This window comes from Variovorax sp. 10L426 (assembly GCF_056395305.1).
This window is the reverse complement of the sequence record NZ_JBFTJF010000002.1, coordinates 56,666-287,351: the sequence shown is the minus strand read 5'-3', so window position 1 is coordinate 287,351 and position 230,686 is coordinate 56,666. Positions and strand designations below refer to the sequence as shown.

Sequence of the window (230,686 nt, the reverse complement as noted above, 5' to 3'; positions counted from 1 at the left end):
CGTGCTTCTGCCGCGTCCGGCCCATAGCCGGAAAAAACCCGGTCGAGCTGGACGATGTGAACGCCGAGTGCCTGCACCTCGGACTCTTGCGTGACGTAGGACGCGTGCGCCGTGGCGATGAGCAAGCTCATGACGAGCGCCGAGATGGTCGCGATCAAGCCCAGAACCAACTTGACGACGTCCCTGGAGTCCGCTGCCTTGTGCCGCGCGGGCAACTTTTGGTGGAGCGCAATGCCCCCGAGCGCACCGCAAAAGGTGCAGGCCAGCACGATCAGTCCGACGAGGATGGGACTCATGGGTTCGACCTCCTGGAGCGCATAGTAGTAGATGGGCAGATGTCTTGGCGCATGGCGTGTGCCGGCATGGCGCACTCTTATTCACCGGGGCAATAAGTGCATACGCATTCTTCATTGTCCTTCTCCGCAGCGCGCCGAGAGAATTGCGCGCGGCCCGTTGAACTTGATGGTGTTTGAAAGCCATCGATGGCACGGATTAATTTCTACAGGAGACAAGATGAATCGAGTGACTCGCACTGCCCTTGGCGCAATGCTGTTCGGAGCCCTCACGCTGCATGTCGCAGCCCAGGAGACGCTCAGGATTGGCGCGCTGGTGACGTTGTCCGGCCCCGGCGCCGCATGGGGCCAGGCGATGAAGAATGCAGCCGAACTCGCTGCGGACAAGGTGAATGCCGCGGGCGGCCTGGAGGTGGGTGGCAAGAAGTACAAGGTCGAGATCGTTGCGTACGACGACAAGTACCAGGCCGGCGAAGCGGTCACCGTCGCCAATCGGCTGGTGTTCGAGGACAAGGTCAAGTACATCATCGGCCCCACGGGTTCGGCGCCAACGCTGGCAGTGCAGCCGCTCACCGAGAAGAACAAGGTCATCACGTCAACGCTCGGGTTCACCAACAAGGCGCTCGGCACTGACAAGCCGTTCAGCTTCCGGCCCGTCGTCACGACCTACGAGTTTTCGGAACCGCAGATAGCCTGGATGGTGAAGAACCTGGACGTCAGGAAGGCGGGCGGGCTGTTCCCCAATGACGAGTCGGGCCAGGTCATCGCCCGCGACCTGGAGGTGGCGTACAGGAAGCATGGCGCGGAACTGGCGGTCAAGGAGTTCTTCGAGCGCGATCGCGTCGACTTCGTTCCGTTGCTCACGCGAATGCTGGCGCGCGGCATCGACACCATCGAGCTCGACGGCAATTCGCCGGGCACCGCCGGTCTCATCACGAAGCAGGCGCGCGAACTCGGGTTCAAGGGCAGGATTGTTCGCACCGGCGGCCCGGCTACGGCAGAACTCGTCACCGTCGCGGGCAAGGAGGCTTCGGAAGGAATGATCACGCATGCTGTGATCGATCCTGGCCTGAAGTCGACCAGTGCGTACATCGACACCTACACGGCCAAGTACAAGACAGCTCCGAACGGCTTCAGCCCTTCTTACTACGACTTCACGAGCATGCTGTTCGAAGCGATGCGCCGTGCCGGGACGGTGACGGACACGGAGAAGGTCCGCCTCGAATTGGAGAAGCTCCACGACTTTCCCGGCGTGCTGGGCAGCTTGAACTGGACCGGCAAGGCGAACTACGGCGTGGACCACCAACTGGCGTTGCCTTTCTATGTCGCGGAGATCAAGAACGGCGTCGAAGTGATTCGTGCCCGCTGCTCCGTCATCGAAGGCTGCAACTGACAGCAGTCACGTCGGATGCACGGCATGTACGGCATACACGACATACACGACATACACGACATACACGGCATCTGCGCGAAGGATTGACATGGACTGGCATCTATTGATAGGACAGGCGACGGTCAACGGCCTGGTCGTCGGGTTGTTGTATCTGCTCATGGCGGTGGGTTTCACGCTGGTCTTCGGCGTGATGCGAATGGTGAATTTCGCGCATGGGGAGTTCTACATGCTCGGCGCCTTCGCTGCCTACTTCTTCACCACCAAACTGGGGTTGCCCTTCCTGGGCGCCGTCGCGCTGAGCTTCGTGGTCGCCGTCGTGTTCGGCAGCTTCATCGAGTGGTTCATCCTGAAGCCCTTCCGCAAGGACGAGCTCAACGGGATGATCGTGACGATCGGACTGGCGCTCATCCTGCAGAACCTCGCGCTGATGCTCTTCGGCCCGGACCCGGTGTCGATGCCGGCGATCGCGTCGGGTGCCTCCAGCGTCCTCGGAATCACTGTGGCGAACTCACGCATGTACGTCGTCGGATTCGCCGTCGTCGTTCTGTTGCTGCTGTACGCGTTTCTCCGCCACTCGAAGGCGGGCCGCGGACTTCGCGCAGTCGTCGAGGATTCGGAGACCGCCGCGATCCAGGGCGTGCGGGCGCGCATCTACTACCCGCTGGGCTTCGGGATCGGCGTGGGGCTCGCCGCGATCGGCGGTGCGCTGATGGCGCCGCTGTTCTCGGTGTCGCCCTTCATGGGCCAGGCGCCGCTGCTGAAGGCCTTCATGGTGGTGATCCTCGGCGGACTCGGAAGCATTCCGGGTGCGGCGCTCGCGGGTCTTTGCCTCGGGTTGCTGGAGAGTTACTCGACCTTGTTCCTGAATACGAGCACGGCGGACATGCTGATCTTCCTGCTCGTGATCGTGGGGATGCTGGCGTTCCCGCGTGGCTTGATCGGCCGGGGAGAGGCCTGACATGACGACTCAATTGATGGAAAGCGTTGTGGTGCCGATGGCCGGAAAAGCGTCGCGCAGCCGCCGGATGGTCATTGCCGGCGCAGTGGCGGCGATGCTTGTTGCGGCATGGCCGTGGACGGCGGGGCAGTTCGTGCTGCATCTCGCCATCCTGGCGTGCATCAACATCGTGATCGTCAACGGCATCTCGCTCATCGACCGTTGTGGGCAGTTGTCGTTCGGCCATTCGGCGCCTGTGGCGCTCGGCGCGTATGGCTCGGTGTTGTTCTCGTCGATCTTCGGGTTCGACTCGATCACCGCTGCCGTGCTTTCGCTGGTTGTCGGCGCGCTGGTCGCGGGCGTGCTCGGGTGGGTGATCCTGCGGCTTCGTGGCGTCTACTTCGTGCTGGTGACCTTCGCGTTCGCGGAGCTTGTGCGCCTGGTGCTGCTGGATGCCGCGTCGATCACCGGCGGGGCCAACGGCATCGCCGGCATTCCGCCATTGAGTATCGGCGGCTTCGCCTTCGACACGCGCGAGCGCTTCTATGCGCTGGCGTTGGTGATGGCCGTTGCGTCGGTCGGCTTCAGGGTGTGGCTGTTCAGCCGGCCGCTCGGTCGCGCGATGACTGCCGTCGCAGCGAACCCGGCATTGGCGGAGTCCACCGGCTTGAGTGTGCTTCGCTTGCAGATCGTGGCCTACATCGGCGGCTGCGTGCTCGCGGGCCTGGGCGGCGTTCTGACAGCGCGCTATATCGGATTCATCTCGCCCGAGTCGTTCGCTACCGGCGCGTCGGTGGCGTTCATCACGATGCTCGTGATCGGCGGACGCAAGTCCCTGTACGGCCCGATGCTCGGCGCCCTGGTGCTGACGCCTTTGCCGGAGTTCTTCCGGGGTGCGGTGCAGACGCAGCAGATCTTCTACGGAGCGGCGTTGATCGTCATCCTGCGCTTCCTGCCGAGTGGAATCGTGGGCATCCTGAACTTCAAGGCATCGCGGAGGTCGGCCCCATGAGCGCCCTGCTTCAAGTCCAGGGCCTTTCGAAGCACTTCGGAGGGCTGGCCGCGGTGGAGGATCTTTCGTTCAACGTCGGCAAGGGCGAAATCGTCGGCCTGATCGGTCCGAACGGCGCAGGCAAGACGACTGCGTTCAACACGATCAGCGGCGCGCTCACGCCGACCCGCGGACGGGTGACGTTCGACGGCAAGGACGTCACCGGGCGGCGGCCCAGTTCTGTCGTCGCGGCGGGCCTGGCGCGCACCTTCCAGTCGACCACGACATTTTCGGAGGAGACGGTCGCGAAGAACATCGAGTATGCACTCCTGACCCGCATCGAAGGATCTGCGCCGCAGCGGCTGATGCGGCGCACACACGGGCTGCTTGCACCGCAGCAGGTGGCGTCCGAGGTGGATGCGATCCTCGACATCGTGAGCATGCAGGCGTGGCGGAACATGGCGGCGGGAACGCTGGCCTATGGCCTGCAGAAGAAGCTTGGCATCGCGATCGGGCTGGCGGCGAAACCATCCATGCTGCTCATGGACGAACCGGCAGCCGGTCTCAACCATGAAGAGTGCAATGAATTGACGCGGCTGCTTCGCACGCTGCAAAGGGAGCACGGCCTGACGCTGTTGCTCGTCGAACATCACATGGCCATCGTGATGGAGGTCTGCGAACGCATCGTGGTGCTGGTACACGGCGAGAAGATCGCCGAGGGCAGCCCGGAGCAGATTCGCGCCAATCCCGCCGTTGTGGAAGCGTACCTTGGAGCGCCTGACTATGCCCATGCTTGAAGTCGAGAAGGTCTCGGTTCACTACAAGTTGATGGAGGCGGTTCGCTCCGTCGGGTTTCGCGTCAACAAGGGCGAGCTGGTCGCGCTGATCGGCTCCAACGGTGCGGGAAAGAGCAGCACGCTGAAGGCCATCGCGGGCAGCGTGCCGATGAGCGGCGGCACGATTCGCCTCGAAGGTCAGGAGATTCATCGACTGTCGCCCGAGCAGCGGGTGCAACGTGGGATTGCCTTGTCGCCGGAAGGCCGGCGCCTGTTCGGACGCATGACGGTTCTGGAGAACCTGCTCGTCGGTGCGCACACGATCAAGTCGGCGGCGGAGCGCTCGGAGTCGCTGGAACAGATCTACAAGCTGTTTCCGCGCGTCCACGAGAGACGCAGCCAGCTGGCGGGCTCGCTGTCCGGCGGTGAACAGCAGATGGTGGCCATCGGCCGCGCGCTGATGGCCCGGCCGAAGTTGCTGATGCTGGACGAGCCTTCGCTCGGCATCGCGCCCAAGGTCGTGGCGGAGATCGCGGATGCGATCCGCAAGCTCAATGCGGGCGGCATGTCCATCATCCTGGTCGAGCAGAACGCGCGACTGGCATTGCGGCTCGCCCACAACGCCTATGCGTTGGAACGGGGCGAAGTCGTGAGGTCGGGCAAGGGCGCGGAACTGCTCGACGATCCGTATGTCCGCAAAGCCTATCTGGGGGTCTGAATCGATGCAGACGGCAACGAACAGGGAACTGCAACTGATCGCGCACCGGCAGGCAGACCGGGCCTGGCTCGCGGCGAGCAGGGAAGAGGCGCTGGAGCCCGAACTGCCGATGGTGGATGCCCATCATCACTTCTCGGAGCATTGGGGCGGCTACATGCCCGATGATCTACTGGCGGACATTGCGGGCCACAGCATTCGCGCGACGGTCTACGTGCAATGCGGCTGGGGCTACCGGCCTGAAGGTCCAGAGGCGCTGCGCCCGGTCGGCGAGACCGAGTCGGTGGTTGCGGTCACGCGCGAAGTCAACCTGCGCCAGCGCGAAACGCGCGTGGCCGCCGCCATCGTGGGGTACGCGGATCTTCGTCTGGGCGGGGCTGTCGACGAAGTGCTGGCTGCGCAGATCGCTGCCGGCGACGGTCGGTTTCGGGGCGTCCGAAACAGCGGGGCTTTCCACCCTGACTTCAAGCATGGCGTGCTTCCGCGCCCCATGCAGCATCTGTACGCCGACCCTGCGTTTCGCGAAGGCTACGCCTGCCTCGAGAGGCACGGCCTGAGCTTCGACGCGTGGGTCTATCACACGCAGTTGGAGGACGTGCTCGAACTCGCGACCGCGTTTCCGCGCATTCCGCTCATCCTCGATCACATCGGCGGGCTGCTCGGAGTCGCGGGCTATCAGGGGCGGCAGGATGCCGCGCTGCAAGAGTGGTTGCCGTGGATGAAGAGCCTGGCGCAGTGTCCGAACGTTTCGGTCAAGCTCGGCGGACTCGGCACGGCGGTATTCGGGTTCGACTTCGCCAGCCGACCGGAGCCACCCTCATCGCAGGCGCTGGCCGATGTCTGGCGGCCGGTCTTCGATCCGGTGCTGGAGTTGTTCGGTCTGGAGCGCTGCATGTTCGAGAGCAACTTTCCGGTGGATCGCAGTTCTGCCGGCTACGGCGTGGTCTGGAATGCGCTCAAGAGGATGGCCTCCGGCGCGACCATCGAGCAGAAGAAGATGCTCTTTCATGACAACGCAGTCCGGCTCTATCGGATCGAGCTCGAAGGATGATCTTCGTCAAGAGCCAGGCTGGCCGATCCACTTGGTGACGCTAGGAGGTTCCCAGGCGATCAGTCGATCCAGCAACGCGGAAGGGTCCGGATCGAGGATGATCATGTCCCGATGCTCGGGCTTCAAGAAGCCTTCTCCAACTGCGCGCTCCAGCATCGCCCACGTGGGGTCGTAAAAGCCGCGTGTGTTGAGCGCCCCGCACGCCTTGGCGTGATCGCCCAATTGGGTCAAGGTCGCCATCTCGAACAGTTCTTCCAGCGTTCCGAGGCCTCCCGGCAGTGCGATGAACGCATCCGCCAACTCAGCCATCCGCGCCTTGCGGGCGCGCATGTCGGTGGCGACCTCATGACGCGTGAGCCCGGGATGCAGGTGGCCACGCTCGTGCAGCCGCTGATTGATCACGCCGACGACCGCTCCGCCGGCGGCCAGCGTCTCATCTGCCAACACGCCCATCAACCCCTTGGTCGTGCCGCCATACACGAGAGTGATGCGCCGTGCAGCCAGCTCGCGCCCCAACAGGCGTGCGCCGTTGGCATAGTCGTCGGAGCTACCGAAGTTGGAGCCGCAAAAAACGGCCACGCTCTTGAACATGGCTTTGCCTTCCCCTACATCGCCTCGAACAGGATGTCCTGGGCGCCCTCCCACAATACCTTTTCGCCGAGCGCCCGAAGATGCTCCTTGCCTTCGACGATGGTCAGGAAATGGTTGCCGGCAAGTTGCCCGAGCTTGCTCGAAAAACTGCAACTCCCGTAGGCGAAGATGATCTCCGTCTCGCTGTATCCACCAGGGTAGAAGAGGACATCGCCAACGGACAAGTGGCTCGTATGGTTTTCGTAGTCGACGCCCAGCTTGAAATCGCCCATGGGAATCCAGCAGCCTTCGCCGCTCCATTTGACGTGGATGAGCTTCTCGCGGTAGGGCAACAGTGCCGTGAAGGCGGCCACGGTCTTGGGTGCGTCCGCATGCGGCTCGGCAACAAAGGTGAAGCCACCGGCCGTGATACGAATCCGATTCATTGAATTTCCTGTGTGAGTGGTTAATGGGTCTTCGCCCGGACGATCATTGTTGCGCCATGAAGCGCTTGCGAATAGGTTTCAGCAGCAAGGACAGCAATGCTGCGGCCACATTCATGCTGGCGGCGATCAGGAAGACCATGTCCCAGTTGCCCGTCGCACGCTGGACGACACCGGAGAGCGGAACGACGAGTGCACCCACGCCTTGTGCCGTGAGCAGCAGCGTCACGTTCGTCGCCGTGAACTTGGGTCCGTAGGTGTCGCCGATGGTGGCCGGGAACAGGCTGAAAATCTCGCCCCACGCAAAGAACACGAATCCCGTCAGCAGCACAAACGACAGGGGGTCGTGGCCGAACACCGCCAGCGCCCAGATGCCGAGACCTTCCAGCGCGAATGCCAGGAACATCGTGTTCTCGCGCCCGATGTTGTCGGAGACCCAACCAAAGAACGGCCGCGTCACCCCGTTGAGGACGCGGTCGATCGTCATGGCGAAGACCAGCGCCGGCAGCGTGAGTCCGACCATCGAGACCGGCACGTCCGCGATCTTCATGTCCTTGGCCATCGGTGCAATCTGGGCAATGACCATCAGTCCCCCAGCCGCAATGAGTACGAAGCTCAGGTACAGGATCCAGAAAGGAAGCGTTTTCATCATCTCGACGGGCGTGTAGCTGCGGCGTTCCTTCACGGTCACGTTGGCAACCTGAACCTTGTAGCCGGCCGGCGGCGAGCGCATGAACCACGACAGAGCGAAGATCGTCGTGCCGAAGATCAAGCCGAAGGTGACGAAGGTGCTTTCATAGCCCTGCGTCTTGATCATGTTCACCATCGGGTTGATGAACACCGCCGATCCCAGGCCGAAACCCATGGCGACCAAACCCGCTGCGAGTCCTCGTCGATCGGGAAACCACTTCATCATGTTGCCGGAGCCCATCGCCACCACACCACCGACGCCGAGTCCCCCGAGAGCGGCCGCCGCATAGAGAACCGGAAGCGACGTCGCCGTGCCGTTGAGGACCCATGCACTGCCGATCAGGACGCCGGCGCCCATCACGACCGGCTTGGGTCCGAAACGGTCAATGAGATAACCCTCGATGGGCATGAGCCACGTCTGGGCCACGACCATGATCGTGAAGGCCACTTGAATGGCCACGAGCGTCCAGCCCGTCTTCGCATTGATGGGATTGACGAACAATGTCCAGCCGTACTGGATGTTGGACGCCATCGCCATGCAGACGATGCCGTAGCAAAGCTGCAGCCATCGGTTGTTCTTCGTCGCCTCGCTTGTCGACGCCATCGCTGCCGATGACGTTGTCGCCGCTGTCGCTGTGTTCATGTTCATGTCTGTCTCCACGTTGTATCGGGCCGAATTCCATGGTCACAAGATCGACGTCACGAACTGCCGAGGCAGTTCGCGGCGCACGCCATCAAGAAAGGGGGACTACTTCGCCAGGACGGCCGTTTCGGCCTCGTATCCCTCGGGCACGGCCGTGGGCGGCACGCCCGGCGGTGTGCACAGGATGGCGCTGCTGTAGTTGTCGGTATTGCGGGGCCTTGGCGTTGGCATCTTCTGGATGCCCTTCACCGATTTGCCCCATCCCGTGGCCTCTGTCACCAGCTTTCCGTCGCGCATCACGAAGCGGCCTCGCAGCAGCGTGTGCAACGGATAGCCCTTGACCGCGCGGCCGTTCCACGGCGAGATCTTGCTGATGCTCTGCAGCTTGCCTTGCGACAGCACGCCGGCGCGGTTCATGTCGACGATGGCGATGTCGGCATGCGCTCCGGGCGCGATGACGCCCTTGGTGCCGTAGAGGCCCCAGGCCTTGGCGGGCGCCACTGAGCTCCACTTCACGTAATCCATCAGCGTGGCGCGTTCGCGATTGATTTCGGTGAGCATCAGCGGCATCTGGGTCTCGACGCCGGGAAAGCCGCAATCGCAGTTCCAGATGCTTTCGCGCGTGTTCTCTTCGATGGTGTGCGGCGCGTGATCGGTCGCGATCATGTCGATCGTGCCGTCGAGCAAGGCGTCCCACAGCGGCTGGTTGTGGCGCTTTTCGCGGATCGGCGGGTTGACCCGCATGATGCCGCCGAGCTTGAGCATGTCGTCGGTGCTCAGCAGCATGTATTGCGGGCAGGTCTCGACCGTGACGTCGACACCGCGGCGCTTGGCATCGCGCAGCACATAGAGCGAGTCGGCAGCGCTGTGGTGCGCAATGTGCACGCGCGCGCCGGCCCATTCGGCCAGGATCAGCACGCGGCTGATGGCTTCGACTTCGCATACGGCCGGCCGCCCGGCCAGATGCGCCAGCGAGTCGATGCGGCCTGCCTCGACCATGCGCTTCTGGCGGCGCGCCATGATCGAAGAGTTTTCGGCGTGCACCACTGTGCGAATGCCCAGCGGAGCGAGCTTCTCGAAGCCTTCCAGCAAGGCCCCGTCGGTGGGTGCCGGCAGGTTGCCGAACGTATTGCCGACGAAGGCCTTGAAGCTGGTCACGCCGCCGTCGAGCAACTCCTCGAGCCGGTCGATGGTGTCGTCGCCCAGCAAGCCGTGAATTCCGAAATCGACATACGACGATTGGGCGGCCTTGAGCTTGATGTTCAACGCTTCGATCGTGCCGGTCGGCGGATTGGTATTGGGCATCTCGAAGACGGTTGTCACGCCACCGCATGCCGCGGCGGCCGAACCGGTCTTCCAGGTCTCCTTGTTCGGATAGCCGGGGTCGCGGAAATGCACGTGGCTGTCGATCGCGCCCGGCAACAGATACAGGCCATCGGCCCGCATCTCGTGGCGCGCGGGAGGCATCGTGTCGTCGTGCCCGACGGCGACGATGTGCTCGCCGGAGATCGCAACGGAAGCGTCGATGATCTGGTCAGGCGATACAACCCTCGCGCCGCGAATGACGAGATCGACCTCTTTGTGAATCGTGTTCATGGGGTTTTCCTTTTGGGGAGTGCAGGGGCCACGGATCCCGCTGCGAGCGCGGTCAGAAGCGCATCTGCCTTGGCCGAGAATCCGTGGAGTCGTTGAACGATGAAATGAATGGCGCGCGTCACGAAGGCTGGTGACGGCGTGCTGCACGCATCGCCGAGCAGCACGCAGTCGTAGCCGAGAAAGGCTGCATCCTGCAGGGACGAGAAGACGCATCGATCCGTGTTGACGCCCGTGAACAGCAAGGTGGTGATGCCTTGCTGGCGCAGGATCGTGTCGAGCTCGTTGTCCCAGAAGCCGCTCAGCCGATGCTTGAAGACAGTGATGTCCGTGGGCTCGACGCTCAACTCGTCGACGACCTGCGTTCCCCATTCGCCGGGCACGATCGCTCGCCCGCGGTCGTTCTTCGAGCGTTCGGCGTAGCCCGTGGCGTCGGGGTTGCCGCCCTTGCCCTTGAACAGGATCGTCGGGCTGAGGTTGAGGCAATCCGGTCGGACACCCCAATTGAGCCAGACCACCGCGCCGCCGGCCTCGCGCCAAGCGGGCAGCAAGCGCTTGATCATCCGGATCGGTTTGCGCATCGGACGCACGTCGATGCCCTTTTGACCGAACCATCCTTCGGGATGGCAAAAGTCGTTCTGCATATCGACGACAAGAACCGCGCTGCGTGCGATGTCGATCTCGATGGACTCGGGCTCGGCATCGAACCGCAGCGGGCGCGGAGCGATCGGCTGGCGCACCAGGCTCACGCCTCGCGGACCCACGGTCCAGGCGTTGTGGGGGGAAGGGCCAAACGCCCCCGGCTTCATGGTCTTGTCGGACTTGGCCACCGGATGCCCTCTAGAGCATGGCCCAGCCGCCATCCACGGGCAGGTCCACGCCGGTGATCTGGCGGGCCGAGTCGCTGGCCAGGAACAGGCACGCGTTGGCGATGTCCTCATCGGTCGCGACGCGCCGCATGGCGTAGTCCTCGGCGTGACGGGTCATCGCTTCCTCGAGGGTGATGCCCAGCTCTGCGGCCATGTTGGCGCACACCTTCTCGCGAAAGCGGGGACCGTCGACCATTCCGGGCGCGACGCAGTTGACGTTGATGTTGTGCGGGCCGGCTTCGAGCGCAAAGCTCTTGGTGATGCCGCGCAAGCCCCACTTCGAGGCCGAGTAGGCCATGCGTCCGGCGCGGCCGCGCATGCCGAAGGTGCCACCCACGTTGACCACCTTGCCGTAGCGCTGCGCCACCATGCCCGGCAGCACGGCGCGCATGGTGTTGAAGCAGCCGGTCATGTTCAGCTGCACGATCTGGTTGAACTCTTCGGTGGTGGTGTCCCACCCGGTCTTGCCGATCGGGCCGGAGCCGCCTGCAACATTGACCAGGATATCGATGCGGCCGAACGCTTCGAGCGCGAACGCGGCCAGCGCAGTGCTTTGTCCGGGGTCCGTCATGTCGCACGGCGCGACGACAACCATGGCGCCGAGGCCGCGCGCCTCCTTGGCCACCGGTTCGATGGCTGCGATGTCGCGTCCCGCGAGCACCAGCTTCGCGCCTTCACGGGCGAAAGCCAGGCTGACGGCCCGGCCCATGCCCTTGGCCGGCCCGGTGATCACGGTGACTTTGCCTTTGAGTTGGAGGTCCATGTGTTTGTCCTTTCGGTGGAGAGTGGGTCTCGGGTGTTGTCAATATAGGCGCACGTGCGATCTTCAATCGTGCTGAATTACGTGGGTATCGTTGCCGTTTCGGCAACGCGTCGGGTCGCCAGCCTCCCGGCGTGCGCGACAGTGAGTGCGGTCATGTTGACGATGCGTCGCACGGTGGCGGAGGGCGTCAGGATGTGCGCGGCGGCCCTGACGCCGAGCAGGATCGGACCGACGGTCACGCCCTGGCCCCCGGTCATCTTCGACACGTTGAACAGGATGTTCGCCGCATCGAGATTGGGCAGCACCAGCAGGTTCGCACTGCCGGTGAGCGTGGAGTCGGGCAGCAGCGAGTCGCGCAGGCCCGCGTCGAAGGCCGCATCGCCGTGCATTTCCCCATCGGCCGGCACGTCCGGCATGCGCTCCACGAACAGATCGCGCGCGGCGCGCATCTTCAGCGCCGAGGGCCGTTTGCCGCTGCCGAAGGCAGAGTGTGAGAGAAAGGCCACACGCGGCTCCAGCCCGAAGTAGCGCACGACTTCGGCAGCCATGGCGGTGATGTCGGCGAGCTGCTCGGCGCTGGGGTCGTCGTTGACGTAAGTGTCGGTGACGAAGAGCGTGTGCTTGGGCAGCATCAACGCGTTCAGCGTGGCATAGACCTGTTCTCCGGCACGCGGGCCGATCACTTCCTGCACGTGTTCGAGATGGCCTTCGAAACGCCCGACCAGGCCGCAGAGCATGCCGTCCGCATCGCCGAGATGCACCATCAGTGCGGCGATGGTGGTGTTCGAGCGACGTACGGCGGCCTTGGCCATCTCCGGCGTCACGCCCGCACGCGCATTGAGACGGTGGTAGGCCTCCCAGTATTGGCGGAATCGCGCGTCATCCTCCGGGTTGACGATCTCGAAGTCGCGTCCCGGTTGCATCCGCAAGCCGGCGCGCTCGATGCGCGCGGCGATCACGGCGGGGCGGCCGATCAGGATCGGCCTGACCAGCCTTTCATCCAGCGCAATCTGCACCGCGCGCAGCACACGTTCTTCTTCGCCTTCGGCATAGGCGACGCGCTTGGCCGCGGCACGCGCGGCAGCGAAGACCGGTCGCATGAACATGCCGGTGTGCGTGACGAAGCGGGTCAACGATTGGCGATAGGCCTCGATGTCCTTGATCGGCCGCGTCGCCACCCCCGAGGCTTCCGCGGCGAGCGCCACGGCCGGCGCCAGGCGCAGGATCAGGCGCGAGTCGAAGGGCGTGGGAATCAGGTAGTCGGGACCGAAGCGCAGTTCGCGTCCCGCGTAGGCCGCGGCAACCTCGGCGCTGATTTCGGCCCTTGCCAGGTCGGCGATCTCGCGCACACAGGCAACCTTCATCGCTGGCGTGATGCTGGTGGCGCCGCAGTCGAGTGCCCCTCGGAAGATGTACGGGAAACACAGGACGTTGTTGACCTGGTTCGGGTAGTCGGACCGGCCGGTGGCGATGATGCAGTCGGGCCGCACCTGCCGGGCGAGTTCGGGGCGAATCTCCGGCTCGGGGTTGGCGAGCGCCAGGATGATGGGTTGCCGGGCCATCGACACGACCATCTCGGGCGTGACCGCGCCGGCAGCCGAGCAACCGAGCAGGACATCGGCACCCTCCATGACATCGGCCAGCGTGCGTGCCATCGTCTTCTGCACATAGCGCTGTTTCGACACGTCGAGCTTGTCTTCTCGGCGGTCGTGAAGCACGCCCCTGGAGTCGCAAACATGGATGTGGGAGCGTTGCGCGCCGAGTTCCAGCATCAGGTCAAGGCAGGCAATGGCAGCCGCGCCGGCGCCGGAGACAGCGATCTTCACGTCGCCGATCTTCTTGCCGACCAGTTCCAGGCCGTTCAACAGTGCCGCCGCCGAGATGATGGCGGTGCCGTGCTGGTCGTCGTGGAACACCGGGATGCTCATGCGCTCGCGCAGCTTCTTCTCGATGTAGAAGCATTCGGGCGCCTTGATGTCTTCGAGATTGACGCCGCCCAGGGTCGGCTCGAGCGCGGCGATCATGTCGACGAGCTTGTCGGGGTCGCGCTCCGCGAGTTCGATGTCGAACACGTCGATACCGGCAAACTTCTGGAACAGGCAACCCTTGCCCTCCATGACCGGCTTGCTGGCCAGTGGGCCGATGTCGCCCAGGCCCAGCACGGCCGTCCCGTTGGTGACCACGCCGACCAGGTTGCCGCGCGAGGTGTATTCGGCGGCCAGGGAAGGCGTTTCCTCGATGGCCAGGCAGGCGTAGGCCACGCCGGGCGAGTAGGCAAGCGACAAGTCGCGCTGGTTTGACAGCGGCTTGGTCGGCATCACCGAGATCTTGCCGTGCGTCGGAGTGCGGTGATATTCGAGCGCCGCATCGCGCAAGGACTGTTCGGCGGCGGAAAGGTCGGTGGGGTGTTTTTTCATGCGGGCTTTCGGAGTTCCAGGACGAAGTTGAGCGGCCCAATGTATGGGACACTTCGCTCTCGGATATTGCCGATTGGCGTCAATTCCGTTGCCGATTCGGCAACGGTACGTTCACCTTCCATCCTGACCAGCCATGAACCATCTGCGTTTTCTTCGCTATATCGACGAGGTCGCTCGCGTGGGCTCGATTCGACAAGCTGCCGAGAACCTGCACGTCGCGGCATCGGCGGTGAATCGCCGTCTGCTGGACATCGAGGAGGAACTCGGAACGCCGCTGTTCGAGCGACTGCCCCGCGGGATGCGCCTGACCTCGGCTGGCGAACTGTTCCTGCACTACATCCGAAGCCGGGCAGCCGACCTGGAGCAGGTGCGATCGGAAATCGCGGAACTCCAAGGCCTGCGGCGCGGCCATGTGAGCCTGTTGTCGAGCCAGGCGCTCGCTCCGGTATTCCTGCCGCGCGCCATCGCCGATTTCCGGGCGAAACACCCTGGGGTGACGTTCCAGGCGCGCTTCGGCGACCATGTCCAGGCACTTGCTGCCTTGCGCGCCTTCGAGATCGAGTTCGCGCTCGTGTTCAACCTCGCGCCCGATGCCGACATCGAGCGCATCGCGGAGTTCGACCAGAAACTGGTGGCAACGATGCACCGCAGCCATCCATTGGCCAAGCGCGAAGGCGGCATTCGACTGCGCGACTGCGCCAACTACCCGCTGGTCTTGCCCAACCGCGACACAGGGGGAAGACAGATGCTGGAACGCTTTCTGGCGCGAAGCTCGCAGAAGCTGAGTCCGGTGGTGGAAAGCACCGGCTTCGAATTCCTGCGCGGATACCTGCTCCATGAGCACGCCATCTCGTTTCAGTTCGAGATCGGCGCCACCAGTCACCGCGGCGAGTTTGTCGCCCGTGAAATCGAAGACCGCGGATTTCCGCGCGGGCAACTCGTTCTGGCACAACTGCGCGGTCGGCAGTTGCCCGTGATTTCTCATACGTTCGCCGAGCATGTGATCCACGCGATGGGAAAGGCAGGCGCCGAGCCGTGACCGTTGCCGTGACGGCAACGCAGGACCCGTGATTCGGTACATCTGGAAAGCACCATCCGGCGCGTCGGCTTCGTACCATCGGTGCCTTCAACAGCGGCCGGAAACGCCCAAGATGAATCACAACATCGTCGCCGGTGGCGGCTCGGAAGCACCACCTCCTTTCCTCGACTGCGCATGGCTGCTGGCCGATCCGGGCACCGCAGCGGCCCAGTCCAACGTGCGCATCGCGTTCGACGGCGGCAACGTCCGTTCGATCGAACGGCTCTCCGGCCCGGCGGGCGGAGCGCGAAATCTGGCGCTGCCGGCGCTGTCCAACGCACACGACCACGCACGCACCTTTCGCAGTGCCACGCTGGGTGCCTCGGGCCAGCCGCTCGAGAGCTGGCTGCCCTTCCTTGGCGTGACGCCGGGCATGGACCCCTACCTCTGCGCGGCAACATCGTTCGCACGTTCGGTACGGCACGGCGTTGCCAACCTGATGGTGCACTACACGCGGGTGCAGGGTGGCATGCCCTACATCGACGAGGCGCGCGCGGTGTCCCGCGCGGCGCGCGACGTCGGCGTGCGCATCGGCTTTGCCGTTTCGATGAGGGACCGCAACGGCATCGCGTACACGGACGACGCGACCGTGCTGGCCGCCTTGCGACCCGGGATCCGCGATGCCGTCGCCAAGCGGCTCGCCGTGAAGCCCGTAGCGCCGGCACAGCAACTCGCGCAGGTCGAAGAGGTCGCGACCATGGTGCGAGAAAGCGGCCATGGCGACTGGGTCACGGTCCAGTATGGGCCGACGGCTGTTCAATGGTGCAGCACGCCGTTGCTCGAAGCCATCGCCCGGGCTTCGGCAGACACCGGGCGGCCGGTCCACATGCACATGCTGGAGTCCCGCTATCAGAGGGATTGGGCCGATGCGGTTCATCCTCGGGGGATCGTGCGATTCCTCGACGAGATCGGTCTGCTGAGTCCGCGCCTCACCTTGGCGCATTGCACCTGGGCCCGCCCGGAGGATTTGGCGCTGATTGCCGAGCGCGGCGCGACCATCGCGGTCAATACCGGATCGAACCTCGGCCTCAAGTCCGGCATCGCGCCGGTGCCGGAAATGCTCAAGCAAGGTTGCCGCGTGGCGATGGGCCTGGACGGCCTGGCCTTCGACGAAGATGACGACGCGCTGCGCGAGATGCGGCTGGCCTATGCGCTGCATCGCGGCTGGGGATACGACACGACGATGTCGCGCAAGCAGCTTTGGGAATTTGCCGCGTGCAACGGAGCGCGCAGCGTCGGAGGTGCCCGCATGTCATCGGCAGGCCGCATCGCGCCGGGCAACCCCGCCGACCTCGTGCTGCTGGACTGGAATTCGCTCGACAACGACAGCCTGTTCCCGGACGTCGATCCGCTGGATCTGCTGCTGGCGCGCGCCAATGGGAGCCACATCGCCAAGGTGCTGGTCGGCGGGCGCCTGGTTGTCGACGGCGGCCGCGTTCAGGGCATCGACGAGGCGGCCATGAACGCCGAGTTGCTCGCCCGCATGCGCCGCGCGCTGGCCGCGGACGTCGCCAACGCGTCGTGGAGGGAAACGGTCAAGGCACTGGCGGAAGACAGCGGGCCCTTCTACCGTGCGAATCGTCTCTGGGGCTGCTGCTAGTTGGCGATCGAGATCGTCTCGTTCATCAAAAACGCCAGACTCGTCTAACGCACTTCGCAATCCACAGCGTTGGACTTTGCAGTCGACGTTGACGTCGGCGCGGGCGCTGGGGCGCTGAACGCTGGAGGCGGCGTGAACTGGATGCCAGGATTCTTTGGCACGACGACCGGAGGTTGGGTGATGGATGCCGTGTAGCCAAACTGCCCTGCGGCAAAGTTCGAGGTGCCGGTCGGATTGGTGACGTGGATCAGGCCGTCGAGGACCTGCACGTAGAGTCCCGGGGGCAAGACCGGTGCGGGCGGGACCGGCCCTTGGGCCAAGGCCGCCGCGCCGTGCATTCCGAACAGCAGGGCGATCAGCAATTTGTTCATGGGAATTTCTCTCTCGGGGATCAGGGGACGATCAGGGACGGATCGGGTTCAGGGACACGACCATGCTCGCGTTCCCCTGAAGCACCCCCATGGGCGTGTTGATCACGGTCGATTCCGCACTGCGCCGTCCAAGCTTGCCGGCGGTGCTCTGAATGCCGCCCTGCGCCAAGGCCAGTTCGACCTTGTCTTGCTGCGGCTTATCTGCGTCGTAGGCATAGCGCGTCACGACCAGCGTGGATTCGGGCTGCAGGAGCACTTGGGCGTCGTCCTTGAAGACCACCCGGGCGTAGCTGTTGCGCTGGGTGGAAAGCGTGTCGCCCTCGTGCACCTGCGAGTTCACGGCGAGCACCCGATTCACGCCATCAGAGCCTCTGGAAACCAGCATGCCCGACAGATCGGTGACGGTGCCGACTGCCTGTGCGAATACGGCCTGCGCCGACAGCAGCAAGGCAATGAGAGGCAAGCGGAGGAGGGGGGTCGATTTCATGCCTTGCTCCTTAGTTGCAGTACATCTTCTTGGCGGGCTCGTTCTTGGTCCCGGACTTGTCCTTGGAGGCGACCTCCTTGGTGTCACTCTTGTCCGCAACCTTGTCTGCTTTCTTGCTGTCGTCGCTGGTACTGCTGGTCCCGCCGGTAGACGCAGTGGTGGAAGCGCTGAGGAAGACCGGGTCCTGCTGGCTCACGGGCGTCGCCTGCATCGCCGTGACGGTCTGGATGACTTCGTTGGAAGCCTGCTGGACGGGCTTCACCGGGGCCGATGCGGTCGGCGGCGACAGCACCTGGCAAAGCGCCGAATTGGGAGCGATGGTGCAGATGTCCGCCGAGGGCGGAGGCGTCGGCGCTGGCGTTGGCGTTGGCGTTGGGGGTGACGCTGGGGGTGGCGCGGGAGGTGCCGGCGGAAGGGCCGGGAGCGCAGGTGGCGTCGGGGCCTGCACGACAGTCGCCGTCACGCGAGCCGCGGCAGTGCCTTGCGGCGCGTAGCTGACGGCCACCGTGGCGACGGCGCCACCGAACGAGACGGGCGCCGCAAGGACCTGATCAAAGCTCCCGCTATTGCTCAAACCGCGCGCCACGATGAAGTCCGCATACGCCGCGTTCGCCGGCGCAAAGGTCCCCAGCGCGTCGATCTGCAGCATGCCTCCCAGGCGTGCAGAGCCATCGATATCGAGCAAGTCGAACTCTCCAGCCCCCAGCGCGCCAAGCTTGACGTCGAGCACGCCATTGCTGCCCTGCGAGTAGTTGCCTTGGACCGACAAGGTGCCCACCGCAGTACTCGTGCCTGGCGCCACCTTCCCGTTGTTGAACAGCGTGCCGCCGCTCGCCCCGCCCATCGCGAGGGTGCCGCTGCCACTGATGCTGCCGTTGTTGTAGATGTCCGCGCCGCCCGTGCGCAGCGTGCCGCCGCCTTGAAGCACGATGGCGCCATTGTTCATATGCGCCTCGTCGAAGGTCGCGTCGAGCACGGCCTGGTTGATCTGCACCGTGCCGCCGGCCTGGTTGTTGAAGGTGCCGCTGCCCTGCAGGATCAACGCCGATGTGCTGCCGGGCCCGACGCTCACTGTGCCGAGGTTGTTCCACACGGACTGGTCGAGCAGCGTCACCTGCGCGCCGTCCGCATGGACCCGATTGCGCGTGGTGAGAACGTTGCCTTGCCCATTGATCGCAGTGCTCGCCCCCAGCGACAGTTCAGGCGCCCCGGCGCCGACATCCACCGAGCCCATCAGGGTGATGTAGTTCTGCCAACCCATCGTGCCCGCGCCGGCAAAGGAGACGCTGCTGTTCAGCGCCACGCTGTCGAGCGTGACGTGGGCACCGCCCATCACCTGCACCTGCCCGTCGAGCTGCGCACCCATCACGCTGAGCGAGCCGGCCTCCGAGCGCACCACGCTGCCCGCCGTGCTGCCGAAGCCCGTGTAGACCTGATCAACCGCGCTCGTCTTGACCAGACTGCCGTTGTTGACGAAGTTCGCAAGCGCCCCTCCGGCGTCCCTCAGCACGTAGGTCTGCGTGCCCGAAGTCGTGACGACCCCGTCGTTCTTGAAGTGCGTGCCTTCGTCGGAGGACGAGATCGCGCCGTTGCCCACGACCGCCACGCTCGTGCCATTGGTCCAGGCGGCCGCGCCGTGCAGCGCAAGAGTGCCATCGACCACCACGCCCGTGCCTTGCGTCGACAGCAAGCTTGAACCGAAGCCCCACAGGTTGGTGTCGTGCAGCACCAGCGCATTGCCGCCGGCGCCGAAGACCAGGGTCGTGCCCAGATGGACCTCACCCGACCATTCCAGCGTGCCGCTGCCCGTGAAATCGGTGCCCGCATTGAAAGTGTGTCCGCCGGACATCGAGAGCCCCGCTCCCGACGCAATGTAGAACTGGCCCGTGTGCGCACCACCGTGGTCGAGGACCGCCGAGCCCGTGCCGCCGACGGACACTGTTCCGTCGTTGTTCAATGTGCCTGACAGGGCCGAGCCTGCACGGTTCAGCGCCAGCGTGGCGTCCGGCAGCACGTTGACGACGGCGGCGTTGATCGCCGACGTCGCCATGTTCAGGGAGGTCGTGCCTGCGCCAATGTTGAGCGTGCCGTTGCCATTGCCGCCGAGGCCCTCCGACACATTGAGGACGCCACCGTGCAAATCCAGGTTCGCGTTGAGCTTCACCGCATGATCGACGCCGGTGTAGTTGCCTTGATAGTTGCTGTTGAGATTGAGCCCGAGCGCACTGTTGACGCTCGTGATCGGCGCATTGATGACGATGTTGTTGCTGGCGTTCAGCGTCAGCGCCGAATCCACGCTGCCCGTCTTCGTGATGGCGGCGGAAACGGTGATGTCGCCATGCCATGGATCGGTGGCCGGGTTTCCCGTGCCGGTGGTGATGCTGACATTCACCCCCGAATCGAGTTGCGAAGTGATGGTGCCCGCACTGATCCGAGCGCCGGATTCGTTGGACACGAGGGCGCCTGTGACGCCGCTGTCCGGGCCCGACGCCACGATCTCAATGTCGTACGGGTCGATATGCCACTCTCCGCCGCGCCCCACCACCGGCACGTTCACGACATCGAGCGAGCGATGGCCCGAGGTATCGACGTAGCCGCCCTTGCCGGCGCTGCCCGTGGCCGCAACCCGGCCGTCGATCGAGGCCGCCCCGTCTGCAATCAACTCCACGCGCCCGCCCGTGGTGCCGCTGGCGCTGATGTCCGATGTGCTCGATGTCTTCACATCACCGGATGCGCGAAGGAACACCCGTCCGCCTTCGCTCACCACGCTGTCGGCATGGATCTCTCCGCTGTTGCTCACCAGGCCGGCCGTCAGGCCGATGCGCCCGGCCTCCGCGACGATGCGCCCGAGGTTCTTCGCCTCACCCTGCGTGCCGGTGATCTCCACCGAAACGCCCGGTGTGCCGGTGTCCATCAGTTGCACGTTCTGTCCGGCAGCCAGCAGCACTTCGCCATTCGGCGCGTTCAGCGTGCCCGTGTTGACCACGCTCGGTGCCACCAGGTAGATGCTCCCGCCCCTGGCCGTGTTGATGGTGCCGGCGTTGCGCACCTCGCCCGCCGTGGCACCGCTCTTGAAGGTCAGCCGGCCCGCGAGAAAGTCGCTGTCGCTCACGTTCAGGGTGCTCGCCACGAAGCTGCCCACATCGATGCGCGCGCCAGCCCCCACCATGATGCCGGCCGGATTGATGAGCCACAGCGCCCCGTTGGCCTTGATCTGCCCCTCGATCTGCGAAGGGTCGCCGCCCAGCGTGCGCGCGAGCAGCGCGGACTGCGCGTTCGGCTGGCGGATGTCCACGACCGCGCCCGAGCCCACATTGAAGGTCTGGAAATTGACCAGCGCCTGCGAGGTCGTCTGGTTGATGTTCAGGGTCGTGCCATTGCGGGTGATGGCGGCATTGCCGGAGGTGACGTTCCATCCCGTCGGCAGGGCCCCTGGCTGGACCTGCGCCCACAACGGTTGGCTCATGGCCGCGCACAGTGTGGCGATGGCAAGTGGAAGACGGCGGAGTCTGAAGCAGCGCATGGGGATCTTTCCTTTTCTTCTTGTCGTCTTCAGTACGCCAGCACCGCGAGGAACTCCGCACGCCAGTCGCCGCGCTTTTCGTTCGTCGCGGTGCCTGCGTCCACCACACGGGCCACGTCCAGGCGCAGATTGAAATCCCGCGTCCAGACATAGCGCGTGCCGAACCCCACGCTGGACACGTTGACGCTGTACGGCACCGTGACGCCGTTCGCGCGGTTGTTGCTCCCATGGCCGGCGTCGAGGAAGGCGAGCATCCGCCACTGGCCCGTGATGCCGGCCCACCCGGCCAACTCTGGCGTGTAGATTTCGGCGTTGACGACCACGCCGCTGTCCGCCACCACCGCGCGCTCGTCGAAGCCGCGCACCAGCGTCGCACCGGTCAGCGAGAACTGCTCGCTGCTCACCAAAGGTGATGAGCTGTATTGCGCTGTGCTGGCCAGGCGCACCTGCCAGCCACCGGCCAGCGCCTTGTTGAAGGCAGCCGCGCCGTACGCGGCCATGAAGCTGTCCGTCGTGTCGCGGTTGCCGGAGGTGAGGTACGAATAGCGGTCGACGCGCCCGTCGACGTTGGTGTAGCTGCTGCCGGTCGGGATGTTGCGCCACACGCCGGCCGTGTAGCTCAGGTTCTGGTCGATCCCATCGCGCTGGCCGACGTAGCTCAGGGTCAGCGGCGTCGTCTGGTACGGCACGCACGAGGCGATCGGTGGCGTCGGCCCTTCGATGCTGACTTCCTGGCCGCCCACGTTGCAGCGCGAGTCGATGTTCTTGTGATCGACACCGAGCACCAGCTTCGCGGAGCTTTCGCCATCGCGGCCGAGAAAATGGTTCCAGCGCATGCCGTACACATCGCCCTTGCCGGTGAAGCCCAGCACGCCGCCCAGCGTGGGCGAAGCGGCCGGCGAATTGGTGTTCGACTTGCCGTAGACGAAGTCCAGGCTGTCGCCAATGCCGTAGAACGGGATCCGGTAGCCCAGCGAATAGAGGTCCATCCGCACGCCGTCCGGCTTGTCGGGCGAGGTGGTGTAGGCGAGCGTTCCGACCTGGTCGCGATCGAACAGGTTGGCGTGCTGCAGCGCGATGCCCGTGCGCCAGGTGCCGGTCGACGACGTCCCCGTGTTGTCGACCGTGGCGATCAGGCGAAGCGGATGGTAATCGGTCACCGCCACCTTGGCATCGATGGTCCCGGGCGCTGCGCCTTCAGCCAGCGTCACGCCGATCTGCTTGGCGGGGTTGTCATTGGCGAGCTGGAGCGATTCCGAGATTGCGCCCAGCCTGGGCGGCTGCCCGACCTGCAACGGCACCACGCTGGCGCGGATGTTGTCGGCGTCGAAGTGCTGGTTGCCGATGACGGTGACCGAGGCGATCACGCTTTCCGCCACCTTGATCCGCACCACGCCGCCGGTCAGTTCCTGCTCGGGCAGCGAGACGGTGACGGCGCTGTAGCCGGTCTTCCGGTAGGCGTCTTGCAGCGCCTCGACAGCGAGTTGAATGTCGCCGTACGCGCGGCCCGGACCGGTCATTGGGGCAACGCGCTTGTCGATTTCGGAAGAGGCCAACAACGTGTTGCCTTCGACTTGGAAGCGGGTGATGTCGAAGCGCACTTCGCCGGGTGCAGCGATGGCCGATGCAGCCGCGAAAGCCAAGGCGGCGGTCAGCCCGCGCCGGGCCAGGAATCTCGTCTTCTTCTTCTTCAAGCGTCCGCTCGCAGTTCTTGCTCAGTCCATTCGGCTGAACAAACGACGCGCGGTGGCAACTAGCTCTGTTCAGGATGCGGGGGATGGTAACGTCATGTAACGACGCGGCAGGCGGGTGTGACGGATCAACGGACGGCCTTCGGTTGAAAACAGGGCGTATTTCACGAACTCGGCCCATGCGCTGTAGAGCTACGCGATCGCCGTGGACCCGCGCCGGCTCCGCCTCGCCCCGCCTGCCGCACGGACTACGCCGGGAACACCTGCGAAGTGAAGAACTTGCGGGGGTAGACGATCCCGAGTGCTGCGGCGTCGTTGTCGTCCTTCGTATGCGCGGTGAAGAAATGGTCGAAGCCTGATCCGGCTTCCCAGTCCTGGATGTGGACGTGGAACAGTTCGGTGCCCGCGGGCTCCGTTCCAGGTGGCGCCTGGAACTGGAAGGCGCGTGAGGTGACCGTGCTGCCGCCGCCCAGGGGATTCAGGTTGCCGACGATCATGCCGGGCCCGAAGGAGTCGGTCGCTTTCTCCCGCACCGTGGTCCCGTTCAGCCCGAGGATGTGCAGCGGAACGTTGGTCATGTCGACATGTCCGTTGTTGGTGAGCTTGATGCGGAATTCCCAGATTTCACCCGAATTGACGTCGGTGTCGGTGCTGCTTCCGACCCGGCCTTCGTTCACGATCTCGATCACGGTTTCGTCCCTGGGGTAGCTGTTCATGGCATTGGCGATGTCGTCGAGGACTGACATTTCGATCTCCTTGAGATGGCCGGAATTGAAGGATCCGGATCGTTTCCGGCAACAAGCGATCCAGGCCTCCAAGGTATTTGGAAAGGCGATGCGCCGAATCCCACTCCAGGGGGGAATGCGCAGGTCGATCAGTCGGCGAGGGCCGGTTGATCGGCCGACAGGCGCTCCACCAGTTGCTGGTGGCTGTTGATATCGAGCCGTGTGTAGATGGCCTTGAAAAAGTCCTTCAGGGTGTTCGGCGTGATGTTGAGCCGGTGCGCGATCTCGGCGTTCGACAGGCCCTTGGCGCTCAGCAGCGCGATCTCTCTTTGACGCAATGTCAGGTTGGTGGCGTTGACACGCTCCAGCAAGTGCGCCTCGAAGGGCACCAGTTGCTCGATCAGGATGCCGATGCGTTCGGACGGTCCTTGCTCGCCGCTCAGCCGGTAGCCGCGGAAGACGAACTCGCCCCAGCCGTTGCGCCGCACTTCGGTGGGCAACCTGGCGCCACCGGTGCCCTGGTCCATGCGCTCGCGCAGTGCCAATGCGATGTCGCGCAGGGCCGGACGAATCGCGCGGACGTCTTCGCGCTCGACTTCGGTCTCGAGGGTGATGCTGTCCATCAGCGCAAACAACGCCAGGTGGTGAGCCTGCTCGGACCATTCGACGACTTCGCCTTGCGCGTCGCAGACGACCAGTGCCGATCGTCCCGCACCGCGCACGAACCTGGGCGGGCGGGCCGACTCGACGCGCATGGCATGCGCCAGGTAGGGCAGTACCCGGCCCACGAGTTCCTCCTCGGCTGCCGAGAAATCCTGATCGTCGTGTCCGCGAATCAGACTGAAAAAGCCATACGGCCGCATCGCATCGCGCACCACGCCGTCGAGCACCCACTTGAAGCCGTAGGGCTTGAAGATGGCCGCATAAGTGGGCGAGGTTTCGAACGCCGGCTCGCCGCAGCTGCGCAGGTTGCCGGTCGGCTTGCCGAACATCAACAGGTCCTGGATGCTGATGCCGGCGTCGATGGCGTAGCGCTTGTAGTGCAGGATGATCCACGCCGCGCGGCGCGGAAGGAAACGGTCGGCCCACGCATTGGTCACGCGACCAGCTTCGCTCGACCAGGCGAATTGGCCATACATCGACGGAATCGATTCGCGCAGTTGCGCGATCACCATCGGCACGAACGATCGGCTTGGCAGGCCGGCACAGCAGATTTGCCGGATCCTCGCGACGGCCTCTGACTGCTTGCACTCCATGGCCGCAATTACAGGCCGGCGCACGCCGGTTGGCAATTTTCTACTTGGGCCGAATGGTCATCGAAGGGCACCCTCCAGAGGGTTGGAATCGGCCTTCGACAACCGACACCGGCGGCCGAGCCGCGGTACGTGCCTGAGTGCGCGTCGCCGGCGTCAAGAGCGGCAGCGCAAGCAGGGCGCAGCCGCTGGCTGCGAACCATACAAGCGGCCAGCCCTGAATCGCGAGCAGGTGCGGAATGGAAAGCGGTGCAAGAAAGCACACGGCGAACACGCCGGTATTGACCATCCCCAGCGCTGTGCCGGCGCGCCCCGCACCGGATAGCGTGGCCAGTTCCGTGTATGCCACGCCGTGCCAGGCGGACACGCATACGCCGCTGACCGTCAGCAAGACAATCAGCCCCGTACGAACGATCGATGAGCCGAGGATCGCAGATTCGCCCAGCATGGCGGTGGCGCCCAGCGCCGCAAACAGCAGCACCGTCAAAAAGCCGCAAGCGCGCAGGTACGCCGGCCTGTTCTTCCGGCGGTCTGTCCAGCGGCCGCTCCAAACGCGCATCACCATCGCGCCTGCCTGCACGGTCGTCATCGCCGCGCTGATGGCCGCCAGGCCGACGCGTCCGAAGTCGTGCAGGAATACCGTGCCGAACGACAGCAGCGCGAACTGCGGCGCGCACAGGATCCCGATGCCAGCCACGAGCCGCCACACACGGGCGTCGTGCAAAGGCCCGGCGCGTCCCGCGGGTCGCACATGCGAAACGAGCGGAGCGTCCGCTGCCACTGGCGGTTCGTGCACCCATGCCATCGCCAGCAGTGCGCCCAGCATGCACAACACAGCCAACAGGCTGTACATCGCGCCAAAGCCGAAGTGCAGCGCGACCATGGGAAGCACCAAGGCACCTATGCCGCCGCCGAGGGGCACTGCTGTCTGCCGGATGCTCATGGCCAGCCCACGTTCGCCGTCCGCGAACCAGCCCATCACCGCGCGGCCACTGGCGCCATTGACGCTTCCGCCAAACACACCGACGAGAAGCAGACCTGCACCGAGCCAGCCCAGTCCAGGCACATGGCCCGATGCCGGCGCCCCGAAGAGCGCGAGCGCGAACAGCGCGGTCGCTGTCGCACCAAGACCCGTCAACAACACGGGCCTGTCGCCCCATCGATCCGTCAGCAAGCCCCAGGGCAATTCGCTGACGGCAATGCCGAGGCCCATGAGCCCCAGCACCAGGCCGAGCGCGGCGTCGTCGAGCCGATAGCCGGAGCGCATGACGACCGCCGTCATCGGGATGCCGCTGAAGGCGGTGGAAAAGGCCGCATTGGCGCCCACCCCGGCGGCGAGGACTTTCCAGCGATGCCGGGGCGAAGAGAGAGGGTCGATGGATGTCATGCCGGTCAGTTTCGGGAAAATTGACCATTTTGAAAATCAGAAAATATTTCGATGACAATCCACAAAAACAGGATGATTGCAAATGGCCCAGGTAATGTTCGATCTCGACGTGCTGCGCAGTTTTTCTACCGGCGTGGCACTCGGCAGCTACGCGCGTGCGGCCGACAGGCTGGGGCGCTCCACGTCGGCGGTCAGTGCGCAACTCAAGAAGTTGGAGGCGCAAGCCGGGACACCACTCCTGCGCAAGGCCGGGCGCGGCCTTGCGCTGACAGACGCGGGCGAGACCATGCTGGCCTATGCGCACCGCCTGCTGGAAATCAATGACGAAGCAGCCGCCGCAATGCGGGGTGTCGACCTCGAGGGCTGGGTTCGCCTCGGGCTTCAGGAGGACCTTGGAGAGAACGTCTTGCCAGGTGTGCTTGGTCGCTTTGCCCGCGCGCATCCCAAGGTGCGCATCGAAGTCTGCGTCGCGCGCAGTGCCGAGTTGCGCGAACGGCTCGAACTCGGCGAACTCGACCTCGCGCTGATGTGGGAGGTGGAGGGCGGGCCCTCGCTGGCGCACGGCGAACGCCTCGCGCGTTTGCCGCTGCAGTGGATCGGGCCAGCCGCGGCCGAATTGCTCGACGTGTCCTGGTGGACGCAGCAGCAGCGCGCCGGTGGTTCACGCAAGACCAAGGAAGCCTTGCCGCTGGTGCTGCTCGATGCACCGTGCCCGTTGCGCGACATCGTCACGTCGATGCTCGACCGGGCAGGCATTGCGTGGCGACACGCCTTCACCAGCGCCAGCCTTGCCGCACTCTGGGCCGCCACGTCGGCCGGCCTGGGCTTGTCGGTGCGAACGCCGCTCGGCTTGCCGCCACACGTGCGCGTGCTGGATTGCGCGGGCACCCGACTGCCGACATTGCCGTCACTCGCGCTAGCCATGTACCGGGCGCAGGCAGAGCCCGAGGCGCCGGTCGCGCGATTGGCCAAACTGCTGCGCGAAGCTATCGCAGCAAGCACGGGCGATACGCGAACCTGAAGCGCGCCTCGTAGCTCACCGGACTGGTCACGCACCCGCCTCCACTGCCGTGACGGCGCCCCGCAACCCGCTGCTCGAGCGGATGATGAACTTCTCGAGTTCGACAACGAGGAAGAAAACGAAGCCACCCGCAATGAGCCACGGCCACGCGTAGAAAGGGATCGCCTCGTTGTCAAACAGCCGCTGGAACGGTGTCGCGTAGGTGAAGAGCAATTGCAGGACCACCACTGCGCCGATGCCGAGCGGCAGGTACTTGTTGCCGAAGTGCGCCTTGATCGACAGCGCGTTGTCGAGCAGGTAGCGGCTGTTCAGGAGGTAGAAGCACTGCCCGATGGTGATTGCGTTGACTGCGACGGTGCGGGCGAGCGCGTCCGATGCACCTTGCCCCTTCATCCAGAAAAACGCCCCCAGCGTGAACACAAGCAGCGCCAGCCCCACGAAGATGACGCGCCAGACCCCGAAGCCGGTGAGGATCGGACGGTCGACCGCACGCGGCCGCCGGGTCATCACGTCGGCCTCGTGCGGCTCGAAGCAGATCACCAGTCCGAGCGCGACGGAGGTGACCATGTTGACCCACAGGACCTGCGGCGCGGTGATCGGCAGGGTGAAACCGAGGAAGATCGCCACCGCGATCACCAGCGCCTGGGCGAAATTCGTGGGGAACAGAAACAGGATGGCCTTCTCGATGTTGTTGTAGACGGTCCGTCCCTCCTTCACCGCCGCGCCGATCGACGCGAAATTGTCGTCGGCGAGAATCATCTCGGCCGCCTCCTTGGTCACCTCGGTGCCCTTGATGCCCATCGCAACGCCGATGTCGGCCTTCTTGAGCGCCGGCGCGTCGTTCACGCCGTCGCCGGTCATTGCCACGATCTGCCTGTTCGACTGGATCGCCTTGACCAGACGCAGCTTGTGCTCAGGGCTCGCGCGCGCGAAGTCCGCGCGTTTTCCGGGTCATTGCGCTTCCTGCGCCGTCCGAGAGGGAGCGCAGCCAGATTTATTTCCAGCGGTACTTCGAGCACTTTCCCGCAGCGGGAGAGATCGTGATTTTTGACCGGAGCTGGTACAACCGTGCGGGCGTCGAAAGGGTGATGGGATTCTGTACCGACGACCAATACCATCGCTTTCTCAGACTCTGTCCGGCCTGGGAGAAGGACATCATCGATTCCGGACTCACCCTGATCAAATACTGGTTCGATGTCAGCAAGGAAGAACAGACCCGCCGGTTTTCGGAGCGCATCAACGACCCCCGGAAAATCTGGAAGCTGAGTCCCATGGATCTGGAGTCGCACCGGCGCTGGTACGACTATTCGCGCGCGCGCGATGCCATGTTCGCTGCGACCGACACAAAGATATCGCCGTGGTTCGTTGTCGACGCCGACGACAAGCGACGCGCCCGCCTGAACTGCATCGCGCATTTTCTGAGCCTGGTCCCCTATCAGGGAATCGATTTCCCAGAGGTCGATCTTCCCCCCAGGCAGAAGGCGAAGGGATACAGAGAGCCGGAATATGCCTACAACCGCGTCCCGGACAAGTACTGAAGTGCCTATGGGGTCATCGAGTACTTTGCGCAAATCGCCACGCAGAGTTCCTCAAAATGGACAACCCCGGTCGATCTCCTTGCCGATCTTGTGGCGCATGAAGACAACGATCCCAGCGGCGCCCATCGCCAACGCAACCCACCCGAGCGTTCCCATCATCGATCCTTGCTTGTGTCGCAGAAGCCCTCAACGCCAAGGCGTCGATAGGCGTTGACCGAGCGACGACGTGTCAAGGCCTCGTTCTGAAATTCCGGGGCTGGGGGGCGCTCACGTTGAATCTGGCGGCGTTCGCTACACATTGAGGCCCGGAGCGGGCACGGCGCCGAACGGTCCGCCCGATACGTCGCCGATTGACGAAACGTCACGCCACGCCGCCGCTTCAGCGAGCGGGGATCCTGCGCGACCGGTGAGCAACAGCGCGTGCGTTTGCGAAAAGCGGTTCCATTCGGACACACCGAAGATCTCCATCGGACCGCGTAGGCGCATCCCCACGAGTGCCGACAGCGAATAGTCGCTCCACGATGAAAAGTGTGAACGCGCCAGCGCGGCAACGTCTTGAAGAATGGCTTGCGCATCGTCGCGCGGCAGATAGTCGACCTTGTAACCGAGGCGCACCAGGTAAGCCAGTTGCTGGATGTCCCAAGCCAGCACGCTGATCTGATCGTGCGTGAGCAGGTCGAAGTGTCCAGCGGGAACGCGCGGCGTCACGAATTCCGGATGCTCGACGTTCGTCCGTGGTCTTGCAGTCGGGAGTGCCCTGCGGATCTGCGAATCGCCCAGGCGCCGCAACTGGGTCTCGAGTTCGACCCGGTACGTGGGCATGGAATCCACGCCCCAATGGATAGCGAGGCTCTCGCGTGCCTGTTCGTCGGGCAGGGCGCTGCCGAGCTGATTGAAGTCATCGTGCAACAGCAGCGCGAAGTTGGCGCTGAGCATGGACTGAAACAGCTGCTCGCGAGACATCGGTTCCGTTGGCTCGAAGCGGATCATCCGGCCACGGTGCGCGGACGATAGACCTGGCCATGAATAGACCAGGGCGCACAAAACGACTGGCACCAGAGACACCAAGGCGATCAGCCCCATCAGGAGAGCTCCGGTACCGACAGCTGGATCCGGGCCCTGCGCTTCCCGATGCCCGGACTGCGCCAATTCAAGTGCCCGAAAGCCCGCCTCCCATCAATCGTCAATTCAGTCCGTCCCATGTTTTTTGCAAATAGATTCAAAGGGCGTCGATTCTGATTTGATCGACTCTCGGAATCCATCAGCAAATTCTCTGGAGGTCATCAGAAATTTCTTTTCCAATGACGATCGCTAATGCTTGGGCTTCAGATTCGGACGATCCCAACGACTTGGCGGAACATTGGCCTGTGAACTACTGCGCAATTCATCCCAATGATTGTCAAAATTAGAAGCTTCGCACGGGATGGATCAGAAGTTTCTGCGTGGGACAAAGAAATTTCCCTCGTCATTCGGAGATGTGTCGCGGTTCAATTTATGGAAAATTGAACCGGCTGGATGCGCAATAGCGGTAATCGCGCAACGGTTTATCCAATCGCACAATTTCTGCGCGAATTGCCGCCAACAATTCGCGCCCGAATCATTCACTGAGTTTCAATTCAATGCAGCCCAAAGTAAGCGACATGTACTCAGTTGTGGTGGTCGACGACCATCCCGCAATCTGCCTCGCGGTCAAGGCGACGCTCGAGGCGAGCGGCGAATTCGAGGTGGTGGGCGAAGCCGCCTCCGGACAGCCCGCTCTCGCGATCATTCGCGAGAAGTTGCCGACTCTCGTGATCCTCGATCTGGACCTTCCCGGAATGAGCGGTCTCAACCTCATCGGGCGCATCCGGGCCGAGCATCCCGATATCAAGTTGCTGGTGTTGTCGGCGCAGCAGGAAACCATCTTCGCGACGCGCACGATGCAGGCCGGTGCCGGCGGCTTCCTCAGCAAGGGCGACGACATGCGCAAGGTGGCGGAAGCCGCCAAGTCGGTGGTGGCGGGCTACAGCGTGTTTCCGACTTCCGCCATCGTGTCGTTCACGAACACCGGCGCGTCGCCCCTGTCGAACCTGACGGATCGCGAGCTGACGGTCATGCAGCATCTCGCACGCGGAATGAACAACCGGGAAATCGGCGACCTCCTTCTCGTCAGCAACAAGACCGTCAGCACTTTCAAGGCACGGATCTTCGACAAGCTCGGCATCTCCACCATCGTCGAGCTGGTCGATATCGCGCGCAGGCATCAACTGATCACATGAAGAAGCCCGCTGGTATCCGAGCTGCCTGCTGTTGCTGCACCCCCCGGTGACCGACTGGAGCCATTACTACCGCTGGGGCTCCGGGGCCGGCGCGGTGCTGCTCGTGTGTCTCGGCATCTTCGCCATCTGGAACCGCTCGCTGCGCAAGCAGATGCGCAGAACGCTCGCCGTGAAGAAGAAGCTCCGTGAAGAACTTGCCTTCCGCCAGGCGATGCTCGACGGCATGCCTCACGCCATCGCCGTTCGCGACCGCGACCTGAGACTGACGCTGTGCAACGAGGCATTCAGGCGCGGCTGCAGCGCTTCCGAGGACACGCTGTTGGGCAAGAAGCTCACCGAGCTTCCACTTGGAACACAAAACCCGGAGGTCGCCGAGGCGATGGAGCGGCGGTATCGCAAGGTCTTCGACGAACGCTTGCCCGTGAGCGGAGACATCGACCTGACGTTCGGCGGCAAGGCGCAGAAGGTTTTTCACTGGGCCGCGCCGATCTCTCTCGATGACGGAGGCTCGCCCGTCGCCGTGGTGGCCGGCGTCGTCGACATGACCCAGCGCTACGACCTGCTCGAACTGGTCGAGTCCGCCCGCACCAAGGCCGAGACGGCGGACCGGGCGAAGTCGAATTTCCTCGCGACCATGAGTCATGAGATTCGCAGCCCGATGAACGCCGTGATGGGCACGCTCGAACTGCTGCTGCGCAAGGGACATCTCGACGCGCAAGACAAGGAATCCATCGAGCTGGCTCACGGCTCTGCCAAGTCCGTGCTCGAACTGATCGACGACATCCTGGACATCTCCAAGATCGAGGCAGGCGGGCTGGAGATCGTGCCGCAGCCCACGCAGCTTCGGCGCATCGTCAGCGACGTCGCACGCGTCTTCGACAGCCTCGCGCGCCAACGCGGGCTGTCGATCGAGGTGGCGTTCGATCCTGCCATTTCGACGTGGCACGAGGCCGACCCCTTGCGCTTCCGACAGATCGTCAACAACCTCGTCAGCAACGCGATCAAATACACGGACAGCGGCGGCATCCGGGTGCGCCTTGCCCACGCGGGCAGGACCGGCGATGTCGAGGCGATCTCGCTCGAAGTCGAGGACACCGGCATCGGGATCGCTGCGGAAGACGTTCCCTATCTGTTCCGGGCGTTCTTCCAGGCCGAATCGGCAGGGCCGCGCACCAACGGGGGTACGGGGCTCGGGCTGCCCATCGTTCAGCGCCTCTGCCTGAAGATGAACGGCCGGATTTCCGTGGACAGCGAGCCGGGGCGTGGCACCTGCGTGCGTGTGGCCCTTGAACTGCCCGTGCTGGCCCCGCCCGTGCCGGCGATCCTGGGCGAGCCCGAAGCGCTCCCGAGGCTGCACAAGCGCGGTCGCTACAACATCCTCGTGGTCGACGACCACCCGGCGAATCGACTGCTGCTCCAGCGCCAGCTGGAGCATCTCGGATTTCGCTGCGCGACCGCGGACAACGGCGAGGCGGCGCTCCGGATGTGGCGCGACGATGTGTTCGATCTGGTCATCACCGATTGCTCGATGCCGGTCATGGACGGCTACCAATTGACCGCAGCCATCCGTACCCAGGAACATCGGCGGCGCTTGCCACCCGGTCCCGTGCTCGGCTGCACGGCACACGCGCAAGAAGAAGACCGGCGCCATGCCCTGTCCGTGGGCATGGATGAGTGTCTGATCAAGCCTGTCGGCATCGACGAACTGCTTCAGGCGCTCGTTCGCCACCTGCCTGGCGAGGGCGATCTCTTGAACCTGGCGTCGGAGTCGTCCGTGGCGCGTCGGGACGAGCCTTTCGACGCGGGATCGCTGAAAGCCTGTTCGGGTGGCGATGACGCGGTGGAAGCCAGCTTCCTCGATGCATTGCTGCGGACCAATCTCAGCGACCTGATCGAATTGCAGGCGCTGGCCCGGTCCGGCGCATTTCGCGATGCGGCCGCTTGCGCGCACCGGATCAAGGGTGCGGCAGGCATCGTGAAGGCCGGCCAGGTCGTGCGTGGATGCGAGGAAATCGAAGCGGCGTCCAAGTCGGGGGACAGGGAAGAAATGGCCGCGGCAGTCCAAAGGTTGAGTGCGGCCCTGCAGCAGCTCAACGAGGCCATTTCGGCGCAACTGCGGAGCTACGCGGTACCCGCGCCATAGTCGGCTCGAGGCCGTCGTCACTCCTTCGAAAGAAGGACCCCGCCAGGATTTGCAAAGTGGTAGTCTGACGCCAGCTTCGCGTCCCAGGTTGCGTTCCGGCTGCCGTGGCCTTCGGGATATTCGCTCGGTATTGCAGGCAGCCCGGGAGACACCTGAATGCGCGCGCTCTGGATCGAAGACCACCAACTCGTCGGGGATTCCTTCGAGCTCCTGCTTCAATTGATCATGCCCGACGCCTCGCTCGACAAGGCGCGGGATCTCGAAAGCGCCAAGCGCCTGATCGAGACCTTTCCGTACGAACTGGTCCTGCTCGACTGGTGGCTGGGCACGCAGGACGGCGAAACCTCCATCCGTGCCCTGCGCGAGACGAACAGCCATACCCCCATCATCGTTGTCTCCGGCGACGACCGCGACGTCGTCATGGACCGGGCGCTCGCCCTCGGCGCTGCCGGCTATGTCTCGAAAGGCGCCGACCCTGCCGCGCTGCTCGACGCGGTTCGCGTGGCCCTTCGCGGCGGGGTCAGCCGCCCCCCACGACACGCCGGCCGTGCAGGCGAGGGACCGCCCAGCGGCGTCGTGCATCCCATCGATGTCGAGGCCCTCTATCCCGAATTGACGCCCCGCCAGGCGGAGGTCTTCCGCGCGCTGATGCGGGGCACATCGGACAAGCAGATCGCGCGCGATCTCGACATTTCCGACACCACGGTGAAGACGCATGTGCGGGCCATCCTTCAGATCGTGGGCGTACACAAGCGGGGAGAAGCAGCGCACGAGGCTCGCGTCAGGGGCGCAGGTGATCACTGACGCGAGCGTCGGCCTGCCGGCCGCGGAACTCACACCGCTCGTCGAAGCCGAGCAGGCGCGGCTGTCGATCCAGCAGCTCCGGCGTCTGCTGGTGCCGCTTCTCTTCGCGGACGGCTTCGTGACATGGGTCGCCCTGCAGGCCGGACTCGGCGCCTATGCATGGATCTGGTTCGGAATCATGGCGACGGCACACGTGATCCGGGTCGTCTACTTGCTGTGGCTCGGCGAGCCGGGTCGCGTCACGCCGGCGCAATGGCTCTCGCGCTCGGCCGCCGCCATGGTCGTGCTGGCCGTTCTGCGCGCCGGCGTGGTGCTGATGATCTTCGCCCGGCCGGTGAGCGAGTTGCACTACGTGCTGACGATGATCTTCGTCGGCAGCGCCGTGGGCGCAATCTCGCCTGTGACCGGACATCTGCGCAGCTACGTGGGCTGGGCGGCGATCCTCGGTGGCACGTTGTCGATCGCGTGGCTCACACGCGGAACGATCGAAGGCACGGCCATCGCGACGCTGCTGGTGCTTCTGTTCACGGTGCTCACGTTCTATGTGCGCGACGAAGGACGGACCCTGGTCACCCTGGTCACCTTGTCGGAATCGCTGCGCCGCGAACGCGACCGGGCGGAAAAGGCGAGCGAAGCCAAGACCCGATTCTTCGCCGCCGCGAGCCACGATCTGCGGCAACCGCTCACGGCCCTGTCGTACAACGCGGCGACCGTGCAGGAGCTCGCACGCCTGAGCGGCGACGAGATGCTGGACAAGGTAGGGCAGGGCATCCGCCGCGCCTTGTCGGAAAGCAGTTCGCTGCTCGACAGCCTGCTCGAAGTCTCCAAGCTCGACGCCGGGGCGGTGCGCGCGGAGTCGCAGGAAGTCGACGTGATGCAACTGCTGGCCCACACCTGCGAAACCTTCACGCCGGTCGCGCATGCGGCAGATCTGGATCTGCGGTGCCTCGGCGGCCATCACAAGGGCCTGTGGGTGCGCACCGACGTGGCGCTGCTGCGCCGGATCGTGCAGAACCTCGTGGGCAATGCGATCAAGTTCACCCGCGAAGGCCACGTGTCGATCGAGGCTTTCGCGGACGGCGCCAACGAAGAGAAAGTGTGTATCCGCGTGTCCGACACGGGACCCGGCATTCCGATCGAGGCGCAGGCGCATGTGTTCGAGGAGTTCTATCAGGTCGGCAACCCCGAACGCAATCGCAGCCGCGGACTGGGGCTCGGCCTGGCGATCGTGCGGCGCATCGCCGACCTTCTCGCGGTCCAGGTGACGATGAACAGCGCGCCGGGGCAGGGCGCGGTGTTCGAGATCTCGCTACCCCGAATTCCATCGCCCGCGCGCGCGGGCGCGGAACTCCATCGCGCCGCCGCGGCGTTCGACCCGGCCAGTGTGCGCAGGCGGGTCCTCTTCATCGACGACGAGCCCGAGATCCGGGAATCGTTGACCACTTTGCTGTCCACGCTCGGCTGGGAGGTGCGCTCGGCGAGCGACCAAAAGGAAGCCGAGCAGATTCATGAGGGGGGCTTCGCGCCCGACGTGCTGCTCATCGACTTCCGCTTGCGCGACAACGCATCCGGTCTCGACGCATGGGAGGCGTTGAAGCGTCGCGGTTGCGATGCGCCGGGGCTGATGATCACGGGCGAGACCGAACCGAGGCGCATCGCCGATGCGCGAAAAGCCGGCATCACGGTGCTCTACAAGCCTGTGGACGGCGTGCAGCTGATCCAGGCCATGGGTCGCGCCGTCGAAGCGGGTCGCGGACCTATGAAAGCTGAATCGTTCGCCTGACCTTGCCCTCGGCGCCGTCGAACTCCACATCGAGGCGCCAGGAGGAAGCCCCGGTCCGGCAAGGCCGGACGATCGTGAAGCCGTCGCCGCTGTGGGGAAAGAAGGTCGTGACGCGGCACACGAATCGCCGCTTGCCCGCACCGGTGCCGTGGTCGAACGCGAAGCAATCGGGCGACGCGAAGTCCGCTGCCGAGGAATTGGCAAAGGTGTAGGGCGCATACAGCGCCGAACTGTGGATGGAATGGATGGTGACCACCTTGCCCGGCGAGTCGACGCATTCGATCGTGATCGTCGCGAGCATGGACAGGTGCTCGTCGCCGGACAGGAAGACCATCCGCTGCGCATTCGCGTCGTACACCCACGCCAGCAGATCGTGCAGCGAATTCGGGTATCCCGACCACGAATCCGTCTGCAGGGCCAACCCCATGCATTCGCTGGTGACGGCGCATCTCTGCATCGACAGGTAGCGCGGCAGAAGGATCGATGACGAGACGACGAAGCTGGGGTGGTCCTGGGGGCCCTGCTGCTGGATCCAATTGAACAGATCCTTCGGCTGGTCCGGTCCCAGGATGGTGGCCGTGCCGTCTCTCAGGTTTTCGATCGTCCGGCCCGTTCGCTGTGTGCGGACGTCGGTGAAGAAAAACGGGTAGCCGTGCACCTCCGTCGCTGCCCACAACGGCTTGTTCCGCTTGTTCTGCGTGTTCTGTTCGCTGTTCAACCTCTTCCGGATCGACAGCGGCCACATGCTCCGTTGCCGCTCCACGTACTGGTCCCGAGCCTGCTTGATCTCGTCCTGGATTTCGTCATGGCCGAAGCCACGAGGCCGGGGCTCCCAGTTGTCGGACACTTCGTGATCGTCGAGCATCGGGAAGATGTCGGTGCCGGCCACGCGCAGCACGCGCTGCAAGCCGGCATTGAGCATGAAGGCCTCGTACGCGAACGCGAGCCGTTCGAGCAGCTTGCTGGGATCGAAAAGCCCCGCCGTGCGGTCCACGTACACCTGGTCGCCCGTCAGCACGGTGAACCGGATCGAGGGGTCGATCTCCAGGCGCTCGCCCAGTCGCCAGAGCGATCGTTCCGAGGGACCGATGTAGCGGTCGTCCAGCGCGCGGCTCCTCACCCGGACGCTGCCGTCGAGCATGCCGGCGGGGTATTGGCAACTGCTGACCGCAAAGGCGGCGTGTGTATTCGCCTCATACGCGGCAGCGCCGTGGCGGGTCACGACGCCGCCTTCGAGCGAGACCGGCTCCTTGTGATCGACGATTTCGTCGTAGTCCATATCGCCGCGGATGGCCGTCTGCGGATGAATCAACAGGAGTACCGCGCGATCGGCGCCCGGCGGCCAGGTCGGCGTGGCGGTCACGATGCCGTCGGCGGAAACACCGGTCACGACCTCTTCGGCGTCGATTCGGCGGACATCGGGCAGATCGATGGGCCGCCCATCCTGCAGAATCTTCCATTGATCGTCGTACCGCTCGACCCGCATGAGGACGGCCCGCGCCGGGACGCCATTGCGCTGGTCGAAACTCACCCGGCAGGTGAGCTTCTCGTCATCGAGGCTGGGCGGCGCTGCGAAGGACCTCGGCGGCAGCACCTTGTGCAGCAGCGCTCGAGGGGTCAACCCGGGGTTCGTGGTCATGGCTCGATTCCTTCGACAAGAATTTGCAGATGGCGCGATAGACGATCGGCGCATGGCCGCCGATCAGGCTGTCCTGATGGCCCATGTCCTGGAACTCCATCGACTGCCCTCCGCAGTGCGCATCGTTGAGCAGATCGACCATCCTCCGGCGTGTCGCGATGTCGAGCAGCCCGTTGTCGGTGCTGTGCAGGCACAGCGTTCGGTGCGTGGGTTCCTCCGTCTGCCAGACCTTGGCGATACGGCTTGGCACCATGCATGCGCCGTTGCCGCGACGATCGGTCACCACGCCGTAGCGTGCGAATGCGATGACCTGGGCGACGGTCTGCAGATTCATCGGCCCGAAGAAATCGTCGATGGCCGCGAGCACCGCGTCGGACATGCCGTCGAGCTTGAAGGTGACGCCGTACAGCGCATCCATGCGGTGCCTCGCGCCGACCCAGGGCGTGCGTTCCCAAGGCGGCCACATCGGGTTCTCGCGCACGAAGTCCTCGGGCGGGTAGGGGACCGCCGCGAGCAGGCGGTCGACCATGTCGTCGGCCACGCCCGGCTTGTCGGGCGTGAATTCGAAACTGCCCAGGCCGACGAACTGGCGCAGCCATTGCATGAGATATGCGCGGGCCATGTTGGCCGGCGACATGACCAGCGCGGGGCCCACTTGCGACAGCACCAGCCATCCCAGGCGATCCGGCAGCGCCTTCCGCAGCGCCGGGAAACGGTCGACGCCGTGCTCCACCCGATCCCCGAACAGTCCCAGCGCCAGCATCGCGGCGCCCATGCAGTGCGCGACGATGTCGACGCGCTCCTTGCCGGTGCAGCGGCAGATGTGATCGACGGCGAGCGGAATGTCCTGGCAACCCATCTGCTCGAAGAACCACGGTTCGCGCGCGGTTGGCATGCCGGCACTGCTGCGCAGATCCAGCACCCACACGTCGCGTCCGTCGCGGTGCAGCGCGCCGGCGAGCCCGCCGCCCGGCAGCAGTGGATGGGCGAAGGTGGTGCCGCTGGCGCTGTAGCCATGGATGAGCATCACAGGGTTGGCGTCGCGCCTGGCCCCCGGCCCGTAGCGCGTCAGGCGCAGGCGGACGGGGTCGCCATTCCTGAGCACGTCGACGGTGAGCTCCACGATCTCGGGCGCCGGCAGGCCCTTGATGGCGCCCGGCAGGCGCTGCGCGACACGAGGCTCCGGACGATCGGGAAGCCGGAGCGACCACGCATGCAGCGGCAGCATGACCCGCGACACGTACAGCAGCAGCGACGCGACATCGACCAATGCGCTCGCCTGGTCGGCTTGCGACACGACGCGCACCAGCGGAACGTTGACCGTTCCGAAGTAGGGCAGGTCGACGGCCAGTGGTTTGCACGGGTCCCCGGGGTCGCGATGTGGAAATTCGAGGAGGTCCGCATACATCCACTGGTTGGCCGGATTCGCGGCGCGCTCGTAGGTCAAGCGCTTGACCGCATGGATGCGTTGGCCTTCCCAGTGCATCGGGAGGCCGAGGGACTTCGCCACCTGGTCGGGCTCGAGAAGCTCCAGCTTGTATTCGAGCAGCCTCGTATCAGCCGCGCGCGAGGCGAGGTCGAACACGGATTTGACGAGTGTCCAGATGCTGGTCTTGCGCTTGGGAGCCCTCCCGAGAAGCCTGTCGACCACCGACTGCGTGATGTCGCGCAGTCCGCGATTGCGAAACCATGACCACAGCCCCGAGATCGTGCGAAACAGGCGGCCGGACGGCGAATGACGCATCAAGGTCAGGTTGCCGCTGATAGGTGCTTCAAGAACCAGGTCCTGCGCCGGCGTCCCCGGGTCGGTGGGCGCGCCCAGTGCGATGACGGGCGCTCGGGCCGGCGAGGGCGTGAACAGGCGCACGCGGCTGCGCGTCGTATCGACGACCAGTTGCCGTTTCGAGCGCGCAGCGATCAGATCGGGAATCGGGGTCGGCTTGAACCAGAGCGTGAGTTCCACATCCAGCGGCGTCGACTTGCCGTCGCACTCGACCGTCACGCTTCCCTTCATCTGCTCGGTCATCTCGATGCAGGTCGGCCGGACCGGCCTTGGTGCCGCAGGATCAGTGAACACGGGCCTCGACGGCGTCCAGCCCGCGGGTGGCCGCGGCGAGTGCGTGGTGGCATCCAGTGGGGCGAAACCCCATTCGACGCGCAGTTGCCGGATCGCGCGACGTGCCAGGGTCGCGATCGTCAGCGACGGATTGATGCCGAGCGAAGTCGGCATGATCGAGCCGTCCAGCACGGCCAGTCCCTCGTGTACACCGCCCTTGGCATCGCCCTCGAAGACACGGCCGTATTCGTCGACCACGCCGGTCGCGACGGTCTCCCCCATCGCGCAGCCCCCGAGCGGGTGGACCGTCAGGACCGGCCCGCGAGCCACGCCATAAAGCTGTTCCAGCACGTCAGGCAGGGGACGCCACACGGGATTCGGTAAAACGGCCGCACCCGGAAGATGATGGGCCACCAGGCGCTCGAGGATGTCCTGATGGTGCTCGAAGCTTGGGTCGTCGCGCACCTCCGGCCAAACCACGCCGAGCGTGCCCTGGGTGGCTTTTGGGGTGCCCTTGTTGCCCTTGGTGCCTTCGGGCGCGTCGGGCGGCAGCGAGAGCCGCCCGCTCGCGCTGTCGTGCCCGATCACCGCCACCACCAGGCTGTTGTCGACCGCATCCTTGTCGATGCCGGCGCTGTCGTGCTCGTCCTCACCACCTACATAGCGTCGCGTGTCCGCCGTCGTCAGCGACCGGATGGTGGCCACGGTGGTGGCACTTTCTTCCAGCAGGCGACGCAGCGCCACCGGAATGGCCAGGTCCTGGATCACGACGGGCGAATCGCTTGCCTTGAGCCTCTTGTGCGCTTCGCGCAAGTCGATCATCCGCGTGATCGTCGGTCCGTCCTGATCCACCACGGAGGGCACGGCTGCTGCCTGTCGGTAGATGGTGCTCAGGTTGTCGCCGTTGGTCGAAAAGCGCTCGCCCAGCACGGCCGATACCGCGAGCTTGTCCTTGCGGGCACGCATGAGAAGTTCGGTGGAGCCGAGCGCGCCTGCCGCGAGGATGAGGCACCTCGTGCGCAACACATAGGGCACCCGGATGTGGCGACGCAGCTCGGTATCCGTGTGCGTCACGGAGACCTTCCAGTCGTACTCACCCAGCCTTGCGAAGGTTGTCACCGTCGCGCCGGTCACGATACGCAGCGGCTCCGGATGCCTCGCGCAGGCGTCCGCGATCAAGGTCACGTCGAGCGACAGCTTCGCTCGTTCATTGCAGCCTGTGGCGCAATCGCGGCAACCGGTGCAATGCTTGATGCCTCTCTTCGTGTCGTCCTGCTGTGCCACCGTGATGTCGACGGCATACGCAGATCCTCGTCCCAGCACTGTCATCAAGTCGGAACGACCGGAGAACGCCTGGCTCGACGTCGACTCCAGTTGCCGCCTGACCTGTGTCATCGCAGGCAGGAGATCGGCATCGTTCCTGATGCCATCGGGCCAGCGAGGGTCCTGGAAGACCTCCGGCAGCGGGGCGGCCATGACCCCCGCGTTGATCAGCGAGCCGCCTCCCAGCCCGTTCGCCAGCACCACATTGACGTCCCCGCCGATCCGCAGGTCGAAGAGTCCCGGCGTCTGTCCATGCACCGCGCCGGTTCCTGCGCGGCTGAACCGAACATGGCCCGCCAGATCCCCCATGCGCGACGGAAAGGCGCCCGCGAGGTACTCCTTGCCGCGCTCGAGCATTGCGATGCGCAAAGGCATACCGTCGATTCCCTGGCCTGCAAGTTCGCTCAAGGCCATGGCGCCGCCATAGCCGCTGCCGACGATCACGACATCGAAGTGCGGCTTGTCTTTGGAGTCTTTGGGGTCTTTGCAATGAGGCGTCTCGTACAGCCGCATCTCCTCAGCCAATTCGGCGAGATCGCATGACAGCCATGCCGTGGCACGTTGTTGTTCGTCGTCCATTGCGGGGTCCCTCGCGTGCCTCCGCGCCATCGCGGCGGTGTGCGAGTTCAGCACGGCGAGGTGGCCGCTGTCCATCCGCAAGAAGGAGGAGGCGGGCCGGCCGAAAGACCGGGCAATCGATCATCCGGCAGAGTCCGCCACGCACGGAATCAATGCCCGCGAATCAGGAGACGCGCACGCCCTCGGGCGATTTCAGGCGGACATCTCTTCCAATGTCTTTCCGGCTTCGATGGCTTCCTTGAGCCAACGCGGCCGAGGTCCCATGCCTGACCAGGTGTGGCCGGCATCGTCCCGGTAAAGAACCCGGGACTTCTTCCGTTTCACGGCGGCTCGGCGGCCATTCGGTTTTGCGACCGCGTTGGTCGCGAATTCTTCGAGTGATCGTCCTGCCGCGAGGGCCTCACGCAGCCAGTCCGGTCGCTTGCCAATGCCGCCCCAAGTGCTTCCCTTTCCGTCGGCGTAGCGTACTGCGCGCGCGCCTGCAATGGCTGATCCGCGAGTCTTGCGTTCGGTGGGGATTCTCGCGAACAGTTGTTCAGGAGTCAGTCCGTAATGCTCGATGGCAACACGAATGCGTGCCACCACGCCTTCGATTTCCTTGTCACGCAGTCTTTCGGCCTTGAGTTGCAAAACCTGGATCTGTTTCTGAATCTGGCTGTAGCTCTGAGTCATTAATAATTGCTCCAAATGTGAGTCAATGATAGAGCGCCAACCTGACTGAAGCGTTTCAAGAAGAAATAGACACTCTGAAATTTGCTCGGCAACTCTACTCGGCACTTCTTCAAAATGACATGTGGCGCGCGTTCACCCGCAATTCAACACGAAGCCTGGACATGGGATTCCTTTCAAGGAATCAAGACTGCGGCGCCTTGAAGCTTGCCGGCGCGCAGGTCCGCCATCGCTTCATTGGCTTGCACCAGCGGATAGGTCGTGACATGAACTTGCGGTGGATGCGTTCGCACGACGTCGAGAAACTCGCGGGCATCTGCGCGGGTCAGGTTCGCGACCGAGACGAGCTGGCGCTCTTCCCAGAGGAGGCGGTAGGGAAAGGCGGGAATGTCGCTCATGTGAATGCCGCCGCAAACGACCCGCCCGCCCTTGCGCACTGCACGCAAGGCGAGGGGCACGAGATCGCCTGCAGGCGCGAAGATGATCGCGGCATCGAGTGGCTCGGCGGGCATCTCGTCCGAGCCTCCGGCCCACACGGCACCGAGCGTCTTGGCGAATGACTGACCTTTCAGGTCGCCCGGTCGCGTGAAAGCGTGAACCTGCCGCCCTTGCGCCACGGCGACCTGAGCGATGAGGTGCGCCGCGGCGCCGAAGCCGTAGATGCCCAGGCGCCGCGCGTCTTCTCCAGCCGCCTTCAGGCTGCGCCAGCCGATCAGTCCGGCGCACATCAGGGGCGCGATGTGCGCAGGGTCTTGCATCGTTGCGCCGAGCGGAAGGCAGAACTCGGCCTCCGCAACCACGTGACTCGCAAAACCGCCATCGCGGTCATAGCCGGTGAAGCGCGGTGTGTCACAGAGGTTCTCGCGCCCGCTGGCGCAGAACGCGCAGTGCCCGCAGGTATGGCCGAGCCAAGGCACGCCGACACGATCGCCGATGCGATGCGCGTGCACGCCGGCACCGATCGCCTCCACCTCGCCGACGATCTCGTGGCCCGGCACGATCGGCAGCGTGTGCATCGGCAGGTCGCCGTCGACCACATGCAAGTCGGTGCGGCAGACCGCACACGCCAGCACGCGGAGGCGCAATTCGCCGGTGGCGGGGTCCGGAAGCGGGCGCTCCTCCAGGCGCAGCGGCTGGCCGGGCGCATGAAGCACCATTGCCCGCATTGCCATCGCTCGTGTCGGATCAAGGCCGCTGAACATCAAACGGTAGAGCTCGAAGCGCCCCCCAACCAACGCCTGAATCGACTCAAATCCCTGTGAAGTGGAGGAAGGGAAAGCGCCATCAGCAACGCGGCCAGCGGGACCACGCAAATGAATCCGACGTACTTGAAGCCGAGGGCCCCGACGACGCCACCCAGCACGAACATGCCGATCAGCCCACCGCACAGCCGCATGCGACTGCGGTTGTGCCTGACGCGGCCTCCCGATTCGTGGCTCTTGCGATTCCAGTAGAGCATCTTGCCGAGTTCCATACCCAGGTCGGTGATGTTGCCCGTCATGTGCGTGGTCCGGATGCTGCCGCCCGAGGTCTTCGATGCCACCGCATTCTGCAACCCCATGATGAATGACAGCAGCAGGACGGTCAGCGGCACGGCAAAGGGCGTGGTCCAGGTCAGCGTGATGGCACCCATCAAGCCGAAAGGGAACATCAGCGCAGCCTCAAGCAGCAGGGGCAGGGCGTAGACCCCGTGGATGCGATGCTGGCGCCCCCAGTTGACCAACATGGCCGTCGTGGCGGCGCCTGTCAGGAACGAGAGGATGGCGCCCATCGCATTCAGCAGCAGCCTCGGATCGCCCAGAGCCGCGCCATCGGCCAGTTGCGACGCGAAGCCGGTCATGTGCGACGTATAGAGATGCAGCACCAGGAAACCGCCAGCGTTCACCGCGCCGGCGTTGAAGGCCAGCAACAGGCCAAGCGCATGGTTCGTCGAAGGCGCACGGTGCCGGTTGGTGAGAAAGCGAAGTCTGCGCATCGAATGGCCAATGGACGAGTTACTTCGATCGTCCGTATTTCGCGGTGAAAGTGGCAGCGCCCAGCTTGTTGGCATTCACCATGAAACCAACCAGCGCCGGCGTGCCTTCGGGTGGAACTTCCAGCTTGTCGGTCTTCAGCGCGTAGACCGTGAAGATATAGCGGTGCGGCTTGTCGCCTGGCGGCGGGCACGCACCACCGAATGCCGGTACGCCGAAGTCATTTCGCACCTGGGCACTTCCAGCCGGGAGACTCTTGCTGTCGACGGTGCCGGCGTCCTCAGGCAGTTCGGTCGCCGTGGCGGGGATGTTGTAGACCACCCAGTGCCACCACCCCGAACCCGTGGGCGCATCGGGGTCGTACACCGTGAGGGCGAAGCTCTTCGTGTCCTTGGGCGCGCCGCTCCACTTCAATGGAGGGGACATGTTCTTCCCTTTGCAGCCGAAGTCGTTGAAGACCTGAGCGTCGGGCAGCGTGCCGCCGGACTTGATGCCCGGACTGCTGAGCGCAAACCCCGCGCCGTTGGCGAGCGGCAGGCAAGACACCAAGGCAATGGCAAGGGTGATCGAACGAAATCTGGGACTCGTCATCGTCTGCTCCTTTTCGGGGGTGCCGCGCGGGCTGTCGAAATCCTACCCTGAACGACAGGAAACGAGACTAGGGCTGCTGCAAACGCAGAAGCAGTTCCGCGCTCGGATAGCCATCCGCGGGTACGCCGATGCTGCGTTGATAACGGCGGACCCCGTCGCGGGTGGCCGGCCCCATGACGCCGTCGGGCGCGCCGCTGGCAAAGCCACGCTGATTGAGGGCGGTCTGCAGTTCGATGATCTGGCTGCGCGAGAGGGTGCCCAGATCCCGTGGCCATGCCGCCTGGACGCCGGGGCCGCCATCCAGCCGTTGTGCGAGAAGGCCCACCGCGAGCGCGTAGCTGGTCGAGTTGTTGTAGCGAAGAATCGCGCGGAAGTTCGGTCCGACCAGGAAGGCCGGCCCGCCCGCGCCCGCGGGCAGGAGGATCGAGCCGTCGGCAAAGTCCGGCAGCGGCTTGCCGTTGATGGCTTGGACCCCTTCGGCGGTCCATTGGGCCGTGGATTGACGAACCGCAGGGTCGGCGCGGCCGTAGTCGAAGCCGGCCGGCAGCCGGATTTCGACGCCCCAGGGCTGGCCTGCCTGCCAGCCCGAGCGCGACAGGAAGTTGGCGGTCGAGGCCGTGACGTCGGCCATGCTGCCCCAGATGTCGCGCCGGCCGTCGCCGTCCGCATCCACCGCGTAGGCCAGGAAGTTCGACGGCAGGAATTGCGTCTGGCCCATGGCGCCGGCCCAGGAGCCGATCATGTGGTCGCGGTCGATGTCGCCGTTGTCGAGGATCTTCAGCGCCGACAGCAACTCGCGGCGTGCCCAGTCCTCGCGGCGTCCTTCGAAGCCCAGGGTTGCCAAAGCGTCGATGGTGGGTGTGCTGCCGTAATTGCCGCCGAAGTTGCTTTCCATGCCCCAGATGGCGACCACGATGCTCGGCGGAACGCCATAGCGGCGAGCGGCGGCATCGGCTTCGTTGCGCACCTGCTGCAGCTTGTCCTGGCCGAGTGCGACCCGTTGGGGTGTCACGGTGTTGTCAAGGTAGTCCCACACCGAGCGCGTGAATTCGGGTTGTGCGCGGTCCAGTTCAATGACGCGCGGCAGGAACTGGACATTGTCGAACGCGATACGCAGCGTCGCTTCGCTGACGCCCGACGCGCGCGCGGATGCGCGGAAATCCGCCACCCATTTGGCGAACTTCTGCTGGACCGCCGCGTCGTCAACGCCTGAGGGCGGCGCTGGAGGAGGCGCTGGCACCGGCGCGGGCCGGGCGCTCGGTGCAGGTGCAGGGGGCTGGGATGTTGCCGCCGGCGGCGTCGAGGCACATCCCGCGAGAAGCGCGATCGCGAGCGTCAAGCAGACGATGCCGGGAAAACGAAGCGACGGGGAGTTGGCTTGTTGCATCCCCCGGATTTTCACCTCCGGGCGATATGGCGATTGCAGTTGCGCGATCCCGTCCGCAGGCGTACACCGCAAGACCCGCGTGCCTTGCGTGGGCAGCCCCATGAGTCCAGTTCCACCGCCCCCGCTCGACGCCTGGCTGTCCGGCACGGTCGCGGTCGACGTCGCCATGGCTGCGCGCGCAACTTCGGATGCGCTGGCATCGAGACGGGCCGAACGCCTCAGCCGATTGCTCATGTCGGCAAGGCGGAAGTCGCCGTTGTACGGCCGGGTGCTCAAGGGCTGCGGCGATCCGGATCGCCTGCGCCTGGAAGACTTGCCGGTCATGCACAAGGCCGACCTCATGAAGCGCTTTGACGATTGGGTCGCCGATCCGGGCCTCCGTCTGGACGCGCTGCGCCGCTTCGTGGCCGATCGCGCCCGGATTGCAGAGCCGTTCGCGGAGCGCTATGTGGTGTGGGAAAGCTCGGGCAGCAGCGGCGAGTCGGGGATCTTCGTGCAGGACACCATGGCGATGGCGGTCTACGACGCACTGGAGGCCGTGCGGCGGCCGGTGCTTCGACCGTTGCAGCGGCTGTTCGACCCGTGGGGCCTGGCGGACCGCATTGCGTTCGTCGGTGCGACCGGAGGTCATTTCGCGAGCACCGTGTCGATCGAGCGGCTTCGGCGCCTCAACCCGGCCTTGTCGGGCCGCCTGCGCGGTATCTCGTTCCTCCAGCCTGTGAAGGACATCGTGGCGGACCTGAATGCGTTCGCGCCGACGATTCTTGCCACGTACCCGAGTGCCGCGGCGCTGCTGGCGGAAGAACGCATGGATGGCCGGCTGCGAACGTCGCCGAGCGAAGTGTGGGTCGGCGGCGAGGACCTTTCGGCGGCCAAGCGCGAATTCGTCCAAGGCGCATTCGGTTGCCCCGTGACCAACAGCTACGGCGCGTCGGAATTCCTCTCGCTGGCATCCGAGTGCGACAGGGGCCACCTGCATCTCAACAGCGATTGGGTCATCCTCGAGACGGTGGATGCGCAGGGCCACGCCGTTGCGCCCGGCAAGGCCGGTGCGACGACCCTGCTCACCAACCTGGCCAACCATGTGCAACCGCTGATCCGCTACGACCTGGGCGATCGTGTCACGGTGCATGCGCACGCCTGTGCCTGCGGCTCCAGCCTGCCCGTGGTCGAGGTGCAGGGCCGCTGCGACGACACGCTGCACCTGGGCCGCGAAGACGCGGGTTCGGTCCGCATGCTGCCCCTCGCGCTCAGCACGATGCTTGAGGAAGATGCCGGCCTGTTCGATTTCCAACTCGTCCAGGAAGGGCCCTGCGAGCTCTTGCTGCGAACCGGCCTGCGCGGCGTCGAGGCCGATCTTGCACTTCGGCGCGCGCACCAGGTGCTCGGCGCGTTCCTCGAATCACAGGGCGCGGTCGGCGTGAACATTCGTTGCCGCAGCGGCGAAGCCGGACGTGTCGGCCGCAGCGGCAAGGTGCAGAGGGTAGTCGCAGGACCGTCCTCCTGAGCGGCGCTCAGAGGGCGTAGGTCACCAGCCTGAAGTCGGGATCCTCGTCGAAGCGCTTGACCGAGAAGCCCAGCTTCTTCATCAGCTTCAACATCTCGGAATTGCTCGTCAGCACCAGGCCGTCGATCTCCGAGAGACCCTTCTCGCGCGCGGCCTCGATGATGCTTTCCATCAGTCGCGACCCGATTCCCTTGCCGCTGAATTCGTCCGCCACCAGCAGCGAGAACTCGCAGCTTTCCTGGTCCGGATTGGTGATGTAGCGCGACACGCCCACGATGCGCTCGGTTTCGTGGATTTCGCCGGCGGCGTCCGTGGTGCGTTCCGAGAACACGGCCACGAGCGCCATCTCCCGGTCGTAGTCGATCAGTGTGAAGCGCGACAACATGGTCGCAGGCAGCTCCTCGAACCAGGACACGAAGCGGAAGTACCGGCTTTGCGGCGACAGGTGCTGCACCAGTTCCTGCAGCATCGGGGCGTCGCCGGGATGAATGGGTCGCACGGTGTACATGCCGCCGCCGGGCATCGGCCAGGTGCGCTCGTGTCGGGCCGGGTAGGGGAGTATCGAGAGGTGGTGGTAGTCGTTCGAGCGCCCGCCGGCCGGGCGCGGCGCGCTGTCGATCAGGATGCGGGCATCCACCGCCACCGCGCCCGAGGCGTCGACGATGATGGGGTTGATGTCCATCTCGCGCAGTTCGGGCAGCTCGCACACCATTTCGGAGACGCGCAGCAACAGCTGCTCGAGCGCCTCCATGTCGACCGCGCTGGCGCCTCGCCACTCTCCCAGGGTCTCGGCCACCCGCGAGCGTGCAATCAGCTGCCGCGCGAGAAAGGTATTGAGCGGCGGCAGCTCCATCGACCGGTCGTTGATGAGCTCGATCATGGTGCCGCCCGCACCGAAGACGATGACGGGGCCGAAGGGCTTGTCGGTCACCAGGCCGACATGGATCTCGCGGCCGCGTTGCGCGCGCGCCATTTTCTGAACCGTCACGCCGTTGACGTGCGCTTCGGGCATCAGTCGCGCCACGCGTTCCACCATGTCGCGGTAGGTGTCGCGCGCGCTGGCGCCGTTCATGATGTTGAGCGCCACGCCGTCCACGTCGGACTTGTGGCTGATGTCGGGCGAATCGATCTTGAGCGCGACCGGAAAGCCGAGCTGCGTCGCGATCATCATGGCCTCGTGGGCGCTGCGCGCCAGCAGGGTCCTCGTGATCGGGATGTGAAAGGCCGAGAGCAGCGTCTTGGACTCCATCTCTGTCAGCACCTTGCGGCGCTCCGCCAGCACGCTCTCGATGACCAGCCGGGCTCCTTCGATGTCGGGCTTGGCCATCGTCGACAACGGCGGCGGAATCTGCTGCAGCAGTTGCTGGTTCTGATAGAAGGCCGCGATGTTGCCGAAGGCGCCGACGGCGGCTTCGGGCGTGCGAAAGCTCGGGATGCCCGCTTCGTTGATGATCGCGCGGCCTTCGCCGACCGAGGCATCACCCATCCAGCACGACAGCAGCGGTTTGCTGATCGAGCCGTGCGCGCTGACAAGGGCGCGTGCCATCGCCGATGCGTCCGTCCGCGTCTTCGGCGAATAGATGGCGAGCAAGCCGTCGACCTGCGGGTCCTTGCCTGCCGCCGCGATGGCCGCCTCGTAGTTCGCCGGGGTGGCTTCTTCGGACAGGTCGACCAGATCGGACAGCGATGCCGAGGCCGGCAACTGGGGCGAGAGGGCGGCGACCGAGGCCGGAGAGAGCTTCGCAAGCTGGAGCGAAATCTCATTCACCCAATCGGCCGCCAGCACGCCGGGGCCGCCCCCGTTGGTGATGATCGCGAGGCGGCGCCCCACGGGCCTATAGCGCGAAGCCAGGCACTTGGCGGCGGAGAACAGTTCCACGAACGAGCGCACCCGCACGGCGCCCGCGCGACGCAGCGCGGCGTCGAACACGTCGTCGCTGCCGACGATGGTGCTGCTGTGCGTCTGGGCGGCCTCGTTGCCGGCGGGTTTGCGGCCGGCTTTCAGCACCACCACCGGCTTGGCGTTGGCCGCGGAACGCAGCGCGCTCATGAAGTGCCGCGCGTTGTTGATGCCTTCGAAGTACACGATGATGCTTTGCGTCTGGGGATCGTGCGCCAGGAAATCCAGCACCTCGGCAATGTCGAGGCTGCTGTGCGAGCCGACGGAGACGACGGCCGAAAACCCCACCATGTTCTTGCGGGCCCAATCCAGCATGGACGCGGTGAGCGCGCCCGACTGCGACACCATCGCCAGCGAGCCGGCCCGGGCCAGGGGGCCGGCGACGCTGGCGTTGAGTTGCAGATGGGGGCGCTGGAATCCCAGGGAGTTGGGACCCAGCAGATGCACGTCCTCGCGCTGCGCGATCTTCTTCAGGGCCGTGGCCTGTCCGTCGTCGATGCCGCTCGAAATCACCAATGCCGCCCTGCAGCGGATGCGCCCGGCGAGTTCCAGGGCCGCGGCGATCTCCTGCGGGGGCAACGCGATGATGGCGAGGTCCGCTCGCGCCTGCGCAAGGTCGGCCAGCGTTCCGCTGGTCTCTATGTCGAGGAAGTGGAGCGTGCCGGCATAGCGCTGGGCGCGCAGTGCGTCCTGCAGCGTGCCGACCAGCGCGCGCGGCGCCGATCCGCCCGATTCGCCGCGGGCGCCGGCAAAGACGACGACCGAGGCAGGGGAAAACAAGGGAGCGAGGTAGTGCTTGTCCATGGGCTCAGTCTGCACGCTCTGGAGGTGCGAGCGGCGAGCCTACCGCGACATGGTTGAAGAAGCAAAAAGCCCCCGGGGTGGACGAAGCCCCCGCCGCCTCGCATCATGTAGACCTGTGCTTCGTCCGGACGGGAGCGCCATGACGACAGATGCCCTGAAGAGTTCGCCCACGCGGCAGACGCTGCCCCCGCAGCCGATCAGCCACGAGGTGCTGCTGGAAAAGTACGCCAAGGACAATGAGCGCAGCATCGACGACGTCCGCCGCCGCGTGGCCCGGGCGATCGCCCAGGCCGAGAAACCCGAGCTGCGCGCGCAGTGGGAGCCTCGCTTCCTGCAAGCGCTGGAGGATGGATTCCTGCCCGCGGGGCGCATCCAGTCGGCGGCCGGCACGGCCTTGTCCGCGACACTGATCAATTGCTTCGTGCAGCCGGTGGGGGACTCCATTGCATCCGACGACGACGGCCATCCCGGTATCTACGTTGCACTCACGGAAGCCGCCGAAACCATGCGCCGGGGCGGCGGCGTCGGCTATGACTTCTCGCGCATCCGGCCGAGCGGCGCCTGGGTCGAGAGCACGCGGTCAAGTGCGTCGGGGCCGGTCTCGTACATGCGTGTCTTCGACCGTTCATGCGAGACGGTCGAGTCCGCCGGTTCGCGCCGGGGCGCCCAGATGGGCGTGCTGCGCTGCGACCATCCGGACATCGAGGAATTCATCCACGCCAAGGATGACGGCGACCTGACCAACTTCAACATCTCGGTCGGCCTGACCGATGCGTTCATGAATGCGGTGCAGGAGGACAAGACCTTCGAACTGGTGCATCGGGCCGCGCCGGGGCCCCGACTGCTGGCCGCGGGCGCGCGCCAGCGCGAGGATGGCTTGTGGGTCTACCGGTCGCTTGCCGCTCGCGCGCTGTGGGACCAGATCATGCGGTCGACCTACGACCATGCCGAGCCGGGCGTTCTTTTCCTGGACCGGATCAATCTCGACAACAACCTGTCCTACTGCGAGAGCATCGCGGCCACCAATCCGTGCGGCGAACAGCCCCTTCCGCCTTACGGCTGCTGCTGCCTCGGGTCCATCGATTTGACGCGCTTCGTGCGCGCGCCCTTCGAAGCGGACGCAAGTTTCGACGAAGAGGCCTTTGCGCGCATGGCGGCCTTGGCGGTGCGCATGCTCGACAACGTACTGGACATCACCTTCTGGCCGCTGGATCGCCAGCGGGAAGAGGCGCGCAACAAGCGGCGCATCGGCCTCGGGTTCACGGGGCTCGGCGACGCGCTGGTGATGCTGAACCTGCGCTACGACAGCGCCGAGGCGCGCAATGCCGCGCGTCGCATCGCCGAAGTGCTGCGCGACGCCGCCTACGGGGCGTCGGTCGAACTCGCGGCGGAGCGGGGCGCCTTTCCGCTGTTCAATGCCGATCTCTACCTCCAGCGCGGCACCTTCGCCTCGCGGCTGCCGGCAGCAGTCAAGGAGCGCATCCGTGCGACCGGCCTGCGCAATTCGCACCTGCTTTCCATCGCGCCCACGGGCACCATCAGCCTCGCCTTCGCGGACAACGTCAGCAACGGGATCGAGCCGGCGTTCTCGTGGACCTACACGCGCCGCAAGCGCACGCCCGATGGCGGGTTCGAGGAACATGCGGTGGAGGATCACGCGTGGCGGCTGTATCGGCACCTCAAGGGCGAGAACGCGCCGCTCACGCAGGCCTTCGTGACGGCGCTTCAGATGAGCGCACAGGCGCATGAGGAAATGGTCGCGGCCGTGGCGCCGCATGTCGACACCGCCATCTCGAAGACGGTGAATGTGCCCGCCGACTATCCCTACGCGGATTTCAAGGACCTGTACCTGCGCGCCTGGAAGTCCGGACTGAAGGGGCTGGCCACCTACCGGCCCAATGCGGTGCTCGGCGCGGTGCTGAGCACGCATGCCCCCGCGAGCGCGCAGCAGCCCATGACGATCGACGCCGGGCCGTTGAACGAGCGCCTGCTGCTCGAGCGCATGCCGCAGCCGGTGCTGGCATCGCTGCGCTGGCCTGGGCGTCCGGATTTGCCGGCAGGGAATGCGGCATGGTCGTACATGGTTCGCCATCCCTACGGCGAGTTCGCGCTTTTCATCGGCGAACTGCCGGAAGACGGCAAGCCGGCCCCGTTCGAGGTCTGGGTCAATGGGGCTGAGCAGCCCCGCGGCCTCGGCGCGCTGGCGAAAACACTGTCGATGGACCTGCGCGCGAAAGACCCGACGTGGATGCGCCTCAAGCTCGACGTGCTGACCACCGTCCAGGAAGAACGCTCCTTCGAGATGCCTTTCCCGCCGAATGGGGAGATGCGGCGCTTTCCCGGCGTGGTGGCGGCCACCGCGGCGGTGATCCGCTGGCGCTGCGACCAGTTGGGCCTGTGGCAGGGCGAGGAGCGCGCGGCCACGCCGGTCATCGACGCCCTGTTCAGCCGGGACGAACCGCAGACCGGACCGAACGGAACGCTCGCCTGGGCGGTGGACGTCCACAATCCGGCGAGCGATGAGACATTCACGCTGATGCTCAAGGAAGTCCTGCTGCCGGACGGGCAGGGCGGCAAGGTCGCTCGGCCTTGCGCGCTGGGTCTTTCAGGCAACTACCCGAGGGCACTGGACGGCCTGGTGCGTATTCTTTCGTTGGACATGCGCGTGCTCGACCCGGCATGGATCGGCATGAAGTTGCGAAAGCTGCTGAACTACGCGGAACCGCTGGGGCACTTTCTGGCGTTCGTTCCGGGGTTGCCGAGCGGCGCCCAGCGGCAGCAGGTCTGGCCATCGACCGTGGCTTACGTCGCGCGGCTGATCATCCATCGCTACGCCATGCTGGGCGTGCTGGACGCCGACGGATGCCCCCTGAGGGCGATGGGCATCCTGCAGGCGCCGGCGACCATGTCCGACCAGCCGCCGCCGATGCCCGGCGCGCTGTGCCCAGAATGCGGCAACGCCACGATGATCCAGAAGGACGGATGCGACTTCTGCACGGCATGCGGCCACATCGGAAGTTGCGGCTAGCAAGGGTGGTCCCTATGACGAAGCCTGTTGATCCCGCTGACCCTCCGACGAACCCGCAACGCATCGACGTGTGCAACGGCGATGCCGACGGCTTGTGCGCCGCGGTGCAATGGCACCTGCACGATCCGTCGCCTGCCGTGCTGGTGACGGGTTTGAAGCACGACATCGCCTTGCTTGCGCAAGTGCGCGCGCAAGCCGGCGACGAGGTCAACGTCTTCGATCTTTCGATGCAGCGCAATCACGCCGACCTGCTTCGGCTGCTCGACGCCGGTGTTCGCGTGCGCTACTTCGATCATCACGCAGTGCAGCGCGTTCCTGACCATCCGCTGCTCGAAGCGCACATCGATGGCGCGAGCGACGTCTGCACCAGTCTGCTCGTCGATCGTCATCTCGGCGGTGCGTTTCGTGCCTGGGCGTTGGTGGGCGCCTACGGAGACAACCTGGCGATGGCGGCGGAGCGCCTGTTCCAGGGCGCCGGCTTCGACACGGGGGATTGCGCGTTGCTTCGTCGCCTCGGCGAGGCGATCAACTACAACGCCTACGGCGAGGACGAGCGCGATGTGTGCATCGCGCCGCGGCGCCTGTACGAAATCATGCTGCGCTATCCGGATCCGCGAGACATGCTTGCGCACGAAGCCGTCGTCGACGAGATCGATGTCATGCGTCGCAAGGATCTCCGGCAGGCCTTCGTGGTGCCTCCGCTGTGCCAGGGGGCGCTCGCCAGCGCGCACCTTCTTCCCGATGCGCCCTGGAGCCGGCGCGTGCTCGGCTGCTTCGCCAATGAACTCGCGAATGCCGAGCCCCAGCGCGCGCACGCGGTGCTGAAGGCGCAAGGCAACGGCTATGCCGTCAGCGTGCGCGCACCGCTGGCTTCGCCGTGGGGCGCGCACGAGCTGTGCCACGAATTCGGCGGCGGTGGTCGCGCCCGGGCCGCAGGCATCGACGGGCTCGCGCTGGACGAACTGCCGCGTTTCGTCGAGGCCTTTGCGAAGAAGCGCTGGAGGGAGCCGCCGCCGGCGGATTCCAGTTGAAGCCTTGGGGCCCCATTGCCCCCATATATTCAGGGTTTGTCGCCCGCGCCAATAATCCCCGGCGGCCGGGCATGTCCTGGTCTTCTGCCTTTTTTCCGAGATCCTTGATGCTTGAGATTGATTTGTCGACGCAAGCCGACGCGGTTCGCAACACGCTTGCGACTCACGGAATTCACCGTGCGCTGGCGCTGCTCAACGACCGGACGCAGTATCGGTACACAGGCCTTTACAAGCTGGTCGGCGAGACGATGCGCGCGGCCTACGTCTTCGACCGCAGCGCTGAATATCGCACCTGGCTGAAGGTCGTTCCTCTCAGCAAGAGCCTTTGCCGGTTTGCGATCGAGAAGGGGGAATTCCTGACCAGTCACGCCTCCAAGGACCTGCTCCTGGCGGACCACCCCCATGCCGGTCTCATCGAGTCCTACTACGGGCGCTTGCTCAAGCGCCGCGACGGAACGCCTTATGGCACGTTCATTCATTTCGATCTGGAGCCGCGAAGCATCTCCCCGAGGGAATTGATGTTTCTCCAGGAAGTGACACCCCTTTTTCTGGACTACGTCGACTGAATTCGAACTGCTGTAAGTTGAAACTTACTATGAATCGAGATTCATAAAGATTTTCAATCCTTGCTGCCTGGGTTTTTGTACTGCCCACTGTGGCAGTTGAGGTACGGGCGCGCACTTTTGTCGGGCCGAACTCGGTGCCGCCTTCGACCGCAGGAGGCTCACGATGGGTATGAACCGAAGGCAATTCTTCCGCGTCAGCGGCGCGGGGCTGGCGGCATCCAGCCCGGTCGCACTCGGCTTTTCGACGACGCTGGCACTGGCGGAGGCGCGCAACACGTGCCGTGCTGCTCCGTCGGCTGCGGAGTCATCATGTACAGGCTGGGCGACGAGGCGAAGAACGTCACCTCATCGATCATTCGCATCGAGGGCGATCCGGACCATCCTGTGAATCGCGGCACGCTCTGTCCGAAGGGCGCCGGGTTGCTCTACTTCGTGCACAGCCCGAGCCGGCTCAGGTACCCGGAGATGCGTGAGCCCGGCAGCAGCGAATGGAAGCGGGTCTCGTGGGACGAGGCCATGTCGCGCATCGCCAAGTTGATGAAGGCCGACCGCGACGCGAACTTCATCGCCAGGAACGACGACGGCCAACTGGTCAACCGCTGGCTCAGCACCGGCATGCTGTGCGCCTCCGCATCCTCCAACGAAACGGGCTACGTCACCCACAAGGCGATGCGCTCGATGGGGATGCTGGTCTTCGACAACCAGGCGCGCGCTTGACACGGACCGACGGTGGCCAGTCTGGCCCCGACGTTCGGACGCGGCGCGATGACGAACCACTGGGTGGACATCAAGAACGCTGATCCTGTCCTGATCATGGGTGGCAACGCGGCCGAGGCGCACCCCTGCGGCGTCAAGTGGGGGATCGAGGCCAAGCATCACAACAAGGCGAAGCTCGTGGTCGTCGACCCGCGCTTCACGCGCTCGGCGGCCATGAGCGACTTCTACGCGCCGATCCGCGCGGGCAGCGACATCGCGTTCCTTGGAGGCGTCATCAACTATCTGCTGAGCAACAACAAGCTGCAGCAGGACTACGTCAGGAATTACACCAACGCGTCGTTCAACGTCGGCGAGCAAGATCACCGGCACGCCGAAGGACAAGTTCCTCTAGGTGTGCGAAATGGTCGCGACCGCCGCCGTGCCAAACAAGGCCATGACAATCATGTATGCGCTTGGGTGGACGCAGCACAGCCAGGGATCGCAGATGATCCGCACCGCTGCGATCGTTCAATTGCTGCTCGGCAACGTCGGCATCGCCGGCGGCGGCATGAACGCCTTGCGGGGACACAGCAACATCCAGGGCCTGACCGACCTGGGGTTACACGCACGTGATGTCGTGCTGCAGCACGGCGACAAGCCGGAGCTCTATCACGGGCTGCCCTCCGATCCGAAGATCAGCCCATGGATGTCGCTGTGGAAGGGCGCCGCCAAGCCGCTCGCGCTGGCCGCAATTGGTCGGCGCGGCGGTGGTGGGCTTCTTCCAGTACAACAAGACCGGTCCGCCGGAGTGCTGGAAACGAACCCGCTTCTGGAGGAGAAGCCAGAGCTGGTTCACCTCGATCCGTACGGCAAGGGATGGCTTGCGCGACTGCGCTTGCGGAACTTTCAGGCTAACTTGCCGCAACTCGTGCAGGGCGCGCAAGTCGCCCGCGCGATGGGGCGGCATGCCGAATCGGTGAAGGACCTGTCGTGAGCGCACCCGCAGACAACACGGCGGCTGGACTCGCCATCCTGCTGGGCGAGCGAGCCCGACGCGCCGCACCGTCTGGCAACGCCGTTCTTTCACGCGGCAGCGCTCGATCTCCCGGTGGAGGTCTACTTCACGGCGCGGAGCGTGCTGCTGCTGCAAGCAGGTGTGGCCGCATCGCTGCGGCCATCCAGCCATCCGAAGACTGTCTACGACTCGATGCAGGAAGAAGCTGGGCCCTGTCTTCTACGCCTGTTCCGATGCCTTGCAGGCGCATGGACTTGATGCTGCGCAACTGATTCCGGAATGTGCGGGCCGCGGCGGCGCCGTGCAGTTCCTGGACCGCGCGAGCGATCTCCGCTGGCGCACCATGGTGTTCTAGTCGCCTGTCGATCTAGAAGCGATAAGCGAGGTTGAGAGCGGTTGCCAATGTACGCAGCTTGACCTCGGTCATCGTCTTCACAGGGACCCCGAGCGAGGTGTTGACGGCGTCGACCGTCACATCGGTGGTGAGCGGCGCGTAACTGAGCGACGCGAAAAGCGACCAATGCTCGTCAAGCCGGTAGCTCAACCCGGCACTCAGGACCGGATTCCAGGACGGGCTTCCGGAAACGCCGGTCACGGAAGCGGGTCCATAGCTCGCAGCCTGGAAGGCGGCATTGGTGATGTGCGGGTTGCGGAACCATGTGTAGTTGAACCCGAGGCCGACATAGGGCCGCAGCGTTTGACCGGGCTCGCCGAAGTTGTACTTCGCGAGCACGGTCGGACTGATCTGTTGCGCTTCGCCGAGCACGCCGAATACAGCGACCTGACCGGTGCCTTCGAACTTGTGGGTGGGCGGGATGCCCAGGGCCAACTGCGTCGAGAACTGGTCCGTCCAGAAGTGCTCGTAGGCCAGCAGGACAGTCCCTGCGCCCTGTACCTTCACGCCGGTACCGGCTTGCGGCTGGTACACGGGCACGCCTCCGACTTGAACCAGCGTCGTGGGTCCACTGGAGCTCCGCGGGCTCAGGTAGACCCAGCCGATCGAAAAGACGTTGCTGCCTGCGGAGTCGGCGTGTGCTGCGCATGCGGCCATTGCCATGCCGAGCGCGACGACACGGAGGATGACGCATCGGTGCGATGCGGGTCGGGACTTCGTCATGGCCAGTCCTCCTGTGCTTGCTGAATTAGCTGTGATGGCATTCTGGGTGTGTTTGGCCTGCTGGGGATCACCAACTGTGGGGAGTGATCGATGGGATGCTCCGCATGCGGCAGTTGACGCGCACGGGCAGTACGGCGAGCATTCGCCTACAACTGTGGGGGGTGGAACGATGCAAGACGACTTCGACCGCGCGCAATACCTCGCGAAGCTCGGTGCTCCGCTGGAAGCCCAGGCCATGGCGCTTCTGCTGGGTTGGTCGCGAGCAAGACAAACCCGCGAAAAGGAGGTGCGCAACTTCCTGGAAGTTTCCAAGTGGGCCGCAAGTGATGCGGGTTCCTACCCTATGCTTCCGGAAATCAAGCAGTGGCTTGAACTCGAAAACATGCTCCCCCCGGCGCTCAGAGTTTGCGGAGATTCGGGTGACACGCCGGTGGCGAAGACAGACCCCGGAAAGCCGTTGGTGCCACGGACCGTGGAGGCCATCACGTCGTGGATGACCTCTCCACTTCCTTTCGCAAAGGCACTGGAGATTGCGGATTTTCCGAGGCGCTGGGGCGAGGCAACGCCCCAGATCACCAAACTGCACTTCGACGATCTTTGTAGCGAAGGTTCACTCTGGCGAGGTCGCCTGACAAAGTGCACCGATCTCGGAAAACCCCTCGTCACCGGGCTGAAGACGGAGGAGACGATAGAAATTACCGCCGAGGGCAGCGATGCGCCGGATGGAAGCGGCCATCGCCGCTACAGCTATGTTTTCGTGTCAGCCGTCCACGGTCCGGACATGCTGACTTTGGTAGAGGACACGGGATGGATCGAACTTAGCGGCGATGCATCTGGTACACAACTTCGACTGCAGAAGCGAGCTGCCGTACTGCGCCCAGTCAAGGACGACTACGCCGCCATCCTTTCGGCGGCCTTCGTGGCCGAGCTTTGGTTATGGGCAACCGGCTTCTTCGAGGCGGCAGGAGCCCAGCCGCCAATCTTGAAGTGCCCCGAGCCGCCAAAATGGGAAAAGAAGATTTCCCCCCAGAGCAACGAGGCCAGCGTGGCCGTGCTTGGGGGTGGTCCTGCAGGGCTGGCGTGTGCGTGGCTTCTTTCCAATCCAATCTTGCAGTCCGGAAAGCCGGCCTGGACTTCAGGTAGTGGCCTGAAGGTGAAAGTAGCGCTCGTCGAAAAAGATTGTCGCTTGGGCGGGAAGGCGGCTAGCGGACGGCGCACCGACAACGAGAAGTACCGAATCGAAGAGCACGGCCTTCATGTGGCCATGGGTTTCTATGCCAACCTGCCTGCGATTCTGGAGTCAGTTGGTGCCGCAGACACGCTCCAGGACCTTTCGAACATGCGGGTTCCGTACGAGAAAGCGGGCAATCCTGCGAGGCCATGGGAACTGCCGTTCGAACCTTGGAAGAAATGTGACTGCCGCAATCCAGCCACGCTCAAGGAATGGCTGGTGCTAAACACCAAGCGTGAGTCAAGCTTTAGTGAGAAGGCCAAAAAAGAAGCGGCAGCATTTGAACTTTCGACGAATCGACCGCGACCGCTGTTGAGAACGTTCACGCTCATCGCGCGACAAATTTCCCTGCTGGAGGCGCCGCCTTTCATTCCGATCGTCACATGGCAACTGGTGGCGATGATGCTCAACTGGCTACTATCGCGCCTTTTCTGGGCCGAGCTGACCTTGGGTTACCGACTCGAAATGCTCGACGACCCCATTCATCCGGAAACTGAAAAGAGCTTCGTTTCGTCTCCTCCTCTCGAAAGCGACGTGGCGCCGATGGCGCGCTTGTTTCGATGGTTTGCTCGATTTGCGCTACCCGCCGATGACGAAAACCCAAAGATTCGCCTGGCCAGCGAGGTGGTGGAGCTCGCCACGACGATTGCCATTGGACTCGACGAGGTGCAGCTCTTTCCACGCTGGGCTGTCGATGACCCGCGTAACCTCCCCGGAGAGCTCTATGGTTGCTGGATTCGGGCCCTTCAACTCCAGGATGCGAGGTCGATCGATGCTTGGCTGATACGGTATGGCGTGGCTGAAGGATTCTCAGGTCGGAGTCGGATCCTGGCCGCAGTCACTGCAGGACTATTCACCACGCCGGACCAGATCGCGGCGGGCACCTTCATCAATGGATTGGCTCGCCTTGTGCTCACTTATGAACTGGCGCCGTACCAGCGAATGCTTGGAGGAACCGGCGAGGCAATCATCGGTCCGATCTATGAGAGTCTTCGAGACAGCAGCGTCGAAATACTGTTGGGCACCGAAGTGACCGGTGTCACCATCGAAAGCAAGTGCCTCAAATTCGTGACGCTCCTGCAGACGAAGAACTGCAAGACTGACGCGAATTTCGGCATCTGGCCGGCAGACGCAACCGATAGGCGCCGTGGATGGCGCGTCGATCTCCAATACGACAAGGTCAACGAAATGCACATCCGTCCCTTTGACGCGTGTGTGCTCGCGATACCTCCGTTTCAGGGGAGCGTCCCTGGGCTTCCGGCTGATCTCGCCGAAAAGCTCGAAGATATCCACAGCCGTGCCACTATTGGCCTGCAGAACTGGACGAATGGCGATCCACGCTTCGAGCACGCGATCATCTCTGCGCTCAAAGGAACGCTTCCGTGCACGGCTTCGATGGATCATCTCAAGGAGGGCGCCGACAACGGGGGTAGTGAGTCCGCGGATACCTACCGCCATCCTCCGATATATGCGTGCGGCGACGTCGATGACGATGTGGCTCGTCAATGGGGCAAATCTAACGTCGAGCTCGACAAGTGGCTCGAGCAAAACCAAAGCATGCTCCAAGACGGCATCCGGGCCCATGCGCCATTTTTAATTGTGAACGACAAGGAAAGCGCGCGTTATGTCTGCGCCGACGTTGAGACGCAAAAAGCACGACTCTACGTATACGAAACTGATGTCGAAAACCTCTGGCTTGCCGGCGACTGGACCCGCTCCGCGCTCTCCTGTGGCTCGATCGAAGCCGCGATCACGTCCGGCCTGGAAGCGGCACGGGACGTCCTCCAGGCATTGGGGTGCAAGGTCGATTTCCCGATCGTCGGGGCAATCTTCGAAAGGCAACCATGAATCCCTTGCACACCCGTGTCGTCGGCGCCTTCAACGAATTGGGTTACCTGGCCTCGTTCGGGTCGGTCGCGACCAAGCTGAATATCGACGTCAAGACCCTCTATCACCTCTACCCTAGCCGCGAAGCGCTGGGAGAGGAGTGGTTTTCATCAGAGGTTCCCGACGTGCCATTGGATCCCGGCCTGCATGGTGCCTTCACGGGCTTCATGCTTCCGACCTTGCGTAACTTGGAAGACTACCGGGACTTCAGTCGGGCCTGGATCGCGGCGCTCAGGGCCATGGGCTTGCTCCATTTGCCGCAACTGCGCACCTTGCGCGATTCGGTTGCCGACAACTACTTTATCGTCTGGCTCGATGCGAACCACTCCAATCTCAGCTTTCCGCCCAATGTCCGCTACGAGGACGTTCGCGTGGAACTGGCTGACGCACTCGTTGCGCTGGCGCTGGCGCTTATCAACTACTGGGAAGCGGACCGCTCCCTCATGTACGCCCACACGTTGAAACTGGTCGACGCCATTGGCTACCTGCTCGACGCGCTCCTGATACGACGGGCCGACTTCGGACACGCGGGCCTGCTGGTGCACCTACATTGCCTCTACGCCCAACAGCAGGAGCAGTTCATCAGGCCCGTCCTCGACATTCTCCTGAAACCCGAGCGGGCAGGGCGATTTGCGGATCCGCTCAGCCTGCTCGAGGTGTTGCGCACCTTTCATCCCTCACCAGCGCAACGGACGTGAACGCGCACGCGCCTCAGATTACCGAGATGGCCCGCGGCCTTCGCCTCGGGCGCGCCGCGCTCGAAGCGGGAACCGAAAGCGTCCTCGAGCGCTTCGGTCCCTCGCGCGCCGACGCGAGCGGGGGATCGCGGCCCAGCCACGCGGTGATGGCGGCCTTGCTCGAGTTGCGCGGTGCCGCGCACAAGGTCGCCCAGTTCCTGAGCCTGGAAAGCGATGTGAGTCCGGACTTCGACGTGGCGAGCCATTCCCTCCAGGCTCCCGTCATGGGGCCGGCATTCGTGCTCGATACGATACGTGCGGATCTCGGCCGCGTCGAGAAGCTGTTCTCCGACTTCACCCCAACGCCATTCGCCTGTGCCAGCCTCGGCCAAGTGCACGCAGCCACGACGCTCGATGGCCAGGAGGTGGCCGTGAAGGTCCAGTACCCGGGCATGTCGGAGGTTGTGCGCGCCGACATGCGCCTGCTTCGCCGCGCCGCAGGGATGCTGCCACACCGTGCGCACTATGAGCATCTGCTGGTGGAGGTCGGGTCACGACTGCAAGAGGAATGCGACTATGTCCAGGAAGCTCAGGCATTGGAGTGGTTCGATGCGCGCCTTTCGATCGAAGGCGTCACCGTTGCGAAGGTCTTTCCATCGTTGTCGAGTTCGCGCGTGGTCACGATGGCAAGGCTGCCCGGCCTTCACTTGGACGCATGGCTGGTGAAACAGCCGGGGCAGAGCGCAAGGGACTTTGCAGCACAGCGCTTGCACGATGTTTTCATGCAATCCGTACACGTGCTCGGCCGAATACATGCCGATCCGAATCCGGGAAACATCCTCTTCGGGCCCGAAGGCCAGGTCGGGCTGATCGACTTCGGTTGCACTCGGTGGATTCCCGACGATTGCCAGGACATGATCGTGCGTATCTGGCGTGCCGCTGCAACTCGCGACGATGAGGCCGCCCATGCGGTTTACCTCGATATGGGCCTGTTCGCGGACTTGTCGACCGATGAAGCGTGGCATGTCGATCGCTCATCCTTGCTGCCATTTCGCGAATGGCTGGCGGTTCCGCTCCTGACGGAACGCTTTGATTTCGGTGAGCGACCCGAGTTTGTCGCAGAAGGCCGCAAACGCTTCGTTCGCATGCTGGAGGACCGCGCGCTTTCAGGCATTCGTCCCGAGTTCGTGCTTGTCAACCGCACGCTCTACGGCCTCTATCGTCTATTCGAGCGCATATGCGCCCGGGTTCGTTGTCAGGCCGGCTGATGTTGAGCGTGGGTCGCTCGCACGGCGGTCTCCTCGACGAGTCCCTTGAGCGCGTGCGTTTGATCCAGCAGCCTGGATTGCTCGTCGGCGGAAACCAAGCCCGCCAATAGCTCAATGCCGTGCATTTCCTCGTAGGTCATGCGGAATCGCTGTGCCAGAACAATCGAGCGCCGCAACCGGCGTCTGGCTGAGGCAATTCTTCCCGATGCGATGTTGAAGAGCGCGCAGATCCAGTGATAGCGAGCCTGGCCAAAGGGAAAAACAATGGCGAACAGGCGTAGGCCCACCATCGCCGCTCGCGCACGCCGCTGGGCCTCCGCCTTCGTCAGAAGGCCATGTGCCAACGCAGTCGCATAGACTTCACACGGTCCGGCAAAACCTTCGAGTTGCCCCCAGGTTGTTGGCCTGGCACCGGCAATGACTTCGCTGGCTCGGTCAGCGCCCACGATAGCTTCTGCCATGCGGCCCAGTCTGCACAGTGCGACGCACTGCACTCCTTCGGAAATTATCAGCGAGATGCGGTCGCGCTCCACGAGGAAAATCTGTCGCGCACGCTCCGATCGCAAGAGGGCTTCTCCGTAGTGCGCCTGATGAAGGTCCGCGACCGACAGCACATTGTGCGTCCAGCCTTGCTGTTGAACATTGACCGAGCGTTCTGCGTGTTCCCAAACGATCTTCATCCACGCACGCGTTTTGGCGTATTCGCTCGTGTAGAGCGCGTTTGTGGCGATGATTGTGAGTTGGAAGCCGCTTTGCGCATGGGCACCCAGTTCTTCGGTAAAGGACAGAGCCCTTTGTTCGGCCTCGAGCGACGCATCCCAATCGCCGATGCAGCCGAAGTACATGCCGGTGTAGAACCATGCGACGCCTTGTTGGAGGGGATCTCCTGCATCTTCCGAGAGGGCGCAGGCTCGGCGGAGGTAGCGAAGTGCGATCCCGTGCAGCCGCGCCATTCCGGCTACGACGCCGAGCATGCCGAAGGCTACTGACACCGGGGCCGCGCTGGACGCCCGCTCCGCCAGATTCACCGCGAGCAAGGCGCTCCCAAGCATCATCTCGGGGGCGTTGACGAAGTAGGCCGATTCCGCCAGCAGGCCGGCCGCGCGGGCGCCTTCGATCAATTCCTCATCTGGAATCTGTCGCGTTCCCAGATGGGACGCGAGAGTCGCGACGCGGCTGGACAGGGGTGCGGAGAGTCGATCGAATGCCGAGATGGCAGTCAGGCCAATCCAGCCTGTCGGGCTATTCGGCAATGGCCGGATGAGGAGTTCGAACGCTTTTCGAGCTTCGACGGCGACGCCTTCCACCTGCCCCAGCCCAAGGAGCGCGCGACCGAGTTGACGGTGCCAAGCCGCCAGCCGTCCTCTGGGCTGATCCTTGCCGATGGACAACGCCCGACGGAAATGAGTGACGGCCTCCTGATCCGCGCCCGTGCGCAACGCTTGCATGCCAGCGAACTCCAGCCAATGCAGGGCTTTGGGCCACTCCTGCGCAGCGAACCAATGGTGAGCAAGTTCACCGGCACACTCTTCAGCGCGCTGGGCAAGGCGACTCTCGATTGCCTGGCCCATCCGTCGATGCAGGAGGCGGCGCTTGTCACCGGTCAGCATGCGATATGCCGCTTCCTGGGTATACCGATGTCGGAAGGCGAATGTCTCCGGTCCGACCGGCAAAGTCATGTCGGACGCGACCAGTCGCTCTACCGTCGCCGCGATCTCCGAACCGGACCGCGAAGCAAGATTGCTCAGTTCCTCGATCGAGAATGTCGGCCCAATGACGCTTGCAACTTTGAGTGCAGCGGCGTCGTCCACTCTGAGGCTGTCGATTCGCTGCTCGATCGTGCTTTCAATCGTTGTTGCCAGCGGCAGGTCGCTGAGTTCGGAGGCGTTTGGCGTCCGCGCGATAGCGCCCGCCCGGATTTCGACCTTGCCGAGGGCGATGAGCATGGCAGCAAGCTCTTGCGCGAAGAATGGGTTGCCCTTGGCCCGCTCGATAACCCACTCGGCGACTGTCGCAGGCACATCGCAGGATTCCATCCGGCTCGTCAACAGGGCGGTAATGTCCTGCGGCAACAGCGGCTCCAGATGAATGATGAGCGCATTGCGAGCGCGGATGGTCTGCAGCGACGTCGGCTCCATGCCGACCATGGGACGCGCGACGATGACAATACGGAGCGTGTCTACTTCCGAGGCCAAGCGCTGAAGCAATGCCCAACTCGAGGAGTCCAGCCAGTGTGCATCGTCGACGATCAGCGCGGTCGCGTCGCGATCAGCTCGATCAGCGAAGAGCATCGACAGCGCCTCGCGGATGTTGTCGGCTCGGACCCCACCGATGAGCGCCTCCGTGGATGCCGTGTCGGGTAGCGCCAGACGCAAGGCGTCGCCCAGCAACGGCGCCCGATCTGAACTGCCGAGCAATTGCCGGGCGACGATGCTCAGCCTGTGTGCAGCGTCCATTCCCGGCTGAAGTCCGCAAAGATCTTCGATGACGGAGGCAAGGGCAGAGTAGGGCGTGTCTCGCCCGACCGGCGTGGCGATTGCAGTCCACGTAAAGCTCCCACGCATCCGCAGTTCACTGGAAAGCCATCTGGCAAATCGACTCTTGCCGATGCCTGCTTCACCCTGAATGACGATGGGACAAGCTTTTCGTCCCCCCATCGCGAGTGCTTCGCGGACGACCCCGACTTCCTTGTCGCGGCCGAAAAACTCCTCCTTCTCTATCGAAACTCCGAGATGGGCGATCTCCAGTCGCCAGAAGGCGCGATCGCCGATCCCCTTCAATGTCGCCTGGGCATGCGAGCCCTGGACGCTCCCGCTTGCTGCCGCCCACGTCGTGTCATCGGCCAGCACTTCTCCCGAAGCTGCATGCTGCATCAATCGCGCCGCGAAATTGACAGCCGTACCCAACGAGGTCAGTTGCCGCCGCGACTCTGATCCTATCGGGCCCAGAAACACCCTTCCCGTCGAAATGCCGGCACGCGCGCCCGCGATGTCGCGCACTACGAGCGCCGCAAACTGCAAAGCCTCGGGGGGGCCGGTAGCGGCTACGCCCACCACCAGTCCGAACGCAATCTCGGCAACGAGGCGTTGGGCCTCCAGGCTGAAGCGTACAAGTTGTCCCCCCTGGCCATCGGCAGCAGTCTGGATTGCCAACGCCACGTCCTGCAACGACCTCTGACCAGCGGCGAGGTCTGCGCCGACGAAAGCGATCGTGAGGGTGCGGAACTCCCTCATCCAGTCCGTCAAACCTTCAGGGAGCCGTGCGCGGACGTATGCCGGAAGGTACGAGGAGGGATCTGCATCCGCGGTGTCATGGAGTGGAACCTTCAAACCGGACGAGGAGAGCCGCGCGATGCTGCCAGGCATGCCGGCAACGGCCGTTTCGACGAGGCGATAGACATGCTCGACCGCATCGCCGCCCGCGACCAACTCGTATCGTTCGCGGTGACCTCCTATGCGCGCAAGCTTGATGGAGCCGTGCGCGATCGCGCTGCGAAAGCCATGGTTCTTGCCGTCAGGTCCACGGACGGCGCATTGGGCGATCGCATGCGAGGCCCTCGATGCCGCTTCCACGGCGGCGTCACCTCCGAGAAAGATGCAGAGCAAGCCATCGCCAGCGAACTTGGCAACTTCGCCGCCCTCGGACATGACCGCATCGACCGCCGGTCCGAGTGCATGGTTAAGGTCGCGACTGACCAGTTCCCCCCCGTCGGCACCAGCGCTCGCAGCGAGCGCTTCGGTCAATCCGGTGAAGTCGGCCAGATCGGCCAAGAGCACAGCGCCTGGCACCAGGACTGGGGACCCATCGACCGGCACCAGCCCGAGCAGGCGCATTGGTGCGAACGCGTGTGCAACATCCAACTCACTCATAGTGGCAGCACCCTGGAGCTTGGGCCGGCACGGTCGTCAGCACGGCCTCGCAGTTCGTCGAGCGGCCCATGGCTCGAACTGCAGGTTATTGTGGGGCCGCAGGAACGCTGGATCAACAATGCCAGTTGTCGCACACAATTCCAAGGCGGGCTACGGCAGCTTGGCGTCCCCCGCGGCTCAGCCCTGATCGACCTCGTGGGGGGCGCAGACTTTGCGACATTTCTACTTGGCATGCAATGAATTCACGCCACTTCACGACTCGCAATGGAACGGAACTCGTCTTCTCGGCCCTCGGCTATGCCGGGCGCCGAAGACAGCGGCTCCGAGCACGGCCGAGGAGAGCATACGGCGCCAACGTGCGTTGACCATGAATCACTTCTTGGATTGAAGGTTGAGGGTCGACTCAATCCGGCGTCGAGCTCAGGCGCTGCCGGCCAACGGCCTGCCAACGAAACATTTCCGGTGACGGAGCCATCACGCTCGGTCAACGCCGATCAGCGCGCAGCGTTCTTCACGGGCAGAGCTTTTGCGAAATAGCAGGGATTCAAGACGGGGCCTATTGGTTGGCTTGTGTTGGCGACAAGCGCCTGCGGCTTTTTTAGGCGACGACCCGTGCCGTACCAAGTCTCACGCCACCCCTCGCTCACCCGGCATTCGCGGAGGCGCCATCAGCATGAAGACGCCTGGAAACGCCAACGCGCGGCCTGTATCAGTTGATCTCACTGCTCTCGTCACGTGACTGGCACGTGAATTGCGGCTCTGCAGCATTACCATCGATGCGCAAGGAGGGTCCGAGCGATGCCGACGCTGATCGTGACGAGGAATGCCGTCGTGCGGCGCATGATCCGGCTACTCGAAGGGGAGTTCAGGATCGGGCGCGGCCCGACCAATCATCTCGTGCTTGCGGCGGGCACCGTCAGCAAGGTCCACGCAATCCTCAGGCGGCACGGAAATTTCGTCACCCTTCACGACCTCCACAGCACCAACGGCACGCTCGTCAACGGCGAGGACGTGTCGGTGCGCCCGTTTTCTTCGTTCCCAACGTTACAGGACCGTCGAAGAATCGCGGTCTTCCGTTGTCCTGGAGCGCTCCGCATGTTGCACCGTCAAGCCTTTCTCCACCTCGCAGCCGCGTTTCTATTGGCACCGATCGTCGCATCCGCCGCACCGGCTGCCGGCGACCCCGTGTGGTTCGGCGTCAGCGGCCCGCTGACCGGGCAGAACGCGCAGTACGGCGCCCAGTGGAAGGCCGGTTTCGATCTCGCGCTGGAGGACGTGAACGCCACCGGCGGCATCCACGGCCGCCCGCTGACCTACGTGTTCGAGGACAGCCAAAGCGACCCGCGGCAGGCCGTCGGCCTGGCGCAGAAATTTGTGAATGACAAGCGCATCCAGATCGAGCTCGGCGACTTCTCCAGTCCGGCATCGATGGCCGCCTCGCCGATCTACCAGCGCGCAGGCCTGGTGCAGTTGGGCTTCACCAACTCGCACCCCGATTTCACCAAGGGCGGCGACTACGTCTGGAGCCCATCCATCAGCCAAGCCGCATTCTTCAACTGGGCCAATCGGCTCATGCTCGCGCTGGGCGAACCCGCGGCCAAGGGCAAGGACGAAGCGCCGCTGCCGTCTCTGTACAACTGAGTGCCCTCAGTTCAGCCGCTGGCCGCCGGCGGCGTCGAAAAGATGCGCCTTGGCCGCCACCGGCGAGAATCCCAGGTGGTCACCCGGTCGCGCGTTGATGCGGTCGCGGAATGCTGTCATGACGGTCTGGCCGGACAAGCGCAGCGCGACCTGTGTTTCTGCGCCGGTCGGCTCGACGACGATCACCTCGGCGGACAGCCCACTGCCCGGATCGATCGTGAAGTGCTCCGGGCGCGCGCCATAGAGCACGCGATCGCCGTGCGACCCGTGCGTCACCGTTGCCAGTGGCAGGCGCAAGCCGTCGTCCGTCAATACGAATGGGGCGCCGTCGAGTTGCAGGTGTCCAGGGATGAAGTTCATGGCCGGCGAGCCGATGAAGCCCGCCACGAAGGCATTGCGGGGCCGGTCGTAGAGTTCGAGCGGCGCGCCGACCTGTTCGACCCGTCCGTCCTTGAGCACGACGATGCGGTCGGCCATGGTCATCGCCTCCACCTGGTCGTGGGTCACGTAGACCGTAGTGGTGCCCAGGCGTTGGTGCAGCGCCTTGATCTCGGTTCGCATCTGCACGCGCAGCTTGGCATCGAGGTTCGACAGCGGTTCGTCGAACAGAAATGCCTGAGGCTGCCGCACGATGGCGCGCCCCATGGCGACGCGCTGGCGCTGGCCGCCCGAGAGCTGGCGCGGGCGCCGTTGCAGGAGGTCGCCGAGGCCCAAGGTGTCGGCCGCCTGCTGCACACGGCGTGCGATGTCGTCAGGCCTGAGCCCATGGATCTTCAGACCGAAGCCCAGGTTCTGGCCGACCGTCATGTGCGGGTAGAGCGCGTAGTTCTGGAACACCATGGCGACATCGCGGTCGCGCGGGGCGACGTCGTTGATGCACCGTTCCCCCAGAAAGATCTCGCCCGTGTCGACGCTTTCCAGGCCCGCGATCATGCGAAGCAGGGTGGATTTCCCGCAGCCGGACGGCCCGACCAGTGCGACGAATTCGCTGTCCCGGATCTCGACGTCGATCCCGCGGATGACGGGCGTCGCCGCGAAATTCTTGGTGAGGTGGCGGATGGTGATGGAGGCCATGGAGGTATCGAGGAGTCGAGGAAGAATGGAGGAGGAGGGGGAACGGTCAGTCCTTGATGCCGCCGGCCGTGAGACCGCGCACCAGGTACTTTCGAACGAGTACCGTGAACACCACGACGGGGAGCATCACAAGCGTTCCGCTGGCGGCGATCTTGGTCCACTCCCATCCTTCGTACTGCAGGAAATTGACGATCGCCACCGGCGCCGTGATGGCGTTGGTCCTGGTCAGGATCAGCGCGTAGAAGAAGTCGTTCCACGAGAAGATGAAACACAGCACCGCGGTGGCCGCGAGACCTGGCGCGGTGAGCGGCAGGGACACGCGCCAGAACGCCTGCCAGACGCCGCAGCCGTCGATCCATGCCGCCTCTTCGAGCGATGCCGGCACCGCCTCGAAGAAGGTCTGCATCAGCCAGATGACGATCGCCAGGTTGAAGGTCAGGTAGACGATGGCGAGACCGATCGCCGTGTCCTGCAGCCCGAGGTACTGATAGGCGAGAAAGAAGGGAATCGTGAAGGCGATGGGCGGTGCCATGCGCGTCACCAGGATCCATAGCGCAACGCGGTTGCGCCCCCTGAACTCCCAGCGTGTGAGGGCGTAGGCCGCGGGCACGCCGATCAGCATCGAGAAGACGGTGGAGAGCGTGCTCACGAGCAGGCTGTTGCCGAACGACTTGAGGAAATTGCCTTGCAGCAGGCTGATGAAGCCGTCCAGCGTCGGAACGAACAGCAGGCTGTCTTCGAAGATTTCGGCCGCTGGCCGGAAGGCGAGTTGCACAAGCCAGAGGAAGGGGGACAGGACGACGAGCAGAAGCAGCGCGACGGTGAGCGCGCGCCCATGCCGCGAGAGCCATGATCGACGCCGGGCGGGCGCTCGAAGGCGGGTCGCCGAGACGTCTTCGCGGCCGCTGGGCTCCCGTTCGTCGATGTCGATACCCCATGCACGGCTAGCGCTTGTCATGCTCGCTCCATCCCAGCTTTCCGACCAGCCAGCTCAAAACGAAGACACCCACCAGCATGACGGTCGCGATCGCGCTGGCATAGCCCCAATAGGAAAAGTTGAACGCCTGGATGAACCCGTAGTAGTTGGTGACTTCGGTCACCGACCCGGGCCCGCCATTGGTCAGCACGTAGATCAGCGGAAAGGCCTTGAAGCTGTCGATGAGCCGGAATAGTCCGCACACGACGAGCACGGGGCGGATGTAGGGCAGCACGATGTACCGGAACAGCTGCCAGCGACTGGCGCCCTCCAGCGTCGCGGCTTCGAGCGGCTCGTCCGGAATCATCTGCAACGACGCCAGCACCATCAGCATGGTGAAGGGAAACCATTGCCACGTGTCCGCAAGCGAGATCGCCCACAGGGCGGTGTCGGGGTTGGCGATCAGCGAACGCACCGGCCAGCCGATCGCTTCGAGCGTGCGATGGATTGGACTGACGTCGGGCGTGTACATGATCTTCCAGATCAGGGCAACGACGATCGGCGGCAGCACCATCGGGATCAGGAACACCGTCCTGGCGCCCTCGAGCACTCGGGACTTTCCGTTCAGCAGCAGCGCCAAGCCGAGCCCGACCCCCAACTGCAGCGCCACGCTGGACGCGGAGAGCTTCAGCTGCACCGCGACGGATGCGAGGAAGCGATCGTCATGCAGCAACTGGCGGTAATTGACCAGCGGGTCGTCGAAGCGGAAGGTGGCCGAAGGATCGGTGAGCTGCAGGGGCGTGAAGCTCGCCACCACCAAGGCGGCGGCCGGAACCAGCGTGATCAGCAGCAGGACGATGAGCGAAGGCGAAAGGCCGAGCAGGAAGGCGCGGCGCCGCTCCGTCTGCCAGCTGCCTGCAGGAAGTGCATGCGCCACACCCAAGTCCTCAGAGCTTCGCGCCGGCGCGCTTGAGCTCGGCGATCGAATTGGCCTGTGCCTGCTGGAAGGCCTGCTTGGCCGTGAGCTGGCCGCTGGCGATCAGCTCGATCGCCTTGTTCAGCTGCTGGTCGACCTGCGGGTAGACCGAGACGGTGCGGTACTTCATGTGGCCGGTTTTCGCCGCCAGCTCGATCGAATCGAGCGACAGCTGCGCGAGATTGCTTCCGTTGATGATCTGCTTCTTCCGGAACTCCGCGGAGTCGATGTCGGAGCGCCGCGCCGGCGAACCGTAGCCTGCCGCCACCGCGCGCGAAGTGATCTGCTTGCTCAATGCCCATTGGATAAAGGCCCAGGCCGCTTCCTTCTGCTTCGACCCTGCAGGGATGCCCAGCCCATGCACCGCAGTGCCGGGAAAGCGTCCGGCCGGTCCCTTGGGCAGCAGACCGAACTTGACGGTCTTGATCGTCTTGCTCGTGGCCGGGTCGCCCAACTGCGCCAGGTGCAACTGCCCGGCATCGGTGAAGTTCACCCGGCCCAGCTTGAGCGCCTGCGTGACTTGGTCCGGCTGGTAGGTGATGGCGCCGTCCGGCCCGAACTCCTTCAGCAGGTTGGCGTAGTACTCGCCGGCCGCGATCGCCTCGGGGGTGTCCAGCGTGGGAAACAAATCGTCGGGCGCCTTCCGGAACACGTCGCCGCCGAAGGCGTGCAGGTAGGGCACGAAGGTCCATCCATAGTGGTTGTCGGCGACGAAGCCGGCAACGCGTTCCTTCTTGTTGACGGCGCGCAGCACCTTCACGAGATCGTCGGTGGTTTCCGGAAAGGCCAGTCCGGCTTTCTCCACGAGGTCGAAGCGGGACGATGCCGTCAACAGCGCTTCGGCCGTCCAGGGCACGCCATAGAGCTTGCCGTCCTTGCCCGTTTCCGGCGCGCGCGCGCCGGGCAGGAAGTCGTTGATGTCCCAGTCTGCCGGCGTGAGATTGGGATTCCTGATGAAGTCGTCGAGCGGGGTGAGCCAGCCCGAGTTGATCCAGCGGCTGGAGTAGATGAAGGTGACGTTGACCACGTCATAGGCCGAGCCCTTGGTCGACAGCTCCAGGTCGGCGCGCTGGTTGTAGACCGGAAAGGAAGGTGCGTCGAAGTTCACCTTGGCGCCCGTGAGCGCCTCGAACTCGGGCAGCCACTGCTGGAGCAGCTTGGGATAGGCGGCACTGAAGGTCGAGACATTGAGCGTCACGCCGGCGTACTTCCTGGCGCCGGCCTGCGCAGCCGCGAGGCCTGGAAGCAATGTCGACGCGCCGAGTGCGGCCCCTGCGTGGAGCAAAGCGCGGCGATGACGATCGTGAGCGGAGAATTCCTGGGTCATGGCAATGTCTCAGGTTCAGGCGGTGGCGGAAATGACTTCGTCGATGCGCGCATCGTTGGTTGCTTCAGGTCGGCTGCGCGTGCGACTGCGCTGGCCGTCGAGCGCCACCGCGGTGTCGCCGTGGACGGTCACGCGGCGGACCAGGCGGGGCTGGTTGCCGTAGTCGTTGATGGCGAAGTGCTGCGTCGCGCGGTTGTCCCAGATCGCCACGTCGTCCTGCCGCCAATTCCAGCGCACCGTGTTCTCGAGCCGCGTGACGCGGTTCTGCAGCAGTTCGAAAATCCGCGTCGACTCGGTGCTCGACAGGCCCACGAGCTTCTTGACGAAATGGCCCAGCAGCAGCGCGCGCTCGCCAGACACGGGATGCACATGCACCACCGGATGCTCGGCTTCGTAGACGGCGGACACGAAGACGTTGCGGTGGTGGCGCAGGCGTTCTTTCTCGACCAGCACGCGGTCAGCGCCATAGTCATAGTCGTTGCTATGGACAGCCCACAGGCTGTCGGCCAGTTGCTTGAGTTGGGCCGGCAGGCGCTCGTAGGCGACGGCCGTATTGGCCCAGACGGTGTCGCCGCCATAGGCCGGAATGGTCACGGCGCGCAGGATCGAGATCTTCGGAAAGGCATCGACGAAGGTCACGTCGGTGTGCCACGAGTCGGCCCTGCCGCCACCCTTGGAGGCATCGAGTTCGAACAGTTTCGTGCCCTGTGCCGGGGGCACGGTCGGGTGCGCGACCGTGCGACCGAATCGCGCACCGAAGGCCTGGTGCGCTGCGTCGTCCAGATGATCCTGGCCGCGGAAGAACAGCACCTTGTGCTTGACCAGTGCGGCGTTCAACTGCTCGATCGCGTCGGCCGGCAGATCGCCGCCGAGCTTGATGTCCTGGACCTCGCCACCGATGTGACCGGCCACGCGCCTGATGCGCAGGTCGCCGATGCTGGTGTCGATGGATGAAGAGATGTCGTGGCTCATCGGGAATTCTCCTGAAGGAATGGAAGTCGTGATGGGGGACGGTCGAACCGTCATCGGAACGAGCTGCGCATCGCAGCGCCAACTCAATGTGCTGAAAGGGCCTCGCCGTTCACATTCGGCTTGTGCGCGAGCAGTTGCACCAGCGCCGACGCGGGAAACGACTCGCTCTTCCGCTCCGCCACGCCTCCGTCGAGCGCGTCTTCCACCGCGGTGTGCGTCAAGGTGGGCGCGAATGCCTCGATGAAGGCGTAGACGAAGCTGCGCAGGTAGACCCCGCGCCGTACCGCGAGCTTCGTCAGGTTGATGCCGAACAGGTGCCCCGCATCCACCGCGCGCAGCCGGACATCGCGCTCCGCTTCGAATGCGATGCCCGCGACGATCCCGACACCCATGCCGAGTTCGACGTAGGTCTTGATGACGTCGGCGTCCATCGCGGTGATGGCCAGGTCGGGCTCCAGGCCGGCGTCTGCGAACGCCTGGTCGATGCGCGTGCGCCCGGTGAAGCCGCTGTCGTAGGTGACGAGCGGGTAGGCCGCCAGTCGTTCGATGGTCAGCGGCCCGTCGAGCAAGGGGTGGCCCGGCGGTGCGATCACTGAATGCGTCCAGCGAAAGCACGGCAGCGTGACGAGTTGAGGGTAGTCGCTCAGCGCTTCCGTGGCGATTCCGACGTCGGCTTCGCCGTCGAGCAGCATTTGCGCAATCTGCTTGGGCGAGCCCTGCCGCAGGTGCAATTGCACGTTGGGAAACCTGCCCCGGAACTCCTGAACAGCAATCGGCAATGCGTAACGCGCTTGCGAGTGCGTCGCGGCGATGGAGAGCAGGCCGTCCTCCTGCGCAATGAACTCTTGTCCGGCCTGGCGCAGGTTCTGGCTCTCGTCGATGATGGGCAACAGATGGTCGCCCGGCGCCGTCAGGCCCGTCAGTCGCTTGCCCGCACGGGCGAACAGCGCGATGCCGAGTTCGTCTTCCAGTTCACGGATCTGTCGGCTGACACCCGGCTGCGAGGTGTGAAGGACATGGGCGGCTTCGGTGAGATTGAAGCCGCAACGAACGGCTTCGCGGACGGAACGCAACTGTTGGAAATTCATGGGACCTGAACGAGAAAGCAGTGCCAATGGCAAGAGGCGGCCGATTCTGCTGGCGTACTTTCAGATCCCGAACTACCGATTCGTTGCTTTCAAATAAGGGAATGATCTGAGACCTTGCGGCCAATGGAAAACGCATCTGCAAACGCGCATTCCTTCGTTTGCAGGCACGCCGGGCATCCTCAGAATCCGCAGGGTCGCCGGTGCATCGGCCAGTGCCCATTGCCCGTTCCGACAATCGCGTCCGCTTCCATTCGATGACCCCAGGATCTCCTCATGTTGCCTGTTTCCGCTGAAGTAGGCAGCGCGCGCCCCATCTCGATTGGGCGGCGTCATCCGGTTTCGATACTCTGAGATAGGTCGTTGCGCGGCAGGATTTGGTATTCATCGTTGTGTGCATCCCTTCTTGAACGCCTCGATGTGTGCGGCCAAACCACGCCTCGCCTTGGAACTGCCTGAAGCAGAATTCCGTCACCGGGTTTCCTGCCGCTCGCGATTCCTTGCACAGCTGGAGCGGCGACTTGGTCTGGTTGCCGTACTGGTCGCGGTACACCGGCGGGGCGGGCGCGCGGGTTTTCGCTTCGTCAACACGCTCGATCCGCCCGCTGGAAAGCCATTCGATCCTGGCCTTGTAGTTGCCTTCCTCGATGAAGCATCCGGCTTGCTGTCCGCGAACGGCAACGAAGCCTTCATCAGCCTTGTTGCCGCTGAGGCATGGCTTGTCGTAGATCGTGACGCCACCCGGAGCGGTCCCCAGCACGGGGACACCGTCCAGCGCACCAGCCAAGGCAGGCGCGGCGAGCGCTGCCGCGAGGATTGCAATGTACTTCTTCATCTCTCAGCCCCTCCGCCTTGAAGTTAATGTGAAGGACATTTTTCGCGCAGTATGTCGATGGCGATTGTGAAACTGCAAGCGAGGTCGCGGCGGTGGAGTCAGCAGGCCTATGCCTGCAATGGATACGTTCTTGAACGAATGAAAGCGTGCAACCTTATGCGGCCTGCATGGATGTGAGCTCAGAAGAAATGGAAGCGCACGGTGGGGTCGCGCGCGACGCGGTCGCTCAGGCCTCGCTCCCAGACAAGGTAGTCGGTCCATGCGCGGTCGCGCCGCGATGCCGGCACGCGCATGACGGAGCCCCAGTCATCGTCAATGGGCGTGAGGAGTTGGGCGGGCTCCCAGGCTTGTTCGATCGGCAGACCCGCTGCCCTCCATGCTTCGGTGCCGCCCACGAGCCAGGTTGCATCGCTCTCGGGCCACCGCTTACGCGCATCGCGGGCCACGAGACGGGCAGCCAGTCCGTCCGGCGAGCTGAAGACGATGCGGTGTCCATTCTGTTGAAGGGCAGCCAGCGGGTCCAGGGTCGAGGGCAGCAGGTAGTGAGCCCGCGGAAGATGCCGGCGTTCGAAATCGAAGCTCGGGCCGACGTCGACCAAATGAAGACGTTCGGGCGTACCGGGATGCTTCAGATGATCGGCGAGGAGAACGTTTTCCTGGCCACTCCGCAGATCGGTGCCGCCATGAACGCCGCTGCAGCCGCGACGCAGGAGTGGCTCGGCCAATCCACGGCGTCCAAGTGAGATCAGTGCCAGGTAGCGGCCTGCGCCTCGTGCTCGGTCGCAACCGGGCGTCGGCACTGCACCGCGCTGCAGGCTCTGCACGAGAATCCGTTCTGATGCCGAAAGCGCCTTCCCATCGACCCATCGACGCGCAGCACGATCCCGGATCGCTCCCGCGCGCCGGCGGTCAGTTGCTGCCGCGTGTGGCGCTCCTCGCGCGGCTCGCCAACAACCATGGTCGCCGGCTCGCCTTCATTCAGGCGCCGGCCGGATGCGGCAAGAGTTCGCTGCTTCAAGCCTGGCGGCGCGAGTTGGTGGCTGCTGGCGCCGAAGGACCCGAATTGACCTACATCAAGATTGCTCAGTGGACCACCTGCTTCGCGCTCAGTCCCGCCGGTCTCGCTAGTGACCCGCGAACAGCGCTTGCACCTGTGTGCGAAGCCACCTGTTCGCATGGTCCCGATTGGCTCTTCGATGCCAGAACTGATGCACCGGAATGGCCGGGGAAGCAATGGGTGACGCGAGGATTCGAACCTTTGCATAGCGCTGGCACACGTATGCCAAGTCGCTCGGGACGGTCGCGACGAGGTCCGAGCTTTCGATGATGGGCAACAGGCTCAGAAAATGAGACAGTTCGAGCGCAACCTGTCGCCGAAGGCCCTTCCTGGCGAGAAACTGCTCAAAGACATGCTCACGCCCGTCGGGCCGGACGACGACGTGCCGCAAGGCGAGGTATTGGTCCAGACTGAGCGGTCCGTCGTCCACATGCGGGTGGTCATGGCGCACCATGCAGACATGGCGGTTCTCGAACAGTTTCTGCTGGTAGAAGCCGGCGCCCTTGAGATCCGGAAAGTAGCCCAGCGCGAGGTCAGCCGCGCCGCTGGCCAGTGCTTCGGCGGCAGCTTCCGGCGGACGTGAAACCGCACTGAGCCGCAGGCTCGGCGCGGCTTCTGCCAGCCGCCGGATCAGTGGCGGAACGAAGTGGATCTCTCCGATGTCCGGCGTGATCACGACAAAGGTTCTCTCGCTGCGCGCGGGATCGAAACCGGCCGGCTGAAGGATTTCGTTCTTGACTGCGTCGATGACGCGCCGCACCGGAACCTGTAGCGCCTGCGCTCGCGCGGTGGGCTGCATCTGCGCGCCGACCTTCACGAACAATGGGTCTTCGAACATCAGTCTCAGGCGCGCGACTGCGGCGCTTGTCGCGGGTTGGCTCAGGCCGATGGCTTCGCCGGCGCGCGTGACGCTGCGGTGTTCGAGCATGGCGTCGAACACCACGAGCAGGTTGAGGTCGATTTGCCGTATATCCATGGCATGGATTCTATGAATCCATGGAATGGGCTTCTTGGATTCGATGCGGCTGCCTAGACTTCGCGCCAGATCAAGGAAAACAGCATCGCGCTGGACTGGAGACAAGTCATGACCGAACTCACGCTCGCCTTTGCGAACGACCTCATTGCTGCCGCGCTCGGCGCCGCACGTGCCGCCGGCCATCCGCCGCTGGCGGTCGTCGTTCTGGATGCCGCAGGTCATCTGATCGCGGCGCAGCGCGAAGACGGGGCCAGCATGTTTCGGATCGACATTGCCACCGGCAAGGCATGGGGCGCGGTCGGCATGGGGGTCAACAGCCGCACGCTGTCCGAGCGTGCCAAGGGCAACCCCAACTTCTTCACAACGCTGGCCGCCACGGCGAACGGGCGCTTCCTGCCGCAGATCGGCGCCGTCCTGATCAAGGACAGCGAAGGTCGGATCCTGGGTGCCGCAGGCGCTTCCGGCGGCACGGGCGACGAAGACGAAGCCGATTGCATCGCCGGAGTGAAGGCCATCGGCCTTCTGGCCGCCTGACCGCGGACCCGCACCATGCGCCCTCATTGCCATGCCTGCAATGGCGTCGACGTGCACGCGCACGTCGTGCCCGAACGCTTTCCCGCCTGGATGGGTAGCGCCGTTCCTTCGTCCTGGCCTTCGACCATTGCGGCGCCGGACCAGAACGGCATGTGCCATCGCCACGTGATGATCGCGGGCAAGCAGTATCGGACCGTTTCGGAGAAGTGCTGGAGCGCACCACGCCGGCTGGCCGATCTTCCGGGCATGGGCTTGAAGCGTCAGGTGATCTCGCCCATGCCGGAGTTGCTGAGCTACTGGCTGGACGCGCCCGCAGCACAGACGCTGATTCGCTACTTGAACGAACACACCGCCGCCATGGTGGCCGAAGGCGATGGCGCACTGATCGGGCTGGCGGCCGTGCCGCTGCAGGACCTCGACCTCGCGATCGCCGAGCTTGAGCATGCTGTCGGCGCACTGGGCCTCGCGGGCGTCGAGATCGGCAGCAACGTCAACGGAGTGGCAATCGGAGATCCGCGGTTCCTACCCTTCTTCCAGGCCTGCGAGGCGCTGGACGTCGCCGTCTTCGTGCATGCGCTGAAGCCCATTGGCATGGACAGGCTCGTCGGTCCAGCGCCTCTGCAGCAGGTGCTGGCCTATCCGACCGACGTCGGTCTCGCTGCCGCGTCGGTGATCACTGCGAACCTGATGCTGGCCTGTCCGCGCCTGCGCATCGCGTTCAGCCACGGCGGCGGCACATTGGCAACCTTGTTGCCCCGGCTGCAGCAGGGGTGGCAGGTCTTTCCGGCGCTCAAGGATCAGGTGCGCGAGTCGCCGGTCGACCAGGCGCGCAAGCTCTTCTTCGACACGCTGGTGTTCGATGTCCCCACGCTGCGGCATCTGGTATCGGCGTTTGGCGAGCGCCAACTGATGCTGGGCACCGACTACCCCTTCAATTTTCATGACCGCACGCCCGTGGCGCACGTTGAAGCCGCAGGCTTCGACGAGGACACGGTCGCCGCGCTCATCCATCGCAATGCCGAGCGCTTTCTCGGCATCGCTTCCGACACACCCGAAACACCCGAGACACCATGAGCTCTCCCTGGATTGAAGGCCTGCGCAGCGTAGCGCTGGACGTTCCCGACCTCGAACGCGCCGAGGCGTTCTACACGGAGGTCTGGCGGCTCAGCGTGGTGTCGCGCGGCACCGGCGCGATCTATCTGCGCGGCACGGGTGCTGACCATCACCTGCTTGCGCTGCGTGCGGCACCGGTCACGGCGATTCGCTGCGTGACCTTGCGCGCCCGAAGTGCCGCGACACTGTCCTCGATCGCCGATGCCGCAGTGGCGGCGGGCGGCCAGATCCTTCGGGCCATCGCGCCGCTGGCCGAGCTCGGCGGCGGCACCGGCCTCACCGTTCGCGACCCGGACGGCCGCATTTTCCAGATCGTGCACGGCGACGAGCGCCACGCCGACGCGACCGAGCAGCGGGACCGCCCGGTCCGCCTCGCGCATGCGGTGCTCAACAGCCATGCGGTGGACGCAACGCGTCGCTTCATGGAGAGCGCCTTCGGCTTCACGCTGTCCGATCGCACGCGGATCATGGCCTTCATGAACTGCAACCGTGATCACCATTCGATCGCGTTGGGCGATGCGGACAACGACGCGCTCAATCACATCGCGTTCCTGATGCCCGATCTCGACTCGGTCATGCGCGGCGGCGGTCGGATGCGCGATGCGGGCTTCGGTATCGAGTGGGGTCCTGGCCGCCACGGTCCTGGCGACAACGCCTTCAATTACTTCGTCGGCCCCTTCGGCGAAGTCATCGAATACACGGCCGAAGTCGAGCAGATCGACGACAGCTATCGCGTCGGCGGTCCCGGCGACTGGACATGGCCACCCGGCCGCGTCGACCAATGGGGCATTTCCCAACCGCCAAGTCCGCGCCTCAAGGAAGCGCAGCGTTCTGTTTTTTTTATCAAGGAGATTCTGGAGTGAAGTTCACCACCTACTTGCGCAATGGCCAGCCGCGCCTGGGCGCCGTCGAAGGCGACGCTGTCGTCGATCTGAACGACGCACAGCCGCAAGTCCCGGCGGACCTGCGCGCGGCGCTGCTTGCCGGCATAGACCTCTGCGCGGTCGCCAAGGCGGCGCTGGCATCGGGTGCGCCGCGCCAGCCGCTGGCGTCGCTGACGCTTGCGCCGCTCGTGCCGGAGCCTGGCAAGATCGTGTGCCTGGGTCTGAACTACTACGACCACGCGAAGGAGAGCGGGCGCCAGAAGCCGGAGTACCCGTGGTTCTTCTACCGCGGCGCGAGCTCGCTGCTGGCGCACGGCGCGCAGGCGCTGCGCCCCCGCGTGTCGGAGAAGTTCGACTATGAAGCCGAGCTCGCCGTCGTGATCGGCAAGCGCGGGAAGCATGTGTCGCAGGAGCAGGCGCTCGATCTCGTCTTCGGCTACAGCTGCTTCAATGACATCTCGGTGCGCGACTACCAGAAGCGCACGCCGCAGTGGACGATCGGCAAGAACTTCGACGCCACCGGTGGCTTCGGTCCCGTGCTCGTCAGCGCCGACGAACTGCCGCGCGGGGCCGAAGGCCTGCGCATCTCCGGACGTTTGAACGGCGAGATCATGCAGGACGCCAACACCACCGACATGATCTGGGGCGTTGCCGAGACCATCGCGCTGCTCACCGAGTGCCTGACGCTGGAGCCTGGCGACGTGATCGTCATGGGAACGCCGGCCGGTGTCGGCCAGAGCCGCACGCCACCGGTGTGGATGAAGGCCGGCGACCGCTTCGAAGTCGCGATCGAGCGCATTGGCACGCTCGTGAACACCGTTGTCGACGAAAAATAGGATGACCGCGCTCCCTCAGGAACGCGACGTGTACGACGTCGCCGTGGTCGGCTTCGGCCCGACGGGCGCGGTCGCTGCAGCGTTGCTCGGCAGCGCCGGCCTGAAAGTCTGGGTCGGTGACCGGACACGCGAGGTCTATGACAAGCCACGTGCGATCGCGCTCGACCACGAGATCCTACGGGTGTTCCAGCAGATCGGCGTGATCGATCAGGTGATGCCGCACGTCGAGCCGTTCACGCCCTCGGAATATTTCGGTGTCGACGGCCAGTTGATCAAGCGTCTCACGATGGTCGCACCGCCGTATCCGCTCGGCTACACGCCGTCCAATGTGTTCAGCCAACCGCCGGTGGAAGAGGCGCTTCGCGCCCGCGTGCACAGCTTGCCGAATGTGAACGTGGAACTCGGCGTCGAAGTGACCGCGCAGACACGGGACGATGAAGTCGTGGTGCTTGCGCTGAAGCATGAAGACGGCTCGACCTCAGCGTTGCGCGCGCGTTATGTGATCGGCTGCGACGGCGCCTCGAGCTCGGTGCGCGACAACGCCGGCCTGTACCTCGAAGACCTGACATTCGACGAGCCATGGCTGGTCGTCGACGTGCTGGTCAACCAGCGCGGGCTTGCCAAGCTGCCTCTGACGAGCGTGCAGTATTGCGATCCCGAGCGGCCCTGCACTCTGGTCATCGGCCCAGGAAATCACCGCCGATGGGAGATCTCGCTCAAGGAAGGCGAAGACCCGAAGGTCGCGGCAACTCCGGAGCGCACCTGGGAGCTTTTGTCGCGCTGGCTCACGCCCGAGGACGGCACATTGTGGCGTCAGGCGAGCTACCGCTTCCATGCGCTGGTCGCCGACCGTTGGCGTGATGGCCGCGTATTCATCGCCGGAGACGCGGCGCACCAGCAACCGCCGTTCCTCGGACAGGGCATGTGCCAGGGCGTGCGCGACGTCGCCAACCTGGGCTGGAAGCTCGCCAGCGTGCTGAAGGGCGAAGTGACCGGTCCGGCCGCGGAGGCGCTCCTGGACAGCTACGGCGAGGAACGCAAGGCGCATGTGCAGGAATTGACCACGCGCATCAAGGCCATCGGCGCGGTGATCTGCGAGCGTGATCCGGCCAAGGCGCGCGAACGCGACCGCAGGCTGCTCGCCGAAACGGGCGGCGTGGTGAAGGACGTGCCTCGCCAGGAGGTTCTGCCTCATCTCACGTGTGGATTGCTCTCGCGCACCCCGCATTCCGCCAACGGCTTGCTGTTTCCTCAGCCGTGGCTCATGCAGCGCGGCGAGCGATTGCGCTTCGACGAAGTGGCCGGACACGGATGGCGGCTGGTGTTGCTCCCTTCCGCGCCTCGTCCGGCTCACACGGACGGACTGACCGTCGTGACTGCCGGCGACGCCGGGCTCGTCGAGACGGACGAGGTGCTGGCGCGCTGGATGCGCCGCCATGAATGCGTCGCGGCATTGGTGCGACCCGACCACTACGTGTTCGGCGTCGCGAGCATGCCCGCGGAGGTGCAGGACCTGGTGAACGAATGGCGTGCACGCATGCGCTGAATTCGCGGCGAATACCGTATCCCGACGACTAAATAACACAACACAATTGGAGACATGCAATGAACTCACCTTCCACCGCCACGGCCCCGGAGCTGCCAACCCCGGCGGCGCCGGCGGCCCGCAGCGGCGCGGCGCACGCGCGCCTGCTGGCAGCCGCCTCGCTCGGGTCGGCAATCGAGCACTACGACTTCTTCTGCTACGCCTTCATCGCGCCCATTGCGTTCGGGGAAGCCTTCTTCCCGAAGATGGACGCGCTGGCAGGGACGCTGGCCGTCTACACCACCTTCGCGATCGGCTTCGCCGCGCGCCCCCTGGGTGGTCTCGTGTTCGGTCACTACGGCGACCGGATCGGGCGCAAGGTGGTGCTGATGCTGACGCTGCTGATCATGGGCATCGCCAGCTTCCTCATCGGCTGCCTGCCGACCTATGCGAGCGCGGGCCTGTGGGCGCCCGTCATGCTGATCGTGCTGCGCTTCGTGCAGGGGTTCGCATTCGGGGGCGAGTACATGAACGCCGTGACGCTGACGCTCGAGGGGGCGCCCGCCAAGCGGCGCGGCTTGTTCGCATCAGCGATCAACGCATCAGGACCGGTCGGCGTGATCGTCGCGTCGGGATTGATCGCGATGATGACTGGCGCCTTTGGCACGCAGGCCTTCCAGGAATGGGGCTGGCGCGTGCCGTTCTTGCTCAGCATCGTGATGGTTGCTGTCGGGACCTATGTCCGTTTGCAAGTCGACGAGTCCACGCTCTTCAAGCAACTGAAGGCGCGTCGCCAGGTCGCGGGCATGCCGATCGTCGAGGTGCTGCGGTCGTGGAAGCTGCCCACCGTGCGCGCGGTGCTCATCAACATGGTGCACAGCTCGTTCCAATACCTTGCCACGGTGTTCGTGCTCGGCTATGCGGTCAAGCGCCTGCACATGTCCCCATCGGGCATCACGACAGGTACTACGCTCGCGAACGTCCTCGAAATGGTCATGGTCCCGCTCATCGCGATGGCCAGCGACCGTTGGGGCCGTCGTCCGCTGCTGCTGCTGGGCATTGCACTCGCGGCGGTGTGGTTCCCGGTGTTCCTTCAGATCGTCGACATGCGCGACGTCATTCTGATGAGCGGCGCGCTCGTCATCACCCTGGGCGTGGTGCACGCGATGATGTTCGCGCCGGAAGCGGCGTTCACCGCCGAGCAGTTTCCGACCGAAGTGCGCGTCAGCGGCGGCTCGCTCGGCAAGCAACTAGGCATCGTGCTCGGCGGCGGCCTGGCACCGCTGATCGCCACAGGCCTGATGGGCAACGACGCCAGCTTCATGCCGGTGATCATCTACTTCGAGGTGATTGCCGTGTGCGCCTTCATCGGCATCCTGTTCGCGCCCGAATCGTCGCGCCGCGCGCTGTAGGCGGCATTGTCACGTTGCCGATGGCGTAAGCTTCCCCGATGCAAAGGACGACGAGATCGCTCTATCACGGTCATCGGTTCCCGGCGGCGGTGATCAGCCAGGCGGTGCGTTGGTATTTTCGATTTCAACTGAGCCTGCGCGACATCGAGGAGTTGCTGTTCGAGCGCGGTGTTGTCGTCAGCTACGAGACGATCCAGCGCTGGTGCGACAAATTCGGCGCGAGCTTTGCGCATCGCGTCAAGGCTGCGCGCCGCAAGCCGGGATCGACTTGGCATTTGGACGAGATGTTCGTGACGCTGCGCGGCGAGCCCTACTTGCTGTGGCGCGCCGTCGATCAGCATGGCGCTGAACTCGAAATTCTTCTGCAGAAGCGCCGCGACAAGCTCGCAGCAAAGCGCTTCTTCAAGTGCGTGCTCGCCGCCTGCCCGGAGGTACCGCGCAAAATCGTCACCGACCAGTTGCGTAGCTATCCGGCCGCCAAAGCCAGCGCGTGGCCGTAGGATCTGCCCCTCGGCCGCCGCGAGCAACCGGTCTGCGTATCCGGGCAACCTGCTGGCCGCTCAGCGAGTTTGTAGTTTTTCTTGCAACCAGACCTTGATCAGCGATTGGTAAGGCACATCGCGGGCGTTCGCCGCGACCTTGATTGAGTCCAGCAGGTGCTGAGGCAGGCGCAGCGAAATGGTTTTGGTCGTGGGTTTCAAGTTGGGCAGCGCAACCTTCTTGGCTTTCGACCAGTCAAGGTAGTCCGTCGAGTCATGCTTCTCCCAATACGCACGCTCTTGCGCTTCGGTGGCGAACTTCGGGATCGCCTTAGTCTGCTTGTTCATAAATGGCTCGCTCCTTTCGGTGCATGTCCCTGGCTGAAATGACGCGAATCAACAGGCTCGATTGGCGCAAAGTGAATGTGATGTGCAATGTGCGCCCGTCGTCGGTTTTGCCCAAGGCGTGGAACCGGGATTCTTGACGGCTGCGCGCGGCATATTCCAAAAGCAGCAAGGGTGCGTTGAATGCGCCGCAGGTTCTCCAGGGTCGCCGCGGCCACCTCCGAGCGACGCCGCCTACTCGGTGGCCCAGGCGAACAGCAGAAGGGCGCGATCGCGTTTTCCTCGGAGGGTGTCGTCGCAGGTGACCGGACCGGTAGCTTATGGCTTCCTCCGCAGCGGGCGCAGCATTTCGCACGGTCTGCCGAATCTTCTGAAGAATCGCTTTCACATCCGGCGGAAATCCCGAGACGTACTCATCGATGGTTGTGGGCGTTGCCTTCCGGGTCGACATTTCAACGTGATCTGCGTCGTCATGCTGCATGAGCGTGCCTTTCTCTCTTGGCCGAACGCGGCCCTCAGGCTTGGGAATATATGAGGGTGAGAACAGAGAAGAGCACGAGAATTCCAAAGAAGCGCGTGCGTTCGGCCGTGTACAGGCATACGATTTGATCGACGCCCCTCAGGACTCGCAGATTGACCTCACCCAGGCTCGACGCACTTCTGCGCCAATGCGCGTGCAGCACCGCTCCGGAAGCCGCCTTCTGGAAAGGTGTCGTCGCGAGTCTCAATGAGCCGAGCCCGAACTGGGGCCTGGACCTCCACCCGGATCGCGAACCGGAGTCGGTGGACGCCTTTGTCTACCTGGTGGACACGAGCAGCCTTTGGCTAGCCGGCGCAGCGATTGCGCCCGGGCAGTTGACGGCGCTCTACGAAGAGCACGAAAAGCAAGGCAGCGGCAAGGGCGGCCCCAGCAGCGACCTGGTGCGTGCCGCGGCGTGCATTGCTGTGGCAAGCGAGGGCGGTAATGCAACTGCCTCACCTGAAGTCCTGGCGGCCTTCGCGTGCGCGGTGCGCGCCGTGGCTGCTTCTCCGGCCTACGCCCAGGCCCGCCAGCACGAGTGCCCCTTGCTGGAAAACCACCACTGGATGCTGCTGCTGTACCGCCTTGCGAACGACGAGGCCATCGTGGCAATCGGGCAAAATGACGAGCCCTATCAGGGCATGCTCGAGCGCAGCACCGCGCTCGAATGTGTGCAGCGCATGGTGCAAGAGGACCTGGGCTCGCTGCGCGCCGCCGTCAACCAGGCCGTGAAGCGGGCAGGGGGCGTGAGCCTGGCGCCGGAACTGCGCCGACTCAAGATCATCTGAGCTTCTCGCAAGCCACCAGCTCATGCTGGATCCGGCGGGTGATTCGCGCGGCCGGCATCGAACCCGAATGACGATGCGGTGGCCTCGGCCCGCAGCGCCGTCCTCGATATCGCTCGGCGCTTGGTCGAAATCAGTCGCCTTTGCGGTCGCGTCCGGAAGCGCGCGGCAAGTTCCACTTGTAGCGCAGCGACAGGTAACGCAGTGCGAAGCACGCCATCAAGGCGATCCAGGTCCGCCCGTTCGACACCCATCCGAGGCGCTCGCCAGCCACCTCGATGACGGCGGCCACCAGCGCAGCCGACGCATAGATCTCCCGCCGGAGGATCACCGGCACCCGATTGGGCAGCAGGTCGCGCATCACACCGCCGCCCACGACGGTGGCCACGCCCGTCAGCACGGCCACCTCGGCGCTGTGACCAAAGATCATGGCCTTTTGCGCGCCGGTCACGGCGAACAGCCCCAGGCCAAGGAGTCGAACATCGAGCGCAGTGAACAAGCGGTGGTCGTTCAGGCCGGCAAGGGCCAGTTCGTGGACGTTCATGAGTGCATGATGCGCCTCAGGCCAGGGTACTCGGGCAATTCCGCCGGCTACGGGATCTGCGATTTCGCCGCCTTCGCCGCGATCAACTGAATCAACAATTCATCCCGCTGGCGGAACATCCCGGGAAAATCAAGACCCTCCAGTTCGGCGTCCACGCCCTGTGCAATCTGCTGGATGTAGTCGTCCGAGCGCGTATTGCCGGGGCGCAGTTGCAAACGGGCGAGGGGATCCCGCTCGGAGCCGAGCGGCAGGAGTTCGGCCCAGACCCGCACCTCGACTCTGTCCGGGGTTGGACATCAAAAGAAGGCGGTGCGGTTCCGGGCCGACGCCGCTTCGGGCCGGGGCTCAGCGCATGCGTGTGTGTCAGGTCCGTGTGATCGAGGCGCCGCCGTCTACCAGGGTCGCGGTGCCGGTTACAAAAGTGGAGTCGTCGGACGCCAGATAGAGCACCGAGCGCGCAAGCTCTTCGGGTTGCGCTGCACGCTTGAGCGCATGCAGGCCACCCACAAAAGCTGTCTTCTCGGGCGTGTCGTTCATCTGACGGTACATGTCCGTTTCGACTGCACCCGGCAAGATGGCATTGACGCGCACGTTGCGCGGCCCGTACTCGGCAGCCAGGGCCTGTGTCAGGCCGATCAGGCCCGATTTGCTCGCGGCATAGGCAGCCACACCCGGGAATGCAAAGCTGTAGCCCACGAAGGTGGACGTGAAGATGACAGAGCCGCCGCCGTGTTTGAGCATCTCGGCGATCTGGTGCTTGGCGCCGAGGAAGGACCCCGTCAGGTTCACCGAGATGGTGTCGCTCCATCCCGCCTCGGACACGGTGGTGCTGTCGCCGGCTTCGCCCAGCACGCCGGCGTTGTTGAAGGCGATATCCAGGCGACCGAAGCGGCTGACGGCGGTAGCGACCAATTCCCTTGCATAGCTTTCGGAACGCACATCGCCAGCCACTGCGACTGCCGTGCCGCCCGCCCGCTCGATGTCCGCGACGAGGCTCTCGAGCTCCGCCTTGCGCCGGGCGCCAACGACCAGCTTGGCGCCTTCAGCGGCGAACAACAATGCGGACGCGCGACCGATACCAGAACTCGCACCGGTAATGATGGCAACCTTGTCCTTCAGACGACTCATGATGATTTTCCTTGGGTTGAAACGGTGACTTACCGTGCCCCAATAATCTTCCTTGGCTTCGAATTTGCCGTGCCATGTTTTCGATGCAGATGTTCGGGTTCTTCGAACATGACTGGAAAGAGTCGCAATGAAAATCGAGCGCGAAAGCGAGCAGGCTTCGGTCGTATCAGCGGCCTATGTTCTCCACGGTCGGATTGGCTCCTGATGCACTTCCCAACGCGATGCCTCAATTTCAGACAGGGCCACGTCGCGCTTGTTCGGTTCTCCGAGAGCGCAAGCTGTACCTGTACGCGCAACCCCTGAAGGCGAGGGCAGAGGACAAAGCCGAGCAGGCTTGCGCGACATCTGAACTTTGCTGAAACGCGACATTACAACTTGGGGCCCACAGGATAAGGTCATACAATTTGCATTATGTAAACTATCTGGTGCGTGGTCACGCCCATCTGCTTCATCTTCGCGTGCGACGTCAGGCCGGCCTTGAGACTGACAATTCGATGCCCACGCGCGATCTTGCGCCGACGGATCTCGTTCTGGATCGCGTAGGCGTCGTCCCAGTCCATCTGGGGATACTCGTCGGTGATCTTCGGCGTGTCCCACGCGCCGAGTTCGCAGCTTTCCAGATGCTCCGCGAGCGCGGCAATCGTCTTCAGGTCGAGGTTCATGCCGTCGCCTCCTGCGCCGCGCCTCGCGCCCGCGCGAGTGTCATCACGGTGTCCTCGATCATGTCTTCCTGGCCGCCAACCATGCCGCGCCGTCCGAGTTCGACCACCATTGCCGTTTGCTGCGGGCTCCGGGCTATCGAAGGAGGATCAGCTCGGGCACGGCATCGGAGCCTGCCCATACGATGGCGTTCTGTTGGTAGCGATGCCCTAGCTCACGCGCCGCGTCTCGACTGATGCCGAGGACTGCAACGCTCTCTTCGCCGGGCCAACTGCTGGCAGGGTCTCCATCTCTGCTGACGCCGGGCAACAGCGCGAGACCCAATGCGTGTACATCAACGCAGAGCGCAGTCATGGCGACCGCGTTGTCCGCATCGCGCAAGGCAACCCCCAACGGGTTCGAAGCGGTGAGGAATGCGCAGCTGTCCACGCCCAATTCGCTGTATATCGCAGCCAACCCGGCTGACCGCTCACCGATGCGCAGTATCACAGCGGATGCACCTGCAGGCTCGATGCAGTAGTGCGCGGCGCGGTAGGAGGCGATAACCTCCTCAACGCTGGGATTTGCGTGACTGACGGCCAGCAACGACATGCGGCATTTTCCCGCCGTCCTGGATGGCACCATCAGGCTGAAGGGTTTGCGCAGGTGCAGTCGGCCCCTTGCTTTTCCGCCCGGTCGCTTCCACAGTGGCCTACATCGCGCCGATCAGGAGAAAAGCATGGATACCGATGCATCCGTGACAGGAAGCCGAGGCGAACGCCTGGACGAGGTCGTTGCACTGATTCACGCCAAGGTCGCCCCGGACCAGACGGACCTTCTCGCCGCCTTCGCGCGGCAGTACTTCGGTCAGGTGGACCCTGAAGACCTGGCCGATCGCCAAGTGGCCGACCTGTACGGCGCCGCGCTGTCGCATTGGGGCTTCGCGCGCAACCGCAAGCCGGGGCACGCCCGGCTGCGGGCGTTCAACCCGACGATCGCGGAGCACGGCTGGCAGTCGACGCACACGATCATCGAGATGGTCAACGACGACATGCCGTTCCTCGTCGATTCGGTGACCATGGAAGTCAACCGCCACGGGCTGACCCTGCACCTGATCATCCACCCACTGGTCGGGGTGATCCGCGACAGCGAAGGCACGCTCCAGGGGTTGGCCGCAGAGACGCCTTCGCCCGATGCCCGCCGCGAGTCCTTCATCCACGTCGAGGTGGACCGCGTGGCCGACGCGGGCCACCTCGAGGCGCTTGCCACCGACTTGGCGCGCGTGCTCGGCGACGTGCGGGCGGCCGTGGCCGACTGGAAGGCGATGAAGGAGTGCGTACTGGACATCGTTCGGGGCCTCGACGAGCGCGCGCCGCCAATCCCGCCGCAGGAACTCGCCGAAGGCCAGGCCTTTCTGCGCTGGCTGACCGATGACCACTTCACCTTCCTGGGTCACCGCAGCCACGAGTTGGTGAAGGTCGACGGCGAGGACGCCCTCAAAGTCTTGCCGGATTCGAGCTTCGGCATCCTGCGCGAGACGACCAAGGACGCGGCAGCCGCCTTCGCGGCGCTGCCCCCGGAGGTGCGCGCCTACGCACGCCGACCCAATTTGCTGGTGGTCACCAAGTCGACCTCGCGCTCCACCGTGCACCGGCCCGGCTACCTCGATTACATCGCCATCAAGCGCTTCGATGCCGAAGGCCTTGTCTGCGGCGAAGACCGTTTTCTCGGCCTGTTCACTTCCACGGCCTACAGCGCCAGCCCGGCCGACATTCCTCTGCTGCGGCGCAAGGTGGCCGACGTGGTCGCGCGCGCAGGGCTCGCGCGCGGCAGCCACTCGGGAAAGGCACTCCTCAACATCCTCGAAACCTATCCGCGCGACGAGCTGTTCCAGACCAGCGCCGACGAGCTGTTGTCCACATCCATGGGCATCCTCCACCTGGGCGAGCGCCAGCGCTTCCGCCTGTTCGTGCGGCGCGATCAGTTCGAACGTTTCGTGGCGTGCATGATCTACGCGCCCCGCGAGAACTACACGACCGAGCTGCGCGAGAAGTGGCAGGCGATCCTGATCCATGCCCTCAATGGCACCAGTTCAGAGTTCAACGTGCAGCTGTCGGAATCAGTCCTGGCCCTGATCCAGATCACCGTGCGCACCCGGCCCGGCAGCATCCCGCCCTTCGACGTACGCGATCTCGAGCAGCGCCTGGCTGTCGCCGCCCGCCGCTGGGACGACGACCTGAAGTCGGCGCTGATCGAGGCGACCGGCGAAGCGCACGGCAACGCGCTGCTGCGCCAGTTCGGCGGCGCATTCCCGGCCGGTTACCGGGACGAGTTCGCGGCGCGCGCCGCCGTGCACGACATCGAGCTGATGGAGCAGCTGAGCGACACGCAACCGCTCGGCATGAATCTCTACCGGCCGCTCGAGGCGTCCCCAGGCACGCTGCGCTTCAAGGTGCTGCGGCGCGGCGAACCGCTCATCCTGTCGACCAGCCTGCCGATGCTCGAACACCTGGGCATGAAGGTGCTCGACGAACATCCGTACCGCCTTGCACTGCAGGGCGCGTCGCCCATCTGGGTCCATGATTTCGGACTGCGCAGCGCGCTGGGCGATGCCGAGATCGAGGTCGACGCGCTGCGACCGGTGTTCGAGGATGCGTTCGCCGCCGTTCTCGGCGGCGAGGTCGAGAACGACGACTTCAACCGCCTGGTGCTTGCAGCGCGCCTGCCCGCGCACGAGATCGTCGTGCTTCGCGCCTACGCGAAGTACATGCGGCAGATCGGCTTCGCGTTGTCGCAACCCTTCATGGAAAGCACGCTGGTGGCGAACGCGCCCATTGCGCGCGCATTGGTCGAACTCTTCAAGCTGCGCTTCGATCCGGCGCAGGCCGGCGGCGGCGACGACACGCTGGCCGGCGAGAAGGTGCGCGCGATCGAAGCCGCGCTCGAGAACGTGGCCAACCTGTCGGAAGACCGCGTTCTGCGGCAGTACCTGTCGCTGATCCTGGCCACCACGCGCACCAACTACTGGCGTCGCGATGCGGCGGGGCGGCAGCGCGGTTTCCTGTCGTTCAAGTTCGATTCGTCGAAGGTGCCCGACCTGCCGGCGCCGAAGCCGATGTTCGAGATCTTCGTGTACTCGACGCGCTTCGAGGGTGTGCACCTGCGCGGCGGCCGCGTCGCACGCGGCGGACTGCGCTGGTCGGACCGGCCGGAAGACTTCCGCACCGAGGTGCTGGGCCTCGTGAAGGCGCAAATGGTCAAGAACACCGTGATCGTGCCGGTGGGCTCGAAGGGCGGCTTCGTGCTCAAGCGCGCACCCGCCGCGAGCGATCGCGATGCCTACCTGCGCGAAGGCGTGGCCTGCTATCAGGACTACCTGCGCGGTCTGCTCGACATCACGGACAACCGCATCGGCGACAAGATCGTGCCGCCGGCGCAGGTCAAGCGCCACGATGACGACGATCCATACCTGGTGGTCGCGGCCGACAAGGGCACTGCCACCTTCAGCGACTACGCCAACGGCATCAGCAAGGAATACGGCTTCTGGCTCGGCGACGCCTTTGCCTCGGGCGGCTCGGTGGGCTACGACCATAAGGCCATGGGCATCACGGCGCGCGGCGCCTGGGAATCGGTGAAGCGCCACTTCCGGGAGATGGGTATCGACACGCAGACGACCGACTTCACGGTCGCCGGAATCGGCGACATGTCGGGTGACGTGTTCGGCAACGGCATGCTGCTCTCCCCGCACATCCGGCTGGTGGCGGCGTTCGATCACCGCCACGTCTTTCTCGACCCAAGCCCCGACGTGCAGAAGAGCTTTGCCGAGCGCGAGCGCCTGTTCAAGCTGGCGCGATCATCGTGGGCCGACTACGACGCGGCGCTCATCTCCGAGGGCGGCGGGATCCACGCGCGCGGCGCCAAGTCGATCGCGATCACGCCACAGGTGAAGCAGGTGCTCGGCATCACCGCCGATGCGCTCACGCCGACCGAGTTGGTCAACGCCATCCTCAAGGCCCCGGTCGACCTGATCTACAACGGTGGCATCGGCACGTACGTGAAGGCTGCAAGCGAGAGCCACGCCCAGGTCGGCGACCGCGCCAACGACGCGCTGCGCGTGAACGGCGGGGAACTGCGCTGCAAGGTGCTCGCCGAAGGCGGGAACCTCGGCTGCACGCAATTGGGCCGGATCGAGTTCGCGCTGGCGGGCGGGCGCATCAACACGGACGCGATCGACAATTCGGCCGGCGTGGACACCTCGGATCATGAGGTCAACATCAAGATCCTGGTCGGCCTGCCCATCGCCGAAGGCGAGCTCACCGAGAAGCAACGAAATGCGCTGCTGCCGGAAATGACCGACGACGTGGCCGCGCTGGTCCTGCGCGACAACATTTTCCAGACGCAGGTGCTGTCGGTCACCGGGCGCATCGCGCCGCAGCTGCTCGATGCGCAGACCCGGTTCATGCAGTATCTCGAGAAGGCCGGGCGGCTGAATCGTGCGATCGAGTACCTGCCATCCGACGAGGAACTGGCCGAGCGCCGCGTCCAGGGACAGGGCCTGACCGGTCCCGAGCGCGCGGTGTTGCTGGCCTACAGCAAGATCTGGGTCTACGACGAACTGCTGGCTTCGCCGCTGCCCGACGACCCGTGGGTCGCGACGGCGCTGGGGCGATACTTCCCGAAGCTGCTCGGCGAGAAGTTCGCGGCCTACATGCCCAGGCATCCGCTGCGGCGCGAGATCATCGCCACGCACGTCACCAACAGCACCATCAACCGCATCGGCAGCACCTTCGTGCATCGCCTGGTCGAGACCACCGGCGCCCGTGCGTTCGAGGTTGTGCGTGCCTACCTGATGAGCCGCGAGATCTTCGGCATGGTGCCACTGTGGCTGTCGATCGATGCGCTCGACAACCGCGTGGACGACGCCGTGCAGTCGAGCCTGCTGATCGACACCAGCCGGCAACTCGAGCGGGGCACCAAGTGGTTCCTTCGCTCGCGGCGCCTCAACGAGGACATGGAATCGACCATTGCGCACTTCACGCCGAACGTCGAGGCGCTGTCGAAACGGCTGACTGAACTGCTGGACGCCGATGGGCGCGCCCGCGTCGATGCCGCGGTCTCGCACTATGTGGCCGGCGGCGTGCCGCGCGAACTGGCTGAGCGCGTTGTCACCTTCGACTCGCTGTATGCCACGCTCGACATCGCAGAGATCGCCGGCAGCGCCAGGTGGCCGGTGGCGCTGGTGGCTGCGATCTACTTCGACCTCGCGAACCGCCTCGGCATGCCGTGGCTGCGCGAACGCATCGCGGCACTGCCCGGCGACCAGCATTGGCAGATGCTCGCGAAGGGCGCAATGCTGGACGACCTGTCGAGCATGCAACGCTCGATCACCGGAGCGGTGCTGGCCGGGGGCGGCGAAATCGAGTCGCCGACGGCACTGGTCGAGGCATGGCACGCCGCGAATGGCCGGACGCTCGAACGCGCGGCGGAACTGATGGGCGAACTGCGTGCAGTGCCGGCGCCTGACGCCTCGATGCTGTCTGTCGCATTGCGGGAACTGCGGGCATTGGGATAGTGCCCTGATCGCTGCGCGCAGCGTCAAGCACGCGAAACGGAATTAGTCCGATTTGCCGGCGTCCTTCCGGTTCTTGTCATCGTGTTCCTGCTCGTCGTCGCTGCTGTCCGTTTCAGAATGCCGTCACATTCCATTCGTAGTCCATTGCGACCTCGCTCGACAAGCGCAGGCGCTCCGCCGGCTCGGATGCCAGCGCGGTCAGAATTTTCTGGTTCATGCGATGCATGGTCGCCTTGGCCTCGTCGACGAATTCGCCGGAGAGTGCCTGGTCCTCGTACCGCATCACGAATGCGCGAGCGGCCGTGCCGATCACAAAGTAGAGGCTTGCATTGGACGAATCCTCTTTCATGAGATCGAACGCCGACTTGTAGAGCGTCTTGAAGGCGTCGGTGCCCAGACCGGAGTCGTTGAATTGATCGGAGATTTGCTTGAAGTTCATGACGTTGCTTTTTCGAGTGAGTGGTTGGCGCCCAATCCACCGCGTGCCTGCGACCACGCCGATGGATCAGACAGGAATTCGTCCAGTTCGTCCAGCGCGGCGTTGCCGAAATCGTTGCGTGCCCGAGCGACGGCCAGGATGTCGCGCCAATTGGCCAACGCATGGACGTTCACGCCCAGCGTCGAAAGTAGCGCCTCGGCTTCGAAGGTGCCGTAGTCGAAGATGACGAAGACCTCTTCCACGACGGCGCCGACGCCGCGCAATGCGCTGACGAATGCGACTTTCGAAGCGCCCGCAGCCATCATGTCGTCGACGAGGAGCACTTTGGAACCTCTGGGGACCACACCCTCGATCTGATTCGTTCCAGCCGCTCGCTTGCGGACGTACTGCAACGGCAAATCCTGCGCTTCCGCCATCCAGGCCGCGAAGGCGATACCACTGGCTTCGCCGCCGGCAATCGACGCAACGTCTCTCAGACTCCCGCTGGCCTGCAATCGTTCGATGGCATGGCCTACCAGTTCCCTTCGCACGCGGGGAAATGAGATGAGCCGCCGGCAATCCATGTAGGCCGGGCTGGCCCACCCCGACGGGAGGCGAAAAGGCTCGTCGGCGCGAAAAGTCACGCATCCCGCGTCGATCAATTGGGCGGCAACCGCCTGGGCCCGACCTTGGGGAAATTGTGGTGAGGTCATCATGGGAGTCCGTTCAATCTACTGAAGGAGTGCGAGCAGTTTTCGCAGATGCTGCGCGCCCGCCCTGCCCTTGTAGGCAGCCTTCCAGAGCTTGCCGATCATGGCCTCGTACATGCGAACCGCCTCGGGCGATGCGGTAACGGTGGCGATGCCGTTCCTGACGTTGGGCAATTCGCCGAGGCGGAACGGACTGACCGCAAGCACGCTGCCAGCCCGGCTCGAGAACACCTGGAAGGTCGATGCGGGCATGGCGTCATCGATCAGTCCGATCTGCACGTCGATCGGCTCGCTTTCCATCAGGTCGGCGATGCGTTCGACTTCACGTCTTGCGGCGAGCCTGCGCACGGCCCTGGTCTTCTCCGGCAGGTCGACCCTGCCCACAAGGCCGGTCTGAATGAAGCGTTCGAGCTCGCGCAGGCCGATCAGACTCACGATGTGCGGCCTGCGTTTCTGGAAGAACGCGCGCCGCTCTTCCATGATCTGGAGCATCTTGTCGATGTCGGCGGCGCTGGGTGACTTGACATCACGTCGAGGGGAAGCTTCGGCGAGCATTTCCCGCAGCAGTGGCAGGTAATCGTCTGACGTGAGCAGCAGCGAGATCGGCTCGAAGTGCGCCAGGATGCGATCGGCGGATTCCTCCAGTTGGCGCATCCGTTCGAAGAGGCCGAGAGCCGTCGGGTAGTACTCGACTTCGACGCCGAGCAGAGATGCCATCGAGGTGTCCAGCAGTGCTGCCAGACGCTCCAAGGTCTCGATCTTGACGATCTCGCCCTTCTCAAGCCGGTAGACGACCGCCCTGGAGATGCCGAGTTTTTCCGCGACGTCCTCGGCAAGCAAGGACGCACCCACCCGGTAGGCCCGCAACCGGTTGCCGAGCGCCAGGTAGTCGATCGAGGACTTGTAGGCTTGATTGGCGGCGTCCATCTCACTTTCCAATCTTTGAATCGAAAAAGAGACTATAGGAGATGGCGGTCCAGAGGTCATCAGGGCTGGCTCCACGATACGGTGGTGCCGCCCAGGAAAGGATGAATCGTGGCGCCGCCGGGCAGCACCACGTCGTCGGGCACCAGACAGTCCGTGCGGGTCCACGTCACCGTTTCTTCATTCGGCGACAAGCCATAGAAGCGTGGGCCGTTGAGGCTGGCAAAGGCTTCGAGCCGGTCGAGCGCATGCTCCTCGTCGAACACGGTGCAGTAGCTTTGCATCGCAGTCGGCGCGTTGAAGATGCCGGCGCAGCCGCATCTCGCTTCCTTGAGCACGCGATAGTGAGGAGCCGAATCGGTGCCCAGAAAGAATCTCGGGTCCCCTGACGTCGCCACCTTTCGCAGCGCCAGGCGATGGCGCTCACGCTTGAGGACAGGAAGGCAATAGAAGTGCGGCCGGATGCCGCCCGTGAAGATGGCATTGCGATTGAACATCAGATGTTGTGGCGTGATGGTTGCGCCGAGACGGCCACTCGCATCGGCGAGCACGAACTCCACGGCCTGCTCGGTCGTGATGTGCTCCATCACGACCTTGAGATTCGGGAAATCTCGCAACAGGGGGCGGAGCGTGGTCTCGATGAACACGGCCTCGCGGTCGAACACGTCGACCGATGGATCAGTGCTTTCCCCGTGCACGAGCAGCGGCATCCCGATCACTTGCATCGTATCGAGCGCCTTGGCGACCTTCGCGGTCGACGTGACACCCAGTTCCGAATGGGTGGTCGCGCCGGCGGGATAGAGCTTGACTGCCGCGAAGACCTTCTCCTCGAACCCCTGCCGAAGATCTTCGGCAGGCGTGTTGTCGCAGAGGTAGGCCGTCATTAGCGGCGTGAACCGCACACCCGGATCGAGCGCGGCGAGGATCCGGTCGCGGTAAGGGCGTGCCATTGCGACCGTAGTGATCGGCGGATTCAGGTTGGGCATGACGACAGCGCGAGCGAACTGGTCCGTCGTGTATCGCAGCGCGGCTTCGAGCACCTCGCCGTCGCGCAAGTGCAGATGCCAGTCGTCGGGGCGGCGCAGGGTGATCGATTGATTCATCAGGTGCCTCATGCCAACTGGGCGAAGGCGCCGTGCATGGCCTGCACGCCGAGCATGAAGTCGCCCATGTCCATCGCTTCGTGCGGATTGTGCGAGCCATTCTGGTTGCGCACGAAGAGCATGCCGCTGGGGATGCCGGCGTTGGCAAACAAGGAGGCGTCGTGCCCCGCTCCGCTGGGAATCACTTCAAAGCGCGTCCCCTGCGCTGAGCAGGCGTTCGAAAGGACCTCGCAGATCGATTTGTCCATGGTGGCCGGATCGCTCAGCAGGCGACGGTCGAACTCGAACCGGACGCCGCGCTCCCGTTCGATGGCCGTGCACTCGGCGCGCATCAGTTGATAGAACGCCTCCAGCGTGTCGTTGCTCTTGCTGCGCGCCTCCAGGCTGAAGCTGACCTGCCCCGGGATGCGCGAGATCGAGTGTTCCGCAGGGTCGGTGCTCACGATGCCCGTCGTCACGACGAGATCGATCCCGCGTTCGAGCAGGACGCGCCAGTGCGCATCGATGCGCATGATCAAATCGGCCACCGCGAACATCGCGTCATGGCGCAGCCAGCGCGGCACCACGCCCGAATGCTGCGCATCGCCATGACACACGACACGGTTGTGTCGCACGTTGCCACGGATACCCGAGACGACGGCCAGGGGCAGCTGGCGGGCGATCATCACCGGACCCTGCTCGATGTGCAGTTCGAGATAGGCCTTCACCCTGGCCTTGTCGATGAGCACTTGCTGGGTGCGAATCGCCTCGACGTCAGCGCCGCAGGCTCGCATGCAGTCGGCCATCGTCTCGCGCGTCGTGCGCTGCTGGAGGTCGAGGTCCGCCGCGCCGATCTTGCCGAACAACGCGCCGGAGCCCATGTAGGCCTTGCCAAACCAGGCACTCTCCTCACCACGGAACGCGATGACTTCAAGCGGCAGGCGGTAGGCCTCGCCGCTGCGCTTCTGTTCCAGCAAGCAAAGCAGTCCGGCGACGACGCCGGCATAGCCATCGAAATTCCCGCCTTGCGGCACGGAGTCGATGTGCGATCCGGCCCACGAGACCGAGGACGACGCGCCGGCCTCGGGCAGGCGAAACACCAGGTTGGCCGCCCGATCGGCATGCACGTCCAGCCCCTGTGCCTTTGCGAACTCGCGCAGATAGTCGGCGGTCGCCGATTCGCCGCGGCCGTAGCTCTCGCGCGTGACGCCGACGCCATCGAAGGTCAGATCACGCACGTCGGAGAACAGCTTTTCGGCGGTGGATTGAAGGCCGAGAACGCTCATGGCCTCGCCCATCAACCCGACTGCTGCGCAAAGCGCAGCCACCGGTCCGACAACTGTCGGTCGAGCTTGACCTGCCCGGTCAGTTCGCGAATGTTCTCCACGCCCATCTCCCGGCAGTAGGCTTCGAGCCCGTGGATGATCTTCTGCATCGCGCCCGGATCGATGAAAGATGCGGTGCCGATCTGTACCGCACTGGCGCCGGCGAGCATGAACTCGACGGCATCGTCCGCGCAGGATATGCCGCCACATCCGATGATCGGTATCCGCACGCTGCGATAGCACTGGTGGACCATCCGCAGCGCGATCGGCTTGATCGCCGGGCCCGACAGGCCGCCCATCACGTTGCCGAGCTTCGGCTTGCGCGTGCGCACGTCGATCGACATGCCCAGTACGGTGTTGCCCATCACCAGCGCGTCGGCGCCGGCTTCCTCGGCCGCCCTGGCGACGGCTGCGATGTGCGAAGCGTTCGGCGTGAGCTTGGCCCAGAACGGATGGCTGGTGCGGCGACGAATCGCGCTGACCACCTTGTACGTGGTCTCGGGCGTCATGGCGAAGGCCATGCCATCTGCCTCGAGATTCGGGCACGAGATGTTGGCTTCGACCACGGCCACCTCCGGCAATGACATCTCGGCCACTGCCTCGGCGAACTCGTCGACGGTGTCCGCGGAAATCGAGACCACGACGGGCGTGTCGTATTGCGTGTAGGCCGGCAGCACCGAATCGCGGTAGTAGGCCAGGCCCTTGCTCGGGATGCCGATCGAGTTCAGCATGCCGCTGTAGGCTTCGGTGACGCGCGGGGTCGGGTTTCCGGCGCGGCTTTTCGGGGACACGCTCTTGATCACGAGCGCACCGAGCTTGTTGAGGTCGAGCGCTTCGGCATATTCGATCGCGAAGCAGCCCGAGGCGGGCATCACCGGGTTGCGGAGGCCTAGCTCTCCGACCTTGACGGACAGATTAGCCAAACTCCACCTCCCCGACGACGTCGCTGATGGGGAATACGGGGCCTTCGCGACAGACGCGAAGGAATTGCTTGTCGCCGCCCTTGTCGAACAAGCGGACACAGGAAAGGCACACGCCCATGCCGCAGGCCATTCGCTGTTCCATGGCGACTTCGCCGCGCGTGGCTGGAAAGTCCTTCAGCACCCGCTGCAGGAGCATGAGGATGCGGTGCGATCCACAGGTGTAGACCACGTCGTGATGCCCGGCGCGCAGTAGACGGCGTACCAGCGGCTCCATGGCCTCGACCGAGGAACTGCCTTCGCTGTCGAAGACGCAATGAACGTCGGCATCGGCGCCGCGCAGGAACTCGTCGCGCATCAGGTCCTTCGGTGTGCGCGCCGACATGACGGCGGTGATCCGGATGCCCGTCTTTGCCGCGTGCTGGAGCAGCGGTGCCATCGTGGCGAGGCCGACGCCGCGCGCCACGACCATGATTCGCTTGAAAGTTGGCTCCAGTGCGAATGTGTTGCCCAACGGCCCCACGATGTCCATACAGGCACCGACATCGAGGTGCGACAACGCATGGGTGCCCACGCCGGTGACGTTGTAGAGGAATTCGATCGTTCCGGCTTCGGGCCCGACACCGTAGACACTCATGGGCCGCAGCAGGAACGGGCTCAGGTCGTTCGTGCCGGGGCACTTCAGCTGGTAGAACTGGCCGGGCTTGGTAGAGCCGGCGAGGTCCGCTTGCGAAGTCAACCTGAGGTACTTGTAGCGGTCGTTGATCCAGCGGTGTTCGGTGACTTCGCAGCGATGCGATGCGACGCTGTCGGCATTGCGCTGGAAGCAGGCCTTGCCGCTGGCGGGCGACTGGTGGTCGGCAGACGTTTGCATCATTGGAGCTCCTTGCCTTTGAGCTCAGGAATGAGGAACAGCGTCGCCAACATGTCGAGCACGTAGATCGAAGCCAGCAGGGCAATCGCGACCTGGAACGAATATGCCGTCGCCAGCGCCCCGACTACCACCGGTCCGAATCCGCCGACGCCGCGGCCGATGTTGAAGAGCACGTTCTGTGCAGTGGCCCGCGCTTCGGTCGGGTAGGCCTCGGACATCAGCGCGCCGTAGCCGCCGAGCATCCCGTTCACGAACATGCCCATCACTGCGCCCGCCCACAGCATGGTGATCGGATCGGTCAGTTGCGAATAGGTCAGCACCATCGCGACGGCGCCAGCCTGGAAGAGAAGGAAGCTGGGCTTGCGGCCGATGCGGTCTGCGATCTGGCCAAACACGAAGATGCCGGCCATCATCCCAAGGATGGTCACTGAGGTCCACATTGCCGACTTGGTGAGATTGAAACCGAGCTTGCTGGCCAGGAAGCTGGGCATCCAGATCATGATGCCGTAGTAGCCGAAGTTCTGGACCGAGCAAAGGATCACGATGCCGAGACTGGTGCGCGTGGTGCGCTTGTCCTTGACGAGCAACTGGAATGCCTTCAGCTTGGAACCCTTGACCTTTGGCTTGCGAACGAAGACTTCCGGTTCATGGAGGCGATTGCGGATGACCCAGGCGACGATGGCCGGAAAGATGCCAACCAGAAACATGCCGCGCCATCCGATGTGCGGCAGCAGCAGCGGCGTCAGCAAGGCGGCTGCGAGCACGCCGGCCTGCCATCCCAACGCCACATACGAGGAAACCCGAGCGCGTTTGTTGGCCGGCCACGCTTCGGCCGCCAATGCCATCCCGATGCCGAACTCGCCGCCGAGGCCGATGCCGGCGATCGTGCGGTAGACGAGCAAATCCCAGTAGCCTTGGGCGAATGCGCAAAGGCCGGTGAAGACGGCGAACAGCAAGATGGTCCAGGTCATTACGCGAATGCGACCGAAATGGTCACTCAGCGAGCCGAAGACGATGCCGCCTGCAACGGCCCCGATGAGCGTCCAGGTCACCAGCGAGCCGGCCTGGCCGGGGGTCAGATGCAGATCGGCAGAGATGGCCGAGAGCATGAAACCCAGGATGAGCAGGTCAAAGCCATCCATTGCATAGCCGATCGCTGAACCGGCAAGTGCCTTCCACGCATACCCGCTGACCTTTTCGCTGTCTGGGGGGTTCGCCACCGATTTGAGAGTCGTGTCCACGTACATAGCTCCAACGAGGTGCGCCACGGGCACCAGGAGGTTGTTCGGCCGACGGGTGACTCCTATGGGCTGGGGTCTGCGCCGGTTCTTGTTTTCGATCTTAGTCTCGAAATAGAGACCAACAAAGAGATTTCTGGTTCGTAGAAACCCTTAGCGGTCTCCGCAGTCGCGACCACGCTTGTCTCGCCTGGCGCGGTTTCGGCCGGCACGCCCATCAGCATGGAGGTTCCTTGGTGTCATGAGACGAAACGACACACGGCGATAACGCCGTGTGTCGTCCGTAGGGATGATCGTCGCCGCCAGCCGGCGACGCGGGTCACTCAGGCGGTCGCAGCGACCTGATATAGCTCGACCCTGGTTCCGTCGGGATCGGTGACATAGATGGTCAGGCCATAGGGCCCGTCGTGCAGATCCTGCTGAAACTCGACGTCGGCCTTTTTCAGCCGCTCCCGCAGCGCGCGGACATCGTTGACCTCGAAAGCCATGTGATCGATCTGCCGGTGTGCCGGCGCCCGGCCCCCGACGATCGCGATGCCCTGGTGAAAGGCGGTGAACGGCCGGCCGTCAGCCAATGGCTTCGCGGGCCGAATGGAAAAGCCGAGCTGGTTCACATAGAAAGCCGTGGAGCGTTCCACGTCCTGAACCATCAGCAGCATGTGGCCATAGCCGAGCGTGCGCGGCGCAGACTTCGAGTCGATCCAGCCGCGCATCTCCTTGGAGTCCGACAGCTCGCAGAAGTATTGCTTCCAGACCTGCTTCGCCGTTTCTTCCCACTCGCCGTTGACGCCGGAGATGCAATCGTTCAATGCGACGACGTCATAGTCGCGCAGATAGGCCTCGCGGATGCTCGTCTCGACACAGGCGTTCGTCGTGGTTCCGGCCACGAAGAGCGTCCGGGTGCCCAGCATCTTCAACATCATCTCGAGGCGGGTCTCGTAGAAGGCGCCGAAGCGGTGCTTGCGGATGACGTAGGACGGATTGAAGGCGGCCAGCGGCTTCAACTCGTCGACGATCTCCTCGTCCCAGCTGCCGGCAAGAGCGGAGACCTGTTTGCGCCGTGCCGTGTGGCCTGCGAGCTTCTTGCGGGCACGGCTCGCGTCCACCGCGAAGTGCTCCTGCACGGTCCAGACCACTGGAATGCCCGCCGCCTGGCAACGCGGGATCAACTCCGCGAGGGCCGGGACGATCGACGAGAGGCGCTTCGTGTTGACGCCGGAGATACCGAGCGTTCCGTTGTCGTGGATGAAGGCGTTCTGAAGATCAATGACCAGGAGTGCCGAGGTACGGGGATCGAGTTCGTCGAGATTCATCACTTTTCCTCCATGTCGATGCCCAGCACGCCGGCGCGTCCCCAGCTGTCCTTCGGCGTGTCATGAATCACGACGTGAAGATGCTCCGGCTTGCAGCCTGCCTCGTCGACCATGGCCTTCGTGATGGCCTTGACGAGGTTGCGCTTCTGGTCGACCGTGCGACCTTCCCAAAATTCGACGATGACGAACGGCATGTCAGTGCTCCTTAGGTTGAATTCCTGCCCAACGCGGGACCGGGGGTGAGAAGCCCGTGACGAAATCGTTGCCCGCACGGTCTTCGCCGCGCACGAGCCAGAGTGGCCGCGCGGCATGATTGATCAGTGGCTGTTCTTCCATGGCGATCCAGTTGGCGAGCGCGCGCCCGTCGCGAAGGAAGCTGCTGGTCGCCGGCATGTAGCGGATCACGTACACAGGCTCGTCCGGATCCAGCAACGGCAAGCCGGTCGCGACGCAGCTCAGTTCCAGGCACGTCACTGGCTGCGCATGCCTCGGCGCCACGAGCACGACGGCACCTGCCGGTGGCATGACAGGCCAGTAGCGCCCTTCCCGCCCTTCGCGAACGAAGCGTTGGTATGAGGCCGCTTCGAGGTGCAGCTCGGAATCCCACAGAACGATGTCGGGCCCGATCGCCGCTTCGACGCGATCCACGATGGCCGGGTCCTCGCACAAGTCCAGGAAGCGCCAGGCATCGGTAAGCCCAGCCGCATGGCCCCAGGGGTTGTGGAGGCCCGACAGCCGCTCCAGTCGTGGGCGCGGCCGGAGCGCGGCGAGTTCCCGCGCCGCCTCGTGCAGGTCTCCGATGCGCTCGCTGACGCTCCTGGTGCGTGGCGCTACACCACCCGTCACGCCTGCGCAAAGCCCGGTTTCCATGGTCACGAGGGATTGGAAAGGCAGCGCCCACGGCCGAAGAGACTTTCGTCGACCTTGCCGTTCTCGTAGACGATGGCGCCCCGGGCCACCGTAAGCACGGGCCATCCCTTGAGCTTCCAGCCTTCGTAGATGCAGGTGCCCTTGCCGGTATGGTGGACCGTGCGCTCTTCGTCGAGGTCGACCAGCACGAGATCGGCGTCGAAACCAACTTCGATGTTGCCCTTGCGTGGCCACAGGCCGAAGCGGCGTGCAGGATTGGCCGAATTGAGCTGGACCAGGCGCGACAGCGGCAAGCCGCGCTGATGCACTCCGAAGTGCAGCATCAGCGAAAGCTCCCACGGAAAGGACACCACGCCCGGCAATTCGGACCAAAGGTCTTCGAGCTTCTTGGGCAGGAATGGAACGTGATCGGTGCCCAGGCTATAGACCGAGCCGTTCAGCACGCCGCGCCACAAGCCCTCCTGCTCTTCCTTGTCGCGCAGCGGTGGCGAGATCTTGGCGCGCATGTCCAGGTCGCTGTCGTAGGCCGTGCGGGTGAGGTAGTGCTGGCAGGTCTCGACGGTGACGTGCACGCCGCGCGCCTGCGCCTCGGCAGCCAGCACCGGGCCCATGCCGACGGAGGTGTGGACCAGGTGCAGCGAGCAGCCCGTTCGCTCCGCAAGGAAGATCATTCGGCGGATGGTCTCCACCTCGCAGAAGGCCGGGCGGGATTCGGTATAGGCGCCGAGATCCTGTCGACCTGTCGCCTTGATCTCGTTCTTCATCCAGGCGGCGATTTGCGTGTTCTCGCAATGGACGTTGATGAGCGCGCCGGGGATCTTCGCCAGGATGCGCATCGCGGCATACACCCAACCATCGGTCGCCGGGACGATGCCGATCGGGTTGTCGGGCTCATAGCCGAAGTAGCACTTGAACGAACGCACCCCGGTCTTCGCGACGATCTCGGGAATCTCGGCGATGTGCTCTTCGCGCTGAATGCCGAAGTGAAAACCGAAGTCGATGATCGCGTTCTCCTCGCCGAGTGCCTTGCGTTCTTCGTAGAACGGCAAGTAGGAGGGCTTGAGATTTCGGATGTAGAGCAGCGCCGTGGTCACGCCCCCGGAAGCCGCCGCCGCCGTCTCGGTGCGCATGTCTTCTGCATACGGGTACTTGACGCCCAGGTGGCAATGCGGATCGATCACGCCGGGCATCAGCACGCGGCCGCCGGCGTCGATCTCGCGATGGCCTTTCGGCAAGGCGCTGTCGGCGCCGGTCAGGATGATCTTGCCGTCTTTCACGGCGACACCGCCGTGAAACTCTCCGTCGTGGCGAACCACCCGTGCGTTGCGAATCACCAGATCGGCGCTCATTGTTTTTCCTTCAAGATGTTGTCGATGCGGCGACGCACGCCGCTCCATTGGCTGCGGCCGACAGTGATGGGCGCGCGTGCCCCGAGTCCGCGGGCCCAGACGAACTTGAGCCCAAGCTCTTGTGCGGCGTCACGATCGATGCCGCCGGGCGGCGCTGCGAGGTCGACGAGCAGGGCATGCCTGGGCAATGTCTCGAGCAACTCGCGCCCGAGAACACGCGCAGGCACGCTCGCGATGACGATGTCCGTGTCCGGAAGCACCAGGGCCACATCGGACAGTTCATGTGATTCGGCGCCCGCGGCGTAGGCCGCGGCGCGCTGCACTGCATTGCGCGCGGCGACGTGGACATGTGCGCCCAGTCCCAGCAGCGTATGGGTGACCAACGAACCGATCGTTCCCTGCCCGACCAAGCAAATCTTGGCCTTGTGGATCGTGATATCGGTGTTCTCGATCAGCACCTTGAGCATGCCTTCGACGATCGCGGGTCCGCGCAGGAGCATCAGGTCCTCGTCCCACTCGTACTCGTGCAGGCTGATGCCGAGCGCCTCGCAATGGGCCTTGAGCCTGGGGTCGGCCCATCCCAGGATGATGTGTCCCGGGCGCCGCATGCCGGCGAGCATCTCGCGGTCCGGGATGACGCGTTCGGCACATTGCGGCGCAAAGAGCGCGCCGTCCGGGGCGATGCCGGGGATGGGAAAGAGCGCGATGTCGGCCCCTTCCAGCGCCTCGCGCGCGTTCGACACGTGGTTGACGCCGGCGATGCCCTGCTCAGGCCACGGGAAGCCGTAGGCGCGTACCTGGGCTCCGGCCGCAACCGCACAGCGGGCAATTTCCTGTTCGCGACGATCGCCGCCGACGATCGCAATGACGACTTTGTCCCAATTCATGGCTGCCTCACACGTTGAAGAAGTTCGGATCTCGACAGGCCCGCAATGCCCATCGCTTCGGCGGTGCGTCCGCCCTTGCTGTAGTCGATGCCGACCAGCGCCTGCGCGAGCGTGTACAGCGCGCGGGCGACCGGCGTGGCCACAGCGGCGATCGCGGCGATTTCGAGGAAGGGAAGAAGGCCGTGGCCGAAGTCCTCCCGGTAGTACCGGTGCTGCAGGGAGTCGGGGCCCTTGATTCGCTTGTTGGCCTCGCCGCCCGCGATCGCGGCCACGAAGTCCTGCGTGTCGGTGACTGTCGATTCGACGGTGCCGATCAGTTTCATTTCTTCGACAAGGTTCGGCAGACGATGGCCGAAGGCCGCGGCCACGGCCAGTCGCTCATCGTCGAGCGCACGCATGGTGCGCGCAACCCCGGGCGTCATCGCCTGGACATAGAAGGTGAAGTCGCCGTGCGTCGCTTCGACCCAGGCCGCTGCGAGAACCGCACCCGGCGGATGCAGCACCAGGTTGGCATTGGCAAGCGCAGAGGCGAGCACGTCGCCGACCGGCGCAGCCCCGGGGAACAGTTCGCAAGCGACGGCCAGCGCCGAGTCACCACCGGGCAGCGCCGCCGCACGCACCTGGCGCGCTCGGCCGGTCACGGTCACGCTGTCGGGCTGGTACTTGCGGGCGACATAGGTCAGGGTCGAGAACTCGGCGATCGGCGGCAGATCGGCGCGCACGCTTCGATAGGCGTGCGCGAAGTCCAATGCGCCGCCGGTGTGCCCGGGATTCAGCACCACCGGCCGGTTCGCCGGCCAGCGCGCGGCGGCGAGTGCGCGAGCAACCGGCGCGTGAGAAAAGGTCGGCAGCGTTACCACCGCTGCATCGGCGCCCTTGATGGCCTCAGCGAGATCCGCCGTGATCAGTGCCGGCCGTGCGGTGCCTTCGCCCAGCACGCCTTCGTAGCGCACGCCGCCCAGTGCCTGGAAGGGCACGAGCGTTTCGGGAGAGCGGTTCCAGAGAACAACTTCATGCCCGGCCCGCGTGAGTTCGGCAACGGCCGCGGCCCCACCGGCGCCGGCGCCCAGTATGGATACTTTCATTCCTGCCTCTCTGGTCAGTGCGCGACGAGCACGCCCTTGGCTTCGAACATCTCGCGCACCTGCCGCACGTAGTGCTGGAAGGCAGGGTTTTCGTGGATACCACTCCAGCGGCGCGGCCTTGGAATGTCGATGGCGAGATCGAGATCCACGCGGCCGGGCCGCGGCGACATGACGATGACGCGATCGGCGAGGAACACCGCTTCGTCGATGCCGTGCGTGATGAACAGCACCGTGTTGCGCAGTCGCATCCACATGGTCTGCAGGTCCATGATCATCTGCTCGCGCGTCAGTGCATCGAGCGCGCCGAAGGGCTCGTCCATCAACAACAGCCCGGGCTCCTGGATCAAGGCACGGCAGATCGCCACACGTTGACGCATGCCACCCGAGAGTTCCGAGGGGAACTTGTCTGCGAAGCCCTTGAGCCCGACCTGCGCCAGCAGTTCGCGCGCGCGATCGGCGTAGGCCTTTCGGTCCAGCCCCTTGATTTCGATGGGCAGCAGGATGTTGTCGAGGATGCTGCGCCAGTAGAGCAGCAGGTCGGACTGGAACACGACACCGGCCTTGGGATGCGGACGGACGACGATGTCGCCATCGATGCCCAATCGACCGGAGCTCACCGGCGTCAGGCCTGCCAGCAGCGACAACAGCGTACTCTTGCCGCACCCGCTGGGGCCGACGATCGCGACGAAGCTGCCGGGCTTGATGTTGAGGTCGACACGGTCGAGCGCGAGCACGTCATCGCCCGTGCGCACCTCGTAGGACTTCGAGACACCTTCGATGGTGACGGCGGCTGCACTACTCATCGCGTCGACTCCCCGCGCCGGATTGCAAGACGCATTCCTTCAAACTCTTCACGTTCATGGCGGATTCCCATCACTTGGCGCTTTCGCGGTGAAACGAAACCTTGCTCTCGACAAGAGAAAGGACGAAATAGAGCAGCACACCGATCAGCGAGATCGTGACGACGGTTGCGAAATTCAGCGTGGTGTCGAACTGTGAGTTCGCCTGGAGCTGCAGGTAGCCGAGACCGCGTTCGGCAGCGATGTACTCGCCGATGATGGCGCCAATGACTGCCAGCGAGATCGCGACCTTGAGGCCACCGAAGATGCTCGGCAACGCCGCCGGCAAGCGAACCTTGAAGAAAGTCTGCGCCTCGCTCGCGCCCATCGAGCGGACCATGTTGACCAGGCCCTTGTCGAGCGACTGCAGGCCCACCACGGTGGAAATCACGATCGGGAAGAACGAGATCAGGAAGGCCAGGCTGATCTTCGGCGCCCAGCCGTAGCCCAGGTAGAGCACCAGCAACGGTGCGAGTGCGATCTTCGGGACCGTCTGCAGCGCCACGAGAAGCGGATAGACCGCACGCTCGAAGACCTTCGAATAGAAGATCGCCAGCGCGAGTGGAATGCCGACCACCACGCCCGAGAGGAAGCCGCCCAGCACTTCGAGCAGAGTGATGTACGAATGCGTCGCGAGCAGGTTGAAGTCGGTCACCATTCGCTTCGCGATGGCGAGCGGCGTCGGCAGCACGAATTCCGAGAGGCCGGACAGCGGCACCGCGAACTGCCATACGACGAGGACGCCGATCGCAAGAAGCACGGAGGCATAGCGCTCGAAGAATCTGACTCGTGGCGGTTTCTTTTTCGTGCTTCTAGAGACGGGCATCGCGACCATTCCGGGGAGTTTCAGTTCAGTCATGGATCACCTTGGCTACGGCTGGGTCAGCAGGTCGTTGGTGAAGAAGGCGTCGGCCGGCTTCGGCGTGCCGATGGCTTCGTCGGTCTTCAGGAGCTCGAGCGCCTGCGCGATCGTCTGGGCGTCCGTCCACCCGAGCGGCTTGCCGGGCTGCACTTCGATGGCTTCCATCGTCGCGCGCACCTGCGCTTCGATCACTTCGGGCGCGGGGCCGCCCTTCCAGGCTTTCGCTATCGCGGCGGTCGCGGCCTTGGGGTCCTTTCGGGTCGCATCGATGCCCTGGTTCACCGCCGCCAGGTAGCGTTTGAGCACGTCCGGCTTTTTCGCAATCGTGGCGTTGCTCGAGACCGCGGCCAGTCCGGGGATCGCCAGGCCGTTCTGCGCCAGGTCGAGCGACGGGAATTTCGTGCCGATACGCGCCTCGATGATCGGGAGGTCGTTGTTCTTGTAGACGCTGACCACGTCAACCTGCTTCTGCAGGAACTGCGGAACGCGCGACTGCGCGTCCATCTGGACCTTCTTCACCTTGGTGCAGTCGATGTGATTGACGGCACAGAAGACCGCCAGGTAGGAGGTCCCCGTTTCACCGACGGAGTGCGCGACCGTCTTGCCTTCGAGATCCTTCGGCTTGAGCACCGGCTTGTCTGGCTGCGAGATCAGCACCACGGGTGTCTTCGGTTGATAGAGGGCAATGATCTTGACGGGCATGCCCTTCTGGATGGCCGACACCGCAAAGATGGCGGGCATGATCACGACGTCTTCCTGGCCCTGCAGCAGCGCTCCCAGTGCAGCGGGTGCTCCCGCGCCCTCACCCATCCGGACATCGAGGTTGTTGGCCGCATACATCCCCTGCTCTTGCGCCAGGTACATGTGGGCGTATTCGCCCTTGAGTTTCCAGCTGAAGCGGACGTTGACATCGTCCGCGGCCCAGGCTGCCGAGGTCAGCGTGAGCGCCGCCGCAACGGCCGCCGCTCGAATGCTGGAATTCAATGAAATAGCCGAATAATGGAACCGCATGAAATACCTGCCATATGGTTGAGTGGGTGAACCGGGGCCGAAACTTGCGTGAGCGGCTGGCCGGGCCTAGGGTTGGCGATCTCGCATCTGTGTTCTGCTCTTCTGCATATCTTGATCACGAAGTGTGATCACACATATAATCGCCAACAACCGGGTTAACCCGCACTCCACACGAAGCACACATTCCAAAAGAGAGCGCCATGGAAAAGATCGCCAGCCGCCGTCAAGCACATAACGCGGAAGAGCCGAGCAGACGGGCACGCGGCAGCGTCCCGGAAGAGGTCTTCCAGAGGTTGCGACGAGGATTGATGGTGGGCGCTTTCGTACCGGGCCAGGTGATGAGCCTGCGCAAGCTCGCCGCCAGTTTCGGCACCAGTCCGATGCCGATTCGCGAGGCGCTGACGCGACTCGTCGTGATCAATGCGCTGGAGGACACCTCGACAGGATCGGTTCGCGTTCCCCGTCTCACGCCCAAGAAGCTCAACGAGCTTTTCGCCGTCAGGGAACTGATCGAGGGACTGGCCACGGAGATGGCGTGCCGCAATTGCACCCCTGCCCTGCTCAAGTCGCTCACGACCATCAACAGCGAGCTTCTCGATGCCATCGCCAAGCGCAATCTGATCGGTTGCCTTTCTTCGAACCAGCGCTTTCACTTCACGCTGTATGAGGCGGCCGGAACCGAAGTCGTCATGCCACTCGTGGAGTCCCTTTGGCTGCAGTTCGGGCCGACGATGTACCTGTCGCTGCTCTCGCCCGACATGCCATGGGATGCATCGGCGCACGTCGAGATCCTCGAAGGACTGGAGGCGAAGAAGCCCGCTGTCGCCAAGCGCGGCATCCTTCGCGACATTCGGAACACCGCGCAGTCACTTGCGCCCGCCCTCGTCGAGCCGGAGACGGCAAGCCTGCTGACTGCCCCGCTCGACGACCTCTATTTCGGCAACTGAACCCACCCATCGAGGACCTGAAGAACATGACTCAACAAGGACACGACGCCCGTCTCAAGCAACTCGGCATTGAGTTGCCCAACCCGGTCGCCCCCGCGGCCAACTACATCCCGGCGCGCAAGAGCGGCTCCATGATGTACATCGCAGGCCAGGTGCCGAGTGCGGGCGGCAAGGACCAGTACGTCGGCAAGGTCGGAGGGGACGTGTCGATCGAAGACGCACAGAAGGCAGCGCGGCTGTGCGCGATCAACATCCTCGCGCAGCTGCGCACCGCGCTCGGCGGGAGCCTCGACCGCGTCGTGGGCTGCGTGCGCCTGGGCGGCTTCGTCAATGCAACGCCGGAGTTCGGCGAGCACCCCAAGGTCATCAACGGCGCTTCCGACCTGATGGTCGAGGTGTTCGGCGACGCGGGCCGGCACGCGCGCGCGGCGGTCGGCTGCAATTCGCTGCCGCGCAACGTGGCGGTGGAAGTGGACGCCATTTTCGAGATTGCCTGAGCATGAGCAGCGCCGGACTCGACAGCCGAGTGCCGATCCATGTGCTGACCGGCTTTCTCGGCAGCGGCAAGACGACGCTCCTGCGTCACTTGCTGGCCGATCCGGATTTGTCGGATACCGCGGTCGTCATCAACGAATTCGGCGAAGCGGGTCTTGACCATCTTCTGGTGCGGGAAGTCGCCGAAGACGTGGTGCTGCTCAGTTCGGGCTGCCTTTGCTGCTCGGTGCGGGACGACCTGGTGTCGACGCTGGCAGAGCTGAATGCGCTGATGCGCACCGGCGACATCCCCGCGTTTGCGCGCGTTGTCGTCGAGACCACGGGCATGGCCGACCCTGCGCCGATCATGCAAGCCATTCTCAGCGAGCAAATCCTGACGCCGTGGTTCCGACTTGGGCAGGTCATCACCACCGTCGATGCCGTGAATGGCGACCAGACGCTGGTCCGCCATCGAGAAGCCCGACAGCAGTTGGCCACCGCCGACCGGGTGATCCTGACCAAGTCGGATCTGGTCGACGAGTCGGACTGCGCGGTGTTGCTCGAAAAGCTGCGGGCGACAAACCCAGGTGCGATCTTCGCCACTGCCAGCAAAGGCCGATTGGCGGCTCGTGCGGTCTTCGAGGAATCCGAAGCCCAATGGCGGCGATCCGGACCGATCCTGCCGATGGCGGCCGAGGATCGGCAGGCCGGCAACGCACCACTGGGTCCGCTGATGGGCAGTCATGACGAGGCGATCCGGACGTTCACCGTCCAGTTGGAGCGCCCGGTCGAGTGGAGCGTCTTTGTCGACTGGCTGGAGTTGCTGCTCGCGAACAGGGGCGACTCGATCTTGCGCGTGAAAGGCCTGTTGGGCGTGGCGGACGACGAACGGCCCGTGGTTGTCCAGGGCGTGCAACATGTCCTCTACCCATTGGACCGGCTGCCAACTTGGCCCGATGGGACAGCCTCGCCCGGATGGATCGTCTTCATCGCACGCGACCTGACCGCCAGGGCGATCGAGAACTCACTGCGCTCCGTCTACGACCTCACCCCCGCCTGAATACTGCGACATCGCATCCGTGACCACGACCTGGCCTCGGCTTGCCATCAGTTGCCGCTGTCATAGAGGGTCGTCGTCGTCTCGACGCCCTCTTCGTGCAGGCCCGCCCGCTTCACAGCCGCGGCGGCGAGTTCCCTGGCCTTGCGGCGCAATTGGGCCTCATCGACGCCGTGCACCTTGCCGTCGCTGTAGAGCGTTTGCCCATCGACCCAGGTCTGCGAGATGGAAGCGGTGGATGCCGAGAACACCAGCGCCTGCAGCGGATCGTGAAACGGCGTCCATTCGATGTGGTCGAGGTCGAAGAGGATGAAGTCCGCCTTCTTGCCCACTTCGAGCGACCCGATGTCGTGGTCCCACATGGCGGCCTTGGCGCCGTCGATCGTGGCAGCCCGCAGCGCCTGTCGTGCGGTGAAGATGTCCGGCTTCATGCGCGCATCCTTGAACATGCCCGCAACGAGCAGCATCTGCCGCATCAGGTTCATGTTCCCGGCCGCGGACACGCCATCGGTGCCCAGACCGACCGTGACGCCCGCGGCGACCATCTCCGGGTACTTTCCGATCGCGGTCGCACCCTTGCCGAGCTTGAACGATGAGCAAGGGCAGAAGGCCACCTTGGCGCCGCGGCGAGCGAGCAGGGACACCTCTTCGTCGCTGACGGCAGCGCCGTGCGCAATCACCAGATTGGAGCCGATGCCACCTGCGCGGTCGATGCGCGTGATTGGCCACATGCCGTATTTGCCCTCGCAGACCTTCGCCTCTTCGATCGATGTGGCGAGGTGATAGGTGGTGCCGACGCCGAGGCGCTCCGCGAGCTTCTGGGCCCCGACGTGCAGTTCCAGCGTGCAGGGCTCCTTGCCCTCGATGTTGACCCAGCAGCGCACGCGGCCGCCGAGGGCGCCGTCGTATTTGCGGACGCAGGCCTCGAGCTCGGCGAGAGCAGCCTCGGCGCTCGGAAAGAAGTGGTGCCGCGCCATCTCCTCCGTCCAGCCGCGCGGCAGTTCGGCCGGCGGATTGTCTGCCGCATGTCGTCCTGTCACGCCGCGGATGCCGGTCTTTTCCATCGCGCGGACGGTGATGCCCGGGTCGTACTGCGAGCCCATGTCGATGAAGCACGTCGTCCCGTTGCGAAGCATCTCGGTGATGCCGAGCAACGCACCCCAGTACTCGTCTTCTTCCGTGATGTGAGCATAGAAGGGCTTGGCCCAGTGGAAGACCCACGCCCGCGTATTGAGGTTGTCGGGAAACACGGCACGCGACAGCGTTTCGGACAGGTGGACGTGGCTGTCCACGAAGCCCGGGCAGATGCCGAGCATTCGACCATCCATCACGCGGTCGAACTTGCCGCCTTTGTGTCTTGCGGTAACCTGCTCGGCGGGGCCGATGTCGAGGATGCGGTCGTTCTCGATGATGATGCTGGCGTCGCGAAGGACGGTGTCCCTGGCGTCGACAAGGAACGCGAATTCAAGGTGCTCGATCAGCGTACGCATGGATGATCTTTCCAGTGTTGATGTTCAGCCTTTGACAACCAGCAGCTTGTCGGTGTCGGCGTAGTCGGACAACAGTTCGCAGCCGTTGGCGGTGACGAGCAGCATGTCCTTGTTCTGCATGCCGAACCCGAAGCCGGTTTCGTAGCACAGCGGCTCGAAGCCCAGGACCATGCCTTCCTCGATCACGGCGTCGCTGCCAGGCCGGCCGAGGATAGGCGTCTTTCCGAGGTAGGGATCTTCATGCAGGTGCAGGCCGATGCCGTGCCCGACGAAAGAAATCGGCGGCAGGTCCACTTCGGCGAGTTTCGCGATGAATGCATCGTAGATGGCGCGGCAGCTTGCGCCGGGCTTTACCAGCTCCATGATCCGGTACTTGCAGTCGACGAGGTGCTGCCAGATCCGCTCCGCATGCGGAGGCGCCTCCTGTACGACGGCGGTGCGGCACACCCCCGCCTGGTAACCGTCGATCACCGAGAAGATCTCGATGCGGCAGACGTCACGCGGCTTGAGCCTGCGTTCGCTCGGGCCCACGTTCGGCAGCACACTGCGTTCGCCCGTCGCGATGATCATGAGCTTGAAATGCTCCGCGCCCAGCGCATAGACGTTGCGGGTCAGGTGCCCCGCGATGTCCATCTCCGAATCGCCGGCCTTGACGGATGCCAGCGCATCGGTGATGGCCTGGTCGGCGATGCGTGACAGACGGCGCAGCAAGGCGATCTCTTCTGGTGTCTTGATCTGGCGCAGCCGCGCGAGGATGTGTTCGCAGCGTTCGAAGCGGGCCTCCGGCAATGCCTTCTGCAGGCGCGCAAGATCGCCGGCGGGCAGGTAGTCCATCTCGATGCCGATGCGCGCCTCGCCGAGTCCGAGCTTCTTCAACTGGTCCGCCAGGACCAGCATCGCGTCGTCGGTGAACTCAGCCCAGATGCGCGTGGGCACGTCCGGCGCTCGCCGCTTGACCGTGCTGGCTTCCATGTCGACCGAGAACAATTCGGTCTTGCCATCGACGCGGACGATAGCCATCGCGTGGCGGTGCCGGATCAGCGGTTGCGACGGCACGACAAAGCCCGTTGCATAGGCGTAGTTTTCGGGCGAGCACGACACCATGGCGTCGAGTCCGTTCTCGGCCATGGCCTTGACCTGCCGTTCGATGATTGCTTTGCGCATCTTGAGTTTTCCTGGTGATGAGAGTGGGACGGCGGTGATCAGTCGCGCACCTGGTACTTGTCGACCTTTCCGAGATCGACATCGATGCCCATGCCCGGAGCGGTCGGGACCTCGATGGCACCATCCACGAGCTTCATGGGGGCGACGATCAGGTCGTCGCGGTAATAGATGCCGCCGACCTGGCCCTTCTGCCATTCGGCCGGCGTTGACACGGGAACGACGCACGACAGCGTGGCAGCTGGCGCCGCGGCGGCCAGATGGATGTTTGCGAGATTGCCGACGCCTGTCTCGACGGATCCGTTGACGTTGCAGATGATCCCGGCAGCCCTGCAGACAGCGGCCACCTCCATGGCCTTGTAGAGACCGCCGGGCTTGGTGGTGTAGATCGACACGATCTGCGCGGCACGGTGCTCGCTGATCTGGATGACATCGTGGGCGTTCCAGGCCGACTCGTCCGCCATGACCGGCGGGTCGATGGCGCGCGCCACTTCGGCAATGCGCTCGATGCCCATGACGGGTTGCTCGACATACTTGAGCCGATACTTCTCCATCGCGCGCACCGTGGAGATGGCCTCGCCAGGGGTGCGATAGCCTTCGTTGGCATCGACGCAGAGCTCGACGTCTTCGCCCACCGCGCCACGGACGGTGCGCACCATGTCGATGTCGCGCTTCGCATCAACGCCGATCTTGATCTTGATCGTCTTGATGCCCTCGGCGGCGACCTGCGCCACTTCCTTCTCCGCCTCCGCGATCGAGATCAGGCCGATGGAATGCGTGACCGGGATACGGGACCGCACCCTGCCCCCCAGCAACATGTGCACCGGCAATTCCAGCCAGCGCCCTGTGACGTCGTAGGCGGCGAAGTCGACCGCGGCCTTGGCGTAGGGATATCCGCGGACCACGGCGTCCATGCGGGCGTGCATTTCGGCGAAGTTTCCGAGCTCGACGCCGAGTAACGACGGCGCGAGGTACTTCTCGATCACCAGCTTGGCGATCGCCGTGGATTCGCCGAAGTAGCGGCCGAACTCCCCGCCCCAGTCTTTCAGGGCTGGCGCCTCTCCCCACCCGACGCGGCCGTCGCTGTCCGTCATCCTGATGAGCAAGTAACGGCCGATGGACTCCGTCAGGCCCGTCCACTTGTGCTCGCGCCGCGTCGGAAGCTGGACGAGAACTGTCTCTATGGTTTGAATCGTTGGCATGTTTCGGCTCCTCGCGTATCAGCTCGCGCGTGTCGAACAGACCATCTGCCGACGTGCGAAGAATACTGTGATCACAGTTTGTGATCAAGTAGAATTCTTGTCAATACGCGAATCCCTTGAGGGAGGCGATAACGCAGCACGGAGTGCAAAACCATGATTGTTGAGATCACCAACTACTACGCCTTGCCCGGAAGGGCGGATGCCGTGCTGGCGCAACGCCGGCATGCCAGCGCAATCAGGACACGCCTGGGATTGCCGGCAGGTCGGATCTTCACGAAGCTTGAAGGCCCTGGTCCCGACGTTCGGTGGGAATGCGTGTTCGAGACGCCCTCAGCCTATGAGGCGGACATGGCCGCCCGCGCGGCGTGCGATGAATTTGCCGTGGCTCGACAGGCAATGCATCTGCTGCTGGAAAGGTTCGAGCGGCATATCGAAGCGACGGCGGTCGAATAGCATCGTCCGCGGGCACGAAGTTCAACGTGTCCTCTCCGTGCATCGACGAGTAGGACCGCGCGAGTCATCCGCCGAGCGCTTCACTCAGGCCATACAACACATTGCGGACCACCACTGCGCCCACGTCGTGGCTCAGCAGCACCAGATCGTGCCGTCTGCCCTCTCGGTCGGCCACGTGATTGCCGAGCAGCGCTTCGGCCCGGAATCCCAGTTCCTCGAAGACGGCGATCGCGGCGCGCTGGTCGGTGGTCATCTGCGCCACGAGCTTCGTGAGCCCGAGTTCGAGAGCCTGCGCAAAGCACTCCTGGATCAGCACCCGGCCGAGCCCCTTGCCGCGCCACGCGGGCGACACCAGCACGCGCAGCTCGCCCACGTGGCGCGACCAGCTCAGCGCGTCGGTAAAGATCGCGGTGCACCCGACCATCACGTCGCCGTCGCGCGCGACGAGACTCGTCAGTTCTCCCGCGTCGATCGATCGCATCCAGGCATCGACGACCTTCGGGTGGCTGATGTCGCGTTGCAGGAACAGCAGGTCGTGCGCCGGCAGTGTCGCAACGAACGCAACCAGCGCGTCGCGATCGCCGCTGCGCATGCGCGCGATGTCGACGGGTGAATCGCCGCATTCGATGCGGCGCGGGTAGTTGCGCAATGCTTCTACTTCTGTCATGTCGAACGTCCTTGCAGCCATGAATCGAGTGCCGGCCACATCCGCTTGACCGCGTTGGGCCCGGCGGCAATGCTGATGTGACCGCCCGGCAGCACGAGTTGCTCCTTGTCGTCGGAACCGACACGCTCGACCAGCGGGCGCGCACAGTCCGGCGGCACGATGTGGTCGAACTGCGCCACCACATGCAGCAGAGGCACCGTGATCTTTCCGAGATCGACCCGTCGCCCGCCAATGTGCAAGGTCCCCTCGTACAGGGCGTTCTTCCGCAGCAACTCGTGCGTCGTCTGGCGGAAGTAGCCGCCCGGTAGCGGCAAGGTATCGTTGCCCCAGCGCTCCATCATCCGGAAGCCCTTGACGAACTGGTCGTTCCACAGGTTGTCCCAGAGCCTGACCTGCCCGGCGATGCGACTGGCGGGACGCAGCGCGTCGAAGCCGGCGACGACGATGTCCGAGGGCACGACGCCCACGCGGTCGACGAACCGGTCCACGTCGAAATGGCGCGGGTCCGACAGCGATCGGAACAGCTCCATTTTCGTGAAATCGATCGGCGTGGTGAAGCAGACCAGGTTCTTCACGGGCCCATCGGGATGCAGGGCCTGATGGATGGCCGACAGCATGCCGCCCGCGCAATAGCCGACCAGGGTCACGTCCTGCTCGCCCGAATCCTCCTGAACGCGGCGGATGCAGTCCGGAATGAAATCGAGCACATAGTTCTCGATCTTCAAGTCGCGTTCACTGTCGTCCGGCGCGTTCCAGTCGATCAGGTAGATGTCGTAGCCGCGCGAAAGCAGGTATTCGATCAAGCTCTGCCCCGGCGCCAGATCGAGGATGTAGGCCTTGTTGGTCGGCGCCATCACGAACAGCAACGGCACGCGATACACCTCATCGGCCACGGCACGGTAGTGCACCAGTTCGAGCGTGCCGCGGCTGTGCAGCACACGCTTGGGTGTGCCGCCGACCGCGGGCGGGGGCGCCCCCAGCAGTTCGATGCTCTTGAAGCCACGCTGGACGGCGCGCTCGACCTCCAGACGCAAGCGTTCGGTCAACGCCGGATCGGGCGTCCTGACGGCGGGTGAAGCGGTGGTCTGTGTGGCCATCGTTCAGGCCTTGCTCTTTCGGGAGCTACGACGCGCGGGGCTCGCTGCCGCTCGGACGGCCGGCGCAGCCTTCACCGCCGGTGTCGGTGCTTCGCCAGGCGGTCTGCGTGTACGCGCGGGCCTCGATGCAACTGGTTCCGGCGGCAACAACCGATCGAGCTTTTCTTCGATGCGGCGCAGCGAAGCCGCGAGCTCGCCAACCTCCTTGCGGCTGGGCAGGTTGGCCTTCTCCAGATACTTCTCGATCAACTTCTCGAGCATCTGCTGCATGCCCATCGAGACCGTCGAGAACTGGTGCAGCGAGCGAGCGACCTCCTGGTTGCCGAGGCCACCGGTCGCGAGCGAGTTGACGTCCTTCTCGAGTCTGGTCACGGCGTCCCGCCACATCTGCAGCGGATCGCCAAGGAACGAGCTTGCCATTTCGCATCTCCTGTCTCCCGCACGGCCGAGAGGCCTCGGCCGGGCTGCAAATGGTAATCCTCGTGGCCGACTTTGTGGACGTCCAGGCGCGGATACGCGCGACAGCGGCATTTTCGGCGACACTGCGCAACTGAGCTATTTGCTTGCTGTCATGGCCGATCGACCGCATTTTTCGGAACACGCCGACAAGCCGGTTTCAAGATCCTGGCGATCCTGGCTCCTGCGCGTGGTGTTTTGGCTCACCGGGCTGGTCTTGGCGGGGGCGCTGGCCTTGTCGTTCGTCATATTGACTGCACTGGTGGCCGCCTATCCGAACCTGCCGGAAATTTCCGAGCTTCAGGACTACCGACCGAAGCTGCCGCTGCGTGTGTTCTCGTCAGAAGGCATTCTGATTGGCGAATTTGGTGAAGAGCGCCGCGAATTCACGCCGATCTCGGCAATTCCCAAGCTGATGAAGGACGCCGTGCTGGCGGCCGAGGACGCGCGCTTTTATGACCACAACGGGGTCGACTTCAAAGGCCTTGTGCGTGCCGGGGTCGCAAACTTGAACAAAGTGAGGAGCCAGGGTGCCTCGACCATCACCATGCAGGTGGCGCGCAACGCATACCTGAGTTCGGAGAAAACGGTGACCCGCAAGGTCTACGAGGTCCTGCTCACGTTCAAGTTGGAGCAACTCCTTTCCAAGGATCAGATCTTCGAGATCTACCTCAATCAGATCTACCTGGGCAAGCGGGCGTACGGCTTCGCCGCGGCCTCGGAGGCCTATTTCGGCAAGCCGCTCAAGGACATCTCCATCGCGCAAGCCGCGATGCTGGCGGGCCTGCCCAAAGCGCCCGGCGCCAACAACCCGGCCAACAATCCTGCGCGGGCGCGAGAACGCGAACTCTATGTGATCGACCGGATGCAGGAGAACGGTTTCATCACGCCTGAGCAGGCAGCGCAAGCCAGGGAAGAGAAGCTTCGCTTGCGCGACGCCCCGGACCCCGTCAGCCTGCACGCCGAATATGTCGCCGAAACCGCGCGCCAACTGATCTACGCGCAGTATGGCGAAGCCACCTATACCCGGGGCCTTAGGGTCTACACCTCGATCTCGGCGGTCGATCAAACGGCCGCCTACAAGGCCCTGCGCGACGGAATCATGGGTTACGAGCGAACCCAGGTCTACCGTGGACCCGAAAAATTCATCGAACTGCCCGGCGATCCGAAAGAACGCGACGACGCGATCGACAACGTCCTTGCAGAGCACCCCGACAACGGCGACCTGATTGCTGCCGTGGTGCTCAAGGCCAGTGCCAAAGAGGTCACGGCCGTCCGTGCGAACGGCGAGACCTTGCACATCATCGGCGACGGACTGCGGCCTGTGCAATCGGGCCTGTCGGACAAGGCTCCGCGCAACATCATGATCCGTCGCGGGGCGGTCATCCGCCTTGCGAAGACGCCGAAAGACTTGTGGGAGATCACCCAGCTACCCGAGGTCGAAGGCGCATTCGTCGCCATGGATCCGCGCGACGGCGCCATCAAGGCGATGGTGGGCGGCTTCGATTTCGGCAAGAACAAGTTCAATCATGTCACGCAGGCGTGGCGTCAGCCAGGTTCGAGTTTCAAGCCGTTCATCTATTCGGCAGCTCTGGAAAAGGGATTCACGCCAGCCACCGTGGTCAATGATGCCCCGCTCTTCTTCGATGCGGCCACGACAGGCGGGCAACCATGGGCGCCGAAGAACTATGGAGGCACCTTCTCCGGACCGGTACCCCTTCGCACGGCGCTCATGAAGTCCATCAACATGGTCACGCTTCGCGTCGCGCAATCCATCGGTATCCGTTACGCGCAGGACTGGATCACGAATTTCGGCTTCGACCGCGAGAAGCACCCCGCCTATCTGCCCATGGCGATAGGCGCCGGTGCGGTCACGCCCATGCAGATGGCAACGGCCTACTCGGTGTTTGCCAATGGCGGCTATCGCCTCAATCCCTACCTGATCACGCGCATCACGGACCGCAAGGACAAAGTGTTGGTCGAGCCGCGGCCCACACTGCTCAACGAAACGACGCGCGCCATTCCGGAGCGCAATGCTTTCATCATGGACACGCTGCTGCAAAGCGTCGTCAAGGGCGGTACCGGCGCGAAGGCGTATCAAGCGTTCAAGCGCGACGACATCTATGGCAAGACGGGAACCACCAACGACTCGATCGACACCTGGTTCGCAGGCTTCCAACCGACGATGACCGCGATCGCATGGATGGGATACGACACGCCTCGCAGCCTGGGAGACAAAGAGACGGGCAGCAGCCTGAGCCTACCGATCTGGATAAGCTACATGGAGACCGCGATCAAGGGCGTGCCCGTGACTGAGCTTCTGCCGCCCGACGGGGTGGTCCATGTCGGCGGCGAGTGGTACTACGACGACAACGCGCCGGGCCATGAGCTTGCGAATCCAGGGGGGATGTTCACACCCACACCAGCCGAGGCTTCCGCGCCTGTGAAGGAGGAGTCAGTTTCGGACGAACGCAGCCGAATCCTTGACATGTTCCGCAACTAGACTGGGCGCTTCTCCGCCCTGTGCTTGACCTTCATGCGGGCCACGAGGAATTTCTTGCCCCCTGCCTTCCATTGATCTCATGAACACTCCGCCTCTTCGCGTCGGCATCCTCGGCTGTGCCAACATTGCCAAACAGTTCGCGCGAGACGTCGCGCCGAGTCCCACGGTCGACATCGTGGCCGTCGCCAGCCGCAATGCCGAGACAGCCGTGGCCTTCGCATCGGCACAAGGCATTGCCCGTTCGCACGGCACCTATGAGGCCTTGCTGACGGATCCTGGTGTAGACGCCATTTATCTGCCGCTGCCCAACAGCATGCACGCCGAATGGGCCATCAAGGCAGCGGCGGCCGGAAAGCACGTGCTCAGTGAAAAGCCGCTCGCGCTCAATCATGCCGAAGCCCGGTCCATGTTCGATGCGGCCAAGGCGAACGGCGTGATGCTTCTCGAAGCCTATCCCTGGTATTTCCAGCCACAGACCGGCCACCTGGTCGATCTGCTGCGCGACGGGGCCATCGGTTCCGTGCGATCGATCCAGGCGAGCTTCGGGTTCACGCTGCCCAGCCCTCAGACAAACATCCGAATGAAACCGGAGTTGGGCGGCGGCGCGCTGCTGGATGCCGGCAGTTATCCACTGAGCCTGATCCGCCTGGTGATGGGCTGTGCGCCGGAGCGGGTTCTCGCCGATGCCAACTGGGCGGCATCCGGCGTCGACATGAGCGCAACGGCCACGCTCTACTACGCCGACGGCCGGCGTGCGCAACTCTCGTGCGCGATGGACGTCTGCATTCATCGGTTCGCCAGCATCATCGGCACCAACGGCGTGATCACCACCGAGTTCTTGAATCACACCAGCACTGATACCGGAACGCATCCCCACGGGTACCTGCCCAGCCAGATGCGCGTGCGCCGCGGAACGACCGCAACGCCGTTCGAAGACGTCCATGCCGAATCCGGCAGCGGCTTTCGGTTTGCAGCCGAGGCGTTCGCCAAAGTGATCGCGGAAAACGACTTTGCCGCCATCGATCGCGCAGCGGCGGCCAGCATCGACATCGCTGCCACGCTTGAGGCACTGGCCAGAAGTGCGGTCGAAGGACGAGCCGTGTCCCTGGTTGGCCCTCGGCATTGAAATGGCCCGGCGCTGACTCACTCACTCAGCGCCACGAAACTCATCGGTGGCGATCTTGAGGCGCCGCAACTTGTCATAGAGCGTCTGCTTGGGCAGGCCCAATGCCTTTGCGGTGACGGCCACGTCGCCACGATGCCGGCGCAAGGCGTCGGCGATGACCGCACGCTCGAAGTGTTCCACCTGTTCCGGCAAGGTCGCCGCGTCTTCGTTGGGACTCTTCGACAGGTCGAGACGGTCACCCATCAAACCCAACGCGAAGCGGTCCGCGACGTTTCGCAGTTCGCGCACGTTGCCGGGCCACGCGTGCGCCATGAGTTCAGCAAGCTGGCTGTTTGTCAGAATTGGCGCCGCACACTCGAAGCGACTCGCAGCCAGCAGCGTGAAGTGTTCGAACAGCACCGGAATGTCCTCGCGACGCTCGCGCAGCGGCGGCAACTCGACGAAGGCGACGCCGAGGCGGTAGTAAAGATCGGCGCGGAACTTCTGCTTGTCACTCAGAAGTTTGAGGTCCTCCTTCGCTGCGGCCACCACCCGGCAGTCGACGGCAATCGGCTTGTTGGTACCGAGGCGTTCAATGCTGCGTTCCTGCAGTGCGCGGAGAAGCTTGATTTGAACCGGCATCGGCATGCTCTCGATCTCGTCGAGAAACAGCGTGCCATGGTGCGCATACTCGAACTTGCCGACGCGCATGCGGGTGGCGCCGGTGAACGCGCCGACCTCGTGGCCGAACAGTTCGCTCTCAACCAGAGCTTCCGACAGTCCGCCGCAATTCAGAGCGACGAAGTGGTTGCGACGACGATCGCTGTGATCGTGCAGGCAACGTGCAACCAGTTCCTTGCCGGTGCCGGTTTCGCCGTAGATGATGACGTCGGCCGATGTCGCAGCGAGTTTGAGCACCGTGCGCCGTACGCGCTCCATCTGCGCCGAGCGGCCGATCATCGCGGCCTGTATGCCGTGCCAGTTCTCGAGTTGCTCATGCAGGGATTGCACTTGCAATGTCAGGCGACGCTTGTCGATGGCGCGTCGCACGACCGCCACCAGGTGGTCCGAGGGAAAGGGCTTCTCGATGAAGTCGTAGGCGCCGTCGCGCATGGCCCGGACCGCCATGGCGATGTCGCCATGCCCCGTGACCAGGATGACAGGCAGGTCGGCGTCGATGGACCGGATGCGGCCCAGCCATTCGGTGCCGCTGATTCCCGGCAAGTTGACGTCGCACAGCACGACAGCCGGCACGCCGGCCGCGATGCGCGCCTGCGCCTCCTCGGCCGCGGCGAAGGCATCGATTTCGAAGCCCGCAAGCTCGAGCGCCTGCTTGCTTCCGAGACGCACGTCGGCGTCGTCTTCCACAAAAATCACGCGGATGTCGGTCTCGTTGCTCAATTTGAATCCCTTCGCGTTGACGGTGAAGGTGCGAGTGGCATTTCGATCACGAAGCAAGCGCCACCCGTCTCCATGTTTTCGGCTTTCAGGCTACCCCCGAATTCACGGACGATGTGGGCGGAAATCATCAGGCCCAGGCCGAGTCCCTCGCCGGCAGGCTTGGTGGTGGTGAAAGGCTCGAACAGACGCGGCAACACATCCTCGCGGATTCCGGGACCGGTGTCGCTGACGGCGATGCGGCACTGGTCGCCCACTGCACTGGCCTCGACTTGCAGCCGCCTGACCGGCGAGGTCGCCATGGCGTCGCTCGCATTGCCCATCAGGTTGGCAAGAACCTGCTCCAGTCGCGCTTCTTCGGCAAGCACGGCCAACGCCGGCGACTCGATTTGCACATCGAGTTCCACACCGTTTGCGCGCAGCCGGTGCGAAACCAGGAATTTCGCGTTGTTCACGACGGTCAGGATCGCGACAGGCACCCGCGGCACCTCGGTCTTGTGGGCGAATGCCTTGAGTTGGTAGGTCAGGCGCCCGAGCCGGTCGACGAGGTGGGCAATGCGCTGCATGTTGCCGCGCGCATCGTCGATGCGTTGCTGGTCGAGCAGCACGCAGGCGTTGTCCGAGAGCGTGCGCATTGCGCCGAGCGGTTGATTGAGTTCATGCACCATCCCGGCCGACATTTGGCCCAGGGCGGCCATCTTGCCCGCGTGCACCAGTTCACTCTGCGTTTCGCGCAGGTCGGTCTCGATGGCCTTGCGGGCCTCGACCTCGTTGGCCAGGCGGGCGTTGGCCCCGAGCAGTTCAGCGGTGCGAAGCTCAACCTTGGTTTCCAGGCTGTCGTGAGCCCGCTGCAGCGCCGCCCGGCTGGCAAGCTTCTGGCGCACTGCGCGCTGCCGTTGCCACAGCAGCGCGCCGATCATCCAGATCAGCAGCATGCCCAGGGCCGCGACCTCCCATGAGTGCCGGGCGTCGGTCTTGACGGGCATGGTGTCGTCCAGCACCAGCAGCTGCCACTGATTCATGTTGACGGGGCGCGCGGTGACCAGGTAGCTGCGGCCCTCCACGTTGACCAGCGATGTATCCGCAGCAGGCTTCTCATTGATCTTCCAAGCCATCGGCTTCAGGTTGGCGTCGCCATAGGGCCGGGTGCTGGCAATCGCTGCGAGCACTTGCGGCGCCAGGGGTTGAAGCGGCCGGAACCTCCATTGCTCGCGCGACGACAGAATGATCACGCCTCGCTCGTCCACGACCACCACGTCGCCGGGGAATTTGCGCCAGCCACGCTCCATGCCCTCCAGGTCGACCTTGACCGTGGCGACGCCGCGCTGCTGGCCGTCCTGCAAGAGTGCAAAGGCGAGGTAGTAGCCCGCGCGCTTGCTCGTCACGCCAACGCCATAGAAGCGCCCGTGCCCGAGCGAGAGCGCATCCTGCACATAGGGGCGAAACGACAGGTCGACGCCGATCGGCGTGCTGACTTCATTCCAGTCCGATGCAGCCACGCCTCGGCCGTTGCTGTCCAGAACGTAGAGCGTCGCGGAACCCGCCGTTGCGTTGATGCCCTGCAAGTATCGATTGACCTCATCGCGCAGCGGCGCGTCGTCCGGTGTCTTGAGCAACTCGAACACGGTGGGCGTCATTTCAAGCAGCGACGGCAGGTAGCCAAAGCGCGCCTGCTCGCCGTCGAGCTGCGTTGTGATCATGTCGAGGCGATGCCGGGCGGCCTCGCCAAGGCGCTCCAGGCCGGACCGCATCGCTGCGCCATTGACAAGCAGCGCCGCGGCAACGGTGAAGGCTAGCGCTGCGCCGAGTGCGAGCAGCGGAGGCTTGACTTTCAAACGCCTCAAGTTGTCTCCAAAAGGTGCGTTCCAGCCGAGTTTGGCACGGACGCGGTTCTCCTTCTAGGCCACGAAGACGCACCGCGACGCGGGCGTGCGCGTGTCCATGTTGCGGCCGCGGTTCATGTGGTCGTCGATCTCGGCGGCACAGCCCAGCATGCGCGGATACAGGAAGATGGTGAAGGCCGCCGTCTCCAGCGCATCGCCGCTGTATTCGCCTTTGAGATAAGGCTGCCACAGCATCTTCAGCAGCAAGGCCGCGATCACTGCGTCGATGTTCACGCAATAGACGTTGCGCGACACGCCAGCTTCGAACAACGTCTGCACCAGCGTGCTGTAGAAATCGTGGAAGACGTTGTACTCACCGCGGCGGGCGAGCAACTCGCGGATGAAAACTTCACGCGGGTCGTGATTGACTGGCTTGTCCTTGAACACCGGATGATTCACGCCGGGGATCTTCTGGATGTCCAGGCTGCCGCTGGTCTTCTTGTCGGACTTGTACTGCGCGTAGGCGTTGACATAGCGCAGCGCGAGTGCCTTCAGATCGATGCCGTGTGCGGGGTCACCCGGGTCGGTCAGGCCTGAGTCCTTGAACTGCTCGATCAGGAACGCAATGCCTTCGAAACCGTTGCCGCCATGCGCAAAGCCGGTGTGGGTCAGGAAACCGATCAAGGCCTTGTTCAACTGAACGCGCTCCGGGTCTTCCGGGCCGTCCGCCGACACAGCGCCTTTGGCGCCCTGCGCCGAAATCGTGCCCGGCCCGTTGGATAGCAGCAAGCCCACCAGCAACTGGAAACCATGGAGGTCGCTGGCGTTCGGCTTGAGGCCGAACAAGGCGGTGAAGGCGATTTCGCTGATGGGGCGACGCTCGAGGATGTCTGCAGCAGGGATGCCGCAGAAGCTGTCGGGCCCATGCTGATCGGCTGCGACCGACGCGCCGATCAGCGTGCCGAACAGATGCATCCACCAGGGCAGGCTTTCTGCCGTGAGGCGCGAGACGCGCTTGCGCATCAGCGGCCCCCAGGCCAGCGTCGTCGTGATGGCGGCCAGCATCGCATCCGCGGTCGGGTAGCCCGGCAAGCTTTCGAGGTAGCGCGCGAAAACCGATTTGGCGCCGCGCGAGCGCAGGCCCGCCAGCATCGACTGCGCGGCTGCATCGGGCTCGGTAGCGGTGAAGAGGCTGGTATTGGCGATCCGGACCTTGCCGGTGTCGAAAGTCTCGTCGAGCGCGTCGGTCAGGCCGGCCGTGGCAAAGCCTTCGATCAATGCGGCTACTGCCTTGCGCGCGCGGATCTGGCAACGCGGACCCACGATGCTCGCCGCTGCAGCCAACACGCTGTTGGGTGCATTGCCGGCTTCGCGTGCCGCCTGGGCCGCTGCGAGCGCTGGCTTGCCATGCAGATTGAGATGGGCACCGATCGCGACGTTGATCAATGCCCGGTCGTTCACGCCGCCCGCCTCGTGCAGCAGCGACAAGCTCACATTGGCTTCGAGCGGGTACTGCGCCGCATCGAGCATCGATGCGCCATGAAGGCTGGTCACCTGCGACTTGGGGTCCATCTGCGATGCGCCCGACGCGTCCTTCATGGTCTGGCGCGGCAACACCGCGCCGATCTGCCGGTTCAGCGCCGCGATCTGAAGCCCATAAGGCGCGGGTGCTTCCACGGTTGGAAGATCGAGCGCGACGGGCACCTGCAGGCCGCGATGGCTGTTGAACCAGCTCTTGAGCGCCAGGCTGCCTTCGGGCTCGAAGTCGGGTCGGCACGCGTTCTCCCGCATGACGGCGGTCAGCGCGGCGGGAATGTGGGCGATGTTCGTCACCACCGCACCCTTCGACGAAACCACAGGATCATCGGGCGTGAAGATCCGGTCCAGCCCGAACTTGTCGAGGAACCATTGCTCCTTCGATGCCGCGTCGTCCGCACCGCCCGCCATGGCGCCGGCGTGACCGACAGCGCGCGTGAGTTGCGACTTCCAGCGTCCCACGACGCAGGCCACCACTGGCTTGGTGAAGTGGGCGTCGAGTTCGTAGTAGCCGCCCGGCTCCACATACAGCACGGCCGCCTTGCTGCGGCTGTCGTTGGCCAGTGCGAACGCGAACTCGGGCGCCGCGAACTGGATGTAGACGTCCTTGCCGCTGGAGATGGCGGTGGTCGTGCCCCACCCCGCCATGCGCAGGTAGGTTGCGATGGTCGTCGTGAAGTTGCCGGAGTTCGAGTAGATCGCGATCGAGCCGCGCCGCAACGCTTCCTCGGGGCTGTCGCCGCCGAGTGCGCCGCCGATGCGCACCTGATTCCAGGTGTCCGCCACGCCGAGGCTGTTGCCGCCGAAGATGTCGACGCCGTTGGCCTGACCCATGGCGCGGATCTCGCGCGAGTCGCTCACGGCCAGCTTTTCGGTGACGATGAAGATCTTCTTCAGTTCCGGATTCACGCGGATCAATTCGGCCACACCGTCGCGCGCCGCCGAGGGCGGCAGGTAGATCACGCCGCAGTTGAAGCGATGCCCGGCGTTCAGGCCTTCGAGCACGTTGTTGTAGACGGGCACGTTGCCCATCGACGTTTCGAGGACTTGGCCGGCGCGTCCGGGCGACGTGCCGAAAACGACGTTGCCGCCCGAGTACACATGGCCGACCGGCGTGACCTCGCTGGACTCGCCGCCGAGGATGTTGAGCACGCACACCCGGTCTTCACGGGTGGCGATCTGTGCGAGGGAACTCACGCCGACGAAATACTTGAACTCGCCGACGCCTTGCTTGTTGTACATGGTGATCTCCTGGAGAGTGTTGGGGGTTGCGGTCAGGCGGCTTGCAGCGCGTTCATGCCGAGGCGGGCGGCGATCTGCTCGCGTCCGCCGGCCTTCATCCATTCGTCGATCTGCCTGGCGTACTGCACCACTTCACTCATGTCCGAATCGAAGCCGAAGAAGTTGTAGGGCACGCCGAGCGCGTCGAGCGTGTCGCGCATCGCGCCCATGCCTCGAACCAGGTTGGGTCCGCCACGGCCGATCACCACATACAGGGGCGTCGGTCCATGCTGGCTGAAGTGCTCGCGCAGCGCGTCGGCCATGGCGCGGAAGGTTTCGAAGATGTCGGTGTTGTTCGACTTGCCGCCGATGATGAACAGCACGTTGGTCTGCTTGATCCAGTGCTTGAAGCAGATGCGAGCCACCTCCTTCATCTTCTCGTAGGGTGGGTTGCCGCCGAAGTCCGAAGAGATGATGGCCTGGTCGCCCAGCATTTGCGTGACCAGCGAGTTGGCGCCGCCGCCGAACGTGGGCGCGAGGATGGTGCCGCGCGAGTTGATCACGTACACATCGCTTTGGCCCTGGTAGGTGCGCAGCTGATTGATCTCCTGCTCGAAATCGGAGTAGTCGACCGCGAAAAGGCTGTTCGGCAGGTTGAGGCGCTGCCAGCGCGGATCGTCGCGGTCGAAGCCGCACTTGAAGTCGCAGGCGATTGGCGTGAGACGACCCTTCTTGTCCTCGCGCATGCGGATCGGGTTGAGCTCCAGCGTGGTCATGCCGAAGTCGTGATACAGCTCCCACAGCTTGGGCAACTGCTGCACCAGCGGCGAGATGATCTGCTTGGGCGCACCGAGCGCAGACAGTGCATTGGCGACCACGAAGGCCTTGAGGCCGGTCAGCGGATCGAAGGGAATCTGCACGATCTGCGTCTTGTCGAGCTCCTCGATGTCCATGCCGCCGTGATGCGTGAGCGTCATCGTCGGCGCGCGGAAATGGGTGGAGTCGGTGATCGAGAAATAGATCTCGTGCTCGGCCGGCACGCCGGCTTCGAAGGTCACGCCATTGGCCTTGGAGACGACGTTGCCGACGCGGTGCTCGACGAAGTAGAGGCGCTCCTTTTCGGCCAGCGCAGTCTTCAGGTCCTTCGCCTTGCCGATCAGGCCGGCCTTGCCCTTCTTGCCGACGCCGCCCTTGAACACCGGCTTGATGAAGATCAGCTTGTGCTTGTCGAGCATCGCCTTGATCTCTTCCTCGCTGGCGCTTGGCCCCAGGACCTCGGTCGTCGGGAACCCGACGAACTGGAGCATTTTTGCTCCGTGCAACATACCTGTGACTTGCATGATGACTCCAAAGAAACAAAGAGGGAAACAAAGGAAAGGCGTGGCGCGCCTGGGAAGGCGCGTCAGGTACCGACTGACTGGAAGGTGCGCGCCAGGATGCGCGCCGGAGGTCGTGCGCTAGGAGATGCGCGCGAGGACGATCAGCACGACCGTCACGGTGATCGCGCCGCCGATGCGGGTTGCGATCTGCGCGAACGGCATCAGCGTCATGCGGTTCGCCGCCGTCAGGATGGCCACGTCGCCCGTGCCGCCCTGGCCGCTGTGGCATGCGTTCACGATGGCGGCCTCGATGGGGTACATCCTCATGAGCTTGCCGACGACCGCCCCGACCGACATCAGCGTCACCACCGTCGCCACGATGGTGATGATGGTCGGCAGGTTGAAGGCGGCGATCAGCTTGTCCCATGGCGTCAGCGACACGCCAATGGCAAACAGCAGCGGGTAGGTCACGGCCGTCGAGAAGAACTTGTAGACCACGAATGCGCCTTCCTGCAGTTGCGGCGAGACCGCTTGCGTCAGCTTCACGATGACTGCGATGAACAGCATCGCGACCGGCGCGGGCAGGCCGAAGAGGCGGTGGCACATGATGCCTACGAGATACAGCGTCAATGCGGTGATGCCGGCGGCGGCAATGTGCGTCACGTCCATGTGGCCGGTGATCTCCTCCCTCGACGTGTCCATGTCGTCATGCTCGCCGGGTTGAAGGCGGCCTTCGCCGGTGAGGTGCGGGTAGCGCTTGCCCACGAAGTTCAAGGTGCCCGCCAGGATGATGGCGGTCAGGCTGCCGAGCATGACGGGGGGAAGCACCGTCGCAAACAGAGCGCCCTGGTCCTGGTGGAGGATCTCGGCATAGCCGATCGACAGCGGGATGGCACCCTCCCCGACGCCGCCGGCCATGATCGGCACGACGATGAAGAAGAAGGTGTGGTGCGCGCCCAGTCCGAGCGCCGTACCCACGGCCGTGCCCACCGCGCCTGCGGCAACCGTGCCCGCCGCAAGGGGTACGAAGATCTTCAGGAAGCCCTTGATCAGCACCTGCCGGTCCATGCTCAGGATGCTTCCCACGATGATGGACGCAATGAACAGGTAGAGGAAGTTGCTGACCTTTGTGAAGTCGGTCGTGACCTTCACGATCTGGTCCGGCAGCACCTGGTAGTAGACGAGTGCCGAGGGGATGAAAGTGGCGAATATGGCCGCGGCGCCGATGTTGCGGATCACCGGAATCCGCTTGCCGATCTCGGCCAGCGTGAAGCCGAAGAAGGCGAACATCACAATCGCAAGCGAAATCTCGTTGGGCAGTTTGCCGGTGGCAACGAGGCCCGCGATGAGCGCGCCCGCCAACACGTAGATCGGCAGTGGAATGATGCCGATACGGAACTCCATGAGCTTCCACCAACCCTCGGGCCAAAAGCCCTTGTGGGTTGTCGATACGGCGGGCGGCGAAAGTGTCGCGTTGGGCGTCTTCATCAGTTGTCTCCTTGGCTAATCCGGGTGTCCCGCAAGCAAGAGCAACCGTCGTGCCACTGCCGGCGGTGGGCGTCGGTCCGCCCAAGTACTTGATTTCAAAGGAGATTTCTTGTCGTTCAGCAGCGCAGGGCCCAACTGCGCTACGACAAGTCGTGTGAGTGTCGGCTGCAGGCTATGGAAAGCCGTTCTGCCGGATTCGGGATTTCCCTAGTAGTGGTGGGGGACGATGTAGTCCGGAAGCTTCTTGAGTTCCGGATGATCGAAGATCACGGCCGCCTCCCTGTTGGTTATCGGTACCGCAGGAGGTCTGTAGTCGCTCGGCGAGCGGCCAAAGATCGCCTGGGCAAGATGAATGGCCCGCGCCATATGGAGTACCGCCGTCCGCGATGCGTTGGTCGCGTCGCGGGTCGTCTTGCCGGAGCGTGGGATATCTCCACCCTTCGAGAGGCGCAAGAAAAGGTCTAGCGCGACGCCCACGCCCGCGTTCAGCCCCACCCTGAGAACTGTAAGCCGCTGCTCCGGGGTCAAATCATCCAGCGATCGGACGGCAGAGTTACGCAATGCGGAGGCCCTTGACTGTATGGCGCCGCGCAGCACCTTTTCCTGCATCTTCAAGTAGACGCCGAAGGCAGCGACGGCCTTGTCCGCATCCAGCTGTCCTCGCGGTTTCAGCGCGCCTCCCTTCTTCTCGGTCGACGTGTCCCAGCTTTCTCCGGTAGGTTTGACATCGTCGTACTTCAGTCCAAGACCAGGATGTGCTGCGATGACGCTCTTGAGTTGAGGCTTCTCGCCCTTTCCGAACCAGTCGTCCAGCCCGAGCTTCTCCGATGGCACCGTGCCGGATGTACCCGACCATACGGAGGCTCCCTCCTCGGCCAAGAGCTCGGCAGCCAGGAGCCCGGGGTCGATATCGAGTTCCTTTGCCACACTCTCGACGCGCGCTCGGAGCCTCGTATTGGTCGTCAGGATCTCGTCCAAGTCCGTTCTGCCCAGCACCTCCGGCGTCGTCTCCGGCAGTGGCTTGTGCTCGGGCGCGCCCGTGACCGGTACGTATTCGTCTGGATCAGGAACAGACGAAGTGGGCTGGGCTGCGAACCCGATCCCGCTTGGTGCCTGCACACGCGCCTTGATGCCTGAACTCACTGCCCGACTTGCGGCTTCGGCATCTTGCTCTTGCGCTCGGCCGGGCGGTGAGCCGCCACGACTTTGCTGCACGACATGGGTCAGTTCGTGGGCGAGCAGTTGCACGCCGGCAGCCTTCCGAGGTTGGTACTCTCCCGGCGCAAAGACAACGTCGGAACCGACTGTGTAGGCCAGTGCGCCGAGTGCGCGGGCGCTATCTGCAGCGGTGCCCTCCGCATGCACGCGGACCGCCGAGAAATCGTGGCCGAAGTGTCGCTCCATGTCCCGTTGAACCGCAGGCTCCAACGCCTTGCCGGAGCCTCGTTTGGATGCAATGAAGGGAGCCGCGCCGATGGCAGACGTGCCCGTCGTCGATCGCCGGCTGGATGCTGGCTTCGCGGCGAACTTGCGCATCGGCATCCCCTTGTTTGTGAACGCGTTCACTGCAACTTGCGGCCCGCATTGCGGCCCTGCCGGGAAGCGGCGGGGGCGGCCGTGGCGTTGAGACAGTGAGTCTCAGTGGCGGCCACGGCAGATTGCAACTGACAGGACGTCATCTCAGCCGATGAACGCTCCTTGCGTGTTCAGCAGCGTCTGACTGACGAAGCTGCTCGCACGCGATCCGTTCATGTACTCGACGCGCCATCCATCCAGCTCGATGGGCTTGCGTCGCTGAAACTCCGAAAGCACCTTCGACCGCGTCGGATTGGGCCCCGCACCCGCGATCACCTGCGCGGCGTAACGGCCGGCCAGGTAACCAGCGAGACTGATCGGCGATGGCGGCTCATCGAACAGGCGCGCAAGCGCATCGCGATAGGCCCTCACCACCGCTACCTTGCTGGAGTGCGGGTTGGGCACGATCTGCGTGAAGATGATGGGGACCGACTTCCCGGGGTTCAATTGCATGAAGGTGTTGCTGTCCACGTCGGCGAGGCACACGACGTAGCGCTGCACGCCGCGCCCGCTCAGGCCACGGGTGAACTGTGCAAGCTCGATGCCCTCCCCCATGAAGACCAGGAAGAAAGGCGCGTCCGCACGCACCTTCGACGCGAAGACCGCCGGATCCTGCCCGACTGGAATGACCAGGCTGCGAACCTTGATCTTCAGCCTCTCGCCGATCGCCTCGGTGCCCGCTCGAAGGGCTTCGGCGTGGGCGGGGTTGGGGTACACCATGCCGAGCTCCGAGACGCCGAGATTGGCGAGGTTCTTGAGCACATAGCGAATCTGGTCTTCCCTCGAAGCGAAGAGGCTGAACAGGCGCGCATCGCCGTCGAACTGCGAATCGGCAAGCCAGGGCGCGACGTGGGCGATGTCCAGCCTGGCTTGGCTGGCCTCACTCAGGGTGGCCAGCGCCAGCCCCTCGCCCACCGATCCCAGCAAGGCCACCTGGGCTGGGTCGTTCTTGACGAGCTGGACTGCGTTTCGGGCCGCGAGGGGCGTACCGTCCGTCTCGACGGTGTAGAGCTGCGGTGCGGGAAGGTTGGCCTTCCTGAGTTCGGCAAATGCGAGGCGGATGCCGGTCGCATAGTCGCGCGACAACTCCTGTTGGTCGGGCGACATATCAAGCAACTGCGTGACCCGCGGTCCGGGTGATGGGGCGACAGCCATTGCTGGCACACCTGCAAAGGCGCCCAGCATGGCGGTTCCAGCCGCAGCCTGAAGCAGGCGGCGGCGCTGACGAGAGTTCGGGTGGTTCATCGATGCGAGGCTAAGAAGCCCACATGACAAAACTACGGCACAGTAGGTTTTTGGCGTGAAGTAGATCACGCTTGCTTAGGTTTTCTCCTCAGCCCGCGGCCGCAGTGACGAAGTCTTGAACGGAACGCGCCGCGCTTCGTGGCGGCTCGGGCCCTGGTCGAGTCAGCCATTCGTTTCGTGCACATAGGTCCCTGGTGCGGCTTCGCCGGCTGGATGCTCGGCGCTTCCTCGTTGACGAAGTACTTGGCCTTCGCGTTTCCCGGGGGATTGATGAGGCTCTGGATGTGTCCGCTGGAGGAAACCACCATGGTCACCTTGCCGCCCGGCATGTGCGCCGTGCGATAGCAGTCGCGCCAGGGCGTGATGTGGTCGGTGATCCCTGCGACGGCATAGCGGTCCACGGTGATCTTCGAGATGTCGATCGGCGTGCCCGCGACGTTCAGCGCGCCGGGCTCGGCGAAGCTGCCCTTGCCGACCGCATCGAGGATCTCGGCGTGAAACTTGGCCGGCAGCCGGGTCGTGTCGTTGTTCCAGTAGAGCACGTCGAAGGCCGGCGGTGCATTACCCATCAGGTAGTTGTTGACCCAGTAGTTCCACACCAGGTCGTTGGGGCGCATCCATGCGAAGACACGCCCCATGTCCTTGCCCTCGAGCACGCCCTTGCCGGCTGACGCGGCCTTGGCCAGGGCCAGCGTCCTGGGCGATGCGAACAGGCCGAGCTGCGAGTCCTCGCCCTGCTGCAGCACCGCGACCATCTGCGAGAAGGACTTGACGCTGCGGTCCTTCCTTGCCACGAGATGCGCCAGCAGCGCAGTGACGGTCATTGCGCCCGAGCAGGCGCCCTGGATATTCACGTCCTTGCTGCCGGTGATCTCCTTGACCGCGGCCAGCGCTTCCACGAGACCATGCACGAACTCCGACAGGCCCCAGTGGGCGTGCTCGCGCGTCGGGTTGCGCCAACTCACCGCGAAGACCTGGAAGCCGCTCGCGACGAGGAACTCGATCATGCTCTTGCCGGGCGCGAGGTCGAAGGCGTAGAACTTGTTGATCTGCGGCGGCACGAGCATCAGCGGCCTCGCGTGGACCTTGGCGGTCGAAGGCCGGTACTGGATCAGCTCGAGCACCTCGTTGCGGAACACGACTGCCCCGGGCGACACGGCCAGGTTGCCTCCGACCTCGAAGGCGCTCTTGTCGACCTGCGCGGGCATGCCGTCGTTGTGCCGCATGTCGGCAGCGAAGTTCTTTAGCCCGTCGATGAGGTTGCGGCCGCCGGTCGCGACCGTTTTCTTCAGCGCCTCGGGGTTGGTCAGGAGCCCGTTGCTCGGTGACAGGGCCTCGGTCATGAGGCCCGTGAGCATCTTGGCGCGCTGGGCCTTCTTTGCTTCCAGGCCCAGGTCGTCGATGAAGCCGCCCACCGCGTTCGTCAACGCCAGGTAGCCCTGCATGTAGCGCTTGTGGAACGGGTTCTGTTGCCAGCCTTCGCCGCTGAAACGGCGGTCGCCCGGAGCGGGCGCGATATCCGAGCGGCCCGCGATCACCTGCGCGAGGTCGCGCACGGCGTTCGCTTCATGTTCGAGCACAGTCAGCGGCGCCCGGAACGCGCGGCCGGCGATGTCGCCTGCGGCGGCGATCAGGTCGTCGGGTCGGGTCGCGATGCCCTGCAAAAGCGTGGTCATGATCGATGCTCCCTGGAGGTTCAAGAGGCGGCAAGGTCGCGCAGCTCGCGCCGCAGGATCTTGCCGACCGTGCTCTTGGGCAGGCTCTCGGTGAAGCTCACGATCTTGGGCACCTTGTAGGCCGTGAGCTTCGAGCGGCAGTGCGCAAGAATCTCGTCCGCGGTCAGCGCGACGCCTGGCGCCTTGACGACGATGAGCTTCAGCGCCTCGCCGGTCCTGGCGTCCGGGATGCCGATGCAGGCGGATTCGGCGACACCGGGGCAGCTTCCGACCACGGCCTCGATCTCGTTGGGGAAAACGTTGAAGCCCGAGACGATGACCATGTCCTTCTTGCGGTCGACGATCCGCAGAAAGCCGCGCTCGTCGATCTCGCCGACATCGCCCGTGCGGAAGTAGCCGTCCTCGGTGAAGGCGGCGGCATTGGCCTCCGGCTGGTTCCAGTAGCCGCTCATCACTTGCGGCCCCTTGGCGCAGACCTCGCCGGGCTGGCCGATCGGCACTTCGTTGCCGCTCTCGTCGAGCAGCTTGATGTCCGTGCCGGGCACGGGCAGGCCCGTGGTGCCCGTGAAGTGCTGGATCGCCTCCGGGTTGAAGCTGAGCACCGGACTCGTCTCCGACAGGCCGTAGCCCTCGCGGATGAAGCTGCCCGTGATGCCCTTCCATTTCGCGGAGGTGGCATCCAGAACCGCCGCCCCGCCGCCGCCCGCCAGCCGCATCCTGGAGAAGTCGACTTCGCCGAGGCGGGGGCTCATCGTCAGTCCGGCATAGAGCGTGTTCACGCCCATGAATACGGTGGGCCGCGCCTCCTTGAGCACGTCGATGAAGGCATTCATGTCACGCGGGTTGTCGACGAGCCAGTTCTCGGCGCCCACCGAGAAGTAGGTGATGAAGTTCACCATGAGCGCGAAGATGTGATAGAGCGGAATCGCGGTCACGACGACCTCGGCGCCTTCGCGGGTCGCGTCCGGCATGAAGGCCTTGAACTGCTGCGTGTTGGCGACCAGGTTGCCGTGCGACAGGCAGGCACCCTTCGAGACGCCGGTGGTCCCGCCGGTGTATTGCAGGAACAGCGGGTCGGCCGCGTCGAGCGCCACCGGCCGGCGCTGCAGCGTCGATCCCCGCCGAAGCAGCTCCGGGAAGGCGATGCTCTCGCCGATCCGTGGGTCCACCGCGGGTCCGGGGAGAGCGACATTGCCGCCGTCCCCGCGCGAGACCGTGATCACCGATCGGATGCGCGTCCGGGGCAGGATCTCGGCCAGGGTGGGCGTGGCGCCATCGAAGACCACGATGACCTCGCTGCCCGAGTCGTTGAGCTGGTGCTCGAGCTCGCGGGCCGTGTAGAGAGGGTTCACGTTGACCTGCACCGCCCCGGCGCGCACGATGCCCAGGAAGGCGATCGGAAAGGCCAGCAGGTTGGGCATCATGACCGCGACGCGGTCGCCCTTGCGGATGCCGAGTTCGTGCTGGAGCGATGCCGCGAAGGCAGCCGATTGGCGGTCCACGTCGGCATAGGTCAGGGTCTGGCCGAAGGCGCGGAAGGCTGGCTTGCCGGCGAATCGCGTCATCGCGTCTTCGAGCATGGCCGTCACGGAGCGGTGGGCGTGGAAGTCGACGTCGGCTGGAATGCCGTAGTCGAGGTAGCTGGCGAGCCAGGGCTGGGATCTCATGAAACGCTGTCCTTTGCGTGGATGGTCGAACGAATGCGCGGGCCGGGAGAGCACATGGGGCTGCGGGCTTCATCGGTGTTCGTCGCAGTGCCTCTCGTCTCGTGTGGCTGTATCGTAGAAATCCATGCCAATGCCGTCAGTGACAATGGCGGCCAGTTTTTTGGCTTTGCGGCATACAGCACGCGGAACGTGGAGACATCGACATGCGGCATCACGGGAATCGCACGACTTCGGCGGCGTGGGTCGGCGGCATCGTCGACATGCTCGAATCGGAGGGACTCGACGTGCACGCGATGTTCAAGGAGCTGGACATGGACATGGCCGGCCTCACCCGAGTGGATGCGCGCATTCATACCGAGAAAGTCAGCGGCCTGTGGCGCCTGGCTGCGCTGCGTTCCGGCAATCCGGCCATCGCGCTGACGGCGCCGCGCATGGCCCAGCTCGCCAGCTTCGAGGTCATGGGCTACGCGATGATGTCCTGCGCCAATCTGCGCGCCGGGCTCGAACGGCTGGCGCGCTACCTGCGCATCGTGACGGAGGCGGGCGAGGTCAGGATCGAGCCGGCCGGCAACGAGTGCCGGCTCGGCTTCGAGCTCTACGGTGGCGAACAGCCCGTGCCGCCTCAGCGGTACGAATTCGATCTCATGACCTTCATCGCGTTCTGCCGCTGGATCTCGGGGCGCGAAATCCATCCGAAACGGGTGGACCTCGCACAGCCTGCACCCGCAGACATGCGGCCCTATGCCGATGCGTTCCAGTGCCCGCTTCGCTTCGATGCAGCGGGCTACGGCGTCATCTTCGACAACGCCGACCTCCTGCGCCCCTTGCCGACATCCAATCCCATGCTGGCCGAGATGCACGAACGCCTCCTCGGCGAAGGGCTCGAACGGCTCGGCGACATGAAGATCACCCATGACGCGCGCGCCGAGATCGTGCGCAGGCTGCCCGAAGGCGAACCCAAGCGCGAAGATGTCGCCGTTGCGCTCTGCATGAGTGAGCGAACCCTGCAGCGGCGACTGCAGGACGAAGGAACCTCCTTCCAGCAATTGCTGGACAGTACGCGCCGCGAGCTCGCCCAGCAGTACTTGCGTCAGCGCAGCGTCTCGCTGGCACAGACCACCTACCTGCTCGGCTTTTCCGACCAGAGCATCTTTCACCGGGCCTGCAAGCGCTGGTTCAACGCCTCGCCTGGCAAGTACCGCAGCAGTTCCAGGATCGAGTCCAGCGCCATCGCCTGACGAAGCTCATCCACCCGGTTCGGGTGGCGGGAAAGCCCTAGTCCTTTTGCACCCTCCGCTACCCATGGCGGGTGGGGGCTGCCAGGGCGTGCGCGCCGACCATTCCCCTGCGCGCACTTCGCTCGGCTGGAGACAACGGCATGGAGACGGGTGGCGTTCCGACTACAGCCATTCACACCACGAAACAAGGAATCCAAAGTGAAGCAGCACCTCCGTCTTGCAACGGCCCTGGCCGTCTCGGCACTCGCCGCCATGTCGGCCCAGGCCGCCACGCCGCTCAGCCAGGCGCACAACCCCTACCTCGCGCAGTCGCACAACAACCAGACGCACTGGGACGATGCCGCCTCCGACAGCACCGACATCGCCGTGCCGCGCGGCTCTTTTGAAGTCACGCCCGAGTCGGTGCAGTTGATCCCGAACGAATCGGTCGGCCTGCCCTCGATGAGCGACACCGTCGCCGGCCAGGAGATCCAGTGGTGGTGGTCGGGCTTCGGCCTGCGCAAGGTGAAGACCGAAGGCGGCAAGCTGGTCGAGATCGCGCGCACCGACATTCCGGTGAAGCTGCCCAACTTCGCGCCCGTGACCGCCGAGGAGCGCCGCGCGCAGGCCGCCGCCATCCAGAAGTTCATCGAAGCCAAGGACGAGAAGGGCCTGCTCGACTACGTGACGTCGCAACCCAACCGCATTGCGACGGCATCGTCCGACCAGGTCGCCAACGGCGCCGTGTACGCAGTGCTGACGCGTGACGATGCCTTCATCGGCTGCAACGGCCGCCAGGTGTTCCGCATCGACCAGCAAGACCCGAAGAACCCCGCATCCGGCATGAAGCCGGCGCGCTTCACCACCCTGCCCGTCTCGCTCTTCGACAACGAACGCGCCCGCGCCAAGACCCACCTGCCCGGCGACATGTCCTTCGGCCTGGGCATGACCTTCAACGGCTACCTTGTCGTCAACACGCTGGGCGGCAAGGTCGTCACGCTCAACCGCGACACGCTCGAGATCATCGACACCTACACCACCGCTGGCGCCGACGAGTCGTTCATGAACAGCTTCGCCACCGGGCCGGAGGCCCAGGGCGGCGCCGTGTACGTGGCCTCCAACACCACCATGTACCGGCTGGTGGTCGATGCCAACGGCAAGATCCACGACGACGAGGCCAGCGGCGCCTGGGCCGCGAAATACGACCGCGGCATCCAGATGCCCCCGCCGAAGATCGGCGACGGCACCGGCTCGACGCCGACGCTGATGGGCTTCGGTCCCAAGGACGACAAGCTGGTCGTCATCACAGACGGCGCGAAGAAGATGCGCCTGGTGTCGTTCTGGCGCGACGGCATTCCAGCAGGCTGGAAGCAGAAGCCCGGCACGCAGTCGCCGCGCGTCGCCGACCAGATCGAGGTCGACATGGGCCCCGGCCTGGACATCGTGCAGTCGGAGCAATCGGTGGCCGTCTACGGCGACCAGGCTTTCGTGGTCAACAACATCGTGAGCAAGGAGGAGCCGATGCTCAGCCGCGCCCCCTACTACGTCAACCTGGTCAACGGCGCCACGCGCCCCGGCCCGGTCGGCGCGGCCGGCTTCAAGTGGGACAACGGCAAGCACGCCTGGACCCAGCAATGGTCGCGCAACGACGTGTCGTCGATCTCGATCGTCCCGATGATCAGCGGTGGCAGCCACATGGCCATCATCGACGGCTACTTCGCCGGCCGCTGGGGCGACCGCCATCACATCGGCATGGACCTGGACACGGGAAAGACAGTGATGAGCATCCGCACCGGCACCAACCCGATGTTCAACGGCATGTACGCGCCGATCAAGGTCGATGCCGAAGGGCATCTGCTCTACGGCATGGCCTTCGGCATGGTGCGCATGGACACGTCGAAGATGAAGCGCATCGAGCCCTGAGCCGACGAGGTCTGTGAACTCGGATTTGCCCGCCCCCCACACCGGGGGGTGAGGCGTCGCGCAGCCCTGCGCATCCTGCGTGCATGCAGACCTCCTCCCTCCCCAAGCCCTCCCCTTCCATGAACAACGAATCGAGTCGCCTCGCCACGCGCGGCATGCCGCTGACCCTGCGCTCGCAACGGCCGGACCGTGAAGTCCGCGCCTTGCTGCGCTGGTTCAACCTGGCGCCGGGCCGCATCGAGAACCGGTCCGTGCCCACGCAGCGCAAGCTGTGGCGGCTCATGGCGCTGGCGCTGGGGCGCCGGCCGCAAGTGGCTTCGGTGACGCATCGGACGATCGCCGGCCCCGGCGGCCCGATCGAGCTGCGGATCTTCTCCACTGGGCCTTCGAAACAACTGCGGCCCGCTTTCCTGTGGTGCCACGGCGGCGGGTTCATCGTGGGCGGCCTGGATTCCGGCGATTCGATCTGCCGCAGCATCGCGCTGGCTACGAATTGCGTGGTCATTGCCGTGCGCTACCGGCTCGCGCCCGAGCACCCGCTGACGGCTGGCCGTGAAGACTTTCTCGAAGCCCTCCATTGGGTGGCGCAGTTCGGTGCCAACCTGGGCATCGACACCAGCCGCCTCGCCATCGGCGGCGATTCGGCAGGCGGCAACATCTGCGCGGCGGTGGCGCAACACACGGTGCGCCACAACGGCCCCAGGCTGAGCCTGCAGGTGCTCGCCTACCCGGCCACCGACCTGGTGGCGGAGTTTCCTTCGCTCGAAGAGAACGCGAACGGCTACCTGATCAGCGAGCGCTTGTTGCGCGGCGTCATGGCGCACATCGGCGAGATTCCCGATGCGGACGACCCCTGGCTTTCGCCGCGCCGCCAGGCCGACCTGAAGGGCCTCGCGCCCGCGATGGTCATCAGCGCCGGCTTCGATCCCATCCGCGACGACGGCCTGGACTACGCAGCCCGCCTTCGCGCTGCCAACGTGCCGGTGGACCTGCTGCACTACGCTGGGCAGATCCACGGCTTCCTCAATTTCGACGCGGTGATCGACGCAGGGCGAGATGCGCTGCATCGCATCGCCGCGGCACTGAACAAGGCCTTCAACGGCGACGCCGTGCCGGACCGCACCATCGAGGTCGCCGACAGGGTCGAGGCCCTGGCCTGGCCTATCCGGCCCGTCGCCGAACTGTTGATGACCTCGCTGACCGGCTGGGCCACCGCGGAGCGCGTCTGGCTGGCGCTGTTCGGCCGGCTCTCGGCCGCCACCGACGAGACGGCGCGCAGGCTGCTCGATTCGCGCCTCGTGCCCGGCGCGTTCCTGCGCCGAAGCGCGGCGGCGCAAGCCAATGCGCTCGAAGCACGCCAGACCTGGCCTCATGCGACCAGTCTGCAATGCGCACAGCGAAAGCCCCATGAATCCTCACCGCCTTCCGCAGGGGCGCACGCCGAGCACGGTCGTGACACACGGAAGCGGTCTCCCTACGAAAGTCCGACATGAATCCCAAGCAGATCCTCGACCCACTCTCGATGTGGCGCGAGACCATCGACCGCCTCGAAGGCGGCGTCAACAGCTTCACCACGCGCAACATGGAGTCGGAGCAGTTCTCGCAGGCGCTGGCGCTCGTGCTCCGCGCATCGCTCGGCTCGCACCATGTGTTCGACAAGAACATGGCCCGCGTGTACGAGCGCCTGGGCTTGCCGAGCCGCAGCGAGGTGGAGGCGATCGCCGCCGGCCTGCGCCGCGTCGAGGACAAGCTCGACATGCTGCTGCCGCCGCCCACGCCGGTGCACCGGCCTGCCCGCACCAAGCGCGCACTGAGCGCCCCTGCCGAATCGGAGCCGGGCAGCTCGCCTCCCGTGGCAGCCGATGCCGGTGCCGTTGTCGCGCGCATGCCGAAGCGCAAGGGATGAGCCATGAACGCACTTGCCAAGCCTGACGGCGTCTCCCTGACGCAACGCCTGACATCGGAAGTCGACCGGGCCATTCAGCGCAGCTTCAAGGGCCTCGAATACCTTGGCTCGCCCGCTCCTGCCGTCGGTACCACGCCCCGCACCCTGCTGCACCGCCGCGGCACGCTGGGCCTGTATCACTACCACCCGCAAAGCGCCGAGGTGTATCGCGTGCCGCTGTTGATGGTCATGGCGACCACCAACAAGAGCTACATCTTCGACCTGGCGCCCGGCCAGAGCCTGATCGAGTTCCTCCTACAGCGCGGATACGACGTCTACGTGATGGACTGGCATGCGCCGACCTCCGACGAGAAGCGCCTCAAGTTCGAGGACTACACACTCGACTTCATCCCGGATTGCATCCGGCGCGTGCAGGCGTACTCGGGCGAACAGGACGTCACGCTGGTCGGCTACTGCATGGGCGGTGTGCTCTCGACCATCTATGCCGCGCTGCATAACGACGGCCCGCTGAAGAACCTGGTGTGCTTCACCACGCCGATCGACTGGAAGAAGATGCCCCTCTTCCAGTCGATGGCCGACCAGCGCCACTTCGATGTGGATCGGCTCGTCGACACGCTCGGCAATGTGCCCTCGCACGTGGTGATGGGCGCCTTCGAGGCGCAACGCCCGGCCGGCCGCATCGCCGCCCAGGTGCGCCTGTGGGACAACATGTGGAACGACCAGTACGTCAAGGGCTACCGCATGATGGACCGCTTCGGTGCGGAAACGCTGCCGCTCGCGGGCGAATACCTGCGCCAGACGGTCAAGGACCTGGTCTGGAAGAACCGCCTCTGCAACAACACCCTGCGCGTCGGCGGCCGCACCGTCGACATCCACAACATCACCGTGCCGCTGCTGCACGTGACCGCGCAATACGACCACCTGGTGCCCCCTGACTGCGCTGCGCCGCTGGTGGCGCAGGCGGGCTCGCTGGACAAGGAACAAATCACGCTGCCCGGCGGACACGTCAGCCTGGTGGCAGGCCCCAATGCGGTCAAGCGCATGTGGCCGGCACTCGATCAATGGCTTGGAAGGAGATCCGAATGAACGATGTCACCACACCCCGCGCCTATCCGCGCAAGCACCTGATCGGCAACGCGACCGTCGAGGTCGAGTTGCTCGAGGTTTCGGACGGCCCCGAGATCGCCCGCTTCGTGCAGAAGCTGCCGACACACGACCTGCTCTTCGTGCGCCGCGACCTGAGCCACCCCAAGGTCGTCACCGCATGGCTCGACGCGCTGGGCGAAGGCAACATCACCAGCCTGGCGGCCCGCTCGAACAGTGAGCTGGTCGGCTGCACCGCGGTCGTCACCGACCCGCGCTCCTGGTCGCGGCACGTGGCCGAACTGCGGGTGATGGTGTCGCCCGACTGGCGCGGACGCGGCCTCGGCCGCCTCCTCATCCAGGAATGCTTTGCGCTGGCGCTCGGCCTGGGCCTGGAAAAGCTCTACGTGCAGATGACGGTCGACCAGCGCTCGGCCATCGCCGTGTTCGAAGAACTCGGCTTTCGCGCCGAGGCCGTGCTGCGCGAGCACGTGAAGGACCGCGACGGCAACACCTACGACCTGGCCATCCTCTGCCATCACGTGGCCGAGGTGCAGGCGCGCTTCGAGGTCTACGGCGTGGCCGACGCGCTGGGCGGCTGACCGCGATTTTTCCCAAACAACAACGGAGACAAACCATGCAACTCACACAAACGCTGCGCCGCACAGCGCAAATCTTCCCGCGCCGCACCGCCACGGTGTTCGGCGAACGGCGCCGCACCTGGTCCGAGACGGCCAACCGAGTCGCACGCCTCGCAGGCGGTATCGCGGCCATGGGTGTCGCGCCCGGCGAGCGCGTGATGGTCCTCGCCTCGAACAGCGACCGCTACATCGAATCCGTCTTCGCCGTCCTGTGGGCAGGCTGCGTGGTGGTGCCGGCCAACACACGCTGGGCGCAGGCCGAGCATGCCTACGCGCTGCAGGACTGCACGCCGACGCTCTTCATGGTCGACCAGGACTTCGTCGAGATGGCGCGCAAGCTGCCCGGCGTCGATGCGCGCAGCACGATCTACATGGGCGATGACGCACAGGCCGGCCTCGTCTCGTACGAGGCCCTCATTGCCGACAACGCGCCCCTGGCCGACCGCGCGGGACAGGGCCACGATATGGCCTGCATCATGTACACCGGCGGCACCACCGGTTTTCCGAAGGGCGTGATGCTGTCGCACGACAACCTGACGATGGCCACGATGAGCTTCGCGCTCGAATGCCCCTACGAGCAGGACACGGTGTTCCTGCATGTGGCGCCCATGTTCCACCTGGCCGCGATGAGCTCGATGCTGAGCTACACGGCGGCAGGCGCAACACAGGTGATTGCGCCGCGATTCGATCCCGCGCTCATCTGCAACCTGATCGCGACGGAGAAGGTGAACATGACGCTGATGGTGCCGACGATGATCGACTTCATCGACCGCTATCTGCAGGCCGTGCCGACGGACGTCAGTTCGCTGCGCAAGATGATCTACGGCGCCGCCCCCATCTCCGAAGCGCTGCTGCAACGCTTGATGAAGAGCCTGCCGAACGTCCAGCTCTACCAGGGCTACGGCCAGACCGAGATGGCCGGCGGCGTGGTGGTGCTGCGTCCCGAATTCCACGCGCTCGAAGGGCCGAATGCGCGCCTGCTGCGCGCTGCGGGCCGCTCCAGCCCGGCCACGGAGATCCGCATCGTCGACGACAACATGAACGAAGTGCCGCGCGGCACCGTCGGCGAGATCGCCGCGCGCGGTCCGACCGTGATGCTGGGCTACTGGAACAAGCCGGAGCAGACGCGCGCCGCCATCGAGGACGGCTGGCTGCGCAGCGGCGACGCGGCCTACATGGACGAAGACGGCTTCATCTTCATCGTCGACCGCAAGAAGGACATGATCGTTTCGGGCGGCGAGAACGTGTATTCCGCCGAGGTGGAGAACGCCCTCTCGCGCCATCCTGCCGTGCTGGAGTGCGCGGTGATCGGCATCCCCCACGCGCAGTGGGGCGAGGCCGTGCATGCGGAATTGCGCCTGCGAGACGGCGTCGATATCGACGAGGAAGCGCTCAACGCCCACTGCGCCGAACTCATCGCGGGCTACAAGCGTCCGCGCTCGTACAACTTCCGCAAGGATCCGCTGCCGCTTTCCGCGGCGGGCAAGATCCTCAAGAACGAACTGCGCAAGCCCTATTGGGAAGGGCGCGAGCGAGGAATCGCATAAGCGGCGGGAGCCAGCCGCTTGGAGGTGCCCCCGGAAGCGATTTGCGCGACCGGGCAAGCGCAGTGGCGATCCAGGCTGTCTACCGTGCGCACGAGTTCGACCAATGATCGGCACTGCATCTTTTCCATGGCATGCGCTCGATGGGCCTTGACGGTTCGCTCCGCCATGCCGGTCTCGTTTGCGATGACCTTGTTGAGCATGCCGCGCAGCACCCATTCCATCACCTCGCGCTCCCGGCGCGTCAGAGTGCCCCATCGAACCGATGCATCGTGGCGCAGCGTTCGTTCCGCTCGAAGGTCCGCCTCGCATTTCACGGCCTTGTCGATGGCGCTGAGCAGCGCACCGCTCGATGCCGGCTTGGCAAGAAAATCAAGAGCGCCCGCTCGCACCGCCTGAACGCAGACCTGCAGGTCACCGTGATCCGTCAGGAAAATGACGGGAAGGAGGATCCCGCGCTGCGCCATCTCCTGCTGGAGCTCAAGTCCCGTGGAGTCGGGCAGCCGGAGATCGAGCAGCACGCAGCCGGGCATCGTCTGGGGCTCGCTGTGGAGGAATTCAGCGGCGCAGCCGTAGCTCCTGACCCAATAGCTTGCCGACCGAAGCACGAGTTCCAACTCCGTGCGAAACCCTGGATCAGGATCGACGAGATGGACCGTCGGTCGCGTCAGCAGCAGCGCTGGCGGAGCGAGTTCTTGTCCGGAAGTCCAATGCGCATCGGCACTCGAGTTCGCGAATTGCATTCTCATGACTGTTCCTTCTGGTTTGATTGCGATGTATCCGCCGCGCCGCCGAACACGGTGCCCCAGTCCTCGCGGATGCTCACCACGTGGAGTCCGAGCGACCTGGCCTCGTCGAAGAGGGCTGCTGGCGGGAGGCGACCGAGCGCCTCTCCGTGGGTCGATTCGCGATGTGGATCGTCATGGCGCAGCAGCAGCGCCAATCGCGCGCCACGGCCTTCACGCGTGTAGCGGAGCATGGAGAGATCGCCATCGGAACCGCCGAAAGCGAAGATCGGCCGTTGGCCGATGCGCGCCCTGATGTTGACCACCTTGCTTTCCCGATCGTTGAAGTTGCCGATCTCGACCCGCTGTAGAACCGCAAGCCTTTGCGCCACTTCGGCGACCTCCGCCTTGAGCGCTGAACCGATCACCCGGTCGGGCTCGATTCCGTACAGGCGTCCGCTGATGCAGCGCAGAAAGTCGGCGCCCCCGGCGGTCACGATGAAGGTCTTGAAGCGCTTCCGGCGCAGAAGCGCGATCAGTTCCAGTTGTGCGACATACGCGCACCGGTGATACGGGCGCCCGAGAAAGGGGTGAATGCGTTCTTCGAACCAGGCGGAAACCGCCGACGAAAGCTCTTCAGCGTCGGACCCTGCCTCCAGCGCCAGTGTCGAAACGAGGGATTGCCACCTCGAAAAGTTCGCAATGGTCTTCAGATCCTGGTGGAGAAAAGCCTTGTACGGCTGCGTTTCCCGTAGGCTGACCGTTTGGCGGGCCAGTCGTTCGATGTGATCGAGCGCGAACAGGACTTGTACCGGAAACGGACTTTCGGGAAACAAGGTTCCGTCGTTCTCGAATACCGCGATCCGCTGTGAAACGGGCACGAACTCAGGACTTCGCGGGTCGCACACGCGTTCGACAAACTCCAGGATCGCCAGCCTGGCCGCGCCTGGCCGCCAGTTGGGCAGCAGACGTGCGTCGGCTGTAGCAAGTCGTGTCTTGGCGTTCGAGGCGCCCATCTTGAACGGATTCCATGTGGATCGATGGCGCACTCTAGGAACGACCGGCCCCTGTTCGCAAACGCGATAACCGGCGTGATAACCGACCGGCAGGGCCTGTTGCTATCCTTCCCTGGTCATCACTTCCGAGGGTCTGAATGCTTCTGCAGGATCTCGAGTACTTCTTGCGCATCGCCGAGACCGGCAGCCTGCGTCAAGCCGCGGAACTCGCGAGCGTTTCGCAGCCGGCGGTCACGAAGGGCTTGCGCCGCCTCGAAGTCGAGCTCGGACTGAACCTGGTCGAGCGTTCGGCCCGCGGAGCGCGCCTCACCGAGAACGGCCGCGCCTTTCTCGAGCGCGCGAAGCGCCTGCACGGCGACCTCAACGCCGCGCTGCGCGAAGCCAACGATCTGCGCGCCGGCACCATGGAACTCGTGCGTATCGGGCTCACTCCCGCCCTGGTCGAGCATCTCTTCGTGAGTGCCTGCGCAGAGCTGACGCGGCAATTGCCGGAGGTGCGCTTCAAAGTCCGCGTAGGGCTGTCGGACGACCTGCTGTCAGCCCTGCGACAGGGAGAGATCGACCTCATGGTCAGCGGGGTTCCGAACCCCGTGCCGCCGCAAATGGAACTCCATCCCATTGGCGACGAGACCCTTTCGATCGTGGCGCGCCAGGACCACCCGTTGATGCAAAAGCAACGCCCGACGTTGCTCGACTTGAAGAAGCACGCGTGGGTGCTTCCGCCTCGGGGGGTCTTTTCTCGCGATTGGCTGGATGCGGTCTTCATGGCTCATGAACTTCCGCTGCCCTTTGCCCGCGTGGAGTTCACGCCGACCCACGACGGATTGCTGCCGCTGGTGCTGCAATCCGATCTCCTGTCGCTGGCGGGCGAAGCCGTGTGCCGCCGCCTCTATCCGGCGGGGTTGAGGACCATTCCAGTCCAGGCGCTGCGCTGGCATCGGCAGACAGCGGCCCTGACGCGCTCGGATGCGCCACCCACACCTCTGGCGCGGCGGCTCATCGACATCATGGCCACGCTGCATGATGAGAGGCGGCCCATGGGAACGATGGCGACCGAGGTCAGCTTGCGCTGACGCCGGCCAGCGCCACGATCCGGCGCCACTTGACCATTTCCGCGCCCATGAACTTGCGAAACTGGGTGGGCGAGATCGACAGGGCAGGCTCCACCGCGTTGGCTTCATAGAAGGCTCGCACCAGCGAAGAACCATTCGCCGCTTCGTGCGCCCGGAAGAGCGTGGCGATGATGTCGGGCGGCGTTTCCCTGGGGGCCCACAGACCACCCCAGGCTTCCTGCTGGAGAAGCTCGGAGGGATGGAATTCGGCCAGCGCCGGCACGTTCGGCAGAACCGCAAGACGCTTTGCACCGACCACCGCAAGCGCGCGCAACCTCCCTTGCTGCACCGCCGGCAGCACCGCAGCCGCCACCGGGAACGCAAACTGCACTTGATCTTCGACAAGCGCGGGCAGAAGTTCCACCGCGCCGCGATAGGGGACATGGAGCACCGCCAATCCGAAGATTTTCGAGAAAGTCGCTCCCGCCAGGTGAGCGGCAGTTCCGATGCCGCCCGACCCGAAATTCATCTGCCCGGGCCGTGATCGCGCGGCGGCGACCAGTTCGTCGACACCGGTGATCGGCGACCCCGCCGCGACCACGAGGAGCGAAGGGCTGCGCCAGCTCAGGGATATCGGGGCGAAGCTGCCGAGCGGGTCGGGGGCCGTTTTCGGCATCAGGAATCTGCTGATCAACTGCGAACTCGTTCCGAACAGCAGCGTGTAGCCGTCTGGCGCGGCACGGGCCACGCGTTCGGCGGCGATGCTGCCGCCCGCGCCCGCCTGGTTCTCGATCACGACCTGCCCATCGAGCACGCGCCCCAGTTCCGGTGCCTGTCTGCGTGCAAACAGGTCAGGCGCCCCGCCCGCTGCAAAAGGCACGACCAGCTTGATGGGGCGCGCGGGAAAACGACCCGATGCGATGGACCACGAGGGGGCGAAGCCCACGCCTGCGGCGACAAGTATTCCGACGCCCAGCGATCGCCGCTCCAAAGCCCTGTGAGAGAGTTCCATGCGGGATCCTAGCTCGACTCCTCCGGGCCCAAGCCCGATCGATTGCCCGAAAGTGCAGGCGCGCTTGCCCGATGTGCCAATGTGCAGCGCGGTCCGCAACGCACAAGATCCAACCTGAATCCGTGTTCCTGCGGTCCATGGCGCTGCAGGGGCGCCGGCCAGGACACGCGAAACCTGAAAGAAAGTGAGCGTGAAATGAGGATCACGATTCTGCGGGGGCTCTGCCTGACGGTTGCGTGGCTGTCCATGGCGGCATGGGCACAGCAGCCTTCGGCCGACGACATGAATGCCGCCAACAATCCGCTCACACCGACGATCGGCGCCAATCTGCAGAACCAGTACGTCGGCCGGGCCTACGGGATGGACGACGGGGACAGCAATGCGGCCTTGCTGCGCGGGACGCTGCCGCACAAGCTGTTCGGGATGCCGCAAATCCTGCGCGCCACGCTGCCGTTGGTGACAACGCCGAACATCGCTGCGGATGGGGGCCGCTACAACGGCGTCGGCGACCTGAACCTGTTCGACTTGTTCCTGTTCAAGGAGGGCGGCGTCGAACTGGGCTTCGGCCCGCAGTTGACCGTTCCTACCGCGAGTCGCGACCAGACGGGCACCGGCAAATGGCAGGCCGGTTTTGCCGGCGTCGTCATGGCACCCCAGAAATGGGGCTTGCTGGGCGGGCTGGTGACCTGGCAGAAGTCTTTCGCCGGGGACAGCGACCGGGCGCCGCAGGACAACTTCACGGCACAGCCTTTTGTCATCTACAACCTCCCCGAGGGCTGGTACCTCCGCAGCAGTGCGACCTGGAACTTCAACCTTCGCAACGGCGACTACGCGATCCCGCTGGGTATCGGCGCGGGCAAGATCTGGAAGATGGGCAAGACCACTTACAACATCTTCGCCGAGCCGCAGTGGACCGTTGCCCACCAAGGCGACGGCCAACCTCAGTTCCAGGTGTTCCTGGGGCTCAATCTGCAGTTTCCGATGTAGCCACCCGCCCCAACCGGCGCCGTGCGCATTCCCTTCATCCTGTTGGAAAGTCACCCATGAACAGACGACACACGTGGCAGGCCGTTCTCACGGCCTTCGCGGGCTCGCTCTTCGTCCAGACCGTTTCGGCGGCCACTGCCACCCTGCCGACGCCCGCCGAGGCGCGCGCCATTGCCAAGGACGCTTATATCTATGGCTTCCCGATGGAGGACAGCTACCGCACGATGTACGCGTTTTCGATCGCCAAGGGCAATCCTGAGTACAAGGGTCCGTTCAACTCGGTGTTGAACATCGCTCGCGTGTTCACGCCCGAGGACAAGGCGTTCGTGACGCCGAATTCCGACACGCCCTACACCTTCCTCGGCCTGGACTTGCGCGCCGAGCCGATCGTCCTGACGCTCCCGGCGATCGAGAAGAATCGGTACTACGTGTTCCAGATGATGGACCTGTACACCTACAACTTCGACTACCTAGGCACACGCACGACCGGCAACGGCGGCGGCCACTTCCTCATCGCGGGGCCGCGCTGGAAGGGAACCGTGCCCAAGGGCATCACGAAGGTCATCCGGTCCGAGACGGAGATGATCAACGTCATCGGGCGCACGCAGCTCTTCGATGCCGCCGACCTCGACAACGTCAAGAAGATCCAGGCCGGCTACAAGGTGCAGCCGCTTTCCGCCTTTCTCGGCGAGCCGGCACCGCCGGCGCCGCCCGAACCGGACTGGATCAAGCCGCTCAGCCCGGCGGAGCAGCGGACCTCGCTGGAGTTCTTCAATGTGCTGAACTTCGCGCTGCAGTTCGCGCCGACGCACCCGAGCGAGAAGGCGCTGCGCGCGCGCTTCGCGAAGATCGGCGTCGAGCCCGGCAAGCACATTGACATGGCTTCGCTCCCCGACGACATCAAGGTCGCCATGCAACAGGGCATGGCCGACGGCCAGAAGGACATCGATGCGCGCCGCGCGGCGCTCGGCGGCAAGATCGACACGCTGTTCGGAACCCGCGCCTACCTGAAGAACGACTACCTCAATCGCGCCGTCGGCGCGCAGGTGGGCATCGGGGCGAATTCGAGGGAGGAGGCGCTCTATCCGATCTACGAGAAGGACGCCAACGGGCAGCCTCTGGACGGCAGCAAGAGCCGCTATACGCTGCGCTTCGCCAAGGGCCAGCTGCCGCCGGTCAATGCCTTCTGGTCGCTCACGATGTACGGATTGCCGGACCAACTTCTGGTGAAGAACGACCTGAACCGCTACCTGATCAACTCCCCCATGCTGCCCGGCCTGAAGACCGATGCCGATGGCGGACTCACGATCTACATCCAGAACGAATCGCCCGGCAAGGACAAGGAAGCCAACTGGCTGCCGGCGCCCAAGGGGCCGTTCATGCTCACGATGCGCTACTACCTGCCCAAGGCCGAGCTGTTGAGCGGCCAATGGAAATCGCCGGTGGTGGAGCAGGCCTCACCCTGATCGAAGGAAAAACATCATGATCTTCAAATCCAGGCTCGCTCTGGCCATCGCATTCTGTGCGCCGCTGTGCGCCATCGATCCTGCGGCTGCGCAGGCATCGCCGCCGGCGGCGGAGGTCCGCGCCACCGCGAAGGACGCGTACATCTACGCCTACGCGATGCTCGAGAACTACAACACCATGTACAAGCAGCTCGCCGATCCGAAGGCGCGCGAGTACGTAGGCGGCTTCGGCAAGTTCCGTCATTACGCCGAGCTGTACACGCCCGAAAACCATGATGTCGTCACGCCCAACAACGACACGCCGTACTCGTGGGCGTGGCTCGACCTGCGTGCCGAGCCCTGGGTGGTGTCCGTTCCCGCCGTTTCGAACAATCGCTACTACGTGCAGCAGTGGGTTGATCTCTTCACCTACAACTTCGCCTATGTCGGCTCGCGCGCGACGGGCAACGATGCGGGCGACTTCCTGATCGTGGGACCGGGCTGGAAGGGAAGCACGCCGCCCGGCATCAAGCAGGTGTTCCGGTCAGAGACCGACATCGTCATGACGTTGACGCGCACGGCGCTCGACGGCCCGTCCGATGTCGAAGCGGTGAAGGCGGTGCAGGCCGGCATGAAGCTGATGCCGCTCAGCAGCTTCATGAAGACCGCGCCGCCACCGGCCGCGGCCCCGGTGTCGTTCCCTCCCTACGATGCAGCCAAGGCGCATTCGCACGACTTCATCGGCTACCTCAACTTCCTCCTGCAGTTCACCCAGCCGCCGGATGCGAGCGAGGTGGATCTGATGAAGCACTTCTCGACCATCGGCATCGGCCCGGGCCGAGCTTTCGATGCCTCGAAGCTGCCGCCGGCAACGCTCGCCGCGATCGACGAAGGCGTCAAGGACGCGCAGGCGGCACTCGCCGAGAAGGCCAAGGTCACGCTGTCGTCGAACGGGCTGTTCGGCACCCGCGCCGACCTGAAAAACGACTACATGACCCGTGCGATCGCGGCCCAGAAGGGCCTGTACGGGAACTCGCTGGTGGAGGCCTGGTATGGCGGCTATGTCGGCGACGGCAGCAAGCTGTCGACGATTCACTTCGCGGCGGGCCAGTTGCCACCGGCCAAGTTCTTCTGGTCCATGACGCTCTACACGCTGCCGGACCGTTTCCTCTACGCCAACCCGCTGAAGCGCTATTCGATCGGCGATCGGACGCCCGGCCTGAAGCGCGACGCCGACGGCGGACTCACGCTGTATGTGGGTCACACATCCCCAGGCCCGGACAAGGAATCGAACTGGCTGCCGGCGCCGGACGGCAAATACAGCGCGGTCGGCCGCATCTACGGGCCTAGCGAGGCGGCGATGAACGGCACCTGGAAGCTTCCGCCTTTGGTCCCGGTGACGGCCGCGAAGTAGGTAGCTCCGTCCGGAGTGGTGATCAGGTCGCGGACGATAGCCTCTGGACACTGGAGGTGTTACAGAGCGTCAAACAGGTGCACCTCCCGCCCATGTGAGGCGTTGACTGCAAGAACGGCATCTCGCCACCTCTTGGAAGAGCAACTGTGAGCCTCAATCGTTCTGCATTCAAATGGGCTGCAACGGCTGCCTTGGTCGCCGGCTCCCTCTTGGCTGCTGCTTCGGCCAACGCCGAGGTCAATTGGTCCATCGGCATCGGCGCGCCGCTGTATTACGAAGCACCGGCACCCGTCTACGCCGCACCTCCGCCGGTCTACTACGAACCGCCCTCTCGCGTGTACTACCGTCCGCCGCCACCGGCGTATTACCGTCCTGCGCCTGTGTACTACGGACCCCCGCCGGCCTACTACGAACCGGAATACAGGGGCGGCTATCGCCATCGGCATCACGAGCGTCGGGATTGGGACGACCACGACGACTGAGACGGCCCAGACTACAAAGCAGTCATCCGGCAAGCGCGACGATCCGCCCTACGACAGTCATCACGGCATTGTTCTGCGCAGCCACGTCAGAAGGGCCGGGGTTGGTCGCCGTAGTCGTCACCGCGAGTCGAAGCGAAGGAACGATCAGCGCAAACTGCGCCCCGTAACCCCAGCCCCAAGCCACTGGGTGGCCACTCAGACTCCCCGTGAACCACAGGTAGCCATAGCCGGTCTTTTGCATGGGCGCTGCGCTCCATGAGGTCGGCACATGAAAGCTCGTGCTGTTCTTGACCCATTCCGCCGGCACGACCTGTTTATCACCCCATCGACCGTCGTTGGCCATCGTCCAGGCGATCTTGGCCAGGTCTCGGGCGCGCAACCGAAGGCCTCTGTAGCTCATGAAGTTCCCTGCCTTGTCGCGGGCGCCCTCGACGCGATCGATGCCCAATGGGCCGAGAAGGTCGCGCTGCGCAAGTTGCTCGACAGGCATTCCTTGCGCATGAACAAGGATGGGAGAAAGCAAGGAAATTGCGGCGTCGTTGTAGACCCACTTTCCGGCCTTCTGCGCATCGACTGGAAGTCCCAGTGCGAAGGCGACGGGATCGTCTGCGGCCTCCAAGGCGCGCATCTGGGTTCGATAGTCATAGACCAGACCCGAGGTGTCGGTGAGGATTTGTTCGAGCGTGATCGAATGTGAAGCCGCGCCGGGCGCCTTCGCTGCTGCCGCCGGCAGGAGACTGTCGACGGTCTCCGAGACGCTCTTGATCTTTCCTTGCTGGATCGCGCTACCGACAAGCATCGAGGCAACGCTCTTCGTGACCGAATTGACGCTCTGCAGATCGGAAGCCGAAGCGCCTCCGTAGTATTGTTCCCCGACGAGAGAACCATTCTTGACGACGAGAACACTTTTCAGAGCGCTCACGGAGCGAGCATCGTCCAGGATCTTCTGAAGAGACGCCTTGTCAATGCCATCCTCTCCCTTTGGGCCGACAACCCAGTGGTCGGAGGTTTCGGCAGCGAGATTCGAGGTGAGCGGCGCCAGCGCTCCCAGTGCGACCGCCAGGCTGCCGGAGACGAATTCGCGGCGTGATGTCGTCTTTTTCTGCATGGTCGTCCTTCTGTGAAGCGCAGCAGCGTCGCTGGACGCACTCAGGCGTCGAGCGACGGCTTGTGTGGCCGGATTCTGCCGCAGCGTCCTGCAATGGCTAGTTCAAAGATGCGTGTCGATACTCGGCGTATGCAGTGGGGCGGAAATCGCCAACCGGCACGGTTCGCTCTCCATCTGAAAGGACGACGCGGACGTTGGCCTCCTTGAGCATCCAGCAGCCACGGGCTGTCTGTCCATCCCAAGTCGCCAGGAAACAAACCCGACCCGGCGCGGGGCACTCGCCCTGGGCATCGGTCAGTTGCAATAGACGAACCGGGCTTCCATCCGCCACGAAGAGGACGCTTGGCGTGAGGTCGCAGCCGGCAACACAAGCGCAGCAGACGAAAACGACAGGCCACAACGATGGGCTGCCAGCCTGGCCTGGGTTCACCCGCGGCGGCTGGAACAAGCACGTCAGAGAATTGAGATTGAACATGATTCAGGTCCAAAAATGCAAAAAGGCAACGAGTCGAACTCGTTGCCTTTGAGGGGGCGTCTGGCGAAGTGAGCGGGCTAACTGCCCAACATGATTCGACCGCGCTGCTCAAAGGCAACGAAGGTGCGAAAGCTCGAAATCGACAAGTGCATGGACACGATGAATGCGTTCAATGTGACAGGTGGAGGCAGTCTAGGCCGACGGCAGGTACTTGTCTACGTGAAAATTACCTCGCGGAAGGCAGCGATGAGCGTCGCGTTCCCCATGAGGGACTTTCGGCTCGGCACGAATGACTGCGCGTCCAGCGCCCCCGCGCCCTGATTGCGATGCGCGCGCCGCAGCCGCGGCGCGTACTTCGAGAAGGCATTGCCGAAGAAGTGCCATGGCCGGTTCTCCGGATCAGAGTGCGCCAGCGAGTTCCGGCACCGCAGCGAACAGGTCCGCTTCGAGGCCGTAGTCCGCCACGCTGAAGATCGGCGCTTCCGGATCCTTGTTGATCGCAACGATGACCTTCGAATCCTTCATGCCGGCCAGGTGCTGGATCGCACCGCTGATGCCGGCCGCGATGTAGAGCGAAGGCGCGACGACCTTGCCGGTCTGGCCGACTTGCAGATCGTTCGGCGCGTAGCCTGCGTCCACTGCGGCGCGGCTCGCACCCAGTGCGGCGCCGAGCTTGTCGGCCAGCGGCGTGAGCACTTCGTTGAACTTCTCGCTTGAGCCGAGTGCACGGCCGCCCGAGACCACGATCTTCGCCGCGGTGAGTTCGGGCCGATCGTTCTTCGTCACCTCGCGGGACACGAGGATGGAAGCGCCCGTGTCGGCAACGGGCGCGACAGACTCGACGACGGCGCTGCCACCGCTGGCTGCCGCTGCATCGAAGCCGGTGGTGCGCACGGTGAGCACCTTCACGGCATCGACGCAGTGCACGGTGGCAACCGCATTGCCGGCGTAGATCGGACGCTCGAAGGTGTCGGGCGACACGACGCGCGAGACTTCGGACACCTGGGCCACATCGAGCTTCGCAGCGACGCGCGGCGCAACGTTCTTGCCGTGCGCGGTGGCCGGGAATACCAGGTGCGTGTAGCCACCGGCCACGGCCATGGCCAGCACCTGCGCCGCCATGTTCTCCACGAGTTGCTCTGCAAACTGCGCGCCGTCGGCATGCAGCACCTTGGCGACGCCAGCGACTTGCGCAGCGGCTTGTGCGGCGCCGCCGGCGTTGTGCCCGGCCACCAGCACATGGACATCACCGCCGCAAGCCACGGCAGCGGTCACGGTATTGAGGGTGGCGCTCTTCAGGGCGCCGTGGTCGTGTTCAGCAATGACAAGTACGGTCATGATCAGATCACCTTGGCTTCGTTCTTCAGTTTGTTGATCAAGGTCGCCACGTCGGGCACCTTGATGCCGGCACCGCGCTTGGGCGGCTCGGCCACCTTCAGGGTCTTCAGGCGCGGCGCGACGTCGACGCCGAGGTCCGCGGGTGTCATCGTCGCCAGCGGCTTCTTCTTGGCCTTCATGATGTTGGGCAGGGTCACGTAGCGCGGCTCGTTCAGGCGCAGGTCGGTGGTGATCACCGCGGGCAGCTTGACCTTGACGGTCTCCAGGCCGCCGTCGACTTCGCGTGTCACGGTGGCGTAGCCGTCTGCAATCTCGACCTTCGATGCAAAGGTGGCTTGCGGCACGTCCAGCAGCGCGGCCAGCATCTGGCCGGTCTGGTTGCAGTCGTCGTCGATGGCCTGCTTGCCCAGCACGATCAGGTCGGGCTTCTCCTGATCGACCAGCGCCTTCAGCAGCTTGGCGACGGCGAGCGGCTGCAATTCCTCGGAAGTCTCGACCAGGATGCCGCGATCGGCACCGATGGCCATCGCCGTGCGCAGGGTTTCCTGGCACTTCGCGTCACCGCAAGAGACGGCGACGATTTCCGTGGCGACGCCCTTCTCTTTCAGGCGCACGGCTTCTTCGACCGCGATCTCGTCGAAGGGGTTCATGCTCATCTTCACGTTGGCGATGTCCACGCCCGTGCCGTCGGCCTTCACTTGCGCTTTCACGTTCGCGTCGAGGACGCGCTTGACTGCTACCAATACCTTCACTTTTCTTTCTCCGTCAGATTGCTGTTGGGTCGGGACGCACACCCAGGCCCTGCTGCTGCAGGCGGGCGATGGCGTCGTTGTCGAAGCCCCAGTCGCGCAAGGCCGCGCCACCGTGCTCGCCGCGTTCCGGCGCGCGCTTGGGCAGCGCCGAGGGCGTGGCGGAAAAGCGCGGCGCCGGGCCGGGCTGGATCACACCACCCACTTCGATGAAGCTGCCGCGGGCGCGGTGCTGTGCATGGCTGGGCGCTTCGCTGAAGCCAAGCACCGGTGCCACGCAGGCATCGCTGCCGTCGAACACCTCGCACCACTGGGCGCGCGTGCGGCTTGCGAACACCATCTCGAAGGCGGCGCGCATCTGCGGCCAGCCCTTGCGGTCATGCTGCGAGGAAAGGCCGGCATCCGCCAGCCCCAGCTTGGCGACCAGATCGGTGAAGAAGCGGCCTTCGACCGCGCCGACCGTCATGTATTCGCCGTCGCTGGTTCGATAGGTGTCATACCAGGGCGCACCGCCGTCGAGCCAGTTGCTGCCGCGCTGTTCCTTCCAGCTGCCCGAGGCGATCATTCCCCAGAAGACCGCACCGAGCTGGGCCGCGCCTTCGATCATGGCCGCGTCGACTACCTGGCCTGCGCCGCCGCGCTGCACGTTGAGCAGTGCCGCGAGCACGCCCATCGCCAGCAGCATGCCGCCGCCGCCGTAGTCGCCCACGAGGTTGAGGGGCACCGTCGGCTTGCCTCCCACCGGGCCGATGCCGGAAAGCACGCCCGACAGCGCGACGTAGTTCAGGTCATGGCCCGCGCGTTCCGCCATCGGGCCGGTCTGGCCCCATCCGGTCATGCGCCCGTAGACGAGTCGCGGGTTGCGGGCAAGTGCCACGTCCGGGCCGAGGCCCAGCCGCTCCATGGCGCCGGGGCGGAAGCCCTCGATGAGCACGTCGGCGCGTTCGATCAGTTCCAGCGCGGTGGCCACGGCTTCGGGCTGCTTCAGGTCGAGCGTGACCGAGCGGCGACCGCGCCCGGTGATGTCGATACGGGGGCCGCCGGTCTTGGGCGGACCCAGGTCCGAATGCGCCACGGGACGGTCGATGCGGATCACGTCGGCGCCCATGTCGGCGAGCAGCATGGTGCCGAACGGACCGGGACCGATCGCCTCGAATTCCAGGACGCGAATGCCCGACAAAACACCCATAGAAGTCTCCAGTTCGTTTCAGGAAGGCGGCGCCCGGCGCACAGGTGGCGGGGCCTGCCCATTCGATAAGACAAGTAGATCAGCCTGCGACCCCCGACACACCCACCCCTATCGGGTAGGGTGGCCCGGCAGGGGTGCACCGCTGCGTATGCTGCTGCACAATGCCCCGCTGCGCCGGCTCTTGCGCCGCCAACCGCCCCCCATGCCACCCCGCCCCGCCCCGTCCACGTCGCCGCGCGCGCAGCCAGACGCAGCGCCATCAGCCGCCTCGGGCGCCGCCATGGCGGCGCAGCGCTCAGGCGTGGGTGTCGTGGCGCGGGACCGCTTGTTGGCGCGATTGCTGGAGGCACGGCGGCTGCGCTGCATCACGGTCACGGGCCCTTCCGGCTCGGGCAAGTCGACCTTGATCGCGGCATGGCGCCAGGCACTCGTCCCGCTGGGCGCCGATGTCGCATGGTTCACGTCGACGGCCGCTGACAACGAGCCCGCCCGCTTCCTCGACGGCCTGCTGGCCAGCGTGGCCCGCGTGGACCCGGCGCTGGTGCGCGAAGCCGGCCAGTCTCGCAGCGACAGCATCGCGTCGGACCCCGACGGGATCGAGCGCCTCGCGATCTCGCTGGTGCGGGGCATTGCGGCACACCCGCGCGACCTGGTGCTGGTGCTCGACGATGTCCACCATCTGAGCCACCCCGGCATCCAGGACGCACTCCAGTGGCTGCTGGACTACGCCCCGCCCAACCTGCACCTGGTGCTGGCTTCGCGCGGCAACGTGCGGCTCTCGCTCGACCGCCTGCGCAGCCAGTCTCAGACGCTGGAACTGGACCAGCGCGACCTGCGCCTGACGCCGGCCGAAAGCGCGCAGTTCCTGAAGGCACAGCTCGGCGACGAGATCGACGCGCGCACCATCAAGACCCTCCACGACCTCAGCGACGGGTGGGTCGCGGGCCTGCGCCTCTTCACGCTCGATTGGAAGAAGAAGCAACTCGAATCCGGCCGCGCGGCCCTGGGCGAACCCTTTGCGCGCTTGCCGGCGCGCGACGCTGTCGCCTTGACGCAGTATTTCGAGCAGGAGGTGTTGTCGCTGCTCGCGCCCGCCGGACTCGACATGCTGGTGCGCGTCGCCCCGTGCAACCGCTTTTGCGCCCCGCTCTGCGCCGCATTGGTGAATGCGCCGAACGAGGTCGCCGCAGCCGCAGCGCTGCTCGCAAGGCTGGAAAGCGACAACTTCTTCGTCTTTTCTGTCGAAAACCAGTCACCGGAGACCTGGTATCGCCTGCACCCGCTGTTGCGCGAGGCGCTCCTGGCCCGTTTTGCCGCGCTGGACGAGTCGACCCGGCAGGCTGTGCACGCGCGCGCCTTTGCCTGGTTCCGGGACAAGGGCCTGTTCGAGGACGCGGTTCGCCATGCCGTGCAGGCTGGGCAGCCAGCCCAGGCCGCCGCGCTGATCGACCAATGCGCGCGATCGCTCATCGTGCGGGGCGAACGGCGCGAACTTTTCGCGCTGCTGCGCCAGGTGCCGTCGCAGCAGATCGAAGAGAGCTTCACGATGCGCCTGTGGCTGGCGCGCGCGCAGTTCTTCGAGCGGGACCTGAACGCCTGCGCAAAGACGCTCGACGGCCTTGCGCGCGACCTGCCCGCCGATGCAGCGGCGCTGCGCTTTCACGTCTCGACCCTGCGCGCCGCGTTGGCCGTGCAGCGCGACGACACCGGCGCCGCCCTGTCGATCCTGCCGCAACTGCTCGACGTGCCGACGGATGCCGAGGCGCTGGCCGTCGGTGCGCGCAACAACATCCTGTCGTGGCTCTACACGCAGCAAGGCGAATACGAGAAGGCGCGGCGCCTTCTGCTGGACGCGCCGACGCTGCTGGTCGACGGCGTTCCCCTCGTCTCGACGGCGGCGGGCAGCCTGCAAGGCCGCTGCCTCGTGGGCCTCAGCTACGCGCTCGAAGGCAAGATGACGCAGGCCGAGCGCATCTTCCGCGCCGTGGCCGCCGAGGCCGAGCAAGGCGGCAAGGCCTGCGCCGACGCCTGGTACCTCGCGCTCAGCCTGCTGACCGACGTCCTCTACGAACTCAACGACGCACGCCAGGCGCGCGCCCTGCTCGAGGACAAGGTCGGCATGCTGGAGCGGATGGCCATGCCCGACGCCGTGCTGCGCGTCTACCGGGTGCTCTCCGCGGCCAACTGGCAGGCCGGCAACCCGGTCGCGGCTTTCGCCCACCTCGAACGGCTGCAGGACTACGCCACCAGGAACAAGCTCGACCGCCTGCTCGCACATGGGCTGGGCGACGAAGTGCACTACCGGCTGCTGCTCGGCGAGCTGACAGCCGCGGAAGCCGCGCTTGCAAAGCTCAACGCCGTCGAGGCTCGCCACGCTTCGGCACCGTCGGGTGTCCCCGACGAGATCGGCGAAGTGGCGCAACGCGCCCGCATTCGCCTGGCCACGACGCTCGGCGACTACGAGTCCGCTGCCACACAACTCGCCACGCTCATCGCGCAATGCGAGGAGCGTGGCCGGCAGCGCAACGTCGCGCACCTTCTGGTCAAGAGCGCAGCCGTCGATGCGCGGCTGGGGCGCTATGGTCCGGCACGGCAGAAGCTGCTCGATGCCTTGCGGCGCGGACACCGCCTGGGATTGCAGCGCAGCCTGCTCGACGCGGACCCGTCGGCCCGCACGATGATGGGCGAACTCGCCCAGACCGAGTCGCTCGACCCGGTGCTGGCCTTCTACATCGAGCGCCTCCAAGCCATTCGCGCCCGGCCAGACATGCCGGCCAACGAAGCCGAAGCCAGTTCGGCCGCGCGCAATGCAGCGGCCGTCGAACTCGAGGACTTCAGCGACCGCGAGGTCGAGATGCTGCGCCTGCTGGCACAAGCCATGCCCAACAAGAAGATCGCGCGCGCGCTCGGCCTCTCGCCCGAAACGGTGAAGTGGTATCTCAGCCGCATCTACGGCAAGCTGCGCGTCTCCGGCCGCGACGAGGCCGTCGCGCGAGTGCGCGACCTGGGCTGGGACGTCGAAGGCCCGTCAGGCGTCGCCGCGCCGGCCTGAAGCGCGCCACCACCCGGCACGGGTGGGTCCTTTGCGGAAGGTGCGCCGGATCATGGCGCACACCGATGCAACAAGGGTCCCATGCCGAGCGAAATCATCCCGCTGCGCGAGTCGCAGCTCTCGATCGAAGAAGACGGCGTGGCCTTGTTCACGCACCAGCGCGCCGCCGCACGCAACGCGCTGTCGATGGACTTGCGCGCCGACTACAAGGACATGCTCACCCAGGTCGAGAACGATCGCCGCGTGCGCGCCCTGGTGCTCACCGGCTCCGGCGGAAGTTTCTGCGCCGGCGGTGACCTCAAGGGCCGCTTGACCAGCACCGATCCGGACTTCCGCACCGCCGATGCCCTGCGGCGCCGCGTGCAGGACGGCCATGGCTGGATCCGGCGCCTGCATTCGCTCGAAGTGCCCGTCATCGCCGCGGTGGATGGCCCGGCCGTCGGCGCGGGCTTCTCGGTTGCGCTGGCCGCGGACTTCATCCTGGCATCCACGCGCGCCGTCTTCTGCATGTCTTTCACCAAGATCGGGCTGATCCCAGACCTGGGCGCCTTTTACTTCCTGCCGCGCGCAGTCGGCTTGCCGATGGCCAAGGAACTGGCGCTCACCGCGCGCCGCGTGAGCGCCACCGAGGGCAAGCAACTGGGCTTTATCCACACCCTGCACGAACCCGATGCGCTGTTGCCCGACGCGATGCGCTTCGCCCGCCGCTTCATCGCCGGCCCGCGCGAGGCCATGGGACTGACCAAGAACCTGATGAACAAGAGCTTCGAGACACCCTACGCCACCCTGGCGGAACTGGAGTGCAACGCCCAGGGCGTGGTCTCGACGGCGCCCTATCACGACGCCGCCATCGAAGCCTTCCTGCGCGGTGAACCGGCCGTCTTCGACTGGGACCGCAACGCGGATTGATCCGCCCCCCATCCGGAGTGGGGGCCACCCGCCCCCCGAGGATTAACTTCAGAGCCTGAGAACAGAGACCCTGGTGGAGACAAATTCATGCAAGTGACCCGCAACGTCTTCCGAGACGACCATGAGATGTACCGCGAGACGGTGCGCCGCTTCATCGAGCGCGAATGCCTGCCGCGCCAGAAGGCCTGGGATGCCGCCGGCAAGGTCGATCGCGAGACTTGGCTGAAGGCCGGCCGCGAAGGCTTGCTGTGCGCATCGCTGCCGGAGGAATACGGCGGTGGCGGCGGCGACTTCGGCCACGCGGCGGTGTTCGGCGAGGAGTTCGCACGCTCGGGCGTCAGCGGTCCGGCCTTCGGCATGCACTCGGACATCATCGCCCCGTACATCCTGCGTGCCGGCACCGAAGAGCAAAAGCAGAAATGGCTGCCCGGCGCCGCATCCGGTGAAATCATCCTGGCCATCGCGATGACCGAGCCCGGCACCGGCAGCGACCTGAAGGCCGTGCGCACCACCGCTGTCCGCGAAGGCGATGAATATGTCATCAACGGCAGCAAGACCTTCATCAGCAACGGCCTGATCGCCGACCTGATCATCGTGGTCTGCAAGACCGATCCCGCGGCCGGTGCCAAGGGCATCAGCCTGATTGCGGTCGAGGCCACACGCGCAGGCTTCCGCCGCGGTCGCAAGCTCGACAAGGTGGGCCAGTACGCGCAGGACACGGCCGAACTCTTCTTCGACAACGTGCGCGTGCCGGTCGCCAATCGCCTCGGCGAAGAAGGCAAGGGCTTCAGCTACCTGATGGGTGAATTGCCGCAGGAACGCTTCACGATCGCCATCGCGGCTGCCGCACGCCTGGAGCGCTCGCTCGAGAACACGCTCGACTACGTCAAGGACCGCAGGGCCTTCGATCAGACCGTGTGGGACTTCCAGAACACCAAGTTCAAGCTCGCCGATATCAAGGCCCAGGCGGTGGCGGTGCGCACCATGATCGACTACTACATCGCCGAGCACATGCGTCGCCGCCTCACGCTCGAAGAGGCGGCCATTGCCAAGCTCTTCGCCACGGAGACGCTGGGCAAGGCACTCGACGAGATGGTGCAGTTGCACGGCGGTTACGGCTACATGCTGGAGTACCCGATTGCCCGCGATTTCGTCGACTCCCGCGTGACGCGCATCTACGGCGGCACCAGCGAAGTGATGCGCGAGCTGATAGCTCGAAAGCTCTGATTCACCACACCCCCATCCCAAGGACAACACATGACAAACAAGGTTTTCGTCGCCGGCGTCGGCATGATCCAGTTCAAGAAGCCGGGCACCAGCGAGCCCTATGACGTGATGGGCGAGCAGGCCATCCGCGCGGCGCTGGCCGATGCCGGCCTGGACTTCAGCGACGTACAGCAGGCCTATGCCGGCTACGTGTACGGGGACTCCACCTGCGGCCAGAAGGCGATGTACCGCGTCGGCATGACCGGCATCCCGGTGCTCAACGTCAACAACAACTGCGCCACCGGCTCGTCGGCGCTGTTTCTCGCACGCCAGGCGGTGCAGAGCGGCGCGGTCGACTGCGCGCTCGCCTTCGGCTTCGAGCAGATGAACCCGGGTGCGCTGAAGTCCCGCTGGGATGACCGCGCGCCAGCGCTCGAACGCGCCCAGAAGGTGGTCGATGAACTGGTCGGCCGTCCCGAGATTCCATCGGCCATCCGCCAGTTCGCCGGCGCCGGCCGCGCGCACATGCAGAAGTACGGCACCAAGCTGGAGACCTTCGCGAAGATCCGCGCCAAGGCCAGCCGCCACGCCGCGAACAACCCGCTCGCCGTGTTCCGCAACGTCGTGTCGACCGAGGACGTGATGGCTTCGCCCATGCTGTGGGACGGCGTGATCACCCGCCTCATGGCCTGCCCGCCGACCTGCGGTGGCGCCGCGGCGATCGTGGTCTCCGAGGAATTCGCGCGCAAGCGCGGCCTGCGTATGGACGTCGTCATCGCCGGCCAGTCGCTCACGACCGACCTGCCCAGTACCTACGACGCCAAGGACATGATCCGCGTCGTCGGCTTCGACATGACCCGCCTGGCAGTGCAACAAGCCTATGCCCAAGCCGGCGTGGGCCCCGAAGACATCGACGTGATCGAACTGCACGACTGCTTCGCGCAGAACGAACTGCTGACCTACGAAGGCCTGGGCCTGTGCGGCGAAGGCGAAGCCGAGAAGCTGGTCAACGATGGCGACAACACCTACGGCGGCCGCTGGGTCACCAACCCGTCGGGCGGCCTGCTCTCCAAGGGCCACCCGCTCGGCGCCACGGGCCTCGCCCAGTGCTACGAGCTCACGCACCAGTTGCGCGGCACAGCAGACCAGCGGCAGGTCGACAACGCGAAGGTCGCGCTGCAACACAACCTGGGCCTCGGTGGCGCAGGCGTCGTGACGATCTACAAGAAGGTGTCCGCATGATCGACAAGAAGCACATCGGCATGAAGCTGCCGGTCTACAAGGCGACGGCCGAAGCGGGCCAACTGCGCTTCTTCGCCAAGGCCATCGGCGAGACGAATCCGATCTACATCGACGAGTCCGCCGCTCGCGACGCGGGCCACCCCGGCCTGCCGCTGCCGCCGACCTTCCTGTTCTCGCTGGAGTTCCAGATCCCGTCGAACGCATGGCGCGACGAACTGGGGATCATCACCTCGCGCATCCTGCACGGCGAGGAGACCTTCAATTACCACCGCATGGCTTACGCGGGCGACACGCTGCAGTTCGAGACGCACATTGCCGACATCTACGACAAGAAGGGCGGCGCCCTGAGCTTCGTGGTGCGCGAGTCGCGCGTCACCAACCAGCGCGGCGAACACGTGGCCGACTTGCGCAGCGTGCTGGTCCACAAGAACGCATGAAGGCAGGAGCACACACCATGAGCCAACCCACATTCGCGGCCGTCAACGTCGGCGACACCTTGCCGGTGCTGGAACTCCCGGCGATCAATCGCACCACGCTGGCCCTGTTCGCCGGCGCATCGGGCGACCACAACCAGATCCACATCGACACCGACTACGCCCGCAAGGCCGGCATGGTCGACGTGTTCGCGCACGGCATGTTGTCGATGGCCTATCTCGGCCGCCTGCTCACGCAGTGGGTCGACCAGCGCCAGTTGCGCGGCTTCGGCGTGCGCTTCACCGGCATCACGCACCTGGGCCACAGGATCACCTGCAGCGGCAAGGTGGTCGAGAAATTCGAAGCTGACGGCGAACAGCGCGTGAAGCTCGAAATCGAAACCCGCAATCAATACGGCGAAACCAAGATCGTTGGTGACGCGGTCATCGCACTCACCCCCAGGTTGGCTCACTTCGTGTAGCCGCCCACCCCCTCGCCGGGGGCAACACCAGCGGCCCGGCGAAGCCGGTTCCGCGGTGTTCCCCGCACAGAGCCGAATCCATCTTCAATCAATCAACTTAGGAACAAGACATGGGAACACTCGACGGCAAGGTGGCACTGGTCACCGGTTCGGGCCGCGGCATCGGCCAGGCCATCGCGATGAAGCTGGCCAGCCAGGGCGCACGCATCGTCATCAACGACCTCGACGCCGATCCGGCGCATGAGACGGTCGAGCTGCTGAAGAAGAGCGGCGCCGAGGCCGTGGCCTGTCCGGGCAACGTCAGCGCACCGGACTTCGCCGAGCGCTTCGTCAAGACGGCGATCGACAACTACAAGGGCATCGACATCATCGTGAACAACGCCGGCTTCACGTGGGACGACGTGATCCAGCGCATGACGGACGAGCAGTGGTACGGCATCCTGGACTGCCACCTGACCGCACCCTTCCGCATCCTGCGTGCTGCCTATCCGGTCATCAAGGCGCAAGCCCTGGCCGATCAGGAAAAGGGCATCGAGAACTTCCGCAAGATCGTCAACGTCTCGTCGACATCGGCGCTCAACGGCAACGCCGGCCAGATGAACTATTCGTCCGCCAAGGCCGGCGTGATCGGCATGACGCGCGCACTGAGCCGCGAATGGGGCCGCTTCAAGGTCAACGTCAACGCCGTGGCCTTCGGCCTCATCCACACCCGCATGACGAGCGCCGACGCCAAGGCCGGCGCCACGATCAACATCGAAGGCAAGGACATCCGCGTGGGCCTGAACCCCGAGCTGCTCAAGTCGCACGCGCTGCGCAATCCGCTGGGCCGTGGCGGCACGCCGGAAGAGGCAGCTGGCGCGGTGTACCTGTTCTGCCTGCCCGAGTCGAACTACATCACCGGCCAGGTCGTGGCCGTGGCCGGCTCGCCGCAGTAACTGCGCGCTGCGTGGGGGCGTCGGCGGGCATCGCGCCTGCTGACGCAAGTCGATCTAAAAGAATTCTGGAGACAAGCCGCATGACCACCCTCGCCACCGAAGCCATCGCGCCACCCCCGGCACGCTACCGGCCGGTGCCCTACGAGATCCGCAAGGCCATCTGCGAACAGCGTGCGGACGGTACGCTGATCCTGCGTTCGCCGATCGTTCCCAAGAGCACGGGCCGCACCGGCTTTGCCGGCTTCATCCCCCAGTGGGCCGAACGGCGGGGCCACGCGCCGGCTTTCAACGAGCGCGACGCGCAAGGCGCATGGAAGCGCATCACCTGGGCGCAGATGTGGCAGCAGGTGCAGGCCGTGGGCGCCGCGTTGCTCGAACTTGGCCTCGGCCAGGGCCGCCCGCTCGTCATCCTGTCGCCCAACTCGCTCGAACAACTCGTGCTGCACATGGCAGCCGAATACGTGGGCGTTCCGATTGCGCCGGTGTCGCCGGCCTATTCGCTGCTGAGCCGCGACTTCGCGCGGCTCAAGGGCGTTTGCGAACTGGTGCCGCCTGCGGCCCTGTTCGTGCAGGACGCGGCCACCTTCGAACGCGCGATCACGGCATTGGGTTGCCCCAACGCGCCAGTCATTGCGGTGCATGGCGCCACGGCGGGCCAGCACGCGTGGGCATCGCTGTCTTCCATCGAACTCACGGAACAACGACGCGACAAGGTCGCTGCGGCGCACGCGACGATCCGGTCGGAGGACGTCGCCAAGATCCTCTTCACTTCCGGCTCGACCGGCGTGCCCAAGGGCGTGCCGATCAGCTACAGCAACCTGCAAGCCTGCGCGGCCAACCTCTCCAACATGTTCGCGAGCCTGGGCGAGCAGGAAGAGCCGCCGATCTTTCTCGATTGGCTGCCCTGGCACCACGCACTGGGCGGCGTGCTCAACATCGGCCGCTCGGTGCTGCTCGGCGCCACACACTACATCGACGACGGCAAGCCGCTGCCGGGGATGTTCGAGCGCACCGTCCGCAACCTACGCGAGGTGTCGCCGACGCTACTGACGAGCGTGCCGGCCGCATGGGCCATGCTCGCCGCCGAGCTGGAGCGCGACCCGCAACTCGCGCGCAGCGTGTTCGCACGCGTCATCAACTTCGGCTATGGCGGCGCGAGCCTGCCCAAGGACGTCAACGAACGCATCCAGCGCGTGGCCGAGCGCACGGTGGGCGAGCGCATCGTGTTCGGCACCGGCCTGGCATCGACCGAGACCACCGGCGTCGGCACCTACAGAACTTGGGTCAGCGACGACCTCGCCAACATCGGCGCACCCGCGCCCGGCACCGAGCTCAAGCTGGTGCCGCTGGACGGCGACCGCTACGAGATCCGCGTGCGCGGCGCCCACAACTTCACCGGCTACGTCGCGCGGCCCGACCTCACGGCGGCGGCGTTCGACGAAGAGGGCTTCTTCAAGCTGGGCGACGCCGTGCGCCTCGTCGACATGACGGACCCTGCGAAGGGCATGCGCTTCGACGGCCGCGTGGCGGAGGACTTCAAGCTCGTCAACGGTACCTGGGTGCGCACGGGCTCGATCCGGCTCGGGCTGATCGAACGCTGCGCGCCACTGATCACCGATGCCGTGATCTGCGGACATGACCAGAACTACATCGCGGCGCTGGCGTGGCCCAACGTGGCCGCCTGCCAGAAGCTCGTGCCCGAGCTTGCAGGTCTGGGCGCTGCCGAAATGGTGTCCCACCCGGCCCTTGTCGACGCCCTGAGCGAACGCCTGCGCAAGGACGCGGGCAGCGCCAGCCTGCGCGTCGAGCGGCTGATGCTGATGGCGGAGCCGCCCTCGATGGACGCCAACGAGATCGCCGACAAGGGGTACGTCAACCAGGCCACGACGCGCTCGCGCCGGGCTCATCTGGTCGACGAACTGTTCCAGCCGAAGCCCGGCGCCCATGTGGCGCGCGCATGCGCGTAGGCCAAAGCAAGTCAACAAAACCGGAGACAAAAATGCGCACCGTGAAAGCTCTCATCGGCATCGCCGCCATCGCCTGCAGCGCCCTTGCCTTCTCGCAGGACTACCCGACAAAGGCCATCACCCTCGTCGTGCCCGCGCCTCCAGGCGGCGCGACCGACGTGCTGGCCCGCGTATTGGCCGAGGAAATGGGTAGGAACCTGAAGCAACCCGTCATCGTGGACAACAAGCCGGGCGCCTCCGGCATGCTCGGCGGCTCGATCGTGGCACGCGCCCAACCCGACGGCTACACGCTCTTCCTGTCGCACGCCACGCCGATCTACTACGCGCAGTACATGTTCGCGAAGGTGCCCTACGACGTGAAGCGTGACTTCGCCCTCATTACCGAGATCTGCTCGGCCAGTCTGGTGCTCGCAGTCGGCAAGGAAGTGCCCGCGCGCAACATGAAGGAGTTCGTCGCCTGGGCGCAGTCGCAAAAGGGCAAGGTGAACTACGGGTCCTTCGGCGTCGGCTCGTCGAGCCACCTGCTGATGGCCTACCTCGGCGAGTCCCGCCACCTCGACATGACCCACGTCGCCTACAAGGGTGAGGCGCCGATGATCCAGGACATGATCGGCGGCCAGATCCCCGTGGGCATCGGCACGCTGGGCTCCATGGCGCCGCACATCGCCAGCGGCAGCCTGCGCCCCCTTGCCATCATCGGCGACAACCGCCTGTCGGAAATGCCGAAGGTGCCGACGATGTCGGAAGCCGGCTTCCCGGACGAGGCGTTCAGGCCACTTGGCGGTGTAATGCTGACCGCGCCTGCAAAGACCCCGGCGCCGGTCCTCGCAAGGCTCGAGAAAGAGGCGCGTGCCGCGGTGCAGTCGACGGCGATGAAGGCGCGATTCCAGACCTACGGGCTTGTCGCCATGGGCAACAGTTCCGCCGAATTCCGCAAGAACCTCGAAGCGAGCGGCCCCATCATCCAGAAGCTGGTGCAGGTGTCCGGGGCCAAGGTGGATTAGGGCCCGCGTTGACAGGCCCTAACTGACCTGCCTCTCCCGCCCGGCCCAGTACCGGGCGCGAAGAGTCTTCTTGTCGACCTTGTCCAACGCAGTGAGCGGCAAGGCTTCGACGAACTCCACGGCCTTCGGCGCCTGCACCACGCCTTTGCGCTCGGTGACGAAAGCAATCAGGTCATCGACCTCTACGCGCGCACCGTCTTTCTTCACCACCACGGCCATCACCGCCTCGCCCCACTTCTCGTGCGGCACGCCGATCACGGCCGACAGCGCCACGGCCGGGTGCTGGGCGAGGCAGTTCTCCACCTCGCTCGAATACACGTTGAAGCCGCCCGTGATGATCATGTCCTTGGCACGGTCGACCAGGTACAGGTAGCCATCGGCGTCACGGCGCGCCATGTCGCCGGTATGCAGCCAATCGCCGGCGAAAGCCTTGGCGGTTTCCTCGGGGCGGTTGAGGTAGCCCGACATCACCAGCGGACCCCGCACGCACAGTTCGCCGATCTCTCCGACGGGCACCTCGCGCTGGTCGGCATCGAGCAGGCGCACCTGATTACCCGGCAGGCTTCGGCCGCAACTGCCCATGAGATGCGGGCGTTCAAGATCGTGCTCGTCACGACGCAGGTAGCTGATGGTCATGGGCGCCTCGGCCTGGCCGTACACCTGCCCGAACACCGGGCCGATACGCCTCAGCGCCTGCCGCAGCCGTGCCGGTGCCATCGGTGCGGCACCGTAGAGCACCAGGCGCAGGCTCGTGAAGTCGTGCAGATCCAGTTCGGGCGAATCGAGCAGCCCGTAGATCTGCGTGGGCACCAGGAAGGTCGTCGTGATGCGCTCGGCCGCGACCATCTGCAGGAAGCCACCGGGCGTGAAGCGGTCGAGCAGGTGCACGGTGCCGCCCTGCAGGAAGGTCGTGAGGATCATCGCGCCCGCGGCGTGCGAGACCGGCGTGGCCGCCAGGAAGCGCACCTCCTCGGGCCACTCCCATGAAGCGAGTTGCTGCAGGGCCGACGTCACCACCGTGCGCTGGTGATGCATGATGCCCTTCGACTTGCCGGTGGTGCCGCCGCTGTAGGCGATCTTGAGAATGTCGTCCGGCCGCACGTCCAGTTCGATGTCGCTGCCGTCGAGTCCGGAGGACGCGGCCAGCAGGTCGGTGCCGAAACCGGCCGGCCCCAACGTGAGCACGTGCGGCACGATCTCGCGCTGCGCCAGCGCCAGACCGCGATCGGCATGCCGCGGCACATCGACCACCAGCGCCTTCACGTTCGCATCGACCAGGATGAAGGCCTGGTCTTCTTGCGAGCCCATGGGATGCAGCGGCGTGTAGGTCAGGCCCATCAGATGCGCCGCGATGATGGTCGCCACCGACTCGGGCCGGTTGGTCGCGAGCACCGCGATGCCGTCTTGCCGCTGCAGGCCCATCGCCTGGAACCAACGCACCATGCGGTGGCAGGCCTGTTCGAGTTCCCGATAGCTCATGCGCACGCCGCCGCCGACCAGGGCCTCGCGCGTCGCGAAGCCCTTGAACGCGGAGCGGTACAGCTCGGCGAAAGTCGAGCCCTGGTTGAGGGGATTGTGGTACGTCGGCATGGCGTGGATTCCAGGGCTTGACGTCCGGACGGTCCCGCCACGCGCCTTGCGTGCGCCATTTCACCAAGCCGAGCGGGAGACTTCCGAACGATGAGAAGTGCGTTGGAGTAGATAGCCGGCGGGTCGCGATGTGACCACCCTGGTCGGGGGGTGCACAGCCCCCTGCAGCCAGCCACCCAGCAGTCTGAACGCTTGGGGTACGCACATCAGCCTCATCGAGGATGATGAGACTATCTCCATTTGTGGATTGCAGCCGGCGTCGCAGCGCGTAGTCTCCAAAAAAAGAACCAGTCGCTATGATGAAGCGCTCCGCGCCGCCCACGCCATGACCGACGACCACGCTCTGTTGCGTGCCCTGCACCTTGCGCTGCAGGCCGGAGACGACGCGGACGCTGCCTTGACGCGCGTGGGCTGGCCACCCTGGTTGGACAGCCGCCGGCCCGGGCATGCCCTCATCCTGGCCGGCGCCGACCTGGTGCCCGACCCCGAGGCGCCGGACGAGTTTGTCGCACCCCACGACGCTACCGTCGTGATGTATTGGGGCCTGAAACCGCACAAAGGGGCCACGCGCGTGGCCGGGCTGGTGTGGCCCGTCGCCGGCCAGGCCGCGCGGCTGTTGCGCGCGATCGTGTTGCCGCCCTGAGGGGCAAGACCAGGAGAGCGTTCCATGGAACAGATGTATGCACGCCTCAGGAAGCCCGCCTGCAGTTGCGGCGGCACTTGCGCACGCTGCGAGAGCGCCAGGCCGCACGCGCAGCATGCCTCGCATGCCGACCACGCCGGCCATGCCTCCAGCCTTTCCGCCGCGGCACCGGTGCTGGACAGGGCGGGCGAGCCGCTGCACCCGGCAGTGCGCGCGCAGATGGAGCCGCGCTTCGGCGCCGACTTCAGCGGCGTGCGGATCCACAGCGGCGCCGAGGCCGAGGCTTCGGCCCGCGCGGTGCAGGCGCGCGCGTTCACCGTGGGCCAGCACATCGTGTTCGGTGCTGGCGAATACGCGCCCCACACACCCGGCGGCCAACGCACCCTGGCGCATGAACTCACCCACACTTTGCAGCAGCGCCACGCCACCTCGGTGCAGCGCCTGACCATCGGGCCGTCCGACGACGCGCATGAACGCGAGGCCGACCACATCGCCTCCGCCGTGCTTTCTCCTGCCAGCGCGATGACCCAGCCCCGGCCCACGCCCTTGTCCGTTCAGCGCATGCAGCGGCTGACCGACTCGCAATTCGAGCACTCGGCCGGCGTCGACACCGGTATCAGCAACGGCACCATGACCACCGTGGGCGGCGTGCACGGCACCACCGCCAACGCCAGCAACTGCTTCGGTGCCGCGGACTGCAAACTGCACTTCGAGTTCGCCAAGGCCTACAAGGGCACCTATCCCTATGCCGCGGCGAATGGGCGCGTGGTGCGCGGCATCTACGCGAAGATCGTGGCCCGGCCCGACGAAAGCTGCTGGGCCTGCAGCCGCCTGGAACTGGTGCAGACGCTGCGTAACACCACTGTCGGTGCCCGCGGCAGCCTGACGACGGCCGATCCGGGCACCGACGTGCGCCGTCAGCGTTCGGGCTGGGGCAATGCTTCGGCGCCCTCGCGCGGCTGGCGTGTGGACCGCATCGAGTCCGCGACCAATCCTTTCTTCACCCAGGGCAGCAATGGGCAGAGCGGCGACTATCGCAACCCCGCCATCCTGTGGGACGCGCCCGGGGATTGGGACACCGACCGCAGCATGGGCAAGGACTTCCAGACCTGCCTGATCTGCACCAGCGGTTCCAGCCGTTATGCGCTCGGCTGCGTGACCTGGGGCTACACGATCAACGCCGCGGGCGCGGTGACCTTCTCCCCGACGCCCGCTGCGAGCTGCGGCAGCACCACGGAACTGCGCGACGCCGCGAAGCGCTGGGACGCGATACCTGGCAATCAGGGCATCCGTCTGAACAGCAGCTCCCCGCCCCGCCCGGCCGGAGAGACCCCGCGGCCGCTCCGCCCGGGTGACCCCCGGTCGGCCTGAGGGCTCAGCCCTCGAGCTGCTCAGTTAGTCAGTCCCATCAAACGCCCGCATCCATGCGACCGCTTCGTCGCGGCCGGCAACGCCCAGCTTGCCGTAGATATTCTTCAGATGCCATTTCACGGTGTCGATGGACAAGCCCAGCGCCAGCGCAATCTTCTTGTTGGGCATCGCCTGAACCAGCAAGTGCAAGACGTCACGCTCGCGTTCGCTGAGAGGCTCGACAGGACGTGTTGCCGCATGGGTCGACGTGCCGGTCGAGGTCGTCGATTCGGCCGACGCAGCCATCCGCCCCGCGCTCGCCAATCGCTCGGCGTAGAACGCCAGCACCGGATCCAGCGAGGCGTCCCGGGCCACGTCCGCCACCAGTTCCATCACCACCGGATCCGCGTCGAGGAGACTCCGCACCAAGCCCAGCCGATGCCCGCGCCGCAGCGCCGTCAGCGTGCACTCCCTTGCCGCGTCCATGCGCCCGCGCCGCCGCTCGATGACCGCCTGCATCAACTTCAACTGCGCCACCAGCCGCTGCCGTCCATGCATCTCGATGCTTGCAATCAGCGGCTCGATGCGACGTGCCGCGTCGTCGGCATCCCCGCGCGCCATCGACCACCGGATGCGCGCGCGTTCGGCGATCACGCCAATCTCCATCAGCGCGCTGTGGTCCGCATCGCCATGGCGCGCATCGATCTCGTTCAAGCGCAGCATCGAAGCCTCGGCCGCGACCGCGTCGCCCATCTCCATGCGGTAGTGGGCCTGCAGAGACAGGCTGTAGACCAGCAATCGGTCGAGGCCCAGCGCAGCGCTGTAGTCCTCCAGCCGCTCCAGGTAGGCCATGCCTTCCAGCCTTCGCCCGGCCACCCAGTGCGCGGCCGCAAGCGTGCGGTGCACGCGCAGCACCGAGTCGGGGATCGACACGCGTTCGAGCGCATCCACGCGGTCTTCCAGCAGTCGCAGTGCTTCGTCGGTCTCGTCATGCTCATAGAGCACTTCACCGAGCAGCGCGGTCGCGAGGTAGGCCGAGTCGACGCAGGCGCTGCCGCCCTCGTTGGATTCGCGCAGCACGTCGCGGTAGATGCGCTCGGCCTGCGTCATGCGGCCTTCCATGGCGTAGCTCAGGCCGACCAGGGCGCGGCCCTGCAGGGTGCCCGATGGCGTGCCGCGCAGGGGCACACCGTTGATCAGGCGGATGGAGTTGTCCAATTGGATGCGGCGCGCGCGCTCGTAGTCGCCGCGGTGCATGTAGAGCCAGGTCAGGATGTTGTCGCGCCCGCCGATGGTCATGGCATCGGCGCCCTCGGGCACGGCCAGCAGGCGCGGCAGCAGGGCCATGCCGGCGTCGGTGTCGTCGCGCTGCACGGCGAGCGTGGCTTCCATCAAGGTGAGCGCGTAGTGGCTCATGGCGTCGTCGGGCGGAATGTCCTTGCGCAGCCGATCGATCTGCGCTGAAAACGCGTCGAACTCCCGCGCAAACAGCTCCACCCGGATCATCCACAGCCGCAGGCCCACGCGCGCCTGCACCTGCGCCAGCGGCAACTGCCGCACCAGCCCGATGAGCTTGCGCAGTTCGCCGCGCACGGCCAGGTCGCGGGCGGATTTTTCGACCAGCGCGGCGGCGGCGGCGCCCTCGCCCGCCGCCACGCCCTGCCGCACGGCTTCGTCGATGAGGCCGTGGTCGCGGAACCATTGCCAGGCGATGCGGTGCACCTGCAGGCGCTCGGCCTCGCTGCGCTGGCCGAGGCGCTCGCGCAGGGTTTCGCGCAGCAGCGGGTGCAGGCGGTACCAGGTCTCGCGCTCGGTGCTCTCCACGGGCACGATGAAGAGGTTTTCGGCTTCCAGTCGCGCGAGCAAGGGCGCCATGCCCACATCGCTTTCAGGGCGGCCCAGCAGCACGGCGCACAGCGGCGCGCAGAAGCGGCTGCAGGCCGACACGCTGATGAGCAGATCCAGTTCCTGCGGCGACAGCCGCGACAGCACTTCTTTCTCGAAGTAGGCGGCGAAAGCCTGCGGATCCTGCACGTGTGTGCGCACGAAGTCCCCGGGCGCCTTGGCATCGCCGCGGGCCGTGGCCAGCTCCTGCCGGCGCTTCTTCCAGTTGATGGCCAACAATTGCAGGCCGGCGGCCCAGCCGTCGGAAAGCTCGTGCAACTGCATCGCGTCGCGGTGGTCGATGGTGCCGAGCTGGCTTTGCAAGAAGCGCTCCGATTCCGCCGCGGAAAAGCGCAGGTCGCGCACGTCCAGTTCGAGCAGTTGGCCTTCGGCGCGAAGCCGATCGAGCGACAGCGGAACCGCCCCGCGCGAGGCCATCATCAGGTGCAGGTTGGCGGGTGCGTAGTCCAGCAGCCATTGCAGCGCCTCGTGGATGCGCGGGTCGGTCAGGTGGTGCAGGTCGTCGAGCACCAGCACCAGGTCGCGAGGATGGCCGGCGATGGAGCGCACCAGCGCGATCAGCGTGCGCTCGACGGCCTCGCTGTCGACGCCGCGGCCGGCGAAATCGGCCGCCGCCTGCGTCACGGCGGGCGCCGCATGGGCCAGGCTGGCCAGCAGGTAGTCGAGCAGGCGGGTGAGTTCGTTGTCTTCCGCCGTCAAGGTGAGCCAGCCCACGTCGAAGCCCAGCGGCAGCAGCGCCTGGCGCCAGGCGACCAGGGTGGTGGTCTTGCCGCAGCCGGCCGGGCCCTGCAGCACCAGGCAGCGACGGCGTCGCGCCTCCATCAGCCGGGCCAGCAATGCTTCGCGCGCCACGACGCGGCCGGCGCTGCGCGGCGGAACCATCTTGGTGGTGACGAGCGCCTTCAGCGCGGAGACGTCGGGAGGTCGGGCAGGGCTGGGCGTCTTGTCGGGCATGGGTGGGGCATTGTGGCGCGCCCGCCACCCGATCGGGGTAGTGAGGTTACGGGGGGTGGCTCCCAGAATCACCCGCAAGACAAGGAGACCCCGTGAACATCCACCGTACCGTCTACCGCGACGACCACGAAATGCTGCGCGAGACCGCGCGCCGATTCTTCGAGCGCGAATGCCTGCCGCGCCAGGCCGAATGGGACAAGGCCGGCCGTACCGACCGCGAAACCTGGCTGAAAGCCGGCCGCGAAGGCCTGCTGTGCGTGACCGTGCCCGCCGAATACGGCGGCGGCGGGGGTGATTTCGGCCATTCGTGCGTGCTGGCCGAAGAGCTGCACCGCTCGGGCGTCTCGGGCTTCAGCCTGTCCGTGCACTCGGACATCACCGCGCCCTACATCGTGCGCTTCGGCACCGAAGAGCAGAAGCAGCGCTGGCTGCCGAAGATCTGCCGCGGCGAAACCATCATGGCCATTGCCATGACCGAGCCGGGCACCGGCTCCGACCTGAAGTCGATCCGCACGACTGCCGTGCGCGACGGCGACGAATACGTCATCAACGGCAGCAAGACCTTCATCAGCAACGGGCTGAACTGCGACATGGTGTTGGTGGCCTGCAAGACCGACCCGAGCGCCGGTTCCAAAGGTGTGAGCCTCATCATGGTCGAGACCGACCGCGCGGGCTTCCGCCGCGGCCGCAAGCTCGACAAGGTGGGCCAGCCGGCCGCCGACACCACCGAGCTCTTCTTCGACAACGTGCGTGTGCCGGTCGACAACCTGCTGGGGGAGGAGAACAAGGGTTTCGTCTGCCTGATGCAGGAGTTGGCGCAGGAGCGGCTGATCATCGCCGTCTACTCGGCCGCCAAGCTCGAACGCCTGCTGGAGCAGACCATCGAGTACGTGAAGGAGCGCAAGGCCTTCGACGGCACCGTGTGGGATTTCCAGAACACCAAGTTCAAGCTGGCCGACGTGAAGGCGCAGGCCGTGGCCGTGCGCACGATGGTCGACTACTACATCGGCGAGCACATGACGCGCCGCATTTCGGTGCAGGAAGCCGCGATCGCGAAGCTGTTCGCGACCGAGACGCTGTGGAAGTGCATCGACGAGATGGTGCAGTTGCACGGCGGCTACGGCTACATGCTGGAGTACCCGATCGCTCGGGCGTTCACCGACTACCGCATCACGCGCGTCTTCGGCGGCACCAGCGAAGTCCAGCGCGACCTCATCTCACGCAAGCTCTGAATCAACCCCCATAGGACAAGCACATGACTGAAAAAGTAATCGTCGCCGGTGTCGGCATGATCCCCTTCGCCAAGCCGGGCCAGAGCCTGAGCTACACCGAGATGGGTGCCGAGGCCACGCGCCGTGCGCTGGCCGATGCGGGCTTGAGCTACGACGTGGTGCAGGAAGCCTACGTGGGCTATGTGTACGGCGACTCCACCTCGGGCCAGACGGCACTTTACGAAGTGGGCATGACGGGCATTCCGGTCGTCAACGTCAACAACAACTGCTCCACCGGTTCGACCGCGCTGTACCTGGCGCGCAAGGCGATTGCCTCGGGCGATGCGGACTGCGTGCTGGCGCTAGGCTTCGAGCAGATGCAGGCCGGTGCGCTCAAGACGCAATACACCGACCGCCCGCCGACGCGCGAGCGCTTCATGCCGGTGTTGCATGGCCTCACGGCCGACATGGACGGCATGCCGCAGGCGCTGCGCACCTTCGGCGGCGCCGGTCGTGAGTACATGGCCCGCTACGGCTGCAGCATGGAAACCTTCGCCGCGGTGCGTGCCAAGGCCAGCCGCCACGCGGCCAACAACCCGCTCGCCCTCTTCCGCACCGTCGTGACCACTGAAGAAGTGATGGCCGACAAGGTGCTGCTGCCCGGCGTGATGACCCGCCTGATGGCCTGCCCGCCGACTTGCGGCGGTGCCGCAGCCCTCCTGGTGTCGGAGCGCTTTGCGAAGAAGCACGGCCTGCGCACCGACGTGCAGATCCTGGCGCAGGCAATGACCACCGACCCGGTCGAATCCTTCGAGCCGCCGTCGATGCTGAGCTGGGTCGGCACGCACATGACCAAGGCAGCCGTGGGCCGCGTCTACGAAGCGGCCGGCGTCGGCCCCGAAGACATCGATGTCTGCGAACTGCACGACTGCTTTGCGCAGAACGAAGTCATCAGCTACGAGTCGCTGGGCTTCTGCCCTGAAGGCGGCGCCGAGAAGTTCGTGAACGACGGCGACAACACCTACGGCGGCAAGATCGTGGTGAATCCCTCGGGCGGCTTGCTGTCGAAGGGCCATCCGCTGGGTGCGACCGGCCTGGCGCAGTGCTATGAACTCACGCACCAGTTGCGCGGCAGCGCGGACCAGCGCCAGGTGGAAGGTGCCCGCCTCGGCCTGCAGCACAACCTGGGCCTCGGCGGCGCCTGCGTGGTCACGCTCTACGGCAAGAACTGAGCGCCATGGATCTCCAGCTGAGCCCGAGCGAGACCGCGTTTCGCGACGAGGTGCGCGCCTTCATCCGCGACCGGCTGCCCGCCGAGATCCGCGACCGCCTGAGCAAGGGCCACGCGGCCCGCAAGCAGGACATCGTGACGTGGCAACGCATCCTGCATGAACGTGGATGGGCGGCGCCGCATTGGCCGCAGGCGTACGGCGGCGCAGGGCTCGGCACTGCGGAGCGCCTGATCCTGGTCGAGGAACTGCAACGCGCCGCGGCGCCGCAGCCCCTGCCCTTCAACGTGGCGATGCTCGGCCCGGTGCTGCTGCGCTTTGGCACCGAAGAACAGAAGCGCTTCTTCTTGCCGAAGCTGGCTCGGCTCGATCTGTGGTTTTGCCAGGGCTTCTCGGAGCCGGATTCGGGCTCGGACCTCGCTTCGTTGCGCACGCGTGCCGTGCGCGATGGCGACGAGTACGTGGTCGACGGCCAGAAGATCTGGACCACCTCCGCGCACCATGCCGACTGGATCTTTGCGCTGGTGCGCACCGAGCAGGCGGCGCGCAAGCAGGACGGCATTTCGTTCCTGCTGATCGACATGAAGACGCCGGGCGTTTCGGTGCGGCCGATCGTTTCGATCGACGGGCAGCATCACCTCAACGAAGTCTTCTTCGACAAGGTGCGCGTGCCGGTCGCCAACCTCGTCGGCGAGGAAGGACGCGGCTGGGATTGCGCCAAGTACCTGCTGGCGAGCGAGCGCACCAACATCGCCAGCATCGGCCTGTGCTGGGAGCGGCTGGGCTACGCACACGAGCTCGCCGAGAGCATCAGCCAAGCCGGCAAGCGCCTGATCGACGACCCGAAGCTGGCCGCCGAACTGGCCACGCTCGGCGCCGAAGTGCGCGCACTGGAGCTGACCAACTGGCGTTTCCTTCTCGACCCGGAAATCGGTCGCAAGAACCCGGGTTTCGCGTCGGTGCTCAAGGTCAAGGGCTCGGAGACGATGCAGGCGTTGACTTCGCTGATCGCCCGCCTCGCCGGACCGGCTGGACTGGAACGGCGCGATGGCGAAGGCGACGCTGCCCTGCACCCGCTCGCTGCCGCGTCTCCTCGCTACTTCTTCTATCGCGCAGCCACCATTTACGGCGGCTCCAGCGAAGTGCAGAAGGACATTCTGGCCAAGACGCTTCTGGGATAAGCCATGCAATTCGATCTGAACGAAGAACAACAGGCGCTGGCGGAAAGCCTGTCGCGCCTGCTCGATGACCACTACGGCTTCGAGAAGCGTCGCGCCATCGCAGGCTCGGAAGCGGGCTGGAGCGAAGCGGCGTGGAACAAGCTGGCCGAACTCGGCGTGACGGCGTTGGGCATTCCCGAGGCCTTCGGCGGGCTGGGCGGCGGTGCGGGCGACCGGCTGCCGGTGATGCAGGCTTTCGGACGCGCGCTGCTGCTGGAGCCGTATCTGACGTCGAGCGTGTTGGCCACGACAGCTGTGCTTGCAGCGGGCAGCGAAGCGCAGAAGGACGGCTTGCTGCCCTCACTCGCCAGTGGTGAATTGCGCATGGCCTGGGCGCACGAGGAAGCAGCCGGGCGCCATGCGTCCCTGTGGGTCGAAACGCGTGCACACCTCGACGGCAAGCAGTGGCGTCTCGATGGCGCGAAGTCGCTCGTGCTGCATGCCGGTGCGGCCAGCCGCTTTGTCGTGAGTGCGCGCGCCAGCGGACAGCCCGGCGATGAAGACGGCCTCGCCCTCTTCCTTGTCGATGCTGGCAACGCCAGGTTGCGGGCTTACCGGCTCATCGACGACACGCCCGCTGCCGAGTTGATCCTCGACTCGGCAGCCGCCGAACCCTTGGGCAATTCTTCGGACCACGCGCGCGCAGCATCCGCCATTCGCGCCACACTCGCAGCAGGCACCGCCGCCGTCTGCGCGGACATGGTCGGCACGATGGAAACGGCCTTCGCCCTCACCACCGCCTACGTCAACACCCGCAAGCAGTTCGGCCGGCTGATCGGCGAATACCAGGCGCTGCGCCATCGCATCTCCGAGATGGCCGTCGCACTCGAAATGGCCCGAAGCATGGCCATTGCGGCGGCAGTGGCGGCGGATGACCCAGCGTCGCCCAACGCGGCCACCGACCTGCCCCGCGCCAAGCTTTCCATTGGCCGTCACGCACGTGCGCTTTGCCAGCAGGCGATCCAGTCGCACGGCGGCATCGGCATGACGGAGGAATACGCGGTCGGCCATTGCCTGCGTCGCATCCATGTCCTCGACCAATTGTTCGGCGACGCGGACGCGCAGGCCGCGCGCCTGGCCAGCTTGTGAATCGAATCACCAAACCGGAGACAAACATGAAACCTCTCAAGACTGTTCGCCTGCTGGGCGCAGCGTTGACCTCGCTGATGGCCTTCGCCCTGCCCTTGCAGCCTGCGCAAGCCGCCGACCCCTTCCCGTCGCACCCCGTGCGCTTCATCGTGCCGCTGGGCCCGGGCAGCGGTTCCGACACCGTCACGCGCCTGGTCGCCAAGCTGGCGATGCCGGAGCTGGGCCAGTCGACCTTCGTGGAAAACAAGCCGGGCGGCGACGCGGTGCTGGCCGTTCAGAGCCTGTTGACTTCGCCGGCCGACGGCTACAGCGTGCTGATGCTGTCGCCTTCGTCGATGGTGATCAACCCGCTGGTCAACGAAGGCCTGGCCTACGACCCGCAGAAGGACCTGCGTCCGGTGGCGACCATGCTGCGCAGCGCTGCGGTGCTGGTCACCGGCGCCAACTCGCCGTACAAGACCTTCGCCGAAGCGATGACCGCCGCGCGCAAGGCACCCAAGACCGTGAGCATGGCCAGCTACAGCCATCACTACCGCATCGGCTCGCTGATGATGCAGCACCAGGCCGGTGTGCAGTTCAACTACATCCCCTACAAGAGCCCGGGCCAGGTGCAGACCGACCTGATGGGCGGGCAAGTGGACCTGGCCCTGCTCGACATCGGCGGCGCGCTGCCGCTGATCGCCGCCGGCAAGGTGCGTCCGCTGGCCGTGACCGGCAAGGAACGCCACCTCAAGCTCGCCAACGTGCCCACGGTGCGCGAGAGCGGCTTGCCCGACTACGACCTCTATGTCTGGATCGGCTTCGGCGTGAGCAGCAAGGTGCCGGACGCCGCGGCGAAGACGCTGGAGACCGCGCTGCTCAAGGCCATGGCGCAACCGGAGTTCAAGACCTACGTGACCGAGACGGCGGGCGCCGAGGTGTACACCGTGCCCGGCAAGGAAATGAGCGCCATGATCGCGTCGGAGACTGCGCGCTACCGTGCGCTGGCCAAGCAGGTCGATATCGTGCAGCGCTGAGTCGCTGCGCCCGAAAAGAATCCAGGAGAAAGACATGCAACAGCTTTGCAAGGACCGCGTGGTCGTCATCACCGGCGCCGGCCGCGGCATCGGCCGCGAGTACGCGCTCGAATTCGCACGCCACGGCGCCAAGGTCGTGGTCAATGACCTGGGCGGACGCGGCGACGGCGGCCCCGGCTCCGCCACAGGCCCGGCCCTCGAAGTCGTGGCCGAGATCGAAGCCATGGGCGGCCAGGCGATCGCCAACGCGGACGACGTGGCCGACTGGAAGGGCGCCAAGCGCATGATCGAAGCGGCTATCGACACCTTCGGCGGCCTCGATGTGCTGGTCAACAACGCGGGCATCCTGCGCGACCGCACCCTGGTCAACATGGAGGAGGAGGACTGGGACGCCGTGATCCGCGTGCACATGCGCGGCACCTTCGCGCCCTCGCGCCACGCCGCCGCCTACTGGCGCAACGAATCGAAGGCCGGGCGCCAGCGCGACGCGCGGATCATCAACACGAGTTCGTCGTCGGGCCTGTATTGCAACGCCGGCCAGTCGAACTACGGCGCGGCCAAGGCCGGCATTGCCGCCCTGTCGGTGATTGCATCGCGCGAGCTGGACCGCTACGGTGTGACGGTGAACGCCATCTACCCGACCGCCATGAGCCGCCTCACCGAAGACATCTTCGCCAGCCCCAAGTGGCAGGCGATCCGCAACGAGGCCCCCGGCTTCGATCCGCTTGACCCGTCGAATGTCGCGCCGCTGGTGGCATGGCTCGGCAGCAGCGAATCGCGTGGCATCACCGGGCGCGTGTTTGGCGCGCGGGGTGGCCGCATCACCGTGGCCGAAGGCTGGCACGCCGGCCCGCGTATCGAGAAGGTTGGACGCTGGACCGTGGAGGAGCTCGGTGAGCTGATCCCCGACCTGGTGAAGCAGGCCGCTCCGAATGCACTGACCACCGGCGAGATCCCCGTCGAAGAGGTGACGCCATGAGCACGCAGTTGCTCGAGGCCTTCCGCCTTGCGCAACTGCCCGAGGAAGCGCAGGCATTTCGCAAGGAAGTGCGCGAGTTCCTGGCGGCCAACCTGGAGCCTGCCTCGCCTGCGGTGCGGGCACGCACCTGGATGGGCTTCGACGCAGCCTTCAGCCGGCGTCTCGCTGCGCGCGGCTGGGTCGGCATCACCTTGCCCAGCGAGTACGGCGGCGCGGGCCTCGATGCCTTCCGCCGATTCGTGCTCGTCGAGGAAATGCTCGCGGCCGGCGCGCCGGTCGCCGCGCACTGGATCGCCGACCGCCAGAGCGGTCCGTTGATCAACAAGTTCGGAACCGAAGCGCAAAAAGACTTCTACCTGCCGCGCATCTGCCGCGGCGAAGCTTTCTTCTGCATCGGCATGAGCGAGCCCAACTCGGGCTCCGACCTGGCCAGCGTGCGCACGCGCGCTACCCGCGTGGAAGGCGGCTGGCGCCTGACGGGCCGCAAGATCTGGACGACCAACGCGCACCGCTCGCACTACATGATCGCGCTGGTGCGCACCTCCGGCGCGCCGGAAGACCGCCAGGGCGGCCTCTCGCAGTTGATCGTCGACCTCTCGCTGCCCGGCATCGACATCCGCCCGATCGTCGACCTGACGGGCGACGCGCACTTCTCGGAAGTGACCTTCGACGACGTCTTCCTCAAGGATGACGCGTTGATCGGCGACGAAGGCAGTGGCTGGATGCAGGTCAACGCCGAACTCGCCTTCGAGCGCAGCGGCCCGGAGCGCCTCTATTCGAGCGTCGTGCTGCTCGACACCTGGATGGCGAGCCTGCGCAAGACCGGCTTCTCCGCATCGGATGCCGCGCTGCTGGGCGGCTTCACGACGCAGTTGGCGACGCTGCGCAGCCTGTCGGTCGCCGTGACCACCAAGCTCGCGCGCGGTGAAAGCCCTGTGGTCGAGGCGGCGCTGGTCAAGGACATCGGCACGGAGTTCGAGCAGGCCATTCCAGCCGCCATCGAAGCGGCCGTGGCAGCCGACCCGACGCGCGCCATCGATGCCGACCTGCATCGCACGCTCGCCTACTTGAGCCAGATCTCGCCGACCTTCTCGCTGCGCGGCGGCACGCGCGAGATCCTTCGCGGCATGATCGCGCGCGGGCTCGGCCTGCGCTGAACATCAAGGAGACAAGAACATGTTTACCGAAGCCATCGAGACGATCCTCGTGGACCAGTGCACACCGGCGGTGATCCGCGCGATCGAGAACGGCGGAACGGCTGCGGCGCTCTGGCACGCGCTGGCGGACAACGGATTCCTGGAACTGATGGCGAGCGAAGCCGCCGGCGGGGCGGGACTCGACCTGGACGCGATCTTTCCGATCTTCGTGGCCTTTGGCCGCCACGCGGTGCCGGTGCCCGCAGCGCAGAGCATTGCGGCGCGCGCCCTGCTGGGCGATGTCGCAGCGCCGGAAGGCATGATCACGCTCGTGGGCCATGCGCGGCGGGAAGCCGATGGTTCGGTCCGTGCAGCCAACGTGGCGTTCGGCGCCATCGCGGACCACGCACTCGCCAACGTCGACGGCGCGCTCGTGCTGCTCGACTGCGCAAAGGCCGAACGCACCACGACCGGCGTGCGCGGCAGCCAGGGCGCATCGCTGCATTGGGCGCGTGACGCCATCGGCACGCCGGTCGGAGACAACGGCGACCGGGTCGCCGTGTTCAGCGCGGCGCTGCATGCGGCGGCCATGGCCGGTGCGATGGAGCGGATGTTCTCGATGACGCTCGGCTACTGCAACGACCGCGTGCAGTTCGGCAAGGCCATCGGCAAGTTCCAGTCGATCCAGCACCAGCTCAGCGTCATGGCCGAGCATGTGGCTTGCGCGGGCGTGGCGGCGGAGCTGGCGTTCAAGGCCGGCGACAAGATCCCCGCGGTGCTCGCTGCCGCAACGGCCAAGGCGCGCACCAGTGCCTCGGTGCCCCTCGTGGCATCGACGGCCCATGCGCTTCACGGCGCCATCGGCGTCACCGAGGAATTCGATCTCCAGCTCTACAGCCGCCGCCTGCACGAATGGCGCATGGCCGATGGCTCGGAGGCCTACTGGAACCGCATCGTCGGCGAGGCGATGCTCGGGCATGCCGTGCCGTCGGTCCTGCAATTCGTGATGGAGGAGATCCTGCAATGAGCAACTTTTTGATCTATGAGCAAGAGGGCCACATCGTCACACTGACGATGAACGATCCCGAGCGCCGCAATCCGCTCACGGGCAACACCGCTTCGGCAGAGTTCCTGGCGGCCATCGATCGCATCCACGCCGATCATTCGGTGCGCGCGGTCATCCTCACAGGTGCGGGCACGGCCTTCTCGTCGGGCGGCAATGTGCGCGACATGGGGCGTTACCACGATATGCCGGGGATGGAGTTGCGACGCGAATACCGGCTCGGCATCCAGAAGGTGGCCCTCAACCTCTTCAACCTCGAAGTGCCGGTGATCGCGGCGGTGAACGGCCATGCCATCGGAGCGGGGCTGGACCTGGCATGCCTGTGCGACATCCGCATCGCCGCCGAAGGTGCCAAGTTCGCGGAGAGCTTCGTCAAGCTCGGCATCATCCCGGGGGATGGCGGTGCGTGGCTGTTGCCGCGCATCATCGGCCTCTCGCGCGCGACCGAGCTGACCTTGACCGGCCAGACCATCGACGCGAAGCAGGCCGTGGAGTGGAACCTGGTGTCGCGTGTGGTGTCGCCCGAGCAATTGATGCCGACGGCGCGCGAACTGGCCGGGCAGATCGCTTCCAACCCGCCGCATGCCGTGCGCATGGCCAAGCGCCTGCTGCGCGAAGCGCTGCATTCGCGCCTGGACACGCTGCTTGAAATGTCGGCCGCCTTCCAGGTCATGTCGCACCAGATGCCGGATCATCACGAGGCGGTCGCGGCTTTCAATGAGAAGCGCAAGCCGGAGTTCCGCGGCTGACGCGGATCGGATGCGACTTGCAGGGATTCGCCGGTAGACGCAAGGCTACTGTGTCGACAAAGGAGGTAGCGCTACACTGCCTGTCCTAGCCTAGCGCGCTCCTTCGAGGCAAGCATCCGATGCTGAAGCCGTCCTTGCTCTCTATCGTCCTATTGGCCTTTGCGGGTTCCGCGAGCGCTGCCAGCAACTGCGACGACATCTTGGCCCAGATCGACGCAAAGATTCGCGGCGCGGGTGCGACGCGCTTCACGCTCACCATCGTGACGGCCGACGCCACGGTCAGCGGCAAGGTCGTAGGCACCTGCGACCGTGGTAGCAGGAAGATCGTCTACGAAGCGGAGGCCGCTTCCCCCTCGACCGCCTCATCCCCCGCCCTCCAGCGCGGCAAAGACGGCATCCTGACCGAATGCAAGGACGGTTCGGTATCGGTCGGCGGGGACTGCAGCAAGTGAGCGCCCGGGCGCTGCCCGTGAGCTGACCCAGTTCCACCAAGGCGCCGGCCAGCCAGCCCACCTCCAGTGCTACACCGATGACGTCAGCTCACCGACCATCCACTCGATGAAAACCTTCGTGCGCGATGGCAGTAGCCGCGCGCTGGGGTAAGTCAGGCTGACTGGCCAGGGCTCGACCTCGTAGTCGCCGAGCACGATGCGCAGGCGTTTGGCTGCCAGCAACGGCGCCGCGCAGGTGCAAAGGCTGCGCGACACGATGCTCAAGGCGTACCGCTGGCAATACATCGTCTCGGGAGTGCAGGATGAGCGCTTCCAGAAGATCCTCGGCGGGATGATCACAGAGCGATGCGGCGCGTCGGCGCCGCACTCGCGCCGATCGCATCGTAGGTTGGGACGACCGGATTGCTACAAAAGTGATGGCCTTTTGCGGTAGTTCGCAACTCGGTCAAAGCAGTCACTCAATGCAAGTCGTTCTCGCGCGGGACCGGCTGATGCTCAGTCCGCCCGCCGCGAACTAACATCGGCGCCAGCGCGCGGGGGTGGTTCCGAGCTTCCTTCGAAATACCTCAGTGAAATGGGCATGACTGGAGAACCCGCATTCACTGGCAACGTCTGCAATGCTCCGGTCCGGATGGACTTTCAAGATCTGAGCCGCACCCTCGATTCTCTGCTCGAGTACAAATGCATGAGGGGACTGCCCAAAGGTTGCCTTGAAGGTCCTCGCAAAGTGGTGCGGGCTCATCGAAACGCATTCGGCGAGACGCTCGATGCGGAGGTCCTCCCCCAGTTGCTCCGTGACGAGCGTGCGCAAGCGCCTGACGTCCCGCGGGCCGAACCTCCCTATTTGATTCAAGGAAACGGCGGGCCGCTCACCATGGCGTGCGTCCAGCAAACCTAACAATGCCAGAGTGACGCCTTGCGCGTAGAGTGGCCCAAGCGGTGAGCCGCTCACAGCCTCCGCCCATAACGCATCGACCAGATGCGACAGTCTCTGGTCCGAGCGCTCGTGCCAAGTCTGGAGATTGAACGCGCATGCATCGTCGTGGAGCAGGCGATTGACCATTACCGCCGGGAATTGAATGCCCAGGACTTCCCCGGGAGTGCCGTCCCAGCAGGCCTTCTCGACGAGAAGGCCCGCTTCGAGGAAATCGATCGTTCCGGGCGCGGTCTCGAACTCCTCCAAGTGGCGACCGCTTTTCAGCCAGCGCTTCCCGCTGCCGCTGCGCACCACCGCCAAGGTAGCGTGCGGAATGATCAAGTTGGTCACCTCGCCCTGATCTGGCAGGCGCTCGAGCGTGATCGGCAAACCCGTCCATCCTTCGTGCGGGCAAGCCAACGGCTGAAATGAGACTGGCGAAGAGGCGCTTGGCGCGGAATTGGACATGGGCGCCCCAGACTGCTTTGAATGAAAGCCGCATCGGATGCAACTCACTGCATTTGACCGGTCCGAGCGGATGCAGTTTACGTCGCCGCCAGATTCGTGAGCCCGAGGGGAAACCCATCCGTTGCAAGGCTGGAATCTGAAAAAAGCGCATGGTTTCCGATAACGCCATGGGGACGGGTTGACCTAATCTTGCGACAAGACATGCACTTCAGTTCATACACAGAACGCAGGCGTGTCGATGGTGACGGCAGCGGACCGCCCCCGCCCTTCGGTACTCGACGTGCTCGGGCGGGGGTTCAGTTCGCAAGCCTAGGTTTGCAGACGCATCCAGGAGACAACTTTGAAAACTACATCTCGCGTGGGCCCGGCCCCGATGGTGAAAGGCGCCCGGCGAATCGTACGTATGTTGGGCGTGGCCGCGACCGCGGCCGTAGCCATGGCTGGTTGCGGCGGTGGTGGAGGGAACGGCTTGGACCTCAGCAGCCTGATCCGCGGGGGCGGAACCGGTAGCGGCGGCAACGGCGGAGCTGGTGGCGGGCAGGCTACTCAACTAACGTGCGACGACTCCATCAAGACCGGCTTCAAACCGGACGCCGATACGTCGGTTCTGCTTGTCAAGGCGTTCAAGAAAGGGGACCCGCTGGTTCTCACAGAAGCTGTCACAGCCCAAACGCCGAAGGCCGCAAATGACCTCTGCATGGTCAAGCTCAACGTTGGCCCCGGCAATCCCGGGCCTGCGGACGCCCCATCGACGTCGCCAGGGATAGGAATTGAGATCTGGCTGCCGTCTCGTGCCAATTGGAACAAGCGTGTTCACAACATGGGAAGCGGCGGTTGGGGAGGCGGTAACGAAGGATCTACTACCCGCGTGAGTGGTGCCGCGGCTCCTACGGCGGGCGCCGAGGGTGCGGTGAGTGCAACGACCGACTCCGGCCACGGCACCGTCTCCGACGGCTCCTTCGCTATGAATCCGGATGGCACCATAGCCACATCGATGTGGCGCGACTATTCGCTGCGCTCGATCCATGAGCAGGCGAACAAGGCGAAGGCCCTGGCCACTGCTTACTACGGATCAGCGCCGGACCACATGTACTTTGAAGGGGGCTCAATGGGCGGGCGCCAAGCTTTCGCCTCGGCTCAGTCCTTCCCGCAAGACTACAACGGCATTCTCGTGGGCTATCCGGTGATCAACTGGACCATGCTGATCACAGGAGAACTGCAGCCTCAGGTCGTGATCCAGCGCGATCTCGGAGGTGTCGCTCCGACACTTGAACAGCAGGACCTCGTGTCGAACGCCGCGATAAGCGCTTGCGATACGGTCGGAACTCAGCATATGGGCGTCATTCTCAATCCGGCCCAGTGCACCTATGACCCAACAAAGGACGCAACAGTCCTGTGTCCCGGTGTCACAGGCAATGGCGGAGTCGTGGGAGCCAGCACATCATCGAGTTGCGTCAATCTCGCTCAGGCAACGGCGATGAACAAGTTCTGGTACGGCATGACTGCCGATGGAAGCGTTCCCGATCCCGCAGTGGACAACGGATGGAGTAAGACCATCCAGTCGCCACAGCGGTGGTATGGGCTCAACCGTGGCGCATCAACATATGGCAAGTTCGTTTACCCCGCAGGGCTAGCGGCCTCGCCGACAGGGCCTTTTACTATCGCCTCCGACATGGTCGCCTTGGAATTGCAGGACCCGACCATCGCCGAACCGAATTTCAAGAATGCAACTGGAAACGGAGCTTCCAGATGGAAGGGCTTGTCATACACGCAACTCTCGGACGCTTTCGATCGCGGCGTGGCCCTTCAAGGTGCTTTCAGTCAGGTGAATGCCAACAATCCTGACTTGTCGGCTTTCAAGGCGGCAGGCGGAAAGATTCTCCTTCACCACGGCTTTGCGGACGAGGCAGTCTATGCGCAAGGCTCCATCAACTATTACGAACAGGTTGTGGCCAAGCTGGGCGGCCTCTCAACGGTGCAAGACTTCTTTCGCCTCTATTTAGTACCAGGAATGGGGCATGGCCCGTTCCACAACGGAACGGCTCGCGCCGATGCAAACCCTCCGATGCCCACGAGTGCACAGCTCTATAGCGCCCTGACGGGCTGGGTTGAGAAGGGCGCCGCCCCGGAATCGCTAGTTGTGACCTCCGTGGGGACGGACCCTTTCTTTCCTGTGCGTCCGCCGGTCGTCCCAAAAAGCTGGCCGATCTGCGTGTACCCCAAGAAGATCACCTTCGTAAGCGGTGACGCCCTGCAAGCGACTAGCTATACCTGCCAATAGCCGCAGCGTTTGGTGGCCGCGTCGCGTCCTTTGGGACGCGACTCACAGCACTGCATCGTGAGCAGTCCACTCGCAGCCCGGCGCCAGAGTCTGCCGCCTTGCGCCTACCTCAAGACGCTCATTTCGCGAGCGGGAGTCCTCCAAGGCGCGACCCTGTCAATGATGCGCACGTCAAAAAGACTATGAGCAACTATCGATACTTGCCTTTCACAACTTTCAGTCTTGCCGCCGCCTTTAGCGTCGTGCTGGCAGGGTGTGGTGGAGGCGGCGGTTCAGATCCTGCAGCCGTTGCGGCCGCATTGGCTGCGGTGGCCGCGTCCAACCAACCAGCAACGACTGCGCCGCCCACAACCACTCCGCCCGCCGTCCCGCCAATGGTCCTGAACTGCGATAGCTCGATCACGGCCAATTTCAAGTCGGATGCAAACACGAGCGTTCTGTTGGTCAAGTCCTTCAAGTTGGGTGATCCGCTAATACCTGACGGCGGTACTGCACAAGCGACCACCCCAACAGCCGAAGCAGACCTCTGTCTGGTCAAGTTGCTCGTCGGCCCCGGCAATCCTGGGCCTGCAGGATCTCTCTCGACTTCGCCAGGCATCGGCATCGAAGTCTGGCTCCCGACGAAATCCGCCTGGAATGGACGAGTGCATGCGGTCGGCGGCGGCGGGTGGGTCGGCACCGAGGAAACGGACCTCACCAAGATTTCCTCGACTGCAACGAGCGGCGACTTTCGAAAGCCCGCTGCCGTCGCCGCCGAGGAAGGCGCGGTCTCGTCGTCGACCGATACGGGGCACATGGGGGCGCCGGCGAATCTCCAAGCGTCTTTCGCAATGAATCCGGACGGGACCATCAACACGACTCTGTGGACCGATTTCGCCTCGCGAGCCCTTCACGAGCAGGCAGTCAAGACCAAGGCACTCGCGCTGGCTTACTACGGCTCCGCGCCGACCGTCTCCTACTTTGACGGCGGCTCGACCGGCGGTCGGCAAGCACTGAAGCTGGCCCAGGCCTTTCCAAACGACTACAACGGCATTCTTGCCGGCTACCCCGCCATCCATTGGACGAAGTTCATCACCGCAGAGCTGTATCCACAGATCGTTGTCCAACGGGATTTGGCAGGCAGCTATATGTCTGTCGATCAACTCAACCTTGTGTCGAACGCCGCGATCTCCGCGTGCGATCTCGTTGGAGGAAAGCATCTCGGCTATGTGCTGGATGCTGCCAGTTGCCGCTACGACCCGACCAAGGATGTGGCGGTCCTATGCGCCAGTGGCGGCGGCACCAACTCGACCGCCGCATGCGTCACACAACTTCAGGCGCTCGCGATCAACAAGATCTGGTACGGGATGACAGCCGATGGCAGCGTGCCGGATCCGGCAGTCGACAACGGCTTCGGTCCACCGTCGGGGGCTCACCGGTGGTATGGCCTGACAAGGGGTACGAGCCTGGCATTCCTTGCTTCCGATGCCGCATTCCCGATTGCCACCGATATGGTCGGTTTGGAACTGCAAAACCCGGCAATGGCAGGGCCTCTTTTCATCAATGCAACCGGCAACGGTACCGACGGATGGAAGTCCCTCAACTACGCCCAGCTATCGAATGCGTTCGACCTCGGCATCGCACTGCAGCCGCAGTTTGGAGACATCAATACGGACAACGCTGACTTGACCGAATTCAAGGCGAGTGGGGGGAAACTGATTCACTACGTGGGAATCGGCGATCCCTTGATCTTCCCGCAAGGATCGGTGAAGTACTACGACAGCGTACTGGCGCAAATGGGGGGGCTGTCCGAAGTCCAAGGGTTCTATCGATTCTTTGAGATTGCCGGCATGGGTCACGGGCCAGCCAATCAGACGGCAAATCCCGCTGCGGCAATTCCGATGCCCGGCGTGGGCACGGGAGATCTGTACAAGCTTCTTCTCGATTGGGTGGAGAACAAGAAGGTGCCCGTCGGCACCGTCCTCTCCTCTACCGCAGGCTTGACCCCAACGGCTAGCACGCCGCTGTGTGCATACCCCACGCGGCCGACCTACGTTGCGGGCGACGCCTTGCTGGCCGCCAGCTACACGTGCAGATGACCGTCTGGCCGACTGTAGCCCGTCGCCTGCTCGGCGCTTCGCGCCCGTTGCAGACCTAGGCCGACTTCCTCCAGCGTGCTGGGGTTGTGCCCACCTTTCGACGAAACGCTTCGGTGAGGTGGGCTTGACTGCAGAATCCGCAGTCACTGGCAATCTCGGCGAGCGGCCTATCGACTTGCTGACGCAGTGCCAACCTGGCGGCTTCTATCTTCCGCTCCAGTACATACGCATGGACAGGCTGCCCAAAGGTGGCTTTGAACATTCGCGTGAAATGGTATGGACTCATTGACAGGACATCGGCAAGCCTGGCGATGCGCAGGTCACCCGAAAGATGGTCAGATATGACTGCGTGCAAGCGTGCGCGGTCACGTGCGCCGAATCGTCCGGCCTCGACGGATTCGACGCAAGAGCGCTTGCCGTACTTGTTGCCGAGCAGGCCAAGAAGAGCGAGCGTGACACCTTCAGAGTACATCGAACCCCACGGCATTCCGGCGGCTGATTGCTCCCAAAGGGCGCTGAACAAGTAGGAGAGAGCACCATCGAAAAGCTCGAGGTGTGGCAATAACTCGAACGTAGGCAAATCGTCCTGCAGCAGCGGCGTCACCAACAAAGCGGGCAACTGCATGGCGACAACTTCGCCTTCGTCCCCATCCCAACGCGCATGGTCAATGCGAAATCCGGCCGGGCACAGACCAATCATTCCGGGAGCACTTTGGAACTCCTGCGTTCGTCCCGCGGTGGTGAGCCACCGCCGGCCGGAGCCTTTACGAACCATCGCAATCGCCGCGTGAGGCAGAACCACGTTACCTGCCTCTCCCCCTCCTGGCAGGCGTTCCAGCGTCATGGGGAATCCCTTCCACCCCACGTGATTGGCAAGCGGCGGTGGCGCATTGATTCGCCATGCCTCGGTAGGCTGTTCAGACATATCGGAATTGTGCGCTGTGCTTCATGCATTTTTGTGCATCGGGTACCCGGACTCTAGGGTTAACGTCAGCAGTCGCAGCCGCTTTCTTGAAAGGAAACCACCTGTTTTTGAAAGATGCCTGGGACGTTGTTCCCTACCCTTCCCCAAAGACGTCGTGTAGTGCATCAATGGGATGCACTTCAGTTCATCCAGGCGACTCAACGAAGGAGACTCATGAAATCAGTACTGCGATCCCCCACGAAAAAGAGGTTCTCGCAATGGACGCTTTGCGCCATCGTGGGGGCGACAGCATTGATTGCAGGATGCGGCGGCGGCGGCAGCGGCTGGAACGGTGGCCCGGCCGCTGGCGGCGGCAATCCGCCAACGGCAATCGCCGCGCTGGAGTGCGACAACAGCATTGCAGAGCACTTCAAGTCCGACGACCAGACCACGGTGTTGCTGGTCAAGCGTTTCAACAAGGGGGACCCTTTCATCCTGGAAGGCGCGGCTACGCCGGCCACCACGGTCGCCACAAATGAAGTGTGCCTGGTCAAACTCAACGTGGGACCGGGCAATCCCGGCCCGGCCGGTGCGCCGTCAACGTCGAAAGGCATTGGCATTCATGTGTGGCTGCCGACCAAAGCGAACTGGAACGGACGCTTCCATGCCACGGGCAACGGAGGGTGGGGCGGGTCGAGCGAAGGCACGCTGACAGGAATGGGCACGGGAGCCTCGACCGGAGGGCTGCGCGCACCCGACATTGCATCCTCCGAAGGGGCTGTCACCGCCTCGGAGGACATGGGGCACTTCGACCCGATGGCCACAGGCTCCTTTGCGATGAATCCTGACGGCACCATCAACAAGACGCTGTGGGAAGACTTTTCGGTTCGCAGCGTGCACGAGATGGCTCTGAAGGCAAAGGCCCTCGCAAAAGCCTACTACGGCAGCGCACCCAAGTACTCATACTTTGATGCGGCGTCGACGGGAGGCCGGCAAGGGCTGCAGTCGGCCCAAGCCTATCCGGAGGACTTTGACGGTATCGTCTCTGGCGTTCCCGCCATCAACTGGACCCGCTTCACGACAGCGGAGGTCTATCCGCAGATCGTCTGGCTGCGTGATTTGGTGGACAAAGGAATTCCCATTCCGAGCCTTGAGCAGATGGACTTTGTGTCCAACGCAGCCATCAATGCATGCGACCTGGTCGGCGGAAAGCACCTCGGCTTCATTCTCGACACCGATCAGTGTCGATACGACCCGACCCGGGACGCCAATGCGCTTTGCGCGGGTGTTGCTGGCCAATCACCAGTCATTGGCGCCAGCACCTCGACGTCCTGCGTGAATCTGTCCCAGGCGCAGGCGTTCAACAAAATCTGGTACGGACCAACGGCAGATGGAAGCGTGCCAGACCCGGCGGTCGACAACGGAATGAACGCGACTCTGCAAGGTGTGCAGAAGTGGTACGGACTGCCGCGCGGCACGTCCTTCTACCAAGCTGAATTCCTGAGGCAAACCGGCATTCCTTTCGGCCTCGCGAATCCTGCCTCGCCGTTTAGCATCGGCACCGACATGCTCGCTCTGGAGCTTCAGAACCCAAGCGTGGCTGGACCCAATTTCAAGAACGCCACTGGGAACGGCGCGGAAGGCTGGCGCACACTGTCCTACGCAGACTTCGCCAATGCATTCGACCGAGGAGTCGCACTGCAAGACGCGTTCGCTCGCATCAACACGGACAACCCAGACCTCTCGGCATTTAAGAATCGCGGCGGCAAATTGCTGCATTACCACGGCGTCAACGACGAACTCATCTTCTCGATGGGCTCCGTCAACTACTACAACCGTGTGCTGGCCCAGATGGGTGGCCTCGAAAACGTCAAGTCGTTCTATCGCTTCTACCGGGTCCCAGGCAATGGTCACGGGTCCGTCAACGCGACATCCAATGCAAATGCCAGCCCGCCGACTTTCAAGACCACCCAGGTCTATGACCTTCTGACCAAGTGGGTCGAGGGTGGAGCGGCACCGGACCGCATTGACCTGACTTCAATCGCCGGCAGTGCCGAGCCGATAGGACAGCCCATCTGCCCCTATCCGCAGAAGGCGACTTACAAGGGTGGCGATGCATTCGTTGCCGGTAGCTACGCCTGCGAGTGAATGGGCTGCTGCGTCGTCCAAGGTAGATCTCGTCCAGGAACAGGGTGCCCCCATGCGCCTGGCGCACATTCGCTGCCATGCGCGTGTCGCTCCCCGCCAATCGTTCGAGCGCGGCGGCCGAGGCATCGCGGCTCGCATGTCCGCTCGCCAGGCTCTGGATCTGGCGCACGCGGCGCGGATGGCGCGCCAGCGCGAAGCACTGGGTGCCCGAGCGCAGCAGGCGCAAGGCGATGGGGTCGACGCCCGATTGCGCTGCCGATGCCAGAGCGTCGAAGCGGATGCCGAATACGTTCTCCACATGCTCGTCGGCAAAGGATGCAGGCGTCGCGCCCACGTCCTGCAGGAAGCGCTGGTTGGCCGCCACGATACGGTCATTGGTCAAGGTTGAAGATGTGCACCTTGGTGAGCCAAGCACCGTCGGGCTGGTGCTCGAAGATGCGGACGGTGCTGCCGGACACTTTCACCGGCTCGCCGGTCTTGCCGATGATCCTGAGTGTCCAGCGAGCGACCTGATAGGCATACAGGCCATCCTGCTGAAGGCTGACAATCTCGAAGGTGTGGTCCTTCCTGTTGCCCGGCTTGAGTCGGTCTTCCCAGAACTGTCCGATCGCTTGCCTTCCATTGACCGGCTGCGACCCCGGCGGCAGTACGACCGCGTCTTTCGTGTACATCGCCGGGAAGGCCGCTGGTGTGTTGGTGTTGTACGCGGCGAGCCAGCGGGTGTTGTCCGCCTCGATGACGACGCGCAAATCCTCGGCCCTCGCGCTTCCAATCACGGTGACCACCAGCAGCACAGTTGCATAGAGCGCATTTTTCGCTTTCATGGGTGAAACCTCCGAGGAAATGCTCTGAAGAGATGGAGTCTGTTGGACCCCCGACAAATCCCAGCTTAGAGGTTCGATGGAAGCTGATGAATCCCGCGAATGTGGAACCCCATCCCGCGAAGAAGGGATGGACTTCCATCGTGGTACGCGGTTCCGGGCGAAGGAGGCGGCCACTCCAGCTGGGCGATTCAAGAAATCGGCAGCAGCAGATTGAGAGTTGTGCCGGCGGCCGACGGCTGGAAGTCCAGGCGGCCGCCGATGATCTTCGCGCGATGCCTCATGCTGGCGATGCCGCGACCGGTGTGTTCACCGGAGAAGCCAACGCCGTTGTCGCGCACCTGGATATAGACGTGCTCGCCCGCTGCGTCCAATCCGGTCTCGACGTGTATGCAGGTCGCTCGGGCATGCTTCACGATATTGGTGAACGCCTCCTGCAGGATGCGCAGAATGTGCAGGACGTTCTGCGGTGTGAGACAGGCGAGCCCCGGCACTTCACGCACTCGCCAGTCGAGATCAATACCTTGTTTGCGCAGGCGTCCGTCGAGCCGGTAGCGCAGGTTTCCCATCACCGCGAGGAGATCATTTTCGGTCGGCTCCAGCGAGTCGATGGTGAGCCGAAGATCGTCCAGGCACTCCCGCAGGGCGGCGGCGACTTCTGTTGCCGAAGACTCGCCCTGCTCGACCAGGCTCAAGGCCGAAATCAACTGCGCGCCGATGCCGTCGTGCATGTCGCGCATGATGCGGCTGCGCTCTTCCACGACAGCCTGCTGGCGTTCCATCGTCTGCATGCGCTCGTAGCTGCGCGCGAGCTCGGCATGCTTTTCTGCGACACGCTTTTCCAGCTCCGCGTTCAGCTTTTCGGTTTCGTTGAGCGATCTTGCGAAGCGGTCGATGAGAATCCATCCGATCATGAAGAACATCGGCAGATAGGCATATGGTTGATAGCGCGGCAGGTCGATCGGATAGGCCAACAGGCGTTCGTTGGCGGAGATGACAAGTTTGAAGGACCCCGCGATGGCGAGGCCCAGCGTTTCCAGTGTCTTTCGTTGCCAGGCAATGAACCAGAAGATCGCGACATAGACGACGGTCAGCACGAAGGTCATGAGCCACCATTGCTGAATGACCCATCCTCCGATGCCGACAAACGAGGCGTAGTCGAGAAGCGGTGACACGATCAGATAGCCCCACAGCCAACGTTCGAAGCGCGGCCGGTGCCACCCTCCGTAGCGCAGGGCGAAAAGGCACATCAGCACGATGTAGGCTTCCAATCCGCTCCATACCACCACGCCCCAATACGGCAACGGAATGGGCGGCTCGGTGATCACGAACCTTCCGGCGACAAAGAGGGCGAACGCGAGCGCCGTCAATCCGGCGTAGCCGTACAGGGTCTCGTGCCGACGCCGAAGCCAAAGCAGCAAGATGAACAGCCCGAATCCGAAGGAAAAGAGCACGATCATTCGCGGGCCGGCGACTGAAATCAGGACGCGCTGCTCGTACACGGCGCGAACCAAAGGTTCCTGTCCGATCGCGATGCCTGACAAAGCTCCGCGTGTGCCGTCTGTGACCCATATCCGCAGGTGAATCGTGTTGGTGCCTTCGTGCAGGAGGTCGTGGCGAATTGAAAACAGCCGAGGAGCGTATCCGAGCAAGACTGGCGGAGCGCCCGCCACAAATGGCTGGGATAGTTGCGCTGTGCGTGACACGCGCTCGAAGGCCCCGGTCTGGCCGGCATGCTCCCCATTCACGTACAAGGCTCCGAAAGTCTCCAGCAAAGGCACGTAGGCTGCGTACAGTTCATCAGGCTCGGCTGACAAAACGAAGTGCAGCCGATACCAGCCGTAACCGGAGGCTCCGGGGTGCGAAACGAGCCAGTTGTCCGGCAAAGGCTGCCGCCGCCAAGCCGCGGAATCCGGTGGAGGCCCAGGAGAATCGTCCAGGATGAAATCGGCCTGCTCGAGCTGCAGCAGCGGATTGCCGCCGGCCCCGAGGGACGGAGTTGGCAGAGCCAGCAGGGCGATAACGAGCACCAGTACCGTCGCGCGCAATAACGAAGGCCGATTTGGGGGCGACCACGAGATCATTCCGCGGACGATCTAGATAAGACCCATCTTGCCGGCCTCATAAACCGCCTCCCCACGAGAGTGCACGACGAGCTTCTGATAGATCTTCTTCACATGCGAAATGACGGTGTGTTGCGACACACCCAGCAAACGGGCAATCTCGCCGAAGCTGAAACCCTTGGCAATCAAGGCCAAAACCTCCGCCTCCCTCGCCGAGAGCGGAGTTTCCTCAGTCCGGCCCTCGGCTGCAGCAGTGCCGCGGGGCTTGAGCCGCTTGAGCAACTGCCGGGCGATCATCGGGCTGATCGGAGAGCCCCCGGCCCGTAGTTGCTTGATCAATTGGACGAACTCCTGCGGGAGGCTGTCCTTGAGAATGTAGCCAGTCGCCCCGGCCTCGATGCTGGCGATCACATGGTCTTCGTCGCCGAACACCGTGATGACCATGATGTCCGTTTCGGGGTGGCGTCGTGCTGTTTCCCGTATCAGGTCGATGCCACTGCCGTCGGGCAATCCGAGGTCCGTCAACAATACGTCAGGCGCCGCCTTGCTCATTGCCTGACGAGCGGAAGCGAGATCAGCGACCGCCGCAAAGAGTTCGAGTTCGATGTCGGAGGCAACAATCTTGCAAAACCGATTGAGGAATGCCGGGTCGTCCTCCACTACCATTACCGTCGTCATCATGCCCTCCCTAGGCAACGGCTGCCGGTTGCTAGAACTGGACAATAGGAAGAGATGTGCGTTTTGAGCATACCGCGAACATGGGATGGCTGCCACTCCGCGCCATTGCGAACTTGGTGGAGAACGACCCGTTGGCGGCGTGGCAGGCATACGGCCGCCTCCGCGATTCCTTAATGGTGAGCAGGCGAACGCTAAGCGAAGAGATTCAGCTGATGCAGACCGCCCAGGTTCACATCCATCAGCTGTTCACCTAGGCAGTCCGTTTCGGATGTTCGCGCACGTATTCTTCAAACGGTCAGCTTGAAGGGCTCGCTCTGCGCCCAGCGCTCCGAAGCACCGGGAAGATGCGATCCTCCGACGAAACCCGTCGTCGCTTTGGCTTCAAGGGGCTCAATGCGACCTTGCCGCATTACCTGGAACGCACGGTGTAAAAGTGCATTGCTCAGACTGGAGTTGCCTCCATGACCCATACCGGCGATGCCACCTCCGCGCATTGCGCGACCTTCGGCTTCGCAGCGCAGGCATTGGCGAAGGACCGCTATCAGGCGTCTGATTCGCTTGGCCAGAAGCGATGGCCCACCGCGCAGCACAGCGGTCCGCCCAACTCGGAGTAGATTCGCCGCCATGGGACTCTTGACCTTCAGCATCAACGTCACCCTCGACGGTTGCGTCGACCACCGGGAGGGAATCGCCGACGACGAGACACACGCTTTCTTCACCCGCCTCATGGACGAGGGAGGGGCGATGCTGTGGGGCCGCGTCACCTACGAGATGATGGAGAGCTACTGGCCGGCGGTCGTCCGCGGCAACCAGGAGGCGCCGCCGGCGATGCGCGAGTGGGCGGTCAAACTGGAGGCCAAGCCGAAGTACGTCGTGTCGTCGACGCGAAAGACCTTCCCGTGGACCAACAGCCACCACATCGCTGGCGATCTGCGCACGGGTGTGCAGAAGCTGAAGGACGCGACCCCAGCCGGCGTGCTCCTCGGTAGCGGCAAGCTCGCGACCGAACTCGATCGGCTGGATCTGATCGACGAGTACAAGTTCCTCGTCCACCCCAGGATCGCCGGCCACGGCCCGACCCTGTACCAGAGCGGGCTGCCCAGCACGCGACGGCTCGAGTTGGTCTCGGCGAAGCCGCTCCGTAGCGGCGCGGTCGCCATGCACTACCGGCGCGCGCGCGGCTAACAACCCGTTGCGGCGGATGGTCCGCTGCGCGGCCCGCCGCTGAACCGGAGCGTTGTACGACCGGTTTCCGTCTGTGAGTTCCCAGAGCGCGGCGCAATCGATTCAGCTACTCACGCAACAGCACGTCCAGTTGGTCCACCATCTCGGCCCAATCGGCGTCTTCGTTGATTTCTTCGCGCAGGAACTGCGCCTGGCCGGGCGTCCAGAACGGCGCATCGGCGAGCCGAACCTCATTGCTCAGAGGGCGACGCTGCGCGAGGAACAGTTCAATGTCCGACTTCGTACTCGGCAATCCAAGTTGCCGAAACAGGCTTTGCAGGCTGTGGTCTGTCGTGTCCATCAGAGAATTGTCCTCCGGACTGCCAGCGTAGTGAAGATTCTGGATCCAGCAGTTCACCTCTCTTCAACCCTTCGCAAGAAGACCAAAAACAGCGACGCCATTCGTGGTCCCGACATAAACCTTCCCATTGGCAACCATCGGCGTGATGTACTTGTTTCCCGCACCGAACTGGTCACGCGTACCCATTTGATTGCTGTTGTACAGCTCGGTGGCAAGATTGCCAGGATCAAACGCATGCAACGCCGCAATATTGCCATTCTCGGCCGCCCACACGATACCGTTGGCAGACCCATTGGCCGATACGCTCGGCGTCGTCCCGGGAAAGACAAAAATCATGGCGGTCTGACTGGAAGGCGTCGCCGACAACCGCGCATTGGTAATCGTGAACGCCTTCAAGTGATCGCTGACGGAGCCAAAATAAACCGTATTGTTGAAATAGGCCGGCATGCCAAATTGGCCGCCGCTCAACTGTGCAGGAATCTCCTGGTAGATGTTGTTGCCGGCAGCGTTGAATTTCCCCATCGAGTCACGATTGAGCACATAGATGATGTCGTCCTTGCCCGCTCCCAGGGTGAGATGATGAGCAGCGCCGCTCGCATCCACGAGATCCGGCAGCACAAGCGCGCCACCCGACCCGAGATCTTCATCGGCGTTGGACTCCTGAACAATGTTCGACATCGCGAAATAATCCGCGACCGACAGCCCGCCGGTAGTGCCGAGTTTCAGATATGTATTGCCGAAGTCGCCTTGTGCAGGAAAGCCACTGGCGTTCAAGGTCGTATCGAACGTGCCATTCGCGTCGAGCAGGTAAATCGACGAGCCATCCGATGCGGGGCCGGCGCCGCTCATCCAGACTGAACCGAGCGAACCATTCGGCGTGACGTTGAGTACGGAGGTCTGCTGCAACGTGTCGGCGCTGTAGCCGATGATCCAGCCGGTATACGCGCCCCCGTCGCAATGCGAGGTCCACGTCGTGTAGACGACGCCGTTGAGCAGCAGCAACCCCGCGCGTTCAGCATAGAACGACGGCGCAAACACGACGCGGCCGTTCGAACTGTTCGCACCGGTACCCGGATACGATGCTGCGACCTCGATCGGTCCGTTCAGCTGTTCGGCGCCGGTCGCGAGGTCGAGCGCATGTACGCGCTGGTGGTAGCCGCCGCCGGAATCCTTCGTCATCGCGACGACAAAGATCGTGCCGTGCGTACCGCGTGAGCGGTCGATGACCGGCGTCGACGTGATACCGATCTCAGGCGTGATCTGGCCGCAACCGTGGTCGTCGCTCGTTGTTTCGCCGACGCCAAGTGCCGATGCCTTCCACAGTTGCGCGCCGGTGTCGGCATCGAACGCAAACACGCTGTCGTGTTCGGTCACGACGTACAGCACGTTATGCGTGCCGCCGGCAATCGCGAGCGAGCCGACGAAAAGCGGCTGCCCATCCACCTTGCCGTCGACCGTAAAGAAGCCGACTTTGCCGAACGTTGTTGCGTTGACGTTCGCGGGCGTGAGGATGGTTTCGTTGAGGTTCTGACCGGTACGCGCAATGTCGTTGTGGTAGGTCACGACGTCGCCGGCCGCGGACATCCCGGTGCCGCCTGATGCGCTGCTTGTCCCGCCTGTGCTTCCGGTCCCGCCGGTTGTGTTGCCGCTGCCCGTTCCGGTGGTTGTGCTGCCCGAACCGCTACCAACGGTGCTGGCCGTGCCTGAAGTTCCGCCGCCACCTCCGCTGCAACTCAAGAAGAGAGTGGCGCAAAAAATCAGTGCGCTCAGCAGGAAAAAACGGCACGGGATGGGCAGCGTTTGCATGGCGTTCTCCACATTGCCGGCGCCCGCGCCATGAGAGGTCGGCCACATCAGCGAAGCGCCGTGCAATGTCGCATAAGGGTAGCATCAAGCGCGCACGACTTGCGCAAAAGCAACCGCAGCCCGTGCCGCATCACGCACGAGCTTGTCGATGATCTGCGCCGCCGGCGCGATCTCGTCGGCAAAGCCGCCGGCCGGGCCCAGCGACACGATGCCGCCGTCCACGTCACCCTCCTCGTACACGCGCTGGCGCGTGCGCGAAGAGAGGATCAGGTCGCCAAACTCTCCATGGCTGCGCGCGCCCGCAGATTCGATCTTCTGCACCTCGCGCGCCGCCTCGTTGTGCAGCACGCGCCAGGTGTCGTTGAGCGATCCGAGGATGGCAGTCGAGCAGTATTGATCGGCATCGACGATGCGCTGCTTGAGGGCATCGTGCGCGCGAATCTCCCGCGCCACCATGAAGCGGCTGCCCATCACCACGCCGTCGGCGCCCAATGCCAGTGCCGCCGCGATCTGGCGTCCGCTGCCGATACCGCCGCCCAGGACCAGCGGCAAGCCGATCTGCTCCAGCGCATAAGCGCCGTTGACGAAGGCAGAGAGCGGGTTCGCGCCCGGATGGCCTCCCTCCTCGCATCCCACCAGCGCGATGGCATCCACGCCGAGGCGAGCCGCTGTCTGTGCGTGGCGCACGCTCGGGCACTTGTGCATCAGCAAGCCGCCGCCACGGTGGATGCGATCGATAAAAGGCTCGGGCGAATCGCCGGCGCTTTCGAAATGGCGCACGCCTTCTTCCAGCGCGGTCTCGATCCAACCCGGCACGTGCCTGTTGGCGCCTGGTCGTCGTGAAAGCGTGAGGTTGACGCCGAAGGCCTTGCCCTCGGTCAACTCGCGGCAGCGTCGGAGGTCTGCGCGCAGGTCATCCAGCGAATCGAAGGACCGCGCCGTGATGAAGCCCATGGCGCCCGCATTGACGACCGCCGCGACGATGCCCGACTGCCCCAGGTGATGCATGCCTCCGAGCAGGATCGGGTGGCGGATACCGAACAGCTCGGTGATGCGCGTGCGAAACGCCATCGCCGTCAGCTCACCTGGCGCAGCTGCCCCACCCAGTGCGGCTCGCGCAACTCGCGCTTGAGCACCTTGCCCGCCGCAGACAGAGGCAGGGCTTCACGGAACTCGACGGTCTTCGGGCACTTGTAGCCGGCGATGAGGCTGCGGCAATGGTCGTGCAGGCTCGCATCGTCCAGTTGGGCGCCGGGCTTGCGCACCACCACCGCATGCACCGCCTCGCCCCATTGCGCGTGCGGCACGGCGATGACAGCACAGGCTTGCACGGCCGGGTGGCGGGCGATCACGTTCTCGACCTCGGCCGAGTAGACGTTCTCGCCACCACTCACGATCATGTCCTTGAGCCGGTCGACGATGAAGACGTGTCCGCCTTCGTCCATGCGCGCGCCATCGCCGGTGTAGAGCCAACCGTCGCGCAGCGCGCGCGCAGTTTCCTCGGGCTTGTTCCAGTAGCCGAGCATCACGTTGGGGCCACGCACGATGAGTTCACCGACTTCGCCGCGCGGCACCTCCTGTCCGTTCGCATCGACCACCTTGGCCATGACGCCGAAGGTGGCCCGACCCGCAGAGCGCGACAGACCCGAAGCGCGTCCTTCGGCGCCGTGGTTCTCGGGCGGGTTAGAGGTCGCTCCGCCCAGTTCCGTCATCCCATAGGAATGGGTGAACTCGACGCCGGGCAGCATATCCATCGCGCGCTCGAGCACCGATTCGGCGATGGGCGACGCGCCGTAGACCATGCGCTTCAGGCTCCCGAGATCGAAGCAATCGAACTCGGGGTGCGTGATCAGCGCCTGCAGCATCGTCGGCACCAGCAGCAGGTCGGTCACGCGCTCGCGTTCGATGATCTCCATCACTTCTCGCGCATCGAAGCTGGGTGCGAGCACGTGCGTCTCACCCGCGATGAACTGCACCAGCGCGCGGCCGATGCCGCCCATGTGGAACAGCGGCGCCACGTGCAGCGCGACGCTCGCGCCCGGCATCGGCGTTTGCGCAAGACGCTGGATGCCGATGGACCACAGTGTCCAGTGGCTGTGCATCACGCCTTTCGGGAAGCCGGTGGTGCCGCCGGTGTAGAGGATGCAGGCCAGGTCGCCGCCGGTGCGGCCGGCGTCCTCGACGGGATCGGCGGCTTCGATCAATGCTTCGAAAGACAACATGCCCGCGGGCGTTTCGCCTTCGCCGGCATAGATGAAGACCGGGACACGCTTTGCCGTTGCGCGGATGCCCTCCACGCGGTTCAGGAAGTGGTCGTCGATCACCAGGATGCTGGTGTCACTGTCATCGAGCGAATAGAGGATCTCCGGCATGCTCCAGCGCGTGTTGACCGGATTGAGCACACCGCCGGCCCACCACACACCCATCAGGCATTCGAGCCAGCGGTCGGAGTTGACCCCGAGCATGCCGACACGATCACCGGCCTTCATGCCGGTGGCCTGCAGCGCACCCGCCAGGCGCGCCACGCGATCGCCGAATTCGCGAAAGCTCTGGCGGCGGGCGTGGAACACCGTGGCCACGCGCTCGGGCGTGGCCTGGATCGAGCGCTGCAGCGCCAGCGTCATGGACATGGTCATGGTGATTGCTCTCAGTGGGCGGCCGATGCGACGCGTGCTTCCTGCTCCTGCAGTTCGCGCCAGGCGATCTTTCCGGTGGCGTTCTTCGGCAGGGCATCGACGATCTGCACGATGCGCGGCGCCTTGTAGGTCGCCATGTGCTTGCGGCACCACGCCAGCAGGCTGGCGCTGTCGTCCTTGCTCCCGCGTCGCAGTGTGACGACCGCCTTGACGGTCTCACCGCGCCGCTCGTCGGGCGAGGCGATCACGCAGGCTTCGAGGATCGACGGATGGCTGTGCAGGGCGGCTTCGACTTCGGCCGGCCAGACCTTGAAGCCCGATGCGTTGATCATTCGCTTGAGGCGGTCGCGCATGAAGACATAGCCTTCCTCGTCCATGCTCGCGAGGTCGCCCGTGCGGAAGAAGCGCTTGCCGTCGATGACGATGAAGCTCTCGGCATTGGCGCCCGGGTGGTTCCAGTAGCCCAGCATGATCTGCGCGGCATGCACCACGATCTCGCCCGCCTGGCCCTGGGGCACGGGCCACAGTGAATCCGGATCGATGATGCGCAGGTCCACGCCGAAGGTCGGCACGCCGAGGCAACCCTTCTTCGGCTTGTGGAGCGGATTGGCGCAGAGGAAGTTGGCGCTTTCGGTCAAACCGTAACCTTCGACGTAATCGAGGCCGTAGCGTTGCTTGAGGATGTCGTTCACATGCTGCGGCGTGGCCGCGCCGCCGCCCGTCACGACCGTCAAGCTGCTCAGGTCGCGCGCTTCGATGCCGGGTTGCGCGAAGAAGTCGACCAGCATCGCCGGCAGCGCAGCCCAGAAGCTCACGCGATGGCGCTCGATGAGCACTGCCGCCGCCTCGCGGTCCCAGCGAGGCATCAGCACGATGGTTCCGCCCCAGAAGATGGCGGAGTTGACGTTGTTCTGCAGCCCCAGCAGATGGAACAGCGGCGCCACGGCCAGGTACACCGACGAGGGGTTGGTGCGCCGCCACAGCGACGAGCCGACGCACGAGGTCATCACCGTGCGATGCGTGTGCGCGCAGGCCTTGGGCTTGCCGGTGGTGCCCGAGGTGTAGGGCAGCATGCACAGGTCGTCGGGGCCGGCGCTATGGGCGTCGGGGACGCACCTGCGCGCGAGTGCTTCGTTCCATGAGATGGCCCGCGGCGGCATCTGCAGGTCGGTGACGCTCGTGCGCAGCCAATCCGGCGTGGGAAGTTCCGGGTCTTCATCGCCGAGCGCATCGCCATAGGCATGCACGACGACCTTCTTCAACGACTTGGCGCCCAGGAAAGGCGTCATGCGCTCGAGCAACTCGCTGGCCACGAAGACCACCATCGCGCCGCTGTCGTTGACGATGTGTTCGAGCTCGTCGCGCAACAGCATCGCATTGACCGGCACGAACACCGCATCCGCGCGCAGGACGGCGAAGTACGCGGTGATGAACTGCGGGCAGTTCTGGCTGAATACCATCACGCGATCGCCCTTGGCCACGCCGCACACGCGTTGCAGGTAGCCGGCCATGGCTTCCACATCGGCCAGCAGCTCGGCGTATGAAACAGCCTTGCCGAAGAAATGGATCGCCGTCTTGGCCGGGTAGCGTTGCGCGGAAACCTCCAGGTTGCGGAACAGGCTGGTTTCCGGGATGTGCGCCACCCGCGGCAGGCCCTGGCGGGCCATGGCCGCGTCGATTTCAAGCGGGCCGATCGGCCGCTCGGCCACGCCGCCGGGCGTGGGGCAAGGGTGGAATGTGCTGGGTGGGAGCATGGTGCGGTCCGGCATGGGGGGTTGTCTCTTGAGTTGCCCCGAGTAAACCGCGCATCGCGGGAGCGATTGCCACCCCGAACGGGTGGTGAACGGGTCGTCAGTCGCCACCCGACCACCCACGCAGGGTGGGGCTCGCGCCGGCAGACTCGCCGAGCATCGGATCACGCCCAAAGAATCTGCCGAGGACACAGACCCCCATGGAATCGACCGCCACCCCATCTTCCCGTCGGCTGCTGCACACCCGCGAAATCGTCTGCAAAGGCTACCTGCGCGACGACGGCCTGCTGGACGTGGAAAGCACCATGCGCGACATCTCGCCGAACGGTTCCGATCTCTTCTTCAAGCCGCTGGGCCCCGGTGAAGACCTGCACCGGATGCGGATCGTCATGACGGTCGACAACCAGCTCGTGATCCGCGCAATGGAGGTGCACAGCGAAGCCGCGCCCACGCCGTATTGCGCCGAGAGCAATGCGAACTATGACGCGCTGGTCGGGCTGAAGATCGGCGCCGGCTTCACGAAGAGAGTCCGCAATCTCGTGGGCGGCAACAAGGGCTGCACGCACCTCACCGAACTGATGGGCCCGGCCGCTACCACCGCCATGCAGACCTGGTTCGCCTTGGGCCGCGAGCGTGGCGGCCTGCGCACGCTGCTCGCCGTGCCCGGCCCGCTGCCCAAGCCCGCATTGGCCGACACCTGCCAGGCCTATCGCAGCGGCGGCAAGGCGCTCGAAGCCATCTGGCCATTGGAACGTCGCGCCGGTTGACGACGACTGGCGTCCTTGCAGCGTGCGGTATTTCACGCTTCAGGAGGCGGCGGAGGCGAACCCCTCCCTTTGGGAGGGGGTCCCGCAACGCGGTCAATCGGAACATCGCTCTTTCCGAAAAAAGCACTACTTCCAATGAGCCTCCACCTGACCCCCTGCCCGAAACCCCTGACTCTCACGATCGCTGCAGCTGCGGCAGCTTTGGCCCTCGCCGGATGCGGCGGCGGCGGTAGCTCTGGTTTCTCTTTCCCGGTTTCCCAGGCGCCGGCGCCGGCTGCCCAAGCCCCCGCCCCCACCCCAGTGCCTCCGCCGCAGGGTTCCTTGATTGGCAACAATGCGCCTGTGAGCAATGCAGGCGCTGCGCAAAGCGCGACTGCCGGAAAGGTGGTCAATCTCGACGGAAGCGGGAGCACAGACGCCGACAGTGGCGATACGCTCTCCTATGCATGGACACTGGTCAGCAAGCCCGCAGGCAGCGTAGCTACGCTCGTCGGCGCTGACACGGCAAAGCCAACCTTCACCCCAGACGTTGCGGGCACCTATGTCGCGAGCCTGATCGTCAACGACGGCAAGGTGGACAGCAAGCCCGCGACGGTGACAGTGACGACAGGCGCCATCGCCTTCGATTCGATGCCTTCGCCGTTGCCGTCGAACGTGGTGAGCTACGGCTTCGAGGCTTACCAACTCAAGAGTCTCGGCGATCGAGTCACCCTGAAACCCGGCACCCCCCGACTTCTCGACAGCATCACCGTTGGAATGAGCAGTTGGGCCTGCCAAACCGGTCACTGGAACTTGAACAATTGCGCTTCGAGCGCGAACTCTTCGTATGACCATCCCATAACGATGAACGTCTACGACGACACGCGCACCACGTTGCTTGGAACCGTCACTCAGACTTTCAGCATTCCGTATCGACCCGCCGCCGATCCGACATGCACGGGCGTGGAAGTTGGCAAATGGAAGGATTCGAACGGCGTCTGCAAAAACGGGCTCGCTTTCAAGATCGCGTTCGATCTTCGTTCGCTCAATGTGACGCTGCCGGACACCTTCATCTATGAGGTGGTCTACAACACGAACACCGAGGGCCCTGCGCCGATCGGGCAACCAGGTAGTTACGACGATCTCAATGTCGGCGTCTACGATCCAACGGCGACAAGCCCTTCCGTCGGCAGTGATGCAGATCCGGGCTTCGTGTTCTGGAACGGTGTTCTTTCGCTTGCATATCCGGGCCCAGCTCAATACAACGACAACGCGAAAGCCGGGCTCTTCGCGAAAGTGCAAGTGGCCGCGCCCTGATCGCTCTCGAGTAGTCCCGGAATTCCTCCCACCTTGGGTCGCCTCGGTGGGGGCGATCCCTCGACATAAAGCGCCCCAAGTGGGCGCTTTTTTTTGCCCCCGACATCCGTCATCGCCGCTACATCGCGGCGTCATCGTCGTTACATCGCGACGTCACAGGCGATGCCTAGTCTTGGCACGCCTCGATGCATGGCGGCCAACACCACCGTTCTTCGAGGCAGATCCGGCTGCCTCGGCGGGGCAGCGCCCCAAGAACGAAGAGGGATCACCGCCGGAACGCCGTCGACGTCCCTGCGTCCACGATCCCGAGTAACGGAGTACCCCGACTATGAATCCATGGTTTGTCTTGCGCGCGCCTGTCGCGCTTTCGATCCTGGCATGCGCCTTGACCGCCTGTGGCGGTGATGGCGGTGGCAGCGGCCTCGGCGGAGCAACTGCCGCAACCGGCACCTCTGCAACCAGCAGCACCGCCAACAAGCCCGATGCCGCCTCGACTTCGTCGGACACCAGCCAGCCCAGCGTGAGCTACGCCCCCTGACGCTCTGCGCGTGCCATCACCCTCAAGAACCAACTCAAACACATGACCACACGACGCAAGTTTCTCCAGAGCACCACCGGCACCGGCATCGCCGCCGCCACGCTGGCCACCTTTCCCCCCAGCATCCGCCGCGCGCTGGCCATCCCCGCGCATCACGACACCGGCACCGTCAAGGATGTGAAGCACGTGGTGCTGCTGATGCAGGAGAACCGCTCCTTCGACAGCTACTTCGGCACGTTCAAGGGCGTGCGCGGCTTCGGCGACCGCTTTGCCGTGCCGGCGCCCAACGGCAAGAACGTCTTCTCGCAGACCTATACCAAGACAACGCCGCCGAGCACCTTCGTCCCCTACCACCTCGACGAGAGCCAGGGCAACGCGCAGCGCGCCGGCAGCACGCCCCACACCTGGTCCGATTCGCAGGCGGCATGGGACCATGGCCGCATGTACAAGTGGCCGGACGCCAAGGGCCAATTGGCGATGGGCTACTACGAAACCGCGGAAGTCCCATTCCAGCGCGCGCTGGCCGAAGCTTTCACGCTGTGCGACCACTACCACTGCGGCATGCACACGGGCACCATCGCGAACCGGCTGTTCTATTGGAGCGGCACCAACGGCCCGAACGGTGTCAGCCCGCTCGACGGCAGCAAGGTCCAGGTCGCGGCATTGAACAACCAGTTCAACGGCGGCAATGACATCGGCGCTTCCACCGACGGTTGGACCTGGACCACCTACGCCGACCGCCTGGAGAAGGCCGGCGTGAAATGGAAGGTCTACCAGAGCCTGATCGACAACTACGGCTGCAACGAATGATGGGCTTCCGCCATTGGCGTGCTGCGATCGAGCAGATGCCGGCGGCGCGTCGTCCAGTCTATGTCGCGGCGACGGACATCACCCAGCCGGTCACCGCGGCCGGCCCGTTCTATGACCCGGTCGTCGACGACACCCTGAGCCCGCTGGCCAAGGGCTTCGGCAACACGATGCCGTACGGCTTCCTCGAAACGTTCCGCGACGACGTCAAGAACGGCACGCTGCCGGCGGTGTCGTGGATCATTTCCCCGTCCGCCTACAGCGAGCACCCCGGCCCGTCGAGCCCGGCAAAGGGCGGCTGGTACGTGCAGCAAGTGCTGGACGCGCTGACCGCCAACCCCGAGGTCTGGAGCAAGACCGTGCTGCTGATCAACTTCGACGAGAACGATGGCTTCTTCGACCATCTGCCCTCGCCGTCGGTGCCGTCACGCAATGCCGACGGTTCGCTGTCCGGCGGCTACACGCTGGCCGACGCCGACGTGGCGGTCGAGTATCACAACTTCGCGCCCGCCACCGCGAGCCAGCCCGCTGCCGACGGCCGGCCCTACGGTCCGGGCCCGCGCGTGCCGATGTGGGTGGTATCGCCCTGGAGCCGCGGCGGCTGGGTCAACTCGCAAGTGTCCGACCACACATCGACACTGCTCTTCCTGGAGAAGTGCTTCGGCGTGGTCGAGCCCCAGATCAGCAAGTACCGCCGAGCCGTCTGCAGCGACCTCACCAGCGCCTTCAACTTCGAGCGGCCCAACGACGAGCCGCTGCCCACCCTGGCCGGCCGCAAGACCAAGGACGAGGCCGATGCGCTGACGGCCGCCCAGCAGGCGCTGCCGAAGATCATCCCGCCGACGGACCCCACCCTGCCCGTGCAGGCCACCGGCGTGCGTCCTTCGCGCGCCCTGCCCTACGAGCTGCACACGAGCGCGCGCAGCGACTCGGCCAACGGACGCATCCAGCTGCTGTTCGCCAACAGCGGTCGCGCCGCTGCCGTGTTCCATGTCTACGACAAGCTGCACCTGTCAGACCGCCTCCCACGCCGCTACATGGTCGAGCCCGGCAAGCAACTCAACGGCGACTGGACCGCGATGACCGACAACGCGGGGCTGTATGACCTTTGGGTGCTTGGCCCCAACGGCTTCCATCGCCAGTTCAAGGGCGACCTGAACGCGCTGCGTGCAGCCGGTGCGGCAGCGCCCGAGATCCGCGTGGGTTACGACACGCGAAGCGGCGACATCCACCTGCAGTTGCGCAACGACGGTCGTCGCGATTGCCGCTTCACCGTGAGGCCGAACAAGGCCTACGCGCGTCCCCAGGCGCTCGGCTTCGGCGGCAAGGACGGCCATGACGACCGCCGCGACAACAACGGCCGCGGGCATGACGACCACAACGATCACGATGACCACGGCGGCATCGGCGCCAACGCCGACGGCTCGTGGAGCGTGCGCGTCAAGGGCGGCGACGACGCCAGCCTGCGCTGGCGCCTGGACGCCAGCGGCCAGTGGTACGACTTCGTGGTGACCTGCGATACGGATGCCAGCTTCTACCGGCGCTTCGCGGGCCGGGTCGAGACCGGACGGCACCTGGTGAGCGATCCCGCGATGGGCCTCGCAGACCGTTTCTGAGCGACGAAGCCCGGCGTCACCGCGTCGCGCGATGGGCGTAAAAGCTCGCCGGGGCGGATTCGAGGAGCACGGCGCCTGTCTTGTCGACGAGCGCCACCTGAAGCGTGTGTTCGACACGGTCCTCGGCCGCCCCCTGCCAGTCGCCTGCGGTGACCTTGAACTTCGCGGATTGATGACTCGACGGCAGGGCATTGCCGTCCAACGTCACCCTGATCCGGTCGCCTGCGCCCGCTCGCAAGGCCGGGCTGATGTTCACACTGACCGAGAACTCGCCCGTGTTCGTATGGATCGTGCTGCCATCCGCCGGCGATTGGATCGTCAACGACCTGTAGGGCGGCGGCGCGTTGTCGATCGATGGCGCCGGGGCCGTGGGCACCGGATCGGACTGGATCACGTTCGGCGGCGGCAGATCAATGACCTTGGCGCCCGGCGACGGCTCGTCGGAAAACACCGGACCGGCCTTGTCTTTCGACTTGTAGACGCTGTCTTGCGCGCCGGACAGCGTGCAGAACGCGACGAGGGCCGTCGCAGCGGCCGAGCGGGTCCACCTGCCGAACTTGAGCACGTCGCTGCTTCTCATAGGCCATCCTCCTCGGCGGGCGGCTTCAGCGCGCCCGGATGACGTCGGAGACTACGCCGTTCTCATTGACCGTGCAGTTCACGGCCGGCTTTCCCGGGCCGATGCTCAGGGTGACGACGTAGATGCCGTCTTGCATGGTCTGCGTGTCGCTGGTCGGCGTCACGCTTTCCTTCGGCACCTTGAACTCGCGGGCGACCGAGTCAATGCAACTGGTGCGCGACACCAACGGCGACATGAAGCCGCCAATGAGGGGTTTCGGCGGTTGGTAGTTGGCGCAACCACTCGCGAGCATGCCGAAGGCGACGGCGACCACAAAGGAAAGACTGCGATCCCACATGTTGACTCCTTGGACGGCCGGCCATCCGGCTTCGGGTGGCGGGCTAGAAGCTGAAATCGATCGCCTTCGGGCCACCGCCAATCGTGACGCTCTGCGACTTGGTCTTGCCCATCGCTTGTCCTTCGACGGTGTAGCTTCCGTCCGGCAGCTTGATCAGGCAGATGGGGCCGGTCGACGGAACCGTCAGAACGCTGGCGCCCTTTGCATCCTTGATCGTCACATTGACCGAGGCCATGTATTCGCCGCTGGCAGATGCGAACAGCAGCGACAGCGGGTAGTCCTTCCGGGCCGCGAGCATCGCCTTGGACGATGCTTGGCCAATGCCGCCGCACGTGAAGCTTGCGGCTCCCTGGGTTTGCAGCGGAGGTATGGCGGGCAGATCCTGGGCGAGCAGGGGCGCCGCCACGCAGGTGAGAGCGACGGCGGTGACGCGAACGGTCAAAAACGAGAGACGCATGCGAATCTCCTCAACGAGGGAAGGAGCCATTCAGGCCCCTGCATCCATTCTCAAAAAAGTGGGGCCGGGTGCGCCATCCCGGCGGCCACCTAGCTTCACGTACGTGGCACCCGTACTTGTGGTCGCTTGGCATTCGTCATCTCCAGACTTGGAATCGTCAACGCTGGCGTCCAACATTCACGATGGTGGCCTGCATGAGAGCAACCACCTTGTATGCATCTCCAGCGCCAGAAAACGCCCGGACTTCGCCGCTGCAGACCGTCAGGAGCTTTCCAGAGTTCTGCACCCGTCCGATGGCCAGGAAGCGCTCGCCGAGAGCCGGTCGTATGAGGTTGATTTTGAATTCCGCGGTGACGACCTCGAAACCAGGCGGTGCCTTCGTCAATGCTGCATAGCCACATGCGCTGTCGACAATGCTTGTCGTCGCGCCTGCATGAAGGTAACCATGCTGCTGAGAGAGGCCGATCGAGAAGGGCAACTCGATATGGACTTCGCCGTCCGCCACCATGACAAGGCGTGCACCCATGGTGGTCATCAGGCCTTGCGCGTTGAAGCTGTCCGCAATGCGTTTTTGAATGTCGCTCATCGGGGTTGTGAAAATGTGAAAGTGGAATCATGCGACATACTTCGGGTCGTTTTTTCCGGTTTGTCCATGTCACTCGCGCTCTTGCTCCTTCAACTGACCGTCATCCTGGTCGTCGCCCGGGGATGCGGCCTGTTGCTTCGCGCTTTCGGCCAGCCGATGGTCATTGGCGAGATGGCGGCCGGCATCCTGTTGGGGCCCGTCGTGCTCGGGGCGCTGTTTCCCCAATGGCATGCACAACTGTTTCCGCCGGACTCGCTGCAAGGTCTGTCGTCTTTGGCATCCCTGGGTATCGTCGTGTTCATGTTCGTGGTCGGCGCCGAGCTTCGCGCGCCGAGTGGCATCGTCGCGCAGGTCAAGGCTGCGGGCTGGGTCGGCGTCTGCAGCATGGTGTTGCCTATGGTCCTCGGCCTGTCGATCGCGCCCGTCCTCCATCCCACGTTGGCGCCCAGTGGATCGCCGTTCTGGCCGTTCGCCCTCTTCCTCGGCGTGGCGCTGTCGATCACGGCCTTTCCGGTGCTCGCGCGCATCCTGAAGGACCGCCACATGACGCAAACGCGGATCGGGCAACTGGCGCTGGGTGCGGCGGGCGTGGTGGACTCGTTGGCTTGGGTGCTGCTGGCCCTGGTCGTCGCCTTCGCGAGTTCGGGGGCGGGATTCGAGGGTTTCTTCAGGATCAGCCTGGGGCTGGTCGCGCTGGTCGCCGTCGTGTTCGTCGTCATCAAGCCCGCGCTGGCCCGAATGCTGCGGGTGCATGCGCCAGACGGCGTGCCCTCCTCCATGGTGCTGGCGGCCCTCATGATCGGACTGCTCGCCTGTGCCATGGTGACCGAGTGGCTGCATCTCCACGCCGTCTTCGGCGCCTTTCTGTTCGGGGTGAGTCTGCCCCGCGATGACCGACTGCTGAAGCATCTGATCGAGAGGCTGGAGCCCTTGTCGATCATCGTGCTGATGCCGATCTTCTTCGCGCTCGCGGGCCTGGGGACAACGCCGGGCGCGTTCGCCGGCGCCGGGCTGGGAGCCATGGGGCTGATCTTGCTGGTGGCGATGTTTGGCAAGATCGCGGGCGGTGCGGCCGGCGCGAGGGTGTGTGGCTATGGTTGGCGAGAAAGCCTTGCGACCGGCACGCTGATGAACTCACGCGGCCTGATGGAGTTGATCGTCATCAAGGTCGGACTGGATGCGGGATTGATCGGTGCCGAGCTGTTCACGATGCTGCTGGTCATGGCGCTGGTGACGACGGCCGCAACGGGTCCGTTGCTCACGCTCATGGCCCGACCTGGCCACGCTCCGGTCGGCACGACGCCAAACCGCTGATCGCCAGCGGCAGCGCGCCATTGGAAATTGGAAATTGGAAGAGAAGGAAAGTCAGCTCATGCAAGCAGTTCAGGAATGCGATGTGCTCGTCATCGGTGGAGGGCCTGCGGGTTCGACCATCGCAGCGCTTCTCGCGCGCGAAGGTCGAAGCGTGGTGTTGCTCGAGAAGGAGCATCACCCGCGATTCCACATCGGCGAATCGCTGCTGCCGGGCAATGTCGATCTGTTCGACAAGCTCGGCGTGCGCGCTGAAGTCGACAAGATCGGCATGCCCAAGTTCGGGATCGAGTTCGTGCCGCCGGACCTCGACTACTGCAGCTACGTCGATTTCTCGGAGGGGTGGGACCCCACCAAGGACTCCGCGTGGCAGGTGCGCCGTTCGGAGCTCGACGAACTGTTGTTCCGCAATGCCGCCAAGGTGGGCGCGCTGGCCATTGAGGGCGCCAAGGTGCGCGAGGTCGATTTCGACGACACCGGCGCCACGGTGCATGCGCAGCTCGACGACGGCGACAGCCGAACATGGCGAACGCGCTTCGTCGTCGATGCCAGCGGCCGCGACACGCTGTTGGCCAACAAGTTCAAGTGCAAGAAGAAGAACGCGCATCACAACAGCACCGCGCTCTTCGGGCACTTCCGCAACGCGCGGCGGCTGGAAGGCAAGCGTGAGGGCAACATCAGCATCTGCTGGTTCGAGCACGGCTGGTTCTGGTTCATCCCGCTGGCCGACGGCACCACCAGCGTCGGCGCAGTGTGCTGGTCCTACTACCTGAAGGCGCGAGACAAGCCGCTGAAGGAGTACTTCTTCGACACCATCGCGATGTGCCCGGAACTGCACGACCGGCTGAAGGACGCGACGCTGGTCGACGATCGAGTGCACGCGACGGGCAACTTCTCGTATTCGAGCTCGCACGCGACCGGCGCGCGCTACCTCATGGTGGGCGATGCCTTCACCTTCATCGACCCGATGTTCTCGTCGGGTGTGTTCCTGGCGATGCAGAGCGCTTTCGACGGCGCACAACTCGTGCAGACGGCGCTGGACCGGCCACAGCAACTGGCCGAGGCGCGGAAGGAACTCGAGAAGCGCATGCGCGTGGGCCCGCGCGACTATTCATGGTTCATCTATCGCGTCACGAACCCGACGATCCGGGACATGTTCATGCATCCGCAGAACATCCTCAACGCAAAGCAGGGGCTCATGTCCCTGCTCGCCGCCGATATCCATCAAGGGCGTGGGTATCGCCGGTCATTGTGGATGTTCAAGGTGGTCTATTACTTCGTCTCTCTGGTGAACTGGCGCCGGACGTATGAAGGATGGAAACGCCATCGCTTCAACATTCGCGACATGGGGCCACTGCGCGGAGAGACCATTCAGAAGGCAGATTGAGCCGGCGTTCGTTCGACTTCAAAGCGAAAACGGAACAAGCGCCGGAACGCGCTGGCTGTAGGCGTCGTACGCTTCACCGAACTGCTCACGCATCCAGCGCTCTTCCATGCGCAGCTTTCGTCGGAAGGAAAGGAAGACAAGCACGACCGCGACCACGCCCGCGAGGTCCCCTCGTGCAAAGGCGGAGCCGATGAACGCCAGCAGCAGGCCCGTGTAGATCGGGTGACGGACGATCCTGTAGGGGCCACTGGTGACGAGTTCGTGGTTCTCTTTCACCGTCACCGTGCCGCTCCAATTCCTGCCCAGATATGCGCGCGCCCACACGCTGAACAGAAGACCCATCAGCGTGACGGCCGCGCCGATCCAGAAGGACCATGCGGCGCGCGGAACGATGCGCTGATCGAGCAGCGAGACAGCGACGTTCGGACGCCACAGCAGGCCCATGGCCAGCATCAGAGGGACGATGTGCAATAGCCGAGAGCGAACCGACTCATGGCGCACAGTGGCCTTGACGTTGCGCGACATCGCCCACCAATACGCCGCCCAAGCCAGCCACATGGCCGGAATCAAGGATCGAGAGACGAGATGCATCGGCAACCCTAGTGCTGTCCGGAAATCCTCGCCCACGCAGCGCGAAGCCGCCTGGCGCGGTCTTCGAAGAGGTAGGAGCCAGCCAGCGTCAGCAGACCCGAAATCACGCCCGTCACGATGGCTTCGGCAAAGGGGATGTCGTAGTGATTCGCGTGCGAGTAGGCGTCGCCCAACATCGTCAGGCAGCCGACGACCAGTGAGTTGCCGTATCGGTTTGAATAGAGCTTTGCCGCCGGCGTGAACGTCAAGAGCACGGCAAGGATCCCGGTGGCCAGGCCCGTCTGAAGTGCGGTCGCCCAGTGGGCAAGGCTCATGAGATTGCCCCAGCTGCCCGGCATGCAGGTCATGCACGCGCTGGTCGGCTGCCAGAAGCGCTGGAGAAACAGCCTGACGCGGCGCTTCCAATCGCTTGACATCATGGATCCCCCTTCGATGGTCATGGCGACCGTCCTCCAGGTTTGAGTGCAGGGTTTCAGGCCACCCGCCGCCCGCGAGACCAGGTTTCGCACACGACCGGCACGCTGCCCACGCGGCGCACGCGAAGCACGTCGGCGCGCAGGCCCTGTGCGATGCGGCCGCGATCGCGCAGGCCGCTGGCGACCGCGGGGCCGCTGCTGACGATGGCCACGGCTTGCGGCAGCGTGCAGGTGCCAATGTCCACGAGGCGCCAGGCTGCCTGCAGGAGGCTGGCAGGCACGTAGTCCGACGAGAGGCTGTCGACCAGGCCTTCACGTGCAAGGTCCGTCGCCGACGCATTGCCGGAGTGCGAACCGCCCCGCACGACGTTCGGCGCGCCCATGACGGTCGACAACCCCAGTTCCCGGGCACGACGCGCCGCTTCCAGCGTGGTCGGAAATTCGCTCATCGACGCGCCCAGGCGTTTCGCCTCTTCCACGTGCTCGGCGGTGGTGTCGTCGTGTGTCGCCAGCGAGATCTCATGCGCGCGAGCGAAGTCGGCGAACCATCGGCGATTGGGTTCCGCATGGAGCGCCTGCCGCTCAGGTGCAATGCGCACTTCGTCGGCGAACTTGGCGTCGCTCCAACCCTTCTTGCCCGTGTAGTAGACACGGGCGTGTTCCAGATCGTGCCATTGACGCTGGCCCGGTGTGTGGTCCATCAGCGAGATCAGGCGCAGGCGGCGGTGCTTGGCAAACGGCGCGAACAGTTCGCGCGCATTGGCCGCCGGCAGTTCGCAGCGGATGTGGATGAAATGGTCGGCGCGCAGCGTGCCGGCTTCCTCCAGCGTGTCGAGGACCTGAAGCAGGTCGCTCTGGTCGTGGGAGCGGAAGCCATCGCCGTAGGGGTCGCCGACGCCGATCGCATCGAGCACCGTGGTGATGCCGTTCGCGGCCATCTCGGCATCGTGCGCCTGGACGGCAGGCTGCATCGGAAACTTGACCTTGGGGCGCGGCATCACGTGCCGCTCCAGGTTGTCGGTGTGCACCTCCACCAGGCCGGGCAGCAGCCAGTCACCGTTCCAGTCGATCGCGCCGGGCCGCGTGCTCGCACCGTGGTCGATGGCGGCGATGCGTCCGTCGTTCAGGCAGACGTGGCCCGAGATGACCTCGCCATCGAGCACGATGCGGGCGTTGTGGATGACAGTCTCGGTCATTGGGTGATTTCCAGTTCGGCGGATGCGGCAGCAGCAGCAGGTCTGACGGAAGGATAAACCGGCGCGCCATACTCGAACGTGCGATGACACCACTGCCAATGAACGAAATTCCCGACCCCGGCGAAGGCCCGAAGGCATGAGCTCGGGCGACGACCGCTACGCCGTCTACTGGGCGCCCGACGCTGCGCATCCCCTGTGGGCTGCCGGTTGTGGCTGGCTCGGGCGCGATCCGCAGTCGAGGATGGATGTCAGGCCGCAGCCGCCGCGTGCGAACGTCGCCGCGCCTGCGCGCTACGGCTTCCATGCCACCTTGAAGGCGCCCTTCCGGCTGGCGGCCGGGAGATCGTTGCAGGACCTGAGACGCGCTGTCGCCGCACTGGCGGAGCGGCACCGCGATTTCGAGATGCCCACGCTGGAAGTTGCGTGGCTGCAGGACTTCGTCGCCTTGCGCCCCGTGCTGGCGCCGGACCCGGGACATCCGCTGCGGCAACTGGCCGACGCTTGTGTCAGCGAACTCGACGAATTTCGTGCGCCTGCGCCTCCCGGCGAATTGGCCCGGCGCGCTGCGGAAGCTGCTGGCGACGCATCCAGCCTGGCGCGGCTCGCGCGCTGGGGCTATGCGCATGTTTTCGACGGCTGGCGCTTTCACATGACGCTGAGCGACCGCTTTGCCGACCGAGGCTCGCTCACTGCGAGGCAATTCGAACAAGACGCGCGCACCTGGTTTTCCCAGAGCCTGGTGCAGCCGTCGCGCTGTGCTGCGCTCAGCATCTTCCACGAAGCCGGCGCCGGGGAGCCCTTTCGCATGATTGAACGGCTGCCGCTCGATGGCGGGGCGTGAACGGAGCCGTGCGGACCTTATTGCAAGTGCGCCAGATCGCGGACGTCCGATCGGATCGCCGCCGCATCGGCGCCGTGCAGCGGCAGGCTGATCATCAGTTCCAGGCGCCGGCGCAAGGCGTACAGCGTCTGGATGGCTGCATGGGCGGCTTCTTCAGGACTGTCGAGGGCCGCAACGTCCGGAAACGCCCACAAGGCAGCGGCGGGCTGGCCCGGCCATCGCGGCTGGAACGCCAGGGTCGCCTCGTCCAGGGTAATGACGAAATCCGCCCTGTGCGAGCTTGCGCGCGCCAGTTCGTCCCACCCCCGAGGATGCACCGGCGGCACCGGGATGCTCGCACTGGCGAGTGCGCCCATGGCGGCCGGATGTAAGGCCACACTGACATAGCCTGGCTGGCCGCACGACAAAGCCGTGAATCGATCCGCGCCGAGGTGCGCAAGACAGGCCTGGGCCAAAATGCTCCGCAGCGAGTTGCGGCGCGACACGAAAATCACCTCGAAGCGCTTTGCGACCATTGAAATGCGATTGCAACGAATGACAAGACATAGCGTAGAGCCGGCGATGCAATATGCGCAAGCGCGCCGACCAGGGCCCGTCGAAACGAGACCGTGTCTCAACGGAGCATTCCATGAGCAAAGACCTTGACCGGCTGAAGCACCTCGTCGTCAAGATGCAGGTTCGGTATGGGGAGAGCGATCCCGACGTCCAGCAACTGGTGGCGGATGTCGAGGCGCTCGAAGCCTACGAAGCGAAGGGGCGCCACGCGTTCGACACGCAGGCGTTGCCGCAGCAATGGGACCGGAGGATGCGCCTGGGCGACGGCGCCCACGCCTGACGGCCGCCGCGCGGGGGACAATCCGCGGATGACTTCGAACGCACCGGACAACGCCTCCTCTTTCACCGTGGAGCGCTTCGACGTTTTCGTGTTCCGCGCCCCTGCCGATCCGCCGGTGCAGACCTCCTTCGGGATCATGCGCGACCGCCCCGCGGTGCTGGTGCGGCTGACCGATGCCGACGGTGCGGTGGGCTGGGGCGAGATCTGGTGCAATTTTCCGACCGTGGGCGCCGAGCATCGCGCACGCATGGCGCTGGCCTACTGCCGTCCGGCAGTCACAGGTCGCGCCTGGTCGCATCCGCGCGAATGCTTCGATGAACTGACGCGCCGTTTCGCGGTGCTCGCGCTGCAGACCGGCGAGCACGGAACGCTGAACCAGATCGTGGCGGGTGTGGACACCGCCCTGTGGGACCTGTACGCACGGCGCAAGGGCCGCCCGCTGTGGCAGGTGCTGGGCGGCGCCGAGGCGCAACCCGTGCAGGTCTACGCCTCGGGCCTCAACCCTGGCGAGCCCGAGAAGCTCGCGCTGCAGAAGCGCGACGAGGGCTACCGCGCGTTCAAGCTCAAGGTCGGCTTTGGCGCCGAGCGCGATCTCGCCAGCCTGCGCGCCCTGCGCGACGCACTGGGCAACGAGGCCACGATGATGGTCGACGCCAACCAGGCCTGGGACTTCGACGAAGCCTGCAAGGCCGGCGAGCGCATGGAAGACTTCGACCTGTTGTGGCTCGAAGAGCCGTTGCGCGCCGACCAGCCCGCACAGCGCTGGAAGGAACTGGCCGAGCGCCAGTCGCTCACGCTGGCCGGCGGCGAGAACCTCGCGGGCTTTGCGCAGTTCCGCGAGTTCATCGCGGCCGAGGGCATGGCAATCATCCAGCCTGATCTCGGCAAATGGGGTGGTTTCAGCGGCTGCCTCGAAGTGGCGAAGCAGACCCTCGCTGCTGAAAAATGGTATTGCCCGCATTGGCTCGGCGGCGGCATCGGCCTGGTCGCGTCGATGCATCTGAAGACCGCCGTCGGCGGACCGGGCTATGTCGAGGTCGATTCGAACCCGAACCCGTTGCGCGAACTGCTCGCGGTGCCCAACTTCAAGGTCAACGACGGCTGGGTGCAACTGTCGAACGAACCCGGGCTCGGCGTGGCGCCGGACCTCGCGGCCTGCAAGGATTTCGTGGTCGACCTGCCGCTCGTCGGCCTCTGAATCAGCCCTGCGCGATCGTGATCCATGCGCTCGCGATCAGCGTCGAGCCGGCGACGGCCAACAGGCCGCCGACCAGCCATTTCAGCGTGCGCGGCTGGAGCTTGTTCGGCAGCCGGTGATGCAGCCGCGTCGCACCGTAGACGACCGGCATCGCGCACCCGGCCAGCAGCGCCGAATACCATGAGAAGTGGCCCGTCGGCAGAACGATCACGAGCCGCACCAGCGAGTTGAACGCGAACATCAGCAGCAGCGCACGGCGCACGAGTTCCCGATCCAGCGGCTGGCGGTACATGTGGAAGACGATGGGCGGCCCCGAACTGGAGAACAGCCCCCCGAGCACGCCCGACAGCCCGCCGATGACGGCAAAGCTCGTCGGCCCCGACACCGTGGCAAGCGGCTTGGCCTGCATCACCAGCAGCACTGCGCAGCCGAGGATCGACACGCCCAGCAGGCCCCGAAGCCACACCACCGCACCGCCGCTGAGCCAGGTGAGCAGCATCAGCCCCACGATCACGCCGACCGTGCTGCCGTTGAGCGCCGGCCTCATCAACTTCCACGGCACCACACCCGGCCGTGCACGGAAGTAACTCCATCCATTGACCAGGCTCAACACCGTGGCGGCGTTGGCCGCATCGCTCACGCTCGCGATATGGAACACCGACACCAGGCCGAGCAGGATCAGGCTGAACGCGAAGCCCGTGAGGTTCTGCGCGTAAGTGGCCAGCGCCACGCACGCCATGAAGACCAGCACCGGGCCGGCCTCGGAAAGAATCGCTTGCACCGATGATGACGTCAGTGGACGCCGCTCTCGAAGCCGGCCCGGCCACGCGCCTCGCCGGTGCTTGGGGTGCCCGACATCAGCCGCGTGCCGAGCGTTAGTCCGGGCTGGGCGAGGCGGTTGCGGAATGCGTTGGAAAGAGGGTCTGAGGCGGACATTCCTGTGAGCTTACCCGCTGAGGCTCAGTAGATCGGCGGCTCGGACAGTTCTTTGTCCCTGGACTCTTCAACTAGCTCGGCGTGTGCGCTGCTTCGGAGCGAACGTACCACGCGCTCGGGAGGCAGCGAATGAGACGAATCTCATCGACAGCGGCCTCTCCTTACCCGAGGCTCAAGTGAAAGAAAACGAGCGCGTATCTCTTCTTGCCGTCGGGGGAGTCGGGGTCCGCGCATCAAGAAAAGGTGGAGGAGTCCTTGTTGGTCCCGGTTCCCAAATCTTCCGCGCGCATCCCTGCTTCAGTGGCTCCCGCACAGGACGAGCGCATCCTTGCGTGGCCGACATCGGGCGAATGGCCCGGCGCTTTCCTGGCAGGAACCATCGTTCATCTGCTTCTGCTGATTCCTACGCTGGTCACGCTGCAAATCTACGACCGCGTTCTGTCCAGTCGTAGCACCGAGACCCTGCTCATGCTGCTCGCCGCCGCAGCCTTGTCGCTCGCGGCATGGTGGGTGGTCGATACCTCCCGCGTTCGCTGGCATGCGGCGCGTGCGGCCGGATTGGAGGACCAGCTTACGCGCGCGCTGATGCCGTTGACGCTCCATGTACCTGCCGTGCAGGCAGGCTCAGTGGCACAGCAACTGTTCCGGGACATCGGCACCCTGCGCGCATTCGTCGGCGGCCCCGCATTACTCGCGTTGATCGATCTCCCTTGGTGCGTGGTCTACCTGCTGGTCCTCGCGGGCTTCCATCCGCTGCTGGGCGCGGTGGCGCTCGCTGGCATGCTGACCCTGATCGGGCTCGCGTGGCTCACCGAATGGCGATTGCGCCGCGCGGTGGCATCGGCCGAGCAGGCCCATGTGCGGGCGCACCGCATGAGTGGCGAGGTCGCGGCCTTCACGGACGTGCTGCAGGCACACGGTCAACAGCATCAGGTCGGTGACGCACTGATCGCGATCAGGGGCGAGGCCTCCATGGCGCGGATGAATGCCGACCTGCCGGGCCACGGCTTGAAGGGGCTCGGCAAGCTTGCCCGCCAGGTTCTCCAGATCGCCATGCTCGCCACGGGCGCGTGGCTGGTGCTGCAGGGGCAGGCCACGGGCGGCGTGATGATCGCCGGCAGCATCCTGCTCGGCAAGGCACTCGCGCCGCTGGAGGTGCTGATCGGCGGTTGGAAGCAGCAACTGCAGGCGCGCGAGGCGCTCGCCCGGCTGCGGCAGGCCCTGGCGTCCGAAGCCCGTGGCGTGAGTCGAACGCCCGAGACGATCCTGCCGCCGACCAAGGGCGAATTGAACGTGAGCCATCTGGCGGTGCGGCCATCGCCCACCGGGGTCGCGATCCTGCACAACGTCAGCTTCGATCTGCCCGCAGGGGGGATGCTCGCGGTGCTCGGCTCCAGCGGCAGCGGCAAGAGCACGCTCGCCCGCGTGCTGGCTGGCGTGCAGGCGCCGACCCAGGGAGAGGTTGCCATCGACTGCGCGGCCCTGCATCAGTACGGGGCGCAGGCCCGTGGGCAGAGCACCGGCTTTCTTCCGCAGGAAGTCCTGTTGCACTCGGGCACGGTTGCCCACAACATCGCGCGCCTGTGGCGACCGACCGGGAAGCTGACGCAGGAGCAAAGCGATGCCGTCGTGCTCGCAGGGCAGCGCGCGGGCGCGCATGAGCTGATTGCCGCACTGCCGAAGGGATACGACACCCTGATCGGCCAGGAGCCCGGCGCGCACGTCCTCTCGGGCGGGCAACGCCAGCGCATCGCTCTGGCCCGCGCGATCTATGCGACACCGGGCGTGGGCGAGCCGAGCCTCGTGGTGCTGGATGAACCCAACAGCCAGCTCGACGCCGAAGGCGAAGCCGCGCTGGAGCGCTGCCTGCATGGCCTGCGCGAGCGCAGGCGCACCGTCGTCGTCGTCACCCACCGCCCGCACCTGATCGGCCTCGCAAGCCACGTACTGGCGCTCGCGCAGGGGACGGTCGAACAATTCGGCCCGCGCGAGCAGGTACTGCAATGGATGGTCAAGCGCAATCAAGCCAGGATCGCAAACCGGACGGCCACTTCATGAGCGTCATTGATCAAGCTGCCGCGAATGATCCCGCCGCCGATCCTTCGCCCGCTTGGCAGCAGGAGATGCGCCGCGCATTGCGTGCCGGGGTCTGCGGCACGGTGCTCGGGCTCGTGGCCTTGAGTGCATGGGCCGCGCTTGCGCCGCTGGCCGCCGCCGTCATCGCCGAGGGAACTGTCAAGTCGGTCGGCAACCGCAAGACCGTGCAGCACGCCGAGGGCGGCATCGTCGCGGCCATCCACGTGAAGGACGGTGACCGGGTGACGCAGGGCCAGCCCCTCATCACGCTGGCCGACGCGCGCGTAGCCGCAGGCGCTCAGTCCCTGCGCGAGCAGTGGATCGTGAACAGCCTGAAGGTGCAACGCCTGAGCGCCGAGACGCGCGGAACGGCCTTCACGCCCGACTTCCGCGCACTTGAGCAGCAGGATGACCACGCGGGCCACAACGAGACGAGCGGAACGGATGAGGCGGACGAAGCGCAGGTTGCGCTCCTCGCGCAGCGCGAGCTGGAGCTGTTCACCGCGCGTGCCCGCCAGCAGGCCGAACAGGCCCGGTGGTTGAGCGAACAACTGTCGCAAATCCAGAGCGAGACCAAGACGCAGACCGAACTGATCGCCACCACCGAATCAGCCCTCCGGCTCGCGCAGCAAGACCTTGCGATGAATGAGAGGCTCAAGGCTGACGGCTTCATCAGCGCCGCCAGATTGGCCGAACTGCAGCGGGTCGTGGCGGACTACCGCGCGCGAGTGCAAGGCGGGCAGAGCCAGCTGTCGCAGGCCCGCCAGAAGGAGGCCGACACGCGCCTGAAGCTCTCGGCGCAGCGCACCGAGTTCGCGCGTGCGGCGGCTGATGAGCTGAAGGAGATCACCGCGCAGCTCGCGCAGACGACGCAGGCGCTGCGCCCCGCGCTCGATGCGCAGACGCGGCAGCAAGTGGTGGCCCCGGTGGACGGTGAAGTGGTGGGCCTGAAGGTGCATACCGTGGGCGCGGCCATCGGCCCGCGCGAGCCCCTGCTGGACATCGTGCCGACGAACTCCGAGCTGGTGATCGAAGCGCGCATCGCTCCGACTGACATCCGCGATGCGCAGAAGGCCCTGGCGCACGGGGCGCTCGCGCATGTGATGCTGCCTGCCTATCGCACGCGCGCCACGCCCAAGGTGGATGGGCGCGTGACCTATGTCGGGGCGGATCGCCAAGTCGACCCTCAGGCCCCCAATGCGCCGTACTACGTCGCGCACGTCAACGTCAGCCCTGAAGCACTGGACACCGCCAGCGGGCTTGCCGGCCAGCCGCTGGTGCTGTCACCGGGCATGCAGGCAGAGGTCTTCATCCCGACCGCCGAGCGCAGCGCGTGGCGCTACCTGTTCGATCCGGTGCTCGACGGCATCCGGCACAGCTTGCGCGAACGCTGAGCCGGGGCACTACATGACCAAAACAACGACGAAGAGCTATTGATGATCCAACCGCCTCCATCCGAGAACACGTCCGCCTCCCCGCCTGCCGAAGAAGAAGCCAGCACGCGCCCGAGCCACCGAGGGCGTTGGGTCATCCTCTTGCTATTGGCCTTCTTCGCGATTTTGGCCCTCGCCGCGTGGTTCGCGCTGCGCGTTGTCGGACACAGCATGAATGGTTTTCAGCCGCCGGAAATGGCGGCCGCGCAGTTCTCTCACCGCGACGTGTTGGGTGACCTTGGGGGGATGCCCGTCATGATCCCGAGGCATTTCGCCAACTACGTGGAGTACGACGGCGACCCCGGATTTGGCGAGAAGCGCAAGGGCCCCGTACCGGAGCGCACCCAGCAGTCCAAGCTCAAAAGCTTCGGATATGACGTGCGCCTCCCCGACATGGTCGGCATGTCCAGTGCGGAGATACGGAAGGACAGGCAGCGCTATACGGTGTTTGATACGCCCTGGATTCACGTCGGTGTGAGTACCGGCCAAAGCTACTGGGGTGACGGCTTCCTGGATCGCTTGACTGCCGGGCTATCGCGCCCTCCGGTGCTCGGCTACGACAGATACGAAGTGCTTCCGCAGACCGAGTACGGCCTGACCGTCTATGCACCTGCCGGCATCGACCCGAAGACCGACCGACCATATCGGGAGAACCGCAACGCTAGCGATGTGTTTATCCATCGGGCCAAGGACGGAAAGGTCGATGCCTATATCTCGTGCAGCAACGTACCTCACGAGGCCGCTCCCTGCCAGCACTTCTTCAGCTTGGAGCCCGCAGTGCGCGCAAGGGTCTCAATGCGTTACAGGCGGGGCCACCTCTCGCAATGGCGGGAGATTCAATCGGCGGTCACCGATCAACTCATGAGCTTTAGAACCAAGGACGCCAATCCTTCCACAGTGAATCGGTAGGCGTCCGTTCGACCCGATTCACATAAGCAATCAAGAAGAAGCACACATGCCACAAAACTTAACTCTGGCTGAAATCGAGCAATACCAAACGCAAATCAAGCAAGGCGGCATCAATGCGGTCCTGCAGGTCTATGACAGTCTCTACGAGAGCGGCTACAACTATGCAGGTTGGGCTGGAGGCGTCGCCCGCGGCGACTCCATCTCCGGTCAGGCTGCATTGCAATTCATGCAGAGCAGCGCCGCCATGGGCCTATCCGGCGAAGCAGGGCAGAACCTCAACCCACTGCAACTCGATGCGTTGCGAGTGGACATGGCGCTCGGTTATCTCCAAGCGCTTGGGAGAGCCGCGCAGGGCCAGGGAGGTTCCGTCAATCAGGATTTGGATTTCGAGGCAACAAAGAACTTCCACGGACAAGCGTTTGAAAAATATGGCCTTTCTCTCGCCAACTGGACGCTCACAACGCCAATGGATTTGATCGAACGCACCGAGGGGCCACAGGCTGTGGAAGACCTTTGGGCCCGCATTCGCGAAACAGGCGGCGACGGCCCGGACGGCCTGGTCATCAACATGATTCTGGCCCAGCGGATGGGCGCGCTCGCTTTCAATCCTGACCCCACGATCAGCGGTCCCGCTCAACAGTGGATGGACCAGACGCCGGGTGTCGCCAACCTTGCGCAATGGGGCCGCACGCTCGACGTTGCTTGGGATGCGCTCATTGAGGCAACGGCAGTCACCATCGTTGATGGAGACATACAGACGAGGTACTACGCCAATGGAGTGAAGGTGGAAACGAGCACCCATGTCTATGACGCGATCGAGTACGGGGCTATCAAGGTGGGTTCGGATTGGGTTCCGTACTCGGTCCAGATTACATCTCCCAGTGGCGTCGTTCAGTACATCGGCAAGTCGGGCACCGCCACCTCCATCAACGGACAAGTGACTCGCTACGAGGCCACAGAGACCAACGGTGACCAAACGATCAGGGAGTTCGATCACAACGGCAATATGTCCAAGCTGATCGAAGTCGACGGCGCCCATGACAACGCTAACTATGCGACGCGCTCGATGACCTACGACGCGCAGGGCCGCACCTTCATGACCGAAACCATGATGGACGACGGCACGAGAAGCGAGGACTATTACTACTTGGACTTCAATCCTTGGTTGCCTTTGGGCTCCTCCTCGACGCACTATGACGCGCAGGGCCGCAACGACGCTTCCACCTTCCGGATGAACGACGGCTCCGCGTACTCATACCGTTATGACGTGGACGGCAGTCAGCCATGGTCCTCCACCTATTCGCTGCACGACGCGCAAGGCCAAATCTACAGAACCGAAGTCACGATGGATGACGGCACGCGGGGCCTCTACGTGTACGGCGTGTACGGTGATGGGTCCGTGACGTATACGCACTACGACGCGCAGATGCGCAGCGACTTGGAAGAAGTCACGATGAGCGACGGCTCGCGTGAAGTCCTCCGCTACGACCCGACTAACACTTCGAATTGGTCCTTCATCAAGGAGCACTACGACACGCAGGGTCGCAATGACTCGGGCCAAATCAGGATGAAGGACGGGTCGCGGACCGACACCCTGGTCGACGCGAGCAACAGTCAATCATGGGCCGCCATCCAGTCACACTACGACGCGCAGGGCCGCAATGACGCTACCAATGTCTGGATGGACGATGGCACCCTGGGCGTGATTGAGAACGACGTGAACAACAGTCAGTCTTGGTCCTCCATCGTGAACCAATACGACGCCCAAGGCCGCATCGAACTCAGCAGCGTTCGCAGGGACGACGGCGGCCGCAGGGATACCTTCTTCGACAGCGACGGAAGTCAGGACTGGAGCAGCACGATCACCGACTACGATGCATCAGGTAGAAAGGCCACTTCGACGCAGTACCTCGACAACGGCGAGCGTATCGAGAGAACGTACTTTCCTGACCAGCATCCCGATGCTTTCTCTGAGAGCCACTTCTATGCCGATGGACGCGGAGCGGGCGGAACAATCCTGTTCGACGGCTATAGCTCCAAACTCTTCATTGGCGGGAACGATATGGCCGGAGAATTTGTCGGGGGCGTGCCCGACGAATGGCTGATCGAACTTGGGGTGACTTACACCTTTCACGAACCCGATGCCCAGGTCATCGTAGGTCCGATGGAACCCGCATTGTGATTGCAGAAACACGCTCTCCGTGCCGGTCTCGATCAATGGCAAGGCGCTGGAACTGATTCTCGAAACGTCGGCCATTCGGGCGGTGGATCGTTGATCGGCATTGTGTCCCCTTGGGTTGAGCTGCTGCGGCTTCGAGCGCATCCACGCGCTCGATTCAGCCGAGCGCACTTTCGCCATGTAGCCGCACGATCAGCGACCGCAGCCATGTGATCGCCGGATCCTTGTGATAGCGGCCATGCCAGAACAAGCTGATCGCGATCTCCGGCAGCTTGGCCGGATTGCGGACGTATGACAGCCCGAAGGGCTCTACCAGGGCCTGCGCGAGCCGTTCCGGCACGGTCGCGACCAGGTCGGAGTCATGCAGGATGTGCCCGACCGCCACGTAGTGCGGCACCGTCAGGACGACCTTGCGCGCAATGTTCTTGCGCCTCAACAGCTCGTCCGCCTTGCCGTGGCCGGTTCCCTCCGACACCACGACGACGTGTTCGGCCGCAGAAAACTCGCCGAGGGAAATCGAGCGCTTGTCGAGCGCGTGGCCGCGCCGGAACATGCAGACGTAGTGCTGCTTGAACAGCCGCCGCTGAAAGTAGCCCGCCTTGAGTTGCGGCAGCAATCCGATCGCGAGGTTGACGTGGCCGGCTTCCATCTCGTCCTGCAGGTTGACTGCCGTGTTGCGCACCGTGCTGAGCGAAACGCCCGGGGCGACGCGCGACAGCTCCTTCATCAGCTTGGGCAGGAAGTAGATCTCGCCGATGTCCGTCATCCCGACGGTGAAGGCGCGGGTCGAAGTGGCCGGGTCGAAGGTGGCCCGCTGATTGATCGCCGTGTGAATCACCTGCAGCGCGCGTGCCGTGGGTTCGGCGAGTTGTTGAGCGAACGGCGTCGGCTCCATGCCCTTGGGCGTTCGGAGGAACAGCGGATCGTCCGTGAGCTTGCGCAGGCGCGCCAGCGCATTGCTCACGCCGGGTTGCGAAAGCCCCAGGCTGGTCGCAACCTTCGAGACCCGGCGATCGATGAGCAACTGATTGAAGATCACCAGGAGATTGAGATCGATGTCCTTGAGCTCCACGACGCCTCACATTCGCGAAATCAATAAAAACTATTCTTCATATTCTATTGAACGATGACGCCAGGATGACGATCATTGCCCCAACAAGGAGACATGCATGGACGACACATCAGCCGTTTTTCCCCGGCAGATCCATTGGGAAGACCAAGGCACGAGCCGCATCCCCTTCATGGCCTACACGGAGGCCGACCAGCATCGACGCGAACTCGAGCGCTTCTTCTATCGCGGTCACTGGTGCTACGTGGGGCTGGAAGCCGAGATCCCGAACGCCGGTGACTTCAAGCGCACGGTCGTCGGCGAGCGCTCCGTCATCATGGTCCGCGATGCAGAGGGCGCCATCAACGTCGTCGAGAACGTGTGCGCGCATCGCGGCATGCAGTTCTGTCGCGAGCGGCACGGCAACAAGAAGGACGGCGGATTCACCTGCCCTTATCACCAGTGGAACTACACACTCAAGGGCGACTTGCAGGGCGTGCCCTTCCGCCGCGGCGTGAAGCAGGACGGCAAGGTCAACGGAGGGATGCCGGCCGACTTCAAGACCGCGGAGCACGGCCTCAACAAGCTGAAGGTCGCGACGCGCGGCGGCGTCGTTTTCGCGTCCTTCGATCCCGAAGTCCAATCGTTCGAAGACTTCATGGGGCCGACGATCCTCGGCTACTTCGACCGCCTGTTCGACGGTCGCAAGCTGAAGATCCTCGGCTACAACCGCCAGCGCATTCCGGGCAACTGGAAGCTGATGCAGGAGAACATCAAGGACCCCTACCATCCCGGCCTGCTGCACACCTGGTTCGTGACTTTCGGGCTCTGGCGTGCGGACAACAAGTCGGAACTGAAGATGGACGACCACCACCGGCACGCCGCGATGATCTCGACGCGCGGCGCGAGCGGCAAGGCCGACCAGGTCACGCAGGTTTCGAGCTTCAAGGAGAGCATGCAGCTCAACGACGACCGCTTCCTCGACATCGTCCCCGAGCCCTGGTGGGGCGGCCCGACGGCGGTGATGATGACGCTGTTCCCGAGCGTGATCCTGCAGCAGCAGGTCAACAGTGTCTCGACGAGGCACATCCAGCCGAGCGGTCCCGGA

General features: G+C 64.7%; 191 protein-coding genes and 10 pseudogenes (2 of these 201 cut by a window edge). 93 read left to right on the top strand and 108 right to left on the bottom strand.

All coding sequences use genetic code 11. From position 1 onward, the window contains the following. Nucleotides 1–296, bottom strand: partial view of a bestrophin-like domain gene (locus AC1DHL_RS03965; protein ID WP_478100314.1) — the start only. Its footprint begins 469 nt before the window's first position; the window shows 296 of its 765 coding nt (coding positions 1–296); its start codon is at nt 294–296; its stop codon lies beyond the left edge, outside the window. A gap of 217 nt (nt 297–513) precedes the next feature. Between AC1DHL_RS03965 and AC1DHL_RS03960 the strand changes: the two genes are divergently transcribed. The 6 genes from AC1DHL_RS03960 (at nt 514) to AC1DHL_RS03935 (ending at nt 6,156) form a co-directional block, all read left to right on the top strand. After that, complete coding sequence (locus AC1DHL_RS03960) at nt 514–1,686, top strand: ABC transporter substrate-binding protein (RefSeq protein ID WP_478160745.1); 1,173 nt, start codon at nt 514–516, stop codon at nt 1,684–1,686. Between the two features lie 88 nt (nt 1,687–1,774). Continuing rightward, nucleotides 1,775–2,644 carry a branched-chain amino acid ABC transporter permease gene (locus tag AC1DHL_RS03955; RefSeq protein WP_478100311.1) on the top strand — a complete coding sequence of 290 codons (870 nt, stop codon included), beginning with the start codon at nt 1,775–1,777 and terminating at the stop codon, nt 2,642–2,644. A gap of 1 nt (nt 2,645) precedes the next feature. Then, a complete protein-coding gene (locus tag AC1DHL_RS03950) occupies nt 2,646–3,635 on the top strand; it encodes a branched-chain amino acid ABC transporter permease (protein WP_478160743.1) in 990 nt (329 codons plus the stop codon). Beyond that, nucleotides 3,632–4,411 (top strand): ABC transporter ATP-binding protein, encoded by a 780-nt coding sequence (locus AC1DHL_RS03945; RefSeq protein ID WP_478160741.1) that lies wholly within the window; start codon nt 3,632–3,634, stop codon nt 4,409–4,411. The genes AC1DHL_RS03950 and AC1DHL_RS03945 overlap by 4 nt, the downstream gene beginning before the upstream one ends. Further along, entirely contained in the window at nt 4,398–5,108 is a 711-nt protein-coding gene (locus tag AC1DHL_RS03940) for an ABC transporter ATP-binding protein (RefSeq protein WP_478160739.1), read from the top strand. Before AC1DHL_RS03945 ends, AC1DHL_RS03940 begins: the two co-directional genes overlap by 14 nt. Further along, nucleotides 5,080–6,156, top strand: coding sequence for an amidohydrolase family protein (locus AC1DHL_RS03935; RefSeq protein WP_478160737.1), 1,077 nt, complete (start codon nt 5,080–5,082; stop codon nt 6,154–6,156). The genes AC1DHL_RS03940 and AC1DHL_RS03935 overlap by 29 nt, the downstream gene beginning before the upstream one ends. 6 nt (nt 6,157–6,162) lie before the next feature. On the opposite strand, the gene AC1DHL_RS03930 is transcribed toward AC1DHL_RS03935, so the two are convergent. The 7 genes from AC1DHL_RS03930 to AC1DHL_RS03900 all read right to left on the bottom strand — a co-directional run bounded on the left by AC1DHL_RS03930 (nt 6,163) and on the right by AC1DHL_RS03900 (nt 14,144). Next, on the bottom strand, nt 6,163–6,747 hold the full coding sequence (locus AC1DHL_RS03930) for an LOG family protein (RefSeq protein WP_478160735.1): 585 nt from the start codon (nt 6,745–6,747) through the stop codon (nt 6,163–6,165). Between the two features lie 14 nt (nt 6,748–6,761). Then, on the bottom strand, nt 6,762–7,172 hold the full coding sequence (locus AC1DHL_RS03925) for a DUF3830 family protein (RefSeq protein ID WP_478160733.1): 411 nt from the start codon (nt 7,170–7,172) through the stop codon (nt 6,762–6,764). A gap of 43 nt (nt 7,173–7,215) precedes the next feature. Then, complete coding sequence (gene oxlT, locus AC1DHL_RS03920) at nt 7,216–8,508, bottom strand: oxalate/formate MFS antiporter (RefSeq protein ID WP_478160731.1); 1,293 nt, start codon at nt 8,506–8,508, stop codon at nt 7,216–7,218. Nucleotides 8,509–8,607: 99 nt separating this feature from the next. Continuing rightward, complete coding sequence (locus tag AC1DHL_RS03915; protein WP_478160729.1) at nt 8,608–10,098, bottom strand: dihydroorotase; 1,491 nt, start codon at nt 10,096–10,098, stop codon at nt 8,608–8,610. Then, a complete protein-coding gene (locus AC1DHL_RS03910; protein WP_478160727.1) occupies nt 10,095–10,925 on the bottom strand; it encodes a cysteine hydrolase family protein in 831 nt (276 codons plus the stop codon). Before AC1DHL_RS03910 ends, AC1DHL_RS03915 begins: the two co-directional genes overlap by 4 nt. A 10-nt stretch (nt 10,926–10,935) precedes the next feature. Then, nucleotides 10,936–11,727, bottom strand: a complete 792-nt coding sequence (locus tag AC1DHL_RS03905) for an SDR family NAD(P)-dependent oxidoreductase (RefSeq protein ID WP_478160726.1) — start codon at nt 11,725–11,727, stop codon at nt 10,936–10,938. A gap of 77 nt (nt 11,728–11,804) precedes the next feature. Further along, on the bottom strand, nt 11,805–14,144 hold the full coding sequence (locus AC1DHL_RS03900; protein WP_478160724.1) for an NADP-dependent malic enzyme: 2,340 nt from the start codon (nt 14,142–14,144) through the stop codon (nt 11,805–11,807). A gap of 133 nt (nt 14,145–14,277) precedes the next feature. Here AC1DHL_RS03900 and AC1DHL_RS03895 point away from each other — a divergent pair, with 133 nt between their 5' ends. Next, nucleotides 14,278–15,183, top strand: coding sequence for a LysR family transcriptional regulator (locus tag AC1DHL_RS03895; RefSeq protein WP_478100290.1), 906 nt, complete (start codon nt 14,278–14,280; stop codon nt 15,181–15,183). 112 nt (nt 15,184–15,295) lie between these two features. After that, nucleotides 15,296–16,822 carry an amidohydrolase family protein gene (locus tag AC1DHL_RS03890; protein ID WP_478160722.1) on the top strand — a complete coding sequence of 509 codons (1,527 nt, stop codon included), beginning with the start codon at nt 15,296–15,298 and terminating at the stop codon, nt 16,820–16,822. A 44-nt stretch (nt 16,823–16,866) separates the two neighbouring features. On the opposite strand, the gene AC1DHL_RS03885 is transcribed toward AC1DHL_RS03890, so the two are convergent. From AC1DHL_RS03885 to AC1DHL_RS03855, 7 genes are all read right to left on the bottom strand, one after another. Next, entirely contained in the window at nt 16,867–17,193 is a 327-nt protein-coding gene (locus AC1DHL_RS03885) for a hypothetical protein (RefSeq protein WP_478100286.1), read from the bottom strand. Between the two features lie 31 nt (nt 17,194–17,224). Next, nucleotides 17,225–17,680: a FecR domain-containing protein gene (locus tag AC1DHL_RS03880; protein ID WP_478160720.1), complete on the bottom strand. Its 456-nt coding sequence runs from the start codon at nt 17,678–17,680 to the stop codon at nt 17,225–17,227. Between the two features lie 10 nt (nt 17,681–17,690). Next, nucleotides 17,691–21,203 carry a two-partner secretion domain-containing protein gene (locus AC1DHL_RS03875; protein WP_478160718.1) on the bottom strand — a complete coding sequence of 1,171 codons (3,513 nt, stop codon included), beginning with the start codon at nt 21,201–21,203 and terminating at the stop codon, nt 17,691–17,693. Nucleotides 21,204–21,232: 29 nt separating this feature from the next. Further along, on the bottom strand, nt 21,233–22,897 hold the full coding sequence (locus tag AC1DHL_RS03870; RefSeq protein WP_478100280.1) for a ShlB/FhaC/HecB family hemolysin secretion/activation protein: 1,665 nt from the start codon (nt 22,895–22,897) through the stop codon (nt 21,233–21,235). Between the two features lie 245 nt (nt 22,898–23,142). Beyond that, entirely contained in the window at nt 23,143–23,640 is a 498-nt protein-coding gene (locus AC1DHL_RS03865) for a hypothetical protein (protein ID WP_478160716.1), read from the bottom strand. Nucleotides 23,641–23,768: 128 nt separating this feature from the next. Beyond that, on the bottom strand, nt 23,769–24,794 hold the full coding sequence (locus AC1DHL_RS03860) for a helix-turn-helix transcriptional regulator (RefSeq protein WP_478160953.1): 1,026 nt from the start codon (nt 24,792–24,794) through the stop codon (nt 23,769–23,771). A 121-nt stretch (nt 24,795–24,915) separates the two neighbouring features. Next, nucleotides 24,916–26,259 carry an MFS transporter gene (locus AC1DHL_RS03855; RefSeq protein WP_478160714.1) on the bottom strand — a complete coding sequence of 448 codons (1,344 nt, stop codon included), beginning with the start codon at nt 26,257–26,259 and terminating at the stop codon, nt 24,916–24,918. 82 nt (nt 26,260–26,341) lie between these two features. On the opposite strand from AC1DHL_RS03855, the gene AC1DHL_RS03850 reads away from it, so the two are divergent. Continuing rightward, nucleotides 26,342–27,280 (top strand): LysR substrate-binding domain-containing protein, encoded by a 939-nt coding sequence (locus AC1DHL_RS03850; RefSeq protein ID WP_478100273.1) that lies wholly within the window; start codon nt 26,342–26,344, stop codon nt 27,278–27,280. Nucleotides 27,281–27,307: 27 nt separating this feature from the next. Here AC1DHL_RS03850 and AC1DHL_RS03845 read toward each other — a convergent pair. Beyond that, nucleotides 27,308–28,213: pseudogene (locus AC1DHL_RS03845) on the bottom strand (HAD-IC family P-type ATPase); the annotation flags it as partial. On the opposite strand from AC1DHL_RS03845, the pseudogene AC1DHL_RS03840 reads away from it, so the two are divergent. Then, nucleotides 28,213–28,818: pseudogene (locus tag AC1DHL_RS03840) on the top strand (polyphosphate kinase 2 family protein); the annotation flags it as partial. The pseudogenes AC1DHL_RS03845 and AC1DHL_RS03840 sit on opposite strands and share 1 nt — an antisense overlap. 291 nt (nt 28,819–29,109) lie before the next feature. On the opposite strand, the gene AC1DHL_RS03835 reads toward AC1DHL_RS03840, so the two are convergent. Continuing rightward, nucleotides 29,110–29,754: a DUF1266 domain-containing protein gene (locus AC1DHL_RS03835; RefSeq protein WP_478160712.1), complete on the bottom strand. Its 645-nt coding sequence runs from the start codon at nt 29,752–29,754 to the stop codon at nt 29,110–29,112. Between the two features lie 704 nt (nt 29,755–30,458). On the opposite strand from AC1DHL_RS03835, the gene AC1DHL_RS03830 reads away from it, so the two are divergent. The 4 genes from AC1DHL_RS03830 to AC1DHL_RS03815 all read left to right on the top strand — a co-directional run bounded on the left by AC1DHL_RS03830 (nt 30,459) and on the right by AC1DHL_RS03815 (nt 35,806). Then, on the top strand, nt 30,459–31,076 hold the full coding sequence (locus AC1DHL_RS03830) for a response regulator (protein ID WP_478100263.1): 618 nt from the start codon (nt 30,459–30,461) through the stop codon (nt 31,074–31,076). Nucleotides 31,077–31,107: 31 nt separating this feature from the next. Further along, nucleotides 31,108–33,219 (top strand): response regulator, encoded by a 2,112-nt coding sequence (locus tag AC1DHL_RS03825; protein WP_478160710.1) that lies wholly within the window; start codon nt 31,108–31,110, stop codon nt 33,217–33,219. Between the two features lie 156 nt (nt 33,220–33,375). Continuing rightward, the gene (locus tag AC1DHL_RS03820) at nt 33,376–34,023 is read left to right on the top strand and encodes a response regulator (protein ID WP_478100259.1); all 648 of its coding nucleotides are present in this window, start codon (nt 33,376–33,378) and stop codon (nt 34,021–34,023) included. Next, the gene (locus tag AC1DHL_RS03815) at nt 34,013–35,806 is read left to right on the top strand and encodes a sensor histidine kinase (protein ID WP_478160708.1); all 1,794 of its coding nucleotides are present in this window, start codon (nt 34,013–34,015) and stop codon (nt 35,804–35,806) included. The genes AC1DHL_RS03820 and AC1DHL_RS03815 overlap by 11 nt, the downstream gene beginning before the upstream one ends. Here AC1DHL_RS03815 and AC1DHL_RS03810 read toward each other — a convergent pair. From AC1DHL_RS03810 to AC1DHL_RS03780, 7 genes are all read right to left on the bottom strand, one after another. Then, nucleotides 35,781–37,445, bottom strand: coding sequence for an alkaline phosphatase D family protein (locus AC1DHL_RS03810; protein WP_478160706.1), 1,665 nt, complete (start codon nt 37,443–37,445; stop codon nt 35,781–35,783). The two genes, AC1DHL_RS03815 and AC1DHL_RS03810, sit on opposite strands and share 26 nt — an antisense overlap. Continuing rightward, nucleotides 37,357–41,403: a GMC oxidoreductase gene (locus tag AC1DHL_RS03805; protein ID WP_478160704.1), complete on the bottom strand. Its 4,047-nt coding sequence runs from the start codon at nt 41,401–41,403 to the stop codon at nt 37,357–37,359. The genes AC1DHL_RS03810 and AC1DHL_RS03805 overlap by 89 nt, the downstream gene beginning before the upstream one ends. A gap of 192 nt (nt 41,404–41,595) precedes the next feature. Then, entirely contained in the window at nt 41,596–42,075 is a 480-nt protein-coding gene (locus tag AC1DHL_RS03800) for an H-NS family nucleoid-associated regulatory protein (protein WP_478100252.1), read from the bottom strand. Between the two features lie 173 nt (nt 42,076–42,248). Then, nucleotides 42,249–43,238 (bottom strand): zinc-dependent alcohol dehydrogenase family protein, encoded by a 990-nt coding sequence (locus tag AC1DHL_RS03795; RefSeq protein WP_478160702.1) that lies wholly within the window; start codon nt 43,236–43,238, stop codon nt 42,249–42,251. A 35-nt stretch (nt 43,239–43,273) separates the two neighbouring features. Beyond that, nucleotides 43,274–44,047, bottom strand: coding sequence for a YoaK family protein (locus AC1DHL_RS03790; RefSeq protein WP_478100250.1), 774 nt, complete (start codon nt 44,045–44,047; stop codon nt 43,274–43,276). A 19-nt stretch (nt 44,048–44,066) separates the two neighbouring features. Next, a complete protein-coding gene (locus tag AC1DHL_RS03785) occupies nt 44,067–44,636 on the bottom strand; it encodes a YbhB/YbcL family Raf kinase inhibitor-like protein (RefSeq protein ID WP_478160700.1) in 570 nt (189 codons plus the stop codon). A 67-nt stretch (nt 44,637–44,703) separates the two neighbouring features. After that, nucleotides 44,704–46,023: a lytic murein transglycosylase gene (locus AC1DHL_RS03780; protein ID WP_478160698.1), complete on the bottom strand. Its 1,320-nt coding sequence runs from the start codon at nt 46,021–46,023 to the stop codon at nt 44,704–44,706. Nucleotides 46,024–46,123: 100 nt separating this feature from the next. On the opposite strand from AC1DHL_RS03780, the gene AC1DHL_RS03775 reads away from it, so the two are divergent. Continuing rightward, the gene (locus tag AC1DHL_RS03775) at nt 46,124–47,530 is read left to right on the top strand and encodes a phenylacetate--CoA ligase family protein (RefSeq protein WP_478100246.1); all 1,407 of its coding nucleotides are present in this window, start codon (nt 46,124–46,126) and stop codon (nt 47,528–47,530) included. Between the two features lie 7 nt (nt 47,531–47,537). Here AC1DHL_RS03775 and AC1DHL_RS03770 read toward each other — a convergent pair whose 3' ends face one another. After that, entirely contained in the window at nt 47,538–50,234 is a 2,697-nt protein-coding gene (locus tag AC1DHL_RS03770; RefSeq protein ID WP_478160696.1) for a bifunctional acetate--CoA ligase family protein/GNAT family N-acetyltransferase, read from the bottom strand. A gap of 139 nt (nt 50,235–50,373) precedes the next feature. Between AC1DHL_RS03770 and AC1DHL_RS03765 the strand changes: the two genes are divergently transcribed. The 5 genes and pseudogenes from AC1DHL_RS03765 to AC1DHL_RS03745 all read left to right on the top strand — a co-directional run bounded on the left by AC1DHL_RS03765 (nt 50,374) and on the right by AC1DHL_RS03745 (nt 56,549). Next, nucleotides 50,374–53,262 carry an adenosylcobalamin-dependent ribonucleoside-diphosphate reductase gene (locus AC1DHL_RS03765; RefSeq protein WP_478160694.1) on the top strand — a complete coding sequence of 963 codons (2,889 nt, stop codon included), beginning with the start codon at nt 50,374–50,376 and terminating at the stop codon, nt 53,260–53,262. A 14-nt stretch (nt 53,263–53,276) separates the two neighbouring features. Next, nucleotides 53,277–54,293 (top strand): DHHA1 domain-containing protein, encoded by a 1,017-nt coding sequence (locus tag AC1DHL_RS03760; protein WP_478160692.1) that lies wholly within the window; start codon nt 53,277–53,279, stop codon nt 54,291–54,293. Between the two features lie 107 nt (nt 54,294–54,400). Next, a complete protein-coding gene (locus tag AC1DHL_RS03755; RefSeq protein ID WP_478100239.1) occupies nt 54,401–54,859 on the top strand; it encodes a hypothetical protein in 459 nt (152 codons plus the stop codon). 163 nt (nt 54,860–55,022) lie between these two features. Beyond that, nucleotides 55,023–56,177, top strand: a pseudogene (locus AC1DHL_RS03750) (molybdopterin-dependent oxidoreductase); the annotation flags it as partial. Nucleotides 56,178–56,261: 84 nt separating this feature from the next. Then, the gene (locus tag AC1DHL_RS03745; RefSeq protein WP_478100386.1) at nt 56,262–56,549 is read left to right on the top strand and encodes a biotin/lipoyl attachment domain-containing protein; all 288 of its coding nucleotides are present in this window, start codon (nt 56,262–56,264) and stop codon (nt 56,547–56,549) included. A 388-nt stretch (nt 56,550–56,937) separates the two neighbouring features. Here the strand turns inward: AC1DHL_RS03745 and AC1DHL_RS03740 are convergent, their stop codons facing one another. Beyond that, nucleotides 56,938–57,687, bottom strand: a complete 750-nt coding sequence (locus tag AC1DHL_RS03740) for an OmpW/AlkL family protein (protein ID WP_478100237.1) — start codon at nt 57,685–57,687, stop codon at nt 56,938–56,940. A 169-nt stretch (nt 57,688–57,856) separates the two neighbouring features. Between AC1DHL_RS03740 and AC1DHL_RS03735 the strand changes: the two genes are divergently transcribed. From AC1DHL_RS03735 to AC1DHL_RS03725, 3 genes are read left to right on the top strand one after another with little or no spacing between them, the layout of a single operon-like run. Next, nucleotides 57,857–60,766, top strand: a complete 2,910-nt coding sequence (locus AC1DHL_RS03735) for an FAD-dependent oxidoreductase (protein ID WP_478100235.1) — start codon at nt 57,857–57,859, stop codon at nt 60,764–60,766. Next, a complete protein-coding gene (locus AC1DHL_RS03730; RefSeq protein ID WP_478160690.1) occupies nt 60,763–61,503 on the top strand; it encodes a hypothetical protein in 741 nt (246 codons plus the stop codon). The genes AC1DHL_RS03735 and AC1DHL_RS03730 overlap by 4 nt, the downstream gene beginning before the upstream one ends. 26 nt (nt 61,504–61,529) lie before the next feature. Next, complete coding sequence (locus tag AC1DHL_RS03725; protein ID WP_478160688.1) at nt 61,530–62,750, top strand: ABC1 kinase family protein; 1,221 nt, start codon at nt 61,530–61,532, stop codon at nt 62,748–62,750. Here AC1DHL_RS03725 and AC1DHL_RS03720 read toward each other — a convergent pair. Next, nucleotides 62,738–66,520, bottom strand: a complete 3,783-nt coding sequence (locus AC1DHL_RS03720) for an AAA family ATPase (protein WP_478160686.1) — start codon at nt 66,518–66,520, stop codon at nt 62,738–62,740. The genes AC1DHL_RS03725 and AC1DHL_RS03720 overlap by 13 nt on opposite strands. Before the next feature lie 897 nt (nt 66,521–67,417). Between AC1DHL_RS03720 and AC1DHL_RS03715 the strand changes: the two are divergent. Together AC1DHL_RS03715 and AC1DHL_RS03710 are read left to right on the top strand one after the other, a co-directional pair. Next, a pseudogene (locus AC1DHL_RS03715) lies at nt 67,418–67,624 on the top strand (FHA domain-containing protein); the annotation flags it as partial. Nucleotides 67,625–67,714: 90 nt separating this feature from the next. Next, a pseudogene (locus AC1DHL_RS03710) lies at nt 67,715–68,164 on the top strand (ABC transporter substrate-binding protein); the annotation flags it as partial. Between the two features lie 102 nt (nt 68,165–68,266). Here the strand turns inward: AC1DHL_RS03710 and AC1DHL_RS03705 are convergent. The 9 genes from AC1DHL_RS03705 to AC1DHL_RS03665 all read right to left on the bottom strand — a co-directional run bounded on the left by AC1DHL_RS03705 (nt 68,267) and on the right by AC1DHL_RS03665 (nt 77,478). Next, entirely contained in the window at nt 68,267–69,334 is a 1,068-nt protein-coding gene (locus AC1DHL_RS03705; protein WP_478100227.1) for an ABC transporter ATP-binding protein, read from the bottom strand. 46 nt (nt 69,335–69,380) lie between these two features. Next, a complete protein-coding gene (locus AC1DHL_RS03700) occupies nt 69,381–70,292 on the bottom strand; it encodes a carbohydrate ABC transporter permease (protein ID WP_478100226.1) in 912 nt (303 codons plus the stop codon). Beyond that, nucleotides 70,279–71,187, bottom strand: coding sequence for a carbohydrate ABC transporter permease (locus tag AC1DHL_RS03695; protein WP_478100224.1), 909 nt, complete (start codon nt 71,185–71,187; stop codon nt 70,279–70,281). Before AC1DHL_RS03695 ends, AC1DHL_RS03700 begins: the two co-directional genes overlap by 14 nt. Before the next feature lie 10 nt (nt 71,188–71,197). Continuing rightward, nucleotides 71,198–72,553 (bottom strand): ABC transporter substrate-binding protein, encoded by a 1,356-nt coding sequence (locus tag AC1DHL_RS03690; protein WP_478160684.1) that lies wholly within the window; start codon nt 72,551–72,553, stop codon nt 71,198–71,200. 15 nt (nt 72,554–72,568) lie between these two features. Beyond that, nucleotides 72,569–73,525 (bottom strand): TauD/TfdA dioxygenase family protein, encoded by a 957-nt coding sequence (locus AC1DHL_RS03685; protein WP_478100220.1) that lies wholly within the window; start codon nt 73,523–73,525, stop codon nt 72,569–72,571. Between the two features lie 83 nt (nt 73,526–73,608). After that, nucleotides 73,609–74,613, bottom strand: a complete 1,005-nt coding sequence (locus AC1DHL_RS03680; RefSeq protein WP_478160682.1) for a CysB family HTH-type transcriptional regulator — start codon at nt 74,611–74,613, stop codon at nt 73,609–73,611. Nucleotides 74,614–74,884: 271 nt separating this feature from the next. Next, nucleotides 74,885–75,445 carry a hypothetical protein gene (locus AC1DHL_RS03675; RefSeq protein WP_478160680.1) on the bottom strand — a complete coding sequence of 187 codons (561 nt, stop codon included), beginning with the start codon at nt 75,443–75,445 and terminating at the stop codon, nt 74,885–74,887. Nucleotides 75,446–75,624: 179 nt separating this feature from the next. Next, entirely contained in the window at nt 75,625–76,170 is a 546-nt protein-coding gene (locus AC1DHL_RS03670; RefSeq protein ID WP_478100214.1) for a rhodanese-like domain-containing protein, read from the bottom strand. A gap of 399 nt (nt 76,171–76,569) precedes the next feature. Continuing rightward, on the bottom strand, nt 76,570–77,478 hold the full coding sequence (locus tag AC1DHL_RS03665; RefSeq protein ID WP_478100212.1) for a LysR family transcriptional regulator: 909 nt from the start codon (nt 77,476–77,478) through the stop codon (nt 76,570–76,572). 108 nt (nt 77,479–77,586) lie between these two features. Here AC1DHL_RS03665 and AC1DHL_RS03660 point away from each other — a divergent pair, with 108 nt between their 5' ends. The 7 genes and pseudogenes from AC1DHL_RS03660 to AC1DHL_RS03630 form a co-directional block, all read left to right on the top strand. Beyond that, nucleotides 77,587–78,012, top strand: a complete 426-nt coding sequence (locus AC1DHL_RS03660) for a GlcG/HbpS family heme-binding protein (protein ID WP_478100210.1) — start codon at nt 77,587–77,589, stop codon at nt 78,010–78,012. A 15-nt stretch (nt 78,013–78,027) separates the two neighbouring features. Beyond that, a complete protein-coding gene (locus AC1DHL_RS03655) occupies nt 78,028–79,086 on the top strand; it encodes an amidohydrolase family protein (protein WP_478160678.1) in 1,059 nt (352 codons plus the stop codon). Next, nucleotides 79,083–79,988, top strand: a complete 906-nt coding sequence (locus AC1DHL_RS03650; protein ID WP_478100206.1) for a VOC family protein — start codon at nt 79,083–79,085, stop codon at nt 79,986–79,988. Before AC1DHL_RS03655 ends, AC1DHL_RS03650 begins: the two co-directional genes overlap by 4 nt. Beyond that, complete coding sequence (locus tag AC1DHL_RS03645; RefSeq protein WP_478160676.1) at nt 79,985–80,845, top strand: fumarylacetoacetate hydrolase family protein; 861 nt, start codon at nt 79,985–79,987, stop codon at nt 80,843–80,845. The genes AC1DHL_RS03650 and AC1DHL_RS03645 overlap by 4 nt, the downstream gene beginning before the upstream one ends. A gap of 1 nt (nt 80,846) precedes the next feature. Next, a complete protein-coding gene (locus tag AC1DHL_RS03640; RefSeq protein WP_478160674.1) occupies nt 80,847–82,391 on the top strand; it encodes a bifunctional 3-(3-hydroxy-phenyl)propionate/3-hydroxycinnamic acid hydroxylase in 1,545 nt (514 codons plus the stop codon). A 59-nt stretch (nt 82,392–82,450) separates the two neighbouring features. Then, entirely contained in the window at nt 82,451–83,782 is a 1,332-nt protein-coding gene (locus AC1DHL_RS03635; RefSeq protein ID WP_478100200.1) for an MFS transporter, read from the top strand. 38 nt (nt 83,783–83,820) lie between these two features. After that, nucleotides 83,821–84,267 (top strand): annotated as a pseudogene (locus AC1DHL_RS03630) (IS6 family transposase); the annotation flags it as partial. Between the two features lie 75 nt (nt 84,268–84,342). Here the strand turns inward: AC1DHL_RS03630 and AC1DHL_RS03625 are convergent. The 3 genes and pseudogenes from AC1DHL_RS03625 to AC1DHL_RS03615 form a co-directional block, all read right to left on the bottom strand. Further along, nucleotides 84,343–84,609 carry a BrnA antitoxin family protein gene (locus tag AC1DHL_RS03625; RefSeq protein ID WP_478160672.1) on the bottom strand — a complete coding sequence of 89 codons (267 nt, stop codon included), beginning with the start codon at nt 84,607–84,609 and terminating at the stop codon, nt 84,343–84,345. Beyond that, nucleotides 84,593–84,769 (bottom strand): BrnT family toxin, encoded by a 177-nt coding sequence (locus tag AC1DHL_RS03620; RefSeq protein WP_478160951.1) that lies wholly within the window; start codon nt 84,767–84,769, stop codon nt 84,593–84,595. The genes AC1DHL_RS03625 and AC1DHL_RS03620 overlap by 17 nt, the downstream gene beginning before the upstream one ends. Nucleotides 84,770–84,788: 19 nt before the next feature. Next, a pseudogene (locus AC1DHL_RS03615) lies at nt 84,789–84,909 on the bottom strand (integrase); the annotation flags it as partial. A gap of 330 nt (nt 84,910–85,239) precedes the next feature. Here AC1DHL_RS03615 and AC1DHL_RS03610 point away from each other — a divergent pair. After that, nucleotides 85,240–85,914, top strand: coding sequence for a hypothetical protein (locus AC1DHL_RS03610; protein WP_478100198.1), 675 nt, complete (start codon nt 85,240–85,242; stop codon nt 85,912–85,914). A gap of 130 nt (nt 85,915–86,044) precedes the next feature. On the opposite strand, the gene AC1DHL_RS03605 is transcribed toward AC1DHL_RS03610, so the two are convergent. The 6 genes and pseudogenes from AC1DHL_RS03605 to AC1DHL_RS03580 all read right to left on the bottom strand — a co-directional run bounded on the left by AC1DHL_RS03605 (nt 86,045) and on the right by AC1DHL_RS03580 (nt 88,834). Then, on the bottom strand, nt 86,045–86,455 hold the full coding sequence (locus AC1DHL_RS03605; protein ID WP_478100196.1) for a trimeric intracellular cation channel family protein: 411 nt from the start codon (nt 86,453–86,455) through the stop codon (nt 86,045–86,047). A 47-nt stretch (nt 86,456–86,502) separates the two neighbouring features. Next, nucleotides 86,503–86,727, bottom strand: a complete 225-nt coding sequence (locus tag AC1DHL_RS03600; protein ID WP_478100194.1) for a hypothetical protein — start codon at nt 86,725–86,727, stop codon at nt 86,503–86,505. Nucleotides 86,728–86,818: 91 nt separating this feature from the next. Further along, a complete protein-coding gene (locus AC1DHL_RS03595) occupies nt 86,819–87,583 on the bottom strand; it encodes an SDR family oxidoreductase (protein WP_478160670.1) in 765 nt (254 codons plus the stop codon). 431 nt (nt 87,584–88,014) lie between these two features. Further along, a pseudogene (locus AC1DHL_RS03590) lies at nt 88,015–88,245 on the bottom strand (4-oxalocrotonate decarboxylase); the annotation flags it as partial. Next, nucleotides 88,242–88,355: pseudogene (locus tag AC1DHL_RS03585) on the bottom strand (4-hydroxy-2-oxovalerate aldolase); the annotation flags it as partial. The pseudogenes AC1DHL_RS03590 and AC1DHL_RS03585, both read right to left, overlap by 4 nt. Before the next feature lie 23 nt (nt 88,356–88,378). Beyond that, nucleotides 88,379–88,834: a DUF3293 domain-containing protein gene (locus AC1DHL_RS03580; RefSeq protein WP_478100190.1), complete on the bottom strand. Its 456-nt coding sequence runs from the start codon at nt 88,832–88,834 to the stop codon at nt 88,379–88,381. A gap of 127 nt (nt 88,835–88,961) precedes the next feature. Between AC1DHL_RS03580 and AC1DHL_RS03575 the strand changes: the two genes are divergently transcribed. Continuing rightward, entirely contained in the window at nt 88,962–93,794 is a 4,833-nt protein-coding gene (locus tag AC1DHL_RS03575) for an NAD-glutamate dehydrogenase (RefSeq protein ID WP_478160668.1), read from the top strand. A 112-nt stretch (nt 93,795–93,906) separates the two neighbouring features. Here the strand turns inward: AC1DHL_RS03575 and AC1DHL_RS03570 are convergent, their stop codons facing one another. The 17 genes from AC1DHL_RS03570 to AC1DHL_RS03490 all read right to left on the bottom strand — a co-directional run bounded on the left by AC1DHL_RS03570 (nt 93,907) and on the right by AC1DHL_RS03490 (nt 109,474). Next, nucleotides 93,907–94,233 (bottom strand): hypothetical protein, encoded by a 327-nt coding sequence (locus AC1DHL_RS03570; protein ID WP_478100186.1) that lies wholly within the window; start codon nt 94,231–94,233, stop codon nt 93,907–93,909. Beyond that, nucleotides 94,230–94,925 carry an orotate phosphoribosyltransferase gene (locus AC1DHL_RS03565; protein ID WP_478160666.1) on the bottom strand — a complete coding sequence of 232 codons (696 nt, stop codon included), beginning with the start codon at nt 94,923–94,925 and terminating at the stop codon, nt 94,230–94,232. Before AC1DHL_RS03565 ends, AC1DHL_RS03570 begins: the two co-directional genes overlap by 4 nt. A gap of 18 nt (nt 94,926–94,943) precedes the next feature. Beyond that, nucleotides 94,944–95,849: a helix-turn-helix domain-containing protein gene (locus AC1DHL_RS03560; RefSeq protein WP_478100182.1), complete on the bottom strand. Its 906-nt coding sequence runs from the start codon at nt 95,847–95,849 to the stop codon at nt 94,944–94,946. 59 nt (nt 95,850–95,908) lie between these two features. Beyond that, on the bottom strand, nt 95,909–96,949 hold the full coding sequence (gene pyrC / locus AC1DHL_RS03555; protein ID WP_478160664.1) for a dihydroorotase: 1,041 nt from the start codon (nt 96,947–96,949) through the stop codon (nt 95,909–95,911). Nucleotides 96,950–96,957: 8 nt separating this feature from the next. Next, the gene (locus AC1DHL_RS03550; protein ID WP_478160662.1) at nt 96,958–98,214 is read right to left on the bottom strand and encodes a hydantoinase/carbamoylase family amidase; all 1,257 of its coding nucleotides are present in this window, start codon (nt 98,212–98,214) and stop codon (nt 96,958–96,960) included. An 11-nt stretch (nt 98,215–98,225) separates the two neighbouring features. After that, complete coding sequence (locus AC1DHL_RS03545) at nt 98,226–99,176, bottom strand: dihydroorotate dehydrogenase (protein ID WP_478100176.1); 951 nt, start codon at nt 99,174–99,176, stop codon at nt 98,226–98,228. Further along, complete coding sequence (locus tag AC1DHL_RS03540; protein WP_478160660.1) at nt 99,169–100,050, bottom strand: dihydroorotate dehydrogenase electron transfer subunit; 882 nt, start codon at nt 100,048–100,050, stop codon at nt 99,169–99,171. Before AC1DHL_RS03540 ends, AC1DHL_RS03545 begins: the two co-directional genes overlap by 8 nt. Further along, nucleotides 100,047–101,288 carry an MFS transporter gene (locus tag AC1DHL_RS03535; protein ID WP_478100172.1) on the bottom strand — a complete coding sequence of 414 codons (1,242 nt, stop codon included), beginning with the start codon at nt 101,286–101,288 and terminating at the stop codon, nt 100,047–100,049. The genes AC1DHL_RS03540 and AC1DHL_RS03535 overlap by 4 nt, the downstream gene beginning before the upstream one ends. 320 nt (nt 101,289–101,608) lie before the next feature. Then, nucleotides 101,609–102,598: an isochorismatase family protein gene (locus AC1DHL_RS03530; RefSeq protein WP_478100171.1), complete on the bottom strand. Its 990-nt coding sequence runs from the start codon at nt 102,596–102,598 to the stop codon at nt 101,609–101,611. After that, nucleotides 102,598–102,792, bottom strand: coding sequence for a 2-hydroxymuconate tautomerase (locus AC1DHL_RS03525; RefSeq protein WP_478100170.1), 195 nt, complete (start codon nt 102,790–102,792; stop codon nt 102,598–102,600). Before AC1DHL_RS03525 ends, AC1DHL_RS03530 begins: the two co-directional genes overlap by 1 nt. 1 nt (nt 102,793) lies before the next feature. Continuing rightward, the gene (locus tag AC1DHL_RS03520) at nt 102,794–103,474 is read right to left on the bottom strand and encodes a hypothetical protein (RefSeq protein WP_478160658.1); all 681 of its coding nucleotides are present in this window, start codon (nt 103,472–103,474) and stop codon (nt 102,794–102,796) included. Beyond that, entirely contained in the window at nt 103,471–104,817 is a 1,347-nt protein-coding gene (locus AC1DHL_RS03515) for a dihydroorotase (RefSeq protein ID WP_478100166.1), read from the bottom strand. Before AC1DHL_RS03515 ends, AC1DHL_RS03520 begins: the two co-directional genes overlap by 4 nt. After that, entirely contained in the window at nt 104,814–105,704 is an 891-nt protein-coding gene (locus tag AC1DHL_RS03510) for a dipicolinate synthase subunit DpsA (protein WP_478100164.1), read from the bottom strand. Before AC1DHL_RS03510 ends, AC1DHL_RS03515 begins: the two co-directional genes overlap by 4 nt. Then, nucleotides 105,701–106,789 (bottom strand): NAD/NADP octopine/nopaline dehydrogenase family protein, encoded by a 1,089-nt coding sequence (locus tag AC1DHL_RS03505; protein ID WP_478100162.1) that lies wholly within the window; start codon nt 106,787–106,789, stop codon nt 105,701–105,703. The genes AC1DHL_RS03510 and AC1DHL_RS03505 overlap by 4 nt, the downstream gene beginning before the upstream one ends. A gap of 14 nt (nt 106,790–106,803) precedes the next feature. Next, nucleotides 106,804–107,592: an ABC transporter ATP-binding protein gene (locus AC1DHL_RS03500; protein ID WP_478100160.1), complete on the bottom strand. Its 789-nt coding sequence runs from the start codon at nt 107,590–107,592 to the stop codon at nt 106,804–106,806. Nucleotides 107,593–107,662: 70 nt separating this feature from the next. Next, the gene (locus tag AC1DHL_RS03495) at nt 107,663–108,487 is read right to left on the bottom strand and encodes an ABC transporter permease (protein ID WP_478100158.1); all 825 of its coding nucleotides are present in this window, start codon (nt 108,485–108,487) and stop codon (nt 107,663–107,665) included. Nucleotides 108,488–108,499: 12 nt separating this feature from the next. After that, entirely contained in the window at nt 108,500–109,474 is a 975-nt protein-coding gene (locus AC1DHL_RS03490) for an ABC transporter substrate-binding protein (RefSeq protein ID WP_478100156.1), read from the bottom strand. A 227-nt stretch (nt 109,475–109,701) separates the two neighbouring features. On the opposite strand from AC1DHL_RS03490, the gene AC1DHL_RS03485 reads away from it, so the two are divergent. From AC1DHL_RS03485 to AC1DHL_RS03475, 3 genes are read left to right on the top strand one after another with little or no spacing between them, the layout of a single operon-like run. Next, the gene (locus AC1DHL_RS03485) at nt 109,702–110,448 is read left to right on the top strand and encodes a GntR family transcriptional regulator (RefSeq protein WP_478100154.1); all 747 of its coding nucleotides are present in this window, start codon (nt 109,702–109,704) and stop codon (nt 110,446–110,448) included. Between the two features lie 26 nt (nt 110,449–110,474). Beyond that, a complete protein-coding gene (locus AC1DHL_RS03480; protein ID WP_478100152.1) occupies nt 110,475–110,945 on the top strand; it encodes a RidA family protein in 471 nt (156 codons plus the stop codon). Nucleotides 110,946–110,947: 2 nt separating this feature from the next. Next, the gene (locus tag AC1DHL_RS03475) at nt 110,948–111,982 is read left to right on the top strand and encodes a CobW family GTP-binding protein (protein WP_478160656.1); all 1,035 of its coding nucleotides are present in this window, start codon (nt 110,948–110,950) and stop codon (nt 111,980–111,982) included. Between the two features lie 47 nt (nt 111,983–112,029). On the opposite strand, the gene AC1DHL_RS03470 is transcribed toward AC1DHL_RS03475, so the two are convergent. Genes AC1DHL_RS03470 through AC1DHL_RS03460 form a run of 3 tightly spaced genes read right to left on the bottom strand, consistent with a single transcriptional unit; the run spans nt 112,030 to nt 115,832 of the window. After that, nucleotides 112,030–113,469, bottom strand: coding sequence for an amidohydrolase family protein (locus AC1DHL_RS03470; protein ID WP_478100148.1), 1,440 nt, complete (start codon nt 113,467–113,469; stop codon nt 112,030–112,032). Nucleotides 113,470–113,493: 24 nt separating this feature from the next. Continuing rightward, complete coding sequence (locus tag AC1DHL_RS03465) at nt 113,494–114,633, bottom strand: M24 family metallopeptidase (protein ID WP_478100146.1); 1,140 nt, start codon at nt 114,631–114,633, stop codon at nt 113,494–113,496. Between the two features lie 38 nt (nt 114,634–114,671). Further along, complete coding sequence (locus AC1DHL_RS03460) at nt 114,672–115,832, bottom strand: mandelate racemase/muconate lactonizing enzyme family protein (protein WP_478100145.1); 1,161 nt, start codon at nt 115,830–115,832, stop codon at nt 114,672–114,674. Between the two features lie 153 nt (nt 115,833–115,985). Here AC1DHL_RS03460 and AC1DHL_RS03455 point away from each other — a divergent pair, with 153 nt between their 5' ends. After that, nucleotides 115,986–116,285, top strand: a complete 300-nt coding sequence (locus tag AC1DHL_RS03455; RefSeq protein ID WP_478100144.1) for a hypothetical protein — start codon at nt 115,986–115,988, stop codon at nt 116,283–116,285. 64 nt (nt 116,286–116,349) lie between these two features. On the opposite strand, the gene AC1DHL_RS03450 is transcribed toward AC1DHL_RS03455, so the two are convergent. From AC1DHL_RS03450 to AC1DHL_RS03440, 3 genes are read right to left on the bottom strand one after another with little or no spacing between them, the layout of a single operon-like run. Continuing rightward, a complete protein-coding gene (locus tag AC1DHL_RS03450) occupies nt 116,350–116,952 on the bottom strand; it encodes an N-acetyltransferase family protein (protein ID WP_478100143.1) in 603 nt (200 codons plus the stop codon). Continuing rightward, on the bottom strand, nt 116,949–118,049 hold the full coding sequence (locus AC1DHL_RS03445; RefSeq protein WP_478100141.1) for a PHA/PHB synthase family protein: 1,101 nt from the start codon (nt 118,047–118,049) through the stop codon (nt 116,949–116,951). The genes AC1DHL_RS03450 and AC1DHL_RS03445 overlap by 4 nt, the downstream gene beginning before the upstream one ends. A gap of 3 nt (nt 118,050–118,052) precedes the next feature. Next, a complete protein-coding gene (locus AC1DHL_RS03440) occupies nt 118,053–118,469 on the bottom strand; it encodes a hypothetical protein (RefSeq protein WP_478100139.1) in 417 nt (138 codons plus the stop codon). Between the two features lie 151 nt (nt 118,470–118,620). On the opposite strand from AC1DHL_RS03440, the gene AC1DHL_RS03435 reads away from it, so the two are divergent. Together AC1DHL_RS03435 and AC1DHL_RS03430 are read left to right on the top strand one after the other, a co-directional pair. After that, nucleotides 118,621–121,008 carry a penicillin-binding protein 1A gene (locus tag AC1DHL_RS03435; RefSeq protein WP_478100138.1) on the top strand — a complete coding sequence of 796 codons (2,388 nt, stop codon included), beginning with the start codon at nt 118,621–118,623 and terminating at the stop codon, nt 121,006–121,008. A 79-nt stretch (nt 121,009–121,087) separates the two neighbouring features. After that, nucleotides 121,088–122,134, top strand: a complete 1,047-nt coding sequence (locus AC1DHL_RS03430) for a Gfo/Idh/MocA family protein (RefSeq protein ID WP_478100136.1) — start codon at nt 121,088–121,090, stop codon at nt 122,132–122,134. A gap of 21 nt (nt 122,135–122,155) precedes the next feature. On the opposite strand, the gene AC1DHL_RS03425 is transcribed toward AC1DHL_RS03430, so the two are convergent. The 9 genes from AC1DHL_RS03425 to AC1DHL_RS03385 form a co-directional block, all read right to left on the bottom strand. Then, on the bottom strand, nt 122,156–123,514 hold the full coding sequence (locus AC1DHL_RS03425; protein ID WP_478160654.1) for a sigma-54-dependent transcriptional regulator: 1,359 nt from the start codon (nt 123,512–123,514) through the stop codon (nt 122,156–122,158). Further along, on the bottom strand, nt 123,511–125,355 hold the full coding sequence (locus AC1DHL_RS03420) for a sensor histidine kinase (protein WP_478160652.1): 1,845 nt from the start codon (nt 125,353–125,355) through the stop codon (nt 123,511–123,513). Before AC1DHL_RS03420 ends, AC1DHL_RS03425 begins: the two co-directional genes overlap by 4 nt. A 54-nt stretch (nt 125,356–125,409) precedes the next feature. Beyond that, entirely contained in the window at nt 125,410–128,112 is a 2,703-nt protein-coding gene (locus AC1DHL_RS03415) for a CoA-binding protein (protein WP_478160650.1), read from the bottom strand. 32 nt (nt 128,113–128,144) lie between these two features. Beyond that, nucleotides 128,145–129,431 (bottom strand): ATP citrate lyase citrate-binding domain-containing protein, encoded by a 1,287-nt coding sequence (locus tag AC1DHL_RS03410; protein WP_478100128.1) that lies wholly within the window; start codon nt 129,429–129,431, stop codon nt 128,145–128,147. 117 nt (nt 129,432–129,548) lie between these two features. Next, nucleotides 129,549–130,898, bottom strand: a complete 1,350-nt coding sequence (locus tag AC1DHL_RS03405) for a 2-hydroxycarboxylate transporter family protein (protein ID WP_478100126.1) — start codon at nt 130,896–130,898, stop codon at nt 129,549–129,551. Nucleotides 130,899–131,105: 207 nt separating this feature from the next. Beyond that, complete coding sequence (locus AC1DHL_RS03400) at nt 131,106–132,434, bottom strand: eCIS core domain-containing protein (RefSeq protein ID WP_478160648.1); 1,329 nt, start codon at nt 132,432–132,434, stop codon at nt 131,106–131,108. A 144-nt stretch (nt 132,435–132,578) separates the two neighbouring features. Continuing rightward, nucleotides 132,579–133,580, bottom strand: coding sequence for an ABC transporter substrate-binding protein (locus AC1DHL_RS03395; RefSeq protein ID WP_478160646.1), 1,002 nt, complete (start codon nt 133,578–133,580; stop codon nt 132,579–132,581). A 203-nt stretch (nt 133,581–133,783) separates the two neighbouring features. Beyond that, the gene (locus AC1DHL_RS03390; protein ID WP_478160644.1) at nt 133,784–135,394 is read right to left on the bottom strand and encodes an alpha/beta fold hydrolase; all 1,611 of its coding nucleotides are present in this window, start codon (nt 135,392–135,394) and stop codon (nt 133,784–133,786) included. A gap of 20 nt (nt 135,395–135,414) precedes the next feature. Next, entirely contained in the window at nt 135,415–137,061 is a 1,647-nt protein-coding gene (locus tag AC1DHL_RS03385) for an AMP-binding protein (RefSeq protein WP_478100118.1), read from the bottom strand. Between the two features lie 203 nt (nt 137,062–137,264). Between AC1DHL_RS03385 and AC1DHL_RS03380 the strand changes: the two genes are divergently transcribed. The 7 genes from AC1DHL_RS03380 to AC1DHL_RS03350 all read left to right on the top strand — a co-directional run bounded on the left by AC1DHL_RS03380 (nt 137,265) and on the right by AC1DHL_RS03350 (nt 145,378). After that, nucleotides 137,265–138,299 (top strand): AraC family transcriptional regulator, encoded by a 1,035-nt coding sequence (locus AC1DHL_RS03380; RefSeq protein ID WP_478160642.1) that lies wholly within the window; start codon nt 137,265–137,267, stop codon nt 138,297–138,299. Nucleotides 138,300–138,497: 198 nt separating this feature from the next. Continuing rightward, nucleotides 138,498–140,201, top strand: coding sequence for a hypothetical protein (locus AC1DHL_RS03375; protein WP_478160640.1), 1,704 nt, complete (start codon nt 138,498–138,500; stop codon nt 140,199–140,201). A gap of 83 nt (nt 140,202–140,284) precedes the next feature. Next, nucleotides 140,285–141,694, top strand: a complete 1,410-nt coding sequence (locus AC1DHL_RS03370) for an alpha/beta hydrolase (protein WP_478160638.1) — start codon at nt 140,285–140,287, stop codon at nt 141,692–141,694. Then, entirely contained in the window at nt 141,691–142,107 is a 417-nt protein-coding gene (locus tag AC1DHL_RS03365; RefSeq protein WP_478160636.1) for a hypothetical protein, read from the top strand. The genes AC1DHL_RS03370 and AC1DHL_RS03365 overlap by 4 nt, the downstream gene beginning before the upstream one ends. A gap of 3 nt (nt 142,108–142,110) precedes the next feature. Further along, the gene (locus tag AC1DHL_RS03360; protein ID WP_478160634.1) at nt 142,111–143,193 is read left to right on the top strand and encodes an alpha/beta fold hydrolase; all 1,083 of its coding nucleotides are present in this window, start codon (nt 142,111–142,113) and stop codon (nt 143,191–143,193) included. Continuing rightward, entirely contained in the window at nt 143,190–143,792 is a 603-nt protein-coding gene (locus AC1DHL_RS03355; protein WP_478160632.1) for an N-acetyltransferase family protein, read from the top strand. The genes AC1DHL_RS03360 and AC1DHL_RS03355 overlap by 4 nt, the downstream gene beginning before the upstream one ends. Before the next feature lie 35 nt (nt 143,793–143,827). Continuing rightward, nucleotides 143,828–145,378, top strand: a complete 1,551-nt coding sequence (locus AC1DHL_RS03350; RefSeq protein ID WP_478160630.1) for a long-chain-fatty-acid--CoA ligase — start codon at nt 143,828–143,830, stop codon at nt 145,376–145,378. Here the strand turns inward: AC1DHL_RS03350 and AC1DHL_RS03345 are convergent. Beyond that, nucleotides 145,345–146,124 (bottom strand): response regulator transcription factor, encoded by a 780-nt coding sequence (locus AC1DHL_RS03345; protein WP_478160628.1) that lies wholly within the window; start codon nt 146,122–146,124, stop codon nt 145,345–145,347. The two genes, AC1DHL_RS03350 and AC1DHL_RS03345, sit on opposite strands and share 34 nt — an antisense overlap. Then, entirely contained in the window at nt 146,121–147,116 is a 996-nt protein-coding gene (locus AC1DHL_RS03340; RefSeq protein WP_478160627.1) for a haloacid dehalogenase-like hydrolase, read from the bottom strand. The genes AC1DHL_RS03345 and AC1DHL_RS03340 overlap by 4 nt, the downstream gene beginning before the upstream one ends. 137 nt (nt 147,117–147,253) lie before the next feature. Between AC1DHL_RS03340 and AC1DHL_RS03335 the strand changes: the two genes are divergently transcribed. Continuing rightward, a complete protein-coding gene (locus AC1DHL_RS03335) occupies nt 147,254–148,189 on the top strand; it encodes a LysR family transcriptional regulator (RefSeq protein ID WP_478160625.1) in 936 nt (311 codons plus the stop codon). Here the strand turns inward: AC1DHL_RS03335 and AC1DHL_RS03330 are convergent. Then, a complete protein-coding gene (locus AC1DHL_RS03330; protein ID WP_478160623.1) occupies nt 148,176–149,180 on the bottom strand; it encodes a Bug family tripartite tricarboxylate transporter substrate binding protein in 1,005 nt (334 codons plus the stop codon). The genes AC1DHL_RS03335 and AC1DHL_RS03330 overlap by 14 nt on opposite strands. A gap of 195 nt (nt 149,181–149,375) precedes the next feature. Here AC1DHL_RS03330 and AC1DHL_RS03325 point away from each other — a divergent pair, with 195 nt between their 5' ends. The 4 genes from AC1DHL_RS03325 (at nt 149,376) to AC1DHL_RS03310 (ending at nt 153,508) form a co-directional block, all read left to right on the top strand. Then, nucleotides 149,376–150,167 carry a hypothetical protein gene (locus AC1DHL_RS03325; protein WP_478160621.1) on the top strand — a complete coding sequence of 264 codons (792 nt, stop codon included), beginning with the start codon at nt 149,376–149,378 and terminating at the stop codon, nt 150,165–150,167. 56 nt (nt 150,168–150,223) lie between these two features. Continuing rightward, a complete protein-coding gene (locus AC1DHL_RS03320; protein ID WP_478160619.1) occupies nt 150,224–151,633 on the top strand; it encodes a DUF1254 domain-containing protein in 1,410 nt (469 codons plus the stop codon). 16 nt (nt 151,634–151,649) lie between these two features. Continuing rightward, nucleotides 151,650–153,026 carry a DUF1254 domain-containing protein gene (locus AC1DHL_RS03315; RefSeq protein ID WP_478100103.1) on the top strand — a complete coding sequence of 459 codons (1,377 nt, stop codon included), beginning with the start codon at nt 151,650–151,652 and terminating at the stop codon, nt 153,024–153,026. 209 nt (nt 153,027–153,235) lie between these two features. After that, nucleotides 153,236–153,508 (top strand): hypothetical protein, encoded by a 273-nt coding sequence (locus AC1DHL_RS03310; RefSeq protein WP_478160617.1) that lies wholly within the window; start codon nt 153,236–153,238, stop codon nt 153,506–153,508. 22 nt (nt 153,509–153,530) lie between these two features. On the opposite strand, the gene AC1DHL_RS03305 is transcribed toward AC1DHL_RS03310, so the two are convergent. The 4 genes from AC1DHL_RS03305 to AC1DHL_RS03290 form a co-directional block, all read right to left on the bottom strand. Then, nucleotides 153,531–154,616: a serine hydrolase domain-containing protein gene (locus AC1DHL_RS03305; protein ID WP_478160615.1), complete on the bottom strand. Its 1,086-nt coding sequence runs from the start codon at nt 154,614–154,616 to the stop codon at nt 153,531–153,533. Nucleotides 154,617–155,490: 874 nt separating this feature from the next. Continuing rightward, the gene (locus AC1DHL_RS03300; protein WP_478160613.1) at nt 155,491–156,429 is read right to left on the bottom strand and encodes an electron transfer flavoprotein subunit alpha/FixB family protein; all 939 of its coding nucleotides are present in this window, start codon (nt 156,427–156,429) and stop codon (nt 155,491–155,493) included. Nucleotides 156,430–156,431: 2 nt separating this feature from the next. Further along, the gene (locus AC1DHL_RS03295; protein ID WP_478160611.1) at nt 156,432–157,181 is read right to left on the bottom strand and encodes an electron transfer flavoprotein subunit beta/FixA family protein; all 750 of its coding nucleotides are present in this window, start codon (nt 157,179–157,181) and stop codon (nt 156,432–156,434) included. A 13-nt stretch (nt 157,182–157,194) separates the two neighbouring features. Continuing rightward, on the bottom strand, nt 157,195–158,367 hold the full coding sequence (locus AC1DHL_RS03290) for a CaiB/BaiF CoA transferase family protein (RefSeq protein WP_478160609.1): 1,173 nt from the start codon (nt 158,365–158,367) through the stop codon (nt 157,195–157,197). A gap of 202 nt (nt 158,368–158,569) precedes the next feature. Here AC1DHL_RS03290 and AC1DHL_RS03285 point away from each other — a divergent pair, with 202 nt between their 5' ends. The 9 genes from AC1DHL_RS03285 (at nt 158,570) to AC1DHL_RS03245 (ending at nt 169,577) form a co-directional block, all read left to right on the top strand. Further along, nucleotides 158,570–161,419, top strand: coding sequence for a winged helix-turn-helix domain-containing protein (locus AC1DHL_RS03285; RefSeq protein WP_478160607.1), 2,850 nt, complete (start codon nt 158,570–158,572; stop codon nt 161,417–161,419). Nucleotides 161,420–161,500: 81 nt separating this feature from the next. Then, nucleotides 161,501–162,328, top strand: coding sequence for an enoyl-CoA hydratase/isomerase family protein (locus tag AC1DHL_RS03280; RefSeq protein ID WP_478160605.1), 828 nt, complete (start codon nt 161,501–161,503; stop codon nt 162,326–162,328). Between the two features lie 87 nt (nt 162,329–162,415). Next, nucleotides 162,416–163,555: an acyl-CoA dehydrogenase family protein gene (locus AC1DHL_RS03275; RefSeq protein WP_478160603.1), complete on the top strand. Its 1,140-nt coding sequence runs from the start codon at nt 162,416–162,418 to the stop codon at nt 163,553–163,555. Nucleotides 163,556–163,585: 30 nt separating this feature from the next. Next, complete coding sequence (locus AC1DHL_RS03270) at nt 163,586–164,776, top strand: lipid-transfer protein (protein ID WP_478160601.1); 1,191 nt, start codon at nt 163,586–163,588, stop codon at nt 164,774–164,776. Further along, nucleotides 164,773–165,213, top strand: a complete 441-nt coding sequence (locus tag AC1DHL_RS03265) for a MaoC family dehydratase N-terminal domain-containing protein (RefSeq protein ID WP_478160599.1) — start codon at nt 164,773–164,775, stop codon at nt 165,211–165,213. Before AC1DHL_RS03270 ends, AC1DHL_RS03265 begins: the two co-directional genes overlap by 4 nt. Before the next feature lie 17 nt (nt 165,214–165,230). Then, on the top strand, nt 165,231–165,671 hold the full coding sequence (locus AC1DHL_RS03260) for a MaoC family dehydratase (protein ID WP_478160597.1): 441 nt from the start codon (nt 165,231–165,233) through the stop codon (nt 165,669–165,671). 110 nt (nt 165,672–165,781) lie between these two features. Then, on the top strand, nt 165,782–166,606 hold the full coding sequence (locus AC1DHL_RS03255; RefSeq protein ID WP_478160595.1) for an SDR family NAD(P)-dependent oxidoreductase: 825 nt from the start codon (nt 165,782–165,784) through the stop codon (nt 166,604–166,606). An 80-nt stretch (nt 166,607–166,686) separates the two neighbouring features. Then, the gene (locus AC1DHL_RS03250; protein ID WP_478160593.1) at nt 166,687–168,573 is read left to right on the top strand and encodes a feruloyl-CoA synthase; all 1,887 of its coding nucleotides are present in this window, start codon (nt 166,687–166,689) and stop codon (nt 168,571–168,573) included. A gap of 32 nt (nt 168,574–168,605) precedes the next feature. After that, nucleotides 168,606–169,577: a Bug family tripartite tricarboxylate transporter substrate binding protein gene (locus AC1DHL_RS03245; RefSeq protein WP_478160591.1), complete on the top strand. Its 972-nt coding sequence runs from the start codon at nt 168,606–168,608 to the stop codon at nt 169,575–169,577. 18 nt (nt 169,578–169,595) lie between these two features. Here AC1DHL_RS03245 and AC1DHL_RS03240 read toward each other — a convergent pair whose 3' ends face one another. Beyond that, the gene (locus AC1DHL_RS03240) at nt 169,596–171,167 is read right to left on the bottom strand and encodes an AMP-binding protein (RefSeq protein ID WP_478160589.1); all 1,572 of its coding nucleotides are present in this window, start codon (nt 171,165–171,167) and stop codon (nt 169,596–169,598) included. Between the two features lie 325 nt (nt 171,168–171,492). Here AC1DHL_RS03240 and AC1DHL_RS03235 point away from each other — a divergent pair, with 325 nt between their 5' ends. Then, nucleotides 171,493–171,810, top strand: a complete 318-nt coding sequence (locus AC1DHL_RS03235) for a hypothetical protein (RefSeq protein ID WP_478160587.1) — start codon at nt 171,493–171,495, stop codon at nt 171,808–171,810. 24 nt (nt 171,811–171,834) lie between these two features. Then, nucleotides 171,835–173,181, top strand: coding sequence for an eCIS core domain-containing protein (locus AC1DHL_RS03230; protein WP_478160585.1), 1,347 nt, complete (start codon nt 171,835–171,837; stop codon nt 173,179–173,181). A gap of 24 nt (nt 173,182–173,205) precedes the next feature. Here the strand turns inward: AC1DHL_RS03230 and AC1DHL_RS03225 are convergent, their stop codons facing one another. Next, nucleotides 173,206–176,019: a winged helix-turn-helix domain-containing protein gene (locus AC1DHL_RS03225; protein ID WP_478160583.1), complete on the bottom strand. Its 2,814-nt coding sequence runs from the start codon at nt 176,017–176,019 to the stop codon at nt 173,206–173,208. Between the two features lie 92 nt (nt 176,020–176,111). Here AC1DHL_RS03225 and AC1DHL_RS03220 point away from each other — a divergent pair, with 92 nt between their 5' ends. From AC1DHL_RS03220 to AC1DHL_RS03175, 10 genes are all read left to right on the top strand, one after another. Continuing rightward, nucleotides 176,112–177,251, top strand: coding sequence for an acyl-CoA dehydrogenase family protein (locus AC1DHL_RS03220; RefSeq protein WP_478160581.1), 1,140 nt, complete (start codon nt 176,112–176,114; stop codon nt 177,249–177,251). A gap of 23 nt (nt 177,252–177,274) precedes the next feature. After that, nucleotides 177,275–178,462 carry a lipid-transfer protein gene (locus AC1DHL_RS03215; protein ID WP_478160579.1) on the top strand — a complete coding sequence of 396 codons (1,188 nt, stop codon included), beginning with the start codon at nt 177,275–177,277 and terminating at the stop codon, nt 178,460–178,462. A gap of 5 nt (nt 178,463–178,467) precedes the next feature. Then, on the top strand, nt 178,468–179,640 hold the full coding sequence (locus tag AC1DHL_RS03210) for an acyl-CoA dehydrogenase family protein (RefSeq protein ID WP_478160577.1): 1,173 nt from the start codon (nt 178,468–178,470) through the stop codon (nt 179,638–179,640). Between the two features lie 3 nt (nt 179,641–179,643). Continuing rightward, entirely contained in the window at nt 179,644–180,768 is a 1,125-nt protein-coding gene (locus tag AC1DHL_RS03205) for an acyl-CoA dehydrogenase family protein (RefSeq protein WP_478160575.1), read from the top strand. A 26-nt stretch (nt 180,769–180,794) separates the two neighbouring features. Continuing rightward, nucleotides 180,795–181,784: a Bug family tripartite tricarboxylate transporter substrate binding protein gene (locus AC1DHL_RS03200; RefSeq protein ID WP_478160573.1), complete on the top strand. Its 990-nt coding sequence runs from the start codon at nt 180,795–180,797 to the stop codon at nt 181,782–181,784. 34 nt (nt 181,785–181,818) lie between these two features. Next, nucleotides 181,819–182,763: an SDR family oxidoreductase gene (locus tag AC1DHL_RS03195; RefSeq protein WP_478160571.1), complete on the top strand. Its 945-nt coding sequence runs from the start codon at nt 181,819–181,821 to the stop codon at nt 182,761–182,763. Then, nucleotides 182,760–183,920 (top strand): acyl-CoA dehydrogenase family protein, encoded by a 1,161-nt coding sequence (locus AC1DHL_RS03190; protein WP_478160570.1) that lies wholly within the window; start codon nt 182,760–182,762, stop codon nt 183,918–183,920. Before AC1DHL_RS03195 ends, AC1DHL_RS03190 begins: the two co-directional genes overlap by 4 nt. A 19-nt stretch (nt 183,921–183,939) precedes the next feature. Next, nucleotides 183,940–184,926, top strand: coding sequence for an acyl-CoA dehydrogenase family protein (locus AC1DHL_RS03185; RefSeq protein ID WP_478160568.1), 987 nt, complete (start codon nt 183,940–183,942; stop codon nt 184,924–184,926). After that, nucleotides 184,923–185,711 carry a crotonase/enoyl-CoA hydratase family protein gene (locus AC1DHL_RS03180; RefSeq protein WP_478160566.1) on the top strand — a complete coding sequence of 263 codons (789 nt, stop codon included), beginning with the start codon at nt 184,923–184,925 and terminating at the stop codon, nt 185,709–185,711. The genes AC1DHL_RS03185 and AC1DHL_RS03180 overlap by 4 nt, the downstream gene beginning before the upstream one ends. A gap of 134 nt (nt 185,712–185,845) precedes the next feature. Next, nucleotides 185,846–186,163 carry a DUF1161 domain-containing protein gene (locus AC1DHL_RS03175; protein ID WP_478160564.1) on the top strand — a complete coding sequence of 106 codons (318 nt, stop codon included), beginning with the start codon at nt 185,846–185,848 and terminating at the stop codon, nt 186,161–186,163. A 69-nt stretch (nt 186,164–186,232) separates the two neighbouring features. Here AC1DHL_RS03175 and AC1DHL_RS03170 read toward each other — a convergent pair whose 3' ends face one another. Together AC1DHL_RS03170 and AC1DHL_RS03165 are read right to left on the bottom strand one after the other, a co-directional pair. After that, entirely contained in the window at nt 186,233–186,427 is a 195-nt protein-coding gene (locus tag AC1DHL_RS03170) for a hypothetical protein (RefSeq protein ID WP_478160562.1), read from the bottom strand. 250 nt (nt 186,428–186,677) lie between these two features. Next, the gene (locus AC1DHL_RS03165; protein WP_478160560.1) at nt 186,678–187,469 is read right to left on the bottom strand and encodes a helix-turn-helix transcriptional regulator; all 792 of its coding nucleotides are present in this window, start codon (nt 187,467–187,469) and stop codon (nt 186,678–186,680) included. Nucleotides 187,470–188,016: 547 nt separating this feature from the next. On the opposite strand from AC1DHL_RS03165, the gene AC1DHL_RS03160 reads away from it, so the two are divergent. After that, nucleotides 188,017–189,828 (top strand): tannase/feruloyl esterase family alpha/beta hydrolase, encoded by a 1,812-nt coding sequence (locus tag AC1DHL_RS03160; protein WP_478160558.1) that lies wholly within the window; start codon nt 188,017–188,019, stop codon nt 189,826–189,828. A gap of 182 nt (nt 189,829–190,010) precedes the next feature. Then, nucleotides 190,011–191,906 (top strand): tannase/feruloyl esterase family alpha/beta hydrolase, encoded by a 1,896-nt coding sequence (locus AC1DHL_RS03155; protein WP_478160556.1) that lies wholly within the window; start codon nt 190,011–190,013, stop codon nt 191,904–191,906. Between the two features lie 55 nt (nt 191,907–191,961). On the opposite strand, the gene AC1DHL_RS03150 is transcribed toward AC1DHL_RS03155, so the two are convergent. After that, nucleotides 191,962–192,750 carry a helix-turn-helix domain-containing protein gene (locus AC1DHL_RS03150; RefSeq protein ID WP_478160554.1) on the bottom strand — a complete coding sequence of 263 codons (789 nt, stop codon included), beginning with the start codon at nt 192,748–192,750 and terminating at the stop codon, nt 191,962–191,964. 294 nt (nt 192,751–193,044) lie between these two features. On the opposite strand from AC1DHL_RS03150, the gene AC1DHL_RS03145 reads away from it, so the two are divergent. Continuing rightward, nucleotides 193,045–194,958, top strand: coding sequence for a tannase/feruloyl esterase family alpha/beta hydrolase (locus AC1DHL_RS03145; protein ID WP_478160552.1), 1,914 nt, complete (start codon nt 193,045–193,047; stop codon nt 194,956–194,958). Nucleotides 194,959–195,094: 136 nt separating this feature from the next. After that, nucleotides 195,095–195,346 carry a hypothetical protein gene (locus AC1DHL_RS03140; RefSeq protein WP_478160550.1) on the top strand — a complete coding sequence of 84 codons (252 nt, stop codon included), beginning with the start codon at nt 195,095–195,097 and terminating at the stop codon, nt 195,344–195,346. On the opposite strand, the gene AC1DHL_RS03135 is transcribed toward AC1DHL_RS03140, so the two are convergent. The 3 genes from AC1DHL_RS03135 to AC1DHL_RS03125 all read right to left on the bottom strand — a co-directional run bounded on the left by AC1DHL_RS03135 (nt 195,330) and on the right by AC1DHL_RS03125 (nt 198,523). After that, nucleotides 195,330–195,782 (bottom strand): YybH family protein, encoded by a 453-nt coding sequence (locus AC1DHL_RS03135; protein WP_478105944.1) that lies wholly within the window; start codon nt 195,780–195,782, stop codon nt 195,330–195,332. The two genes, AC1DHL_RS03140 and AC1DHL_RS03135, sit on opposite strands and share 17 nt — an antisense overlap. Before the next feature lie 188 nt (nt 195,783–195,970). Then, on the bottom strand, nt 195,971–197,809 hold the full coding sequence (locus AC1DHL_RS03130) for a sensor histidine kinase (protein WP_478160548.1): 1,839 nt from the start codon (nt 197,807–197,809) through the stop codon (nt 195,971–195,973). Nucleotides 197,810–197,875: 66 nt separating this feature from the next. Further along, on the bottom strand, nt 197,876–198,523 hold the full coding sequence (locus tag AC1DHL_RS03125) for a response regulator (RefSeq protein WP_478105942.1): 648 nt from the start codon (nt 198,521–198,523) through the stop codon (nt 197,876–197,878). A gap of 458 nt (nt 198,524–198,981) precedes the next feature. On the opposite strand from AC1DHL_RS03125, the gene AC1DHL_RS03120 reads away from it, so the two are divergent. Further along, the gene (locus tag AC1DHL_RS03120; protein ID WP_478160546.1) at nt 198,982–199,134 is read left to right on the top strand and encodes a hypothetical protein; all 153 of its coding nucleotides are present in this window, start codon (nt 198,982–198,984) and stop codon (nt 199,132–199,134) included. Nucleotides 199,135–199,144: 10 nt separating this feature from the next. Beyond that, nucleotides 199,145–199,705: a dihydrofolate reductase family protein gene (locus AC1DHL_RS03115; RefSeq protein ID WP_478160544.1), complete on the top strand. Its 561-nt coding sequence runs from the start codon at nt 199,145–199,147 to the stop codon at nt 199,703–199,705. Nucleotides 199,706–199,811: 106 nt separating this feature from the next. On the opposite strand, the gene AC1DHL_RS03110 is transcribed toward AC1DHL_RS03115, so the two are convergent. The 5 genes from AC1DHL_RS03110 to AC1DHL_RS03090 form a co-directional block, all read right to left on the bottom strand. Then, nucleotides 199,812–200,045 (bottom strand): DUF2789 domain-containing protein, encoded by a 234-nt coding sequence (locus AC1DHL_RS03110; RefSeq protein ID WP_478160542.1) that lies wholly within the window; start codon nt 200,043–200,045, stop codon nt 199,812–199,814. Nucleotides 200,046–200,108: 63 nt separating this feature from the next. Continuing rightward, a complete protein-coding gene (locus AC1DHL_RS03105; RefSeq protein ID WP_478160540.1) occupies nt 200,109–201,851 on the bottom strand; it encodes a pyrrolo-quinoline quinone in 1,743 nt (580 codons plus the stop codon). A gap of 84 nt (nt 201,852–201,935) precedes the next feature. Further along, nucleotides 201,936–202,922 carry an NAD(P)H-dependent flavin oxidoreductase gene (locus AC1DHL_RS03100; RefSeq protein ID WP_478160538.1) on the bottom strand — a complete coding sequence of 329 codons (987 nt, stop codon included), beginning with the start codon at nt 202,920–202,922 and terminating at the stop codon, nt 201,936–201,938. 5 nt (nt 202,923–202,927) lie between these two features. Continuing rightward, on the bottom strand, nt 202,928–204,481 hold the full coding sequence (locus AC1DHL_RS03095) for a long-chain-fatty-acid--CoA ligase (RefSeq protein ID WP_478160949.1): 1,554 nt from the start codon (nt 204,479–204,481) through the stop codon (nt 202,928–202,930). A 17-nt stretch (nt 204,482–204,498) separates the two neighbouring features. Further along, nucleotides 204,499–206,154, bottom strand: a complete 1,656-nt coding sequence (locus tag AC1DHL_RS03090) for a long-chain fatty acid--CoA ligase (RefSeq protein ID WP_478160948.1) — start codon at nt 206,152–206,154, stop codon at nt 204,499–204,501. Between the two features lie 284 nt (nt 206,155–206,438). Between AC1DHL_RS03090 and AC1DHL_RS03085 the strand changes: the two genes are divergently transcribed. The 4 genes and pseudogenes from AC1DHL_RS03085 to AC1DHL_RS03070 all read left to right on the top strand — a co-directional run bounded on the left by AC1DHL_RS03085 (nt 206,439) and on the right by AC1DHL_RS03070 (nt 211,262). Then, complete coding sequence (locus AC1DHL_RS03085; RefSeq protein ID WP_478104651.1) at nt 206,439–207,005, top strand: DUF2889 domain-containing protein; 567 nt, start codon at nt 206,439–206,441, stop codon at nt 207,003–207,005. 15 nt (nt 207,006–207,020) lie between these two features. Then, nucleotides 207,021–208,301, top strand: a complete 1,281-nt coding sequence (locus AC1DHL_RS03080; protein WP_478160536.1) for a PKD domain-containing protein — start codon at nt 207,021–207,023, stop codon at nt 208,299–208,301. Nucleotides 208,302–208,629: 328 nt separating this feature from the next. Beyond that, nucleotides 208,630–208,839: a hypothetical protein gene (locus AC1DHL_RS03075; protein ID WP_478160534.1), complete on the top strand. Its 210-nt coding sequence runs from the start codon at nt 208,630–208,632 to the stop codon at nt 208,837–208,839. Nucleotides 208,840–208,881: 42 nt separating this feature from the next. After that, nucleotides 208,882–211,262 (top strand): annotated as a pseudogene (locus AC1DHL_RS03070) (phosphocholine-specific phospholipase C). 16 nt (nt 211,263–211,278) lie between these two features. Here AC1DHL_RS03070 and AC1DHL_RS03065 read toward each other — a convergent pair. The 4 genes from AC1DHL_RS03065 to AC1DHL_RS03050 form a co-directional block, all read right to left on the bottom strand. Then, complete coding sequence (locus AC1DHL_RS03065; RefSeq protein WP_478160532.1) at nt 211,279–211,842, bottom strand: hypothetical protein; 564 nt, start codon at nt 211,840–211,842, stop codon at nt 211,279–211,281. Nucleotides 211,843–211,867: 25 nt separating this feature from the next. Continuing rightward, nucleotides 211,868–212,179, bottom strand: coding sequence for a hypothetical protein (locus AC1DHL_RS03060; protein WP_478160530.1), 312 nt, complete (start codon nt 212,177–212,179; stop codon nt 211,868–211,870). A 43-nt stretch (nt 212,180–212,222) separates the two neighbouring features. After that, complete coding sequence (locus tag AC1DHL_RS03055) at nt 212,223–212,636, bottom strand: carboxypeptidase regulatory-like domain-containing protein (RefSeq protein WP_478104645.1); 414 nt, start codon at nt 212,634–212,636, stop codon at nt 212,223–212,225. A gap of 157 nt (nt 212,637–212,793) precedes the next feature. Then, complete coding sequence (locus AC1DHL_RS03050; RefSeq protein ID WP_478104644.1) at nt 212,794–213,222, bottom strand: PaaI family thioesterase; 429 nt, start codon at nt 213,220–213,222, stop codon at nt 212,794–212,796. 66 nt (nt 213,223–213,288) lie between these two features. Here AC1DHL_RS03050 and AC1DHL_RS03045 point away from each other — a divergent pair, with 66 nt between their 5' ends. Both AC1DHL_RS03045 and AC1DHL_RS03040 read left to right on the top strand, forming a co-directional pair. Then, on the top strand, nt 213,289–214,536 hold the full coding sequence (locus tag AC1DHL_RS03045) for a cation:proton antiporter (RefSeq protein ID WP_478160528.1): 1,248 nt from the start codon (nt 213,289–213,291) through the stop codon (nt 214,534–214,536). A gap of 58 nt (nt 214,537–214,594) precedes the next feature. Further along, on the top strand, nt 214,595–215,920 hold the full coding sequence (locus tag AC1DHL_RS03040; RefSeq protein ID WP_478160526.1) for an NAD(P)/FAD-dependent oxidoreductase: 1,326 nt from the start codon (nt 214,595–214,597) through the stop codon (nt 215,918–215,920). A gap of 18 nt (nt 215,921–215,938) precedes the next feature. Here the strand turns inward: AC1DHL_RS03040 and AC1DHL_RS03035 are convergent, their stop codons facing one another. From AC1DHL_RS03035 to AC1DHL_RS03025, 3 genes are read right to left on the bottom strand one after another with little or no spacing between them, the layout of a single operon-like run. Further along, nucleotides 215,939–216,478, bottom strand: a complete 540-nt coding sequence (locus AC1DHL_RS03035; protein ID WP_478160524.1) for a methyltransferase family protein — start codon at nt 216,476–216,478, stop codon at nt 215,939–215,941. 41 nt (nt 216,479–216,519) lie between these two features. Further along, the gene (locus tag AC1DHL_RS03030) at nt 216,520–216,927 is read right to left on the bottom strand and encodes a hypothetical protein (protein ID WP_478160946.1); all 408 of its coding nucleotides are present in this window, start codon (nt 216,925–216,927) and stop codon (nt 216,520–216,522) included. 56 nt (nt 216,928–216,983) lie between these two features. Continuing rightward, nucleotides 216,984–218,123 carry an alpha-D-ribose 1-methylphosphonate 5-triphosphate diphosphatase gene (locus tag AC1DHL_RS03025; protein WP_478160522.1) on the bottom strand — a complete coding sequence of 380 codons (1,140 nt, stop codon included), beginning with the start codon at nt 218,121–218,123 and terminating at the stop codon, nt 216,984–216,986. Nucleotides 218,124–218,259: 136 nt separating this feature from the next. Between AC1DHL_RS03025 and AC1DHL_RS03020 the strand changes: the two genes are divergently transcribed. Then, nucleotides 218,260–218,964, top strand: a complete 705-nt coding sequence (locus tag AC1DHL_RS03020; RefSeq protein WP_478160520.1) for a DUF1045 domain-containing protein — start codon at nt 218,260–218,262, stop codon at nt 218,962–218,964. 17 nt (nt 218,965–218,981) lie between these two features. On the opposite strand, the gene AC1DHL_RS03015 is transcribed toward AC1DHL_RS03020, so the two are convergent. Next, a complete protein-coding gene (locus AC1DHL_RS03015; protein WP_478160518.1) occupies nt 218,982–219,449 on the bottom strand; it encodes a low molecular weight phosphatase family protein in 468 nt (155 codons plus the stop codon). Between the two features lie 143 nt (nt 219,450–219,592). Between AC1DHL_RS03015 and AC1DHL_RS03010 the strand changes: the two genes are divergently transcribed. Continuing rightward, nucleotides 219,593–219,799 carry a hypothetical protein gene (locus tag AC1DHL_RS03010; RefSeq protein WP_478104634.1) on the top strand — a complete coding sequence of 69 codons (207 nt, stop codon included), beginning with the start codon at nt 219,593–219,595 and terminating at the stop codon, nt 219,797–219,799. Between the two features lie 28 nt (nt 219,800–219,827). Beyond that, complete coding sequence (locus AC1DHL_RS03005) at nt 219,828–220,997, top strand: mandelate racemase/muconate lactonizing enzyme family protein (RefSeq protein WP_478160516.1); 1,170 nt, start codon at nt 219,828–219,830, stop codon at nt 220,995–220,997. Nucleotide 220,998: 1 nt separating this feature from the next. On the opposite strand, the gene AC1DHL_RS03000 is transcribed toward AC1DHL_RS03005, so the two are convergent. Both AC1DHL_RS03000 and AC1DHL_RS02995 read right to left on the bottom strand, forming a co-directional pair. Further along, complete coding sequence (locus tag AC1DHL_RS03000) at nt 220,999–221,778, bottom strand: TSUP family transporter (protein WP_478104631.1); 780 nt, start codon at nt 221,776–221,778, stop codon at nt 220,999–221,001. A gap of 11 nt (nt 221,779–221,789) precedes the next feature. After that, entirely contained in the window at nt 221,790–221,933 is a 144-nt protein-coding gene (locus tag AC1DHL_RS02995; RefSeq protein ID WP_478160514.1) for a hypothetical protein, read from the bottom strand. A gap of 255 nt (nt 221,934–222,188) precedes the next feature. Here AC1DHL_RS02995 and AC1DHL_RS02990 point away from each other — a divergent pair, with 255 nt between their 5' ends. Genes AC1DHL_RS02990 through AC1DHL_RS02975 form a run of 4 tightly spaced genes read left to right on the top strand, consistent with a single transcriptional unit; the run spans nt 222,189 to nt 228,533 of the window. After that, nucleotides 222,189–223,991, top strand: a complete 1,803-nt coding sequence (locus tag AC1DHL_RS02990; protein ID WP_478160512.1) for a type I secretion system permease/ATPase — start codon at nt 222,189–222,191, stop codon at nt 223,989–223,991. Further along, nucleotides 223,988–225,403 (top strand): HlyD family type I secretion periplasmic adaptor subunit, encoded by a 1,416-nt coding sequence (locus tag AC1DHL_RS02985; protein WP_478160510.1) that lies wholly within the window; start codon nt 223,988–223,990, stop codon nt 225,401–225,403. The genes AC1DHL_RS02990 and AC1DHL_RS02985 overlap by 4 nt, the downstream gene beginning before the upstream one ends. Before the next feature lie 42 nt (nt 225,404–225,445). Beyond that, nucleotides 225,446–226,351: a hypothetical protein gene (locus tag AC1DHL_RS02980; RefSeq protein WP_478160508.1), complete on the top strand. Its 906-nt coding sequence runs from the start codon at nt 225,446–225,448 to the stop codon at nt 226,349–226,351. A 46-nt stretch (nt 226,352–226,397) separates the two neighbouring features. Further along, entirely contained in the window at nt 226,398–228,533 is a 2,136-nt protein-coding gene (locus AC1DHL_RS02975; protein ID WP_478160506.1) for a hypothetical protein, read from the top strand. Between the two features lie 154 nt (nt 228,534–228,687). Here AC1DHL_RS02975 and AC1DHL_RS02970 read toward each other — a convergent pair whose 3' ends face one another. Beyond that, nucleotides 228,688–229,602, bottom strand: coding sequence for a LysR family transcriptional regulator (locus tag AC1DHL_RS02970; protein WP_478160504.1), 915 nt, complete (start codon nt 229,600–229,602; stop codon nt 228,688–228,690). A gap of 97 nt (nt 229,603–229,699) precedes the next feature. Between AC1DHL_RS02970 and AC1DHL_RS02965 the strand changes: the two genes are divergently transcribed. Further along, nucleotides 229,700–230,686, top strand: the 5' portion of a protein-coding gene (locus tag AC1DHL_RS02965; RefSeq protein ID WP_478160502.1) for an aromatic ring-hydroxylating dioxygenase subunit alpha. Its footprint extends 279 nt past the window's final position; only the first 987 of its 1,266 coding nucleotides appear in the window; its start codon is at nt 229,700–229,702; its stop codon lies beyond the right edge, outside the window.

Excerpts from the sequence above, each read along its gene's own strand:
- AC1DHL_RS03020 (WP_478160520.1), top strand. The coding sequence starts at position 218,260 with ATGAGCTCGGGCGACGACCGCTACGCCGTCTACTGGGCGCCCGACGCT.
- AC1DHL_RS03760 (WP_478160692.1), top strand. The coding sequence starts at position 53,277 with ATGACGAAGCCTGTTGATCCCGCTGACCCTCCGACGAACCCGCAACGC.
- AC1DHL_RS03505 (WP_478100162.1), bottom strand. The coding sequence starts at position 106,789 with ATGAAAGTATCCATACTGGGCGCCGGCGCCGGTGGGGCCGCGGCCGTT.
- AC1DHL_RS03340 (WP_478160627.1), bottom strand. The coding sequence starts at position 147,116 with ATGGGCGCCTCGAACGCCAAGACACGACTTGCTACAGCCGACGCACGT.
- AC1DHL_RS03405 (WP_478100126.1), bottom strand. The coding sequence starts at position 130,898 with ATGAAGACGCCCAACGCGACACTTTCGCCGCCCGCCGTATCGACAACC.
- AC1DHL_RS03455 (WP_478100144.1), top strand. The coding sequence starts at position 115,986 with ATGATTGTTGAGATCACCAACTACTACGCCTTGCCCGGAAGGGCGGAT.
- AC1DHL_RS03515 (WP_478100166.1), bottom strand. The coding sequence starts at position 104,817 with ATGAGCGCCGATCTGGTGATTCGCAACGCACGGGTGGTTCGCCACGAC.
- AC1DHL_RS03805 (WP_478160704.1), bottom strand. The coding sequence starts at position 41,403 with ATGGACGACGAACAACAACGTGCCACGGCATGGCTGTCATGCGATCTC.
- AC1DHL_RS03260 (WP_478160597.1), top strand. The coding sequence starts at position 165,231 with ATGAGCCAACCCACATTCGCGGCCGTCAACGTCGGCGACACCTTGCCG.
- AC1DHL_RS03835 (WP_478160712.1), bottom strand. The coding sequence starts at position 29,754 with ATGCTCAGCGCCAACTTCGCGCTGCTGTTGCACGATGACTTCAATCAG.
- AC1DHL_RS03925 (WP_478160733.1), bottom strand. The coding sequence starts at position 7,172 with ATGAATCGGATTCGTATCACGGCCGGTGGCTTCACCTTTGTTGCCGAG.
- AC1DHL_RS03315 (WP_478100103.1), top strand. The coding sequence starts at position 151,650 with ATGATCTTCAAATCCAGGCTCGCTCTGGCCATCGCATTCTGTGCGCCG.
- AC1DHL_RS03380 (WP_478160642.1), top strand. The coding sequence starts at position 137,265 with ATGCGGCATCACGGGAATCGCACGACTTCGGCGGCGTGGGTCGGCGGC.
- AC1DHL_RS03880 (WP_478160720.1), bottom strand. The coding sequence starts at position 17,680 with ATGAAATCGACCCCCCTCCTCCGCTTGCCTCTCATTGCCTTGCTGCTG.
- AC1DHL_RS03705 (WP_478100227.1), bottom strand. The coding sequence starts at position 69,334 with ATGGCCTCCATCACCATCCGCCACCTCACCAAGAATTTCGCGGCGACG.
- AC1DHL_RS03700 (WP_478100226.1), bottom strand. The coding sequence starts at position 70,292 with ATGACAAGCGCTAGCCGTGCATGGGGTATCGACATCGACGAACGGGAG.
- AC1DHL_RS03265 (WP_478160599.1), top strand. The coding sequence starts at position 164,773 with ATGATCGACAAGAAGCACATCGGCATGAAGCTGCCGGTCTACAAGGCG.
- AC1DHL_RS03830 (WP_478100263.1), top strand. The coding sequence starts at position 30,459 with ATGTACTCAGTTGTGGTGGTCGACGACCATCCCGCAATCTGCCTCGCG.
- AC1DHL_RS03930 (WP_478160735.1), bottom strand. The coding sequence starts at position 6,747 with ATGTTCAAGAGCGTGGCCGTTTTTTGCGGCTCCAACTTCGGTAGCTCC.
- AC1DHL_RS03685 (WP_478100220.1), bottom strand. The coding sequence starts at position 73,525 with ATGAGCCACGACATCTCTTCATCCATCGACACCAGCATCGGCGACCTG.
- AC1DHL_RS03445 (WP_478100141.1), bottom strand. The coding sequence starts at position 118,049 with ATGGCCACACAGACCACCGCTTCACCCGCCGTCAGGACGCCCGATCCG.
- AC1DHL_RS03240 (WP_478160589.1), bottom strand. The coding sequence starts at position 171,167 with ATGCCGACGTACCACAATCCCCTCAACCAGGGCTCGACTTTCGCCGAG.
- AC1DHL_RS03415 (WP_478160650.1), bottom strand. The coding sequence starts at position 128,112 with ATGTACAACAAGCAAGGCGTCGGCGAGTTCAAGTATTTCGTCGGCGTG.
- AC1DHL_RS03735 (WP_478100235.1), top strand. The coding sequence starts at position 57,857 with ATGCAAGACGACTTCGACCGCGCGCAATACCTCGCGAAGCTCGGTGCT.
- AC1DHL_RS03725 (WP_478160688.1), top strand. The coding sequence starts at position 61,530 with ATGGCCCGCGGCCTTCGCCTCGGGCGCGCCGCGCTCGAAGCGGGAACC.
- AC1DHL_RS03460 (WP_478100145.1), bottom strand. The coding sequence starts at position 115,832 with ATGCCAACGATTCAAACCATAGAGACAGTTCTCGTCCAGCTTCCGACG.
- AC1DHL_RS03510 (WP_478100164.1), bottom strand. The coding sequence starts at position 105,704 with ATGAATTGGGACAAAGTCGTCATTGCGATCGTCGGCGGCGATCGTCGC.
- AC1DHL_RS03320 (WP_478160619.1), top strand. The coding sequence starts at position 150,224 with ATGAACAGACGACACACGTGGCAGGCCGTTCTCACGGCCTTCGCGGGC.
- AC1DHL_RS03250 (WP_478160593.1), top strand. The coding sequence starts at position 166,687 with ATGACCACCCTCGCCACCGAAGCCATCGCGCCACCCCCGGCACGCTAC.
- AC1DHL_RS03570 (WP_478100186.1), bottom strand. The coding sequence starts at position 94,233 with ATGAACTTCAAGCAAATCTCCGATCAATTCAACGACTCCGGTCTGGGC.
- AC1DHL_RS03740 (WP_478100237.1), bottom strand. The coding sequence starts at position 57,687 with ATGACGAAGTCCCGACCCGCATCGCACCGATGCGTCATCCTCCGTGTC.
- AC1DHL_RS03305 (WP_478160615.1), bottom strand. The coding sequence starts at position 154,616 with ATGCAGAAAAAGACGACATCACGCCGCGAATTCGTCTCCGGCAGCCTG.
- AC1DHL_RS03785 (WP_478160700.1), bottom strand. The coding sequence starts at position 44,636 with ATGACGAGTCCCAGATTTCGTTCGATCACCCTTGCCATTGCCTTGGTG.
- AC1DHL_RS03075 (WP_478160534.1), top strand. The coding sequence starts at position 208,630 with ATGAATCCATGGTTTGTCTTGCGCGCGCCTGTCGCGCTTTCGATCCTG.
- AC1DHL_RS03540 (WP_478160660.1), bottom strand. The coding sequence starts at position 100,050 with ATGATGCAAACGTCTGCCGACCACCAGTCGCCCGCCAGCGGCAAGGCC.
- AC1DHL_RS03530 (WP_478100171.1), bottom strand. The coding sequence starts at position 102,598 with ATGAATCTCGACGAACTCGATCCCCGTACCTCGGCACTCCTGGTCATT.
- AC1DHL_RS03235 (WP_478160587.1), top strand. The coding sequence starts at position 171,493 with ATGACCGACGACCACGCTCTGTTGCGTGCCCTGCACCTTGCGCTGCAG.
- AC1DHL_RS03960 (WP_478160745.1), top strand. The coding sequence starts at position 514 with ATGAATCGAGTGACTCGCACTGCCCTTGGCGCAATGCTGTTCGGAGCC.
- AC1DHL_RS03140 (WP_478160550.1), top strand. The coding sequence starts at position 195,095 with ATGTCCGCTCGCCAGGCTCTGGATCTGGCGCACGCGGCGCGGATGGCG.
- AC1DHL_RS03300 (WP_478160613.1), bottom strand. The coding sequence starts at position 156,429 with ATGACCGTACTTGTCATTGCTGAACACGACCACGGCGCCCTGAAGAGC.
- AC1DHL_RS03900 (WP_478160724.1), bottom strand. The coding sequence starts at position 14,144 with ATGAAAAAACACCCCACCGACCTTTCCGCCGCCGAACAGTCCTTGCGC.
- AC1DHL_RS03755 (WP_478100239.1), top strand. The coding sequence starts at position 54,401 with ATGCTTGAGATTGATTTGTCGACGCAAGCCGACGCGGTTCGCAACACG.
- AC1DHL_RS03550 (WP_478160662.1), bottom strand. The coding sequence starts at position 98,214 with ATGAGCGTTCTCGGCCTTCAATCCACCGCCGAAAAGCTGTTCTCCGAC.
- AC1DHL_RS03150 (WP_478160554.1), bottom strand. The coding sequence starts at position 192,750 with ATGACGCTGGAACGCCTGCCAGGAGGGGGAGAGGCAGGTAACGTGGTT.
- AC1DHL_RS03155 (WP_478160556.1), top strand. The coding sequence starts at position 190,011 with ATGAGCAACTATCGATACTTGCCTTTCACAACTTTCAGTCTTGCCGCC.
- pyrC (WP_478160664.1), bottom strand. The coding sequence starts at position 96,949 with ATGAATCAATCGATCACCCTGCGCCGCCCCGACGACTGGCATCTGCAC.
- AC1DHL_RS03135 (WP_478105944.1), bottom strand. The coding sequence starts at position 195,782 with ATGAAAGCGAAAAATGCGCTCTATGCAACTGTGCTGCTGGTGGTCACC.
- AC1DHL_RS03605 (WP_478100196.1), bottom strand. The coding sequence starts at position 86,455 with ATGAACGTCCACGAACTGGCCCTTGCCGGCCTGAACGACCACCGCTTG.
- AC1DHL_RS03635 (WP_478100200.1), top strand. The coding sequence starts at position 82,451 with ATGAACTCACCTTCCACCGCCACGGCCCCGGAGCTGCCAACCCCGGCG.
- AC1DHL_RS03280 (WP_478160605.1), top strand. The coding sequence starts at position 161,501 with ATGCCGAGCGAAATCATCCCGCTGCGCGAGTCGCAGCTCTCGATCGAA.
- AC1DHL_RS03865 (WP_478160716.1), bottom strand. The coding sequence starts at position 23,640 with ATGTCAGTCCTCGACGACATCGCCAATGCCATGAACAGCTACCCCAGG.
- AC1DHL_RS03500 (WP_478100160.1), bottom strand. The coding sequence starts at position 107,592 with ATGAGTAGTGCAGCCGCCGTCACCATCGAAGGTGTCTCGAAGTCCTAC.
- AC1DHL_RS03595 (WP_478160670.1), bottom strand. The coding sequence starts at position 87,583 with ATGAGTCGTCTGAAGGACAAGGTTGCCATCATTACCGGTGCGAGTTCT.
- AC1DHL_RS03470 (WP_478100148.1), bottom strand. The coding sequence starts at position 113,469 with ATGCGTACGCTGATCGAGCACCTTGAATTCGCGTTCCTTGTCGACGCC.
- AC1DHL_RS02975 (WP_478160506.1), top strand. The coding sequence starts at position 226,398 with ATGCCACAAAACTTAACTCTGGCTGAAATCGAGCAATACCAAACGCAA.
- AC1DHL_RS03955 (WP_478100311.1), top strand. The coding sequence starts at position 1,775 with ATGGACTGGCATCTATTGATAGGACAGGCGACGGTCAACGGCCTGGTC.
- AC1DHL_RS03435 (WP_478100138.1), top strand. The coding sequence starts at position 118,621 with ATGGCCGATCGACCGCATTTTTCGGAACACGCCGACAAGCCGGTTTCA.
- AC1DHL_RS03195 (WP_478160571.1), top strand. The coding sequence starts at position 181,819 with ATGCAACAGCTTTGCAAGGACCGCGTGGTCGTCATCACCGGCGCCGGC.
- AC1DHL_RS03780 (WP_478160698.1), bottom strand. The coding sequence starts at position 46,023 with ATGCAACAAGCCAACTCCCCGTCGCTTCGTTTTCCCGGCATCGTCTGC.
- AC1DHL_RS03790 (WP_478100250.1), bottom strand. The coding sequence starts at position 44,047 with ATGCGCAGACTTCGCTTTCTCACCAACCGGCACCGTGCGCCTTCGACG.
- AC1DHL_RS03190 (WP_478160570.1), top strand. The coding sequence starts at position 182,760 with ATGAGCACGCAGTTGCTCGAGGCCTTCCGCCTTGCGCAACTGCCCGAG.
- AC1DHL_RS03410 (WP_478100128.1), bottom strand. The coding sequence starts at position 129,431 with ATGCAAGTCACAGGTATGTTGCACGGAGCAAAAATGCTCCAGTTCGTC.
- AC1DHL_RS03055 (WP_478104645.1), bottom strand. The coding sequence starts at position 212,636 with ATGCGTCTCTCGTTTTTGACCGTTCGCGTCACCGCCGTCGCTCTCACC.
- AC1DHL_RS03680 (WP_478160682.1), bottom strand. The coding sequence starts at position 74,613 with ATGAATTTCCAACAGTTGCGTTCCGTCCGCGAAGCCGTTCGTTGCGGC.
- AC1DHL_RS03800 (WP_478100252.1), bottom strand. The coding sequence starts at position 42,075 with ATGACTCAGAGCTACAGCCAGATTCAGAAACAGATCCAGGTTTTGCAA.
- AC1DHL_RS03770 (WP_478160696.1), bottom strand. The coding sequence starts at position 50,234 with ATGGACAAGCACTACCTCGCTCCCTTGTTTTCCCCTGCCTCGGTCGTC.
- AC1DHL_RS03335 (WP_478160625.1), top strand. The coding sequence starts at position 147,254 with ATGCTTCTGCAGGATCTCGAGTACTTCTTGCGCATCGCCGAGACCGGC.
- AC1DHL_RS03010 (WP_478104634.1), top strand. The coding sequence starts at position 219,593 with ATGAGCAAAGACCTTGACCGGCTGAAGCACCTCGTCGTCAAGATGCAG.
- AC1DHL_RS03275 (WP_478160603.1), top strand. The coding sequence starts at position 162,416 with ATGCAAGTGACCCGCAACGTCTTCCGAGACGACCATGAGATGTACCGC.
- AC1DHL_RS03525 (WP_478100170.1), bottom strand. The coding sequence starts at position 102,792 with ATGCCGTTCGTCATCGTCGAATTTTGGGAAGGTCGCACGGTCGACCAG.
- AC1DHL_RS03450 (WP_478100143.1), bottom strand. The coding sequence starts at position 116,952 with ATGACAGAAGTAGAAGCATTGCGCAACTACCCGCGCCGCATCGAATGC.
- AC1DHL_RS03495 (WP_478100158.1), bottom strand. The coding sequence starts at position 108,487 with ATGACTGAACTGAAACTCCCCGGAATGGTCGCGATGCCCGTCTCTAGA.
- AC1DHL_RS03125 (WP_478105942.1), bottom strand. The coding sequence starts at position 198,523 with ATGATGACGACGGTAATGGTAGTGGAGGACGACCCGGCATTCCTCAAT.
- AC1DHL_RS03050 (WP_478104644.1), bottom strand. The coding sequence starts at position 213,222 with ATGAGCGACATTCAAAAACGCATTGCGGACAGCTTCAACGCGCAAGGC.
- AC1DHL_RS03365 (WP_478160636.1), top strand. The coding sequence starts at position 141,691 with ATGAATCCCAAGCAGATCCTCGACCCACTCTCGATGTGGCGCGAGACC.
- oxlT (WP_478160731.1), bottom strand. The coding sequence starts at position 8,508 with ATGAACATGAACACAGCGACAGCGGCGACAACGTCATCGGCAGCGATG.
- AC1DHL_RS03095 (WP_478160949.1), bottom strand. The coding sequence starts at position 204,481 with ATGTCCATGACGCTGGCGCTGCAGCGCTCGATCCAGGCCACGCCCGAG.
- AC1DHL_RS03285 (WP_478160607.1), top strand. The coding sequence starts at position 158,570 with ATGCCACCCCGCCCCGCCCCGTCCACGTCGCCGCGCGCGCAGCCAGAC.
- AC1DHL_RS03120 (WP_478160546.1), top strand. The coding sequence starts at position 198,982 with ATGACCCATACCGGCGATGCCACCTCCGCGCATTGCGCGACCTTCGGC.
- AC1DHL_RS03430 (WP_478100136.1), top strand. The coding sequence starts at position 121,088 with ATGAACACTCCGCCTCTTCGCGTCGGCATCCTCGGCTGTGCCAACATT.
- AC1DHL_RS03940 (WP_478160739.1), top strand. The coding sequence starts at position 4,398 with ATGCCCATGCTTGAAGTCGAGAAGGTCTCGGTTCACTACAAGTTGATG.
- AC1DHL_RS03065 (WP_478160532.1), bottom strand. The coding sequence starts at position 211,842 with ATGAGAAGCAGCGACGTGCTCAAGTTCGGCAGGTGGACCCGCTCGGCC.
- AC1DHL_RS03085 (WP_478104651.1), top strand. The coding sequence starts at position 206,439 with ATGGAATCGACCGCCACCCCATCTTCCCGTCGGCTGCTGCACACCCGC.
- AC1DHL_RS03325 (WP_478160621.1), top strand. The coding sequence starts at position 149,376 with ATGAGGATCACGATTCTGCGGGGGCTCTGCCTGACGGTTGCGTGGCTG.
- AC1DHL_RS03100 (WP_478160538.1), bottom strand. The coding sequence starts at position 202,922 with ATGGCGTTTCGCACGCGCATCACCGAGCTGTTCGGTATCCGCCACCCG.
- AC1DHL_RS03110 (WP_478160542.1), bottom strand. The coding sequence starts at position 200,045 with ATGGACACGACAGACCACAGCCTGCAAAGCCTGTTTCGGCAACTTGGA.
- AC1DHL_RS03625 (WP_478160672.1), bottom strand. The coding sequence starts at position 84,609 with ATGAACAAGCAGACTAAGGCGATCCCGAAGTTCGCCACCGAAGCGCAA.
- AC1DHL_RS03655 (WP_478160678.1), top strand. The coding sequence starts at position 78,028 with ATGCGCCCTCATTGCCATGCCTGCAATGGCGTCGACGTGCACGCGCAC.
- AC1DHL_RS02995 (WP_478160514.1), bottom strand. The coding sequence starts at position 221,933 with ATGTCCGCCTCAGACCCTCTTTCCAACGCATTCCGCAACCGCCTCGCC.
- AC1DHL_RS03465 (WP_478100146.1), bottom strand. The coding sequence starts at position 114,633 with ATGCGCAAAGCAATCATCGAACGGCAGGTCAAGGCCATGGCCGAGAAC.
- AC1DHL_RS03090 (WP_478160948.1), bottom strand. The coding sequence starts at position 206,154 with ATGGCCCGCCAGGGCCTGCCGCGGGTGGCGCACATCCCGGAAACCAGC.
- AC1DHL_RS03245 (WP_478160591.1), top strand. The coding sequence starts at position 168,606 with ATGCGCACCGTGAAAGCTCTCATCGGCATCGCCGCCATCGCCTGCAGC.
- AC1DHL_RS03890 (WP_478160722.1), top strand. The coding sequence starts at position 15,296 with ATGAATCACAACATCGTCGCCGGTGGCGGCTCGGAAGCACCACCTCCT.
- AC1DHL_RS03575 (WP_478160668.1), top strand. The coding sequence starts at position 88,962 with ATGGATACCGATGCATCCGTGACAGGAAGCCGAGGCGAACGCCTGGAC.
- AC1DHL_RS03580 (WP_478100190.1), bottom strand. The coding sequence starts at position 88,834 with ATGTCGTTGCTGGCCGTCAGTCACGCAAATCCCAGCGTTGAGGAGGTT.
- AC1DHL_RS03345 (WP_478160628.1), bottom strand. The coding sequence starts at position 146,124 with ATGAGAATGCAATTCGCGAACTCGAGTGCCGATGCGCATTGGACTTCC.
- AC1DHL_RS03820 (WP_478100259.1), top strand. The coding sequence starts at position 33,376 with ATGCGCGCGCTCTGGATCGAAGACCACCAACTCGTCGGGGATTCCTTC.
- AC1DHL_RS03860 (WP_478160953.1), bottom strand. The coding sequence starts at position 24,794 with ATGGTGATCGCGCAACTGCGCGAATCGATTCCGTCGATGTATGGCCAA.
- AC1DHL_RS03045 (WP_478160528.1), top strand. The coding sequence starts at position 213,289 with ATGTCACTCGCGCTCTTGCTCCTTCAACTGACCGTCATCCTGGTCGTC.
- AC1DHL_RS03675 (WP_478160680.1), bottom strand. The coding sequence starts at position 75,445 with ATGAAGAAGTACATTGCAATCCTCGCGGCAGCGCTCGCCGCGCCTGCC.
- AC1DHL_RS03850 (WP_478100273.1), top strand. The coding sequence starts at position 26,342 with ATGGCCCAGGTAATGTTCGATCTCGACGTGCTGCGCAGTTTTTCTACC.
- AC1DHL_RS02985 (WP_478160510.1), top strand. The coding sequence starts at position 223,988 with ATGAGCGTCATTGATCAAGCTGCCGCGAATGATCCCGCCGCCGATCCT.
- AC1DHL_RS03005 (WP_478160516.1), top strand. The coding sequence starts at position 219,828 with ATGACTTCGAACGCACCGGACAACGCCTCCTCTTTCACCGTGGAGCGC.
- AC1DHL_RS03225 (WP_478160583.1), bottom strand. The coding sequence starts at position 176,019 with ATGCCCGACAAGACGCCCAGCCCTGCCCGACCTCCCGACGTCTCCGCG.
- AC1DHL_RS03105 (WP_478160540.1), bottom strand. The coding sequence starts at position 201,851 with ATGCAAACGCTGCCCATCCCGTGCCGTTTTTTCCTGCTGAGCGCACTG.
- AC1DHL_RS03145 (WP_478160552.1), top strand. The coding sequence starts at position 193,045 with ATGAAATCAGTACTGCGATCCCCCACGAAAAAGAGGTTCTCGCAATGG.
- AC1DHL_RS03385 (WP_478100118.1), bottom strand. The coding sequence starts at position 137,061 with ATGAGATCCCAGCCCTGGCTCGCCAGCTACCTCGACTACGGCATTCCA.
- AC1DHL_RS03665 (WP_478100212.1), bottom strand. The coding sequence starts at position 77,478 with ATGGATATACGGCAAATCGACCTCAACCTGCTCGTGGTGTTCGACGCC.
- AC1DHL_RS03565 (WP_478160666.1), bottom strand. The coding sequence starts at position 94,925 with ATGACCTCACCACAATTTCCCCAAGGTCGGGCCCAGGCGGTTGCCGCC.
- AC1DHL_RS03400 (WP_478160648.1), bottom strand. The coding sequence starts at position 132,434 with ATGCGCAAGTTCGCCGCGAAGCCAGCATCCAGCCGGCGATCGACGACG.
- AC1DHL_RS03205 (WP_478160575.1), top strand. The coding sequence starts at position 179,644 with ATGCAATTCGATCTGAACGAAGAACAACAGGCGCTGGCGGAAAGCCTG.
- AC1DHL_RS03210 (WP_478160577.1), top strand. The coding sequence starts at position 178,468 with ATGGATCTCCAGCTGAGCCCGAGCGAGACCGCGTTTCGCGACGAGGTG.
- AC1DHL_RS03025 (WP_478160522.1), bottom strand. The coding sequence starts at position 218,123 with ATGACCGAGACTGTCATCCACAACGCCCGCATCGTGCTCGATGGCGAG.
- AC1DHL_RS03115 (WP_478160544.1), top strand. The coding sequence starts at position 199,145 with ATGGGACTCTTGACCTTCAGCATCAACGTCACCCTCGACGGTTGCGTC.
- AC1DHL_RS03355 (WP_478160632.1), top strand. The coding sequence starts at position 143,190 with ATGAACGATGTCACCACACCCCGCGCCTATCCGCGCAAGCACCTGATC.
- AC1DHL_RS03230 (WP_478160585.1), top strand. The coding sequence starts at position 171,835 with ATGGAACAGATGTATGCACGCCTCAGGAAGCCCGCCTGCAGTTGCGGC.
- AC1DHL_RS03485 (WP_478100154.1), top strand. The coding sequence starts at position 109,702 with ATGGAAAAGATCGCCAGCCGCCGTCAAGCACATAACGCGGAAGAGCCG.
- AC1DHL_RS03795 (WP_478160702.1), bottom strand. The coding sequence starts at position 43,238 with ATGCGGGCAATGGTGCTTCATGCGCCCGGCCAGCCGCTGCGCCTGGAG.
- AC1DHL_RS03730 (WP_478160690.1), top strand. The coding sequence starts at position 60,763 with ATGAATCCCTTGCACACCCGTGTCGTCGGCGCCTTCAACGAATTGGGT.
- AC1DHL_RS03255 (WP_478160595.1), top strand. The coding sequence starts at position 165,782 with ATGGGAACACTCGACGGCAAGGTGGCACTGGTCACCGGTTCGGGCCGC.
- AC1DHL_RS03640 (WP_478160674.1), top strand. The coding sequence starts at position 80,847 with ATGACCGCGCTCCCTCAGGAACGCGACGTGTACGACGTCGCCGTGGTC.
- AC1DHL_RS03215 (WP_478160579.1), top strand. The coding sequence starts at position 177,275 with ATGACTGAAAAAGTAATCGTCGCCGGTGTCGGCATGATCCCCTTCGCC.
- AC1DHL_RS03185 (WP_478160568.1), top strand. The coding sequence starts at position 183,940 with ATGTTTACCGAAGCCATCGAGACGATCCTCGTGGACCAGTGCACACCG.
- AC1DHL_RS03745 (WP_478100386.1), top strand. The coding sequence starts at position 56,262 with ATGTCGCTGTGGAAGGGCGCCGCCAAGCCGCTCGCGCTGGCCGCAATT.
- AC1DHL_RS03810 (WP_478160706.1), bottom strand. The coding sequence starts at position 37,445 with ATGACCACGAACCCCGGGTTGACCCCTCGAGCGCTGCTGCACAAGGTG.
- AC1DHL_RS03950 (WP_478160743.1), top strand. The coding sequence starts at position 2,646 with ATGACGACTCAATTGATGGAAAGCGTTGTGGTGCCGATGGCCGGAAAA.
- AC1DHL_RS03370 (WP_478160638.1), top strand. The coding sequence starts at position 140,285 with ATGCAGACCTCCTCCCTCCCCAAGCCCTCCCCTTCCATGAACAACGAA.
- AC1DHL_RS03650 (WP_478100206.1), top strand. The coding sequence starts at position 79,083 with ATGAGCTCTCCCTGGATTGAAGGCCTGCGCAGCGTAGCGCTGGACGTT.
- AC1DHL_RS03765 (WP_478160694.1), top strand. The coding sequence starts at position 50,374 with ATGACGACAGATGCCCTGAAGAGTTCGCCCACGCGGCAGACGCTGCCC.
- AC1DHL_RS03560 (WP_478100182.1), bottom strand. The coding sequence starts at position 95,849 with ATGGACGCCGCCAATCAAGCCTACAAGTCCTCGATCGACTACCTGGCG.
- AC1DHL_RS03030 (WP_478160946.1), bottom strand. The coding sequence starts at position 216,927 with ATGTCAAGCGATTGGAAGCGCCGCGTCAGGCTGTTTCTCCAGCGCTTC.
- AC1DHL_RS03945 (WP_478160741.1), top strand. The coding sequence starts at position 3,632 with ATGAGCGCCCTGCTTCAAGTCCAGGGCCTTTCGAAGCACTTCGGAGGG.
- AC1DHL_RS03270 (WP_478160601.1), top strand. The coding sequence starts at position 163,586 with ATGACAAACAAGGTTTTCGTCGCCGGCGTCGGCATGATCCAGTTCAAG.
- AC1DHL_RS03390 (WP_478160644.1), bottom strand. The coding sequence starts at position 135,394 with ATGACCACGCTTTTGCAGGGCATCGCGACCCGACCCGACGACCTGATC.
- AC1DHL_RS03475 (WP_478160656.1), top strand. The coding sequence starts at position 110,948 with ATGAGCAGCGCCGGACTCGACAGCCGAGTGCCGATCCATGTGCTGACC.
- AC1DHL_RS03040 (WP_478160526.1), top strand. The coding sequence starts at position 214,595 with ATGCAAGCAGTTCAGGAATGCGATGTGCTCGTCATCGGTGGAGGGCCT.
- AC1DHL_RS03935 (WP_478160737.1), top strand. The coding sequence starts at position 5,080 with ATGTCCGCAAAGCCTATCTGGGGGTCTGAATCGATGCAGACGGCAACG.
- AC1DHL_RS03360 (WP_478160634.1), top strand. The coding sequence starts at position 142,111 with ATGAACGCACTTGCCAAGCCTGACGGCGTCTCCCTGACGCAACGCCTG.
- AC1DHL_RS03480 (WP_478100152.1), top strand. The coding sequence starts at position 110,475 with ATGACTCAACAAGGACACGACGCCCGTCTCAAGCAACTCGGCATTGAG.
- AC1DHL_RS03915 (WP_478160729.1), bottom strand. The coding sequence starts at position 10,098 with ATGAACACGATTCACAAAGAGGTCGATCTCGTCATTCGCGGCGCGAGG.
- AC1DHL_RS03660 (WP_478100210.1), top strand. The coding sequence starts at position 77,587 with ATGACCGAACTCACGCTCGCCTTTGCGAACGACCTCATTGCTGCCGCG.
- AC1DHL_RS03855 (WP_478160714.1), bottom strand. The coding sequence starts at position 26,259 with ATGACATCCATCGACCCTCTCTCTTCGCCCCGGCATCGCTGGAAAGTC.
- AC1DHL_RS03350 (WP_478160630.1), top strand. The coding sequence starts at position 143,828 with ATGCAACTCACACAAACGCTGCGCCGCACAGCGCAAATCTTCCCGCGC.
- AC1DHL_RS03905 (WP_478160726.1), bottom strand. The coding sequence starts at position 11,727 with ATGGACCTCCAACTCAAAGGCAAAGTCACCGTGATCACCGGGCCGGCC.
- AC1DHL_RS03290 (WP_478160609.1), bottom strand. The coding sequence starts at position 158,367 with ATGGGTGTTTTGTCGGGCATTCGCGTCCTGGAATTCGAGGCGATCGGT.
- AC1DHL_RS02980 (WP_478160508.1), top strand. The coding sequence starts at position 225,446 with ATGATCCAACCGCCTCCATCCGAGAACACGTCCGCCTCCCCGCCTGCC.
- AC1DHL_RS03395 (WP_478160646.1), bottom strand. The coding sequence starts at position 133,580 with ATGTCGCCCGACCAACAGGAGTTGTCGCGCGACTATGCGACCGGCATC.
- AC1DHL_RS03895 (WP_478100290.1), top strand. The coding sequence starts at position 14,278 with ATGAACCATCTGCGTTTTCTTCGCTATATCGACGAGGTCGCTCGCGTG.
- AC1DHL_RS03180 (WP_478160566.1), top strand. The coding sequence starts at position 184,923 with ATGAGCAACTTTTTGATCTATGAGCAAGAGGGCCACATCGTCACACTG.
- AC1DHL_RS03875 (WP_478160718.1), bottom strand. The coding sequence starts at position 21,203 with ATGCGCTGCTTCAGACTCCGCCGTCTTCCACTTGCCATCGCCACACTG.
- AC1DHL_RS03035 (WP_478160524.1), bottom strand. The coding sequence starts at position 216,478 with ATGTGGCTGGCTTGGGCGGCGTATTGGTGGGCGATGTCGCGCAACGTC.
- AC1DHL_RS03885 (WP_478100286.1), bottom strand. The coding sequence starts at position 17,193 with ATGAACAAATTGCTGATCGCCCTGCTGTTCGGAATGCACGGCGCGGCG.
- AC1DHL_RS03060 (WP_478160530.1), bottom strand. The coding sequence starts at position 212,179 with ATGTGGGATCGCAGTCTTTCCTTTGTGGTCGCCGTCGCCTTCGGCATG.
- AC1DHL_RS03775 (WP_478100246.1), top strand. The coding sequence starts at position 46,124 with ATGAGTCCAGTTCCACCGCCCCCGCTCGACGCCTGGCTGTCCGGCACG.
- AC1DHL_RS03440 (WP_478100139.1), bottom strand. The coding sequence starts at position 118,469 with ATGGCAAGCTCGTTCCTTGGCGATCCGCTGCAGATGTGGCGGGACGCC.
- AC1DHL_RS03200 (WP_478160573.1), top strand. The coding sequence starts at position 180,795 with ATGAAACCTCTCAAGACTGTTCGCCTGCTGGGCGCAGCGTTGACCTCG.
- AC1DHL_RS03330 (WP_478160623.1), bottom strand. The coding sequence starts at position 149,180 with ATGGAACTCTCTCACAGGGCTTTGGAGCGGCGATCGCTGGGCGTCGGA.
- AC1DHL_RS03690 (WP_478160684.1), bottom strand. The coding sequence starts at position 72,553 with ATGACCCAGGAATTCTCCGCTCACGATCGTCATCGCCGCGCTTTGCTC.